General features: G+C 34.7%; 213 protein-coding genes, 1 other RNA gene, 2 pseudogenes, 2 riboswitches and 3 other annotated features (2 of these 221 running past the window's edge). Of the genes and pseudogenes, 27 read left to right on the top strand and 189 right to left on the bottom strand.

Going from position 1 to position 230,686, the window contains the following annotated elements; genetic code table 11:
* The 4 genes from rpoD to BR65_RS03065 all read right to left on the bottom strand — a co-directional run.
* On the bottom strand, positions 1-55 hold the 5' end (the start) of the coding sequence (gene rpoD, locus BR65_RS03080; RefSeq protein WP_023177919.1) for an RNA polymerase sigma factor RpoD. Its footprint begins 1,070 nt before the window's first position; the window shows 55 of its 1,125 coding nt (coding positions 1-55); the start codon lies at positions 53-55; its stop codon lies beyond the left edge, outside the window.
* A 53-nt stretch (positions 56-108) separates the two neighbouring features.
* A complete protein-coding gene (gene dnaG / locus BR65_RS03075; RefSeq protein ID WP_236620757.1) occupies positions 109-1,959 on the bottom strand; it encodes a DNA primase in 1,851 nt (616 codons plus the stop codon).
* 433 nt (positions 1,960-2,392) lie between these two features.
* On the bottom strand, positions 2,393-2,959 hold the full coding sequence (locus BR65_RS03070) for a hypothetical protein (RefSeq protein WP_034536658.1): 567 nt from the start codon (positions 2,957-2,959) through the stop codon (positions 2,393-2,395).
* A gap of 95 nt (positions 2,960-3,054) precedes the next feature.
* The gene (locus BR65_RS03065) at positions 3,055-3,573 is read right to left on the bottom strand and encodes a transcription repressor NadR (RefSeq protein WP_034536657.1); all 519 of its coding nucleotides are present in this window, start codon (positions 3,571-3,573) and stop codon (positions 3,055-3,057) included.
* Positions 3,574-3,771: 198 nt separating this feature from the next.
* On the opposite strand from BR65_RS03065, the gene BR65_RS03060 reads away from it, so the two are divergent.
* Positions 3,772-4,608, top strand: a complete 837-nt coding sequence (locus tag BR65_RS03060) for a metallophosphoesterase (protein ID WP_023177914.1) — start codon at positions 3,772-3,774, stop codon at positions 4,606-4,608.
* Between the two features lie 62 nt (positions 4,609-4,670).
* Here the strand turns inward: BR65_RS03060 and BR65_RS03055 are convergent, their stop codons facing one another.
* The 16 genes from BR65_RS03055 to BR65_RS02985 form a co-directional block, all read right to left on the bottom strand.
* Positions 4,671-6,383 (bottom strand): ABC transporter ATP-binding protein, encoded by a 1,713-nt coding sequence (locus tag BR65_RS03055; RefSeq protein WP_023177912.1) that lies wholly within the window; start codon positions 6,381-6,383, stop codon positions 4,671-4,673.
* A gap of 41 nt (positions 6,384-6,424) precedes the next feature.
* On the bottom strand, positions 6,425-6,799 hold the full coding sequence (locus BR65_RS03050) for a DUF488 domain-containing protein (protein WP_034536655.1): 375 nt from the start codon (positions 6,797-6,799) through the stop codon (positions 6,425-6,427).
* A gap of 92 nt (positions 6,800-6,891) precedes the next feature.
* Positions 6,892-8,976 carry a glycine--tRNA ligase subunit beta gene (gene glyS, locus BR65_RS03045; RefSeq protein ID WP_034536653.1) on the bottom strand — a complete coding sequence of 695 codons (2,085 nt, stop codon included), beginning with the start codon at positions 8,974-8,976 and terminating at the stop codon, positions 6,892-6,894.
* On the bottom strand, positions 8,969-9,889 hold the full coding sequence (glyQ, locus tag BR65_RS03040) for a glycine--tRNA ligase subunit alpha (protein ID WP_023177907.1): 921 nt from the start codon (positions 9,887-9,889) through the stop codon (positions 8,969-8,971). Before glyQ ends, glyS begins: the two co-directional genes overlap by 8 nt.
* 91 nt (positions 9,890-9,980) lie before the next feature.
* Positions 9,981-10,158, bottom strand: a binding site (T-box leader).
* 66 nt (positions 10,159-10,224) lie between these two features.
* A complete protein-coding gene (gene recO / locus BR65_RS03035) occupies positions 10,225-11,022 on the bottom strand; it encodes a DNA repair protein RecO (RefSeq protein WP_034536652.1) in 798 nt (265 codons plus the stop codon).
* 78 nt (positions 11,023-11,100) lie between these two features.
* Positions 11,101-12,009, bottom strand: coding sequence for a GTPase Era (gene era, locus BR65_RS03030; protein WP_023177904.1), 909 nt, complete (start codon positions 12,007-12,009; stop codon positions 11,101-11,103).
* The gene (locus BR65_RS03025) at positions 12,009-12,419 is read right to left on the bottom strand and encodes a cytidine deaminase (protein WP_034536651.1); all 411 of its coding nucleotides are present in this window, start codon (positions 12,417-12,419) and stop codon (positions 12,009-12,011) included. Before BR65_RS03025 ends, era begins: the two co-directional genes overlap by 1 nt.
* Positions 12,420-12,434: 15 nt before the next feature.
* The gene (locus BR65_RS03020; protein ID WP_034536645.1) at positions 12,435-12,830 is read right to left on the bottom strand and encodes a diacylglycerol kinase family protein; all 396 of its coding nucleotides are present in this window, start codon (positions 12,828-12,830) and stop codon (positions 12,435-12,437) included.
* Positions 12,814-13,290, bottom strand: coding sequence for an rRNA maturation RNase YbeY (gene ybeY / locus BR65_RS03015; protein WP_023177898.1), 477 nt, complete (start codon positions 13,288-13,290; stop codon positions 12,814-12,816). Before ybeY ends, BR65_RS03020 begins: the two co-directional genes overlap by 17 nt.
* Before the next feature lie 50 nt (positions 13,291-13,340).
* Positions 13,341-15,548, bottom strand: a complete 2,208-nt coding sequence (locus BR65_RS03010) for an HD family phosphohydrolase (protein ID WP_034536643.1) — start codon at positions 15,546-15,548, stop codon at positions 13,341-13,343.
* An 11-nt stretch (positions 15,549-15,559) separates the two neighbouring features.
* Positions 15,560-16,579, bottom strand: a complete 1,020-nt coding sequence (locus BR65_RS03005) for a PhoH family protein (protein ID WP_023177894.1) — start codon at positions 16,577-16,579, stop codon at positions 15,560-15,562.
* A 951-nt stretch (positions 16,580-17,530) separates the two neighbouring features.
* Positions 17,531-17,752: a hypothetical protein gene (locus tag BR65_RS14015; RefSeq protein ID WP_211251480.1), complete on the bottom strand. Its 222-nt coding sequence runs from the start codon at positions 17,750-17,752 to the stop codon at positions 17,531-17,533.
* A gap of 7 nt (positions 17,753-17,759) precedes the next feature.
* The gene (locus tag BR65_RS14010; protein WP_280512914.1) at positions 17,760-17,927 is read right to left on the bottom strand and encodes a tetratricopeptide repeat protein; all 168 of its coding nucleotides are present in this window, start codon (positions 17,925-17,927) and stop codon (positions 17,760-17,762) included.
* A 274-nt stretch (positions 17,928-18,201) separates the two neighbouring features.
* On the bottom strand, positions 18,202-18,648 hold the full coding sequence (locus tag BR65_RS02995) for a GatB/YqeY domain-containing protein (protein WP_023177883.1): 447 nt from the start codon (positions 18,646-18,648) through the stop codon (positions 18,202-18,204).
* Between the two features lie 33 nt (positions 18,649-18,681).
* A complete protein-coding gene (rpsU, locus tag BR65_RS02990; RefSeq protein WP_007725241.1) occupies positions 18,682-18,855 on the bottom strand; it encodes a 30S ribosomal protein S21 in 174 nt (57 codons plus the stop codon).
* A gap of 176 nt (positions 18,856-19,031) precedes the next feature.
* On the bottom strand, positions 19,032-19,445 hold the full coding sequence (locus BR65_RS02985) for a Fur family transcriptional regulator (protein WP_023177881.1): 414 nt from the start codon (positions 19,443-19,445) through the stop codon (positions 19,032-19,034).
* A 171-nt stretch (positions 19,446-19,616) separates the two neighbouring features.
* Between BR65_RS02985 and BR65_RS02980 the strand changes: the two genes are divergently transcribed.
* Positions 19,617-20,450, top strand: coding sequence for a pyruvate, water dikinase regulatory protein (locus BR65_RS02980; protein ID WP_034536642.1), 834 nt, complete (start codon positions 19,617-19,619; stop codon positions 20,448-20,450).
* 226 nt (positions 20,451-20,676) lie between these two features.
* On the opposite strand, the gene truA is transcribed toward BR65_RS02980, so the two are convergent.
* From truA to hisS, 8 genes are all read right to left on the bottom strand, one after another.
* On the bottom strand, positions 20,677-21,417 hold the full coding sequence (truA, locus tag BR65_RS02975) for a tRNA pseudouridine(38-40) synthase TruA (protein WP_034536641.1): 741 nt from the start codon (positions 21,415-21,417) through the stop codon (positions 20,677-20,679).
* A gap of 204 nt (positions 21,418-21,621) precedes the next feature.
* Positions 21,622-22,461 (bottom strand): TPM domain-containing protein, encoded by an 840-nt coding sequence (locus BR65_RS02970; protein WP_156098842.1) that lies wholly within the window; start codon positions 22,459-22,461, stop codon positions 21,622-21,624.
* Between the two features lie 32 nt (positions 22,462-22,493).
* Entirely contained in the window at positions 22,494-23,078 is a 585-nt protein-coding gene (locus BR65_RS02965) for a LemA family protein (protein WP_023177876.1), read from the bottom strand.
* A gap of 233 nt (positions 23,079-23,311) precedes the next feature.
* Positions 23,312-24,202 carry a deoxyribonuclease IV gene (locus tag BR65_RS02960; RefSeq protein WP_023177875.1) on the bottom strand — a complete coding sequence of 297 codons (891 nt, stop codon included), beginning with the start codon at positions 24,200-24,202 and terminating at the stop codon, positions 23,312-23,314.
* A gap of 93 nt (positions 24,203-24,295) precedes the next feature.
* Positions 24,296-25,069: an RDD family protein gene (locus BR65_RS02955; RefSeq protein ID WP_023177874.1), complete on the bottom strand. Its 774-nt coding sequence runs from the start codon at positions 25,067-25,069 to the stop codon at positions 24,296-24,298.
* A gap of 1 nt (position 25,070) precedes the next feature.
* The gene (sppA, locus tag BR65_RS02950) at positions 25,071-26,108 is read right to left on the bottom strand and encodes a signal peptide peptidase SppA (RefSeq protein WP_023177873.1); all 1,038 of its coding nucleotides are present in this window, start codon (positions 26,106-26,108) and stop codon (positions 25,071-25,073) included.
* Positions 26,109-26,265: 157 nt separating this feature from the next.
* Positions 26,266-28,035 (bottom strand): aspartate--tRNA ligase, encoded by a 1,770-nt coding sequence (aspS, locus tag BR65_RS02945; RefSeq protein WP_034536638.1) that lies wholly within the window; start codon positions 28,033-28,035, stop codon positions 26,266-26,268.
* Positions 28,036-28,066: 31 nt separating this feature from the next.
* Positions 28,067-29,392 carry a histidine--tRNA ligase gene (hisS, locus tag BR65_RS02940; protein ID WP_034536636.1) on the bottom strand — a complete coding sequence of 442 codons (1,326 nt, stop codon included), beginning with the start codon at positions 29,390-29,392 and terminating at the stop codon, positions 28,067-28,069.
* A 72-nt stretch (positions 29,393-29,464) separates the two neighbouring features.
* Positions 29,465-29,676 (bottom strand) — a binding site (T-box leader).
* Positions 29,677-29,882: 206 nt separating this feature from the next.
* Here hisS and BR65_RS02935 point away from each other — a divergent pair.
* The gene (locus tag BR65_RS02935) at positions 29,883-31,199 is read left to right on the top strand and encodes an N-acetylmuramoyl-L-alanine amidase family protein (RefSeq protein WP_023177870.1); all 1,317 of its coding nucleotides are present in this window, start codon (positions 29,883-29,885) and stop codon (positions 31,197-31,199) included.
* A gap of 58 nt (positions 31,200-31,257) precedes the next feature.
* On the opposite strand, the gene dtd is transcribed toward BR65_RS02935, so the two are convergent.
* The 15 genes from dtd to BR65_RS02860 all read right to left on the bottom strand — a co-directional run bounded on the left by dtd (position 31,258) and on the right by BR65_RS02860 (position 47,096).
* Positions 31,258-31,704 carry a D-aminoacyl-tRNA deacylase gene (gene dtd, locus BR65_RS02930; RefSeq protein WP_023177869.1) on the bottom strand — a complete coding sequence of 149 codons (447 nt, stop codon included), beginning with the start codon at positions 31,702-31,704 and terminating at the stop codon, positions 31,258-31,260.
* Between the two features lie 108 nt (positions 31,705-31,812).
* A complete protein-coding gene (locus BR65_RS02925; protein ID WP_034536634.1) occupies positions 31,813-34,023 on the bottom strand; it encodes a RelA/SpoT family protein in 2,211 nt (736 codons plus the stop codon).
* 277 nt (positions 34,024-34,300) lie between these two features.
* Positions 34,301-34,951, bottom strand: coding sequence for a deoxyribose-phosphate aldolase (gene deoC / locus BR65_RS02920; RefSeq protein ID WP_023177867.1), 651 nt, complete (start codon positions 34,949-34,951; stop codon positions 34,301-34,303).
* A gap of 79 nt (positions 34,952-35,030) precedes the next feature.
* The gene (locus tag BR65_RS02915) at positions 35,031-35,792 is read right to left on the bottom strand and encodes a 16S rRNA (uracil(1498)-N(3))-methyltransferase (RefSeq protein ID WP_023177866.1); all 762 of its coding nucleotides are present in this window, start codon (positions 35,790-35,792) and stop codon (positions 35,031-35,033) included.
* Positions 35,793-36,746, bottom strand: a complete 954-nt coding sequence (gene prmA / locus BR65_RS02910) for a 50S ribosomal protein L11 methyltransferase (RefSeq protein ID WP_034536632.1) — start codon at positions 36,744-36,746, stop codon at positions 35,793-35,795.
* Positions 36,747-36,792: 46 nt separating this feature from the next.
* A complete protein-coding gene (locus tag BR65_RS02905; RefSeq protein WP_034536631.1) occupies positions 36,793-37,287 on the bottom strand; it encodes a DUF3013 family protein in 495 nt (164 codons plus the stop codon).
* Between the two features lie 15 nt (positions 37,288-37,302).
* Positions 37,303-37,926, bottom strand: a complete 624-nt coding sequence (locus BR65_RS02900) for a DNA-3-methyladenine glycosylase (RefSeq protein ID WP_034536629.1) — start codon at positions 37,924-37,926, stop codon at positions 37,303-37,305.
* A 189-nt stretch (positions 37,927-38,115) separates the two neighbouring features.
* Positions 38,116-38,604, bottom strand: coding sequence for a P-loop nucleotide/nucleoside kinase family protein (locus BR65_RS02895; protein ID WP_051932627.1), 489 nt, complete (start codon positions 38,602-38,604; stop codon positions 38,116-38,118).
* 64 nt (positions 38,605-38,668) lie between these two features.
* On the bottom strand, positions 38,669-39,550 hold the full coding sequence (locus BR65_RS02890; RefSeq protein WP_034536627.1) for an AAA family ATPase: 882 nt from the start codon (positions 39,548-39,550) through the stop codon (positions 38,669-38,671).
* 181 nt (positions 39,551-39,731) lie between these two features.
* Positions 39,732-41,600 (bottom strand): ABC transporter ATP-binding protein, encoded by a 1,869-nt coding sequence (locus BR65_RS02885; protein WP_201768291.1) that lies wholly within the window; start codon positions 41,598-41,600, stop codon positions 39,732-39,734.
* A 7-nt stretch (positions 41,601-41,607) separates the two neighbouring features.
* Positions 41,608-43,344 carry an ABC transporter ATP-binding protein gene (locus tag BR65_RS02880; RefSeq protein WP_034536624.1) on the bottom strand — a complete coding sequence of 579 codons (1,737 nt, stop codon included), beginning with the start codon at positions 43,342-43,344 and terminating at the stop codon, positions 41,608-41,610.
* 22 nt (positions 43,345-43,366) lie between these two features.
* A complete protein-coding gene (locus tag BR65_RS02875) occupies positions 43,367-43,813 on the bottom strand; it encodes a MarR family winged helix-turn-helix transcriptional regulator (RefSeq protein ID WP_034536623.1) in 447 nt (148 codons plus the stop codon).
* A 437-nt stretch (positions 43,814-44,250) separates the two neighbouring features.
* Positions 44,251-45,231 carry an aldo/keto reductase gene (locus BR65_RS02870; RefSeq protein WP_034536621.1) on the bottom strand — a complete coding sequence of 327 codons (981 nt, stop codon included), beginning with the start codon at positions 45,229-45,231 and terminating at the stop codon, positions 44,251-44,253.
* Between the two features lie 264 nt (positions 45,232-45,495).
* The gene (locus tag BR65_RS02865) at positions 45,496-46,368 is read right to left on the bottom strand and encodes an aminoglycoside 6-adenylyltransferase (RefSeq protein ID WP_034536618.1); all 873 of its coding nucleotides are present in this window, start codon (positions 46,366-46,368) and stop codon (positions 45,496-45,498) included.
* 146 nt (positions 46,369-46,514) lie between these two features.
* Positions 46,515-47,096 carry a GNAT family N-acetyltransferase gene (locus BR65_RS02860; protein WP_034536614.1) on the bottom strand — a complete coding sequence of 194 codons (582 nt, stop codon included), beginning with the start codon at positions 47,094-47,096 and terminating at the stop codon, positions 46,515-46,517.
* Positions 47,097-47,325: 229 nt separating this feature from the next.
* On the opposite strand from BR65_RS02860, the gene BR65_RS02855 reads away from it, so the two are divergent.
* A complete protein-coding gene (locus BR65_RS02855; protein WP_034536612.1) occupies positions 47,326-47,625 on the top strand; it encodes a hypothetical protein in 300 nt (99 codons plus the stop codon).
* 350 nt (positions 47,626-47,975) lie between these two features.
* Positions 47,976-48,440, top strand: a complete 465-nt coding sequence (locus tag BR65_RS02850; protein WP_034536609.1) for a hypothetical protein — start codon at positions 47,976-47,978, stop codon at positions 48,438-48,440.
* Positions 48,441-48,978: 538 nt separating this feature from the next.
* On the opposite strand, the gene BR65_RS02845 is transcribed toward BR65_RS02850, so the two are convergent.
* A complete protein-coding gene (locus BR65_RS02845; protein ID WP_034536608.1) occupies positions 48,979-49,431 on the bottom strand; it encodes a DIP1984 family protein in 453 nt (150 codons plus the stop codon).
* Between the two features lie 704 nt (positions 49,432-50,135).
* Between BR65_RS02845 and BR65_RS02840 the strand changes: the two genes are divergently transcribed.
* On the top strand, positions 50,136-50,438 hold the full coding sequence (locus BR65_RS02840; RefSeq protein ID WP_034536607.1) for a bacteriocin immunity protein: 303 nt from the start codon (positions 50,136-50,138) through the stop codon (positions 50,436-50,438).
* Between the two features lie 810 nt (positions 50,439-51,248).
* Here BR65_RS02840 and BR65_RS02835 read toward each other — a convergent pair.
* On the bottom strand, positions 51,249-52,079 hold the full coding sequence (locus BR65_RS02835) for an SPFH domain-containing protein (protein WP_211251478.1): 831 nt from the start codon (positions 52,077-52,079) through the stop codon (positions 51,249-51,251).
* Between the two features lie 333 nt (positions 52,080-52,412).
* Positions 52,413-53,294 (bottom strand): LysR family transcriptional regulator, encoded by an 882-nt coding sequence (locus BR65_RS02830; RefSeq protein ID WP_156098841.1) that lies wholly within the window; start codon positions 53,292-53,294, stop codon positions 52,413-52,415.
* Between the two features lie 115 nt (positions 53,295-53,409).
* Between BR65_RS02830 and BR65_RS02825 the strand changes: the two genes are divergently transcribed.
* Complete coding sequence (locus BR65_RS02825; protein WP_034536606.1) at positions 53,410-54,444, top strand: YeiH family protein; 1,035 nt, start codon at positions 53,410-53,412, stop codon at positions 54,442-54,444.
* Positions 54,445-54,541: 97 nt separating this feature from the next.
* Positions 54,542-55,180 (top strand): GNAT family N-acetyltransferase, encoded by a 639-nt coding sequence (locus BR65_RS02820; RefSeq protein WP_034536605.1) that lies wholly within the window; start codon positions 54,542-54,544, stop codon positions 55,178-55,180.
* Positions 55,181-55,483: 303 nt separating this feature from the next.
* On the opposite strand, the gene BR65_RS02815 is transcribed toward BR65_RS02820, so the two are convergent.
* Together BR65_RS02815 and BR65_RS14215 are read right to left on the bottom strand one after the other, a co-directional pair.
* On the bottom strand, positions 55,484-56,983 hold the full coding sequence (locus BR65_RS02815; protein ID WP_034536604.1) for an FAD/NAD(P)-binding protein: 1,500 nt from the start codon (positions 56,981-56,983) through the stop codon (positions 55,484-55,486).
* Between the two features lie 148 nt (positions 56,984-57,131).
* Positions 57,132-57,362, bottom strand: a pseudogene (locus BR65_RS14215) (transposase); the annotation flags it as partial.
* 72 nt (positions 57,363-57,434) lie between these two features.
* On the opposite strand from BR65_RS14215, the gene BR65_RS02810 reads away from it, so the two are divergent.
* Entirely contained in the window at positions 57,435-57,764 is a 330-nt protein-coding gene (locus BR65_RS02810; RefSeq protein WP_034536603.1) for a GNAT family N-acetyltransferase, read from the top strand.
* Between the two features lie 450 nt (positions 57,765-58,214).
* Here BR65_RS02810 and BR65_RS02805 read toward each other — a convergent pair whose 3' ends face one another.
* A complete protein-coding gene (locus tag BR65_RS02805; RefSeq protein ID WP_034536602.1) occupies positions 58,215-58,697 on the bottom strand; it encodes an SRPBCC domain-containing protein in 483 nt (160 codons plus the stop codon).
* A 607-nt stretch (positions 58,698-59,304) separates the two neighbouring features.
* Between BR65_RS02805 and BR65_RS02800 the strand changes: the two genes are divergently transcribed.
* Genes BR65_RS02800 through BR65_RS02790 form a run of 3 tightly spaced genes read left to right on the top strand, consistent with a single transcriptional unit; the run spans position 59,305 to position 61,948 of the window.
* On the top strand, positions 59,305-60,468 hold the full coding sequence (locus BR65_RS02800; protein ID WP_342341621.1) for an SMODS domain-containing nucleotidyltransferase: 1,164 nt from the start codon (positions 59,305-59,307) through the stop codon (positions 60,466-60,468).
* The gene (locus BR65_RS02795; RefSeq protein WP_034536600.1) at positions 60,465-61,124 is read left to right on the top strand and encodes an SEC-C metal-binding domain-containing protein; all 660 of its coding nucleotides are present in this window, start codon (positions 60,465-60,467) and stop codon (positions 61,122-61,124) included. Before BR65_RS02800 ends, BR65_RS02795 begins: the two co-directional genes overlap by 4 nt.
* Positions 61,121-61,948 (top strand): S-4TM family putative pore-forming effector, encoded by an 828-nt coding sequence (locus BR65_RS02790; RefSeq protein ID WP_034536599.1) that lies wholly within the window; start codon positions 61,121-61,123, stop codon positions 61,946-61,948. Before BR65_RS02795 ends, BR65_RS02790 begins: the two co-directional genes overlap by 4 nt.
* 466 nt (positions 61,949-62,414) lie before the next feature.
* Here the strand turns inward: BR65_RS02790 and lepA are convergent, their stop codons facing one another.
* The 26 genes from lepA to BR65_RS02660 all read right to left on the bottom strand — a co-directional run bounded on the left by lepA (position 62,415) and on the right by BR65_RS02660 (position 97,523).
* Positions 62,415-64,238, bottom strand: a complete 1,824-nt coding sequence (gene lepA, locus BR65_RS02785; RefSeq protein ID WP_034536598.1) for a translation elongation factor 4 — start codon at positions 64,236-64,238, stop codon at positions 62,415-62,417.
* A 181-nt stretch (positions 64,239-64,419) separates the two neighbouring features.
* Positions 64,420-65,580 (bottom strand): molecular chaperone DnaJ, encoded by a 1,161-nt coding sequence (gene dnaJ, locus BR65_RS02780; protein WP_156098840.1) that lies wholly within the window; start codon positions 65,578-65,580, stop codon positions 64,420-64,422.
* 130 nt (positions 65,581-65,710) lie between these two features.
* On the bottom strand, positions 65,711-67,552 hold the full coding sequence (gene dnaK / locus BR65_RS02775; RefSeq protein ID WP_034536595.1) for a molecular chaperone DnaK: 1,842 nt from the start codon (positions 67,550-67,552) through the stop codon (positions 65,711-65,713).
* A gap of 53 nt (positions 67,553-67,605) precedes the next feature.
* Positions 67,606-68,187: a nucleotide exchange factor GrpE gene (grpE, locus tag BR65_RS02770; protein WP_023177814.1), complete on the bottom strand. Its 582-nt coding sequence runs from the start codon at positions 68,185-68,187 to the stop codon at positions 67,606-67,608.
* Positions 68,188-68,206: 19 nt separating this feature from the next.
* Positions 68,207-69,244, bottom strand: a complete 1,038-nt coding sequence (gene hrcA / locus BR65_RS02765) for a heat-inducible transcriptional repressor HrcA (protein WP_023177813.1) — start codon at positions 69,242-69,244, stop codon at positions 68,207-68,209.
* Positions 69,245-69,452: 208 nt separating this feature from the next.
* Complete coding sequence (gene argH, locus BR65_RS02760; RefSeq protein ID WP_034536594.1) at positions 69,453-70,835, bottom strand: argininosuccinate lyase; 1,383 nt, start codon at positions 70,833-70,835, stop codon at positions 69,453-69,455.
* A gap of 38 nt (positions 70,836-70,873) precedes the next feature.
* Positions 70,874-72,088, bottom strand: coding sequence for an argininosuccinate synthase (locus tag BR65_RS02755; RefSeq protein ID WP_023177811.1), 1,215 nt, complete (start codon positions 72,086-72,088; stop codon positions 70,874-70,876).
* Between the two features lie 526 nt (positions 72,089-72,614).
* Entirely contained in the window at positions 72,615-73,586 is a 972-nt protein-coding gene (gene ribF / locus BR65_RS02750; protein ID WP_023177810.1) for a riboflavin biosynthesis protein RibF, read from the bottom strand.
* Between the two features lie 15 nt (positions 73,587-73,601).
* Entirely contained in the window at positions 73,602-74,525 is a 924-nt protein-coding gene (gene truB / locus BR65_RS02745) for a tRNA pseudouridine(55) synthase TruB (protein WP_034538584.1), read from the bottom strand.
* 130 nt (positions 74,526-74,655) lie between these two features.
* On the bottom strand, positions 74,656-75,210 hold the full coding sequence (locus BR65_RS02740) for a DUF421 domain-containing protein (RefSeq protein WP_023177808.1): 555 nt from the start codon (positions 75,208-75,210) through the stop codon (positions 74,656-74,658).
* A 124-nt stretch (positions 75,211-75,334) separates the two neighbouring features.
* Entirely contained in the window at positions 75,335-75,682 is a 348-nt protein-coding gene (gene rbfA, locus BR65_RS02735; protein ID WP_023177807.1) for a 30S ribosome-binding factor RbfA, read from the bottom strand.
* 25 nt (positions 75,683-75,707) lie between these two features.
* Complete coding sequence (gene infB, locus BR65_RS02730) at positions 75,708-78,089, bottom strand: translation initiation factor IF-2 (RefSeq protein ID WP_034536592.1); 2,382 nt, start codon at positions 78,087-78,089, stop codon at positions 75,708-75,710.
* A gap of 15 nt (positions 78,090-78,104) precedes the next feature.
* On the bottom strand, positions 78,105-78,410 hold the full coding sequence (locus tag BR65_RS02725) for a L7Ae/L30e/S12e/Gadd45 family ribosomal protein (RefSeq protein ID WP_023177805.1): 306 nt from the start codon (positions 78,408-78,410) through the stop codon (positions 78,105-78,107).
* Positions 78,407-78,691, bottom strand: coding sequence for an RNase P modulator RnpM (gene rnpM, locus BR65_RS02720; RefSeq protein ID WP_023177803.1), 285 nt, complete (start codon positions 78,689-78,691; stop codon positions 78,407-78,409). The genes BR65_RS02725 and rnpM overlap by 4 nt, the downstream gene beginning before the upstream one ends.
* A 15-nt stretch (positions 78,692-78,706) precedes the next feature.
* On the bottom strand, positions 78,707-79,984 hold the full coding sequence (gene nusA / locus BR65_RS02715; RefSeq protein WP_023177801.1) for a transcription termination factor NusA: 1,278 nt from the start codon (positions 79,982-79,984) through the stop codon (positions 78,707-78,709).
* A 36-nt stretch (positions 79,985-80,020) separates the two neighbouring features.
* Positions 80,021-80,494: a ribosome maturation factor RimP gene (rimP, locus tag BR65_RS02710; protein WP_034536588.1), complete on the bottom strand. Its 474-nt coding sequence runs from the start codon at positions 80,492-80,494 to the stop codon at positions 80,021-80,023.
* Positions 80,495-80,692: 198 nt separating this feature from the next.
* Positions 80,693-85,033, bottom strand: coding sequence for a PolC-type DNA polymerase III (locus tag BR65_RS02705; protein ID WP_034536584.1), 4,341 nt, complete (start codon positions 85,031-85,033; stop codon positions 80,693-80,695).
* Between the two features lie 135 nt (positions 85,034-85,168).
* On the bottom strand, positions 85,169-86,875 hold the full coding sequence (locus BR65_RS02700; RefSeq protein WP_034536583.1) for a proline--tRNA ligase: 1,707 nt from the start codon (positions 86,873-86,875) through the stop codon (positions 85,169-85,171).
* A 60-nt stretch (positions 86,876-86,935) separates the two neighbouring features.
* Positions 86,936-88,210 (bottom strand): RIP metalloprotease RseP, encoded by a 1,275-nt coding sequence (gene rseP / locus BR65_RS02695; RefSeq protein ID WP_034536581.1) that lies wholly within the window; start codon positions 88,208-88,210, stop codon positions 86,936-86,938.
* Positions 88,211-88,422: 212 nt separating this feature from the next.
* A complete protein-coding gene (locus tag BR65_RS02690) occupies positions 88,423-89,208 on the bottom strand; it encodes a phosphatidate cytidylyltransferase (protein ID WP_034536578.1) in 786 nt (261 codons plus the stop codon).
* 21 nt (positions 89,209-89,229) lie between these two features.
* Complete coding sequence (locus BR65_RS02685) at positions 89,230-90,006, bottom strand: undecaprenyl pyrophosphate synthase (protein ID WP_034536576.1); 777 nt, start codon at positions 90,004-90,006, stop codon at positions 89,230-89,232.
* A gap of 742 nt (positions 90,007-90,748) precedes the next feature.
* The gene (gene frr, locus BR65_RS02680; protein ID WP_023177789.1) at positions 90,749-91,306 is read right to left on the bottom strand and encodes a ribosome recycling factor; all 558 of its coding nucleotides are present in this window, start codon (positions 91,304-91,306) and stop codon (positions 90,749-90,751) included.
* Between the two features lies 1 nt (position 91,307).
* Complete coding sequence (gene pyrH, locus BR65_RS02675) at positions 91,308-92,030, bottom strand: UMP kinase (protein WP_023177788.1); 723 nt, start codon at positions 92,028-92,030, stop codon at positions 91,308-91,310.
* A 233-nt stretch (positions 92,031-92,263) separates the two neighbouring features.
* Positions 92,264-93,145, bottom strand: a complete 882-nt coding sequence (gene tsf / locus BR65_RS02670) for a translation elongation factor Ts (protein ID WP_023177787.1) — start codon at positions 93,143-93,145, stop codon at positions 92,264-92,266.
* A 172-nt stretch (positions 93,146-93,317) separates the two neighbouring features.
* Entirely contained in the window at positions 93,318-94,106 is a 789-nt protein-coding gene (gene rpsB, locus BR65_RS02665) for a 30S ribosomal protein S2 (RefSeq protein WP_023177786.1), read from the bottom strand.
* A 189-nt stretch (positions 94,107-94,295) separates the two neighbouring features.
* On the bottom strand, positions 94,296-97,523 hold the full coding sequence (locus BR65_RS02660) for a DEAD/DEAH box helicase (RefSeq protein WP_034536574.1): 3,228 nt from the start codon (positions 97,521-97,523) through the stop codon (positions 94,296-94,298).
* A 301-nt stretch (positions 97,524-97,824) separates the two neighbouring features.
* On the opposite strand from BR65_RS02660, the gene BR65_RS02655 reads away from it, so the two are divergent.
* Positions 97,825-98,445: a lysophospholipid acyltransferase family protein gene (locus BR65_RS02655; RefSeq protein ID WP_034536573.1), complete on the top strand. Its 621-nt coding sequence runs from the start codon at positions 97,825-97,827 to the stop codon at positions 98,443-98,445.
* 34 nt (positions 98,446-98,479) lie between these two features.
* Here BR65_RS02655 and BR65_RS02650 read toward each other — a convergent pair whose 3' ends face one another.
* From BR65_RS02650 to BR65_RS02630, 5 genes are all read right to left on the bottom strand, one after another.
* Positions 98,480-100,273 (bottom strand): ABC transporter ATP-binding protein, encoded by a 1,794-nt coding sequence (locus tag BR65_RS02650; RefSeq protein ID WP_034536571.1) that lies wholly within the window; start codon positions 100,271-100,273, stop codon positions 98,480-98,482.
* Positions 100,273-102,024 (bottom strand): ABC transporter ATP-binding protein, encoded by a 1,752-nt coding sequence (locus tag BR65_RS02645; protein ID WP_023177782.1) that lies wholly within the window; start codon positions 102,022-102,024, stop codon positions 100,273-100,275. Before BR65_RS02645 ends, BR65_RS02650 begins: the two co-directional genes overlap by 1 nt.
* A 104-nt stretch (positions 102,025-102,128) precedes the next feature.
* Positions 102,129-102,374, bottom strand: a complete 246-nt coding sequence (locus BR65_RS02640; protein WP_023177781.1) for a YneF family protein — start codon at positions 102,372-102,374, stop codon at positions 102,129-102,131.
* 161 nt (positions 102,375-102,535) lie between these two features.
* The gene (gene tkt / locus BR65_RS02635; RefSeq protein ID WP_211251477.1) at positions 102,536-104,539 is read right to left on the bottom strand and encodes a transketolase; all 2,004 of its coding nucleotides are present in this window, start codon (positions 104,537-104,539) and stop codon (positions 102,536-102,538) included.
* A 134-nt stretch (positions 104,540-104,673) separates the two neighbouring features.
* Positions 104,674-104,913, bottom strand: a complete 240-nt coding sequence (locus tag BR65_RS02630; protein ID WP_023177779.1) for a DUF896 family protein — start codon at positions 104,911-104,913, stop codon at positions 104,674-104,676.
* Between the two features lie 163 nt (positions 104,914-105,076).
* On the opposite strand from BR65_RS02630, the gene lexA reads away from it, so the two are divergent.
* The gene (lexA, locus tag BR65_RS02625) at positions 105,077-105,700 is read left to right on the top strand and encodes a transcriptional repressor LexA (protein WP_023177778.1); all 624 of its coding nucleotides are present in this window, start codon (positions 105,077-105,079) and stop codon (positions 105,698-105,700) included.
* Positions 105,701-105,746: 46 nt separating this feature from the next.
* Here lexA and BR65_RS02620 read toward each other — a convergent pair whose 3' ends face one another.
* From BR65_RS02620 to BR65_RS02555, 14 genes are all read right to left on the bottom strand, one after another.
* Positions 105,747-106,508, bottom strand: a complete 762-nt coding sequence (locus BR65_RS02620) for a ribonuclease HII (protein WP_156098875.1) — start codon at positions 106,506-106,508, stop codon at positions 105,747-105,749.
* 14 nt (positions 106,509-106,522) lie between these two features.
* Positions 106,523-107,386: a ribosome biogenesis GTPase YlqF gene (gene ylqF / locus BR65_RS02615; RefSeq protein WP_034536563.1), complete on the bottom strand. Its 864-nt coding sequence runs from the start codon at positions 107,384-107,386 to the stop codon at positions 106,523-106,525.
* A 61-nt stretch (positions 107,387-107,447) separates the two neighbouring features.
* Complete coding sequence (gene lepB / locus BR65_RS02610) at positions 107,448-108,101, bottom strand: signal peptidase I (RefSeq protein WP_034536561.1); 654 nt, start codon at positions 108,099-108,101, stop codon at positions 107,448-107,450.
* Between the two features lie 26 nt (positions 108,102-108,127).
* Complete coding sequence (gene lepB / locus BR65_RS02605) at positions 108,128-108,673, bottom strand: signal peptidase I (RefSeq protein WP_034536559.1); 546 nt, start codon at positions 108,671-108,673, stop codon at positions 108,128-108,130.
* A gap of 158 nt (positions 108,674-108,831) precedes the next feature.
* On the bottom strand, positions 108,832-110,328 hold the full coding sequence (locus BR65_RS02600) for a S41 family peptidase (protein WP_034536558.1): 1,497 nt from the start codon (positions 110,326-110,328) through the stop codon (positions 108,832-108,834).
* A 101-nt stretch (positions 110,329-110,429) separates the two neighbouring features.
* Positions 110,430-111,140 carry a purine-nucleoside phosphorylase gene (gene deoD / locus BR65_RS02595; RefSeq protein ID WP_023177774.1) on the bottom strand — a complete coding sequence of 237 codons (711 nt, stop codon included), beginning with the start codon at positions 111,138-111,140 and terminating at the stop codon, positions 110,430-110,432.
* Positions 111,141-111,169: 29 nt separating this feature from the next.
* On the bottom strand, positions 111,170-111,391 hold the full coding sequence (locus tag BR65_RS02590; RefSeq protein WP_023177773.1) for a YozE family protein: 222 nt from the start codon (positions 111,389-111,391) through the stop codon (positions 111,170-111,172).
* Between the two features lie 4 nt (positions 111,392-111,395).
* Positions 111,396-111,911, bottom strand: a complete 516-nt coding sequence (gene msrA, locus BR65_RS02585) for a peptide-methionine (S)-S-oxide reductase MsrA (protein WP_081701908.1) — start codon at positions 111,909-111,911, stop codon at positions 111,396-111,398.
* A 30-nt stretch (positions 111,912-111,941) separates the two neighbouring features.
* Positions 111,942-112,556 (bottom strand): YpmS family protein, encoded by a 615-nt coding sequence (locus tag BR65_RS02580; RefSeq protein WP_023177771.1) that lies wholly within the window; start codon positions 112,554-112,556, stop codon positions 111,942-111,944.
* A 30-nt stretch (positions 112,557-112,586) separates the two neighbouring features.
* On the bottom strand, positions 112,587-113,420 hold the full coding sequence (locus BR65_RS02575; protein ID WP_034536557.1) for an SGNH/GDSL hydrolase family protein: 834 nt from the start codon (positions 113,418-113,420) through the stop codon (positions 112,587-112,589).
* A gap of 93 nt (positions 113,421-113,513) precedes the next feature.
* On the bottom strand, positions 113,514-114,008 hold the full coding sequence (locus BR65_RS02570) for a dihydrofolate reductase (RefSeq protein WP_034536555.1): 495 nt from the start codon (positions 114,006-114,008) through the stop codon (positions 113,514-113,516).
* A gap of 24 nt (positions 114,009-114,032) precedes the next feature.
* A complete protein-coding gene (locus tag BR65_RS02565) occupies positions 114,033-114,980 on the bottom strand; it encodes a thymidylate synthase (RefSeq protein WP_023177768.1) in 948 nt (315 codons plus the stop codon).
* Between the two features lie 18 nt (positions 114,981-114,998).
* Positions 114,999-116,900, bottom strand: coding sequence for an ABC-F family ATP-binding cassette domain-containing protein (locus BR65_RS02560; RefSeq protein ID WP_034536554.1), 1,902 nt, complete (start codon positions 116,898-116,900; stop codon positions 114,999-115,001).
* A gap of 89 nt (positions 116,901-116,989) precedes the next feature.
* On the bottom strand, positions 116,990-117,616 hold the full coding sequence (locus tag BR65_RS02555; RefSeq protein WP_034538582.1) for a uracil-DNA glycosylase: 627 nt from the start codon (positions 117,614-117,616) through the stop codon (positions 116,990-116,992).
* Between the two features lie 220 nt (positions 117,617-117,836).
* On the opposite strand from BR65_RS02555, the gene BR65_RS02550 reads away from it, so the two are divergent.
* Positions 117,837-118,061, top strand: a complete 225-nt coding sequence (locus tag BR65_RS02550; RefSeq protein ID WP_023177763.1) for a cold-shock protein — start codon at positions 117,837-117,839, stop codon at positions 118,059-118,061.
* 45 nt (positions 118,062-118,106) lie between these two features.
* Here BR65_RS02550 and BR65_RS02545 read toward each other — a convergent pair whose 3' ends face one another.
* The gene (locus BR65_RS02545) at positions 118,107-118,559 is read right to left on the bottom strand and encodes an EbsA family protein (protein ID WP_023177761.1); all 453 of its coding nucleotides are present in this window, start codon (positions 118,557-118,559) and stop codon (positions 118,107-118,109) included.
* Between the two features lie 84 nt (positions 118,560-118,643).
* On the opposite strand from BR65_RS02545, the gene BR65_RS02540 reads away from it, so the two are divergent.
* Complete coding sequence (locus BR65_RS02540) at positions 118,644-119,051, top strand: ribonuclease HI family protein (RefSeq protein WP_023177759.1); 408 nt, start codon at positions 118,644-118,646, stop codon at positions 119,049-119,051.
* A gap of 51 nt (positions 119,052-119,102) precedes the next feature.
* Here BR65_RS02540 and BR65_RS02535 read toward each other — a convergent pair whose 3' ends face one another.
* From BR65_RS02535 to BR65_RS02525, 4 genes are all read right to left on the bottom strand, one after another.
* On the bottom strand, positions 119,103-120,248 hold the full coding sequence (locus tag BR65_RS02535; RefSeq protein WP_023177757.1) for a THUMP domain-containing class I SAM-dependent RNA methyltransferase: 1,146 nt from the start codon (positions 120,246-120,248) through the stop codon (positions 119,103-119,105).
* Between the two features lie 102 nt (positions 120,249-120,350).
* Positions 120,351-120,724: RNase P RNA component class B (rnpB, locus tag BR65_RS13590), an RNA gene on the bottom strand.
* A gap of 61 nt (positions 120,725-120,785) precedes the next feature.
* A complete protein-coding gene (gpsB, locus tag BR65_RS02530; protein WP_023177756.1) occupies positions 120,786-121,115 on the bottom strand; it encodes a cell division regulator GpsB in 330 nt (109 codons plus the stop codon).
* Between the two features lie 175 nt (positions 121,116-121,290).
* Positions 121,291-121,836: an SLOG family protein gene (locus BR65_RS02525; protein WP_023177754.1), complete on the bottom strand. Its 546-nt coding sequence runs from the start codon at positions 121,834-121,836 to the stop codon at positions 121,291-121,293.
* A gap of 71 nt (positions 121,837-121,907) precedes the next feature.
* On the opposite strand from BR65_RS02525, the gene recU reads away from it, so the two are divergent.
* Positions 121,908-122,528 (top strand): Holliday junction resolvase RecU, encoded by a 621-nt coding sequence (recU, locus tag BR65_RS02520; protein WP_023177752.1) that lies wholly within the window; start codon positions 121,908-121,910, stop codon positions 122,526-122,528.
* 94 nt (positions 122,529-122,622) lie between these two features.
* Positions 122,623-125,208 (top strand): PBP1A family penicillin-binding protein, encoded by a 2,586-nt coding sequence (locus tag BR65_RS02515; RefSeq protein ID WP_034536553.1) that lies wholly within the window; start codon positions 122,623-122,625, stop codon positions 125,206-125,208.
* A 64-nt stretch (positions 125,209-125,272) separates the two neighbouring features.
* Here the strand turns inward: BR65_RS02515 and nth are convergent, their stop codons facing one another.
* The 9 genes from nth to dapB all read right to left on the bottom strand — a co-directional run bounded on the left by nth (position 125,273) and on the right by dapB (position 135,141).
* Entirely contained in the window at positions 125,273-125,911 is a 639-nt protein-coding gene (gene nth, locus BR65_RS02510) for an endonuclease III (protein ID WP_023177750.1), read from the bottom strand.
* Positions 125,912-125,926: 15 nt separating this feature from the next.
* A complete protein-coding gene (locus BR65_RS02505) occupies positions 125,927-126,640 on the bottom strand; it encodes a DnaD domain-containing protein (RefSeq protein ID WP_023177748.1) in 714 nt (237 codons plus the stop codon).
* Between the two features lie 104 nt (positions 126,641-126,744).
* Positions 126,745-128,043, bottom strand: coding sequence for an asparagine--tRNA ligase (gene asnS / locus BR65_RS02500; protein ID WP_034536551.1), 1,299 nt, complete (start codon positions 128,041-128,043; stop codon positions 126,745-126,747).
* A 102-nt stretch (positions 128,044-128,145) separates the two neighbouring features.
* Positions 128,146-128,622 (bottom strand): cell wall elongation regulator TseB-like domain-containing protein, encoded by a 477-nt coding sequence (locus BR65_RS02495; protein ID WP_034536549.1) that lies wholly within the window; start codon positions 128,620-128,622, stop codon positions 128,146-128,148.
* A gap of 127 nt (positions 128,623-128,749) precedes the next feature.
* On the bottom strand, positions 128,750-131,560 hold the full coding sequence (gene dinG, locus BR65_RS02490; protein ID WP_034536547.1) for an ATP-dependent DNA helicase DinG: 2,811 nt from the start codon (positions 131,558-131,560) through the stop codon (positions 128,750-128,752).
* 136 nt (positions 131,561-131,696) lie between these two features.
* Complete coding sequence (locus BR65_RS02485; protein ID WP_023177740.1) at positions 131,697-132,173, bottom strand: hypothetical protein; 477 nt, start codon at positions 132,171-132,173, stop codon at positions 131,697-131,699.
* 209 nt (positions 132,174-132,382) lie between these two features.
* Positions 132,383-132,985: a nitroreductase family protein gene (locus tag BR65_RS02480; RefSeq protein WP_023177739.1), complete on the bottom strand. Its 603-nt coding sequence runs from the start codon at positions 132,983-132,985 to the stop codon at positions 132,383-132,385.
* Between the two features lie 162 nt (positions 132,986-133,147).
* A complete protein-coding gene (locus BR65_RS02475) occupies positions 133,148-134,353 on the bottom strand; it encodes a CCA tRNA nucleotidyltransferase (RefSeq protein WP_023177737.1) in 1,206 nt (401 codons plus the stop codon).
* The gene (gene dapB / locus BR65_RS02470; RefSeq protein ID WP_034536546.1) at positions 134,350-135,141 is read right to left on the bottom strand and encodes a 4-hydroxy-tetrahydrodipicolinate reductase; all 792 of its coding nucleotides are present in this window, start codon (positions 135,139-135,141) and stop codon (positions 134,350-134,352) included. Before dapB ends, BR65_RS02475 begins: the two co-directional genes overlap by 4 nt.
* Before the next feature lie 210 nt (positions 135,142-135,351).
* On the opposite strand from dapB, the gene BR65_RS02465 reads away from it, so the two are divergent.
* Entirely contained in the window at positions 135,352-136,242 is an 891-nt protein-coding gene (locus tag BR65_RS02465) for a YitT family protein (protein WP_023177734.1), read from the top strand.
* Here BR65_RS02465 and BR65_RS02460 read toward each other — a convergent pair.
* Complete coding sequence (locus BR65_RS02460; protein ID WP_023177732.1) at positions 136,239-136,814, bottom strand: ReoY family proteolytic degradation factor; 576 nt, start codon at positions 136,812-136,814, stop codon at positions 136,239-136,241. The two genes, BR65_RS02465 and BR65_RS02460, sit on opposite strands and share 4 nt — an antisense overlap.
* 47 nt (positions 136,815-136,861) lie before the next feature.
* On the bottom strand, positions 136,862-138,145 hold the full coding sequence (locus tag BR65_RS02455) for a tetratricopeptide repeat protein (protein WP_244877141.1): 1,284 nt from the start codon (positions 138,143-138,145) through the stop codon (positions 136,862-136,864).
* A gap of 297 nt (positions 138,146-138,442) precedes the next feature.
* On the opposite strand from BR65_RS02455, the gene BR65_RS02450 reads away from it, so the two are divergent.
* Complete coding sequence (locus tag BR65_RS02450; RefSeq protein ID WP_034536543.1) at positions 138,443-138,742, top strand: hypothetical protein; 300 nt, start codon at positions 138,443-138,445, stop codon at positions 138,740-138,742.
* Between the two features lie 164 nt (positions 138,743-138,906).
* Here BR65_RS02450 and BR65_RS02445 read toward each other — a convergent pair whose 3' ends face one another.
* From BR65_RS02445 to dnaE, 22 genes are all read right to left on the bottom strand, one after another.
* Positions 138,907-139,182 (bottom strand): HU family DNA-binding protein, encoded by a 276-nt coding sequence (locus BR65_RS02445; protein ID WP_013710665.1) that lies wholly within the window; start codon positions 139,180-139,182, stop codon positions 138,907-138,909.
* Between the two features lie 274 nt (positions 139,183-139,456).
* Positions 139,457-140,770: a ribosome biogenesis GTPase Der gene (gene der / locus BR65_RS02440; RefSeq protein ID WP_023177727.1), complete on the bottom strand. Its 1,314-nt coding sequence runs from the start codon at positions 140,768-140,770 to the stop codon at positions 139,457-139,459.
* A 189-nt stretch (positions 140,771-140,959) separates the two neighbouring features.
* Positions 140,960-142,180 carry a 30S ribosomal protein S1 gene (gene rpsA, locus BR65_RS02435; protein ID WP_023177725.1) on the bottom strand — a complete coding sequence of 407 codons (1,221 nt, stop codon included), beginning with the start codon at positions 142,178-142,180 and terminating at the stop codon, positions 140,960-140,962.
* A 102-nt stretch (positions 142,181-142,282) separates the two neighbouring features.
* On the bottom strand, positions 142,283-142,960 hold the full coding sequence (cmk, locus tag BR65_RS02430) for a (d)CMP kinase (protein ID WP_023177723.1): 678 nt from the start codon (positions 142,958-142,960) through the stop codon (positions 142,283-142,285).
* A gap of 90 nt (positions 142,961-143,050) precedes the next feature.
* The gene (locus BR65_RS02425) at positions 143,051-143,671 is read right to left on the bottom strand and encodes a LysM peptidoglycan-binding domain-containing protein (protein WP_034536542.1); all 621 of its coding nucleotides are present in this window, start codon (positions 143,669-143,671) and stop codon (positions 143,051-143,053) included.
* Between the two features lie 64 nt (positions 143,672-143,735).
* Positions 143,736-145,181 (bottom strand): RecQ family ATP-dependent DNA helicase, encoded by a 1,446-nt coding sequence (locus tag BR65_RS02420; RefSeq protein WP_034536540.1) that lies wholly within the window; start codon positions 145,179-145,181, stop codon positions 143,736-143,738.
* Entirely contained in the window at positions 145,178-146,245 is a 1,068-nt protein-coding gene (locus BR65_RS02415; RefSeq protein WP_034536538.1) for a YpbB family protein, read from the bottom strand. The genes BR65_RS02420 and BR65_RS02415 overlap by 4 nt, the downstream gene beginning before the upstream one ends.
* A 168-nt stretch (positions 146,246-146,413) precedes the next feature.
* Positions 146,414-146,995 (bottom strand): ECF transporter S component, encoded by a 582-nt coding sequence (locus tag BR65_RS02410; RefSeq protein WP_023177715.1) that lies wholly within the window; start codon positions 146,993-146,995, stop codon positions 146,414-146,416.
* A 137-nt stretch (positions 146,996-147,132) separates the two neighbouring features.
* Positions 147,133-147,256: riboswitch (FMN riboswitch) on the bottom strand.
* A 79-nt stretch (positions 147,257-147,335) separates the two neighbouring features.
* A complete protein-coding gene (locus BR65_RS02405) occupies positions 147,336-149,132 on the bottom strand; it encodes a sensor histidine kinase (RefSeq protein WP_034536536.1) in 1,797 nt (598 codons plus the stop codon).
* A gap of 8 nt (positions 149,133-149,140) precedes the next feature.
* Positions 149,141-149,866, bottom strand: a complete 726-nt coding sequence (locus BR65_RS02400) for a response regulator transcription factor (protein WP_023177711.1) — start codon at positions 149,864-149,866, stop codon at positions 149,141-149,143.
* A 256-nt stretch (positions 149,867-150,122) separates the two neighbouring features.
* Positions 150,123-150,857: a pseudouridine synthase gene (locus BR65_RS02395; protein ID WP_023177709.1), complete on the bottom strand. Its 735-nt coding sequence runs from the start codon at positions 150,855-150,857 to the stop codon at positions 150,123-150,125.
* A gap of 25 nt (positions 150,858-150,882) precedes the next feature.
* Positions 150,883-151,461, bottom strand: coding sequence for an SMC-Scp complex subunit ScpB (gene scpB / locus BR65_RS02390; RefSeq protein WP_034536535.1), 579 nt, complete (start codon positions 151,459-151,461; stop codon positions 150,883-150,885).
* A gap of 1 nt (position 151,462) precedes the next feature.
* A complete protein-coding gene (locus tag BR65_RS02385; RefSeq protein ID WP_023177705.1) occupies positions 151,463-152,236 on the bottom strand; it encodes a segregation/condensation protein A in 774 nt (257 codons plus the stop codon).
* Positions 152,237-152,644 carry a GNAT family N-acetyltransferase gene (locus BR65_RS02380; RefSeq protein WP_034536534.1) on the bottom strand — a complete coding sequence of 136 codons (408 nt, stop codon included), beginning with the start codon at positions 152,642-152,644 and terminating at the stop codon, positions 152,237-152,239. It lies immediately after the preceding gene.
* Between the two features lie 62 nt (positions 152,645-152,706).
* The gene (gene lysA / locus BR65_RS02375; RefSeq protein ID WP_034536533.1) at positions 152,707-154,020 is read right to left on the bottom strand and encodes a diaminopimelate decarboxylase; all 1,314 of its coding nucleotides are present in this window, start codon (positions 154,018-154,020) and stop codon (positions 152,707-152,709) included.
* Between the two features lie 492 nt (positions 154,021-154,512).
* Entirely contained in the window at positions 154,513-155,337 is an 825-nt protein-coding gene (locus BR65_RS02370; protein WP_023177699.1) for a purine-nucleoside phosphorylase, read from the bottom strand.
* 25 nt (positions 155,338-155,362) lie between these two features.
* Complete coding sequence (gene deoB, locus BR65_RS02365; RefSeq protein ID WP_034536532.1) at positions 155,363-156,532, bottom strand: phosphopentomutase; 1,170 nt, start codon at positions 156,530-156,532, stop codon at positions 155,363-155,365.
* A gap of 94 nt (positions 156,533-156,626) precedes the next feature.
* A complete protein-coding gene (gene xerD / locus BR65_RS02360; protein ID WP_023177696.1) occupies positions 156,627-157,517 on the bottom strand; it encodes a site-specific tyrosine recombinase XerD in 891 nt (296 codons plus the stop codon).
* 102 nt (positions 157,518-157,619) lie between these two features.
* Positions 157,620-158,507 carry a CvfB family protein gene (locus BR65_RS02355; RefSeq protein WP_034536531.1) on the bottom strand — a complete coding sequence of 296 codons (888 nt, stop codon included), beginning with the start codon at positions 158,505-158,507 and terminating at the stop codon, positions 157,620-157,622.
* 240 nt (positions 158,508-158,747) lie between these two features.
* Entirely contained in the window at positions 158,748-160,505 is a 1,758-nt protein-coding gene (gene pyk / locus BR65_RS02350; protein ID WP_034536529.1) for a pyruvate kinase, read from the bottom strand.
* 59 nt (positions 160,506-160,564) lie between these two features.
* A complete protein-coding gene (gene pfkA / locus BR65_RS02345; protein WP_034536527.1) occupies positions 160,565-161,527 on the bottom strand; it encodes a 6-phosphofructokinase in 963 nt (320 codons plus the stop codon).
* Between the two features lie 214 nt (positions 161,528-161,741).
* Positions 161,742-165,080, bottom strand: coding sequence for a DNA polymerase III subunit alpha (gene dnaE / locus BR65_RS02340; RefSeq protein ID WP_034536526.1), 3,339 nt, complete (start codon positions 165,078-165,080; stop codon positions 161,742-161,744).
* Positions 165,081-165,277: 197 nt separating this feature from the next.
* Between dnaE and BR65_RS02335 the strand changes: the two genes are divergently transcribed.
* Positions 165,278-165,466: a YjzD family protein gene (locus BR65_RS02335; protein WP_023177688.1), complete on the top strand. Its 189-nt coding sequence runs from the start codon at positions 165,278-165,280 to the stop codon at positions 165,464-165,466.
* 48 nt (positions 165,467-165,514) lie between these two features.
* Here BR65_RS02335 and clpB read toward each other — a convergent pair whose 3' ends face one another.
* From clpB to BR65_RS02320, 3 genes are all read right to left on the bottom strand, one after another.
* Complete coding sequence (clpB, locus tag BR65_RS02330; protein ID WP_034536525.1) at positions 165,515-168,127, bottom strand: ATP-dependent chaperone ClpB; 2,613 nt, start codon at positions 168,125-168,127, stop codon at positions 165,515-165,517.
* A 168-nt stretch (positions 168,128-168,295) separates the two neighbouring features.
* Positions 168,296-168,625 carry a metal-sulfur cluster assembly factor gene (locus tag BR65_RS02325; protein WP_034538581.1) on the bottom strand — a complete coding sequence of 110 codons (330 nt, stop codon included), beginning with the start codon at positions 168,623-168,625 and terminating at the stop codon, positions 168,296-168,298.
* A gap of 73 nt (positions 168,626-168,698) precedes the next feature.
* A complete protein-coding gene (locus tag BR65_RS02320; RefSeq protein WP_034536524.1) occupies positions 168,699-169,460 on the bottom strand; it encodes a prolyl oligopeptidase family serine peptidase in 762 nt (253 codons plus the stop codon).
* Between the two features lie 133 nt (positions 169,461-169,593).
* Here BR65_RS02320 and BR65_RS02315 point away from each other — a divergent pair, with 133 nt between their 5' ends.
* Complete coding sequence (locus BR65_RS02315; RefSeq protein WP_034536523.1) at positions 169,594-170,406, top strand: Cof-type HAD-IIB family hydrolase; 813 nt, start codon at positions 169,594-169,596, stop codon at positions 170,404-170,406.
* Positions 170,407-170,457: 51 nt separating this feature from the next.
* Here the strand turns inward: BR65_RS02315 and BR65_RS02310 are convergent, their stop codons facing one another.
* Positions 170,458-171,354, bottom strand: a complete 897-nt coding sequence (locus BR65_RS02310; protein WP_023177678.1) for a YitT family protein — start codon at positions 171,352-171,354, stop codon at positions 170,458-170,460.
* A gap of 167 nt (positions 171,355-171,521) precedes the next feature.
* Here BR65_RS02310 and BR65_RS02305 point away from each other — a divergent pair, with 167 nt between their 5' ends.
* The gene (locus BR65_RS02305) at positions 171,522-172,013 is read left to right on the top strand and encodes a YajQ family cyclic di-GMP-binding protein (protein WP_023177677.1); all 492 of its coding nucleotides are present in this window, start codon (positions 171,522-171,524) and stop codon (positions 172,011-172,013) included.
* Between the two features lie 71 nt (positions 172,014-172,084).
* Here the strand turns inward: BR65_RS02305 and BR65_RS02300 are convergent, their stop codons facing one another.
* The 19 genes from BR65_RS02300 to BR65_RS02210 form a co-directional block, all read right to left on the bottom strand.
* Complete coding sequence (locus BR65_RS02300) at positions 172,085-172,507, bottom strand: OsmC family protein (RefSeq protein WP_211251476.1); 423 nt, start codon at positions 172,505-172,507, stop codon at positions 172,085-172,087.
* Positions 172,508-172,548: 41 nt separating this feature from the next.
* A complete protein-coding gene (locus BR65_RS02295) occupies positions 172,549-172,980 on the bottom strand; it encodes a hypothetical protein (RefSeq protein WP_023177673.1) in 432 nt (143 codons plus the stop codon).
* 231 nt (positions 172,981-173,211) lie between these two features.
* A complete protein-coding gene (gene rplS / locus BR65_RS02290; protein ID WP_023177672.1) occupies positions 173,212-173,559 on the bottom strand; it encodes a 50S ribosomal protein L19 in 348 nt (115 codons plus the stop codon).
* Positions 173,560-173,734: 175 nt separating this feature from the next.
* The gene (gene trmD, locus BR65_RS02285; RefSeq protein WP_023177670.1) at positions 173,735-174,478 is read right to left on the bottom strand and encodes a tRNA (guanosine(37)-N1)-methyltransferase TrmD; all 744 of its coding nucleotides are present in this window, start codon (positions 174,476-174,478) and stop codon (positions 173,735-173,737) included.
* Entirely contained in the window at positions 174,478-174,993 is a 516-nt protein-coding gene (gene rimM, locus BR65_RS02280) for a ribosome maturation factor RimM (RefSeq protein WP_023177668.1), read from the bottom strand. The genes trmD and rimM overlap by 1 nt, the downstream gene beginning before the upstream one ends.
* A 115-nt stretch (positions 174,994-175,108) precedes the next feature.
* Positions 175,109-175,351 carry a KH domain-containing protein gene (locus BR65_RS02275; RefSeq protein ID WP_034538579.1) on the bottom strand — a complete coding sequence of 81 codons (243 nt, stop codon included), beginning with the start codon at positions 175,349-175,351 and terminating at the stop codon, positions 175,109-175,111.
* Positions 175,352-175,364: 13 nt separating this feature from the next.
* Positions 175,365-175,637 (bottom strand): 30S ribosomal protein S16, encoded by a 273-nt coding sequence (gene rpsP, locus BR65_RS02270; protein ID WP_023177665.1) that lies wholly within the window; start codon positions 175,635-175,637, stop codon positions 175,365-175,367.
* 125 nt (positions 175,638-175,762) lie between these two features.
* Complete coding sequence (gene ffh, locus BR65_RS02265; protein ID WP_034536521.1) at positions 175,763-177,190, bottom strand: signal recognition particle protein; 1,428 nt, start codon at positions 177,188-177,190, stop codon at positions 175,763-175,765.
* A gap of 17 nt (positions 177,191-177,207) precedes the next feature.
* Complete coding sequence (locus tag BR65_RS02260) at positions 177,208-177,552, bottom strand: putative DNA-binding protein (RefSeq protein WP_023177661.1); 345 nt, start codon at positions 177,550-177,552, stop codon at positions 177,208-177,210.
* A gap of 224 nt (positions 177,553-177,776) precedes the next feature.
* Positions 177,777-179,666, bottom strand: a complete 1,890-nt coding sequence (locus BR65_RS02255) for a PTS transporter subunit EIIC (RefSeq protein WP_034536520.1) — start codon at positions 179,664-179,666, stop codon at positions 177,777-177,779.
* A gap of 182 nt (positions 179,667-179,848) precedes the next feature.
* The gene (gene ftsY / locus BR65_RS02250) at positions 179,849-180,847 is read right to left on the bottom strand and encodes a signal recognition particle-docking protein FtsY (RefSeq protein ID WP_023177657.1); all 999 of its coding nucleotides are present in this window, start codon (positions 180,845-180,847) and stop codon (positions 179,849-179,851) included.
* Positions 180,848-180,872: 25 nt separating this feature from the next.
* Positions 180,873-181,682: a Cof-type HAD-IIB family hydrolase gene (locus BR65_RS02245; protein WP_023177655.1), complete on the bottom strand. Its 810-nt coding sequence runs from the start codon at positions 181,680-181,682 to the stop codon at positions 180,873-180,875.
* A gap of 82 nt (positions 181,683-181,764) precedes the next feature.
* Complete coding sequence (smc, locus tag BR65_RS02240) at positions 181,765-185,337, bottom strand: chromosome segregation protein SMC (protein ID WP_034536519.1); 3,573 nt, start codon at positions 185,335-185,337, stop codon at positions 181,765-181,767.
* 24 nt (positions 185,338-185,361) lie between these two features.
* Positions 185,362-186,057, bottom strand: a complete 696-nt coding sequence (rnc, locus tag BR65_RS02235) for a ribonuclease III (RefSeq protein ID WP_034536517.1) — start codon at positions 186,055-186,057, stop codon at positions 185,362-185,364.
* A 162-nt stretch (positions 186,058-186,219) separates the two neighbouring features.
* Positions 186,220-186,462: an acyl carrier protein gene (acpP, locus tag BR65_RS02230; protein WP_034536516.1), complete on the bottom strand. Its 243-nt coding sequence runs from the start codon at positions 186,460-186,462 to the stop codon at positions 186,220-186,222.
* A gap of 128 nt (positions 186,463-186,590) precedes the next feature.
* Positions 186,591-187,601: a phosphate acyltransferase PlsX gene (plsX, locus tag BR65_RS02225; protein WP_023177650.1), complete on the bottom strand. Its 1,011-nt coding sequence runs from the start codon at positions 187,599-187,601 to the stop codon at positions 186,591-186,593.
* A gap of 79 nt (positions 187,602-187,680) precedes the next feature.
* Positions 187,681-189,729, bottom strand: coding sequence for an ATP-dependent DNA helicase RecG (gene recG / locus BR65_RS02220; RefSeq protein ID WP_034536515.1), 2,049 nt, complete (start codon positions 189,727-189,729; stop codon positions 187,681-187,683).
* A gap of 176 nt (positions 189,730-189,905) precedes the next feature.
* Positions 189,906-191,579: a DAK2 domain-containing protein gene (locus tag BR65_RS02215; RefSeq protein ID WP_034536513.1), complete on the bottom strand. Its 1,674-nt coding sequence runs from the start codon at positions 191,577-191,579 to the stop codon at positions 189,906-189,908.
* A 70-nt stretch (positions 191,580-191,649) separates the two neighbouring features.
* Positions 191,650-192,012, bottom strand: coding sequence for an Asp23/Gls24 family envelope stress response protein (locus BR65_RS02210; protein ID WP_034536511.1), 363 nt, complete (start codon positions 192,010-192,012; stop codon positions 191,650-191,652).
* A 257-nt stretch (positions 192,013-192,269) separates the two neighbouring features.
* Here BR65_RS02210 and rpmB point away from each other — a divergent pair, with 257 nt between their 5' ends.
* The gene (gene rpmB, locus BR65_RS02205; RefSeq protein ID WP_023177641.1) at positions 192,270-192,458 is read left to right on the top strand and encodes a 50S ribosomal protein L28; all 189 of its coding nucleotides are present in this window, start codon (positions 192,270-192,272) and stop codon (positions 192,456-192,458) included.
* Positions 192,459-192,539: 81 nt separating this feature from the next.
* On the opposite strand, the gene BR65_RS02200 is transcribed toward rpmB, so the two are convergent.
* The 23 genes from BR65_RS02200 to BR65_RS02090 all read right to left on the bottom strand — a co-directional run bounded on the left by BR65_RS02200 (position 192,540) and on the right by BR65_RS02090 (position 215,790).
* Positions 192,540-193,205: a thiamine diphosphokinase gene (locus BR65_RS02200; RefSeq protein ID WP_034536509.1), complete on the bottom strand. Its 666-nt coding sequence runs from the start codon at positions 193,203-193,205 to the stop codon at positions 192,540-192,542.
* A gap of 1 nt (position 193,206) precedes the next feature.
* Positions 193,207-193,857, bottom strand: a complete 651-nt coding sequence (gene rpe, locus BR65_RS02195; RefSeq protein WP_034536507.1) for a ribulose-phosphate 3-epimerase — start codon at positions 193,855-193,857, stop codon at positions 193,207-193,209.
* Between the two features lie 10 nt (positions 193,858-193,867).
* On the bottom strand, positions 193,868-194,770 hold the full coding sequence (gene rsgA, locus BR65_RS02190; protein WP_034536506.1) for a ribosome small subunit-dependent GTPase A: 903 nt from the start codon (positions 194,768-194,770) through the stop codon (positions 193,868-193,870).
* 149 nt (positions 194,771-194,919) lie between these two features.
* The gene (gene pknB, locus BR65_RS02185) at positions 194,920-196,911 is read right to left on the bottom strand and encodes a Stk1 family PASTA domain-containing Ser/Thr kinase (protein WP_034536505.1); all 1,992 of its coding nucleotides are present in this window, start codon (positions 196,909-196,911) and stop codon (positions 194,920-194,922) included.
* The gene (locus BR65_RS02180) at positions 196,898-197,656 is read right to left on the bottom strand and encodes a Stp1/IreP family PP2C-type Ser/Thr phosphatase (protein WP_034536504.1); all 759 of its coding nucleotides are present in this window, start codon (positions 197,654-197,656) and stop codon (positions 196,898-196,900) included. The genes pknB and BR65_RS02180 overlap by 14 nt, the downstream gene beginning before the upstream one ends.
* Positions 197,657-197,894: 238 nt before the next feature.
* Positions 197,895-199,271 carry a 16S rRNA (cytosine(967)-C(5))-methyltransferase RsmB gene (gene rsmB / locus BR65_RS02175; protein ID WP_023177630.1) on the bottom strand — a complete coding sequence of 459 codons (1,377 nt, stop codon included), beginning with the start codon at positions 199,269-199,271 and terminating at the stop codon, positions 197,895-197,897.
* Positions 199,261-200,214, bottom strand: coding sequence for a methionyl-tRNA formyltransferase (gene fmt / locus BR65_RS02170; RefSeq protein ID WP_023177628.1), 954 nt, complete (start codon positions 200,212-200,214; stop codon positions 199,261-199,263). The genes rsmB and fmt overlap by 11 nt, the downstream gene beginning before the upstream one ends.
* On the bottom strand, positions 200,211-200,705 hold the full coding sequence (def, locus tag BR65_RS02165; protein ID WP_023177626.1) for a peptide deformylase: 495 nt from the start codon (positions 200,703-200,705) through the stop codon (positions 200,211-200,213). Before def ends, fmt begins: the two co-directional genes overlap by 4 nt.
* 47 nt (positions 200,706-200,752) lie before the next feature.
* Complete coding sequence (gene priA, locus BR65_RS02160) at positions 200,753-203,167, bottom strand: primosomal protein N' (protein WP_034536503.1); 2,415 nt, start codon at positions 203,165-203,167, stop codon at positions 200,753-200,755.
* A 14-nt stretch (positions 203,168-203,181) separates the two neighbouring features.
* Positions 203,182-204,387 carry a bifunctional phosphopantothenoylcysteine decarboxylase/phosphopantothenate--cysteine ligase CoaBC gene (coaBC, locus tag BR65_RS02155; RefSeq protein WP_034536501.1) on the bottom strand — a complete coding sequence of 402 codons (1,206 nt, stop codon included), beginning with the start codon at positions 204,385-204,387 and terminating at the stop codon, positions 203,182-203,184.
* 310 nt (positions 204,388-204,697) lie between these two features.
* Positions 204,698-204,913, bottom strand: a complete 216-nt coding sequence (gene rpoZ / locus BR65_RS02150) for a DNA-directed RNA polymerase subunit omega (RefSeq protein ID WP_023177621.1) — start codon at positions 204,911-204,913, stop codon at positions 204,698-204,700.
* Positions 204,914-204,918: 5 nt separating this feature from the next.
* Positions 204,919-205,533 (bottom strand): guanylate kinase, encoded by a 615-nt coding sequence (gene gmk / locus BR65_RS02145; protein ID WP_023177619.1) that lies wholly within the window; start codon positions 205,531-205,533, stop codon positions 204,919-204,921.
* Between the two features lie 75 nt (positions 205,534-205,608).
* A complete protein-coding gene (locus BR65_RS02140) occupies positions 205,609-205,824 on the bottom strand; it encodes a YdbC family protein (RefSeq protein ID WP_023177617.1) in 216 nt (71 codons plus the stop codon).
* Between the two features lie 230 nt (positions 205,825-206,054).
* Positions 206,055-206,681 (bottom strand): V-type ATP synthase subunit D, encoded by a 627-nt coding sequence (locus BR65_RS02135; RefSeq protein WP_023177615.1) that lies wholly within the window; start codon positions 206,679-206,681, stop codon positions 206,055-206,057.
* Positions 206,682-206,687: 6 nt separating this feature from the next.
* The gene (locus tag BR65_RS02130) at positions 206,688-208,064 is read right to left on the bottom strand and encodes a V-type ATP synthase subunit B (protein ID WP_034536500.1); all 1,377 of its coding nucleotides are present in this window, start codon (positions 208,062-208,064) and stop codon (positions 206,688-206,690) included.
* Positions 208,057-209,841, bottom strand: a complete 1,785-nt coding sequence (locus tag BR65_RS02125) for a V-type ATP synthase subunit A (RefSeq protein ID WP_034536499.1) — start codon at positions 209,839-209,841, stop codon at positions 208,057-208,059. The genes BR65_RS02130 and BR65_RS02125 overlap by 8 nt, the downstream gene beginning before the upstream one ends.
* Before the next feature lie 12 nt (positions 209,842-209,853).
* Positions 209,854-210,165: a V-type ATP synthase subunit F gene (locus BR65_RS02120; protein WP_023177610.1), complete on the bottom strand. Its 312-nt coding sequence runs from the start codon at positions 210,163-210,165 to the stop codon at positions 209,854-209,856.
* Positions 210,155-211,159, bottom strand: a complete 1,005-nt coding sequence (locus tag BR65_RS02115; protein WP_007723794.1) for a V-type ATP synthase subunit C — start codon at positions 211,157-211,159, stop codon at positions 210,155-210,157. Before BR65_RS02115 ends, BR65_RS02120 begins: the two co-directional genes overlap by 11 nt.
* 15 nt (positions 211,160-211,174) lie before the next feature.
* The gene (locus BR65_RS02110; RefSeq protein ID WP_034536497.1) at positions 211,175-211,756 is read right to left on the bottom strand and encodes a V-type ATP synthase subunit E; all 582 of its coding nucleotides are present in this window, start codon (positions 211,754-211,756) and stop codon (positions 211,175-211,177) included.
* 49 nt (positions 211,757-211,805) lie between these two features.
* A complete protein-coding gene (locus BR65_RS02105) occupies positions 211,806-212,282 on the bottom strand; it encodes a V-type ATP synthase subunit K (protein WP_034536496.1) in 477 nt (158 codons plus the stop codon).
* A gap of 29 nt (positions 212,283-212,311) precedes the next feature.
* On the bottom strand, positions 212,312-214,273 hold the full coding sequence (locus BR65_RS02100; protein WP_034536495.1) for a V-type ATP synthase subunit I: 1,962 nt from the start codon (positions 214,271-214,273) through the stop codon (positions 212,312-212,314).
* Positions 214,260-214,586: a hypothetical protein gene (locus BR65_RS02095; RefSeq protein ID WP_034536494.1), complete on the bottom strand. Its 327-nt coding sequence runs from the start codon at positions 214,584-214,586 to the stop codon at positions 214,260-214,262. Before BR65_RS02095 ends, BR65_RS02100 begins: the two co-directional genes overlap by 14 nt.
* A gap of 46 nt (positions 214,587-214,632) precedes the next feature.
* Positions 214,633-214,680: a sequence feature (sodium ion sensor (DUF1646 type); this cis-regulatory element may regulate processes involved in with the transportation of sodium ions), on the bottom strand.
* 240 nt (positions 214,681-214,920) lie between these two features.
* A complete protein-coding gene (locus BR65_RS02090; RefSeq protein ID WP_034536493.1) occupies positions 214,921-215,790 on the bottom strand; it encodes a DegV family protein in 870 nt (289 codons plus the stop codon).
* 160 nt (positions 215,791-215,950) lie between these two features.
* Here BR65_RS02090 and BR65_RS02085 point away from each other — a divergent pair, with 160 nt between their 5' ends.
* On the top strand, positions 215,951-216,277 hold the full coding sequence (locus tag BR65_RS02085; protein ID WP_034536491.1) for a hypothetical protein: 327 nt from the start codon (positions 215,951-215,953) through the stop codon (positions 216,275-216,277).
* A 158-nt stretch (positions 216,278-216,435) separates the two neighbouring features.
* Here the strand turns inward: BR65_RS02085 and BR65_RS02080 are convergent, their stop codons facing one another.
* From BR65_RS02080 to BR65_RS02045, 8 genes are all read right to left on the bottom strand, one after another.
* Complete coding sequence (locus BR65_RS02080) at positions 216,436-217,104, bottom strand: ABC transporter permease (RefSeq protein WP_034538578.1); 669 nt, start codon at positions 217,102-217,104, stop codon at positions 216,436-216,438.
* 5 nt (positions 217,105-217,109) lie between these two features.
* Entirely contained in the window at positions 217,110-218,051 is a 942-nt protein-coding gene (locus BR65_RS02075) for an osmoprotectant ABC transporter substrate-binding protein (RefSeq protein WP_034536490.1), read from the bottom strand.
* A 13-nt stretch (positions 218,052-218,064) separates the two neighbouring features.
* Complete coding sequence (locus tag BR65_RS02070; protein WP_023177594.1) at positions 218,065-218,700, bottom strand: ABC transporter permease; 636 nt, start codon at positions 218,698-218,700, stop codon at positions 218,065-218,067.
* A gap of 14 nt (positions 218,701-218,714) precedes the next feature.
* A complete protein-coding gene (locus tag BR65_RS02065; RefSeq protein ID WP_023177592.1) occupies positions 218,715-219,902 on the bottom strand; it encodes a betaine/proline/choline family ABC transporter ATP-binding protein in 1,188 nt (395 codons plus the stop codon).
* Between the two features lie 157 nt (positions 219,903-220,059).
* A complete protein-coding gene (cls, locus tag BR65_RS02060) occupies positions 220,060-221,511 on the bottom strand; it encodes a cardiolipin synthase (RefSeq protein WP_034536488.1) in 1,452 nt (483 codons plus the stop codon).
* 153 nt (positions 221,512-221,664) lie between these two features.
* Positions 221,665-222,234: an energy-coupled thiamine transporter ThiT gene (gene thiT, locus BR65_RS02055; protein WP_081901342.1), complete on the bottom strand. Its 570-nt coding sequence runs from the start codon at positions 222,232-222,234 to the stop codon at positions 221,665-221,667.
* A 76-nt stretch (positions 222,235-222,310) separates the two neighbouring features.
* Positions 222,311-222,414: riboswitch (TPP riboswitch) on the bottom strand.
* A gap of 89 nt (positions 222,415-222,503) precedes the next feature.
* Complete coding sequence (locus BR65_RS02050) at positions 222,504-222,998, bottom strand: GNAT family N-acetyltransferase (protein WP_034536486.1); 495 nt, start codon at positions 222,996-222,998, stop codon at positions 222,504-222,506.
* 49 nt (positions 222,999-223,047) lie between these two features.
* The gene (locus tag BR65_RS02045; protein WP_023177584.1) at positions 223,048-223,713 is read right to left on the bottom strand and encodes an HD domain-containing protein; all 666 of its coding nucleotides are present in this window, start codon (positions 223,711-223,713) and stop codon (positions 223,048-223,050) included.
* 460 nt (positions 223,714-224,173) lie between these two features.
* Here BR65_RS02045 and BR65_RS02040 point away from each other — a divergent pair, with 460 nt between their 5' ends.
* Positions 224,174-225,370 carry a quaternary amine ABC transporter ATP-binding protein gene (locus tag BR65_RS02040; protein WP_034538576.1) on the top strand — a complete coding sequence of 399 codons (1,197 nt, stop codon included), beginning with the start codon at positions 224,174-224,176 and terminating at the stop codon, positions 225,368-225,370.
* Positions 225,363-227,139 (top strand): annotated as a pseudogene (locus BR65_RS14065) (ABC transporter permease/substrate binding protein). The gene BR65_RS02040 and the pseudogene BR65_RS14065 overlap by 8 nt, the downstream one beginning before the upstream one ends.
* 120 nt (positions 227,140-227,259) lie before the next feature.
* Here BR65_RS14065 and BR65_RS02025 read toward each other — a convergent pair.
* The 3 genes in view from BR65_RS02025 to BR65_RS02015 are tightly spaced (at most 40 nt apart) and all read right to left on the bottom strand, a layout consistent with a single transcriptional unit that may run on beyond the window.
* On the bottom strand, positions 227,260-228,939 hold the full coding sequence (locus tag BR65_RS02025; protein ID WP_034536482.1) for a ribonuclease J: 1,680 nt from the start codon (positions 228,937-228,939) through the stop codon (positions 227,260-227,262).
* 40 nt (positions 228,940-228,979) lie between these two features.
* Positions 228,980-229,852 (bottom strand): 4-hydroxy-tetrahydrodipicolinate synthase, encoded by an 873-nt coding sequence (gene dapA / locus BR65_RS02020; protein WP_034536481.1) that lies wholly within the window; start codon positions 229,850-229,852, stop codon positions 228,980-228,982.
* A gap of 37 nt (positions 229,853-229,889) precedes the next feature.
* Positions 229,890-230,686 carry the 3' portion of an aspartate-semialdehyde dehydrogenase gene (locus tag BR65_RS02015; protein ID WP_034536480.1) on the bottom strand. It continues 253 nt past the right edge of the window, so 797 of the gene's 1,050 nt are visible here — the last part of the coding sequence; its start codon lies off the right edge, out of view — the gene reads right to left on this strand; the stop codon is at positions 229,890-229,892.

Raw genomic sequence — 230,686 nt, 5'->3', positions numbered from 1 at the left:
CTTTTACTTCACTATCGTACGCTTTTTTTGTTGTTTTCGGTTTTTTATCAGCCATTAAAAAGCCTCCTCTTTCAATCTTACTAGTACTTATGATTAAATTTCATTTTATTAATTTTTCAATAATCGAGATAAATTGACTACTTCAATCATTAATACTCGAAGTTGTTCTTTATCGCCTCTTCGTGATGCTTCTGTTAAGGCTTCTTGTTTTTCCTTTAACTGCGTCTGAAGAACGGATTTTCTTGAAATCACATCTAAATAATCTTCAACTTCTCTGGTAGAAATTTCATCACTGATAGATAACAGTTCAATTTCAACAATTAAATTTTTCAACTCCGGTTCTTTAACAAAATCAATGAATGCATCAATCGAACCTTCATGATTTGTATGTTCACGGAAGCTCTCATACAAAATAAACACCATCTGATACTCATCGTGTGCAAAGTGGAATTCATCTGCAGCGTTTTTTACGATTATCCACGCTTCTTCAAAATGAAATAGGCGATTTAACAATAAACGCTCTGCATATTCAATGTTATCCGGCTTTCTTTTTTGCCTTTGTACTTGAGGAACAGTTACCTCGATTGAAGAACGTTGTTGCATTTGCTGATGCTTCTCTTTTGTTCGTTCTTTACGAGAATCATGAAACTTTTGTTGAAATTGCTCTTTTAAAGAATCCATTGAAAGCTCAAACTCATTCGCTAATTGCTTGAAATAAAGTTCTCTTTCAACAGCTGATGTTACACTAAGCAGTTCTGTTAATATCTTTTCGATATACCCTAACCGTTCACTTTCATTTGATAAGTTGAGCGATCTGCGGTAATAAGCCATCTTGAAACTAAATAGTGTATCTCTTCCGTGAGCAATCAATTCTTTAAAAGCATCTGACCCATTTTTTTTGATATATTCATCAGGATCCATACCTTCAGAGAAACGAATAATCTCAATATCAAAATTGGTCTCTGTCGCTAAAAGTTCACTAGCCCTTTTGGTGGCTTCTATCCCTGCAGAATCTCCATCATAAGCAATTAATACGTGATCCGTTACTCGATCAATCAAATGAATCTGCTCATTTGTCAGACTGGTTCCCATTGAAGCAATTCCATTGGTCACCCCTGCTTGCCAAGCACCGATTACATCCATAAAACCCTCAAATAAGATAACTTCTTTTTCTCGTCTGATAGAGGCTCGTGCAAGATCGAAGTTAAAAAGAATATTTCGCTTGTTAAACAACTGAGTTTCAGGACTATTTAAATATTTTGGTGCTCCTTCAGTGTCTTGTTGAAAAATCCGGCCAGAGAAACCAACCGTTTTTCCTTGCTGATTTCGAATAGGAAACATGATTCGATTGTAAAATCGGTCAATTAAATCTCCATTATCTTTTTCAACAAACAAACCTGTTTTTTGCAATAACTCTTGCTCATTATTTTTTCCAATTAAATACTGATGCAACATAGTTCTTTCTTGTGGAGCAAAACCAATATTAAAGGTATCAATTATGTCTCTAGTCAATCCTCTTTGAGTCAAATAGTCTAGAGCATCTTCTCCAATTTTAGTATTCAATAAAATGTGATGAAACAATTCAGCACTATCTTCGTGAACGCGGATAAGTTTTTCTTTTGTTGAGTCAGTCGCTTGATTGTTATGATCGTGGTTTTGCACCAAAGAATCATCTAGTTGTACTTGACTCATTTCAGCTGTTTTAATAACAGCCTCTGGAAAAGTTAATCCATCAACTTCCATTAGAAAAGTGAAGACGTTTCCGCCTCGTCCACAACTAAAACAGTGGAAAATTTGTTTTTCTTCTGTAACTGAAAAGGAAGGAGTTCGTTCTTCATGAAATGGACAAAAGCCAAATAGGTTTTTTCCTTTCTTTTTCAACTGAACATATTGACTGACAACATCCGCTATATTGGTTTCTTGTCGTATTTTATTGACCGTTTCTTCTGGAATCATCATTGCCAATTCGTTCACCTCTTACTAAAAAATAAAGAACGCTACGCCTAATCCTAAATAACATTAAGTCTCTAAAAGCCGCACCAAAAAAACAAGTGCGACTCTACTCACAAAATCTATTCTCAGACAGAAATATACATGTTTTATATTAGCACATCTTGTACAATAAAACAAATTTTAAAATTGATGCACAAAAGTCAATTTAGTATTTATAACAGTCGTTAGGATTTATATGGTTATTGCTTTCTTATCCTATAACTGTTTTTCTAGAATCTACATTTTAGATTCTTCATTGCAAGATATCATTTCAACCTTACCGCCCCTTTTTATTTGTTGAATCAATCAAGTTACTTTTCTGAAAATAAAAAACTCTTATCCTTTAGTAAACCGAAGAAAGTTTCTAAAGAATAAGGGTTAGTTGAACAGAATGAGTTGTTTATTTTAACTTTGCAACAGTTGCTGCAAATGTTTTACGACTGATTAATGCTTTCCATACAATATGTGCCAGCATAAAATCAATCATGCTATGTATAATGGTACCTACTCCGACTAACAAGAAGACCGATTGAAGAAACCCTTGAGCATAGTAAGCAGTTGTCATTTCTCCACCAAAATAAAAAGCTGAAACCACAATTACTTCACAAACAGCATGAAGGAAGCCGATAAACAAAGAAAAGAGTTGCGTTTTTACGGCTGATTGGAGTATCTCAGGTTTTTTGAGCAGAATATAAGATCCAACACCTGCAAATACGACATGCGTCAATGCTCTTAAAGTAATAATAATGGGAAAACCACCCAATAAAAATCCAACAGCTGTTCCTAATGCTACCGTTATAGCAATGATTGGAGAGATAAACATGGCTATAAAAATGGATACGTGACTAGCTAATGTAAAAGAAGCGGGTTCTAAAACAATTTTGATCGGTGAAATCATCGGTATTAAAATACCAACAGCTACTAATAGTGCTGCTATGGTTAACTTATGAACTTTACTTGTTTTCATTTTGACAACTCCTAATTTCAGATGTGCTTTACACGTGTCTTGACACGTTGGCAAACTTAATTATAGGCGTTTATCAAAAGATGTCAAGACACCTTTTAATTTTTATAGATAAACCCATGATTCTCAAGGGTATCTTTGATTCTTTCAAAGGCTTTTTTGTCTGCACAAGCAATAGTATGCAAGTGTACTCCATCTGTTAATTCAGATAATAAATTAGCCTGTTTATTTTCAATGGCTTCTAAAAATTTATCTGCATCATAACGAGAAGAAATGGCTAATCGTCCTTTCAATTCTCCGTAAACCGGGTGTTCCACTATAACATCTACTATTTCTCCACCATTATCTACTATGTCATACAGCTCGTCTTTGGTTTCAGCAGCATTATGTTGGCTGGCCAATTTGCCAATATATTTATTCGTCATAGATTCTGATTCCAAAACATATCCTTTTGGTGTAGCGATTACATCCATTCCGCTTGCTCTCAATAAAGCCACATCCCCAACTATGATCTGACGACTCACATTCAGTTCTGACGCTAATTTTCTCGCACTTACAGCTCTATTCTCTTGTAATAAAATAGAAACGATACTGTTTCTTCTTTTAGTTGCATCCATAAAATCAGTCCTTTTCAATTGTTGAATTCTTCTTACGTTCATTATACCTTAGTCAATTTAATTTTAAGCTTTAAAACCAGCCATCTTATTATTAAAACTATTTTTCATCTTTACAACCATAACTTTTTTTAATTTAATTAACAAGGAAGAATACGTAATATGCTATACTTTAAAAAACGTTTTCACTAAGGAGACCAAATGAAGAAATTTAAACTTATTTTATTTTTACTCATAATTCCAACTATTTCTTTTTGTGTCTATGGTTATTACCAGAATCGTTCATTAGACATTGAATACCAAACTATTGCACTAGAGGACCTTCCTCAAGAATTAAACCAATTAAAAATTGTTCATCTATCAGATACTCATTTTGAAAGAAATCGCATTTCAATTGAGACGTTACTTTCTGAAATTGAAAAAGTACAACCGGATCTAATTTTTCTAACGGGTGATTTAATGGATCGTACAGCTGATTTGAAAAATATCCCTCTAGCGGAATTCGGCAGTTCTTTAATGGCTATCGCACCAACTTATGCTGTTTCAGGAAATCATGAGACAAGCAGCGGACAATTGGCAGAATGGGAAAAAGAAATTAGCCAAAGCGGTGTCCTATTATTAAACAATACACAAATCACCTTAGACTTAAAAGGTACTCAACTAGCTTTAGTGGGCGTTAGAGATGAAAGTTATCCTAGCGAAGTACCTGTACAAGGTCCACTAGACGATATGCCAATACTTTTACTCGCTCATCATCCTGAGTACTTCGAACAGTATTTAACTTCTAATCCTTTGATTCAGCCAGATATCACATTCAGCGGTCATGCACACGGTGGTCAAATAAGAGTACCCCTTGTCGGTCCTTTATACGCTCCTGGCCAAGGATTTTCCCCTAAGTATACAACTGGCATTTACGACAGCGAACAAGATGCTTCAAAAAAACTAGTGGTAAGCCGAGGAATTGGAAATAGCCTATTCCCATTTCGAATCAACAACAAACCTCATTTGTTAGTCATTACTCTTGAACGCACGAAATAAGAAAAACCACTATTACAAGGAAAATTAAAATTCCCTTTAGTGGTTTCTTTTTTTGAAGTAGATTAACTAAATTGCGCGTCATGCAGCTTTTTGTATGCGCCATTTTTTGCTAATAACTCATCATGGCTACCTTGTTCAGCAATTCCTTCTTCATTGACAACGATAATCCGTGTAGCATGCTTGATTGTCGCTAAGCGATGAGCAATAATCAATGTGGTACGACCTTTTGCTAATGAGTTTAAGGATTCTTGGATGACTTGTTCTGTTTCAGTATCTAAAGCAGAAGTAGCCTCATCTAAGATCAAAATAGGCGGATTCTTTAAAAACATCCGAGCAATAGATAGACGTTGCTTTTGACCACCGGATAATTTAACACCTCTCTCACCAATGATCGTATCTAGTCCCTCAGGCATATCAGCAACTACTTTTTCCAAATGAGCCAATTGAACAGCACGTCGTATTTCTTCTTCACTTGCATCCAATTTTCCATAAGCGACATTTTCTCTGATACTACCTGGAAAAAGATACACGTCTTGTTGCACTACACCAACTTGTTCTCTCAGTGAATGCATCGACATATCTTGGATATTGATGCCATCAATCGTTATCTCACCTTCATTAACTTCATAAAAACGAGGCAATAAATTACAAATTGTTGTCTTACCTGCTCCACTAGGACCCACAAAGGCCACAGTTTCACCAGCTTGAATGGATAAATCAATTCCATCTAAAACTTTTTTGGAAGAATCATACCAAAAAGAAACGCTTTTATAGTCAATATTTCCATTCAATCGTTTCACTTCAATGGCATCCTCTTTATCTTGAATCGCCGGTTCTTTATCCAATTCTTCTGTTAAACGTTTAAATCCAGCAATTCCTTTAGGATAACTTTCAATCATTGTATTTACTTTTTCAATTGGTCGAACAAAAATATTGGACAATAAAATAAATCCTACAAAATCACCATAAGTAATTTCACCTTGTATCGTGTAATATGCTCCAAAAAATAAAGCAAATAAATTAATCAAACGGATGAGCAAGTAATTATATGAAGAACTGATCCCCATCATTTTATAAAATAAGATTTTTGATTTTCGGTAAGCTTGGTTCAGAATCTCAAATCTGCCAGCTTCATGTTCTTCATTTGCAAAAGCTTGTACAACACGTATTCCGCTGACAGAGGCTTCAATTCCAGCACTAAATTCACCTAAGTCATTAAAGATTTTTGTATTGATCTTGGTCATTCGTTTGTTGAAAAAAACTAAAGCAATCGTGATAAAAGGAATCATCACAAATGTAGCTAAAGCTAATTGGACATGTACCGTCAGCATAAGGGCGAAGGCACCGCCTAAAGTAATAAATGTGATAAATACATCTTCTGGACCATGGTGAGCCACTTCTGATATTTCGAACAAATCAGTCGTCAAGCGTGTCATCAGTTTACCTGTTTTCTGATTGTCGTAATAACTGAAAGGCTGTTTCTGTAGATGTCCATATAGTTCTCGACGCATATCTGTTTCAATGTTTACTCCTAGTTTATGACCAAAATAAACGACTACATATTGCAGTGATGTATTTACAATGTATAAAAATAGCAAAGACAACGATGCAGTCACAATGAGTGTCCAGTTTTCTGAAGGCAGTAAATCATCAATGACTCGATTAACAACTAGTGGAAATGACAGCTCTAAGATAGCTGCTACAATAGCACATCCAAAATCCAAAATAAATAAATTTTTATACGGCTTATAATAACTTAAAAAACGTTTTAACATAAGGACCTCCAAACGTGCTTATATACTTTCATAATAAAAAATCATGTCGCTTTTATTGTCTTAATGTAATCCATCAAAACAACCACATGATTGAATTCTTCATCTTTTGCGGCATAGACAAATGTTACAGGTGTCTGTTCTAATTGCTCAAATACATGAATTAGAAATGACTCTAATCTAGGATTATCTGTTAATTCCGTCCAGTAAGCTTGTTTAAACCATTCAAACTTTTGAGGTTGATGATCAAACTCTTTGCGAATGGTTGAAGATGGAGTGATCTCTTTTGCCCATTCATTGATAGCTGCTTTATCTTTTGATACCCCTCTAGGCCATATTCGATCAACTAAAATGCGGTAACCGTCTTCCTTCTCAGGTTTTTCATAGACTCGCTTCATATTTAACTGATAATCATCCATTTTTCCACTCCTTTATAAGGCTGACTAAAAAAAACTCCACTAAGGAAAATTCTATCCTTAATGGAGCACAAAGTAAACTTATTTGCGGAAATTTATTTAACGACTAACTTATCTACACTTGCAAAAGATAAAACAAATTTAGAAATTTTCATTAATAAAGCTAAACGATTATTACGAACAGCTTCATCATCTGCCATGACCATGTTTTCATTGAAAAAGGTATCAATCAACGGTTGTAGTTGTTCAAACGCTTGATAGTTTTGATCGCTAGTACTATCATGAGCAGTTTTTTCGATTGCACTAAATGCTTCATATAATTCATGTTCAGATTTTGTTTCAAATAAATCGGTATTTACAGTTAATTCTGTTTGGTTAAGCAATTCTTTCCCTTTAGCAGCTAGATTCAATACACGAGTCAACGCTTCTATAGTTGGTTTAAAGACCGTATCTGATAAATGACGGTTGATTTCACGTCCAGCTTCTATCAATTTGATCATATCTTCCTGACGAGAATGCAATGCAGCATCAATCACATCATGACGGATATTTTTCCCAACTAGCAACTGACGAATACGAGCTTTAATAAAGTCGATCACTTCTAAGTTACTTGAAGCATACCCTTGGGCTAATGCACTTTGTTCGATAACCGTTGCAGCTAAGATATCTTTTTTAAGAGATTCCATAGGGAAACTCCAATTTTTTGATTCAATAATACGCACGATACCATATGTTTGACGTCTCAACGCGTAAGGATCATTCGAGCCAGTCGGGATCATACCAACTGCAAAGAAGCTAAGAACACTTTCTAATTTATCTGCAATAGCTAATACCGCTCCAACAGCCGTTTCAGGAAGTTCCCCTTCACTTGAAGTAGGCATATAATGTTCTCTAATAGCGGCAGCGACTGCTGGATTTTCACCTTGCATCATAGCATATTTTTCACCCATAATTCCTTGTAGTTCAGGAAATTCGCCAACCATATTGGTTACTAAATCAAATTTGTATATTTCAGAAGCACGGTTCAAATCTTTTAATTCAGTATCATTTAACCCTACATTTTTCCCGATAAGTTGAGCAATTGCTTTCACTCGGTTCATTTTTTCATAAATCGAACCAATTTTTTCATGAAAAGTTACTTGTTTCAGGCGGTCAACACAAGCAGCAATCGTTAATTTTTGATCTTCTTCATAGAAGAATTGACCATCATCTAAACGAGCTGTCAGCACTTTTTCATTTCCTTTAGCAACCATATCAAGGTGTTCAGCATTTCCATTACGTACAGAGATAAAGTAAGGTAAGATAGCTCCTTCATTGTTTTTTACTCCGAAATAACGTTGATGATCTTTCATTGAAGTAATCAATACTTCTTCTGGTAAATCTAAATATTTTTTATCAAATGTGCCATAAAAAGCAGTAGGGTATTCAATCAAATTCGTTACTTCTTCAAGTAATTCTTCATCTAAAGAAACAGACCACTTATTATCTTTCGCTAATTTTTCGATTTGCGTAACAATCATCTGTTTGCGTTTTTCGCTATCTGCAATAACAAAGACTGCTTCTAATGTTTTTTCATAATCTAAAGCACTAGCAAAAGTGACATCTGTGCCTAAAAAGCGGTGTCCCCGAGAGGTATTAGACGTTTTGATATCTAATAATTCGAATGGAATCACTTCTTCATCTAACATAGCTGTTAACCAGTGGAACGGGCGAATGTATTTAAATGAATGATTTGCCCAGTGCATGCTTACAGGGAATGTCATTGATGCAATCACTTCACCTAAACCAATAAGGATTTCATTAACGGTTTTACCTGAAATAAATTTATCAACATAAACATAAGAAACGTCTTTGATTTCTTTAAAGTAGATATCTTCTGTAGTAGCTCCTTGTCCGCGAGCAAAACCAATAGCAGCTTTACTCCAGTTCCCTTCAGCATCCTGAGCGATTTTTTTAGCAGGTCCTTTAACAGATTCTTGAATATCTTCTTGTTTTTCCGCGATATCTTTAACAACCACCGCTAATCTTCTGGGAGTAGAATACGGGATCACTTCTCCATGTTCTAAGCGGTTTTCTTTTAGAAAAGCTGTTAATTTTTGGACTAACTGTTTGCTGCTTGGAGTTACGATGTGAGCTGGAATTTCTTCTAAACCAATTTCTAATAATAAATTTTTAGTCATTTTCTTTTGCCTCCTTATTTTCAGCAGATTGAGCTTGAAGCAAAGGGAAACCTAATTTTTCGCGTTCAATAACAAAAGCTTTTGCGATCGCACGAGCCATGTTACGAATACGAGCTAAGTATCCAGCACGTTCCGTAACGGAAACGGCACCTCTAGCATCCAGCAAATTAAATGTATGGCTACATTTCAACACGTAGTCATAAGCAGGATGAACTAATCCAGCTTCAATTTGTGCAGTTGCTTCTTTTTCATATTCATTAAACAACATTAAAAGCAATTCTTGATTGCTGTTTTCAAAAGCATACTTAGAGTGTTCGTATTCAGGTTGAATAAAGATCTCACCATATTTAACCCCTTTAGTCCATTCAATATCATAAACACTGTCAACATCTTGAATATAAGAAGCTAATCGTTCTAATCCAAAAGTAATCTCACTGGTTACAGGATTGCATTCTAATCCCCCAACTTGTTGGAAGTAAGTAAATTGAGTAATTTCCATACCGTCTAACCATACTTCCCATCCAAGACCTGCACAACCCATTGAAGGATTTTCCCAGTTGTCTTCTACAAAGCGGATGTCATGTTCAAGAGGATCGATTCCTAGTAAGCGAAGACTTTCTAAATAAAGTTCTTGAATATTATCTGGAGAAGGTTTCATAACTACTTGGAATTGATGGTGTTGGAATAAACGATTAGGATTTTCACCATAACGACCATCTGCTGGACGTCTTGAAGGTTCTACATAGGCCGCGTTCCAAGGTTCTGGTCCAATAGCGCGTAAAAATGTGTACGGACTCATTGTTCCTGCTCCTTTTTCTGTATCGTAGGATTGAAGCAGTAGACAACCTTGATCAGACCAATATTTCTGTAATGTCATGATTATTTCTTGAAATGTTAAGCTATTCTCTTTCATAATGTCATTCTCCTCTTAAATTTTTAGATCGTTTAGTAACGACTTTATTAAAAACAATACAAAAAAATCCCTATGCTAACAAGTGTGTCAGCATAGGGACGATAGTACAATCGCGGTTCCACCCTAATTCTAGTTTAATAAAAACTAGCATCTCTTTTATCGAACAGCTCCAGAATGCCTTTCAAAACTTTGTCTATATTTGGCTCACACTATCCCAAATTCGCTCCTATAGAGGTAAAGTCTTTACTTTTTTCTTTCATCGCTGGTTATTTACTTAAACCTATAATAACCTTCACTATTGACTATTGTCAACAGTTACTTTCTTATCCTATATCCTAGTCTGTGGTTTCCTCAGGTGGAACTCTTTTATTCACTAAAAGATCACCCCAGGAATACATCTGATCAATAAACTTTTTGCTTTTCAACTTGATTCCAACTGATTCTTCGTAGATCATATCGATCAATGTTCTAATTTCGCGCTTTGTCTCTTCTTTGACATTGATAGATCCTAATTGGTCTAAAGAAACGACTGAAAATAAACGTACAAAATGAATGGCTCTCCTACTGGCATGGTACCGGTGTTTATCTAAATGCCAATGATTCTGACATAGCAGTCCACCATAACTGCCAGAGTAATCAAATACACCTTCTGTTATTCCACACACACGACAACCTCTAAATTCAGGTGCAACTCCAAAATAAGGCAAAATTTGAATTTCGAATATGTTTACCACAATTTCTGGATCGGTTTTTTCATCGATCTCAGTCAAACAGCGATCAATTCTGTGAAAGAGTGTACTGTCCACTATGCCATCTTCTAAGGCCGAATCTGCTAAACTTAAGATATAAGTAGCATAGGCGTTCAAGAAGATATCCGTTTGCATGCTTTTATACTGTTCTACCTCTTTTGCATCACGGATAAAACAAAGTCCAGTGTCACGGATGTCAGCGATATAAGTCGCTTTTGTAAAAGGCAATACAGCTGTTTTTAGTTTGTTTGCTTGCTTTCTGGTTCCTTTAACAAAAAACATGCGTTTACCAAAACGATTTGTAAACAACTTAACCAATTGATCATTTTCGCGATGATTTCGCACAGATAACACGATGCCTTCTACTTCTTCTACCTGAGCCATAAAAAAACCTCCTACACACGATCCGCGCTTAAAAAATAAAACCACAAAAATTTATGGTTTTATTTTTTATCTATTTTTTTAATAATCGTCTTTACGGTAACCATAATCTTGTAAATTCGTTTGGCGATCACGCCAATCTTTTTGAACTTTTACCCAAAGATCTAAATAAATTTTATCTCCTAATAAAACTTCAATATCTTTTCGAGCACGGATACCAATGTCTTTTAACATTTTCCCGCCTTTTCCAATAATAATTCCTTTTTGACTTGAACGCTCAACAATGATCGCTGCATGTACTTGAACTTTTCCAAGTTCATTTCGTTGCATACTTTCAACAACAACAGCAACAGAATGTGGAACTTCTTCTCTCGTTAATTCCAGAACTTTTTCACGGATTAATTCAGAAACGATAAAGTATTCTGGGTGATCGGTTACTTGGTCTTCTGGATAAAATTGAGGTCCTTCAGGCAAGTATTTTGTTACTTCTGATAATAATGTATCAACATTATTGCCTTCTGAAGCAGAAATTGGAATGATTTGTTCAAAATCTACTAATGAACGGTAATCTTCAATAATTGGCAGCAATTGATCAGGATGAATTTTATCAATTTTATTCAGCACTAAAAATACTGGGCTTTTGACTGTTTTTAATCTTTCAATAATGAAGTTATCTCCAGGACCGCGTTTTTCTGCAATATTTACCATGAACAAAATAACATCTACTTCTCTAAAAGCACTAAAAGCCGAGTCTACCATAAAGTCTCCTAGACGGTGTTTAGGTTTATGGATACCAGGAGTATCGATAAATACAATTTGTGATTCTGGCGTAGTATAGATACCTTGTATTTTATTTCTTGTTGTTTGAGCTTTATCACTCATTATTGCTATTTTTTGTCCTACAATTCTATTTAATAATGTTGATTTACCAACGTTTGGACGCCCAACAATAGAAACAAAACCTGATTTGTGCTCATTCGTATTTTTCATTAAACCATATCCTCCGATTTAAACGCTCCGGGTAGCAATTCGCTAACCGTTGTTAGTTGTTTATTTCCTTTATTATTCGTTAATAAGACAGGCATGTCTGGTCCGCAAAATTCTGCGAGTACTTGCCTACATGCTCCACAAGGTGAGATTGGACCATCTGTGTCGCCTGTTACAACTAAATAGTCGAACTCCTTTTTCCCTTCAGACACTGCTTTGAAAATAGCTGTACGTTCGGCACAATTAGTTAAACCAAAAGAGGCATTTTCAATGTTGCAACCTGAAAAAATTTTCCCGTCTTTTGTTAAAAGTGCTGCTCCAACTGGAAAATGAGAATAAGGAACATACGCCTTTTCTAACATATCCGTTGCTTTTGTAATTAGTTCTTCTACTTTTTGATCCGTAGAGTGCATAACAAGTGATCTCCTTTAGAATAGTATTTGCCATAATTTTGGTAAAATGATAATCAACGCTACAATAATTGAAAAACCAGCTGTTAGTAGTACAGCCGATGCTGCCATATCTTTTGCCTTTTTTGCCAGAGGATGAAAAGTATCACCAGTCACCAAATCAACTACATTCTCTATAACAGTATTCCAAATTTCCATTATTACTACTAAAAAAATACTGAAAAGAACCCATAACCATTCATTGATAGTCAGATCAAGGAATGCACATAAAATTAAGACAATAGACCCAATTAAAATATGTGATCGCATATTTCTTTCTTCTTGAAAGGCCGTTAAAACTCCTTTAAATGCATACTTAAAAGAGTCAAAGAAGCTTGAGTTTTTACCGACCTGTTCTTTATCTTTTAAGTCCATAGGCTTCTAATATCTCTTTCTGCAACCCAAACATTTCTTTTTCATCCTCAGGATTCATATGATCATATCCATTTAAATGTAAGAAACCATGTAAAGCAAGAAATCCTAATTCACGATCAAAAGAATGTCCATATTCTTCGGCTTGGGTTGCTGTTTTATCAACTGAAATAATAATATCCCCAATATTTCTCGGAATGGGTTCATCTAAATTATCAAAGTTGATCATTAATTCATCTTCAACTTCATCTTCCATAGCAAAACTGATCACGTCGGTTGGTTGATCTTTGCCACGATATGTTTTATTGATTTTTTGAATATTTTCATCGTCTACGAATGTTACCGACATTTCAGTATCTGCCGGCAACTGTAGATGATCCCCTGCGAATGCTAGTAAAGAATTCACTAATTTTTTTTGTTCCAGCGTAACCTGGTTTGTTTCATCATACAAATCTAATTCCATAAGTAACTTCCTCACTCCTTTTTTACTCCACTATAATCAAATTCAGCTAATTATTCTTTTTTTAAAGCCGGGTATTCAATCCTTGAATGGAATGTTCCATTCAGCCCTTCACAAATTGCCTTTTCAACGATTTTCAACTCTTGCAATGATATAGAACACTCATCAAACTGACCATCCGTAATCCTACTATTGATTAAATCATGAACGAATTTTTCAATAGTTTCTTTTGTTGGATGTGACATTGCCCTAGTGGCCGCTTCAGCACTATCCGCAATATTAATAACAGCTGCTTCTTTTGTTTGAGGTTTTGGTCCTGGATACCTAAAATCACTTTCTGTTACTGTGTCATCCTGTTCTTTAGCTGTAACATAAAAATATTTCATGAGGGTTGTTCCATGATGCTGAGCACAAATATCAATAATAGATTGAGGAAATTTAGCTTTTTCCAACATCTTTACGCCTTCAGAAACATGTCCAAAAATAATTTCTTTGCTCTCAAAAGGAGTTAATAAATTATGTGGATTCTCCATTCCAGGCGGTAGATTTTCTACAAAGAAGAGCGAATGACGTAATTTGCCAACATCATGATAATAACAAGCCACACGCGCAAATAATGAATCTCCGCCAATAGCTCCAACTGCATTTGCACTTAAATTCGCTACCATTAAACTATGGTGATAGGTTCCAGGTGCTTTCGTCAGCAATTCTTTTAACAACGGACTATTCGGATTGGATAATTCTGTCAATGTTAATACAGCATTATCTTTAAATAATACTTCAACATAAGGTGTTAATAGAATAGCCAATAAATATGAAATAATCCCGCTTGAAAGTGCATATATGATCATCAGAAAAACTTGGTGCGACCAGATGTGTATGTTTAAGTATAAAATAAATGAAAGGATAAACAAAGCATTAAATACAGTGACCCAAATGAAACTCGTCCAAAACTGAGTCGTGATCTTTTTTCGTGTGATCATGGTACCCATCATACCGCTTAGCAGATAAAATAGCACTAAGACAATACTAAAACTTGTTCCAGAATCTGGGCTAAAAATAAAAATTGAAAATACTGCAGTAAATCCATTCGCCAATATTCCAAACCTGCGAGATCCAAATGCTGTTAGTAGCATGGAACCCAAGGCAGCTGGAAACAATAAACCAATATATTCTAAGTCAGTATCTTGAATCAATTGCAAACTTTTCATCAATAATAAAGAAGCAATCATAATCAAAGAATAAAATGTGACTTGACTGCCGTGATCAACTTCGTCTTCTTTCTTGAATTTTCCTAAGTAAAATAATAACAAGGCTTGTGTAAAAATCAATACGATCAAACCATATAAGGATTGTCTTGATGAAGTATCATCTAGCATACCCAACAATTCAAGTTGATGCATATCATTGCTATCCACAACATGGCCTTCTTGAACAATCACTTGCCCTTGTAAGATCAAAGCAGGTTGAACATTCGCTTTCTCTTCTTCTTTCTTTTGTTCAGTAGCATTAGCATTGTAGATGTTGTTTTCTACGATCGCATTATCAATGATCAAACTAGCTATCCTTTGATTGTTAGAATCTAAGTCTGAATAATCTAAATTATTATTTGCTTCTAATTTAATGTCATTTAATTCTTCATTTTTGATAGGCTGAGACATAAACTCTGAAACTACTGAAGTTATTGATTCTTTCATACTTGTTAAAACGGATTGATCAATTTCTATTAAATCTAAAACAGCCCAATCTGGAAGCATTTCAATAAACTCTTTAGTCGAATCTTCTAAGTTATTTAATTTTTCTTTAAATAAGCCCAGTAATTCCTCATTCGTTAGTTTATTTACTTTTATTTCTGCTAGTTCTTGAGAGGTTATAGATGAATTATTTTCAGAAGCTTTTTTCCTCGCTTCTTTTAGGTCATCTTGATATTTCTTATCAGCGTCTTGTTTTATTTCATCAATTGTAGCAAATAGTATTTCTATTTTAGACGTTTGCAAGTCTTTTAAATCTGAGTTGTACGTATATACAGGAGAAACGGTTGCAGCAATCGTTTCTTTATTTTCTTCTGTTTTTTCTGTATCTTCAACTGTTGCATTTGCTCGTATGGTCTCTTCTGCCACCTGAAATAATTTAATATCTAAGGCTTTTGGTTTAACCGTACTATACATAATAAAAAACAACGCCACAGATGAAAGTAATAGAATAGAAGGAATATAAAAATTGCCCATTTTTTTCTGGAGGCGTCGTAAATTTCTTCTCATTCATTCACTTCCTAATTGTTTTTTTCAGTACTCACTTTTTCAGTATCCGATTTTTTACTTTCAGTCATTGTTTTTTCTTGGCTGTATGCATTTATAATATTTGCTACTACTGGATGACGCACAACATCATTTGAATCAAATTGAACAAAATTGATTCCTTTAACTTGGTTCAAGACTTTCTCCGCATGGACTAATCCGCTCATTGCCCCTCTTGGCAAGTCAATTTGCGTAACATCACCATTGACGATCATTTTTGAACCAAAACCAAGTCGCGTAAGAAACATTTTCATTTGAGCTTTTGTTGTATTTTGTGCTTCATCAAGAATAACAAAAGCGTCTTCTAGTGTACGTCCTCTCATATAAGCTAAGGGTGCGATTTCAATTACGTTTCTATCCATTAGACGAGTGGTATGCTCTAAACCAAACACATTATATAAAGCATCATAAATCGGACGTAGATAAGGATCCACTTTTTCTTTTAAATCACCCGGTAAAAAACCAAGATTTTCTCCTGCTTCAACTGCTGGACGAGTTAATATAATTTTTTTTACTTCCCCTTTTTTCATTGCTGACACGGCCATTACTACTGCTAAATAAGTTTTACCAGTTCCGGCTGGACCAACACCAAAGGTAACATCATTTTTTTTAATCGATTGGATATATTGACGTTGACCAAACGTTTTTGCTCGAATCGGTTTTCCAGCATGATCTTTTCCAATTTCTTCCTCATACATACTAATAAAAAAATGTAGAGTGTTATTTTTTGCCATTTTGATGGCCGTTACAACGTCGGAAGGCCCTACTTGAATCGAACGTTTAATTAATTCTTCTAAATGATTAAAGATTTCTTCAACTGTAGCTGTATTTTCTTCTGTGCCAATAATTTCTAGATGACTTCCACGACTGTTGATAACAACATCCATTGCGTCTTCTAATAAAGCTAAATGCTTATCTTGGGCACCAAATAATAAAGATGTATGATTTTCATTTTTCAAGTCTACCAAACGTGTTTCGTTCGTTAAATTAGTCAAACAAACAACACTCTCCTTTATCTTTCTATACTTTAAAGAATAGCACATTTTTCGTATAAAATGAAGCTTTCCTTCTTTAGATAGAAAACCAATTAAAAAAAGGAAAACTGGTAAAATGGAAGTTAAAAGAGTGTTTAAATCTTAATCTCTAACACATACTTCTTCTTTAATATAACTAAATCAATCTATAAGGAATCTACTATTTTCATAAGTAAATAGAGATATTTGTTATATAGTGTTGGTATTCAAATGAATTTTCTTCCGGAATAAACGGCTGTATAATTTTTAAGAGGCTGATACAAAAATCCCAGCCACTTCTTTATATACGAATGTTTATTCTAAAACGTGCTCCAAAAAGCAAACCCGACGTCCACTTTGTCATGACTGTAGTAGCTTCAGCTACGTACAGACATGATACACTTAGGCGTTAGCCTACAGTGCTTATGCTCGATGGTCGATGACCATACTGCGCTTATTCGTTCCAGTGATTCGGGTCTAAACGCTTTTTGTCCCACTCTCACTATTTTTGAATTAATAATTAGATTATGAATAAGTTTTTCATAGCTATGAAGAAATAGGACGGACACTCATTCCCTTTATCGACTATTACAATTACAAAAGAATCAAGCAGAAACTCATTGGTTAAGTCCATCGACTATCGTGAAACATCTGAAAACATCGCTTAGAACGATAGGTTCTTTGCGGATAATAGTGTACAAAAAAAGAAGTGGTTTTCTCCACTCCAAAAAAAGTCTGACATTCGTGGTTACTATAAAATCCCCTTCCTATCACAAAAGCGATACGCGAATTTGTTTAGCATACCTCATAATTGTGTATTAGAGCCCTCTATAAAAAACAACTCTAATGTAATAGGATTCTTGTCACTTGATTTTATACAATTTCATTTACTTAGAGATTAAACATAAAACATAAACGAATTTAACAAAAAAATTATATATCTATATTATCTTTATCCCATACAGTGTCTAAGTTTGCACTATAAAGTTCAATGGCTTTTCTATACATAATAATATTTTCATTTTTTTTAGTATCTAACAATATAGTCAATAATAGTTCTGTTGCTTTTTTGTGTTCTTTTAGATTGTAAAGCGTCATTGATAAAAATACTTTCATAGCTTCATTACTTGGATGTTTTTCTATCCCCTCTAACAATATTTACTTAGCTTTTTTGTATTCCCCCTAGAGTGCGATAAGTACTTCCAAGACCAACATAAGCGCCCTCTAGATCTTCACCAACTAATCCTAATTTAATCGACTGTTCGTAGAATGGAACAGCTTTTTTTTCTTCTCCCAATAGGTCATAACTCCAAGCACATTGATAGTTGATAGAAGCATGATCAGGATTTTTTTTACTAAGTTTAAAAACAAATTTTTTGACTCTTCATAATTTGATTTTTTTCTCAATGTTAGTGCTTCTTGAAATTGTTCATTCATATTATCACCCCTTCTTTAGTAGGTAATAAACTTCTTACAAATAAGTATACAGTATAGTTAAAAATAATTAGTTTATTTATTAAAAACAGTTTAATACACTATGTAAAAAAGAGGAGATGAGACAATTGTCTCACCTCCTCTTTTTATAAAAGGTAATAACTTACCCTTTATGCATTCAATTGCTCTTTTACTAAACGATTGACTTCATTACCGTCTGCTTTACCTTTTGTTAAAGGCATAACAACTCCCATAACTTTGCCAAAATCTTTCATAGATTTAGCATCTACTTTCGTAGCAGCATCTTGAATAATCGCTTTAAGTTCGTTTTCAGAAAGTTGTTGAGGTAAATATTTTTCAACGGTATGAATAGCAGCTTCTGTTTGATCAACCAAGTCTTCTCGACCAGCATCTTTAAACTCTGCAAGCGATTCACGACGTTGCTTCATTTCGCGAGAAAGAACTGTTAACTCTTCATCCTCACTTAAATCATTACCTTTGCTGATTTGATCATTTTGCAATGCAGCTTTTAACATACGTAGAATAGCTAAAGTTTCTTTATCTTTGGCTTTCATCGCAGTTTTAATGTCTTCATTAATGGTTTCTAAAAGTGACAAGACTTTCCCACCCTCAATCCTAAAAGCAATTTACTAGAATTTACGTTTTCTAGCTGCTTCAGATTTTTTCTTACGTTTCACACTTGGTTTTTCATAGAATTCGCGTTTACGAGCTTCTTGTAAAGTACCTGTTTTTGAAACGGAACGTTTGAAGCGACGAAGAGCATCATCAAGAGATTCATTTTTCTTAATAACTGTTTTTGACATATTAAATTCCCTCCCTCCGTGCTTTAAAAAGTAACCGTTATTTAGAACACACTAATTTATTAGCGTATTCATAAACACTGTCCTTCCTTATTATATCGAATGTATTTTTTCACGTCAATACAACATTTCATTATTTTAATAAAAATAACCAGTTTATTGCATTTTCAGTTGTTTTTTTAAGAACATTTTTCACATTTCCCAAAAATTTCAAATCGATGAGACTCGATTTTACATCCATTTAGCTGATTTTCAAAAAAATTCATGGGACACATTTCAATTTGTTTTGTTTTCCCACAGCTTGTACAGATAAAATGATGATGATGTCCAGTATGTTTACATCCAAAACGGAACATTTTTTCACCATTTAATTCTGTTTCTTCTAGCACATTTAATTCTACAAACGTATAGATATTTCGATAAATCGTATCATAACTAATAGAAGGATATCTTTCTTTTAATCCAAGCTGTACTTCTTTAGCTGTTAAATATCGATTTTCAGCTGCAAATACGGATAACATATTTTCTCTTTTATCTGTATATTTGTAACCATGTTCTTTTAACGTTTCAATGGCTTGTTCTACTGCTGTCATATAAGTGATCGCCTCCTTTTACATGATCCATTTACCAACAAGTAGTATAACGTATTTATTGGTGTATAATCAAGCTGTAAATCTGAGAGTTATTTAAGTGATTCATTGTCGTTTAGTTGAGAGTTCCTGTATACTAATAAGTATACAGACAGAACTACAAGGAGGAAAAACATGTCTTCAAAATCAACTATTAATTTTTATATTATCTCCGATTCAGTAGGCGGGACAGCTAGTCAACTTGGACAAGCTGCTATGACTCAGTTTCCTGATGCAGATATTAAAGTTTCAGCTTACCCTTTCATTCGCGGATCGGACACCCTTTTATCTATTCTAGAAAAAGCAGAAATCGATAATGCGATCGTCCTTCATACATTGGTAGATGAAAAATTAAATAAGACAGCTAAAACGTTTTGTGAAAAACATGAATTGGTTTTTTTTGACCCACTCTCTCCAATCATAAGCGAACTTGAAAAACGTTCTGAAATGGTTCCTATACAAAAGCCAGGAGCTTTGCATCTTTTAGATGAAACCTATTTCAATCGAATAAAGGCAATTGAATTTGCGGTAAAATTTGATGATGGACGAGATCCTAAAGGCTTTTTAGAAGCAGACATCGTATTGCTTGGGATTTCAAGAACATCTAAAACACCATTAAGCATGTTTTTAGCGAACCAAAATTATAAAGTAGCTAATTTGCCTCTTATCCCAGAAGCGCATATTCCAGAACAAATTTGGCAAGTTGATCCTAAAAAAATAGTCGGTTTAACAAGTGATAGAGAAGCCTTAAACTCTATACGTCGAGAAAGAATGTTAACGTATGGAATGAATCCCGATACGGAGTATTCTAAATTAGATCGCATTGATAGAGAATTAGATTTTGCAAAAGAATTATACGAAAAATTAGGTTGTTTGGTCATTAATGTTTCTAAAAAATCTATTGAAGAAACGGCTGCCATCATTATCAATACTCTTCAAATCGAACACAAGAAGTATGAACAAAACTAATCATAGCTCACAAAAAAATTACTCAATAAGTTATGATTTTTTACATCCCTCTACCCAACCCACACACTAAAATAAAGAACTTGAAGAATAATAGCCTAGTAGCTTTATTCTTCAAGTTCTTTTATTTTTCTTGGTAAATATTCTGGTATCTTCATAAAAGTATATAGGTATATTTTTGCAGATTACTTAGAAGAATACTTTCATACAGATGACCATCTCGGCCTTGTTAATTGTAATAAACTTCATCTAGGAATAGTCCTTGAGAAGGCACCGTCATTCCGGCATTGCTTCTGATTCCACTCTCAAATATGGCATCAATATTTTCCAGATCAGTTATCCCTTCCCCAATCTCCAGAAGCGTCCCCATGATGATTCTAATCATTTTATAAAGGAATCCTTCACCAATAAACGTAAAGTGCAATAAATCGCCTTCCTTTTGGATCGTGATTTCATTGATAGTTCTAACAGTTGATTTTTTCGACTTTTTAAGAGAAGAGAAACCAATAAAGTCGTGGGTTCCGACAAGTTTGCTGCAAGCCTCGTTCATTTTGTCAATATCAAGTTCTACAGGAAGATGGTAGCTGTAGTTGCGCTCAAATGCAGAAGGCACATTATTATTCCAGACATAATAGCTGTATTTTTTCCCGTTAGTATTATATCTAGCATGGAATCTTTCCGGTACTTCCTCAAGATCTTTCACGACAATATCCCTTGGGAGGTAGCGATTTAGATGGTCCAGCATCGCTGCACAGTCCATGGTAGATGTTGTTTTGAAATTAGCCACCTGCCCCTTAGCATGAGCTCCGGCATCCGTACGACCTGATCCGATTATTTCAATTTTGGTTCCTGTCATTGACGTCAAAACATTCTCTATTTTTCCTTGAATGGTTTTGTCTGAATCACTGAGTCTTTGCCAACCCAAATATCTGCCGCCATCATACTCAATTGTCATTTTAATATTTCTCATTTTATCCCTCTTAATCATCTGATTCGGTTTCTATTTTCATACCGTATACTTCACTATTAGACCATTAGTTGATTAGTGCCCTGTCTATTTGACAGGGCACAGTCCAAATCTTGGTTCAATGTCTTTTTGTCTTGTTAATGGTCCAACTATTGAAAAATTTTTCTTTGATTTTAATGTTTTAAGTTAAAGGAATTTGGCTATACTTTAAAATCCACGACTGGAACCTCCGCCACCGGAACTTCCGCCACCGCCAAATCCTCCACCTCCGCCGAAGCCGCCGCCACCGAAACCTCCGCTGCCAAAACCGCCACCGCCACGGTAACGACTTCCACCAGACATTCCTAGTAATAAAGGCCACATACCGCCTCGTCTTCTTCCGCCACCAGATCCGCCACCGCCAAAGAAGCTGCTGATAACAAAAAAGATGATCACCACAACAATAATGGATGAAAAACCTCCATCATCATCATTGTACTCTGAAGTATCTACATTATAACCAGAAAAAATCGTGTCATCATCATATTGATACTCTTCATTAACTTTTACAGCTGTTTCAGTAAAAATATTTTTCAAGGCAGCATCAAAATTATTGTTCGATAAAGCATCGATATTACGATCTAATATGGCTCCTGTTCCACTGTCAGTAAGAGCACCTTCTAAACCATACCCAATTTCAAACCGGATTTCACGTTCTTCAGCAGATAATAGAATCAAGACTCCATTATCTAAATCAGCCCCACCAATTTTCCATTTTTCAAACAATTCAACGGTATATTCTTCAATCGTAACATCCTGTAAACTATTTACGGTCGCCACTACTATCTGTGGTTTTTCTTGAGTATCTTCATAGTGTTTATTTACATCTATTATAAATTTTTCTGTTTCATCTGAAAGTAAATCTGCTTCATCAAAAACATAAAATTCATTAGAGGGTTCAGGATAATCAACAGCAGCCTTAACCGTTAGAGGAAATAAACTTAAAAGCAATAAGCTGAAAAGTAGCGATAAGGTGCTCAAAAATGAAATATGCTTAATTTTTTTCACTAGATTTCCTCCTCGTGCATAAGACATAACGATTATTCTTCATCATCAAAGTTAACTTCAGGCGCGATTTCTGCACCTTCAACGGCTTCAAAATAAGGTTTTTCTGAGAATCCAGTTATGCCGGCAATAATAGATCCAGGGAAACGTTTCACTTTGTTATTATAACCTTGTACAGATTCATTGTAACGTTGTCTTTCAACAGCAATTCGATTTTCTGTTCCAGCAAGTTCATCCATCAATGCGGTTACGTTGTCATTAGATTTCAATTCTGGATAGCTCTCTACTACAACTAATAATCTAGATAAAGCAGAGTTCATTTCATTATTCGCTTCTACTTCTTCTTCCATTGATCCAGCACTGCTCAGTGAAGCACGTGCATCTGCGATTGCAGTAAACACATCCTCTTCTTGATCCATAGCTCCTTGAACTGAATTAACTAGGTTAGGTATCAAATCATTTCTACGTTGTAATTGTGATTCAACTTGTGACCAAGCTAAATCTACTTTACTTTCTTCATTGATCAATCCATTATATGAACTAATCAGAGGTATCGCAATGATAACGACAGCTATAATAATCCCTATAATTACTTTTGTTCCACTCTTCATATTTTTCATTTGTCATCCTTCTTTCTTTCATTATTTAATAGACTAAGTATACTTTAATTCCTAAATCAACACATCCGACTTAAGGATGAAAAGAAATTGCTGTCCTTTTTTATAAGCTGTCCTTTTAAGTTAAGTATGACATAAAATGCTTATTTTAGGAAATAATAGCGTAAGAAAAAAAGAAAAACAAAATTTATTTTTCCCTTTTTTCAGCAAGCATACTATGCTGACTCTTTAGTTCTTTAATTTAAACAATCTTCTAATAATTTTGGATTAAAAATTTGCTCTTTTAGCATTTTGATTTCATGTGCATAAGGTGCTTTTTTAGTTTTCTTATCTTCTCCTACAAAAGGTGTTTCCAATATTTTAGGTAACAATTCTAATTGTGGGTGATGAACCACTTTATTCAAAGCTTCAAACCCGATCGTTCCAAATCCAATGTTTGCATGTCTATCTTTATGACTGCCTTGGGGATTTTTCGAGTCGTTCACATGGACAACTTTTAGACGGTCTAATCCTATAATTTTATCAAACTCATTTAAAACACCGTCAAAATCTTCTTTTACATTATAGCCTGCATCGTTTAGATGACAAGTATCCAGTGTGACGGATAATTTTTCATTTAATGTCACACCATCCATTATTTTTGCCAATTCATCAAACGTTCTGCCTACTTCAGTTCCTTTACCAGCCATTGTTTCAAGTGCGATATGAGCTAGTTGATCTTTATGCAAGACTTCATTTAGCCCTTTAATAATTTGCGCGATTCCTGCATCCGCTCCAGCTCCAACATGTGCACCTGGATGCATTGTGATCTGTCTTGCACCTAAAGCTTCAGCTCTTAAAATTTCTGCTCTTAAAAACTCAATAGCAAAACTGAAATTTTCAGGTTTGATCGTATTGCCTAAATTTATGATATAAGGCGCATGTACAACAATATTTGATAAGTTGTTTTCTTTCATGAAAGCTGTTCCTGTAGGAATATTCATATCTTCAATTGCTTTTCGTCTTGTATTTTGAGGGGCACCTGTATAAATCATGAATGTTGTAGCACCATAACTTGCAGCATCCTCAGCAGAGCCAAGCAGCATCTTTTTTCCACCCATTGAAACATGTGAACCTAATAAAACCATCTTTTTTTCTCCTAACGTTAAGTACATTTTCTTTTATTCTAAGCTAGTTTTATCGAAAGAACAACCCAGATTAGATTAGTTTCATTTAGGTTGTTACTCTAAAGATAATTTACTCGCTCGAATCAGATTTTCAGAAACAACGGCTGTATCACTGAAAAAATCAGCTAAGTGTTGCTTCTCTTGAGTAAACAATACCATTAAATAGATAAATGGAAATGTTTTTAAAATATAGCGGCCAAAACATTCCCGAATGAGAACCGTTCCCCAACTTAACTGTTCTTCTTTAAAACTGATCAATCGAAGTCCAAAAATAATCTTTCCAACTGTTTGACCATTTGTAGCTTTTGTTAAAAGTACAAAGTATAAAAGATAAACAACTAATTTACTTAATGAATAAGCTGAAAAATCATTATCGTTAAGTGGTAAACGCAACAATAGAAAGATCGTTTGGACAACTAATCGATTGATACTCCAGATCAAAATCAGATCAATAATGAAAGCAAATAAACGGAACCAAAAACCCGCATAAAAAAATGACGGAAAATGATTATAAGGCTTTTTCTTGCGTTCTTCTTCTTTTTGCTTTTGTTGCCAATAATATCTCCTTGCATCTCTAAGTTCTTGAGGACTCATATTTTTTCTTTCATGCTTATCTGTCTCAATTTTAGAATCATCCATTGGTTGATCTTCTGTTGGACTTATTTCGGATGTTTTTTCTTCTTGTTGTTTTAAGCGTTTTAGTCGTTTTAATCTTTCAAGTTCTGCTTCTTCCTGAGCTAATGATTTTTTCAACTCATTTAGATCTAACTCTTTTGTATCTCCTTTTTTTGCTTTATCCTGCTCTTTGTTTTCAAGAGTTGTGGTCATATTATTCACCTCCGTAATAATACATCATCTTCGGAGAATCTACTGTTCCAATAGCGGAGATCAATTCAGTAAGCTCTGATTCTTGGGTGCTAGTTGATTGAAATAATCCGCTTAATTTCGAACTAAATAATGATGAAAAGGATAATGTAGGGACTTGATAACTAAAAATCTCTGCATCTTCTAGTGTATAATCTTTTTGAATGGCTTTAATAGCATCTTCTTGGTAGCCAATCTCGTCTACTAATCCATTATCAACGGCTTGAACTCCATCATATATACGACCATCTGCTATTTTTCTGACTTCTTCTTCTGACATCCCACGACCTTCGACAATAACCTCTACAAAACGATCGTAGGAAGTATTGACCATTGTTTGTAATATTTCGGTATCTTCTTCAGTCATTGCTCTTGTAGAAGATCCAATATCTTTAAATTCGCCGCTCTTGACCGTGGTATCATCCACACCAAGTTTTTCCAGTAACTCACTAACATTCATACCAGACATAATGACTCCGATAGATCCTGTCATCGTTTCTTCAGCAGCAAATATTTTTTCAGCTGATGCTGAAATATAATAACCACCACTAGCAGCCATACTCCCCATTGAAACATACATGGGTTTATTGGTATTTTTTTGGATTGCAACTAATTTATCTTTTATCTGAGCGCTTTCATAGGTTCCGCCACCTGGAGAATTAACGGATAAAACGATCCCACTGATCGTATCATCTAATAAGACTTGTTCCAATTGTTGCATAAAATAATCATGACTATATGTAATGTCTCCTGTTAAACCAGACGATTGGCCAGCTAAGATGGTTCCATCTACAGTTAGAACTACAATACGATTTGAACTGTCTCCCGCTTCTATCACTCTTTCTTCAAGCGCTTCTGTACCCAATAAACCTACTAAGCTATCACTTAGGGATTCAGATGTTTCTTGTTTTTGTGCAACGTAAGAAAAATAATTGCTGAAAAAGAATGAGAATATAAATATACCTAATGCAATCCCGATTGCACTCCATCTTTTTGCGTTCATGTATAAACCTCCATAAAATAGTTTTCTGATTCTATTTTGTCAAAACTGCCTATGAATAACAAGCAAAATTTTTATTTAATCTATTCTTTAAAAAATAAAGACGCGAGCAAACTAATGTACTCGCGTCTTCTAACTATCAAAGCCGATTTATTGACTCTTAATCTTCAATTTTAGTTGTTGTAATCGATAATTCATCAAGTTGAGCTTCACTAACTAAGCTTGGTGCTTCCGTTAATGGATCTGTTGCTTTTCCGTTTTTAGGGAAAGCGATCACTTCACGAATATTTTCTTTGCCAGCAAGCAGCATAGCAAACCGATCAAGACCTAATGCAATTCCACCATGAGGAGGGAAACCATATTCTAATGCTTCTAATAAGAAACCAAATTGTTCTTCTGCTTCTTCTTTTGAGAAACCTAATGCAGCAAACATTTTTTCTTGTAATTCACGAGTATGGATTCTAAGTGATCCTCCACCTAATTCATATCCATTTAATACAATATCATAAGCTTGAGCGTATACTTTCCCAGGATCTGTTTCAAGCAATTCGATGTCCGATTCTTTCGGCATTGTGAACGGGTGATGAGCAGCTGAATAGCGTCCTGCTTCTTCATCGTACTCTAGTAATGGCCAGTCGACGATCCACATAAAGGCATAAACTGATTCATCGATCAATTTTAGTTCTTTCCCTAATTTTGAACGCAACGCACCTAATGAATCATGGACAACTGATTTTTTATCAGCCACAAACAACAATAGATCGCCTGCTTCAGCATCCATTTTTTCAATCAATGCTTCAGCATCTTCTTTAAAGAATTTAGCGATTGGTCCTTTTAAGCCATCGTCTTCAACTTTCAACCAAGCTAGGCCTTTTGCTCCATAAACAGAGACAAATTCACCTAAAGCATCAATGTCTTTTCGAGAATAATTGCTTGCAGCGCCTTTAGCATTAATAGCCTTAACAGCTCCGCCATTTTCTACTGCTCCACTAAATACCTTGAAACTAGATTCTTTAACTAACTCACTAACGTCTACTAATTCTAGCCCGAAACGAACATCGGGTTTATCACTACCGTAACGACTGATTGCTTCGTCATATCCCATACGTGGGAATGGTAAAGTTAATTCAATACCTTTTGTATCTTTTAGTACTTTAGCTAATAATTCTTCAGTAAATGATTGAATTTCTTCTGGTTCTAAAAAGCTTGTTTCAATATCCACTTGGGTAAATTCAGGTTGACGATCCCCGCGCAGATCTTCATCTCTAAAACAGCGAACAATTTGGTAATAACGATCAAATCCTGCACCCATCAAGAGTTGTTTGAATAATTGTGGTGATTGAGGCAATGCATAAAAATGACCTGGATGAACTCGAGATGGTACCAAATAGTCTCGCGCTCCTTCTGGAGTTGATTTTGTTAAATAAGGTGTTTCAGTGTCAATAAAGTTATGATCATCCAAATAATGACGAATTGATTTTGTCATTTGGTGACGTAGAATCATGTTTTGTGTCATTTCAGGACGTCTTAGATCCAAGTATCTGTATTGCATTCTTTTATCGTCCGATACTGCTACACCATCTTCGATATAAAAAGGCGTTGTTTTTGAAGTGTTTAAAACAGTCACTTCATATACTTCTACTTCAAGTTCTCCTGTTGAAATGTTTTTATTGATAACAGCTTCTTTTCTTTCAACCACTTTCCCTTTTACTTCCAGTACAAATTCACTGCGAATGTCTTCAGCAATAGCTAATGCTTCTTTTGAAAAAGTTGGATTAAAAACGATTTGAACGATTCCTTCACGATCTCGTAAATCGATGAAAATCAAATCGCCAAAGTCTCGTCTTTTTTGTACCCATCCTTTTAACACTATTTCTTGTCCTAATAAATCGCGAGAAATTTTCCCGCAATATTCTGTTCTTTTTCCCATTTATTCCAGCTCCTATCACTAATTAATCGTTTTAGTCTTCTTTATTGAAAAAATCATTAAAAGCTGTCATATCTGCTAGTTTTAAATTAAATAATTTTTCAAAGTCTTTATAAATTTCTGCTAATGAAACTTTAAATTCTTTCCCTGTCTTCATAACTTTAAAATTGACTTCTTTATTTTCTAACTCTGCATCGCCTAGTGTAATGACCACCTTAGCGTTCATTTTTGACGCTGTTTTAAATTGCCCTTTGATTTTGCGGTACATATAATCACGCTCACCAGATAACCCAGCTTCACGAACGGCTTGAACAATTTTAAGAGTCTCAATATTCGTTGCATCCCCTAAACCAACAACATAAACGTCTACTTCATGAAGATCTGGAATCTCGATTTCTTCTGCTTCTAACGTCATCATCAAACGTTCCAAGCCTAGTGCGAAACCAAATCCAGGTGTAGCCGGTCCGCCTACTTCTTCTACCAATCCGTCATAACGTCCGCCAGCACAAATTGTTGTGATTGCGCCAAATCCAGGAGCATCACTCATGACCTCAAAAATTGTATGCGTATAATAATCTAATCCTCTTACCATGTTGCTGTCTACCACAAAAGGAATATCTAGTGCCGTTAACATTTCTTTGACCACTTCAAAATGTTGTTTTGAATCTTCACTGAGGTAATCTAAAATAGAAGGCGCATTTTTCACAATTTCTTTATCTTTTGTATCTTTACTATCTAATACACGTAATGGATTTTTGTGCAAACGTGTTTGAGAATCTTTGCTTAGTTCTTCAAAATGAGGTTCTAAATAAGCAACAAGTGCTTCTTTATAATCAATCCGGCTTTGAGCATCACCTAAAGAGTTGATGACTAATGTCAACTTTTCTAACCCAAGTTCTTTAAATAAAGCCATTGCAAGAGCCATTGTCTCTACATCAGTTGCAGGATTCGTACTTCCGAATACTTCCACACCTAATTGATGGAACTGTCTCATTCTTCCGCCTTGAGGACGTTCATAACGGAACATTGGACCTTTGTAATAAACTTTATAAGGTTTCGCATGCTCTGGACCAAATAATTTATTTTCAACAAACGCACGAACAACTGGTGCTGTTCCTTCAGGACGAAGTGACATATGACGTTCGCCTTTATCATAAAAATCGTACATTTCTTTTGAAACAATATCACTTGTTTCGCCTACTCCACGAGAAAATAAATCATAACTTTCAAAAATAGGTGTTCTGATTTCTCCAAATTGATAGTCAGCCAACACCATATTTAAAATTTCTTCAACATATTGCCATTTTCTTGACTCTTCTGGTAATAAATCAGCTGTTCCTTTTGGTTTTTGAATTGCCATTATTCAACACTCCTTTAGTTTCTACAAATCTTTTTATTAAAAAATACAAAAAAACGCCCTTATTCTAAATAGAATAAGGACGAATGACTGTTCATTATACGTGGTACCACCTTTGTTTGAAAACCTAAGTTTTCCTCAACGATTAACGCTCGTAACGTAGCAGCTTTTCACTGCTAACCCTCCAGAATGTCTTTCAGTTAAGTCTACGGGGATTTCTTTCAGCCTAAGGAAACCCTCTCTATTCACACGCTAGAATTACTTACTTTTTCTTTCATTGGGTGATTGATATAATAATGTAAGATTACAAGAAAGTCTAAACATTGTCAAGGACAGAAAGTTTAATCCTTGCTTACTTTTTTTCTCATTCTAAAAAAAGTTGATGAATATAAGGATTTAATTGCATATTAAAGTGTAACATTGCTATAATCAAATAGTACATATATTTTATAATTGATTGCGTTTTCGTAATTAAGAAAGTAGTGAACTTCTAATGGAAAATAAATTGACATTAAAAAAAATAAAAAAAATGGTTTCATTGCTTATCATTACACTATTCATTGGACTAACTGCATTTGCTACAGTTGTTCTTGCTAATCAAGGAACGATCAAAGTTGATGCTAGTGTGGTCAATGTTCGTACAGGGCCAGGTCTTTCCTATGATATCATGACACAGGTCACTGGTGGCGAAAAAGTAACGATGCTTACCGAAGAAAATGAATGGTACAAAGTACGCCTAAGCAACGATCAGATTGGATGGATCGCTAGCTGGTTGATTGAAAATACGGAAGTAAGTGCCGCAACCAATAAAATAGGTATTGTAACCGGTGAAGAAGTAAATATCCGAAGCGAAAGCAATCTGGATTCTGAAATTCTTGGTAAAGTAGCCAATGGAACAGAACTTACCGTATTATTCCAACAAGAAGGTTGGACTCAAATTCAATATTACGGCCAAGTCGCTTGGATCAGTTCAGATTTGATTAAAATCAATGAAACACCATTAGCTACAACGACGGTCGCTAGTGCCGAAGATAATTCAGCTCCTATTCAAACAGTGACCACACGTAGCTCCGGAACAAATATTCGAAGTGGTCCTTCAGTTGAAAGTACAGTTGTCACAACAGTTGACAAAGGAGAAAGCTTTACCTACCTCTCTACTGAAGGAGATTGGTACAAAATCACATTAGCAGATGGACAAACCGGCTATGTAGCCAATTGGGTAGTAGACTTATCAGCTGATCAACAACCAGCGCCTACAGCTAATGTCACTTCATTAGCTGAAGCAACGATCGTGATTGATGCAGGACATGGCGGAAACGATCCTGGTGCTTTAGCCAATACATTCTATGAAAAAGAAGTAACGTTAGACACAGCTCAACTTGTTGCTAATCGATTACGCGATGCGGGAGCAAATGTGATATTGACTCGTTCTGATGATACGTTTGTTAGCTTAGATGAACGAACAGTTATCAGCAATCAGGCTAATGCCGATGTTTTTATCAGTTTACATTATGATTCAACGGAACACGCTAATGAAATCAGTGGTACGACAACTTATTACTACCATGACAAAGATATGCCTTTAGCTGAAATCGTAAATGGAAACTTAAAACAAAATGGGATCCTACCTAATAATGGTGTTCGTTTTGGAGATTTCTATGTTACGAGAGAAAATACCCAGCCTGCTATCTTAATTGAATTAGGGTATTTAAATAGTGATGTGGATCAAATTACTGTCAATACTTCATCCTACCAAACATCCATTGCTGAAATCATTTATCAATCTTTAAATCAATACTTTATCCCATAAATAAAAAGAGCTAACAACGGAGGAAATATTCCTATCGTTGTTAGCTCTTTTCTTTAACTCAACGCTGTTTGCTATCAATAATAATGGTCACTGGGCCATCATTTAAGATTGAGACTTGCATATCTGCACCAAATTCACCCGTTTGAACCGTTACTCCAGTTTCTCTTAAACCAGCATTAAAGGCTTCATACAGTGGAATAGCAATTTGAGGTCTTGCGGCTTTAGTGAAACTGGGGCGATTTCCTTTTTTTGTATCTGCATAAAGTGTAAACTGAGAAATCGACAATATTTCTCCATTGACTTCTGCTAGGCTTAAATTCATTTTCCCTTGAGAATCTTCAAAAATACGCATTTTGCTGATTTTACGTACCATATAATCAATATCTTCTTGCTGATCTTCTTCCTCTATACCGACTAACAAAACAAACCCATGCGATATTTCTCCTATAACTGTTTCTTCAATACGTACGCTTGCTTGCTTTGAACGCTGAATGACTACTTTCATTTTTAAACCACCTTTTGAATTGTTAATATTTTTTGATCAAAAAAATAAGAAAACAGAAATTCGCCCACAAGGACGGGCAATTTTCTGTTTTCTACTTGATTAATGTGCTTAAGAAGACATTCTTTTTACACCATAAACATCAGGAATAGATTTTATTTTATCAATAATTTTATCCAACTGGTGGATATTCTGGATACCCACTGTTAACGTAATTGTGGCCATTTTATTATTGTCTACTTTTCCCATTACATTATTTAAATTTTTCGTCATACTGTTGACAACTTGCAGGACTTCATTCAACAACCCAGAACGATTATACCCAACAATTTGCAATTCAGCATTATACTCTTGGCTTTTAGAAGTTGTATCTTCCCATTCAACATCAATTAGTCGATTTTCAGCATCTTTTGCTGCGATAACGTTAGGACAGTTTTTCCGATGAATCGAAACGCCTCTGCCTTTGGTTATATATCCAACAATTTCATCGCCTGGTACGGGGTTACAACAACGGCTAATACGAATCAGTAAGTTATCGATTCCTTGAATGACAATGCCGCCTTCATGTTTTATTTTGATTTTTTCTGGTTCTTTTTTAGTTTTAAGTTCGATCGAAGCGATATCTTGAATTTTCTTTTCATTGTCTCGGTCTCTTCGTTCTTTTTCAGTTAATCGGTTGGCTACTACTAATGCTGTTAACTCACCATAACCAATAGCCGCATATAAGTCGTCTTCTGAAGTGAAATTGAAGCGCTCCAAAAGCAATTTGATATGATTCTTGGTAAGAAACGCTTTAGGTTGAAATTGCATGTCAATTAATTGCTTCTCAAGCATATCCCGACCTTTGACAATATTGACTTCACGGTCTTGTAATTTAAAGAAACGCTTGATCTTATTTTTAGCCTTACTCGTTGAGACTAAATTGATCCAGTCACGGCTCGGACCGTATGAATTAGGAGAAGTCAAAATTTCAATGATATCTCCTGTCTTCAATCTATAATTCAAAGGAACTATTTTCCCATTCACTTTAGCCCCAATGGTTTTATTGCCAATTTCTGTATGAATATTAAACGCAAAATCTAATGGCCCAGCACCAGAAGGCAATTCACTAACGTCTCCTTTTGGTGTGAAAACATAGACTTTATCTTTAAAAATATCTTCTTTTACACTTTCCATAAAGTCGCTTGCATCGCTGGATTCATCTTGTAATTCAATGATGTCTCTAAACCAAGAGATTTTTTTACCATCAGAATCGTCTTCAACTTTTTTAGTGATACCTTCTTTATATGCCCAGTGAGCCGCAACACCATATTCAGCTATTTCATGCATTTCTTTAGTACGAATTTGAACTTCAACGGGTTTACCGTGTTCTCCAATAACCGTAGTATGGATCGATTGGTACATATTGGATTTTGGCATAGCAATATAATCTTTAAATCTACCAGGCATAGGTTTCCATCGCGTATGGATTGCTCCTAATACGGCATAACAGTCTTTAATTGAATCTACAATAACACGGATAGCCAACAAATCATAAATTTGATCGAATTGTTTCTTTTGATCTCGCATTTTACGATAAATAGAGTAAATGTGTTTTGGTCGACCCGTAATATCTGCAGTAATGCTCAATTCGTCAATAGAATCTTGAATTTTTGAGATTGAATCAGAAATATACGTTTCTCTTTCTTCTCTTTTAGAATTCATTAAATGAACAATCCGGTAATATTGTTGAGGATTCAAATAACGCAAAGAAGTATCTTCTAATTCCCATTTGATTAAATTGATCCCTAAACGATGAGCAAGCGGAGCATAAACTTCAAGCGTTTCATTTGCGATGCGTCGTTGTTTTTCTGGTCTATGAAACTTTAGCGTACGCAAATTATGCAATCGGTCAGCTAGTTTAACCATGATCACTCTTAAATCTTTAGCCATTGCCAACAACATTTTACGATGGTTTTCTGCTTGTTGTTCTTCATGTGATTTATATTTTATTTTTCCTAATTTCGTTACACCATCTACAAGCATAGCCACTTCAGGAGAAAATTCTCTTGAAATATCTTCAAAAGTATATTCAGTATCTTCAACAACATCGTGAAGAAATCCAGTCGCTACCGTTACTGGATCCATTTTTAATTCTGCTAAAATCCCTGCAACTTGTATTGGATGAATAATATACGGTTCACCAGATTTTCTATACTGATCTTTATGAGCATTTGTGGCAAAGTCGCATGCCTTTTTGACAAAAGCTACATGATTGCTATTCATATAAGTAACGGTTAGAGCAATTACTTCTTGTGCAGTATAATCTTTACTTTTGGGCATCTTGCCACCTTCTTTTCGTTTATCACTAGTTTATAAGTACTAATCTTGCTTTTCATATAACTAGATTAATACAAAATAAGCACTCCAAATGAGTGCTTTACCACATGTATTTACAGTACATTATACTCATAATACACGCTTATTTCAATATAAACACAAAAATCAAATAAAACAGTCTTTATTTTTTTAATTAGAAAAATAGAATACGAGCCGTACTTGAGACTCGTATTCTATCAAATAGTTTATTCACTTTTTTATTCATCTAACTGCTATCAGATTATCCTTCTACGATTGCTAAACCATTTGAAGAACCTAAACGTGTAGCTCCTGCTTCAATAAATTGGTGTGCATCTTCAGTTGTACGAACGCCGCCGCTCGCTTTAACGCCCATTTCTGGTCCAACAGTTGCACGCATTAATTTAATGTCTTCAAGTGTTGCTCCACCTGTTGAAAATCCAGTAGAAGTTTTAACAAAATCTGCTCCTGCTTTTTTAGCAAGTTCACAAGCTCTTACTTTTTCGTCATCTGTTAATAATGATGTTTCAATAATTACTTTAGATAAAGCTTTTCCTTTTGAAACAGCTACAACACTTTCAATGTCACTTTGTACTAAAGTGTCATTTCCACCTTTAAGGGCTCCAATGTTGATGACCATGTCTACTTCAGTAGCACCATTTTTGATCGCATTTTCAACTTCATAAGCTTTAACTTCAGATGTATTAGCTCCTAGAGGAAAACCAATAACGGTACATACTTTTACATCTGTACCTGCTAACAATTCAGCAGCTTTCTTTACCCAAGTAGGGTTTACGCAAACAGACATAAAGTCATATTTTGCAGCTTCTTCACAAAGCGTTTTAATTTGTGCTTCAGTTGCTTCTGGTTTTAGTAATGTATGATCAATTGTTTTGTTTAATTGTACTGTCATATTATAGCCTTCTTTCTTATTCTAGTGATAGCAGTTTCATTATACCCGACTTCTTTGGTTGGGACAAAAAAGAAATTTCTCATTTATGCAGCAATTCAAAATGATACGAAATAGCAGATAATGCATATAACGGAGCTGTTTCAGTTCTCAAAATTCGTGGGCCTAATGCACAAGGTAAAAAGCCATTTTTTATGAAAGCATCGATTTCTTCTTTAGACAACCCGCCTTCTGGCCCAAATACGATTAACAGTTTTCCGCCGGCTGATAATTTTTTTAATCCTTTAACAAAGTTTTGGTCTTCTCCAACTTTTGCGCTTTCTTCATACGCGACTAAGCAGGTATCATATTCTTCACTCAGTTCAATCAACTGTTTCACTGAAACGAGTGATTGAACCATAGGAACTTTTGTACGATGCGACTGTTCAGCTGCTTCTTGTGCGATTTTTTGTAATCGTTCAACTTTTTTAGCCGCTTTTTTAGCATCCCATTTGGTAATTGAAAAAGCACCTGAAAACGGAATAAATGCACTTGCTCCTAATTCCGTCCCTTTTTGGATAATTAGATCCAATTTATCTCCTTTAGGCAACCCGCTTGCAATCGTTACATTAACCGGCAATTCTTGTTCTCGATTGTCATCTTCAACCCAATTCAAAAGAACTTCTTTCTCATTTATAGCGCTAATTTCAGCAATAAAAGCTTGCTGATTCTTCGTTACCAAAAAAACGCGGTGGTCTACTTTCATTCGCATCACTTTTACCATATGATGAAAGTTCTCTCCTGTGATGGAGATAGTTTGTTTTTGATAATCTGTTAAATCATCCTTTAAAAAATAACGTTGCATTTATTCATCCTCCGCCAACGGTTTTTTAGCGACAATACTACACCAATCTTTCATTTGTTGCACTTGAATAATTGTGAAACCTTGTTTCTTTTGTTCAGAAAGAATGAGTTCTTTTTTATCTTCAATAATTCCAGATGTTAAAAATAAACCACCGGGCTTCAAAACAGCATAAGCTTCTGGTATAAGCGGTACAATGATTTCTGACAAGATATTAGCTACCACAATATCTGCTTCGATCGTTACACCTTTCAGCAAGTCATTGGCTTTTACAGTAACGTCTTTAGCATAGTCATTTAATCTAATATTATCCATGGCTGATTTTACTGCAACATCATCTAAATCATATGCATGAACATGCTTGGCGCCTAGAGCTTTACTGGCAATACTTAATACACCTGAACCTGTTCCTACATCTAAAATCGTTTCATTTCCACGAATATATGTTTCAAGAGCTTGCAAGGACAGTATAGTTGTCGGATGAGTTCCTGTACCGAAAGCTAAGCCTGGATCTAAACGAATCACACGCTCATCTGCCTGTTTTAGTTCATACTCTTCCCAACTTGGAACAACAGTTAAAAATCGTGTTACTTGCAAAGGATGGTAATATTTTTTCCAAGCAGTTGCCCAGTTCTCTTCTGTTACTTCTTCTATTTTCAACGTATTTGGCGCTATCGTTAAACCAAAAGTCTCTAAAGATTTGATTCTTTGTTGAATGCCAGGAACCAATTCAGGTAAAAAAAGAGTGTCTGGAAAATAGGCTTTGATAATAACACCTTCTTTAGAAAAGTCAGCTTCATCTAATGCCCAAATTTCACCAAATTCATCATCTGGCGTATTTAAAAAATCTTGTATATCCTCAATAGCCACGCCTTGTGAACCTGATTCGATCAGGATATTCGAAACAGCATCTACCGCTTCATTTGAGGTTTGTATTTGTAATTCAGTCCACTTCATCTTGTCGCTTTGCCTCCAATTAACAATTCATTTAATTTCGATTAGGTTAATATTTTGGATAAAGAAGTTTCTCTTCACTATAACGGTTGGTATCTTTCAACGTTTTGATTGTTCCGTCAAAATTCATATCATTCCAATTTAATTCAAATTCTTCAATTGTAGGGTCAGTCGCAAAGTCTAACAAATCAGATTGTCCTTCCGTTACAACTATCCGAAGTGTTTTAAGTATGGCATCAATATATCCTTTTTCGATACCCATTTTAAAATCAAATGGAAAAGCTTTTAAATAATTATCCATTTGAATCTTTGATTTTTTAGGGTCAAAGAAACAGATTGCGTCTTCAAATTGAATGATTTCATTTTGTGTAGCTGTTCCTTCAATATCTTCAATAATAATATTGTTTTCTTTCTGTTCAGCAAAAATTGAAAAATAAACCTCAATAGCGTGCTGTTTTTTATTCCATTCTAATTTCCAATCAAATTCAAAATCACTTTCTTCTAATGCTTCACCTAAATAGTCTATTAGTGTTTCTTGTGCCATGATTTTTCGCCTCCATTAGTTGATTGGATCATTCCAACCGAAATCTGCTTCTATTTTTCCTTTTTTTCTTGATACATATGGATTTCCCACAACAGTATACCGCAATAATGCATCCGTCCACTTTCCTTTATTTGGGATACCTATTCTAGGGGACAACTCAATTTTCTTAGGTATTTTCCTAGTTTCAACATCAATTCTTAAAGGAGGTTCCCAAGCAAGTGTGCCGTCATCCAACTTAGTAATATTCATTACCTTTGTTAATTTACCAGGACCATCTGTTACTACAAAACCAGTTTTCCCTCTACGTTCAGACATAAGTGACATGCCTTTATAAGGTTCAATAGCCCGTATCAGAATCGCTTCTGGTATTCCTTTTTCTTGAACAACAACATTCAGCATCAAATGAGTGTGCATACTGTAAACATAAATAGTACCCGGTTCTTTATACATTGAAGCCAATCGAGGAGTACTTTTCAATCCAAAGCTATGAGCAGCTTCGTCTATTTCACCCAGATAAGCTTCCGTTTCCACGATCCAGCCAGATGTCACCCCTTCATCAGTTTCTTTGATGACTAAACATCCCAATAAATCTTGAGCGATTTCTTCTGTTGTTTTAGTATGATCTGTCCAAAAATCCAATTTTATTCCTCTTTCTTGTTTAGTACATTTTTAGTGATTGTTTCTTCAATAACTAGTATACAATAAAATAACACTTAGATAAAAAGAAAGTCGTTTTTGAAATTAACAATTCAATATATTACCTTGAACTTTTTATTGTGTTTAATTTATAAAAATGTTCAAAATATTATTTTTTTGCTAACTTGGATATTAGTAACCATTAATGATTGTTACTTCCCCTTCATCAAGTGTTGGTGGCTGAAAATTTTCGTAATATTGAGCTGCAGTTTGTTCGTCTAACATAATATCATTAGGATTTTTTCCTTTTCGGTCGTGAATTCTTTGTAAAACAATTTCTTTAGGAGTAACGATTACAATGATTTCTGGTTTTATTCCGAACGGAACCAGCATATTTTTATATTCATCACGCATTTCACGTGACCAAAAGGAATAATCTAGAACAACATCTTTATTTTTTCTAATTAGTACTTTTAACTTTAGATCAAGGAACGTTTTGATTTCATCGTAAACATCAGTTGGCAGCGGGTGAATTTTGAATCCTTTATTAAATGACTCTACATCATAAGATAAACGAACGAATCCTTGTTGTTCTAACATCTGAGCATAAGTCGACTTTCCTGATCCTGCTGTTCCGCACATAAGAATAACTCTACTTGTTGAATGGTATGGCTCTTTCATCTAAGATACCTCCATAATTTATAGTTCACTTCAAGGGTTAGTCATCTATCTAGTTATTCAATTTTTAGTCCTTATTTTTATTCTCAGATAAATGAAATTCTTCTTGATGCTCTTTGAAGAAATTATAATAGGTTTGGACATTTTCTAATTCTGTCCATTTTTTCACATCTACCGGATCTGAGTCTAAATCATAGATTTTTGCCTCACGAAGTGCTAAAAAAAATGGAGAATGAGTAGAAATAATAAATTGACATCCGAAAAACCTAGCAGAATCTTCGATAAATTGCATGAGTTCCATTTGACGAATCGGTGAAAGACTATTTTCTGGCTCATCTAATACATAAAGTCCATTTTCTTCAATTTTATTTGTGAAATAACGAAAGGCATTTTCACCATTTGAATGTTCTCGAACGTTACCCATCAACTTATCTCTTACATAATGCGACTGGCTTTTACTTCTAGCATCCGTTACTTTTCGCAATTGATCATAATCTTCTAATGAATGCATCTGAAATTTAGAATATTTCGCCTCTAAATATTCTTCAAATAACGCTTCACGCTTTAAATCAATACCATCATTCAACGAACGAATAGTTAAGATATAATCAAATACATCATCACTTGTAATGATCCTACTATGAATAGGAATTGTTTCCACAATGTCTATAGCACAAAGAGAAAGATAATTCACAAAAAAATTAGATTTATTGAAATTAGAATCTCGCTTTAATTCTAGTTTTTCAGCAATGATATTTAAGGCTGTGGTTTTACCAGAACCATTTCCTCCATAAAGAATGGTAATTGGTTTAAAATCAATTCTTTCAAAACTGTGTTTCGGCAAAACTTGAAAGGGATAAAAAGAATTATAGATTGTCCGTTTAATCTCGAGAAAAAAATCAAATTCCTTCTCTTTATCAGGAAATGTGATTGAGCTTAAATACTTCATGGTAATCTCCCTTCTAGAACATTTTAGCTTTATTTTCATTATGCAGGAAGATTATTATGAAGTAAACTAGTCATACAGTGCTAATTCGATTTCTTACTCTAGTTGGATAGATAACCCAATCGCTTTTGATAATTAAAGGCACTCTCCAAATTGGAAAGTGCCTTTTAGTTTGTTTATTTATTTAGTTCATTTCAAACGCACCGGTGTAAAGTTGGTAATATTCACCTTGTTGAGAAATCAGCTCATCGTGGTTTCCTCTTTCAATGATGCGTCCTTGTTCCATTACCATGATCGCATCTGAATTGCGAACCGTTGAAAGTCGATGGGCAATAACAAATACCGTTCTTCCCTTCATTAGCGCATCCATTCCGCTTTGGACAACCGATTCCGTTCGTGTATCAATACTTGACGTAGCTTCGTCAAGTATCAAGACTGGCGGATTCGCTACAGCTGCTCTGGCGATTGCGAGTAATTGTCTTTGTCCTTGAGAAAGTGAACCGCCATCGCCCGTTAATTCGGTATCGTAACCATGCGGCAATTGTCTTATAAAGAAATCGGCATTTACTAGTTTAGCAGCTGCTTCAACTTCTTCATCGGTAGCATCTAAACGTCCGTATCGAATATTGTCTTTTATCGTTCCGGTGAACAAATGTGTATCTTGTAGTACGATGCCTAATGATCTTCTTAAATCATCTTTCTTAATCTTTTTAACATCAATGCCATCATAAGTGATGGCTCCTTCTTGAATATCGTAGAAACGGTTGATCAAATTGGTAATCGTTGTTTTTCCAGCACCAGTTGCACCAACAAAAGCAATTTTCTGGCCGGGTTTTGCAAATAGATTAATGTTGTGAAGAATCGTTTTATTAGAATTGTATCCAAATGTGACATCTTTAAAACGCACATCACCCGTTAATTCCTTATAGACAGCTTCATGAGCAGAAGTTGTTTGTTTCCAAGCCCAGCTGCCTGTACGGTGACTAGATTCCTCGATTGTTCCGTCAGCCTGTTTAGTAATATTGACTAACTCGATCGTTCCATCATCTTCTTCAGGTTTTTCATCTAACAAGTTGAAAATACGCTCTGCGCCTGCTAAAGACAAGATGATTGCATTAAACTGTTGTGAAATTTGAGCTACAGGCATGGTAATACTTTTCGTGAATTGAACAAAAGACGCAATACTCCCTACCGTTAAAGCTGTAAGTCCTGTGATTGAAAGAACAGCACCTATTACAGCCGTCAATAAATACATAAAGTTTCCAATATTTCCCATAATCGGCATTAAAATATTCGCATACGTATTTGCTTTCGTCGCATTTTCTCTTAGTTCTTCATTTAATTCACTAAAATCCGAAATGGCTTCTTCTTCATGATTAAATACTTTCACGACTTTTTGGCCTTCAATCATTTCTTCTACATAACCATTTAACGTACCTAATGCTGCTTGTTGAATAGAGAAGTAACGGCCACTTTTGCTACCAATTGTACGAATCACAGCAACCATGATCCCTACCATACATAAGACAAATAATGTCATTGGTATATTAATGATAAACATCGCAATAATAATCGATAAAATCATGATCAGCGAAGAAAAAATTTGTGGAATCGATTGGCTGATCATTTGTCTTAACGTATCCGTATCATTCGTGTAATGGCTCATAATATCACCAGTTGCATTGCCATCAAAATAACGAATAGGCAAAGATTCCATATGCGTAAACATTTCATCACGAATATCTTTCAAGATACCTTGTGACACAGTAACCATTGTACGATTAAAAATATAGGTGAATAGAGCGCCGGTTAAATATAACATCGCCATCAAACCAATAATACGCGCTAACTCAGAATAATCAGGCGTTTGCTGAGTCAGCAAAGGCGCAATGTAATCATCAATCAATGTCTTTGTAAAACTGATCCCGATCGCATTGGTTGCAGCACTGATGATGATACTGACAACTACGATAATGATCCGTAATTTATATTGTTTCGTTGCATATGAAAGAATTCGTTTAAATATTTTTAACGGGCTAACAGTTGGTCTCATAATCGGTTTATTCTTCAACTATCGTCCCTCCCTTTACTTGAGAATCGTATACTTCTTTGTAAATCTTATTGTTTTTCAACAATTCATCATGTGTACCAATTCCATCGATCTTACCTTCTTCTAATACGATGATGCGATCCGAATCTTGGATGGAAGAAATGCGTTGTGCCACAATGATTTTTGTTGTATTTGGAATTTCTTCTATAAATGCTTTTCGAATATAAGCATCAGTTTTTGTATCCACAGCACTTGTTGAATCATCTAAAATCAAGATTTTAGGTTGTTTTAATAAAGCACGTGCAATCGTCAAACGTTGTTTCTGTCCGCCGGATACATTTGAACCGCCTTGGTCTAAAACAGTTTCATAGTCATCAGGAAATCCTTGTACAAACTCATCTGCTTGGGCTAATTTAGCAACACGTTGAATTTCTTCTTTGGAAGCTTCTTTATCTCCCCATCTTAAGTTGTCGCTAATCGTTCCCGAAAACAACGTATTTTTTTGCAGTACCATTGCAATTTGATCACGCAATGTCACTAAATCATAGTCTTTTACGTTATGACCAGAAACATATACTTCTCCTTCAGTCGCATCGTAGAGTCTAGGAATTAATTGAATTAGCGAGCTCTTTCCACTCCCAGTTCCACCAATGATTCCTATCGTTTCACCAGACTTTATCGTAAAATTAATCTGACTTAAATCTGCCTCTTCGGATAATTCATTGTATTTAAATTGAACATTTCTAAATTCAATGTCTCCATTTTCAATTGTTGTAAGCGGGTTTTCTGGATTTGACAATGATGCTTTTTCAGTCAAAACTTCAGCAACACGTTCTACTGAAGCTTCAGAAATAACGATCATGACAAAAATCATTGAAATCATCATGATACTACTTAAAATTTGCATCATATAAGTAATAAAACTCGTTAATTCCCCTGTACTCATTGTTCCACCGACAACGTATTTTGCCCCAAACCAATAAACGAGCAGCAGACAAGAATAGATAGCAATCTGCATAACCGGCGCATTAAGTGCCGTAATTTTTTCTGCTTTCGTAAATAAATTTTTAATATCTGTAGAAGCGACTTTAAATTTTTCAATTTCTTTTTCTTCACGTACAAATGATTTTACAACTCGTACACCGTTAATATCTTCTTGCACAGTTTGATTTAATCGGTCATATTTTTTGAAAACTTTTATAAAATAAGGATGCACACGATAGATTAAACCGATTAAAATGAACGCTACAATAGGCACAATAATCAAAATAGTTAAAGATAATTTCAAATTCGTATAAGCAGCCATTGCAAATGCAAATGCGATCATGAATGGTGCTCGAATAATAGTTTTTAGAACCATTTGAAAAGCCATTTGAATATTAGTGATATCTGTTGTGAGTCTTGTAATCAGACTGGATGAAGAATATTTGTCAATATTATCAAATGCAAATGTTTGAATATTTTCGTAGATGTCTTGACGAAGATTTGTTGAAAGACCTACTGCAGCATCGGAAGAAAATTTCCCGCCCAATACTCCAAACAACATAGAAAAACAAGCTATTACAAACATTAGTGAGCCTATTTTTAAAACATATCCAAGATCCCCATCTATTAATCCTTTATCAATAATTTTCGCCATGAGAAAAGGAATAAAAATCTCCACAGCAACTTCCAATGCCATAAACAGCATGGTTAGATACGACGGTTTCTTATATTGTCGCAATGATTTCATTAACGTTTTATACATTTTTTGGCTTCTCTCCTTTTAATTAACTGAGCAAATGTGCTTGCTCCATTAAATCATGTATTCGGTAAATCGTTTTTATCGTCAGGCGTATATCTTCTTCTGGAATATCTTTTAGGATCTGACTATTTTTTTGGTGGAAATCATAGACCACTTTTTGATGCAAAGCTAACCCTTTTTCAGTTAACTTGATATTTACTACTCGTTTATCTTCAAGGTTTGATTCTTTTTTTATATAACCTAAGTCTTCTAATGTAGCTATATTCTTGGTGATACTCGGTAATGTTACACCAATCGTCTCTGCGATATCACTTACACGTACCGCATTCAACTCTTCTGATAAGTTGTACACTGTTTTGATGATATGGATGTGTCTTTTTTGCACTTCAGGAGGTGGCTCAGGTAAAAACCGCATCGTGTGTTTTGCACTCAAACACGCATCAATGTATTCTTCAGATAGTTGTCTATCCATTATTTCTCCCCCTTCTAAATTAAATTACCTAATATAATTACTATAGGTAACTATATTAGCAAAAAAAAGAATAAATAGATAGCAAAATCTACTTATTCTTTCAAATTTTTTTAATAAGAAATCATTTTTCTTCCATCCAGATTTCAGATGATAATCGCTATTAAACAAATGACCTTTTATTTGATACAATGTTTCTTACTTGCTACGTTTTGTTAACGTTTTGACTAAATCCGGATCATAATGTGAAAAGAATAAACTTTCTCCTTGATTTAAAGTTAAAATAGCATCCATTGAAAAGCTATCAAAGAAGAATACCAGAATTAAGATCTTCTTACCATTCATCACATTATACTTAAAGACACAGCCTCTTTGTAAACTTAACTTACCTTATTTCTTATTTCTTATTTCACATACTTTCACACAATTTAATCAATTTTTTATGAAAATCCGACTATGCCATGTGGAATATAAGGTTCTTCTAGAAAAATAACATCTTCTGGAGTAAGCTTAAAATTAACGGCTGCCGCTGCTGTTTCTATATGTTCAAGCTTAGTTGCTCCTACTATTGGGGCTGCTACACTTTCTTTTTGTAAAAGCCAAGCTAGTGCTATATGAACATGACTGACCTGGTAGTGCTCAGCCAGTTGTGCAACTCTTTCAATAATGAGACGATCTTTATCAGCAGTCTCATCATATTTAGAACGTGCTATGTTATCTGTTTCTGCACGTTTGGTCTGAACAGAAAAATCACGAGTCAATCGTCCCGAGGCTAAGGGACTATACGGAGTCAGAGCGATTCCTTCTGATGAAGCATAAGGCATCATTTCTCGTTCTTCTTCTCGATAAATCAAGTTTAGATGATTTTGCATAGAAATAAATTTGGCCCATCCATTTCGTTCTGCAATGTTTTGTGCTTTTTGAAACTGCCAAGCATACATTGACGAAGCTCCAATATATCGAGCTTTACCAGATTTTACAACGTCATGTAAAGCTTCCATAGTTTCCTCAATCGGTGTATTGTAATCCCAGCGATGAATAATATACAAATCAACATAGTCTGTCTGCAACCGCTTTAAACTTTGATCGATTTGAGAGAGAATGGCTTTTCTTGAAAGGCCTCCACCATTTGGTCCATCAAACATATGTCCATGAACTTTTGTTGCTAATACGATTTCATCTCGGTTTGCATAGTCTTTTAATGCTTTACCTAAAATTTCTTCGCTTCTTCCAAGTGAATAGATATTTGCTGTATCGAAAAAATTGATTCCCAGATCCAGTGCTCTTTTAATAATCGGACGACTTTCCGCTTCATTCAACACCCATTTGTGAATCCATTTTTCTGGGTCCCCAAAACTCATTGCGCCAAGACAAATTCTCGAAACATCCATACCTGTATTTCCTAACTTCGTGTATTCCATCTCTTTTTCTCCTTTATTAATCATTAAGCCGCTACTACCATTATTTTTACTCAATAGATGAGCGACTTAATCAAAATTATTTTTTACTAATTCATTTCTTATCTATTAAGATACACCTTTGAGTTAACTTTAAGTCAAGTGAAATCCTATTTTTTAATAAATTAATCATTATCATTTTGACTACTTAAACAATGGCTGTTTTGGAGAATAATGAAGTATCTAAACCTTATTCTGATTTAGGCTGCAGTTCATTCTAAAAATTCATCAATAAATGTCTTTGCTATGTTGAGGCAACTTTTCAATATGTTCTAAATACGGCAACACGTTCTTTCCATAATCTGGCATATCAAAATCGAATGTTTGGCTGATTTCAATGGACAATTCTTCAAAAAGGTCGCACATATTAATAAAAGATTGCCATATATTTTTGTAATTTCCATCGGGATAAGTACGGACCAGTTTATTCCAAACGTTGCTCTCAACATACTTCTGAATATTTTTGCCGCCTTTTCCAGCGCTAACTTTAAAATCTGTTCGTATACCAATGTGCCAATGCAACATAGTCATCAGCATATCTCTTACAGGACCTTCCATAATGTTTTTAGCTAATGGGAGTTCCTCTCTCCATAAAGCTTTTGCAATATAAGTACTTACCCACCAAAACTCATTGGAGCAGTCTATAAACTCTTTCTCATTAGGGTTACTAATTCGATAAGGGTCTTCAGTAGAAACCACTAATGCTGTAGTTCTGTTGTCTTTATCTAAGAGTATTTTGCGAGCTTCATTGCTCTTTAAAGATTTCTCAGCGAGGTTTACCGGAGTTAATGTTAAATCAATTCGATTTCCATCCGTAAAAAGCATTAAATAAGAAAAGCTTTTTCGTCTACTACTAGCAGGCGGAATAACCATTTGATCCGGCATTTGCAATAGAATTCTTTCTCCAAAGTAGTCTATCCATGAATGGTCTTTCAAAAAAGAATCTATGTCTTCAACGTAATAGACAATATCATAATCTTGAAAAGGGTCTTTTTTAGCTGTGGAGGAAACTCGCGATCCATTCATTTCTACTAGTCTGATAGTATCTATTTCCTCTGCTTTTGTTAAAATTAATTCCAGCATTTCTTTTTCGTTTCTCATTTTTAAACACCTACCAATGTTAGGTTCGTTTCACCTAACTATTTTCAAGAATATAATTTTCAGATTATTTTTTTTACATTTTACTAATTTGGCAAAGAATGATCGCCGGATTTAAATTGGATCCTATCGATTTGTCTTAATTGAACTTATCTTTTGCTATTTTCTAATCCGGCTAGAATCTCCATCGCTTTTTTATAATCCGAGTTAGGAGTCCCATCTAAGTTTTTATCTGTGATCTCAAATCCCAGCTTTTGATACAATCGGATTGCAACATGACTCCAAGTTTGAGTATGCAGATAAACAGGAGTAGTAGCCTCAAGTTTTTGCAACTGCTTAAGCGTCCGACGTAACATAGCTTTGGCGATTCCTTTTCCTTGGTATCCTGGTCTTACTGCTACCCAATGTACTCGCGGATAGCGAGTGCCATCAGGCAGTTCTTTCCACCAAGCTGAACACGTGCCGATTTTTCTGCCTTCAGAATCCGTTATAAACAGCATTCGCCTTTTCAATTCTTTCGAGAATGGTGCAAATTTCTTCTGGAAATAATCTAGTGCCTGCGCTTCATCCTCAAATTCAGAAACAGCCGTTTCGATAGCTGCCCATTCAGTTTCATCACCCTCTTGGTAAAACTCAAAGTGAAAGCCTTCAGGTAAAGCTTGTTCGGTAACAGGAAGATCTTTCAAGCGGTACATCCAAATTTCTGCGTATGGAATTGTTTTGTCTAACAAAAAAGCACTCCTCTCTTTTTCTCTTTAAATATGACTAACTTTAATGTACCATTCTACGAAGCTAAAGTTAAGTTTAACTATTTTAAAATAAATTTTTCAATACATAAAAAAAATGTACTTCTTTCTACTAAAATTTATTCAGAGTTTAAACTTTTGATATTTATATCAAAGGTGTTATAGTTCACATTTCTGTCACATTATGAGATAATTTTTTTAAGGGGGTGTTGTTGTGAAATTAGTTATTACATTCATCGATGGAGAGCAACTAGAACTATGTGACTCTTCAATTATTAATGGTTATATTAATGTTCATGAACTCAATAAAGAATATGAGTTGAAGAAAATATTTTCAAACTCATTTAATGCTATCCATACAAATGAAAGTTCTATGATAGCCACTAGTACACCTCAAATAGGTTATGCTAGTTTAATTGATGAAGCAGACTGGATTACCATAGGAACAGACACTGATTTTGCCACTTTTTATAAAACCTCATCTATAAAATCTATCTCACGAAAATTACTATAAAAATTCTAATTAGAGAGACGATTTATCATTCGTCTTTCTATATTTCTAATGTTAGACTTTCCAGTAGAATTAAAAACACATCATCTGGTTTTATCAATTTCTTTTACACCTTCTTAAGAATACTATTAATTCAGTATGATAGAATAATTTATATTGTAGTATCTTGCATAAATTTTGGAAAAAGATTAGATTTAGTCAACATTTTCTATGTAAACGGGTTCAAATATTTGATTAGATAATTGATAATGTTATGCTAATAGTATAGTAAAGATTCAAAATAAAAACTGACACTAATAGATTAGTTCATTTCATCTATTTTTAAACTATTTCTATTAGGAAAGGAGAAATAAATGAAAAAACTAAGTATGACACTAACTATGTTGACGAGTTTATTTATTTTAACCGGTTGTAATACTACCAACGAAAAAGCAGAAGCTCCTACTCAATCTTCCGTTTCACAAAGTGATACATCAAGCTCGAGTAGTTCGCAAGAGTCTGCAGAAAGCACGTCAAGTACAACCAATTCTGAGGAACAAAGCGATACATCGAATTCAAGCAGCATGGAAGAGTCAGAAGAAAGTACTTCAAGCACATCTGAAAATGTCATCAATTCTGAAGAAGAAGCTTTTATTTTTATCAAAGAAGAAACTGGAATTGAAGCAGATAACACAGACATCGTCTATGAAGTTTTAGAATCAGATGATGACTCTTACACTTTGAAATTAATAAGCCAATCCTTACAAGAGCAAGGCGGTTCTGGAACTGCTGGTATATATAAAGTTTATAAAGATGGTACTTATGAAATAGTAGCCTAACTAAGTTAACAAATAAATTCATCGACTGCCCTGCACATCATGTGTAGGGTATTTTTGGTTGTAATGAACTAATTGAATAAAAAAAAAGACCCCAGAAAGAGTCTTGAAGTTTATTTCACTTTATAAACAACCGTTGTAAGTAAAATATGCGGTTCAGTCAAAACTTGGTTGACAGAAACAATTTCTCCGCTATTTTAATTCTTGTGTTGTCAAGAAGGCTTTTATCAGTGATCCTTTCAATGTAGTACACATCAATTTACTTATTAAAAATTTCCGGGTCTTTTCGAATATTTTTGAAAAACTTGTTCAACAGAATTTAGTTAATTCAACCTTAACACCCCTTGATACAAGATCAAGGGGTGTCTCCCTACCATAATCAAATCAGCACATGGTAATTAATTATTCATTTTTTATTGTTTCTGATGTCATTGTTGAGCAGTCATTGATGATTAAAGGTTCCTGCCAAACCTCATAGGGTGTACATTTGAGCCTGTACGGGCTGTGTGCTCGCCTTTGATTTCCCACCCAACAGCTTAGTTTATAAATCAACCAGCCAATTTGTTTGTTGAATCTGTCCGTCTAATTCTCGTAATTTTTTAGAAACTACATTCATTTTTTTAGTTAATTCCTTCGTATCGACGGTTCGCACCATTCGGATTTCATTTCGTCCAAATCGTCTGATATCATTGGCTGTTTCGATAGTCTCGTTATAAAGACCGTGCTGTCTTCTTAAAGATTCTCTTTCCTCCAACGCCTCAACAATCAATTTATCAGTATCATACAGATGAGCCGAAGAATTTCGTTGATTGACCTTTACGACTAATTGAGAGAATTCTTCATTAGTTTTTTGGTAATCTTGTATCAATTCTTCCATGCTTATATCCAATGAATCTCCTTCTTGAATCAAGGCGTTCGCTAAAATTTCCTGCTTAAGTGCCTTTAACTTTGCTTCAAGATCCCGCCTCAAGAGTAATGCCTCCGCAAGTTTCATAGAAAAAACTTCCTTTCAGTTCATACGTCTGTTTAAACTTAGGTTAATATAAAAGACATTTTTTAGCAAGAAATCTGCCAAAAGAAGTGCAATATTCTCTGCCTTTAAAAAAAAATCGTGATATTCTATCGTTAGCAATTTACTTTCAGAATTATTATCAACAAATTTTTTAATTTCATCAATGGTCCATCGCTTTTATTTTCTCTTACACTCCATACTTTATTGATACCCAGGAACTATTCTTTACATCCATTCTAAATAATAGTCATCATTGTCTTAAGCTCTTCATTACAATAGGCTCTTGCACACAACTAAACAATTGGATTGCGCCCATTGTTCAATGATTAATGTCCAGAATAAAAGAGAACTGCAAGAAGCAATTCTCTTTTGATAATAAACATTTTAATGTTAAACGGAGCAGCGATACCCGCAATTTATCTGTTTTCATTTTCTCTTCAAACCAATCAACGGTTTTATACAATACTTTTTTCAAATTCATAATTCAAAACATAGTTTTGGATATCAAAGTCTTAATGGTCTATACATATACATCTAATTTTTTCATGTGTCTTTTGAATAAATGTTTCTCTAGTAATGTTTGGTATATTTATGTAATCATCTATAGCTCTATTCCAGTTTATTTGACAAAAATTTTATTTGAGATACGATTAATCATATAATAAAACTATAAAGGGGTATTATCTATGGCTAATCAATCAAAAGAACTTGTCCATAACTTGTATAATAGTATTTCACAGTCTGATTTAACAAAATTTGAAGATTTAAAAGAAGTTCTTCTAAAAGTTTATTCTAAATTAGATGACACTAAAGAAAATATCAGTTTAATTAATCGATTGGTAAATTATATCTATTTTACTGCTATGACAGAAAAATTTAAATTTAATGAGGAGCAGCAAAGTATAATTAGCAAATTAAATGATATTGGTGGTAAAGCTGGAGTAAATGGTACATTCCGTTCTCCGATAGGTAGTAAATATTCTTTTTAAATTTCGTTTGTTAAGTTGAACAAACGAAATTACATATAATAACTCTTCTAGAAAAGTATATTGTCCTCTTCACATTAGTTATTTACACTATTGTATAAACACATTACAAATGAGTCATAGAATATATTATTCTACATAGATTAGGTCAGAATAATATGTTTTGAGCAACTCTCTTCGTTCACCTCATACTACATCAGTACATTATTACATTCTTATAGCTTCAGCAAATTGAGACCGTCAGTTTCTTGCTTCTTTTTGATCAACTCTAACTTTTTATCCTTTTAATTCATTTTTTCACATCACCTCGTTAATGTAACACTAAATACTTTCAATGAGATAAAAGGAGCCATGGTTACACATTTATGGAATTATTTTTAATGTCTGCGAGCTTTTAAAAAAAGTGGATTCATTCTTAAAACGTAGTACACTATTTTCTAAATCCATTATTATTTCCTATATCCTTTGCCTAACAACACAATATCTGGTTTTACAATCTTCATTAAATCATACAGAATAAACCAAGAAGTAACAAAATAAAATGTAAGTTGTTAGGCAAATAACTTGTCCAATTAATATCAATATTTTTTTAGAAGGAGATTTAAAATAAGTAATAGAAAAGAGATCCTTGTAATCACAAGAATCTCTTTCTCTATATATTCAACTATGCATTAATAAGAAGTACTTAAAAGTTGAAATCATCATCGTCATTATTATTATCTGCTTTAAACAACCAAAATATTAAACCAACTACTAAAACTACTAGTATAGTTATAAAAATAAGTTTACCTAAGAAGAAAATCATTCTATCACCTACTTATTAGTATCAACAATTGCTTCGCCAGTTTGTACTTCAACCCAACCATGTTCTAAACGTGCTTCTACTTCTTTTAACTTAATTAATTCTTCTGTAATGGATTCTGATAATTTTTTGTTTGCTTCAGCCTCAGCTTCTGCTGCTTTTACTTTTTGATAGGCTAAACTATCCGCTTTTGTTTTTGCTGTATCAGCTTCTAAGAGAGCTTTTTCTTTTTCTTGACCAGCTTTAATGATTTCATCAATTGATTTTTGCGTTTCAGCATCTACATCCGGAACTCCAAAGGCAACATCTTCTACCAGAAATCCTTTTGGTTCAACAGCTTTAGTGAAATCTTCTAAAATGGATTGCTGAACTTCTGTTGATTTCGATCCCGTTACATCCAATAAACTATATTTGGCAACAATATTACGAGATGATTTGAGTAATTGTGCTTTCAGCCAGTTTGCTTCAATATCTTCTACGCTAATACTACCAAATTCTTTAAAGACATCAGAAACTTTTTTTGAATCTACTTTATAGGCATATGTAATAGATACATGTGTAGCTTTTCCATCTTCTGTAGCTAAATTCAATTTTTCTGCTTTAACCGTTTGTAATCGAATTGGATATTGGGTTACTTTATCAAGACCTACAAATTTAACCCCTTGACTTAAAGTTTGATCTTTTACTCCGCCATTCATTGAATAACGAACTCCTACATAACCATTTTCGATTTTTTCAAAAAACAAGAAAAAACCGCCTATTAATAACATAACAACTATAATACCAATCATTATTCCTTTAATTTTTTTGATGCTATTCTTATCGTATACTTTTTCATTCATTTATGTTTCCTCATTTCTTTTTTCAAATGACCCACTAACATAATAACTAAAGCTTTCCTTTTTACTTTATTACTTACAAAATATCACCCCGTATAATTGTTTACTGCAATGTATAAAGAGAAATACACAGAATTTTTTTGCATTAAGCTTGTGTATTCTTTTCTACATACTTTTTCTTTTACGAGTTGATTATATTTTTTGTCTCTTCCCATAAAAAATCACCTTAATAATTATACCAAAAAATAAGTCAAAACGCTGAACTCTTTAAATATCTATCCTTAACCTGAAAAATTCATACTTATTATAATTAAAAAATAAAAAACAGTTGTTTCTTCAATATTCTATCAGTCTCAATATTTTTTTTATCTTCGCTTCTCCTCTTAACTGAGTTATTTTCAAATAAATCAAATAAAACGGATGAATTACACTGAAATTACTTAACGGAATCTTTTTTAAAATTCCATTATTTAGTTCTTCTTCAACAGCTTTCTGATACACAAAAGTAATACCTAAGTTTTTTTCGACCAGTTTTTTTATTGCTCCAATACTCCCAATCGTCATGACTTTCGAAAAGCTGTCTAAATGGATTCCTTTGTTCTTTATGGCTGTTTCGAAAATAAGCCGTGATCCAGATCCCTCTTCACGCACTAAAATCGTCGTAGAAAATAAGTCATTAATGCTTTGATCCTGTTTCCATAAAGAGCATTTTTCGGAACAGACAGCGATAAACGGTTCCTCAGCAATTTTTTGAAATTCAAATAAAGATTGATTGAATTCTCCTTCCACAAGTGCAAAATCGATTTTCCCATGTTCCAATAGTTCGATCAAGTGTTGAGTGTTGTCCGTTACCATCGAAATATCATGCGTTGGATATTGATTTAAATACGACTCAATGAGGTCCGGCATCATATATTCCCCAATCGTCAAAGAAGCTCCAAATGTAAGAGTAGTGTGTTCTACAGTAGAGGCCAATTGTTTTTGCACTTTAGTAATCTCTCTTTGCAGCCAATAAAGATCCTTTTTCAGTTGCTTGCCTTTAGCTGTTAAGGACAGTTGTCTGTTTTCATAGCGAATCAGTTCGACCCCTAATTCTTGCTGCAAATACTGGATGTGTTGTGTGACAGCGGGTTGAGTAATGTGCAGTCTTTTGGCTGTTGCTGTGTAATTCATTTCTTCTGTCAGCGTAAGAAACGTTTGGTATCGGTAATCTAACATCTTAAACAGCTCCTTCATAATATTATCTTATAAAGATATAATAAATGATTATTTTATTTTATACAAATTACCTTATATGATAATCCTATAAACAAAGGATTGAAGGAGGTTTAATATGTATACTCAAATGAAAAATAATCGTTCCATCTTGCCTGGTCTAATGATCAGCATCATAATTTCATTCATCAGTCAGTATTTGACCCACTTTATGCCGAACATAGGTGCAGCATTGATCGCTATTTTTTTAGGTATCCTATTAGGGAATACTTTTTTGAACAAACCTTATTTAAAAAGTGGAACTAAGTTCTCCGAAAAAGCACTTCTAGAGTGGTCGATCGTATTAAACGGCATGATTTTAGATTTTCAGATCATCAAGCAAGTTGGATCTACAGGATTTATTTTTGTGATTCTCCAAATGATCTTGACGATATTATTTGCTTATTGGATCGGTCGAACTATGAAGTTCAATAAAAAGATGTCTTTATTGATGAGTGCGGGTAACGCAGTATGTGGCTCTTCTGCTATCGGGACCGTTTCTCCGGTGATTGAAGCTGATAAGAAAGATAAAGCTATGTCTATTACTATAGTCAATGTCATTGGAACGATATTGATGGTCTTATTGCCTATCCTCTCTTCTGTTCTGTATCAAAATGAAGTCGTTCAAACATCTGCTCTGATTGGAGGAACTGTCCAATCTATAGGACAAGTCGTTGCTTCAGCTAAGCTGGTCAGCGTCGACGTAACCAATTTATCCATTGTCTTTAAACTCATGAGAGTTCTCCTCATCGTTGGTGTAGCCTTATGTTTCAGCAAAATGAATACAAAAGAGGAAGAATCGTTATTTTCTAAAACGGCTACTCGCTCAACTTCTGAAGTGAACAAGAATTCTAGTCTAATGACTGTTCCTTGGTTTATTATCGGATTCTTCATTTTGTTCATGCTTAGAAGCTTTCTGCCTTTGCCTTCCCTAATGATCTACAGTTCGGAAGTCATCAGCAACCAATTTGAGATTACTGCTTTGGCTGCGATTGGATTACAGGTCAAGTTCTCTGATATCTTAAAAGAAGGACCTCGAACTATGTTGTACGGTTTACTGATCGGTTTCTTCCAAATCGTATTGGCTGTTGTATTAATTAATTGGATGTTCTGATAGAATCATTTAGTAGTTAGAAAAAGTCGTTGTATATCAATGGTTCCAGTAGTTAGTTGCACGGAGATGAACACTTTCAAACAAGGAGAACATAGGAATGAAAAAAGAAACTATATTAAGAAAGATGATACCTGAAGATTATGATTCTATTTTGGATTTAGTGATTAACACCTGGGATTATCGGTCATGGGTCCCAAATAATTTAGTAGCCCCAATGGCCGATTTTTTTCTAAGTGATCTATTACTAGAATCAGACGATGTTTTTGTTGCTCAAATAGGTGACGACATAGTAGGAATTGTAGCAACCGGATTAGTAGACCAAACCAATATTCAGAAAATCAGTACTAGGAAGAATATTTCTTCATTGGAAAAAATATTACGCATTACTGAACCTGATTCGATCTTTTTGAAATACATTCAAACTCTGGAAATCAATGAATTCCTTTTAGAAAAAAGCCGAAAAAATTATGACGCCGGTTTAAATTTGCTTATCGTGAAAGAAGAATTTAAAGGATTGGGTATTGGTGGACTGTTGTATAATCATTTTTATGATTACCTTAAACAACATCAAGCAGAGAATTTCTATTTGTTTACCGACAACTCTTCTAATTACCATTACTATGAACACAAGGGTCTATCCCGCGTAGCTGAGAAAAAATATTATTGGGAACCAGGAAATAATGATACCTTAGAAATTTACTATCTATATGAAGGAACACTAAACTTATCCGACTAAACGAATTAACCGTTCCAGTTCAAAAATTATTTTATGACTATATGCATGACATAAAAGCAGTTGAGCTGATTCGTCATCTGCAATTTTCTTATTCTCCACATGTGTTCGATCGAATATTTTTTTACCTCATAGCGTTAATTTTTCGTAACCTTCGATTTCCATATAAATTCCTCTTGCATTCATATAGCTTGTTCCATTTGCGTACCCTTAATATAACAATAATCCGGCCATTCCGAAATTTATACGCATATGAACAAAAAAGCCCAGAACCACAAAGGGTTCTGAGCTTATTTCATTGTTAAATTATCGTTCGTCCATAAACGCTTTTGCTGTATATTGGGCTTGCTGAATCGTTTGCCCGGCATCATTATTCTCATGTTGTGTTCCACCAATTAATAGACCGAGGAAGAACAAATGATCCATACGTCCATATTGTTGGTTAATCACACGACACTGTGGCCAATCGACTAAGATAAATTTCCCATCCACATGCGGCATAATTAAGCGGCGATGGAACAGATTTTCAATTAACTCAGAGTGTTTAGTCAATGTTTCAATGTTGTTTATAAAACCTGTCGCGTTAACGACAATATCAGCTTCGGCTTCGCTATCCTCCGTCACAAATTGGAAGCGTCCATTTTCTAAAACAGTTACTTCTTTCAAACCAGCAACAGTTTCTACTTTACCCGCATCAATTAATTCAAATAACCACTGATAGCTGTAGTAAGGTACTTTCGCTTTGAAAAACAACATAATCTGATAATAGTTTTTCATATACTCTTGTTGGTCTTCACCTGACAATGCATTATACAAATGCGGAAGATTTGGAACAGAATTAGCCGCATATTTCTGAACAGCTGCCAATTCCTGGTCTTTCATATCAAATGCTTTGCGGAAAACATCTAACGTTCCAGATTTATAACGATTATAAACTGCCATTGGCTCAACATTCTCTTGTTTTAAATCATCTTTAATCGTATCGAGTATGACTTGGAGCGGAATAAACCCACCGTGTACTTCTTTTTGTTCTTCCACCCAATCTTTTGTTAAGTGATATGTAAAATCATCCTTCTCATAAGGAATAGCTACACAGTAAAACGGTTCTTTTAAATCATAAAATGTTAGGGGTTGCTCTAATTCATAATTAGACGTGAAGAAACGCATCAAGTCAACACCTGTAGCACCACTTCCAACAACCGAAATCTTTTGATTATTGTCAAAATTTGCTAGTTTTTCTTTCATTGGGTAAGGGTTATGAATATAATTTTCAGTACCTTTTAAATCATAGAAATCATTGTATTCAGGATGTCCGACTGAAAAGAATACCGCATCATATACACCATCTTGCCAGCCGTCTTCCGTTTTAATACGGTACACAAAATTGCCGTCTTGTGTGTCATCTGCTGGTTCTTTTGTTGCAGCATCTAGCACTTCAACGTCAACAACAGTATTTTGAACGTGGCGTACTTGTTCGTGCGTATAGAATGGGGAAAAGCGCTCCACTAAATATTTTCCATAATGTGGCCGTGAAACGAGTTGCTCAAAATTCGTTGGTTCTTTAAAATGATGTTCTAACCATTCCGTAAAATCTAATTCATTATTTTCATCCACACTCAACACATCCGAAGAGGTGTTTAACATAATTGATTCGTCGTCAGTTGGTTCATAAGGTAATCCTGAGCCTAGAGACTGACGGGGTTCATAGACATCGATTAAGTCATCGGCTTGGAAATTCGGATGAGTTATTAAACTTTTTAATACATTGGAACCAGAAATTCCAGCTCCTACAATAGCAATATCCATTGTTATCCTCCTGTAACTACAAAACTAATCCATCTAATTATACCTGAATAGTTCATACTTTTAAATATCAAGTTATTTTAGTCTCATCCCACGGATTTTGGACGTGCTTCTCCTAGGCCATTTAAACGGTTTTAAAAAAACAGGTTCTTTAAATGTACTGCCGAATCCTTTGGATTTTCCTGAATACGGCTTCAAACTCTCGCTTATAAACATGGGAACTTGATAGTTTTAAGTAGATTTGTCTAGCCGTAGTGACGAGCTTTCCAACCACTTTAAACAGACGAAGACGTATCTTATTCACTTGGAGTCCTTTTGATTTTGGTTCAAAACATATGGTACGCAAGAAATTAACCACACTGTATGCCAAGAGACTAAAAAAACAGCGTGAGTCCGTTGCCTCACGCTGCCTAAATCAGATTTTATTTTTAACTAAATTTAGCTCATCAACACCTTGAAATACATTCAGACGCTGGAAATCAATGAATTTCTTTTAGAAAAAAGCCGAAAAAATTATGACGCCGGTTTAAATTTGCTTATAGTGAAGGAAGAATTTAAAGGATTGGGTATTGGGGGACTGTTGTATAATCATTTTTATGATTACCTTAAAGAACATCAAGCAGAAAATTTCTATTTGTTTACCGACAATTCTTCTGATTATCAATACTATGAACACAAGGGTCTATCCCGCGTAGCTGAGAAAAAATATTATTGGGAACCAGGAAATAATGATACTTTAGAAATTTACTATCTATATGAAGGAACACTAAACTTATCCGACTAAACGAATTAACCGTTCCATTTCAATTATTATTTTATAGGTTAGAAAAAAAGCAGGCAGAATCAATCCTAAAGCTATCCGCTTTAGAGTTGATTCTGCCTGTAAAGTAATCAGAAACTATTCCTACTAAATTAAACTTCTAGTTTACTTCTCTATATAAGCTTTCTCTGAATCCGAATAAAATGAGTAACGTGATTTATCCTATTAAAACGTTTGGCCACTGGAAACTGTGAAAAATTTGAACTACAGCCAAATACACTAGTTAAAGAAAAGGGAAACTTTATCTAAATTTTACTTCTGATCGCAAATCAAAAAAAGCATTGCCTATGCTCAAATTCTTGACTACTATTCCTTCTATCGATAACCCAAGTTCCTCCTGAAACACATTCAATGCATTATATAAGATACACACATCAAGGAAATCAGTGAGCTATTCATAAAGTACAGTGTTATCTAACTTTTCTTTGCAAAACATTCCAGGTTTTCTAGTGTGGAATTCAACCCATCAATGTGATCGTCCTTCTTGATGCCTTTAGGGACATTTTCAGCGACAATCGTTACCTTCGCCCCTTGTTCTACTTCTTCAAAGTACCAAGTCATCACCATATTCCCTGCAAAGGCAGGATCATCTGACTCAAATACACCAGCCTCAACGATTTTCTGATTGGGTATCAATTCAACAAAGGTACCTTCTAAAACATCTGAATTTTTAGTTGTTTTCCCTTGAGTGGCATGTTCATCCTCATAAGTGAGTGTTAATTGAAATCTCCCACCTACTACTGGTTCAAACAGGCTTATTTCTCCTCTCATACTCTCAGGTGGCAACCATTTAACTAAATAATTCGGGTCCATAAATGCTTGATAAAGTGTTTGTGGTGAAGCATCAATTACTTTTGAGACAGTGTCAATCCTTCCACTCTTCGGATTGTTTTCCATGATAAACGCTCCTTCATAAATATAATCGACTCTTTTACTTTTTTAAAGTATACCATCATAGGTAGAGAGATTCTTCTAGACTGTTTTAATCTTCAAAATATTAATATCTTCTTATGTGTTCATCAAATTGAGTATGCTAGTTTTCGTTCAAAAAAAAGAACTGCCATATAGATAGTTTTTATATATATATATCGTTATATTAACGTTTTTAGTATTGAGACGCTGTTTGAACTTTCTTAAGACCTGGTTTTATATTTGACTAAATGAATAAGCATGAAAAATCCTGATATTACAGCATTTTGAAGAAATATATATTGAATGAATTTGAATAGATTTGAACCTAATGTGTTCTAATTTTGGGTTCTAAAATTGGTAGTATATTTCGTTAGTTTTTATTTTAATATAGTATAAAAAATTTCATCTATGTTCAATAAGGTTTAGACACAGTAACTATCTATATATAATATTTTCAAAAAACAATAAACACTCCATATAGCTCTTAAAAATAAACCAAACACAACATGTTGTGTTTCACCATATACTATTGTAATTTTCCATGATATAATAAGATCAACTTTATAAAATGGGGGGGCACTAACATAATGGGATACAAAAAAATGAAAAAATAAATGAAGTACTAGCAAAAATAGATTTGACAAAAACACAAAGAGAACGTGCAAAGGAATTATATACTAATATTTGTAAAACAATAATTAGAACATCTGGTTTAGATATAAATTTTTACTCACAAGGTTCATTTGCAACTAAGACTGCTGTTAGACCTTTTAAAGATGGAAAAGATAGGTCATATGATGTAGATGTTATTTGCGAAGTTCAAAATTTAGATAAAAGTATCACACCTTCAAAATTAATGGATATTTTTGAAGAAGCCATAGACTCTGCAGGTTATCATAATTATACACGGTGGGAAAAATGTTTTACAGTTGAATATGCTAAAATTGACGATATTGAATTTACGATCGATATTATTCCTTCCGTTGCTGAATCTTTTGAAACATTAGAAAAAATAAGACAAGAAACTGAATGTATTGAATTAGTTGAGACTTCAATAGCTATTCCTAACGTAGCTCCAAGTTATAATAAATGGATTTCAAATAACCCTCTTGGGTATAAAACTTGGTTTGAAAACCAAACACAAGCTTACGAGAAAAAATATGAAGAATTTCGTAAAGGGATTTTTGACTCCACTATTGAAGAATTGCCAGAAGATGCAGCAACTAATTTAATGAGAAATGTAATTAAGATTCTTAAAAGATTACGTGATGTATATTTCTCAAGAGCAACTGCTCAGTCAAAACCATCTTCAATAGTTATTACTACAATTGTTGCTAAATTAGCTAATAAATTATTCTATGCTCAAGACGAGTTTACTTTATTAAACTTAGTAGTATCTGAGCTTCAACAACTAGAAAGTTTCTCTAGAGGAAAATCTATTCAGAAAAGTTTAAATGAAGGTTTTATAATTTCAGAGATTATAGCTTTAAGCAACGGTCAATGGATTCTTAAAAATCCAGCCAATGGTTTAGATAATATTTTAAGCTCTTGGAATGAAGAAAAACAAGTAGCTAAAGACTTTTTCAACTGGGTTTCCGACTTAAAAAACTTAGTTGAAAGTCAAACTTCTTCAAATATTGAAGATATTCAAAAATCAGAAATGCTTTATGACTCTTTGAATCTAGATTTTTCTTCAATTAAAGAAGCAGATTTTGAAGTTAATTCTGCTAAAGCAAGCCCTTGGAGAGTAAAATGATTCTATCTAAAAGCTTGATTATCCAAAGTATTAATAGTTTATCTGGGCTGACAATAAAAGAAATTATAGAAGAAAAAAACTTTTACAAAATTGTTATGTGTATTTCTTGTAGTAGTCAAATAAATGGAGTTAAAACATTTCTAGATTATAATATTTTGATTGAACTCCCTTATTCTTATCCAAAATCATTACCGACTTGCTATGAGTATGGTGAAAGAAAAATTCATTCATACCATCATATTAATCCGGATAAAGCTGGTTCCTTCTGTTTAGGTACGGAGATGGAGTTAAGGTATAGATTACTACCAAACTATACTATCAATAAATACTTTGAATTAATTGTAGAGTACCTCACTGTTTATTCATATTATCAAAAGTATCATACAATGCCTGTGGTAGAGCGCAGCCATGGGAATAAAGGTATTTTGGAAGGCTATCAATATCTATTTAAATCAGAAAACAGAGGGATTGTTTTAAAACTATTATTTGCTCTTCCGGTTAAAAATAAAAATAGAAATCTCCCCTGCCCATGTGGTTCCAGTAAAAAAATGAAAAAATGTCATTATTATGAACTGCATAAAATTTCTAAATCACGTCTATTATACAATCAGGCGATGAGTGATTTAGAAATTTTAAAAGATAGGAGAAACTTATGAATACAATATATTCTAGACAAAATACTGATATAGCTTTAGCTTGTCAAACGTCTGCTCGATATTATTATGATAAAGCTGATTTGTTAGATAATTTTTATTGGCTAGGTATTCTAATTACTATTATCTTTAAAATGATATGGACAAATAGTATATGGATGGATTATTCACTAATTTTATGGTTCTTAACAACATTAATTTTAGATAGTTACATTTCTCAATATACTTCGAAAGCAGCGGAATTTAAACAAGTATTTGACGAATATGTTTTTGGTTGGAAAAAAGAAATCTCTCAAAATACTATTAAACCAGTTCAAATACTTAAATCAAAGAATAAAAAAATGTTTAAATCACAGATGAATCATACAGGTAATGATAAACCTAGAGGAGTAAAAGATTGGTACGAGTTCGTCGATGATAAGGAAAATCAACAAACAACTTTAAAAAAAGCTATAGGTGAAAATGTATACTATGATGCTAGTATAAATACTATATTACTAAGTATTTTAATAATCTCAATACTATTAACATTTGTATACTTCCGAGATACAACTCTAACTGAGTATTTTAAAACAGTTTTTTTAGTAATGTCTAGTTTATCCAAAAAGATTATCACAACGATCCTGAAAACGCTGCAAGTAAATAAATTAAATAAAGAAATAAATCTTCGACTAAATTTAGCAAAAAATGAAGATGATTTTAGAGAAATTCAAAATATAGTTTTTATAAAACGCCAAGTTTCTGGTGTTACTCCTAGTTGGATTTATTTTATTAAAAAAAATAAAATTACAAAATTAGCAAAAATTACGTTTTCCAATATTGATTAATAAAATTACTATAATATTTTTCGGACACTTCAAACGAAGTGTCTTTTTTGTATGTAGGAACTGATTAAAATTATTAGTTCAGTACTTGAAAGCCTATTTGACCGAATTGGTGTCTTTCCTTTAGCATTGGATCGTCTACTCGTCGTAAAAACACAAGTACAGTCGATTCGTAACCTGTATATGGAAAAAATCAACAGATAATTATATAAATTTTAGCTTTCACATACTTAGAACATTAATTCTTCTTTATTGATAGAATTAGAAGCTAAAAATAAAACTATAGAGGAACAGTCGGCAATTCAATTATCCATATTGTCTTGAACATTTATTCTCACGTAACCTTCAACAATATTTAAGTATTCGATTTTTTGAAAATGTTATATAAAAAAATAAACCTTCTGTCTAAAATAACATAAAAGTTATTTTAGACAGAAGGTTTTAGTTTTTCTTTAATTGTACCATTTTTTTACTCGTCATCCATCTTAAGAACGGACATAAATGCTTCTTGAGGTACTTCTACGGATCCGACTTGTTTCATCCGTTTTTTACCAGCTTTTTGTTTTTTCAATAGTTTTTGACGACGGGTTACGTCACCACCATAAAGTTTAGCTGTAACATCTTTACGCAAGGCTTTGATGTTTGAACGCGCAACAATTTTTTGCCCGATTGCTGCTTGAACTGGAATTTCGAATTGGTGTCTTGGAATGATCGTCTTCAATTGATCAACGATAGCTTTTCCACGGTTGAAAGCAAAGTCTTTATGGACGATAAATCCTAAAGCGTCTACTTTTTCGCCGTTCAATAGAATATCCATCTTAGATAGATCACTCTTCTTATAACCAATCATTTCATAGTCTAAAGAAGCATATCCTTTAGTACTTGATTTTAATTTATCAAAGAAATCATAGACAATTTCGGATAATGGAATTTCATAAACTACGTTTACTCGGTTATCGTCCATGTAATCCATTGTTAAGAAGTCGCCACGTTTGCGTTGTGAAATTTCCATAACCGCACCAACGTAATCATTTGGAACCATGATTGTTGCTTTAACGTAAGGTTCTTCGATCGATTCAATCACACCTGGTTCAGGCATTTCAGCCGGATTCGCTACGATTTTTTGAGTACCATCTGTTAAGTTAGCATGATAAATAACGGATGGAGCTGTTGTAATCAAGTCTAGGTTAAATTCACGTTCAAGACGTTCTTGAATAACGTCCATGTGCAATAGTCCTAAGAATCCACAACGGTACCCAAATCCAAGCGCTTGAGAAGTTTCAGCTTCAAATTGTAAAGCTGCATCGTTTAATTGCAACTTATCTAGAGCGTCTCTTAAATCGCCATAACGAGATGAATCAATTGGGTACATTCCACAATAAACCATTGGCGTCATTTTGCGGTATCCTTCTAATGATTCTGCAGCAGGATTGTTAGCTAATGTGATCGTATCCCCAACTCGAGTATCTTGAACAGTTTTGATGTTAGCTGTAACGTATCCAACGTCCCCAACCATCAAGAAATCGCGTTTGATCGGTTTGGGTGAGAAAATCCCCACTTCAGCTACTTCAAAAGTTTTCCCATTACTCATCATCTTCATGGTATCTCCAGGTTTGATCATCCCTTCCATCACACGGATATTCAATACCACTCCACGATATGCATCGTAAGCTGAATCAAATATTAAAGCTTTCAAAGGGCTGTCAGTGTCGCCAACTGGAGCAGGAACTTTTTCTACGATTTGTTCTAAGATATCTTCGATTCCAATACCTGCTTTAGCACTTGCAAAAACAGCTTCACTTGCATCGATCCCAATAACATCTTCGATCTCAGCACGAACACGCTCTGGATCTGCAGCTGGCAAATCGATTTTATTGATAACCGGTATGATTTCAAGATCGTTGTCTAAAGCAAGATAAACGTTTGCCAATGTTTGAGCTTCGATTCCTTGTGCTGCATCAACAACAAGAATAGCTCCTTCACAGGCTGCCAAACTTCTTGAAACTTCATATGTGAAATCGACGTGTCCTGGTGTGTCAATCAAGTGTAACGTGTACGTTTCGCCGTCTTTTGCCGTATAGTTCAATTCAATCGCATTTAATTTGATGGTGATTCCACGCTCACGTTCAAGATCCATAGAATCCAATAATTGTGCTTGCATATCACGATCAGCAACCGTATGTGTCATTTGTAAAATACGATCGGCTAATGTTGATTTTCCATGGTCGATATGGGCAATAATGGAAAAATTCCGAATGCGTTTTTGTCTTTCAGTTAATTCCTGTTTATTCATTTAGTCGTGCCTACCTTCTTTATTTATTCCGAAAAAGTGTCACTGTAAATTATACCAGTGAAAGCCTTGAATTACAATGTATTAGAGAGAAACTAACGTTTAAGGCAAAAGAAAACCTAAGCGATCGCTTAGGTTTTCTTTCAGATCATACATAATGCTAATTCTTATTAAACCAATCGGTTCATTTCTTTTTCTTATCTGCTTTAAATGCGTCTTTTACTTTATCAAAAATAGAACCATCTTGTTCTTCAACTTCCATACCGCTCGCTTGAGCAAATTGTCTCAATAAGTCTGTTTGTTCTTTTGATAGATTTTTTGGCGTCATCAATTTAACTTTTACGTGTTGGTCTCCAGTACCTGTACCGCGTAATTTTGGTGCTCCTTTGCCTCTCAAGCGGAAGTTCGTTTCTGTTTGAGTTCCAGCAGGTATTTTAAGTTTAACTTTACCATGGACGGTTGGAACTTCAACTTCATCCCCTAGAGTAGCTTGGACAAAATTGATCGGCAATTCATAATAAATTTCTGATCCATTTCGTTCAAATTCTTTGCTGGGTTTCACACGGAAAACAACATATAAATCGCCGTATGGTCCGCCATTCTTACCGGCTTCACCTTGACCGTTCAAGCGCATTTGATTTCCATCTTCAACACCTGCAGGGACAGTCACTTTAACCGTATGTTTGTCTTTCATGTGTCCAGAACCATGACAAGTTGGACAAGACTCTTTAATTTCTTGACCAGTACCATGACAAACATCACAGGTTTGACGAGTCATTACTCGACCAAGCGGAGTATTCCGTTCAACATTTAATGAACCTGTACCATGACATTTAGAACACGTTACAGGGTGAGTACCAGGTTTAGCACCATCACCATGACACGTTTTACATTCTTCTTCACGGTTGTAGCTGATCGTTGTTTCTTTACCAAAGATAGCTTCTTCAAATTCAAGATTTAAAGAGTACTGTAAATCTTCTCCTTGGCGAGGAGCGTTTGGATTGTATGAACGACCTCCGCCACCAAAGAATGATTCAAAGATATCTTCAAATCCGCCGCCACCGAAACCACCACCAAAGCCACCGCCGCCGAATCCGCCACCGCCTGCTCCAAAGTTTGGATCAGTACTTGCATGACCATATTGATCGTAAGCAGCCCGTTTATTCGCATCACTTAATACTTCATAAGCTTCAGCAACTTCTTTAAATTTTTCTTCTGCCCCAGCTTCTTTATTAATGTCTGGGTGGAACTTCTTTGATAATTTTCGGTATGCCTTTTTTATTTCATCATCGGAAGCACTTTTTGATACTCCTAATACTTCGTATAAGTCTCTTTTAGCCATAATTTCCCTCCATCGTTACGTATGACAATTTTTATCTATCCTCTAAATTAGCCTTAATGAGCATAGCATATCTAGAAGAAAAAGCCAAAAGCAATTTGCCTTGGCTTTCTCATTCCATCATCTATTGATACGATTATTTATTGTCGTCATCGACTTCTTCAAAATCAGCATCTACAACATCGTCAGATCCACCTTGTGTTCCTTCTTGTGCATCTTCAGGGTTAGCTTCTGCTTGAGCTTGAGCGGCTTGTTCATACAATTTAACTGTTAGAGCTTGTACGATTTCATTCAAAGCATCGCGTTTAGTTTTCATTGCTTCAATATCATTTGCTTCAACAGCAGCTTTTAATTCGTCACGAGCTTCTTCAGCTTTTTTAACTTCAGCTTCATCAACTTTACCTTCAAGTTCAGTAATCGTTTTATCAACTTGGAATAATAATTGATCCACTTCGTTACGTAATTCTACTTCTTCTTTACGAGCTTTGTCTGCTTCAGCGTTAGCTTCTGCATCTTTAACCATACGTTCGATTTCTTCATCGCTTAAACCTGAAGAAGATTTAATGGTAATCGTTTGTTCTTTTTGAGTTCCTAAATCTTTCGCACTTACGTTAACGATTCCGTTTTTATCAATATCAAATGTTACTTCGATTTGAGGAATACCACGAGGTGCAGCAGGAATATCAGTCAATTGGAAGCGACCTAATGTTTTGTTGTCAGCTGCCATTGGACGTTCACCTTGCATAACGTGTACATCAACAGCTGGTTGATTATCAGCAGCAGTTGAGAATACTTGTGATTTACTTGTTGGGATCGTTGTATTACGATCGATCAATTTAGTAAATACGCCACCCATTGTTTCAATACCTAATGATAATGGAGTAACATCTAATAATACGATGTCTTTAACATCACCAGTGATAACTCCACCTTGGATTGCAGCACCCATTGCTACAACTTCATCAGGGTTAACTGATTTGTTTGGTTCTTTACCAGCTTCTTTACGTACAGCATCTACAACAGCTGGAATACGTGTTGATCCACCTACTAAGATAACTTCGTCAATTTCAGATGTAGACAATCCAGCATCTTTAAGAGCTTGACGAACAGGTCCTTTAGTACGTTCTACTAAGTCATAAGTTAATTCGTCAAATTTTGCACGAGTTAAGTTGATTTCTAAGTGCATTGGTCCAGCTTCACCAGCAGTGATAAATGGTAAGCTGATTTGTGTTGAAGTTACACCTGATAAGTCTTTTTTAGCTTTTTCAGCAGCATCTTTCAAACGTTGAACAGCCATTTTATCTTTAGATAAGTCAATGCCGTTTTCTTTTTTGAATTCAGCTACCAAGTAGTCCATGATTTTGTTATCAAAATCATCTCCACCTAATTTGTTGTCTCCAGCAGTAGACAATACATCAAATACTCCGTCACCTAATTCAAGGATAGAAACGTCAAATGTACCACCACCAAGGTCAAATACTAATACTTTTTCTTCTTTGTCTGTTTTGTCTAAACCATAAGCTAATGCAGCAGCAGTTGGTTCATTTACAATACGTTCAACTTCAAGACCAGCAATTTTACCTGCATCTTTAGTTGCTTGACGTTGTGCATCGTTGAAGTAAGCAGGAACAGTGATAACAGCTTTATCAACTGTTTCGCCTAAATAACTTTCAGCATAGCCTTTCAAGTATTGAAGAATAGTTGCAGAAATTTCTTGTGGAGAGTATTTTTTTCCATCAACTTCTACTGAATAGCCAGCTTCGCCAATATGACGTTTGATTGAACTAATTGTGTTAGGGTTTGTTACAGCTTGACGTTTTGCAACTTCTCCTACTTGCATTTCTCCATTTTTAAAAGCAACGACTGAAGGAGTCGTACGGTTACCTTCTGGATTCGGAATAATTTTTGCTTCTCCGCCTTCTAATACAGCTACTGCTGAGTTTGTTGTTCCTAAGTCAATTCCAATAATTTTTCCCATTTTAAAATCCCTCATTTATATATTATTTTAGTTTTTTTATATTTTTATAAGCATTATTGAGCAACGATAACCATTGCTGGACGTAATACGCGTCCCTTTAAATCATACCCTTTTTGTAAAACTTGTACAACTGTTTCACTTGTTTGACCTTCTTCAACAGGTACGGTTTGAATAGCCTGATGAAAATTAGGATCAAAAGGTTTATTTAAAGGATCGATAACGTCAATTCCTTCATTTTTTAATGCAGTGTTGAAGGTTTCCATTACCATTTCGATCCCTTTTTTCAAACTTTCTCCATGCTCATCTTTTACTTCTATAGCTAGAGCACGTTCTAAGCTATCAATAACTGGAAGTAATTCTGTTGCTAAAGACTGTGAACGGTACTTAGCCGCATCTTCACGCTCTTTTGCATTGCGTTTTTGGATATTTGCCATTTCAGCTTGAACACGCAAATATTTGTTTTCCATTTCATTTAAAGCAGCTCTTGCTTCAGCAAGTTCATCAATTTCTGGTTGTTGTTCTTCTTCAACAGATTCAGTATTTTCTGCTCTATTTTCAAGAGTTTCTTCTACTGTTTCTATTGTTGATTCTTCAACGACTTCTTGTTCTTGCTTATCTTTTTTATTTCTAGCCACATCAACAGCTCCTTTTTGATTAATCATCTACTGAATTGTAGTAGTCGATTATTTTTCTTGAAAGCTCATGTCTAAATACATCCACAAGTCCAATCATTTTTGAATAAGGCATATTCGTCGGACCTAACAAAGCGATAACTCCTGAGTTATATCCTGCAATATCATAGCTAGCTGTAATTAAACTAAACTCATTAAAGAGTTCATTATTTAACTCAGTGCCAATTTTCACAGTGATTCCTGATGTACTAGGAATCAATAGAGAAGATAAATCATGAGTACCATCCATTAAGGAATAAATAGATTTGAATTTCTCAACATTCAACTCACTTGAGAAATCTAGTATATTCATTCTTCCACCTACATGCATCCGATCTTGTCCAGCTTTCATAAAAATACTTTCAAAGATGTCCATCATTCCTTCACTTGTCTTAACATATTTGTTCAACAATAAAGGAATGTCTGTTTTCAGCCTTCTAAAGACTTCCATTAGTGGCAATCCAACTAATTGTTCATTAAAGATACGAACAATTTTTTCTAACTCATTAGCATCCATTGATTTTGGAATAGTAAATACCTGGTTCTCTACATGGCCCTTATTGGTAACTAATATGGCCATGACTTGATAATCATTTAATGGTACCAAACGAAAACCGGTCAAGATACTCTCTTTGATCTCAGGACCTAACGCGATAGCTGTGTAGCTGGTCAAACTTGAAAGCAATTCAGCCGATTGAAAAACAATTTCATCCAACTGTCTAAATTGATTTCCTAATGCACTCTTGATGACTGCAAGATCTTTTTGTTGTATTTTTGCTGGATGAACCAGATAGTCCACATAAAAACGATAGCCTTTTAATGAAGGAACACGACCTGATGACGAATGTGTTTTTTCAATGAAGCCTAGTTCTTCAAGACGTCCCATCTCATTCCGAATGGTAGCAGAACTAAAATTAATATCCGCTTCATTCATTAAGGTCTTAGACCCGATTGGAGTCTCATATGAAGTGTATAAGCGAATGATAGACTTTAAGATCAAAATCTGCCTTTCAGTTAACATTTACATCACCTCTTTTTAGCACTTGAAACTATTGAGTGCTAACACATGTATTAATTTACCAAATATAACTAATTCTGTCAATAATTTTTGCTTAATTTTTGACTAATTTTGACGTTTATTTTAATTGATCTCATTAACCTTGATATTTCAGCATTTCTAATTAAAAAAAGCGGCATTAAAAATGGTATGCCCATTTTTAATACCGTTTCTATTGGATTAAACTGCACTCTTTCTTAGCTTTTTTTATTTCTTGTTTGACTTGAACGAATCCAGTGCCGCCTAAAGAATTTCTTCTTTCAACAGCCATACGAGAGTCCAGCAAGGCATAAACATCTTCTTGGATGACTGGTGCGACTTTTTGAAACTCTGCTAACGGAATATCTTGTAAAAACCCACCATTCTTCAGGCAGTTTAATACAAGTTTGCCCACGATTTCATGTGCTTCTCTAAACGGTATACCTTTTGAAGCAAGATAGTCAGCCAATTCAGTCGCATTTGAGAAATCCTGAGTTGTTGCTTCACTCATCTTCTCTTCATTGATGACCATACCTTCTAACATGCCAGAAAAAACTTTCAAACACTCTTTGGTTGTTTTTACCGTATCAAACATACCTTCTTTATCTTCTTGTAAGTCTTTATTATAAGCTAATGGCAAACCTTTCATTATTGTTAATAATGAAAATAGATTGCCATATACTCGACCTGTTTTCCCTCGGATCAATTCTGCCATATCTGGATTTTTCTTTTGCGGCATAATTGAACTTCCAGTAGAATAAGTATCCGTCAGACTAACGAATTGGTATTCATGACTGGTCCAAAGAATGATTTCTTCACAAAAACGGGAAAGATGCATCATCACTATACTGCTGTTTGACAGAAACTCAATGATATAGTCACGATCACTTACCGCATCTAGACTATTTGAATAAATAGAATTGAATCCTAGTTGTTCAGCAGTCTCTAAACGATCAATTGGAAAAGTAGTACCGGCTAGAGCTGCAGCACCTAAAGGGGAAAAATCGATTCGTTTGAAACTTTCTTGATAGCGTTCGAGATCTCGTTTAAACATATTATAGTAAGCCAACAGATGATGAGCAAAAGAAATCGGTTGTGCATGTTGCAAATGAGTGTAACCAGGAATAATGGTCTCAACATGATCTTCAGCTTTTAGCAAAATAACTTTTTTTAAGTCTTCCAGCAGCTCAGAAACTTCTCCAACCTGTTTTTTCAAATAAAGATGCATATCGGTCGCTACTTGATCATTGCGACTTCTGGCCGTATGCAGCTTTCCTGCCACAGGCCCAATTTCTTTATGAAGAAGCGTCTCAATATTCAAATGAATGTCTTCATTTTCAATAGAAAATATCAACTCTTTATTTTTTGCTTTTACTAATAATCGTTCTAATCCTTTGATAATTTCATCTGCTTCTTCTTGACTGACGATCGATGTTTTGGCTAACATTTTGACGTGAGCTAAGCTCCCAATTATGTCTTCCTCAGCCAAAACTTGATCTACTTCAATGGAAGCTCCAAATTCATCGATCCATTTTTGATTTTCGCCTTCAAAACGACCGCCCCATAATTTTTTCATCTTTGTCATCCTAACTGTATTTGACTAGTTGTATTTAGTTATTTTAATTTAACTGTATCTTTTACTTTATTTACTTCTGCATGCACTTTTGTTGGCAGACCCCATAACTTAATGAATCCAACTGAAGCTTCTTGATTGAACGTATCAGCAGAAGTATAAGTTGCCAAGTTTTCATCATACAATGAATTTGGCGATTTTCTGCCTTCTACTATCGCATGACCTTTGAATAATTTTACACGAACCGTTCCATTCACGTATTTTTGAGTTGATTTCAAAAAGGCAATTAAACTTTCGGTTAATGGATTAAACCATAGACCGTTATAAATCATTTCTGTTATTTTTTGTTCGATTATGGGTTTAAAGTGTGCGATATCTTTAACGAATGTTAAATCTTCCAATTCTTTATGAGCAGTCATAAGCGTTACTGCTCCTGGAGCTTCATATACTTCACGAGATTTGATTCCAATCAATCTGTTTTCAATATGATCGATCCGACCCACCCCATGTTTTCCTGCAATGCTATTCAACTGTTGGATTAAATCCGGCAAACTGTACTCAACTCCATCAAGAGCTACCGGTACACCCGCTAAAAATTCAATTTCAATCATTTCTGGAATGTCTGGTGTATCTTCTAAGCTGGTAGTTAGGTCATAAGCAACTTCTGGCGGAGCAATCCATGGATTTTCTAAAATGCCGCACTCATTACTTCTTCCCCAAAGATTTTGATCGATGGAGAACGGATTATCTAAATCAATTGGTACAGGAATGTTATGTTCAATAGCATAATTGATTTCTTCTTCTCTTGACCATGTCCAATCACGAACTGGTGAAAGGACGGTTAATTGGGGAGCTAAAGAATGGATCGCAACTTCAAAACGAACTTGATCATTTCCTTTTCCTGTACAGCCGTGGGCTACAGCTACCGCTTCCTCTTTTAAAGCCACTTCAACTAATTTTTTAGCAATCAGCGGACGAGATAACGCAGAAATCAGAGGGTATTTACCTTCATAATACGTATGAGCTTGCAATGCGATCAATGCATAGTCGTTTGCAAATTCTTCTTTTGCATCGATTGTATATGATGCGCTAGCTCCCATTTTTAATGCTTTTTCTTTAATAAAGTCTAAGTTTTTGCCTTCTCCAACATCTAAACAACAAGCGACTACATCGTATCCTTCGTCGATCAACCATTTAATGGAGACAGATGTATCTAATCCTCCCGAGTAAGCTAAAACTACTTTTCCTTTTTTCATAACGACACCTCATTTTCATAAATTTATTGCATGAAAGTATCCTAACATGGCAAAAAGATTAAAACAAGCAATTAATGTTTTTTTATGCTCTTTTTTGTATTTTTCTGCTTATTAACGAAAAATTAGTGCATATTAGATAAATATATTCATTAATTATGTATAAAGTTGATTTAACAATTAAAGTAACCCCTCATATTATTTTAATTTTATCCAAAAAAAGGGCGGGAGACAAAAAGTGTTTAGACCCGAGCCTTCTATCGTATAATTTATCTCTAAGCGACTACAGCCGTAAGAGCTAGGGCATAAGCGCTGTATGGTCATCAACCCTCAAGCGTTGAATAAAAGCACTGTAGGCTAACGCCTAAGCGTATCCTGTCTGTACGTAGCTGAAGCCACTAGGCATGACAAAGTGGACGTCGAGTCTGCTTTTTGGAGCACGGTTTAGATTAAACTTTCGTATATAAAGAAAGAGGCCGGGATTTTTATCCCAGCCTCCATAAATGTTTTATTTTTTTCAAATCCTAAATCAAGTTAAAAAATTTGCATGTGGCATTTCTTTATAGTGTTCAAAAAAATGTGCCGTATCTAATTCGTCTTGCTTAAGTTGCTCAATTAGAGCATCAATTGAGTCAAATTTTTCTTCATCACGCAAGTATTCATACCAGAAAACGGTCACTTCTTCACCATAAATGTCTTTATTGAAATCAAGAATGTATACTTCAACCGTTAAAGGCCGATTGGGTTCAAAGGTTACGTTATAACCAATAGAAGCCATACCATTATACAATTGATCGCCAACTAAAATTTTAACAGCATACACGCCTGTTCGTGGTAATTTCACATGGTTTTCTACTTCTATATTCGCTGTTGGGAATCCCAATAATCTGCCTCTTGCATCTCCATGAACGACTCTTCCTGGAGATGCATAGATGTAACCTAATAAATTATTAACAACAGCCATATCGCCAACCTCTAAGGCTAAACGAATGCGTGTAGAACTAATTTTGTCGTCTTTGAGCGTCTGTTTTTCTACTACTACAATTTCAAAGCGATTTTTAGCATACTGCGGCAGATGATGCATAGAAGCCACTTCTTTTTTTCCAAATGTATAATCAAAACCAGCTACAACGGTTTGTGCGTGCAGTCCAACAATGTATTGTTCCACAAAATCTTGCGGTGTCAAACTAGCAAAAGCAGATGTAAAATCTACTTCATATAGAAAATCCACACCAATTTTTTCCATCAACTCTTCTTTACGGGAAACTGTTGAAAGATATTTATGATGATCCGGATTTAATTTTTGAAAAACAATCGATGGGTGTTGGTTAAATGTCATAACAGCTAATTTTAACTGATCTTTCTCAGCAATACTTCTTGCTCTGCCAATTACTTCTTGATGACCTCTATGTACTCCATCAAAAAAGCCCAACGCGAGTACTACATTATCTTTAGGGATTTCATCTACTTGGTAAGGGTGATGTAGTCTAATAATTTCCATAGTGTGAAAACTCCTTTATAAATTATTCCGTAAAACTTTAACCGGCTTTAAGTAATCCTTTTTGCTCGGATGCACAGCATAGATGCTGACTGCCTTTTGAAGATAAGTGAACACGATGGGCATTGATACATTTAAGTCTTTAGGCACAGTATCAATAGGCAAGACTGCTCCATTTTTTACTTTATCCCACAAATCTTCAGTTATATCAAATGAAGGCAGTTCTTTTAAACCAAATTCTAAAGGAAATAAGTGCTTTTCAATTTCTAATTGTTCCATTTTTTCAGCAACTTGTTCTAATGTCAAACAATCACTTGGTTTAAACGTTCCACTCAATATACGTGTTAAATCAGACATATGCGCTGGAAATCCAAGCTTTTCACCTAAATCAACAGCTAACGTACGAACGTAAGTCCCTTTGCCACAAGCAACTTCAAACGTCCAAGAGACTGTCCCATTTTCTTCATCTATTACAAGATCAGATGTCCGTTTAAATTGCTTGATTTCTGCCAATCGAACTGGTCGTTCGACCGTTTCACCAGCTCGCGCATACTCATACAATTTTTTTCCATTTACTTTTACTGCAGAATACATAGGAGGAATTTGAGTGATGGTCCCTTCCATATGTTTCATTGCATCATCAATAGCTTCCAATGCTGGAATGGCTTCTACTCTAACACGCTCAACAATTTCACCACTACGGTCTTCTGTCGTTGTTGAATACCCTAGCGTAATTTCACCTATATAACCTTTGCCTGTCTCCATCATGTACTCAACAACTTTTGTTGCTTTTCCAACACAAATAGGCAACACGCCATCTACATCTGGATCCAATGTACCTGTGTGTCCAATTTTTTTTGTTTTTAAAATTTTTCTAAGTTTAAATACACAATCATGGCTGGTCATGCCACGTTCTTTCCATAAAGGGAGAATACCTTCCATTGCTAAATCCCAACCTTCCATTTTTAACTCTCCTAGTATACCATAATTCTAGAAAACCCGTCATCCATTAAAATAGTAGTGGTTCCTATTATTTTTAAACTAAAAAAAATCTATCAAAGATAGACTTTTTTTAGTTTAAATATTTAGTAATTTCTTTCTCATAACTCACACTCACATCAGTCAACACAGAAAGTTCACCATTTGCTTCTAGTAATACCGCAAAAACTTTATCAGATGAACACCTGGCTTGAGTTCGAATAGCAGAATAAATATTTTCTTTAGTTACTCGACTTTTTTTCATTGTATTTTCTAAAAATTCACCTTTTAAAAATAAAACTTTTGGAGGTGGATCGATGTATTTTGAAAAAAAAGACCATTTGAAAATAATTTTTGATACGAGAAATTGCAAAAATAAGAGTACTACAATAGCTAAAAACCCATTGATTATAGTAACTTCTTTTAAAATCAAGGTAGATGAAATTACTGAACCTATCGTAAATGAAGTAATAACATCTTGTATACTCATATTTGAAACACTTCTATTCCCAAAAATTCTTAAACTGATAAGTAACAATATATAGGTTATTAATGTTGAAAAAAGGATTCTAAAGACTGGCGTCCAACTATCAAAAAATAGATTTGGTATTCCTATCTCTGTTTGTAAGCTTATTAAGAAATCTGACATAAAGTCCCTCCTCTATTAAGTCTATCGAAAAAAATATAGACAGTAAAGAAAATGAACTTTGAGAAAAAAAGAACAGTGTTAAGACATTTTGTCTCGACACTGTTCTTTTATACTTATATTCTTTTTAATCTTTATTTAAATTACGCAACAATTCATCAATATGGTTACCATATTCAACAGATGCATCACGTTCAAATGTTAATTCTGGTGTTTTGTAAAGCGTTAAGCGTTGGCCTAACTCTCTTCTGACTAAGCCAGAAGCTTTATCTAATCCTAATTGCGTTTTTTCACGGTCACTAGCTTTATCAGATAAAATACTATAGAAAATAGTTGCTTGTTGAAGATCACCTGTTACACGAACATCGGTTATGTTTACATCAGCAACACGGGGATCTTTCACGCGTTTTTTCAAAATGTCATTTACTTCTCTTTGAATTTCTTGTGAAACACGTCCAATTCTATGGTTTGCCATGTTTACCCCTACTTTCTTATATTAATTATTTGCGTTTGATTTCAACCATTTCATAAGCTTCGATAATATCATCCACTTGAACTTCGTTGTAATCTTTAATCATAAATCCACATTCAAAACCTTTTTTCACTTCTTTAGCATCGTCTTTAAAGCGTTTCAAACTTGCTAATTCGCCTTCAAAAATAACGATATTATCGCGAATCAAGCGGATACTGCTGCTACGAGTAATGTAGCCATCCGTAACAAATCCACCAGCAATTGTACCAACTTTAGATACTTTGAATGTTTCACGAACTACAGCTTGTCCTGTTACTTTTTCTTCGTATTCAGGATCTAATAGACCCTTCATAGCTGTTTCAATTTCATCGATTGCGTTATAAATGATACGGTGCAAGCGAATATCTACTTGTTCTTGTTCAGCTTGGATTTTTGCTTGTGGAGTCGGACGAACATTAAACCCGATAATGATCCCATTACTTGCAGCTGCTAAAGTAATATCACTTTCGTTAATTGCTCCAACTGCCGTATGAATCATTTTCACGCGTACGCCTTCTACATCAATTTTTTGCAAACTTGATGATAGTGCTTCGGCAGAACCTTGTACATCAGCTTTAATGATAACATTAACTTCTTTCAATTCTCCTTCTTGTAAACTAGAGAATAAGTTGTCAATCGTTACACGGTTCGTTGCTGAACGTTGCTCAGCCATCGCTTTTTTCTCACGTGTTTCTCCTGCTGCACGAGCTGTTTTTTCGTCTTCAAAGACAACAAATTGATCTCCAGCTTGAGGAGCAGTGTTTAATCCAGTGATTTCAACTGGAGCAGAAGGGCCAGCATGTTTAACACGGCGGCCATTTTCGTTGACCATTACACGTACACGACCATAAGTGTTCCCTACTACAATAGGGTCTCCTACGTTAAGAGTTCCTTCTTGGACAAGTAAAGTCGCAATTGGACCTTTAGATTTGTCTAAACGAGCTTCGATTACTGAACCAAGAGCTAAACGTTTAGGATCAGCTTTTAAGTCTTCAACTTCAGCTACAAGTAAAATCATTTCTAATAATTCGTCTAAGTTTTGACCGAACTTAGCTGAGATTTCAACGAATATCGTGTCTCCACCCCAAGATTCCGGAACCAAACCGTATTCTGTTAATTCTTGCATCACTCGTTCAGGATTAGCATCTGGTTTATCTACTTTATTTACTGCTACGATAATTGGAACTTCTGCTGCTTTAGCATGATTGATAGCTTCAACCGTTTGTGGCATAACCCCATCATCTGCAGCTACTACGATAATCGTAATATCTGTTACATCAGCACCACGAGCACGCATCGTTGTAAACGCAGCATGTCCTGGAGTATCCAAGAATGTGATGACTTTTCCATCAACATCTACTTGGTAAGCACCAATATGTTGTGTGATTCCGCCAGCTTCGCCCAAACTTACTTTTGTATTTCTAAGTGAGTCTAGCAACGTTGTTTTACCATGGTCAACGTGTCCCATGATCGTTACTACTGGTGGACGAGTAGTTAGATTTTCTTCAGCAGATTCTTGTTCAAAGTAAACATCTAAATCAGACACATCTACTTGAACTTTCTCTTCTGTTGCAATGCCGTACTCTTCAGCCAATAATTCAATCGCTTCTTTGCCTAAACTTTGGTTCAATGTAGCTACGACACCAAGCATGAATAATTTTTTGATGATTTCAGCTGGTTCGCGGTAGATCTTTTTAGAAATATCCGCTACAGTCATACCGTCTGTATACACAAGAACTTCAGGTAATTCTTTAAACTTACGAGCTACTGGAGGTGCTACTGGTTTAGTTTCACCTTTTTTACCTTTTCTCTTACGTTTGTTGAATCCGCCATGTGTTCCCACACTTCCACGGTTAAACGGTCTGTTACCAGTACGTTTATTCTTATTGCCTGCTGGAGCAGCAGCTGCACGTTGTGGTGCTTGATTTCCAGTTCCGCTTTGAGCAGTTTGACTGCTTGTTTGCGTTTTTGGTTTTGTTGATGCAGCTGGTTTAGCTGCTGGTTTACTTGTTGAAGCTGGTTTTACAGTTGTTGTGTTTTTCGGTTTACTTGTAACAGCATTCGTTTCTTTTGATGCTGGGCGATTTGGTTGTGATTGATTGGATTGATTCTTCTGATTCGTTATAGGATTACCACCTTTTTGATTTTTTGTACTTGACGTACTCGTTGCTTTTTTGGGGTCGTTATTTTTAGAAACTGCGTTACTTTTATTGTTTGAAACAAAAATAGTATTTAGCTTTTCTACCTGTTTATCATCCATAGCAGACATATGACTGTTATAGTCGATTCCAAGTTCTTTAGCCTTATCAATAACACTTTTTGTTGGTACATCCAATTCTTTGGCGTACTCATATACACGTTTTTTAGCCATGTTATCACCCTCCAATTAAATCGATAATAATTCTCGGAATTTTTTTCCAAAGCCATTATTCGTGACGGTGCAAATGGTTCGTTCTTTTCCTATTGCTTGGCTTAATTCACTTCTCGTAAAGTGAATTATAAAAGGAATCTGATAATAAATACACTTATCCGAGATTTTTTTCTTAGTATTTTCACTTGCATCAGTAGCAACAATGACAACTTTCGCGGTCTGATTTCTGATTTCTTTTAAACTTAGATCTTCTCCAGTTGTAAGCTTACCTGCTCTGGTTGCCATACCTAAGAGATTTAACACCTTTTGTTCCTCTATCATAAACTCATCCTAGCTTTTTGATGCGTAACATAATTTAAAAGCTCTTGATAAAAATGATCATCTAATGATGTGCCCAATACTTTATCCAAGACATGTTTATCCCATGAAGATTGGACAATTTCAGGTTCGATAGAGACATAAGCACCTCTTCCAGGTAACTTACCACTTGGATCGATAGATACTTGATTTTCTTTATTGATCACAATTCGGATCATGTCTTTTTTAGGTTTCATCTCATTAGAAACCACACATTTCCGCATAGGAATTTTACGTTTTGGCATTATTCTCACCTCTTGTTAGTCTTCCATACCGTCACGTTCTTCGGCTAATTCAATCAATTCCTCTGCAGATTCAGCATCTAGATTTCCTTCTTCAACGTCGTCATCAATTGAGATTTCGTCAAATTCAGTATCAAGATCTTCAACAGATTCAATGATTTCTTCTTCATTCAATTCTTGTTCTTGACTTTCAATCGTTTCAATTACTTCAGCATACTCTACATCTTTTTCTAATCCAACTTCTTCTTTAGCCATAGTAATAGCCTCCATGTCTGTTTCAGATTTGATATCGATCTTGTATCCAGTTAATTTAGCAGCTAAACGAGCATTTTGACCACGTTTACCGATTGCAAGAGAAAGTTGATAGTCAGGGACAACTACTAAACAGCTGCCGGCAGCTTCGTTAAAAGTCACACTGACAACTTGAGCCGGATTCAAAGCATTTCCGATATAAGTTGCAGGATCTGCATCCCATTCAACGATATCCATGTTTTCCCCTTTTAATTCATTGACGATTGCTTGAACACGTTGTCCTTTAGGTCCCACACAAGTTCCAACTGGATCAATGTGTTCCTCTCTAGAACGAACAGCCACTTTAGCGCGGTCTCCTGCTTCTCTAGCGATAGAAACAATTTCAACAACACCATCATAAATTTCAGGAACTTCTTGTTCAAATAAGCGTTTCAACAAATCTGGGTGACTGCGACTAACAAAGATTTGAGGCCCTTTTGATGTATTTTCAACTTTTGTTACATACACTTTAATACGGTCATGAGGCTTGTATACTTCATTAGGAATTTGTTCTTGTTTAGACAAGACAGCTTCGATCTTTCCTAAATTCACATAAATGTAACGGTGATCTTGTCTTTCAACGATTCCTTGCATAATGTCATTTTCGTAAGCAATAAACTCATTGTAAATGATATTTCTTTCTGCTTCACGCACACGTTGCATGATGACTTGTTTTGCAGTTTGAGCAGCAATTCGTCCAAAATCTTTTGGTGTTACTTCAAAACGAATTTTGTCGCCTAACTCATAAGCTTTATTTAAGTCTAACGCTTCTTCAATACCCACTTCAAGGCGAGAATCATAAACTACATCTACCACTTCTTTAACGGAGTAAACATGAATGTTCCCTTTTTTTAAATCAAATTCAACCTCAACGTTTTGCGCTTGGTTGTAGTTTCTTTTGTAAGCTGAAACCAACGCAACTTCTAATGCTTCAACAACAAATTCTTTTGAAATTCCTTTTTCTTGTTCTAAAGCATTAAGAGCATTTAACATTTCTTTGCTCATTTTTTTCTTCTCTCCTATCTCTAACATTAATTTAGTTTAAAATTGAATAGCTCTTCTGGCTTTTGCAATTGTTTTTCGGTTGAATTCGATATCTTTCACTCTTGTTTTAATGCGAATAGTCAATGTTAAGGTTTCATCATTTACTTCCTTTAATGTGCCTTCATAGATTTTTTCGCCGTCAACCGGTTCATATAATGAGAGATGGATGTATTCCCCAACTGCATTGATATAGTCTTCTTCTTTTTTTAGTGGTCTTTCAGCTCCAGGAGATGAAACCTCCAAGAAGTAGGCTTGTGGTATAGGATCTGGATCCGTTTTATCCATTTTTTCGCTGATTTTCTCGCTAATTAATGCACAATCCTCTAAATCAACACCCTCTGGTTTATCGATATAAACTCTTAAAAACCAATTTTTACCTTCTTTTATGAATTCAATGTCCACTAATTCAAACTGATTACTTTCAACAATAGGTTGTACGATTTCAGTTACTGTTTCTGTCACATTGCTCAACTTTTTTCGCCTCCTTATAGTTACTTTTCTAACTTACTGCCGAAAAAGAGTGAGCGTCACCGCTCACTCTCAACAGAATATCTAAATCCAAATAAATAGTACCATATATTTAATCAATAAGCAACAAAACACTATCAAATAAGTCTTTCTAGTTGCATTTTACTGAAAAAATAAAATTGCTTTAAACAAAAGGACACATTAAAAGAGATCAAATAAAGACAATTGATTTTCATCAGGCAACCCTTTTAACACTCCATTTTCATTTAAATACTCAATAACGGTTTTAGAAACTTTTCCTCTTTTAGCCAGATCTTCTTTTGAAAGAAACGGTTTGTCTTTTCGTGCTTCAATAACTTGTTTAGCAACGTTTGCTCCTAAACTTGGTACAGCTCTAAAAGGTGCAATTAATGAATTACCTTCAATCACAAAATCACTAGCATCTGATTTTTCTAGATCTACCATTTTAAAATTAAAGCCTCGCTCAACCATTTCATTACTCAACTCTAAAACAGTTAAGAGATTTTTCTCTTTCGTTGAAGCATCCAATCCTTTATCCGTAATTTCTTTCATTTTAGCTTTGATACTTTCTTTGCCTTTAGACATGGCAACTAAATCAAAGTCATCTGCCCGGACAGAGAAATAGGCAGCATAGTAAAGAATAGGGAAATGAACTTTGTAATAAGCTACACGTAAAGCCATTAATACATAGGCTGCAGCATGAGCTTTAGGGAACATATACTTGATTTTCAAACAAGAATCGATGTACCACTCCGGTATATTTTCATCTCGCATCGCTTTTTGCCAATCATCTGGAATGCCTTTACCTTTACGAACGGATTCCATTATTTTAAAGGCTAACCCGTCTTCCATACCATTATGGATCAAGTAGACCATGATATCATCACGACAACCGATTACCTCGGATAAAGGAATATCATTCAAGCGTATCAGCTCTTCTGCATTTCCTAACCATACATCCGTTCCATGTGATAATCCTGATATTTGAAGCAATTCAGCAAACGTTGTCGGCTTCGTTTCTTCTAACATTCCTCTTACAAATCGTGTACCAAATTCTGGTATTCCTAATGTGCCCGTTTTTGATTGAATCTGTTCTGGTGTAACGCCAAGAACTTCTGTCCCACCAAAGATCTTCATCACTTCAGGATCATCAGTAGGAATCGTTTTAGGATCGACACCTGATAAGTCTTGCAGCATTCTAATAACCGTTGGATCATCGTGACCCAATATATCTAATTTTAAAACATTATCATGAATAGAATGGAAATCAAAATGGGTCGTTTTCCATTCTGAATCCTGTGCATCTGCTGGGAATTGAATTGGTGTAAAGTCATACACGTCCATATAGTCCGGTATAACGATAATTCCTCCCGGATGCTGACCAGTCGTTCGTTTGACACCAGTAGAGCCTTTTGCTAAACGATCGATTTCTGCAGCCCGTAAATTCAAGTTATTGTCGCGTTCATACCCTTTTACATATCCAAATGCTGTCCGGTCTGCTACCGTACCAATCGTTCCTGCACGGAAAACATAGTCTTCACCAAACAATTCTTTTGTATAGTTATGTGCATTTGCTTGATAATCACCTGAGAAATTTAAATCAATATCGGGTACTTTATCTCCATAAAATCCTAAAAACGTTTCAAAAGGAATATCGTGTCCATCTTTGTGCAAACGAGCGCCACAATCAGGGCAATTTTTATCTGGAAGATCATACCCCGAACCAACAGAACCATCTGTATAAAACTCAGAATACTGACACTTAGGACAACTATAGTGTGGCGGCATTGGGTTTACTTCTGTAATTCCAGTCATTGTCGCGACAAAACTGGAACCCACTGAACCCCGTGAACCAACCAAATAGCCATCTGACATACTTTTATGAACCAGTTTTTGCGAAATCAAATAGATAACCGAGAACCCATTTCCGATGATGCTGTTCAGTTCTTTTTCGAGTCTTTTTTCAATGATTTCTGGTAATGGATTTCCATATAGTCTATGCGCTTCATCATAACTCAATTGACGTATTTCATCTTCTGACCCTTCAATTTTTGGAGTGTAAAGATCTGTTTTTATTGGTGTAATAGAATCATCCACCATATCTGCAATTTTATTTGTATTTTTGACAACGATTTGCTGTGCCGTTTCTGCTCCTAAAAATGAAAAAGTTTCTAGCATCTCCGTTGTTGTTCTAAAATGTGCTTCAGGCAATTCAGACCGGTTTAAAGGGTTCGCTCCACCTTGAGAATTGATCAATATTTTACGATAAATGCTATCTTCAGGATTTAAATAATGCACATTCCCCGTTGCAACTGCTGGAATATTTAGATCCTCACCAATTTGAACAAGATTGCGAATGATTTCTTCTAAATCAGACTCATCTTTAACTAATTCTTGTTCGATCAAAGGGGCGTAAACTTCTTTTGGCATAACTTCAATGTAATCATAAAATTTGGCTTTATTTTTTGCTTCATCAAAACCTTTTTGCATGATGGCTTCAAAAACTTCCCCTTGGTTGCAAGCTGTTCCGATAATTAAGCCTTCGCGCAGCTTGATCACTTCAGAGCGCGGCAGTCGTGCAGTCCGATAGAAATAATCGACCATCGATGAAGAAATCAGTTTAAAAAGATTTTTTAACCCTGCTTGAGTTGTTGCGATAATAGTTGCATGAAAAGGTCGAGCCCGTTTGTAAGCATCTCCTTCACCAATATGCTCATTTAATTGATCATGGAAATGCATGTCATGCTCTTCTTTGGCCTCTTTTAGGAAAAGCCAGCACAGATGTCCAGTTGTTTCAGAATCAAAAATAGCTCGGTGATGCTGTTCCAAATTGATGCCATATTTTTTTGCTAATGTGTTCAAACGATGGCTCTTATATTGTGGATGTAAAAAACGCGACAGTTCCAAAGTATCGATGACTGGGTTTACAGCATCTGGTATATTGTGTCTCGCATTGCTCGTGTTTAAAAAGCCCATATCAAAACTCGCATTATGAGCAACTAAAATAGAGTCTCCTGCGAATTCTTTAAATAATTTTAAAACTTCCTCTTCTGATTTTGAACCATGAACCATTTCATCTGTGATTCCTGTCAAATTAATCGTTGTTTGCGATAAAGGATGACCTGGGTCAATGAAATGCTCAAAACTTTCAATAATATTGCCTTTATGCATTTTAACGGCAGATAACTCGATAATTTTATTATAGACAGCTGAAAGACCTGTTGTTTCGACGTCAAAAACAACGTAGGTTGCGTCCGTTAGTTCAATATGTTTAGGATTATAAGCTATAGGTACACCGTCATCTACAATGTTAGCTTCGATTCCATAAAGAATTTTTATGCCATTTTTTTGACCCGCATGATAAGCATCTGGGAAAGATTGAGCACCAAAATGATCGGTTATCGCAACAGCTTTATGTCCCCATTTAGCTGCTTGATCGACTAGATCTGTAACAGTATTGGTTGCGTCCATTTGGCTCATATTGCTGTGCAAATGCAATTCTACACGTTTTTCATCTTCTGGTGCGGTATCTTTACGTGATTCATGATCCCATTCAGTAATATCTTGAGCATTCAACACTAAGTCCCGCATAAAGTTATCTTCTTGAACGCTTCCTCTTGCTCGAACCCACATTCCTTTTTTGATCGCCGCAAATGCCGCTTCATCCTCTGGTGAATTCGAGAATTTTTTTACTGAGAATGAAGATGTATAGTCTGTTATTTTCACGATAAGCAATTGTCTTTCAGATCTCAATACTCTTACTTCTACATCGAATACATAACCCTCAACGGTTACACGGCGTTCTTCTTCGATAATTTGATCCATTTGTTTAACTTCTTCTTTAGCAGAAATTTTTCGACCTAACACAACTGGACCTTTTTGTGCTTGAACTTGATGTTTATTTTGTTTCTTTTCTTGTTCAGCTTTTTGAATGTTTTCATTCGCACGAATAGCCAAAAGAGTTTCAGATTCTTCTTTTTTTGCTTGGAACTCGGCTATTTTTTTCAAATGAGATGCTTCATCGATCACTGGTTCAATTTTGAATTTTGGAAAGCCTAAAGAACCATATGCTTCTTCAACTGGGGGCAAATATTGATTCATTAAATGTCCCTTTACCACTTCGTTTTCTACATAAAATTGGATTTTTTTACCGTTTAACAATGGAAACTGTTCTCTAAACGGCTTATCGCATATCGGAGAAGACACAGCACTTAATTTCACTGCAGTTGACCAATAATGTTCTAATTTTTCAATTGTCATTACAGGCTTGACCGTTTCAATGGTCAATTGGACCCGTGCAATAGTATGGAAAGCCAATTGCATTTTTTCAGAAAGATTTTGATACACTTCAAAAGGCAAAACATCTTGAAACTGCAAGTGAAAATTCCAACATTTTGATAACTTATGGACCGTTACTTTTAAAACTTTGGCTTGAGTAAAATAAGGTTTGTACCGTTCTTCATGTTGCAAACCTACTTGTTCTAGTAATTTTTGAAACATTTCTTCTTGATTTAAACTCATGAGAAACTCCTTTCACTTACAACGATAGAACTAAAGAAACAACACTATTATAAAAAAAGAATAATGGCAAAAGGAGCCAGACAAGTGGATGTGCGTACTTGTTTGAACTCCTTTAATAGTAGTGTCTTTGTGCTATTAAATAGAACTTAGTAGAATATTTAACGTTTCGACCAATTCATCGGTGCGAACTTCTAAAGCTTCTCCTGTTTTTCTAAGTTTTAATTCAACAATATTTTCTTGAGCCTTTTTCCCTACTGTAATACGGATAGGCATCCCAATTAAATCTGAATCTTTAAATTTCACACCGACACGTTCATTACGATCATCAAGCAATACAGAAAAGCCAGCCTGTTGTAATGATTCATATAAATCATTCGATAAACTTACTTGGTCCTCTGCTTTCATGTTGACCGGAATCAAGTGCAATTCATATGGTGCGATGTGTCTTGGCCAATTCAAGCCTTCTTCAGTAGCTTGTTGTTCAGTGATAGCTGATAATAAGCGACTAACACCAATTCCGTAACATCCCATTACAACAGGGATAGAACGACCATTATTGTCTAATACTGTCGCATTCATAGCTTCTGAATAACGAGTTCCTAGTTTAAAGATGTGACCAATTTCAATTCCTTTTGCAAATTTCAATACACCTTGTCCATCTGGAGATAACTCGCCTTCTTGAACAAAACGCAAATCAATATATGTCTCAATGTTCGAATCACGTTCTAAGTTTACATTTAAGTAGTGATAACCGTTTTCGTTAGCTCCTGCAATGGCATTTGTCATATCTTGAACATAGACATCGGCAAGGATTCTAACGTCGTCATTAACGCCTATAGGTCCGATTGAACCAGCGTTAACACCTAGGTATTTCACTGTTTCTTCTTCCGTTGCTAATTCTAAAAAGGCTGCATCAAGATAATTTTTCAATTTCACATCATTTACTTCATGATCGCCACGAACAATCACTAAAACAGGTTTTTCATCTGCAATAAATAATAAGCTCTTCATAATTTTTTCTGGTTCGACTTCTAGGAACGAGGAAACATCAGCAATTGTTTTGCTGTTTGGTGTTTCAATTTTTTCTAACTCTTTTTCATTTTCCAGCGATTTTTTGTGCATATGGAAACTAGTAGCCATTTCTAAGTTAGCTGAATAATCACTTGAATCAGAATAAACAATCGTGTCTTCTCCAATATCAGAGATTGCCATAAACTCTTTAGAGTTGCTTCCACCCATCGCTCCTGCATCTCCAATAATGCTACGGAAATTCAATCCGCAACGTTCAAAGATTCTTGTATAAGCTTTTTCAAAATCTTGATACGTTTCATCTAAACTTTCGAAACTATCGTGGAAAGAATAGGCATCTTTCATTAAAAATTCTCTTCCTCTTAACAGGCCTGAACGAGGTCGTTTTTCATCTCTAAATTTTGTTTGGATTTGATACAAAGAAAGCGGCAACCGTTTGTAGGATGTGATTTCATCACGGATCAATGTCGTGAAGGCTTCTTCATGAGTAGGTCCTAAAAGGTAGTCACGTCCATGACGATCTTTTAATTTCATTAAATCTTCGCCATACGTTTCATAACGTCCAGATTCTTCCCATAATTCGCGAGGCAATAGAGAAGGCATCAACATTTCAACAGCATCGATTTTTTCAAATTCTTCACGCATAATCGTTTTTAATTTTTCTAATACACGATTTGCTAATGGTAAGTAACTATATACCCCACTAGATAGTTGTCTGATATATCCTGCTCTTAATAACATTTTATGGCTTAGAACTTCTGCTTCATTAGGTACATCTCTTAAAGTTGGAATAAATAATTTTGATTGTTTCATGGGTTACTGTCTCCTTTTTGACACGCTAATTAGTCTATAAATGATTGTTTTTTCTAGTTATCAGTTAAAAAAATATCGTTGGATATCATTCCAGGTAACCAATACCATTAATACTAATAGTAAACCTACCCCTATTAAGGTAATGATTCCTTCTTTTTCCTCACTCAATGGTTTTCTACGTATACCTTCAACAATGTTTAAGAGCAATTTCCCACCATCAAGCCCTGGAATAGGCAATAAATTGACGATACCTAAATTAACACTTAAAACAGCTAGCCAGTTCACTATTCCAATCAAGCCTGTTTTAACGACTGATTGTGTTGTTGCATAAATGGCTACTGGACCACCAAACATATCAATTGAAAAACCTTTTGTAAACATTGAACCCAATACTGTAAATAGTTGAGTGATTAATGCCCATGTCTGAACAAAACCAGAACTGATTTTAGCCCAAAAGGAGGTTTCTAGAGATGCTTGCACGCCGATTTGTCCGACTTCTGTTCCGTCAGCTGCTTCATTAGCAGAGGGTGTTACCGTTAGTGTCTTTTCAGTACCATCTTTTGATTCAACTTGAAAAACCAATTCCTTTTCTGGATTTAACTGAACCATATCCACCATTTCATTCCATGTAGTGATTTTTTCGTCACCAATTTGAATAACGCGGTCGCCTTCTTTTAAACCAGCTTCTTCTGCTGCACTATCTGGTAAAATATCTCCCAGTACATTTTCTTGGCTAACGACTCCACCTTGTAAAAACGCTAGTATAATAAAAGCAACGATTGCTAAAATCATATTATTCATGGGACCAGCAAAATTAGTCATCATTCTTTTTGGCAAACTAGCTGATTGGAATTGGACATCAATAGGTGCAATCTGCACTTCAGTTCCATCTTCCTCAATGATCATTGCATCTCTCAAAACAGGATAGCGTACTAAATTCGTCTCATCTCCGGCTAAATAGCCTTCAACATATAATTCTTTTTCAAGATCGATTGATGTTACTTCCATCGGTACCGCATCTAATAATTGCTTTTTCTTATACGTATTGATCAGCGACACTTCATTTGCATCGTTTACGATTAAACCAATAGGCGTTCCGGGCTTGATTTCTGATTCTTCTTCATAGCCTGCCATACGCACATATCCGCCTACAGGTAAGATACGAATAGTAAAAGTTGTTTCTCCTTTTCGATAAGAAAATATTTTCGGACCAAATCCAATTGCGAATTCTCTAACTAAAATACCTGCTCTTTTAGCAAAATAATAATGTCCAAACTCATGAAAAATCACTAAAATACTAAAAACTATAATAAAAGTAATAATGGTAGCGATCATATACTCTCTCCTTTGTACTTCACTAAAAAAGTTTTTCTTTTTATATTATCAAACAGTTAACACGTTTATATAGATAAGGAATACTACGTACAAAACAAGTTTAATTCTATCATAATTTGAATACAATAACCATTCGACTTAAAGATTTATTATTCGTAAAAGAAAAGTAGCCATCGCAATAAAGGATAACTACTTTCTGTTTCAACATATTTTTAAATTAATCCTGAAAAATACAGGATAGGCAAAACGAATAACAGACTATCAAAACGATCTAAAATGCCACCATGACCAGGCATTATTTTACCAGAATCTTTTACATTGTAATAACGTTTAAAAGCCGATTCCACTAAGTCGCCTAATTGACCTGCAATTGAAAGAATCACTGTCAATACCAGCATCCAGCCTAATGGATTGTCTTGTGGATAAAATATCAGGTAAATAACAGCAACTATAAGAGCCATAATGATGCCACCTACAGAACCTTCAATAGTTTTGTTAGGGCTGATTGAAGGAGCTAGCTTATGTTCCCCTAATTTTCTTCCAATCATATACGCTCCAATATCTGTTGACCATACAACAAATAACGTAAATAAAAGTAAATCTAATCCATTTTCTCTTGTCAGTAAGAGAAATTTAAAGCCAAAACCTATGTACATTACCCCTAAAATAGCTACTGCTGCATCATCAAATGTAAAATTATTTTTTGAAAACACAGTGCAAACTAATAATAATAAGGTAAAGAAGTACAATACGGTTTGTGTATTCACATGAGACGGTAAAAATGAGGCTGTATAATGCGGGAATAATAATCCTAATAAAGCTAATATAGAAATAATGCCTTCAACTGAACCTAATTTGTTGCCTTTCATTCTGAATAATTCAAATAATGCAATGACCCCTAATACTGCAACCACTAATTCTAATATCCATGACCCTATATAAACTACTGGGACAAAGAGAATAATTGCAACGATTGCCGAAATAACACGTTGTTTCACTAATATGTCCTCCTAATTCTCTTATAATCCTCCAAAACGACGGTGTCGTTTTTGATAAATCGCTATCGATTGTTCTAAAGCTTGCTCATTAAAATCAGGCCAAAGAGCTTGAGAAAAGTAAAACTCACTGTAAGCATTTTGCCACAACATAAAATTGCTAATTCGCTCTTCACCACTCGTTCGAATCATAAAATCAACGTTTTGATACTCATTTAATGCATGAGTCATTAAGCAGTCTTCAAATACAGACTCCGTTATATCATCTATGTCTAATTCTCCTGATTTAACTTTTTTTGCAATCGCTTTTGAAGCTTCGATCAATTCACTGCGTCCGCCATAATTCAGCGCGAAATTTAATACCATACCCGTATTGTTCTCAGTATCTTTTATAGCCTTTTCTACCGCATTACGAGTGTTTTTAGGCAATTGATCAATAAAACCGATAACTTGAACTTTAACATTCTGCTCCATTAATTCAGGGACAAAAGTATCAAAAAAATCAACTGGTAATTGCATTAAGAAACTGACTTCATCATCAGGTCGTTTCCAATTTTCAGTTGAAAATGCATAAAGTGATAACACTTTAACACCAATTTGACTTGCTCTTTTGGTGATTTTTTTGACCGTATTCATTCCTTCTTTGTGGCCTGCAACTCGCGGCATAAATTTTTTCTGAGCCCAACGTCCATTTCCGTCCATAATGATCGCAATATGTTTAGGAATTTTATCATCAATATTAAAAGAGACGGTTGACATCTCATCTGTTTTTTGACTTCTTTTATTAAATAAACCTTTCAAGTGATTCCCTCCACTTCGTAATTCACCATTACTCATTGTAGCAAAAAAGAAAATAAAAGCCTACAAAATTTAATAAGAAACGGCTTTTTTAGCAAATAATTAAGAAATATTTACAAGTTAAAATAGCTATTTTCCTGTTTTATACACCCTTACCTTTATTATTCTACTGCTAATAATGATAGAAAGCCTTTTAGTAGGCTCAAAAAACGAAAAATGTTATAATACATTAAACCTAGTTAGGAACTTAAGGAGGATTTTAATATGAAAAGACAAATCAAAAAATTCATCGTCGGTTTAATTATTTCTGCTGTAGTAACCAAATTAACAAGTATGTTAATGGGCGACGATAAAAAGACAGCTTAACTGGATATTTCCAAAAGCAAAAGTACTTTCGACCTCTATCTTTGTAGAGGTTGAAAGTACTTTTTTATACAATAAGCTCTATGTTGTTGCTCCTTTTGTATTATTTTCAGTAAAGCTATATAAGCTACCTAGTTTATTTGCTGTAAAATCAGCTTCTAAGCCCTTTAGAGCAGGAACGTTCTCCATTTCCATTCCCCATAATGAAGCATGAGCGCTTATCTATTGATGAATAAATCTTTATCAGACGAATTGAAGTGAATAGTCGGACTAGCAGAAAAATGTTCTTTGATAAACTATTCTTTCTAGCTTTCTATCGTTCAATTATACCTAAAAAGGCTAAGACAATTGTCTTAACCCTTTTTAGTATCCTACATGTTTATTAAACGTCTAATAGTTCTTTTTCTTTTTCAGCTGAGATAGCGTCAATATTTTTCACGCTGTCATTAGTAATTTTTTGTACATCTTCTTCAAACGTACGTAAATCATCTTGAGTAATTTCATTATTTTTTTCAGCTTTTTTCAATTCATCAATTGCTTCACGGCGGATGTTACGAACTGAAACTTTAGCATTCTCAGATTCTTTACCAACTTTTTTTGCTAATTCTTTACGACGTTCTTCAGTTAATTGTGGAATCACTAAACGAATAACATTTCCGTCATTTGCTGGACTGATCCCAATATCACTTTGCATAATTGATTTTTCAATATCAGAGATTGAACTTTTATCGAACGGTGTGATCATTAATACACGCGGTTCTGGAACAGAAATTTGTGCCAATTGTTTTAATGGTGTAGGCGCTCCGTAATACACAACATTAATTCTGTCTAATAAACCTGCATTTGCGCGACCAGCACGGATCGTTCCTAATTCACGTTGTAAAGCACTTTCCGTTTTGACCATTTTTTCTTTTGTTGTTTGTAAGATTGCGTTTGTCATATTATTTCCCCCTCACAGTTGTTCCAATAGTTTCACCTAAAGCAACACGTTTGATATTTCCAGTTTCATTTAAATTGAATACAACCAATGGAATGTTGTTATCCATGCTTAAAGAACTTGCTGTTGTGTCCATTACTTGCAAGCCTTTATTGATAATTTCTAAATGAGTTAACTCTTCAAATTTAGTAGCATTTTTATCTAATTTTGGATCTGCTGAATAGATACCATCTACATTATTTTTTGCCATTAAGATAACATCAGCATCAATTTCAGCTGCTCTTAATGCAGAAGTCGTGTCAGTTGAAAAATAAGGATTTCCAGTACCACCTGCAAAGATCACTACTCGCCCTTTTTCTAAATGACGAACAGCTTTTCTGCGAATATAAGGTTCAGCAATTTGACGCATTTCGATGGATGTTTGTACACGCGTTGGTACTCCTTCATTTTCAAGACAGTCTTGCAATGCTAAAGCGTTCATTACTGTAGCCAGCATTCCCATGTAATCTGCTTGAGCACGTTCCATTCCCATTTCAGAACCAACTTGACCGCGCCAAATATTTCCGCCTCCAACGACAATAGCAATTTCTACACCTAATTCTTTTACTTCTTTTATTTCTTTACAAATTTCTTTTATTGTTGGTGGTTTTATTCCAAATCCAGTATCACCTGCTAAGGCTTCTCCGCTTAGTTTTAAAACGACACGTTTGTATTTTGGTTCAATCATTTGTCTTTCCCTCCATTGGCTCGTTCACTTTTATTATTTTACCATACTCAAACAAAAACTTCATTTAAAAGATATCTCTTATACTGGTTTGGCTAATAAGACTACTATGTAGCAAAAAGTTGAGATACACTAAAATCTGTCTTTTTTTCATAACCCTTAAAAGTGAGTGTTTCTGAAAAACGCTAGTAAAAAAGGGACGCAACTGCTGCGTCCCTTTTCAAATTGAAATCCGTTTATTTATTAACTTGATTCATAACTTCTTCAGCAAAGTTCTCTTCACGTTTTTCAATTCCTTCGCCAACTTCAAAGCGAACAAATGATTTAACTACAGCGCCTTTTGATTCAATGTATTTTCCAACTGTTTGATCTGGATCTTTTACAAATGGTTGGTCTACTAAAGAAATTTCAGCTAAATATTTGTTCAAACGTCCTTGGATCATTTTTTCAACGATATTAGCTGGTTTGCCTTCGTTTAATGCTTGTTCAGTTAATACTTTTGTTTCGTGATCGATTTCTTCTTGAGAAACTTGGTCACGAGAAACATATTTAGGATTGATAGCTGCGATATGCATAGCAATATCACGAGCAACATCTTCATCAGTTGTTCCTTCAAGAGTAACTAATACTGCAATACGTCCGCCCATGTGAGTGTATGCTCCAAAAACGTCTGCATCAGTTTTTTCGACACGTGCAAAACGACGTAATTCGATTTTTTCACCGATTTTAGTTACTGCTGCTAAAATTTCAGTTTCTACAGTACCGTCTCCAGCTTTAATAGATTGAGCATCTGCAACTGTTTCAGGATTTCCTTCAGCAATTGCTTCAGTTACATCTTTAACTAATTTTATGAATTGGTTGTTTTTAGAAACAAAGTCAGTTTCAGAGTTGATTTCTGTAATAGAACCAACATTTCCATCAACATAAACGCCAGCTAATCCTTCAGCAGCGATACGTCCAGCTTTTTTAGCAGCTTTTGCCATACCTGTTTCTCTTAAGTGGTCAACTGCAGCATCGATGTCGCCATCAACAGCAACCAATGCTTTTTTAGCATCCATCATTCCTACGCCGGTCATGTCACGTAATTGTTTAACTAGTTGAGCTGTTACTTTTGCCATTCTATATTTCCTCCTATAAGTTACATTATTCGTTATTCGATTTTTGTTTTAACTATTCTTTTACAAAAAAAAGGCTGACTCGTCAAGAAAGAAATGACGCCGCTTCGTAAAAAGTCGCTTCTCACTTCTCCCTACTCGAGACAGCCTTAAATAGTGTTAGTAATAAAATTGATTATTCAGCGTTGTTTCCTTCAACGACTTCAACGATTTCTTCAATTGAAGCAGTTTCAGAAGCTTCTGGAGCTTCAGCTGTGAAAGTTTCTTCAACGACTTCATCTTCACCTTGGTTTCCTTCGATCATAGCATCAGCCATTTTAGAAGTAATCAATTTAACAGCGCGGATAGCGTCATCGTTTGATGGGATGATAACATCGATTTCATCTGGGTCACAGTTAGTATCAACCATTGCTACTACTGGAATGTTTAATTTGTGTGCTTCTTGGATTGCAATACGTTCTTTACGAGGGTCAACAACGAACATTACATCTGGAATTCTAGGCATATCTTGGATCCCACCTAAGAATTTTTCAAGACGGTCACGTTGTTTGATCAAGATCCCAACTTCTTTTTTAGGAAGGACTTCAAAAGTTCCGTCTTCTTCCATTTTGTTGATAGCTTTCAAACGTTTGATACGTTTTTGGATTGTATCCCAGTTAGTTAATGTTCCACCTAACCAACGGTGGTTTACAAAGTATTGTCCAGCACGAGTTGCTTCATCTTTGATAGCTTCTTGTGCTTGTTTTTTAGTACCAACGAATAAAGCGATTCCGCCATTTTCAGATACTTCTTTCATGTAGTTGTATGCAGTATCAGCTAACTTAACCGTTTTTTGTAAGTCAATGATGTAGATACCGTTTCTTTCTGTAAAGATATAACGAGACATTTTTGGGTTCCAACGACGTGTTTGGTGACCAAAATGAACTCCTGCTTCAAGCAATTGTTTCATAGAAATTACTGCCATAATATGTTTCCTCCATTGGTTTTTTATTTTCCTCCTTCAAATTCAACTGTAAGGAGACTTGAAAAAATCAAGCACCGTCCTTTACATCCTTTGAAGTGTGAAATAATTTTTTTAGTGCTTTTAGCACCGTTAATTAGTATATATGATTTTAATGAAAATATCAACACTAACTAACGTTTTTTTATTATTTTACATCCCTATACTTAAAATTTCACGAATATCATCTTCCGATAACTGGCTTCCTTCTCTTTGGATAGATCCGTCTTCAGTAATAATTTGATCAAACAACGCTTTTTTCTCTTGTTGCAATTGATCGATTTTTTCTTCAATGGTTCCTTCAGCAATCAAGCGTAAAACTTGAACAACTTTTTTCTGTCCGATTCTGTGTGCTCTACCAGCGGCTTGTTCTTCCACTGCTGGGTTCCACCATAAATCGTAAAGGATAACCATATCGGCACCCGTAAGGTTTAATCCAGTCCCACCAGCTTTAAGTGAGATAAGAAAAACATCTTTTTCTCCAGCGTTGAATTTATTGACCATTTCAATACGCTCTTTTGGTTTGGTTTGTCCACTTAAATAGAAAGTATCCACTTCTTGTTCTGCCAGTTCTTTTTCAATAATGGCAAGCATAGAAGTAAATTGAGAAAAGATCAAAATCCGTCTTCCATTTTCTCTAGCTGTTTGAATTGTTTCTTTCAACTGTTCTAATTTACCCGAGTCGCCTTCGTAATCATCAATAAACAACTTAGGATCACAACAGATTTGTCTTAGACGAGTTAATCCAGCCAAAATCTCAATTCGATTCTTTTTGAACTCTGCCCCATCCATGCTATTGACACTTTCTTGGATTCGTTGCAAGTAAGCAAGATAGACCGTTTTTTGTTCTTTAGTCATTTGACTATATAAGTTAGTTTCAATTTTATTCGGTAATTCTTTCAGTACTTCTTTTTTGATACGTCTTAAGACAAATGGACGAATCATTTTTGCAATTTGTTCATTTGGTAAAGTTTTAAACTTTTTGATAGAAGGGAAAAATCCAGGCATGATCAATTGGAAAATTGCCCATAACTCTTCGATTTTATTTTCAATAGGTGTACCACTTAAGGCAAATCGTTTCTTTATGGATAAGTCTCTCAAAGCTTGTGATGTTTTAGTGTTATGATTTTTCACCATTTGCGACTCATCTAAAATAAGTGTACTAAAAGAAGCCTGCTTGTAATATTCCACGTCCTGTCTAAAACTAGGATAAGACGTAATCAAGACTTGATTTGGTTTAACATTTCCAACTAACTGCATTCTTTCCTCAGCTGTACCTGAAACCACTATACTTTCGATCGATGGTGCAAATTTTTCAATCTCAAAATGCCAATTGTAGATCAATGAAGCTGGAGCAACAATTAAGAAAGGATCATTTTGTCCTTTTTCTTCTATTTCAGATAGTATATACGTAATGACCTGAATGGTTTTCCCAAGTCCCATATCATCAGCTAAAATACCGCCAAATCCATATTTAGACAACATCTTCAACCACTGAAACCCAGTTACTTGATAGGGTCTTAATTCTGCTTTCAAAGTCTTAGGAACCGCAGCCTCAAATTCTTCTGGGAAATTCAGATCATGAATGAGGTTTTTGAATTTTTTGGATACCGTTCCTTTTGTTTTTTCATCCATAGCGAACTTTTCGTTCAATTCTAATCCTCGATAACTCGGCAATTGAATTCCGCCATTTTGAAATTTCTTGGTCACTCTCAATTCATTTAAAACATCACTAACTTGTTTAAAACTTTCTGATTCTAACGAAAGAATCGTTCCATTATCAAATTTATGGAAAGCTTTCTTTTCGACCAAACTTCTTAATACATCATCTACTTCTTCTGGAGTGATCCCTTTAATGTCAAAACGAACATCTAACAAAGAGCCTTCATTTTGAACATCAATAATGGTCTCAGGATCAATTTGATTTAAAAACATACTGTCTAATAAATCATCTACATAAACGGTTGCATCTAACTCTAAAGTTGGAATTTCTTTTGTAAACAAGTTGTAGAATTCGTCATCTCGAACCATTCGTTTCGTATAGTTGGTTTCTGTCCGATGATAATCAAATTCATTTAATTGATTAATAATTTTCATTTCTTTTTCACTATCTCTGATAATTTGTACGCCTTCTTCGGACAACTGATTTTTAGAAGGATCAGTAGATAGAATCATGTGTTTATAATTAAATTCCACAGTAGCGTGTACCGCCTCATTATGGTACTCAAAATAAACAGATGTTAATAAAGGTTCTTGAACGAAAGAATCTTTCAGTTGATCATCAATTGAGACATTTCCGATTTTTACGAGCAATGGCATTACATAAGCAGTAAAGTCCGGCATATCAGCAGGTTCAATCACAATATTGTCGCCACCAAAACGTTGTAAAAATTGTTGCAGCGGACGATAAGCACGCATTTGTTCTAAATTAGGTTGAAAGACAATATTGTCTGAAACAAACCAATCATATTCTTTTAAGTGACTATCTGCTAAACCCGTAATAGACAGAGTAATTGTGTTGTTCTTTTGAAAAATCTCAAACGAAAAAGGCATTTTCCCTTCGACAAACATCATCGTTTTATAGGTATCGTCTTTCGTAACAAAGGTTAAATTGCCACTATCTTGTAAATCTTGAATCGTATTTTCTGCTAGAGCAGTCATTAGTACCAAATAACGGTTATTAGTCAATAATGATTTAGCATCTTTATGCTCTCCAGAAATCAATTGGATTGATTTATATTGTTTATATAAACTTGTTAGGATATCACGATCTTCTTCTTCAAGAAAAATATCTTTAAAGTTGATTTCTTGACCTGCTTTTAATTCAAGTGTTTCTTTTTTGATAAAACTTTCTAAAAACAAAGGCAGATCTTTTATAATATACATTTTATCACTACCAGCTTTAAGGCTTAAAGCCAACACGTCAAAAGAAGTTCTTATCAGTGCAGTAGTCATCGGCTTGATTTCTATTCTGTATTCTAATTTCAGTGACTGTTTTTGTTTAGCTGTTACAGCCATTTTTCTATTTTCATTTAAAAATATACGTGTGAATGATTCTGTTAATTCTTGGCCTGGATTTGGAGAATCCACTGCTACTTTTTTAGCATTCTCAGCTGTCATCACTCGGCTGATTTTTCGGTCTCTAAGCTCTAATTCAACCGCAACAGTATGTTTACAATAACCATGATTTTTCCAATATAAACATTCACAAAAATCATCTTCTTTTGTTGATCCATCTAATTCAACATGAAAAATATCACTGCCCATAACTTCGGCAGACCATATTTTCTTATCAAAATTTGAGTTGACTGAAAGGACACGTTTTTCTGCAACATATTGTCTTCCTTGCTCAATAACGCGTTCAGGTATACTCCATTTCATTCAACATTCCCCTACTTTCTTGCTTTTCATATAATAATTATTTTTCAAGCACGCTTTTTCTATCTCTCTATTGTACGTCATTATAATAAAAAAAGAAAATTTTTTCTTTTTTCATTGTATGCTTTCATTGTTTTTTCAGTAAAAAAAGCATGAGTCTATTTCTTTTCGGTCTCTAATAGTATAATGATCCAATAATTCAGTATACTATTAAAGATTACTACTTGCTAAAATACAAATTATGAATCATACTATTATTATAAAAATGCACTAGAAAAATGAATTCATGAGAGGTTGACGAACTTTGTTTTATAAAATTTTAAGAGCTGTTTTGCGTTTCCTATTAGCTATTTTAAACGGAAATGCGCATTATGAAAACCGCACCAAACTTCCAACAGATACATCTTATATATTAGTGGCACCACATAGAACTTGGATTGACCCAGTTTATCTAGCTATAGCTGCCAGTCCTAAACCATTTACTTTTATGGCAAAAAAAGAGTTGTTTAAAAATCCAATTTTGAGTTGGGTCATTAGACACGCTAACGCCTTTCCAGTAGATCGTGCTAATCCAGGACCAAGTGCTATAAAAACACCGGTTAAAATTCTTAAAAAAGGCGATTTAAGTTTAATGATATTTCCAACTGGAACGAGACATTCAAACGAAATAAAAGGTGGAGCTGCTACAATTGCTAAATTAAGCGGTGTTCCGATTATTCCAGCGGTGTACCAAGGCCCGTTGACTCTTGGAGGCATTTTAAAAAGAAAAAAAGTAACAGTTCGTTTTGGGGATCCTATCACCATAGATCGCAAAGTTAAGCTGTCTAAAGAAAATTTAAAAGCAATCGACGAACAGATCCAACAAGCTTTTGATCAATTAGATATGGAAATCGATCCTTCATTTAAATACGAGTACGAAAAATAAAGAGAGAAAAGTCGCTGACTTTTCTCTCTTTATTTTATTCTTCTAGGTAAAGACCTTTATTTTGTAATTGATACATATCATAGTAAATACCATTTTTTTGGATAAGTTGATCGTGCGTACCACGCTCAATTATTTCTCCATGATCTAATACAAGAATCAAGTCTGCATCACGAATAGTAGATAATCGATGAGCAATTGCTAAAGTTGTACGACCTTTACGCATTTTCTTAAGCCCTTCTTGAATCAATGCTTCAGTTTCAGTGTCAATATTCGCTGTTGCTTCGTCTAAAATAAGAATCTTAGGATCCGTCACAATTGTACTTGCAAAAGAAATCAATTGTTTTTGCCCTGTCGAATAACTGGCTCCTCGTTCAATCACTCTAGAATCATACTGATTCGGTAATTTTTCAATAAATGTATCTGCTTGAACAAATCGCGCTGCTTCTTCAATCTGAAAATCAGTAATAGAAGCGTCCTTTAAACGGATGTTATCTTTAAGTGTTCCATAAAATAAAAAGGAATCTTGTAAAACTAACCCCATTTTTTTCCGCAATTCTTTCAGAGGGTAATTCTTGATAGGAATATCATCAATCAAAATTTCACCTTCATAAAATTCATAAAAACGCATCATCACATTGATAATGGAACTTTTCCCGCTACCTGTGTGACCAACTAATGCGATGGTTTGGCCTGGCAAAGCCGTGAATGAAATATCATTCAAAACATTATGTTTGCCATCGTAAGAGAAACTAACATGTTTAAATTCAATTTTGGCATCGGTTATTTCTGCATTAGCCGTTTCATTTTGCTGAGGAGTATACTCTTCGTTGTCTAATACGTTTAATACTCGACTGCTTGAAACAATTCCATCCTGAAAAATACTCAAACTATCCATCATACTTGTCATTGGATTAAAGAAATTACGAGCATAAGAAGTAAACGCATAAATAACACCTACGCTAACCGGACCATTTAAAGCTTCATATCCAAAAAAGCCAAGAATAAAAACCAGTGAAAAAGTGTAGAGAAAATCAATTACCGGACTTAACAAAATAGAGTTTGTTTTTACCATTGCAAATCGTAATTTATAATAATCCATATTCGTTTCATCAAATTCAGTTTGCAATCTTTTTTCTTGACGAAATTGTTGAATGATACTCATTCCGTTGACCGATTCTGCCAATTTTGCATTTAGTGAACTTAGTTTTTCTCTCATATTTCGATACAGTCTTGAGCTGTGCTTTTGATAGTACCAGATAACAACACCTAATATAGGAATCAATGCAACGATCCAAAGAGAAATTTTCACATCGAGCAACAGCATTGCAAAAAGTGAAGTGGTTACCCCTAATATTCCTTGCAAAATCGTAAGAAACACTGACCAAAACTCTTTGATGGTCTCCGTATCATTTGTCACTCTAGTAACAACAGAACCTGCAGGAGTCTGATCGAAAAAACGCATACCTAAAGTGTGCAATTTTTTGAATATCGCGTTTCGTATATTTTCTACGGTTTTTTCTGAAGCCATATTGTATAAATAAAGATTCAAATACCAAAAAATGATTTTCACGATAGTCATACCAAAATAAATGACAGCAAATAGTATGATGATATTATTCGTAGCTGCTCCTTTAGCTAAGTAATCATCAATAAACACTTGAAGGATTCTAGGTAAAATAATATTCGTAATGGCTAACAAAATTCCGAATACGATCCCACCCGCAAATTGTCCCTTAAAAGGAGACGCAAACTTAATGATACGTTTTAAAATAGTAACCTGTTCTTTAGCTGTAAATGATTTTGACCATGCCGATTCTTCTTGTGCCATTAGTCTGCACCTCCTTCAATTTTTCTTTCAAGTTGCTGACTATCAAACATCTCTTTATACCATCCATTTTGAAGAAGCAAATCAGCATGTGATCCTCTTTCAACAATTGCTCCATTATCAATGACAATGATTTCATCTGCATGCATTACACTACTGATACGGTGTGCAGCAATGATCGTTGTCTGTTCAGAACGTTCCTTTTTCAAAGCTGATAATATTTTTTCTTCTGTTTTTGCATCTACTGCTGATAAAGCATCATCAAGAATCAATAATTCTGGGCGAATGATCAATGCACGAGCAATTGAAATTCGTTGCTTTTGTCCTCCAGATAATGAAACTCCTCGTTCACCCACCACGGTATCATAGCCATTAGGCATCTCCATGATATCCGAATGAATGGCCGTCAGTTCTGCTGCTTTTTCTACTTCCTTTTGAGGCAAATACGGATCAGAAAAACGAATATTTTCTTTAATACTTGTTGAGAACAAAAATTGATCTTGCGGCACATACCCTATATGTTGCAATAAAGCATCTAACGTGTAATCTCGTATATCTTCATTGCCGTATAAAATATGTCCATGATACCGATCATACTCTCTTAACAGCAATCTAAAGATACTGGTTTTCCCTGCTCCTGTTTTTCCTACTACTCCAAGCGTCTGTCCACGTTTTAATTCAAAATGAATTTCTTTAAGTGCCACAACATCTGATTTAGGGTAAGAAAATTTTTCAATCGAATAGTGAATATCCCCTCTTATAGCTTTTGTTAAAGCTGAAGGTTTCTCAACGATTTTGGATTTTTCTAGCAACAATCTTTCAACGCGATCATAACTTGCGCTCCCGCGTTCTAGAATATTAAATAAACGTCCAATAGCAAACATCGGCCAAACAAGCATAGCAATGTAGTTAATGAAAGAAACGAGTTCTCCTATCGAAATCGAACCCGATCTAATATAAATTCCACCCATTATAATCGTTAACACATACGAGATTCCCATAATAAAGGTGATCGTAGGATCAAACAATGAATCGATTTTATAAACTTTTTTATTTTCTTTTACGACTTGGTGTGTTTTACTTCTAAATTCATCCACATCCTCATCTTCTTGTCCAAACGTTTTGATGACTTTCATTCCTGAGATACTCTCTTGTGCTTTATCATTCATATCAGAAAAAGCAGCTTGTGCTCCTCTAAAGCGTTCATGAAGCTTAGAACCTAAGACACGTGAGGCTACAGCGAGCAACGGGAGCGGAACTAAGGCAATCAACGTTAATCGCCAGTCAACGACTAAAGTCATCGCAATGATTGTTGTACCACCCGTAATAATCGAATCAGCTAATGTCAATATTCCGCCACCAGCTACGTTACGAACGGCAGTCAAATCATTAGTTGCGTGTGCCATTAAATCTCCTGTGCGGTATTTTTGAAAAAAACTATTATCCATTTCAGTAAAATGATTAAATAAACGTGTTCTAAGTATTCTTTCTAATTTAGCGGATGTTCCCCATATATTGACCCGCCAAATATAACGAAATAAATAACTCGCTGTCGCAGCTGCAATTAAAAAACTTAACCACTTTATTAATGTGGCAGAAGTTAGCGTACCTTCACTAACTTCATCTACAATAATTCCAATTATTCTAGGAGGTACTAGTTGTATTAATGCTACAAAGAACAGAAATACTATCCCTGTAATATATGCTTTCTTTTCTTGTTTGAAAAACCAACCCAACTTTTTATAGATTCCCATCGTTTTCCTCCTTTTCTTAAATCCCCCATTATGTTATTAACTAAAAAACGCGAACAGATATCACTATCTGTTCGCATTCATCTATCATAAGCTATGACGCATACTTATTTTTTTTTACTTGTTTTTGTTGTTTTTGTTGTTTGTGTTTTCATGGACGACATCATTTGTTTAATTTTCTTTTCTGATGGTTTTTGTCCCATTTGCATCATTAACATACGCAACATATTTTCATCAACTGGCGGATTTTTTTTGAAATAATCCATCATGTACTTTCTAGCAAGAAAGAAACCAGCGACTGCTCCACCAACTAAAGCTAAAATAATTAAAAAGATAGCAAGACCTAAATTCATTTTGATTCACTCCTTTCAAACCTCTCAAGTCTTAATTGTACTAAACTCTAGACAAAAAATAAACTAAAATTCTATTTCTTAAGCTAAAAAAAAGATCTTTACTAAATAATAGCAAAAAGAAAGCCATGTAAGTGATAGAAATCAACTTACATGGCTGAATTTTATAAGTTGTTATATGTTTTTACAACATTTTCTACTGTAAAGCCATAATTTTCAATAACCGTTGCTCCTGGCGCACTAGCACCATATTTGTCGATACCGATTGTAGCACCATCTAAACCAACATAACGTTCCCATCCAAAAGTAGCACCCATTTCAATAGATACGCGTTTGCGGACATCTTTAGGTAATACACTTTCTTTGTAGGCTGCATCTTGTTTGTCGAACAAATCAAAACTTGGAACAGAAACGACTGAAACATCGTGTCCATTTTCTTTCAAATCTTTTTGAGCTTCAATAGCTAAAGCAACTTCAGAACCAGATGCTAACAGAATTCCTTCAGGTTTTTCACCTTCTTGAGCTGAAATAACGTAAGCTCCTTTAGCAACGTTTGTACGAGCGCCTTCTTTTGTACCTGGCAAAACTGGTAAGTTTTGACGTGATAAAACTAACATTGTAGGATGATCTGTTGAAGTCAATGCTAATTCCCAAGCAGCCGAAACTTCATTCCCATCTGCAGGACGGATCAATGATAAGTTAGGCATGCCACGTAAACTAGATAATTGTTCAACTGGTTCGTGAGTTGGACCATCTTCTCCAACCGCAACAGAATCATGCGTGAACACATACGTTACTGGAAGTTTAGAAATAGCAGCTAAACGAACTGCAGCACGTAAGTAATCAGTAAAGACGAAGAAAGTACCACCATATACTCTAGAACCGCCATGCAAGGCAATCCCGTTCATAGCAGCTGTCATCCCAAATTCACGAACTCCAAACCATATATTTCTTCCCTCATATTGACCAGCTTGGAAATCTTTTACATCTGAGATCATTGTGTTATTAGATGAAGACAAGTCAGCAGAACCGCCCCAGAAATAAGGAACTTTTTTTGCAATAGCATTTAGAGCTTGACTACCTGTAACACGAGAAGCTAATGCGTTATCTTCAACATCATAAGTTGGCAATTCTGCATCCCAATCTGCTGGTAATTCATTGCTTAATGACATTTCAAGTTGTTCAGCTAATTCTGGATACTCAGCACGGTAAGCTTCAAATGCTGCTTTCCACTCTTCTTCAGCTTTAGCGCCTTTATCTACCATTGTTTCTTTGAACCGATCAGCTACTTCAGTAGGGACAAAGAAGTCTTCGCCTTCCCATCCGTAAGCTTTTTTAGCTGCTTCGATTCCTTCTGCCCCAAGTGGTGCACCATGGACTTTATGTGTTCCTGCATTAGGAGCACCAAATCCGATAACAGTTTTCACTTCAATTAGAGAAGGTTTTTTTGTTTCAGATTTTGCAGTTTCAATTGCTGCATTAATTTCATTTAAGTCATTTCCATCTTTTACAAGAATATGTTGCCATCCGTAAGCTTCAAAACGTTTGCCAACATTTTCAGTAAATGCTTTAGATGTAGGACCATCTAATGAAATATCATTTGAATCATAAAGAACAACTAATTTTCCAAGTTCCAAGTGAGCAGCTAAACTTGCAGCTTCAGCTGAAACACCTTCCATTAAGTCGCCATCCCCACATAGAGCATACGTATGATGATCAATAATTGTATGTTTTTCTTTATTGTAAACAGCCGCTAAATGAGCTTCTGCCATAGCCATACCTACACCGTTTGCAATCCCTTGTCCTAAAGGACCAGTAGTTGCTTCTACTCCATCAGTATGGTTAACTTCTGGATGTCCTGGTGTTTTACTATCCCATTGACGGAATTGTTTTAAATCGTCGATTTTAACGTCATATCCAGCTAAATGCAACAAGCTGTATAATAACATTGAACCGTGTCCAGCTGATAAGACAAAACGGTCACGGTCAAACCATTTTGAGTTTTTTGGATTTACTTTTAATTGTTTAGTCCACAATGCGTAAGCCATTGGAGCAGCCCCCATAGGTAAACCTGGGTGTCCAGAGTTGGCTTTTTGTATACCATCCATACTTAGTGTTCTAATTGTATTTACTGCTAACTGGTCTGTGTTATCAAACAAAAAAATCATCCTTTCAATTTTAACTCTCTAATAGGTACTCTATTAGTTTACTATTATTTCACTTCAAGTGCAACGCTTTCACGATCGTAATGTTACTAAATGGGAGAATCTTACATTTATCACATCCATGCACAATCGAGCTGTTATCTGCCATGAAGACCTTTGTCTTTTTGAATATCTTTCAATTTATCAGGTGTAACATCGTTGCCTTTTTCATCTACTACCTTTACACCTTCAATTGTGTTTCTCATGCCGCCTCTAAATGCTTGGATATAGGCATCTCTTAATTTTTTTTGTTCCACTTGTTCTTGAAGTGTCAATCCCTTGCTTTTTGATTTTTTTGCTAAAACATTAATTCTGTCTATTTGTTCTTTAGGTAACATCTAATCACTCCACCATTATTTTTATTTCTTGTTCAACTATAACAAACTTTTTTGAAAAAAACACCTTTTAATGCTGTTCATCTACGAACGTTTGTTTGATTTGTTGTGTCGTATATGGTAATCTTAATGTGATAAAAATATAAGAAATGAGGTGTTTATATATATGAGTAAAAATCCTGAATCTAGGCAAGTTGAAGTTCTTCAATATATATATGATCAAGTTAAATTAAAAGGTTATCCACCAACAGTGCGAGAAATCGGAACGGCTGTTTCTTTATCATCTACATCAACAGTCCATGGCCATCTTTCTCGTTTAGAAAAAAATGGTTTTATCCAACGTGATCCAAGTAAACCAAGAGCAATCGAAATGACAACACTAGGATTATCAAAATTGGGAATTGCTTTAGATAAAATTCCACTATTAGGAACCGTTACGGCTGGTGAGCCTATCTTAGCAGTAGAAGAAGCTACAGATTATTTTCCGCTTCCTCCTAATTTAAAATTCGAAAATGATTCTCTCTTTATGTTAACGATACGTGGAGAAAGCATGATCAATGCAGGTATTTTTGACGGTGACGATGTGATTATTCGCAAACAAGGAACAGCGAATAATGGTGATATCGTTATTGCCATGACGGTAGATGATGAAGCTACTTGCAAAAGGTTCTACAAAGAAGAAGACCATTATCGATTACAACCTGAAAATGATACTATGAGCCCTATTCTATTAAATGAAGTAACTATTTTGGGTAAAGTTGTCGGTTTATACCGCAGTCATATTCAATAAAAGTAAAAAAATAACTTGGAACAGCTCCAAGTTATTTTTTTACTTTTTAATTTAATAAATTCTTTACAGGAGCAAATGTTTTGCGGTGAATTGGGCAGACCCCATATTTTTCTAAACCTTCTAAATGAACTTTCGTTCCATAACCTGCATTTTTAGAAAAACCATAACCTGGATACAAATCATCATAATCACTCATCATTCTATCTCTCGTTACTTTAGCAATAATACTGGCTGCCGCGATAGATAAACTTTTCGCATCTCCTTTGATAAAACTTTCTTGAGGGATACTAACCGGTAAATGCATCGCATCAATGACTAATTGTTCTGGTTGTTGAGATAATTGTTGAATGGCTTCGATCATTGCTAATTTTGTCGCTTGATAAATATTAACTTCATCAATAACTTGATGATCTTTTACACCGATACCAATTGCTATTGCAGATTCTTGGATCTGATCAAATAAAAAATCTCTTTTCTCACTAGATAACTGTTTAGAATCATTGATTCCCAAGACATTAAAATCTTCTGGTAAAATAACAGCAGCAGCAACGACCGGTCCAGCTAAAGGCCCTCTTCCAACTTCATCAATCCCAGCAATATACTGAGTTCCTTTTTCCCAAAAGAATCGCTCGATTTGGAGCATTTCTTGCTGCTTATCAAGAATCATTTGTTGCTTCTTCAAACGGTTTTCCCAAGATTTATATGCCGTTAAAGCCCCTTTACGAGAATCATTTTTTATCAAAACTAAACGTTCATCCCCAGGATCAATTATGGTAGCTAACAATTCTTTAATAGCGGTAATTGTCATTGGCTTTTCCACTTTTAATTCTCCTGTCCTTCTGGTAAAGAAACAGGAGCTATATCTAGTGTGTATTTCCCCATTTTACCACTTCTTATATCATGAATGATCAATTCAGATGCACGAGTATAATCATCTCTAAACCCTTTACGCTCGCCGATCAACATAAGTAATTCAGGCGTTTCAAGATTCAATTCTTCTTCCGTTAATTGATACCGTTTAGCAATTGCTTTAGGGTTGCGAGTCTTCATTACTTCTAATCCATACATCGCAATATCATCTAACTGTAAAATAGTATCCTTAATTGCACCTGTCAAAGCTAATTTTTTACCAACATCAGGATCTTCAAATTTTGGCCAAAGTATGCCCGGAGTATCTAATAACTCCAGTTCTTTCCCTAATTTCAACCATTGTTGAGCTTTCGTAACACCAGGCTTATTACCTGTCATTGCAACGTTTTTCTTGATAAAACGATTGATTAAAGTAGATTTCCCAACGTTTGGAATCCCAATACTCATGGCTCTGATGGCACGAGGTTTGATTCCTTTAGAAGCACGTCGATCAAATTTGGGTTTCAAAATCTCTTTTGCCTTTTCCATCAATTGCTTCATGCCTTTTCCTTCTTGTGCAATAATCGGCACTGCCGCAATTCCTTGATTATTAAAATAAGCTACCCATTTCTTTGTTTCTATAGGATCGGCCAAATCACTTTTATTTAAAATTATAATTCTTGGTTTTTCTCCAATGATTTCATCTAAGATAGGATTGCGGCTTGATAATGGAAGTCTTGCGTCTACTAGTTCAAAAACAATATCGACTAGTTTTATTTTTTCTGTGACTTGGCGTCTTGCTTTTGCCATATGTCCTGGGAACCATTGAATGGTCATAGTTATTTCACCTTTCTCTTTACACAAAAACAGAATTCTTTAAAGTTTCTTTTTTGTTTTTTTAATTATCGTCTATTGAACCGAATTCTTTAAATGGAAGAATACGAAAATTCGCCGTACCACTTATACTAGAAGCATCAACAAAACCAAAAACTCGACTGTCTTTTGAATTTTGTCGGTTATCGCCCATCACAAAATAACTTCCTTCTGGAACAACTTCTTCTCCTGTTTTAGCTGCTAATAAGAAATCTTCTGTAAAGTTTTCTCCTGGAGCTAAATCCTCTTCGACACTTGCTAGATATTCTTCTTCAACTGCTTCTCCATTTATATATAATACATCATCTTGGAATCGAATAGTATCTCCTGGAAGACCTATGATACGCTTGATGTATTGTTTTTCAGGGGCATCTGGAGCAGGAAAAACAACTACGTCAAAACGTTCAATACTATCAACTTTATTTAAAATCAGACGATCTCGGTCTTCTAAAGTAGGCACCATTGATTCACCATCAACACTTACTGGAGCGAATAGGAAATGACGAACAAGAAAAAATATAATTAATGCCACTACACAATACAATAATGTGCTGAAAAATTCGCTTCCGCGACTTTTGTTTTCCTTACGTTTTTCGCTAGGAGAAGGATGACGTTTACTTCTCGGTTCAAAAAAACTTTCATTTTGATTTTGACCATCAGAAAAATTAATTTTACTCATTTGCTTTTCTCCTAACATTCTTTTATTTATGGAACAAATTTTATACGATCAAACGGATAATACGTAAACGATGTTTCTCCAATGATCGAATCTACTGGGATGCTTCCAAAATAACGACTATCATTACTTGATCTTCTGTTATCTCCTAATACAAAATATTCATCTTCAGGTACTATTTGTGTACCAGTCAATTCTTCTAAAGTAAAATCAGATGTCCAAATTCCTCCAGCATCATTCACTAAATTATTATCTAAAAATTTTTCCTTTATTTTTTGATCATTTATATAAAGCTGATCTTTCTCATATCGGATACTTTCTCCAGGTAACCCAATGACTCTTTTTACTAATGTTCGATTTGAAGAATCATGAAAAACGACTAAATCAAATCTTTGTATATCATATATTGTTCTAACAATAATTTGATCGTCCTGTTGAAAAGTAGGTATCATTGAAGATCCTTCGATAGTCATAGGAATAAAAATAAAATTTCGCAATATAGCCGTGATAATGGCTGCTAATAATAATGCCTTAAACCACTCCCATGATAATTCCTTCCAAGACTTTTTTTTCATAACATTCTCTCCAAACAAATCGGTTTATTCTATCATACAAGAAAATTTTAAAAATGACTATTTATTTAGGATCCTGCTCAATTAAAAGAGAGATAGCAACTTCCTATCTCTCTTCTCCAATAAGTGTATAATCATTTAATTCACAATCATTAGTTTGTTTAATCGTTCGACTTAGATGATTGTAGTTCTTTGATTGCTGCTTCGTATTGAGTATCATTTTCATCAATCAATTTTCTTAATGATTCAACTAGTTGAGTAGAGGTTTCTCCAGTCACTTTACCATCCACCGTTAATTTAGTGTCTGTTTGAAATTCTTTGACCGCTTCTTGAGTAGATTCGTCAAAGTAGCCATCTGTATCTTCAACAGAGTAACCTAAAGCATCTAATACTTTTTCTAAGTTTTCAACCTCTGCTGATACATCACCTAATTGATATGTTTTTGAACTATCGATCAACAATAAATTAGCATACTCAGGTAAAGAAACTTCTATATCAGGAGTAATTCCTTTTTCGTGGATCCATTCGCCACTTGGCGTCAACCATTTAGCAATGGTTAGTTTTAATTCACTACTATCATCAAACGTAGCTACATTTTGAACTGTGCCTTTTCCAAAAGTTTTCGTCCCGATCAATTTGACATTACCAGATTCACTTACTGCACCTGCTAAAATCTCAGACGCACTAGCACTTCCTTCATCCACTAAAAGAACTGAAGGTTCAGTTACTTTGAAACTGCCCATTGTTTTGTCATCTGCAACAATTGAAACCGGTTCTTGATCTTTTTCTTGCGTTTGCAAAATAATGTCGCCATTTTCTAAAAACAAATTAGAAATACTTAAACCGGCATTTAATAGACCACCTGGATTTTGTCGAACATCAAATACAAAAGATGTTGCACCTTGTTCTCTTAAATCTTCAATTGCCATAACCAAATCTTCGTACGTAGGTGAAGAAAAACTAGTAATAGTAATTGATCCAATAGTTGGATTTTCTTTATCTAATTGATAAAGAACGGTTTCAACAGGTATCGTATCCCGCACAAGAGTCACTTCGAAAGTAGTCTCTCCTCTTTTAATCGTTAAAACGACTTCTGAACCCTTTTCGCCGCGAATATAAGACACCGCTTCGTTTAAACTCATCCCAGATAATTCTTGTTCATCTACTTTTACAATAATATCATTTGGTTGAAGCCCTGCTTTTTCAGCTGGCGATCCAGCAATAGGAGAAACAATCATCACATTATCCCCTTGTTTCATTACTTCTGCACCAATTCCTTCAAAAGAAGCAGAGATGCTTTCATTTAATGAAGAAGATTCCTCTACATTAAGATACTGTGTATATGGATCTCCAACAGATTCAGTCATACCAGTAATGGCTCCTTCAATTAAGGTTTCACTTTCTACACCTTGATAGTAGTCTGACATTAAAGTATCGTAGACTGTTTGAATTTTTTCAAAATCTTCGGAATCTACGGCTACACTAGCTTCTGACGAATTTACTTGATTTTGAGCTTGTTCCTCATTTGTATTTTCATCAGCATTCGTAACAGCGACGGTTCCACCAATTGAAAGTGCAGCAACTACTAGTAGAGAAGTGCCATATATCCAAGGCTTAATGCCTTTTTTTCTTTTTTCGTTATTGGATTCATTCTCCATTTGTAAGGATCCTCTCTGCTTCAATTAATATCTAGGGTTGTATCTTTTAAATTTACTGCTATAACTGTATTTTAAAAGATGCGTTTGGTTTTCTTGACTGGTTAGTTCATTTTTAAAGCAGTTTCTAAAGCTACAATCATCATATCATTAAACGTTGTTTCTCGCTCGTCTGACGTTGTTTCTTCACCTGTGATCAAATGGTCACTTATCGTTAAGATTGCTAAAGCTCTACGGTTGTATTTAGCAGCTAAAGTATATAAACCAGCTGCTTCCATTTCGGTAGCTAATACTCCATAATCGGCTAACTTCTTTTTGTCCAATTCTTCATTATAAAAACGATCAGCAGACAGAATGTTTCCCACTTTTACTTTCATCCCTTGTTCAAGTGCACTATCATAAGCTGTTTTTAATAATTCAAAGTCAGCTATTGGAGCAAATTGCACTTGTCCATTGAATGTATTCATTACTACAGCAGAATCTGTTGTAGCACCTTGAGCTAAAATAACATCTCGTACTTTAACATCTTTTTGCATCCCACCGGCTGTTCCAACACGAATCAAGTTTTTTACATTGTAACCTGTGATCAACTCTTCGGCATAAATCATCATTGAAGGAATTCCCATACCGGTTCCTTGGACTGAAACACGTTGCCCTTTGTAAGTTCCCGTGTAGCCAAACATATTTCTTACACGGTTGTATTGTTCTACATCCGTTAAAAATGTATCTGCAATATATTTTGCTCTTAATGGATCTCCTGGTAGTAATACCGTTTCTGCAATTTGTCCTTCTTTAGCTTCGATGTGTACGCTCATTTTTATTTTCCCCCTAGGTATAGTGTTTTTTATCTATCTTTATCTAAATAAATTTCCCAAGCTTTATCAAACGTTGTCATTTCTTCTAAATATGACCCATTCAATTCTAAATAATGACTGATCTCATGGTAATCTTCTGATTGTTTTGGAAAGCTGTCATCTAAATAAACTGCATTTGCAAATAAGGTAATATCATCTGCCTTATGTGGATCTCTTTCAGTCATTAAATAATGATAAAATGGACGTTGCATGGCTTTAATTCCCTTCTTTATTTTGCTGATAAACCATACGCTCATTTTTTTCTTGTGCGTATTTTTCTGGATTCTTTTGATAAAATTCTTGATGATGTTCTTCAGCTAAATAAAAAGGCTTGGCATCTTCAATCTTTGTTACAACAGGTTTTTTGTATTTCCCACTGTCATTTAAGCGCTGTTTAGACTTTTCAGCTACTGCTCTTTGAAGTTCGTCTTTAACAAAAATAACCGGACGATAATTATCTCCTCTATCTTGGAATTGACCCATTGCATCAGTTGGATCTGTTTGGTTCCAATAAATTTCGACTAATTCTTCATATGAGATAAGGTTAGGATCGAATGTAATCTCAACAGCTTCAGTATGTCCGGTTGTTTCAGTCAACACTTCTTCATAAGTAGGATTGGCCGTATGACCTCCTGTGTAACCTGAAACTACTTTGTCGATTCCGGGTTGTTCATCAAAGGGAGAAACCATACACCAAAAACATCCTCCCGCAAAAATTGCAGTATCTTTCATACACACTATCCTTTCCTATCCATCTTAACTTTAATTTGTTGGCATATAAACGTTTACTCGAATATCATTTTCATCTAAATCTATCTTATCTACTGAAAAATGCATACCACTTTCTAAAGTAAACTGATTTAAATTAAACACAACCGTTTCTTGTTCACTATCAATCGCAACCCATTCTGGAATATTCAATTGACTTTCGACTTGGTTTAACGCAAATGAAATAGGTAAATTTAATTTTCCGATTGAAAGTCCTGTTGCTTTAAATTGTAAATTGCCATTTTCCATGACAAATGGCTCTAAAAACAATTGAAACTGAACATCGTGATCAAACAACTGAAACGTTCCAATTAATTGAGCCTCATCTTCTAGCCTAAACTGATAATTAACAGGTCCAGTTACTACCTTTTCAGTTTCAAGGTATGAAGCTACTAATTTATTTACATCATCTTTTTTTGTTGATACTTGAAACATAACCTCGTCTTTAGTATCCGTTACCCTCAGATCCGGTTCTCCAATAATAACCGGAGACAATTGAGTAAAAAACCAAATAATTGTTCCAATTATTATCGCTAGTAATGTAAGAAATGCCCATTTCCAACCATTTAATTTTATTTTATTTTTTTGCTGTTTTCTTTTTGTTTCCATAAAAGCTCCCTTTTCTTAAACTAAAACTTTTTATTTTATAATAGCTTGAAACAAGGTTTCTGCCATTAATTCATAACCAGCTTCATTAGGATGAAATAAATCTTCTTCATACAAATAAGGATTTTTAACCTCAGACCTCTTTTGATCTATTCCGTCTATTAAAGGTTCTTCTTTTTCCTCTTGTATCAAAGTTTGATCAAACAAATCAGCTATCGAAACAAAAGTAGCATTTTCGGTTTCGTTTACTACTTCTTGAGTCTGATTATTCCATTCTTTTAAGATTGTTTGCATTTCAGTTATTTCAGGAAAGTATGCAGAATAAGGATTATAAATACCAAAAATATATAATTCTGATTCTGGATTTACTTCCTTAATAGCAGTAAATAACATTCTTAAATTTTCTTCATAAGTTTCTCTAGGTGCAATAAAGCTATCTTCCGTGATTGTTAAAAAATTTTGTTTAAAGGTTTGAATGATATCATTGCCACCAACTGTTAAAACAACGATATCCGCGCCTTCAACATCTTCTTGCATGGCTTTATTTTCATTAAACCTCGCTAAAATTTGATCGCTGCGATCACCGCTTTTTCCATAATTGCTTGTTGTTATCTTTTTATAGTTATCGGTTTCTTCTAATAAATTCGCTACTAATGGAACATACCCTCCACTATTGGTTGTATCTCCAACACCTTCTGTTAAAGAATCTCCTATTGCAACGATATGAATAGATTCTTTTTTCATTTCAGTTTTTTCCTTGTCATTCGATGAATTGGTTTGAAATAAAACCGTTAAAAGTCCAACAACGAGAATAATACCTATAATCAAAAAAAGGAAGACACCGATAATAGACTGTCCTTTTTTCATGTGAAAGCTCCTTTATGACTCAATATCTGAAAACAGTATAACAGATTCGCTCGTTTTTATATATATTCCGATAAAGAGTACTTGCAGTTTTCGTTACTTTTCTTTTCTAACATATGTTTCAAAAACGTGAGGATATTTATTGCGGTCATCAAGAATTCCCGCTTCTGATTTATCTAGTTTCCATTTTGTCCAGTCTATTTCAGGAATAAATGTATCTCCTTTAAATTCGCCTTCAATCATAGTACGGTGCAGTACATCCACATCATCCATGAAAAAAGTAAAGACATTTGCTCCACCGGTAATAAGAGTGTCACCTTCATACTCTGCAGCAAATTTTAAAACTTCTTCTCTGCTGTGCATGACTTTGACCCCTTCAGCTTCATAATTTTTGTCTGTAGTTAAAATAATATTAATACGATCTGGTAAAGGGCGTTTATTCATTCCTTCAAAGGTTTTTCTGCCCATTACAACAGCATTGTTTATCGTCATTTGTTTAAAAAATTTTAAATCATTAGGCAAATACCAAGGCAACGTACCTTGATACCCTATTGCCCCATTTTTATCTTGAGCCCACAAAAATGCAATCATCACGTTTCCCCACTCTCTTTTTTATTAAACAGCTATTGGAGCTTTTATACCAGGATGAGGGTCATATCCTTCAATTTGAATATCTTCCATTTCAAAATCAAACATACTTGTCTTTGATGGATTCAACGTTAAAGTAGGCAACTTTTTAGGTTCTCTAGTTAGTTGTTTGTTTATTTGTTCAATATGGTTTGAATACAGATGTGCATCTCCCAATGTATGAACGAATTCTCCTACTTCAAGACCAGTTTCATGAGCTATAAGATGAGTCAACAACGCATAGCTTGCAATATTGAACGGAACACCTAAAAAGATATCTGCACTTCGTTGGTACAATTGACAGCTTAATTTCCCATCTGCAACATAAAATTGAAATAGTGTATGACAAGGAGGCAATGCCATATTTGGTACATCTTCAGGATTCCATGCCGAAACAAGCATACGTCTTGAGTCCGGAGACGTTTTGATCAATTCAATAACATCTTTTAGCTGATCGATCGTTTCTCCTTGAGTCGTTTGCCATTTTCGCCATTGTGCACCATAAACATTCCCTAATTCGCCATATTTAAGCGCAAAGGTCTCATCTTCTAAAATACGTGTACAGAATACCTCTTTTTCTTTTAGGTAAAGAGTATTGAATTCTGAATCTATCAAAGATCTTCTACCAAAATCAGTCATATCAGGTCCTGTATAATCTTCACTTTTTACAAAACGTTCAAAAGCCCATTCGTCCCATATATGATTATTATGTTGCAACAAATAGCGAATATTTGTATTGCCTTTAATAAACCACAATAATTCGCTCTTAATCAAGCTGAAGGGTACTCTTTTAGTTGTTAACAGCGGAAAACCATTTTGTAGATCAAAACGCATTTGGTATCCAAATAAACTTTTAGTTCCCGTTCCCGTTCGATCGGTTTTTTCATTACCTTCTTCCAAAACTTTTTTTGCTAGGTTTAGATATTCTGACTCCACAACCTTACCTCCTATACATTAATCATTTGCATATTGACTTAAATATTCCCAACGGTTCATTTTTTCTTCTAGTTCTTTTTCTAAAGCTGTTACTTGTTCTTGCTGTTCTTGCAATAAACTAAAATTACTCCCCGATTTTAACATCTCTTGTTTAAGCATTTCTATTTTATTTTCAAGGTTAAACATTTCTTCTTCAATCGTGATCCATTCTTTTTGTTCTGTAAAGGTTAATTTTACTTTTTTATCTACATCAATTGGTTCCGGTTGTGAAGCAACTTTTGTAACTGAATCGCTACTTTGAACCGAGCGGCCTTGTTTTTTCTCTTTTTCTTCTTCTATATAATCTGTAATACTGCCATAAAAGGGTCTGATTTTTCCATGTCCATCAAATATCAATAATTTCTCTACTGTCTTATCTAAGAAGTAACGGTCATGGGAAACTGAAATAACCGCTCCTGGGAATGTTTCAATATAATCTTCTAAGACCGTTAAAGTTGCGATATCTAAATCATTTGTCGGTTCATCAAGCAACAATACATTTGGTTGTTGCATCAATAACTTCAACAGATACAAACGTCTTTTCTCTCCACCGGACAATTTACCAATTAGTGTACCGTGTGTATGGCGTTCGAATAAAAACTGTTCTAATAGATTTGTTACACTAATTCGTTCACCATTAGTAGTTTCCACTTCTTCTCCAACTTCTTGTAAATAAGAGATGACACGTTTGTTGGGGTTCATTTCTTCAATTACTTGCGTAAAATAAGCAACCTTTACAGTTTCACCGACAACTAATTCTCCTGAATCTAATGGAAATCTTCCAGCTAGCGTATTTAAGAAAGTTGATTTACCCGCCCCATTTTCTCCGCTGATTCCAATCCGATCTTTCGTTTGAATCAACATATTGAAGTGATCTAATATTACTTTTCCACCTAGATTCAGCGACGCATCTTTCAATTCGAAGACTCGTTTTCCTAAGCGAGATCCTTCTAAGTTCATTTCAACTGATTCGTCTACGTTAGATTGTTTTAAATTGTCTTCTAAGTCTTTAAAACGACCGATCCTAGCTTGTTGTTTCGTTGAACGTGCCTTTGCTCCAGTGCGCATCCAAGCTAATTCTTTCGTATACATCTGTTTCCTTTTATGATCTGCCACTACGGCTGCTTCTTGTCTTTGAGCTCTATTAATCACGTATTGCTCATAGTTACCTGTATAGAATGTCGCATTTCCATGGAATAATTCAACCATTCGATTAACAATTCGGTCTAAGAAATAACGGTCATGTGTTACAAGCAATAGGGCTCCTTTATACGCACTTAAATAGCTTTCTAACCACGTTATTGTCTCAAAGTCTAAATGGTTTGTTGGTTCATCTAAAACTAGCAAATCAGGTTCTTGAATCAAGACTTGTGCTAAACCCACTCGTTTTCTCTGTCCACCGGATAACGTTCCTACCAATTGTTCTAAATCACTGATGCCTAATTTAGTCAAAATCGTCGTTGCATTTGTATCAGCTATCCAAGCATTTTCATCATTCATAGCTTGTTCAGCTCTTGAATATCTATTTTGGCATTTTTCATCCATTGGATCTGCCGTTAATAATTCTAAGGCTCTTTCATAATTTCTAACAGCCACTAAGATGGGTGTATCTCCCTCAAAAACAGCATCGAAAACAGATTTATCAGGGTTCAAATCTGGTTCTTGCATCAAATAACTAATTGTATAGTCTTTCGGTTTTTGGATACTGCCTTTTTCAGCACTATCATTTCCTGTGATCACATTCAGCAAGTTCGTTTTCCCAGAACCATTCACTCCAATTAAACCGATTCTTTCGCCTTCCATGATTGAAAAACTAATATCATCAAATAATACTTTTTCTCCATAGGTTTTTGTTAAATTCTGTACTTTAAGTTCTTTCATCGTTTATCTCCACTTTCCTTTATCCTACATATTTACTTATCTTTAACATTCTACCATCTTTTACTCATAATATCTTTAGGCTGACCCAATTAAGTTTTATGAATCAACTTTTTAAATTGAGCAAGATCTTCATGGATCGATTCTAATAACTGGCGATTGTAAAATATTGCTGCTGGATGGTAAGTCGAAAAAACAGCATAATTTTTTTCAGTCCATGCATACGTATTATCTTCTATTGAAGCAAGTCGAAGCACGGGTCCATTATACAATTGTCCATGATGTGTAGAAACTTTTGCTTGTGGACCAAGAAGTCTTTTTAGACCGATATTTCCCATAGTTAATATATAGGGAGCTTGAACAGTTTTTACTTCGTGATCTAACAACTCTGCATGAGCAATCATTTCTTGTCTAGTTGGCGCCCGATTGTATTTCCGCTGTACTATTTGGTTGGTTTTGCGATCTAATTTTTCTTTATAGCGATAAGGTCGGCTCCTAAAAGCACTAGTAATATATACTTCACTTCGATCAACTTCTAACAAATCAAAAAAACGCATCAATTCTTTTCCCGCCCTACCTGAAAATGGGACACCATTTACTGCTTCTGTTTCTCCAGGTGCTTCTCCGATCAATAAAAACTTAGGGTGAACAGGACCTTGTCCATAAACGAATCCTTCAACTGGAAAATGTTGAGACCGTTTTTTAGCTAAAGTAACCATATCAGTTGTTAAAACTGTCTTCACTTGAATCTACCTCCTAAACGTATACTATTAGTTTACCGTAGTCAGCTTTAAACGAGCGAATCATTTGCATAGGACTTTTCATGACATAAAATTGACGAATGATAAGATTATTTCTATAATAGCTGTAGGTTATTCGTTTTATTTTTTGAAATCGGATCATACCAATTGAATAATCTTTTAAAGGAGGGTTTCGTAAATGGAATATGGAACAGTCAAATGGTTTAGCAATGCAAAAGGATACGGATTTATTGAGTACAACGAAACCGAAGATGTTTTTATTCACTTTACGGGCATTGACAGCGATGAAGGGTTTAAATCTCTAACCGAAGGCCAACGTGTTTCATTTGAAATTGTGGAAGGCAATCACGGCCCTCAAGCAACAAAAGTTATGGTTCAGGATGATGTTGATTTTCATAATTAGAGTAAAAGTAAAAAAAACGATACACTCTAGAGTATCGTTTTTTCGTTATTTTAGTTTAGGCATTTCACTCCATGCTTTTTGCTTTTCAAAAACAATGTTTGATGCATAACGTTCTATATACGCACAAAATTTCTTTTTATTCCTAGCATTTAGAAAAATTCGTAAAGTTTTTTGATTTTGTTTAAAAACTAAACTTACTTCTCTGTTAGGAGAAATGGTTATTTTCTCAATTTCGTCTATAGAGATATAGGACGTTTTAATCCCTCTAAAATAACTTATTTTCAAGTTAGTATTTTTTATTTTTAGTGTAGAACCAAACCCAAAAAACACAAGTAAACCCAAGATAATTGCCAAAATAATAAGTGTTAAAGAAATTGTTTGTGTCTCTATTGCCACAGTAAGCAGTGTAAAAAACACTAACCAGCAAATTGACCAATAAATAATTTGAAAAGCTGGTTCTAATGAAAGTGAAATTTTGAAACGAGGATTTTCAGTCAATATGCTACGCCCCTTATACGAAAGTACTGTTATTTTAACATACCCTAAACTAAAAACCCATTAAAAGAAAGGAAAGAAAGGAATATGATCAAATTATATACAGATGCTTCTACAAAAAATAATCCTGGCTTAAGTGGAGTTGGCATTGTCATACTTACTGAGAATAGATATGACCAGTTGTCTATCCCTCTTGAAAAAGAAATGAGCAATCATGAAGCTGAATTCGAGGCTTTGATTCAAGGGCTTGATTTTTTAATTGAACACTTATTAATTAATGAAACTTTAATGATGTATACAGATAGTAAAATTTTAGCCTCTGCTATTAAGAAAAACTATGTTAAAAACGATATTTTCCGAGGCTACCTGACACGAATCCAACAAAAGCTCAAGCATTTCCCACTTTTTTTCATTCATTGGATTCCAGAATCTCAAAATAAAGGAGCCGATAATTTAGCTAGACAAGCTTTACAAAAAAGACTAAAAAATAACTAACAGGTCTAAAAAAACTAAGTTTTTTTGTCCTGTTAGTTATTTTTTTAGCCATTACTTACGCGGTGCTCTAGGAGGACGTTCACCCCAAAATTGGAATAAATCCGTTCTTAAAGCGCCATTATACAATTTGCGTTTTTTAGTCGCTTTTTCGCCATAAAAGGTTTCAAAAGCTAAGTCACTTGTAATAATGTATTTACTCCACGTTTTTAATGGACGATATACTTGACCCATTTGCTTATACAATTTATGAACTTCTTTTTCTTCACCTAATCGTTCACCATAAGGAGGATTAGCTAAAATAACGCCATATTCTTTATCAGTCGTAAAGTCAGCCAATTGCATTTGTTTAAATGTAATGCTGCTGCCTACTCCTGCTTCATCCGCATTTGCTTTAGCAATCTCAATCATCGTTCCATCAATATCAGAACCCATAATGTCTAGTTCAATATCATGATCCACTGCAGCGTCTGCTTCTGCACGTACTTCTTCAAAAACACTTTGATCAAACCATTCCCATTCCTCGCAACTAAATGAGCGATTAGATCCTGGAGCAATATTGTGGCCAATTAAAGCCGCTTCAATCACAATTGTTCCCGAACCGCAAACTGGATCATAAAACGGACGGTCTTTGCGCCAGTTGGTTAATTCTACAAGAGCTGCAGCCATATTTTCTTTTAATGGTGCGCCACCTTTTGCTGAACGATACCCTCTTTTAAACAAGCTTGGTCCAGTTGTATCCAATGTTATGGTAACTTTATCTTTTAGTAAAGCCACTTCCAGTTGATACAAAGCCCCTGTTTCAGGCAAACGCGTATTACGATGATAAACTTCACTTAAACGATTAACAATTGCTTTTTTTACGATAGCTTGACAATCGGATACACTATATAATTTTGATTTGATTGATTTACCAGCTACTGGAAAATTGGCATCCATAGGCAATAGATCTTCCCATGGCAATGCTTTTGTTTTTTCAAATAGTTCATCAAATTCATATGCATCAAATTCGCCAACAATAATTTTGACACGGTCTGCAGTTCTTAACCATAAATTCGTTTTAGCAATGTCTTTTTCTGTTCCTTCAAAAAAGACCTTACCATTCTCTACTTGACACTCATACCCTAAAGCTTTGATTTCTTTTCCTACCAATGCTTCGATTCCGCTGGCTGCCGTTGCAACAAGTTGAAATGTTTTCATATTTTTATTTTCTCCAATTCTCTTCAGTTTCTTTAGTTAAAAAAATCTTATATAAATATAAAACCCTCCGAAAGGGAGGGTTTTATACCTGAATTTGTAAATTTCTGTAAGCCATGTTCTGTCTCAGATAGAAAGTCAGGGTCTGTTCTATCCGGAGGTAATTATCTGTCTGCAATTACTGCCTCTTCCATCGGTTCAATTCCCTAGGAAAAGTGCCCCTACCAAAGTTTGGGTTGCTCGCTCGAGGGGTTTACCGCGTTCCACCAATACCGTTTCCCGTATTGCTTCGTCACTGTGGCACTTTCAAGAATACTCAAGCATAGTCTAAACCTTAGCTTTTTTTTCTGCCGTCTCTTCATACTAGATGAAGGCCCTGGCTTATGATTTCGCCAGGCACGAACACTACAAGCATCGCAGCTTGTGCGAGCATGGACTTTCCTCAGTCTAGTCTAGCTAGACCGCAATTACCCGAAATTTACAAATATAGTTATTCATTAATTCATCGACTATCAAATCGTTCTATCGTTAAAAAGATGGTTATAGTTCATCTTCTTCGTCTAATTTTGAACCAAAGACGTGACGTTCTAAATTAGATAAACGTTTTAAAATGTCAAAATTGGTTACGGTATTATTAGGTTGAGAAGAATGGCTAGGCTTAGCAATGGAAGCTTGTTTAGTCAATTCATCAATTTTACTCAATAAACGATCATTTTCAGCTTTTAATTGCGTAAGTTCTTTATTATATGATTCATAATCACGAATCACTTCGTCTAAATACTCATCTACTTCAGTTGGGTTGTACCCGCGCATACTTGTTTTAAATTCTTTTTGAAGAATATCTTTTGTTGTTAATGATCTGTTTGCCATGTTTACACCTCTTTGTTTGCTTCATCTTCTAACAAAACATTGTTCTCGTTTCTTTGATAATTCTTATTATAGCAAAGATAATGAGAAAAAAAAACTTATTTCTGTATAATCTTACGACTTCGCCTATAAAAGATTTAAAAGCATTTTTTCTTTCCGAAAAATTCTATCCATTATATTAATAATATTCTTCTTCAACGCTGCTATTCTGCAATTGATCCACATCAATCAAACGCAATTCAAATTCTGAAGTCTCTTGTCTTTTTTTGATTGCTTGATAAACAAATTTTGTTTTTCCTTCAAATTCAGGATCGTACACTAAAAGCGCTGCTTGACAATGATCTAGTAAGAACTCTTGGTGGTTTCTTAATTGAGAGGGATCTTGATACGGTTTGTGAGAAGTTGATTCAACATAATTTGCTAATTTTTTTATTGCTGAAAATTTCGTCTGATTTTTTTCATTCCAATTTGAACCAAATTCTAAAAATGGTAAAATAACCGCTACTTTAATCATCGGATAATCTTTTTTCAGTTCGTCAACAACTTCTACTGCCCACTGTTCTGTACCAAACTGAGCACTCGTCAAAATCCATTCAATGCCTTCTTCAATAAACTGACTGATTTCTTGTTTCAAACATTTTTTTATGACAGCAATCTTTGGGTCATCATCTTTAAATATACCAAGTTCGAAAGATCGATATCCGCTAATATATAAGTTTCTCATAAACTCATTTGATTCCCCTTTTCTTTAAAGGTCGTTCTTTGATATAATAAACATCAGGAGTGTGATTTCAATTGGCTATACGATATCCTAATGGTAAAACCTATGTTAATAGTGACAAAGTTCTGCCAAAAAAGCAACTAAACAATCGGTTGACTTCATTTAGTAAAAGAGGTATGTCTTTAGAAGAAGATTTGAATGCAAGTAATCAATATTATTTAGCAAAAGGAAATGCGGTTATTCATAAAAAGCCGACCCCTATTCAGATCGTTAAAGTCGATTATCCTAAAAGAAGTGCCGCAGTTATCAAGGAAGCCTATTTTAGACACGCATCGACTACTGACTACAACGGCGTTTACCGTGGATATTATCTGGATTTTGAGGCTAAAGAAACAAAAAACAAACTTTCTTTCCCCTTAAAAAATTTTCATGAACACCAAATTACACATATGAAACAATGCATTCAACAACAAGCTATTTGTTTTGTAATCATGCGTTTTACAACAAGTGAACGTCTTTTTTTATTAGAAGCAGAACAGTTGATTACTTATTGGAATAACCAAGAACATGACGGAAGAAAGTCAATTCCTCTTAAAGAGCTTGAAAAGAAAGGGTATGAACTGTATTATGAACTTTCGCCGCGTATTCCCTATTTAAAAGTAGTCGATAATCTCATTGCTGAATTACAAAAATAATGGTTGGTTCATTAAGAATAACTCGTTTATTCTATAATAAATAGTTTATGCCTTTTATCCATTAAGATAAAAGAATTAAGGAGTAGATTTAATTATGCCAGAAAAAAAAGAAATGTCTCGTGTATCAAATAAACAATCAAAAAAATCTAAACATTCACAGAAGGGTAAAAAAAGTAAGAAATCTTCTACTTCCGTTTTGAAAAAAATAGTTGTTGGAATTCTCATTTTTGCTGCTTTAGTTATCATTGCCGGTATCGGCTTATTTACTTATTATGTCTCTTCCGCTCCTGACTTAACGGAAAATGATCTAACAGATACAGTCGCTTCAACTCTATTAGATTCAAATGAAGAGGAATTCTTAAATCTTGGAGGTGAAAATCGCGAGATTGTTACTGAAAATGACATACCTCAAGTATTAAAAGATGCCATTATTGCTATTGAGGACCAACGTTTTTATAAACATGTTGGAATCGATCCGATACGGATTGCCGGAGCAGTTGTAGCCAACGTAACAGATGGTTTTGCTTCTGAGGGTGGAAGCACGATTACTCAACAACTGGTTAAACTCTCTGTTTTTTCTACAGGATCTGAAGATCAAACTTTAAAACGTAAAGCACAAGAAGCTTGGTTGTCTATTCAATTAGAACAAGACTATTCTAAAGAACAGATTTTAACTTTCTATATCAATAAAGTGTATATGTCGGATAACACTTACGGTATGGGAACTGCCAGCGATTATTATTTTGGTAAACCTTTAGCTGAATTAACTTTATCAGAAGCGGCTTTACTTGCCGGAATGCCACAAGCACCAAATTCCTTTAACCCAATTACCAATCCAGAAGACGCTACAAAACGTCGTAACCTTGTTTTAGATATGATGGTTGAAAATGAAGCTATCACAGCTGCTGAAGCACAAGAAGCTAAAGCCGCTGATGTTACACAAGGCTTAGTAGACCACTCTGAAGAACAAACAAACAACATGGTTTTTGATCCTTATGTCAAAGAAGTTCTTGCTGAAATTAAAAGAAAAACGAATCTAGATCCTTATACATCTGGATTAACCATTCATACTAACTTAGACATGGACGCACAACAACGTCTCTATGATATTGTGAATACCGATGAATATGTCACTTTTGAAGACGAAGAAATTCAAACGGGTATTTCTTTAGTTGATGTTAACACTGGACAATTAAAGGCATTAGGCGGCGCACGTGATCAAGAAGTACAATTAGGTACAAATTACGCTACTGAATTGAAACGTAGTGTCGGATCAAATATCAAACCGTTAACTGCATACGGCCCAGCTATACAATATCTACATTACTCAACTTATGAACAAGTAATTGATGAGCCTTACACATTTAGTGATGGAACTCCTATTAACAATTACGACGGAAATTATGAAGGTCAAATTAGTTTACGTAGAGCTTTAGTTGATTCACGTAATGTACCTACTACTAAAATTTATGAAGACGTGCCTAAAAGCCAAGTAGAAGAGTTTTTAACAAATATTGGAATTGATACTTCTACTTTGAATAGCAACTCAGATGAACTAGTTGAATCCAATGGCTTTAACGGGAACATTACTCCCGTTGATTTATCTGCAGCTTATGCCAGCTTTGCAAATGGCGGAACATATACGGAACCTTATACAGTTTCAAAAATTATTTTAGAAGATGGCGAAGAAATTGATCTTCAACCTGAATCAACTAAAGCTATGGACGAATCCACAGCTTACATGGTTACAGATATGCTAAAAGATGTCGCTTCTATTAATTCGGCTCGTGTTAGTCTTAATGGTATTCCGCAAGCTGGGAAAACAGGTACGACAAACTATACAGATAAAGAAAAAATCGAACACAACATTCAAGAAAACGGTGTGCCGGACAAATGGTATACCGGTTATACAACGAATTATGCTCTATCCGTTTGGGTTGGGAAAAAAGACTACTTTGCTTCAATTGACAATGCAGGAAGCGAACGTTTGCTGCCTCAAGAAATCTATCAAGCGTTAATGTCTTACGTTTCTCAATCTGTTGAATCAAGCGATTGGAAAAAACCAAGTTCTGTTGTTGAAGTTGCAATTGAAAAAGGATCTATGCCAGCAAAACTTGCAGGTCCAAATACACCATCAGACAAAATTGTAACTGAATTGTTTGTCAAAGGAACTGTGCCTACTGCAGTAGCAACAGAAGAAAGCGAAGAAGAAGATGAAGAATTAAAAGCTCCTGAAGGGTTATCAGCCACTTATAACGAAGAAACAGATGCTCTATCCATTAAATGGAATGCTTATTCACAAGAAGATGTTTCTTATGTTCTAACTGTAGGATCTGAATCCTTTTCTACTAAGGACCTTTCATACGTTATGCAAAGTCCTTCTGAAGGTGAAATCCCAATCACTCTAGCTGTTGAGGCAGACGGTAAATCGGGCCCAGCCGCTTCCATAAGCGTGATCATTCCTCCTAAGAAAGATGAGGAAGAACCTGAGGAAGAAGAATCTGAAGATGAAAGCAGTGAAAGTTCATCATCGAGCAGTGAAAGTTCTAGCAGCAGTTCTCAAGAAGAAAGTTCTCAACCAGATAGCAGCAGCTCATCAAGCAGCTCTGCTTCAAGTAGCAGTAGCAGTTCTTCTTCTTCTGCTGAGTCACAGAGTTCTAGTTCTGTTCCACAACAATAAAATAATTCGTTTCTCTTAAAAAAAACAATAAGCGACAGCGTATCGATACGCTGTCGCTTATTGTTTATTTTGCTTTTATAGGCCTGTTTTCTTTCAATAATTGAAGGCAAACATCATGATCATGATTTCTGGCAGTACACTGATACCGCCCAAAAAATATCAATCGATGATGGGCAATCCCCCATATTTCCTTAGGTAATTGTTTCATCAAAATCTCTTCTACTTCACGAACAGTTGCATTTGATGGACAGATACCCAATCTTTTTGTCACTCGCTCAACGTGGGTGTCAACTGCAATAGCTGGTTCATTAAAAGCTACACTCAATACAACATTTGCGGTCTTTCTCCCAACTCCTGGCAAAGATTCTAATTCCTTACGACTACGAGGAACTTGCCCACCAAATTCACTTAAGAGCATTTGACAACACCCTTTAATAAATTTAGCTTTGTTGCGGTATAAACCGATTGTTTTTAATTGCTCCATAATATCTTCAACAGGAGCAGCTACAAATGCTTCTGGTGTAGGATACTTTTCAAAAAGACTCGGTGTGATTTTGTTTACAGAAACATCTGTCGTTTGCGCACTTAGCATAACCGCAATTAATAATTCAAAAGCATTCTTATGAATCAATTCGCAAGTTGCATAAGGAAATAAATTCCCCATTGCCTCAATTATTTGAAGGGTTTGTTTTTTCGACAGCATGACTGACCTCCTCCGTTAAGGATTCTCATTATTATTCAACCAATTATGCAAGGGTACTTTTGTAGTAGGTTCTTTAGAAGAAACACTTTGTGCTTTCGAACTACTTTGTCTACGGCGATTGCCTTCTTTTTCAACTTGATCTTTTGTTCGAATATTTTTTCTTTCCCAATTTAACAATATACGATCAACATACTTCAAATTATACACTTGATTTAAAACAGCTTCTCTTAAAGCTAATTCAATTAATTCAATTGCATAATGATCATCATCTAACCACATTCCGATCGTTTGCATTTCGATCGGTGATAACGGTCTACCGAACTCAGCTTCAAATAATTGAAATAATTCTTGTTCAGATAAATGTTGTTTTTCGACTCTTTGTTGATTTTCTTGTTGCGAAATAACTAAGGTTAATTTATTCCATAACAAATCTAACCGATAACTATCTCGTGTTTTTCCATCTTGGTTTTTTCCTGTTTCTATCACAAGTAATTTTTTATTGATCAATTCATGTATCAACTTAAAGACATCCGATGAAGTGATCTGCATTCGTTTTGAAATAATCTCTGTGTCTGGGAAATCATTTCCAGCATCAATAAAAGATTTTAATTGCAACACTAAAACCAGCTGTTCAGTATTCAGTCCTACTTCATTGTAATGAGCCAATAATACATTCGATACAGTTGTATCTCCTGCTTTCAGCCATTTTTGTAAAAGTTCATTATTCATAGCGTCTTTCCTCCTTACTCCGTTCCATCATACGTATTCGCTTAATGAAATGCGATTAAAAAAACAGCAACTTAAGAGAACTCAAGTTGCTGTACAAGCTTTTCTTATGGATAAATACGGTTTAACAAACGAGGGAATGGAATGGATTCACGAATATGTTCCGTTCCACAAATCCAAGTTACAGTACGTTCAAGTCCTAAACCAAAACCTGAATGAGGAACACTACCATATTTACGTAGATCCAAGTACCATGCATAATCCTCTTCAGTAAGACCAAAATCTTTGATACGTTGAGTCAATGCATCAAAATCAACCTCACGTTCGCTTCCTCCAACAATTTCTCCATAACCTTCCGGAGCAATCAAGTCAGCACATAATACAACATCATCACGATCAGGATGTGGTTTCATATAAAAAGCTTTTATTGCTTTAGGGTAATTTAAGATAAAGACAGGTCTGTCGTATTGAGTTGCGATGAATGTCTCATGTGGAGAACCAAAATCATCTCCCCAAGTAATATCGTCAAACCCATTTTCGTTTAATAATTTAACGGCATCATCATAGGAAATTCTAGGATAAGGCAATTCAGTATATTTTTTCAATAGTTCTTTATCACGTTCTAATACACTTAATGCATCATCACAGTTATCTAACACACTTTGAACGATGTAAGCAACATATTTTTCTTGCACTTCTAAACTTTGTTCATGGTCCATGAAGGCCATTTCTGGTTCAATCATCCAAAATTCAATTAAATGACGACGTGTTTTTGATTTTTCAGCTCTAAAAGTTGGTCCAAACGAAAAGACTTTTCCAAAAGCCATTGCTGCTGCTTCCATATACAATTGACCACTTTGTGAAAGGAAAGCTTCTTGATCAAAATATTCAGTATGGAATAGTTCAGTTGAATCTTCTGCTGCATTAGCAGTTAAAATAGGCGGATCAATCTTAATAAATCCTTCCTCATTGAAGAAATTGTAAGTTGCACGAATAATTTCATTACGCACATGCATGATGGCATGTTGTTTAGATGAACGCAACCATAAATGACGGTGATCCATTAAAAATTCTGTTCCGTGCTCTTTTGGAGTAATCGGGTAATCATGGCTTTCACCAATAATTTTAATAGATTTTACCGCAATTTCATATCCGAATTTTGAACGGCTGTCTTCTTGGATAATTCCAGTTAAAAGAATAGAGGTTTCTTGATTCAATGATTTAGCTAATTGAAATACTTCCTCTTCTACTTCACTCTTTACAACAATTCCTTGAAAAAAACCAGAACCATCACGTAATTGTAAAAATGCAATTTTACCGCTTGAGCGTTTATTAGCTACCCAAGCTCCAATTTCTACTTCTTCTCCAACATGATTTTTAGATTCTACAATAGTAATCTGTTTCACTGTTAAAACTCCTTTAAATAAATTTTGATGGTACTCTTATTTTTACTGCCATAATAATTATACAAGAAATTCAGCAGATTTATCGCTCTTTTTTAGGAAGCTTTAAATGTTCTCAATATCGCTGACCCATTTTCCGGATTTAGCAGTCAAAACATAATAACCAAGTCTGCCATTTTCTTGTTTATACGAAACTTCCCAGATAGGTATATCTCCCTCAAGCCCAATACGAGCTTCAAGAATATCAATAGACCCTTTTTCTTCTCGAGTCAATTCTTTCGCTTGTTGTTCAGTAATGAATTCATCTTGATTCAAAATAGTCTTACCGCCGCCATCTTTAGCAACAATTACCATGATTTCTTCATCTGATTCATTCAATCCAGCAACTGAAAAATAAGTTTTTTCACGATTATACCAATAAAAATCTGTTGCTTTTACTAATCCAGCAGATTCTTTAGCAATTGCGATCGTTTCTTTTTCTGCCTTTTTTATTGGATCTTGGCTAATCATTAAAAGGGTAATTGCGAACACAAGAACAACAGACATCACAATTGCAACTGTGATGAGTATTCCTTTTTTCATTAGTATCCCTACTTTAAGTGTATTGTTTTGGTAACTATAAAATGTTACTCTCAATAGTTTATTATAACAGAAAAACAATCATTTTTCTGAATATTTTAGAAGAATATTCTTAATTTTAACATCTGCTTCATTTCTCTTCTGTTCTTAGAAAAAGTTGTAGTTTTTCACCAATCATCTTGGTGGCTACTTCTTCTATTGGCAAACCGCTAGGAAGTGAGCGGATAATCTGTTTTCCATAACTTGTATGGATCAAACGGTTGTCTAATACAAGCATGATACCTTTATCCGTTTCAGAACGAATCAACCTTCCCAAACCTTGTTTTAAACGCAAAGTTGCTTTAGGTAAAGAATCAATAGTAAATGGGTTCAAGTGTTTTTGTTCTAAATAACGATGTTTTGCTTTTACAAAAGGCCTATCTGGAGATTCGAATGGCAAGCGAGTGATAACTAATATACTCAAGGATTTCCCTGGCAAGTCAACACCCTCCCAAAAACTATCCGCTCCTAATAATATACCGCCTTTAGCTCTAAAGAATCGTTTTAACATACGTTCCCGGCTTCCAGAGAAACCTTGTGCCAATAATTCTCGCCCTGAAGCCGAGGGTTTTTGTTGGAGCGCAAAGTACACTTCTTGTAGCATCTCAAAGGAATTAAATAGAATCATTGTATTTTCATTTGAATTTTCAATAATATTTTCTACTTGTTCGACAATCATATGAACATAATCTTTCTTGGATAATCCTTTTATTGGTTTTAATTCTTTAGGTACCCAAAGACGTGCTTGGTTTTTGTAATCATAAGGCGATTCAATGATCAATTCTTTTAACTCTTCTTCTCCTAGTTGCGTTTGAAAATAATCAAATGATCCATTGATTTCTAACGTAGCTCCAGTATATAAAATAGAAGAAGTTGTTTCTACTAATTTTTCTTTTAAAAACCTCGTGCTGTCAACTTTTGAACGTTTGATCATAAAACTATTTTTGGGACTTTTTTCTTTATAAGAAAACCACGTTACCTCATTTACTTCATTTTGTTGAAAAACAGCATGAAAAAGATCTTTTTGTTCATCAAAAGTCGTCATTACATCAAAAAAATCTTCTAACAAATACCGTTCTTTTAATGTTAATTGGTGACGTTCATCTAATCCTTGATGAACCAATTCAAATCCTAAATAACTGATTTCACTCATCAGTGTAAGAACTTTCTTAGATATTTTCTTTAATTCTAAATTCCAATTAGTTTCTCGGTTAAATTGAACATCAATTTGTTCTTGTTGACGTTGTTTATTGCTTGTAGCAGTAGTACAGTAAACAAGCAATTGATGAATAAAGTCCGATAATTCATCTTCTAAAGAGAAGAGATTCATCTCCATATTCTCCAAATAAGAAGATTCCATTTTTGACAATTGTTGACTCAAGATAATTAGTTTACCTATGAAGCTTTTTTCATCTGATGTACGTCCAATTAATTTAACTAATTGCTGCATACGATAATATCCAAAAACTTCGCTTGATGCTTCCATTGCAACATCCGGCAAATGCTGTGCTTCATCAACAATCAGTTTACCAATTTTTGGCAATTCTCTTTCTTTACGATTCAAGTCATGACATAAAAAAGAATGATTGGTAATAATAATTCTAGCATGTTCGACTTTTTGTTGAGCATATAAGTAAAAGTCTTCTTCATGCCATAAATCTTCTTCAGGCTTGATCAACCAACCACGATGTCTTATTTTATTCCAGAACAAATGAGTGTAGTTGGTTAAATTTAATTCATCTAAGTCACCTGTTTCTGTTTCCGTCAACCACGTTAACAACTTCATTTTGTAGATAGCTTCTACTTTTTGTTCTATAGGATCATTTAAGACTGTTTGAAATTTCGTTAAGTGAAGGTAGTGACTTTTACTTTTTAAAATTGCTGCCTGCACAGTAAAAGGCAAAATTGTATTTAATTGAACGATATCTTTTTCTAATAATTGTTTTTGCAATAGTGTTGTATACGTACTAATAATTACAGGTTCATCTACGGAAGCTATATACGCTAAGGGGAGTAAATACCCCAATGTTTTTCCAACTCCAGTCGCTGCTTCAATCGCAAAATGATTCGTCTCATTACTTGTAAAGTAATGATAAACTGCATCCATCATTTTGATCTGCTGCATTCTAGTAGTCAGTTTAGTCTGAAACAACTGTTCCTTATTTTTTACAGATAGTGGATAATGAAACTCTTCTCGATAATGATCTTGTTCAAAGACTGGCGGTTTAACTTTAATAGCTATTCCATTTTTAATCATAAGTGAATCTGAAAGCGGATCGAGTTCTTTCTTCATTTCAGCTAAACAAACTTTAAAGAAATAGGACGTTTCCATTGTAAGATACTCTGAGATCTCCACCATTTTTTCTACTGTAACTAATGGAAGATTCTTTAATTTTTGTTTTAATATAAGGAAAAGTTCAGCCGTAACAGCCGCATCGCTATCAGCTTGATGTGGATTCGTATGTTCAATATTAAATTTGTTAACTAAATCGTTTAAACGATAACTAGATTCAGTAGGCAATAAGATTTGAGCCAATTCCACAGTATCTATTCCCTTGTTTTTAAGTGCGGGCATACCGCATCGTTGCAATTCTCCAGACAGAAATGTGTAATCAAACTGGATATTGTGTGCAATGATTATACAGCCATCCAATAAATTATAAATTGTTGCTGCTACATCTTCAAGATATGGAGCAAGCGCAACAGATTTATTTGAAAGACCAGTTAAATGCTCTATTTGTTTTGGTATGTTGGTTAACGGGTTAATATCGGTTGAAAAACGATGAACGATTTGATCATCTTCTATTAGCACACAACCAAATTGAATCATACGATCACCGCTTGCTACATTTCCCCCTGTAGTTTCAATATCCACAACAGCATATGTATCTTTATGGGTCACTCTATTCACCTAATTCTTTAGACATAGTATTTTCTTTACCATCATACTATGAAGCTTAAAAAAAAACAAAAAAAGCTCAAGAAAAAATAGCTAAATCCCATTTTTTCTTGAGTCATTTAAATACCAATTAGTTATTTTAGAATTTATCTTTATAGATATCTTTTACTGTTTTTTCTTTATCAATGACAATGTACAACACATTATCTTGAGAAACAAATGAACTTTGATAAGCATTGTCAATTCGGTCAGAATCAATTGCTTCATAAGGGAAATAAACAGTCTCTTTAGCAATAATGTCTACAGAATCCGAATTTTCACTATCTTTATACAGGATATCCATTTTTTCAATATCTGGATCTTTCACTGCACGATCAAACATACCCATTTCTAAACCGCCAAGATTAATGTCGCTTGAATTCACTTCATCAGCCTCTGGAAAAATTTCGATTTTTAAAGATTCACACGGGAAAATTTCTTGAAGTTCGCTATCACCAATGCGTCCAAAGCTTTTTGAAATGTGTTTAATCCATAAATCTCCAATAAATTCTTTATCGATTGTCCAAGTTTCTCCATTTTTAAACGTCATTTTTAATGCTTTAACTTCTTTTTTCATTATTTTCGCTCCCTTTTCTTTTACTATTTAAAAAGTTTGTGATTCTTTTACTAGTTTCATTTTACCATAAAATAAATAGATGTAAATAAAAAAGATTGTTAATTGTGATTTTTTTAACAAGACGAAACAAAAAAAGGAATAGGAAGTTCACCAAATTCCTATTCCTTTTTTTATTTCTTGATAGACCACTCGTTTTAACTCATTAATGATTAGTTAAATACAAGAACTCTTTCAGAATCATCCATGTATTCTTTTTCACCAGCTGGAGCTTCAATTGAACCGATCGGCATTTGACCAGTTAATTTCCAGTCTGCAGAAAGATTCCATTCTTTTTGAACAGCGTCATCAATTAACGGGTTGTAATGTTGTAAACTTCCGCCAATATTTTCAACAGCTAATGCTGTCCATACAGAGTGTTGTGCAATCCCAGTAGATTGTTCAGACCAGATTGGGAAGTTATCTGCGTATAATGCGAATTGTTCTTGTAACGCTCTTACAATACTTGTATCTTCAAAGAATAAAATTGTTCCGAATGCTGCACGGAAGCTGTTTAATTTTGCTTTAGTTGGAGCAACATCTTGTCCTTCTGGAATAGCTTTAATTAAAGCTTCTTCAGTAATGTCCCAAAGTTTGTTGTGAGCAGATCCAAATAATACTACTGCACGTGAAGTTTGTGAATTGAATGAAGATGGACTTTCTTTAATTGCTTTTGCAACTAATCCAACAATTTTATCTTCAGATAAAGAAACATTTTTTCCTAAAGAATAAATTGAACGACGTTCTTCTAGTAATTTTGTGAATTGGTTTTCCATAATTTAAAATTCCTCCTTTAATTAACTTACTTTCTTAGTATAGCAACTTATTTTTAGTGCGTAAACCTTTTTTCTTACTATTTGTAAAAAAAACGAATAAAAATAAGTAGAATTAATTTTTAAACGAATTCTACTTATTTAAACTGAAAACTGATTATAAAGTTAGTCTTCTAGCTTATATCTATTAGTAACCCATTTTAATAATTCTTGGCTTTCATTAGAAACTTCATTCTTTAAAATAGCTGACTCTATTTCGGTCATTAACTCTCCGAGCCATTTTCCTGGCTTTTGGTTCAACACTGTTTGTAAATCATTCCCGTTAATCTTCATTTCATTTTTAGTATAAATTGGCAGTTCTTCGTACATCTTTTTTACAGCCTCAACATCAACTGCAAATCCTAAGCAACCTATCATTGTTTCAACATCCAATGCTATTTCCAAGCCCGTTTGATACAAGACCTGACGATCAAAAGGCTTTTTCAAGCGATGATTTAAAGCAAATAAAGCTAGTTTCACTTGAGTCATTTCTTTTTTTGAACATTTCCATCCTCTTAAAAAAGCTTCTGCTTCATCGGTTGTTTTTTTCAAAAAGTGAAGGAGTAAGGTCCAAGCTATCAGACTATTATCGATAGAACAATCTAATTGAGCAAAGTTTTTCAACTCACTTTTATGCTTATTTAATCCTGGACAATAGGAATAAAGATTTGTTTGAATAAACAATTCTAAGCCTTTTTGTCGTCCACTTCCTTGAAGAAGCTTTAAAAACTCAACTTGAATTCGTTCAACAGCTATTTTTTCTAACAAAGCATGATGCTTTTGAATAGCCCGTTCCGTTTCCGTTTCCATATCAAAATTTAGTTGACTGACAAAACGTACTCCACGCATCATACGTAAAGCATCTTCAAAAAAACGTTCTTCAGGAATACCAACCGCTTGGATAAGTTTCTTTTCTATATCCTTTTGTCCATTAAAGTAATCAATAATTTCACCATTGCGATTCATAGCTAGTGCATTAATCGTAAAATCACGGCGTTTTAGATCTTCTTTTAATGAGCGGACAAATTCAACGTTATCAGGTCGTCTAAAGTCTTGATAAGTAGATTCAGTTCTAAATGTAGTAATCTCATACGTTTCGTCTTTCCATAGAACCATTACGGTTCCATGTTCTATACCAATATCAACGGTCTTTTGAAAAATCTTCTTGATTTCATTGGGTTTTGCACTAGTCGCAATGTCTACATCATTAATGGGTTTATTTAATAATGTATCTCGAACACTACCGCCTACAAAATAGGCTTCATAACCAGCTTCTTCAATTTTATCAATAATAGGTAATGCTTGTTTAAATTGGTGATCTAACAGAATCATAAAAGATTTTCCAATCCATAGGCTAACTCTTTCAATAACATAACCTTTTCACAACCCAAAGCAACACCAGTCATAAATGAAGAACGATCAAATGAATCATGACGAATCAACAAACCTTCGCCTACACTGCCAAATTGGACCTGTTGATGAGCTATTAAACCAGGTAAACGAACACTATGAATTTTCATGCCTTCGTAATCTGCTCCTCGTGCACCTTTAATGGTTTCTTTTTCATCTGCATTCCCTTGTTGATGGTATCCGCGTTCTGCAAAAATCATTTCTGCAGTTTTTATTGCCGTACCACTTGGAGCATCTAATTTCTTATCGTGATGCATTTCTGTTATTTCTACATCCGGAAAATATTTAGCTGCTTTAGCAGCAAATTCCATCATCAAGACAGCCCCAATAGCAAAGTTGGGAGCAATTAATCCACCAATGTTTTTTTCTTTAGCTAATTGTTGCACTTTTTTAACATCGCTTTCAGAAAAACCGGTTGTGCCCACAACTGGACGAATATTATGTTCTAAAGCAAAACAAGTATTTTTTAAAGCAACGTCTGGTATAGTGAAGTCGATCCATACATCTGCTTGTACCTCTTTAACCAATTCTTCTTTATCTTGAAAGACACGTACATCTCTAGTCGAAAATTGATTTAACTCATTTAAATTTTTTTCGGTAGCATGAGGGTCATATACACCTACTAATGCAAATTTTTCATTTTCTATTACCATTTTTGTAGCAGTCATTCCCATTTTCCCTTTAAAACCTGCAACTACTATATTAATCATGCTCTTCTTTCCTCTCGCTCGGCTTTTACCGCTAATTTAAATGATGATCTGACATTTTAATTAGTGATGTCAAATCGTTTTTTAAGCGTTCCACTCAAATAGACACTCACTCTCTAAGTCTACCAAAAAGTGAGAAGGTTGCAAGACTTGTTGCTTGTTTTTAAAAAAAATTGTATTCTTTATAAGATGAAATAAGTCAGGAGTGTGGGTATGGTAAACGAAAAAATAGCAGTAAAAGATATACTTATTATAACAATTGGTTGTGCACTTTATGCATTCGGACTAGTGTACATAAATATTGCAAACGAATTAGCTGAAGGTGGAATGACAGGTATTTCTCTTCTCTTGAGGTATTGGTTTCATATTGACCCAGCTCTTTCTACCTTATTATTGAATATTCCAACTATTCTAATAGGATGGAAAATGTTAGGCAATCGTTCATTGATTTATACTATTTATGGAACAGCAATGCTGTCATTCTTTTTATACATTTGGCAACGAACTTCTATCGTGATCAACTTGGAAAATGATTTATTTATTGCTGGTATTTTAGCAGGCCTATGCGGCGGTATAGGCAGCGGTATGATTTATCGTTCTGGAGGAACCACTGGAGGAAGCGACATTATAGCCCGCATTTTTGAAAAGAAAAAAGGCATTTCAATGGGAAAAACCCTACTGATATTTGATATATTCATCTTAACTTTGTCTCTTTCATATATTGATCTGCCTCATATGATGTATACGTTACTTGCTTCCTATGTTTTTTCTAAAATAGTGGACTTCATGCAAGATGGTTCTTATGCTGCAAGAGGGCTATTGATCATCTCAGATAAAAATGAAGCTATAGCAGAAAATATTATGACTGAAATGGAAAGAGGTGTGACCTTCTTCAAAGCTGAAGGCGCATATTCCAAAGAAGAAAAAAAAGTCTTGTATTGTGTTTTAGGTAGCCATGAAATAGTTGTGGCTAAAAAAATCATTCATGAAACTGATCCAAAAGCTTTCCTTTCTCTTCTGACTGTCCATGAAGTTTTAGGAGAAGGATTTTCGTTTGACACTAAACCTAAACAATCTTTCTTCACAAAAAAAGCCAAACCTTAATGGTTTGGCTTTTTTTGTTCATTCTTCAGATCATCTTCAATTTCTTTCAATTGTTGCGACAATTCAATGAATCGTTCTCGATCCTCTTCTTCTAATGACACATCAATTTGATGTAACGTATGCTGTTTGCGTTCAGTTAACGATAACGTTTCAAGAGCTAACTCAACTTCCCGAACGAGATTTATGCTGATCGTTTCATTCCATTTATAATAAGGGTTATCTTCTAAGACAGTAAGGTATTCTGAAAATTTCCAAGGCTCAGAAAATACTAATTCAATGTACATTTCTTCTTTCCAATTCAACCTCACTTCATGAAAGGCTTGTTCTGGATCACTAAACACTGTGCCACTTTTATAAAAAAGAAAAGGTTCACTATCCATTCCCATAGCAGACATCATCATTCCTCTTGGGGTTTTTTCAGCTGCCTCAATAAAATGAACTTTGTTTAGTACACTATCATGATTTAGCAAATAGTTTAAAATCCACATTGATTCACGTCTTTTTAGTTGGTATCTATCTAAAAACCAACCTAAAAAAGCCTTTTTAGCTTCTACAGAAATTTGGATGTTCATATGAAAACCTCCTTGTCTTACCCTTTTTCTCATTATAACTTAATCTTTTAATAGTTGCTATTTATTTCATCTAGTATTTCTAACATTTCTGCATCAGCTGCATCAAGAATTAAGTAATCATTTAATACATCTTTTATGATCGTCCGTTCTCCTTCTTCGCGAAGGAAATAGATATAGGATTTTAAGAAATCTTTATTTTGACGAAAAGCTGGATATGCTTTTTGATAAGCTGTACTTGCTGCGCTGTATTCTTCTATTCCTTCATTTGCTAATGCTAAGTTCCAATAAAATTGAGGGTCAACTTCATTTTGAACGAGTATTTTTTGAATTAATTCAATGGTTTCGTCGTATCGATTTTGCTGCAACAGTAGATTTGTATAAGATAATTGGACACTGGCGTTTTCAGGAACAAGTTGAATAGCTTGTAAATAATAATCTTCGGCAAGAGTTTCATCTTCCAGCTTAATGGCAATACCTGCCCCATAATAAAATAGTTCATAATTGTATTGATCCACTCTTAGACCTTCTTTAATCGTTTCTAAGGCTTTATCAAGCTCATTTTCTTCTTCATGACCTTTAGCTAAATAAGGATACAAAGTCGTGTAATTTGGATCTAATTCTTTTAACTGATTCAATGTTTCAATTGAACGACGGTATTGCTTGTCTTGAAGATATGAAAAACCAAGTTGAAACAAGGTATCGACATTTTCTTTTTCTTCCAAACTTTGTTCTAAATACAAGATGGCTTGTTCTAAATCACCTAAAGCGCTATAAGAACTGCCACATCTAGAAGCAAGATTTATACCAGAAAATTCTGTAAGTCCTTGAACCATTAATTCTTCGTAACCATGAATGGCTTGAGCATATTTCCCCATTGAAAAATGCAGTTCTGCTAGAGCAAAGTCGATAACAGGCTCATCAGGCACGATTTCTTTCGCTTTAAGCAGCTTTTGTTCACTTACTTCGTAAAGTCCTTGGACTTGATAAAGATCTGCCAAAACAAGCAAAGATTGAGGATAAACAACACTTGCTTCTGTAATTTCTAATAACCAATCCATCGCTGCTTCTAATTCGTTTGATTCAATCGCAATTTCAGCTAAGTTTACTTTTAATTCATCATCTTCGGGATAACGTTCAAGCAGCTGTAAACTGATTTTTTCGGTTTCTTTTAAAAATCCTAATTGATAAAGAGAATCTGCCAATAAATAAAGTTCTTCATCTGTATCTTGTTTTAAAGCTTGTTCAAAATAATTCATCGCTTCTTCTAACTCATTTTTTTGAAGTGTATCAATCATCTTTTGTCCATATGACATGTCTAAAACCTCTTTCATTTTACAATCTTCTTTATACTTTATTTTACCATAAATTAAGCTGTTTAAACCTTAAAGTATATTGTTTAAAGTACAGAACAAGACAACTAAATAATGCCGATTATACCTAACAAATAATTATTTCAACTTTATACACAGCTACTCTTCGATAAATAATAAATAGTTAACTGTCATTTTTTTACCACAAAGTAGTTCTATTTTTGTATACGCTCTTCAACTATTAATACTATTTTCTTGTACCCTATGAGTTCACATTTCTGTCACATTATGAGATAATACTAAAAAGGAGGTGCTGTTGTGAAGTTAATTATTACATTTCTTGATGGAGAGAAGCTTGAATTATGTGACTCTTCAATTATAAATGGCTATATTAATATTGAACAGCCCGATAAAGAATTTAAACTTGAAAAAATTTTTTCTACTTCATTTGATGCTGGCTATACAAATGAAGCTTCTTTAGTTGCTACAAAAACACCTCAATTAGGCTATGCGAGCCTTATAAATGAAGTAGAATGGATTTCAGTAGGAAGCAATACTGATTTTTCTACATTTTACAAAACTACGTCTATAAAATCTATTTCACGTAAATTACTCTAAGAATCTAATCCACTTAACCTGCTGTCTATATAACAAAAATAAAAATCAAACGATACCTTAAACTAGCAGAGTCTAATTTCTGCTAGTTTTTTGCTAGTTTTTTTTATCATCTGCCTTATAAAACAGCAAAAACCCCTGACGTATCAGGGGTTTTAAGTACTGTACTATTTAACTGCGTCTTTAAGAGCTTTACCTGGTTTGAATGCAGGTACTTTGCTTGCAGCAATTTGGATTTCTTCCCCTGTTTGAGGGTTACGACCTTTACGTGCAGCACGATCGCGAACTTCAAAGTTACCAAAACCAATAATTTGAACTTTTTCACCTTCACTTAATGAAGTTTGAATTGATTCAAAAACAGCATCTACTGCTGAAGTTGCATCTTTTTTAGTAAGACCTGTTGAAGTAGCAACGTTTTCGATTAATTCTGCTTTGTTAGCCATGTGTATTTCACCTCCCTCGGAAAGAAGAATTGATGCATTATTTTTTAGCAAATAAACATCATTTAGACATTTTTGAGTGGCCCAAAAATGACTTATTGCGAAATGTAAAATTAGTAACTCTAAATGACATTTCATTTAAAAAGATATCATACAAATACTGATACTGCAATGATTTTTACTGTTTCAGCAGATATTCTTATCCTTTTTTTAAATATTTAATAAATTATTTGAAACCGCATAAGAGTTATGTTAAAATGCTTGGATTTACTTATTCTTATTTCCTTCTTCTCGTAATAAGATGGATCGGTGTTCCTTCAAAAGTGAAAGCATCACGAATTCGATTTTCCAAGAAACGTGAATAAGAAAAATGCATCATTTCCGGTTCATTAACAAACACTACAAAAGTTGGAGGTTTAACAGCCACTTGAGTAGCATAGTAAATACGCAATCTTTTCCCTTTATCTGTTGGAGTAGGATTCATAGCAACTGAATCTAAAATCACTTCGTTTAGAACAGATGATTGAATACGTAAGTTTTGATTCATACTTACTCGTTCAATAATTTCAGGCAATTTATTCAAGCGTTGTTTTGTTAAAGCAGACACGAAAATAATAGGTGCATAACTTAGATACAAAAATTCGCTTCTAATTTGTTCTTCAAATTTTTTCATTGTGTGATTGTCTTTGTCAAGAGTATCCCATTTGTTAACAACAATAATGATCCCTTTTCCTGCTTCATGAGCATATCCAGCAACCTTTTTATCTTGCTCTCTAATGCCTTCTTCAGCATTCAACACAACTAAGACGACATCTGAACGTTCGATCGCTCTAAGGGCTCTTAAAACACTATATTTTTCAGTATTTTCATATACCTTACCCTTTTTACGCATTCCCGCTGTATCGATCATGACAAACTCAGATCCATCTTCGCCAACAAAAGCAGTATCGATTGCATCGCGAGTTGTTCCTGCAACACTTGAAACGATTACTCGGTCTTCTCCCAATATGGCATTTACAAGTGAAGATTTCCCAACATTTGGTCGGCCGATCAAACTGAATTTGATAACAGAATCATCGTACTCTTCTTCTGAATCATCTGGAAAATGACTAATAGCCGCATCTAGCAGATCCCCAATACCTAAACCGTGACTTCCTGAAATAGGGAAAGGTTCCCCTAATCCTAAAGCATAGAAATCAAAAATATCGTTACGCATTTCTGGATTGTCTACTTTGTTTATAGCTAATAAAACTGGTTTTTTTGTACGATAAAGAATTTTAGCTACATTTTCATCTGCATCTGTTATGTGTTCTTTTACACTTGTGATAAAAATAATCACATCTGCTTCTTCCATAGCTATTTCAGCTTGGTGTTTAATTTGTTCTAAAAATGGTTCATCACCTAAATCGATCCCGCCTGTATCAATCACGTTAAATTCTTTTCCTAACCATTCTGCTGGCGCGTAGATACGATCACGGGTTACCCCTGATACGTCTTCTACGATTGAGATACGTTCTCCAACGATACGATTAAAAATAGTTGATTTTCCTACGTTAGGGCGACCAACGATGGCTACAACTGGTTTTGCCATTGTTTTTGCCTCCTTTTTTATATTCTCTTGTAAGTTTATAGAAATACCTTAAAACATGCAAGCTTTTGCTTAAGGAATAAGGTAAACTCTCATAAATGCCTTATTGATTCGTCATATTTTTATTCATTTACGCAAAAAAAAAAGAACATGGGAACAGAAGTGACTCACATGTCCTTTTTAAACAATAAATTAGTTGTCTTCATTTGTAGTAATATCAGATAATTGATCTCCAAGAATATCTCCTAAAGTAAATCCTGTATCTTCTTCAGGCAAATCATAGTTCGTTTCTTCTTGTTTTTCTTTTGGCTGATTAGGCTTTTCTTCTAAAGCTTTAATACTTAGAGAAAGGCGTTGATCAGTTGGGTTTACTTCTAACACTTTCACTTTGATCTCATCACCTTCGCTTAGAACTTCATGCGGTGTAGCGATATGATTGTGTGATATTTGAGAAATATGAACCAACCCTTCAACTCCTGGGAAGACTTCAACAAATGCCCCGAAACTTGTCAGGCGTTTAACCAGACCATCTAAAACTGATCCTGCTGCTGCACGTTCTTCAATATTATCCCAAGGTCCTGGTAATGTTTCTTTAATAGAAAGTGAAATACGTCCTTCTTCTTCATTAACAGAAAGAACTTTCACATTTACTTCTTCTCCTACTGTCAATACATCAGCTGGATCTTTTACATGTTCATAAGCTAGTTGAGAGATATGAACTAATCCATCTACGCCACCAAGGTCGATGAAAGCACCAAAGTTAGTTAAACGAGCAACTTTTCCTTTTACAGTATCGCCTTCAACTAAATGACTTAGCAAATCTTTTTTCTTATCTTCATTTTCAGCTTCCACCACTGCTTTATGAGAAAGAATCAATCGATTTTCACTCGGTTCGATTTCAACGATTTTAAATTTCAATGTTTGTCCTTTATAGCTAGAGAAATCTTCTACAAAATGAACATCTACCATAGAAGCAGGTACGAATCCTCTGACCCCAACATCTACAACCAAACCACCTTTTACAACTTCTTTAACTGGTGCTTCAATGATGGTTCCTTCATCGTATTCTTTTTGAATTTTTTCCCAAACTTTTTTAGCATCGATACGACGCTTAGATAGCAAGTAGCTGCCGTTTTCTTTTTCTTTAATTTCTTTTATCACCACTAAATCAACAATATCTCCCACGTTTACAATATCTGTAACGTTCTCAAATGGTGCAGCTGATAACTCATTGTTAGGAATGACCCCTTCAACTCCTCCACCGATAATGCCAACTATAGCTTGTTTGTTATCTTGAATAGTTAATATTTCACCTTTAACAGTATCACCAATATTAATTTCTTGAACACTGTTCATTGCGTCCATCATTGATTCTTGTTCTTCAACTTCATGGTTTTTTTCATTTTCCGTCATATGTTTGCCCTCCTATAACTAGCCAATAAAATTCTTTCTCCTTATATTTTAACCAATATTTCAAAATATTGCCACCAAAACGTTTGAAAAATAAGAAGTACTCTATTTAGTCAGCTTAGTTTGGATGATTTCTCTAATTTTTTCTACAACTTGCTCAATAGATAAACTAGTTGTATCTAAGCGAACAGCATCCTCAGCTTGAATTAATGGTGAAACTTCACGATGCGAATCTTTGTAATCACGCTCAGCTATTTCTTGCTTTAAAACTTCTAATGAAGTAGGTATACCTTTGCTCAAGTTTTCTTTGTATCGTCTTTCAGCACGTTCCTCGACACTAGCAACAAGAAATATCTTTACTTCCGCAGTTGGCAAGACCGCTGTTCCGATGTCACGGCCATCCATAACTACACCACCACGATCAGCTATTTCTTGTTGCCTTTTCACTAATTCTTTTCTAACTTCTCCATGGGCTGAAACTGCGGAAACTGCATTTGTTACATCAGATAAACGAATAGCATCCGTAACTTCCTCACCATTAACAAATACTTTTTGATCGCCTTTGTTTGGTTCAAAAGAAATGACCATTTCTTTTAGCAATTGGACTAATTGTTTTTCATCCGTTACTGCTGTCTTATTTTGGATAGCTTGATAGGTTAGTGCACGATACATTGCACCAGTATCGCAATAAATATAGCCCAGCTCTTTTGCTACTATTTTAGCAACTGTACTTTTTCCGGCAGATGCTGGGCCATCAATAGCGATTTTTATTGTTTTTTCCAATGTGTCATCCTACTTTCTTTTCATATTAAAAAGGCTAGGTTACCCTAGCCTTCCTGCTTGCCGCTAATCAGTATGCGGCTTTATAGACTATTATTTCACTTTTAAAACTGTTCCAACACTCACAGAATCTCCTGATATACCATTCAATGTTTTTAATTCATCAGTTGTCATATTGTGATTTAATGCAATTCGGTATAGGTTATCTCCAGCTTTAACAGTATAAGTATTTGTTACTTCTTCTGGTTCAGGTTCAGGCTCTGGTTCTGGCTCTACAATACTTTCAGGTTCTTCAATAACAGGTACTTCTGCAGGTTGTGACTCAGGTTCTTCTACTTCTGCAACTTGACTTTCAGACTCAGAGGACTCCTCTTCGCTGCTTACGCTTTCTGAAGAAACTTCTGATTCAGGCTCTTCTGAACTAGTTAATTCACTGCTACTGTTTTGTGTAATGATCATTCTTTCTTCAGAAGATTTTTGTTCTTTACTGCTGTCATTGCCTTCATTTGACCACCAAGTATATGCTAGACTTGGCAAAATAATAATAAGTGCTAAGAAAATAAGCAATGACGTTATGACAGGATGGACACTTTTCTTTGCCTTTTTTCTTGCAGTTCTTGAGTATTTATCATCCACTAAACTATTATCATCATCAAATTTTCGATCCCATGCTTTTTCTTTTTTTGGATTGTTTTTAGAATTTTTCTTACTCATATTTTAGTACTCCTCCTAAACAAAACTCAGTTTTATTGTATCATTTTTGGATAGAATTGTCTTATTAATTTCCAATTAAAAACAATTCCTTTAAGATTTCTTCCCAATTTTTTTCTGTTTCTGATTCTTTTTTTTGTTTCAAGTCATTTTTTTCATAAAAATCAGCTAATTCTAGATGACAACTAGAACAGCATTGAGACGGTTTATCTTCTAAACGTTCATCAAAGTAATGTAAAAGAAAAGCTCTCTTGCAACTTGCTGTCTCAGCATAATCAATCATGTAATACAGTTGTTGCTGTTTAGATACTTCTCTACTTTTCACTTGGCTTTTTGCTGCTTCAATGGGAATATTGGCATTTAAATAATTTTCTATCAGCACCTTTTGAACAGGACTGCAACTTCCCTCTAATACCTTCCCTTTTCTATAGCTATATTCCAGCATATCAATCGTGGGCAAACTCGACTCCTGTAATCGAAATTGAATGATACCATCTCCCTTTTCATATAGCAAAAGAGCTAAACTCGGTTTTCCGTCTCTTCCGCAACGCCCAACTTCTTGTAAGTAGGCTTCTGGACTGCCCGGCAAATGATAGTGAATAACAAAACGAATATTGCTTTTATTGATACCCATCCCAAATGCGCTTGTAGCACAGATAATATCAATTTCATCATAGATAAACTGTTGCTGGATCTTAATTTTATCTTCTGCTTCTATATCGGAATGATAACTCTCTGCAGTGATCGTCGTTTCTTGACGGATCAATTCAGCAGTTTCGTCTGCTGTTTTTTTACTAGAAAAATAAATAATACCTGGTTTCTTTAATTTTTGAACTTGTTTTAATAATTCTTCATTTTTATTATGATCACAAATTTGAGTATAAAAAGCGATATTAGAACGATCCACAGAATAAATAATCTGCTTTGTTTTTTCATTATTAATCTGCAACGATGTCAAAATCTCTTCTCGAACGCGTTGAGTAGCAGTGGCTGTCAATGCCATTGTTAAAGGAAAATTTAATTGTCGGCGAATAAGACCTAAATCGAGATAATCAGGTCTAAAATCTAATCCCCATTGAGAAATACAATGAGCTTCATCAATTGCAAAAAGACAGATAGGCACTTTTTTCAAACTCGTTATAACGTATTCTTGTCGCAACATTTCTGGTGAAAGAAAAATAAATTTATAGTCAGATAAATGCTTTAACACCCAATCTTTTTCGCGTACATTCATTAAACTGTTAATAGCAGCTACTCTTTTTTCGCCATTTAATTTTAATTGTTCCACCTGGTCTTGCATCAACGATAATAAAGGCGAAACAATGATTACTAACCCATCTAAACAATACCCAGTTAATTGGTAGCAAATCGATTTTCCTGTCCCTGTGGGCAGCATAATCAACGTATCTTTACCTTCTAAAGCTGCTAATACAGCTTCTTCTTGCCCTTCTCTAAAAGAAGTGTATCCAAAATAATTCTCTAAGTTTTGTTTTATAAGGTCTTTATTGGTCACACAGTCCGACTCCTTTCGATTTGAATCAATCTGTACCATGAAAAAGGAATCTGCGGCATTTCTTTTTTCAAATCCTCATATGTTATTCCTTCATTCTCACTAAATAACGCACATAATCGTTGGTAGTCTTCTTTTGGTATAAAGTTAGAAACATCAAAATTTGGAAAAATAATAGCTAATTCAATAATGTGTTCTGAAATTGTATTTACCTTTAATCTTCTCTCTAAAGCTATTTTTTCTATAGAGTAACCTTTTTCTAAATAATATGCAGTTGACCTAGCACTTAGACTAAGACTGCTGTAACGGTCTCCTTTACATTCTTGATAAATTAAATAAAATAAAGGGAATGTTTCTTTTTCACTGACCACTTTATTTAGTAGTTGACTAATTGTATTTTGTACTAAAAAAGCTAATTCCATTTGATCTAATCCATATTTAACAGCTAATTGTGTACTGGTTTTTCCATTCTTTTTATGTCCCGTTAACTGTGATACTAAAATTTCTGCATCAAATGAACGGAACTCCTTTAATAATTGAATCCATTCTTTTCCAAATGAACTACCCAATTCTTGTCTTTCTAATGGACTATTTTTCAACCATTTTTTTAACCATAATTGTGTCTTCCATTCCTTTTCTATTGGTAGATAATGATTATTTTGGTAGCGTAATTCCGAAAGAACTTGGGTTGAAAATAAAATTTTTCTCCAAAATTCTTTAGTCACTTGTCCGTTTAGCAGTTGATTAATATTTTTAGGATAAAAATGTTTTGAAAAATAAAGGTCTAATTCTTCTTTAGCCTGTTTACAAAGGTAGTACTCTTCGTTATTTTCACTGGCAGTAATCCAGCCTTTTTCAATAAATTCTCGAACCATATTGTCATACTGACCACGGTTTAAATTAGGAAATACCGAAAAAAAAGGGATCGCGTGATAAACATGCGCCTTAAACAAAATGGAAGCTGTTCGTTTACCAACCAAAATGTGATACAGCGTGGCCGGTTTTACTGGATAGTCTATAGAATACAATGAAAGGCAAAAATACTGATAGTACAACGATTGTTCCACGACATTCACCCTCATTCTGATTACATAAAAAAAGCAGCTATTGAAAGCTATTTATTGTTAAATCTAATATACCAAAAATAACCATTTTTAGGGTATAGTTTTCAAAATTTTAAAAATTATTAATAAGAAAGCAAAAAAAAATCGCAAAATAAATTGCGATTTCCTTTTTTATTTAGCACTGATTTTAGTTAATTGATTGCGTTGCAACCAAGTTTTTAATTTGGCGTATAACATAATAAAGACTGTACTTACTATTGCGCCTTTTATGATATTAAATGGTATAACACCCATTAAAATGTAATCTCTGATAGGCCCTACACTAAAGTTTAATACTTTTAAATACAATGGAAGCAAGAAAAAGTAATTTACAAGTGACAAAATGACAGCTAATGACAGTGACCCAACGATATTTGCAAAAATAATCGTTTTAGTATTGTTAACCTTTGATTTCATAATCAAATAAATCGGCAACGTATACGCGACTGAAGCTATAAAACTCGCAGTATCCCCAATGGGATATCCTGCATCACCGCCAGTTTGAATATAATGGAGCAATGAGCGAATAAACGCCACCATAGTTCCACCAACTGGACCGTATAAAAACATGCCAATCAAAACAGGAATATCACTAAAATCAACTTTTAGAAATGAAACTCCTGGAATTATTGGAAAACCAAATGAAATCAAAATGGTTGCTAGAGCAGCCAACATGGCGATTCCTACCATTTTCTTTGTGTTACTTGTTTGCATAAAAATCCTCCTAAAAGGATTCATCAGCCTAGGCATTACATGAGTCTATTCAAATAAAAACAATATAAAAATGCCCGTCTAAATTATCTTCAGATAATTAAACAGAGCATTTGAACAATTACAACTATTCAAATAAACCCCATCTTCTTTATCCAGACTTTACTGTCGGTACTGGAATTTAACCAGTTCAACCAAATAATGCTATTTAGCTCGTGGACTATACCACCGGTCGGGAATTTCACCCTGCCCCTGAAGACGAATCTTTATATTTTTTTAACAAGTTCATTGTATAACATGAGAAGAAAAAAAGCAACACTTTCGCTTACTTTTTATTAGCATATTAATCTAAATAGGGCAAATGAACGATAAATTTCGTTTGTTCATTGACAATACTCTGTACTTCGACAAATCCACCATGAGCTTCTATTATATTTTTTACAATGGATAAGCCAATACCTGTACCTGTTTTATCGCCTTTCATTACAGTTCTAGATTTATCTGCTTTATAGAATCGATCAAAAATATAAGGTATATCTTCTTCTGGAATCCCTGTTCCATTATCAATGACCTCAATTAAGACTTCATCCATAATCTTGTCTAAATGCACAAAGATTTTCACTTTTTTATGTTCTCTATTGACCATACTAGTATGCCTAATAGCATTATTGATTAAATTTACAAAAACTTGACTCATTTTATCTTCATCCATGTAGTAAGAATCTAAATTAGGATCAATTTCTAATTCTAAGCGAATATTATTTTTTTCTGACATTGTGGCAAATCGAGTAAACAGTTTATTAAAAAAGCCTTCCAAATGGACATCCAATTTTATTAAGTTAATAAAACCCGCTTCCATTCTAGAACTATCGAGCATTTCATTTACCATTCGATTCATTCTCACGGATTCTTCACCGATTATTTTTGCCATTTCTTTTTTCTCATCTTGAGTTTCAGCTATATCATCTAAAATTGCCTCACTGTACCCTTGGATCATCACCAAAGGCGTTCTTAACTCATGAGAAATATTATTAATAAAGTCATTTCGCATAATATCAAGACGTTTTTCTTTTGTAATATCTTGAATAGAAACTAATACACCACGAACACTGTCTAAATTTTCATCAAAAAGTGGAATCAACGTTATATTATAATAATAGTCATCAATATTATTATCATAACTTATTTTCTCAGGAAATCGTATAATAGAATCAATTCGATATTCCAACAGATCAGGTATAACCGTTTTCATTACTTGATCTGTTTGGTATAAATGCTGTAAGAATTCATCTCCCAAAGGGTTTGACATTAACAATGTTTTATCTTGATTATAATACAATACCCCTGTAGAAATGGATGTCACGATATTTTCTAAAAGTTCTTTTTCTTGTCTAGTAGCTGCTCCAGTTACTTCTAATGATTTGCCCATTTTATTCATAGCTAAGGCTAACTGAGCTAACTCATCTTTGTAAGTTGACTGTGCTTGTTGAGTGAAATCATTTTTAGCATAATCATATGCGATATCTCTTAATTGAGTTAACGGTCTGCCAAATCTACGTTGGAAATAATAAAACAATAAAATTCCTATAATAATGTAAAAAATAACATTAATAGCTGACCACACTTGCATCTTGTTATGCGTGCTGCTTAAAAACGACAAATCGCCATAAATGTAAAGCTTGCTTTCTTGACCATTAAAAGTAAAATTTTGGATTTTAAAAATATACGGTATACTCGGTTTACCATCTAATTTTATCTCGTCTTTAACAAGCGTATTTTCCCCATTTTTCAACTCATTTTCGACTTCACCATTTGCCTTGATAGTTGTAAAGTCATTGGATTGATCATCCATTTTTACATTTGAAGAATAGCTAATAGGCTCATCATTTTGTGTGATCACTAAAGAAAGATGGTCATCATAAGATCGAATTTTATCAATATTTTCAACCAAAAAATTTGGATCCTCTTCTAAAAGATTGGTTATAGAGTTAATTGAATGTTCAAAATCATTGATGTAACTTTCTTCTATATTGTTTGTGTATAACTTTTCGTATACTTGGTTCGTAGTAAAAAAACAAATGCCGATAGCCAACATCGTTACCACCCAAGTACGAGTAACTAAACTATTTAATTTAAACATATTTCAACCTACTTTTCAGATTCTTCAGGAAAAGAATTAAATTTATAACCAAGTCCCCAAACAGTAACAATCATTTTTGCAGCTGCCTCTGAATGTTTAGTTAATTTTTCTCTGAGACGTTTGATATGAGTATCTACTGTTCTCAAGTCCCCGAAAAATTCGTATTTCCATACTTCTCTTAATAATTGTTCTCTTCCAAAAATTTGATCAGGAGATTGCGCTAAATATAATAACAAATCATATTCTTTTGGTGTTAAATTAACAACATTTCCATCAGCCAACACACGATGAGATTGGTCATCGATTTCAAAATGCGGCATTTCAATTAAATCAGGATTGGCTTTTTCTTTCGGTTTGCTGCTTTGGGTTCTTTTTAGAATAGCTGAGACTCTTAAAACTACTTCTCTTGGACTAAAGGGTTTCACGATATAATCATCTGCTCCAACCTCAAATCCTTCAATGCGGCTTATTTCTTCGCCTTTAGCTGTTAACATCATAATTGGAGTAGTCTTACTCTCTCTTATTTTTTCAGCAACTTCAATACCATCCATTTTTGGCAGCATTAAGTCTAATAAAACTAAATCATAATCATTTTCTAGAACCATTTTCAATGCATCTTCCCCATTGTCAGCCTCAGAAATAACATAGTTTTCTCTTTCCAAATACATTTTTAATAGTCTGCGAATTCGATCTTCGTCATCTACTACTAATAGATGCATTACATCATTTTCCATTTATTACACCCCATCATTTCCATTAGCACGTTTTGTTACTGATTTTTTCGTATAAGACCAGTATACACAACATTTGTTCAAAGTTTCAACTAATACATTTGATTCTTCTGCAAAAGCTGAAACACTTGTAAAACTAATTCTATTATATGTAAAAAACGCTTCACTCTATTTAGACCATTGGTTGAAGTTCATTTACTTCAATACTCTTAAAAAAATAGAGCTGGAGTATTTAAGTCCATGCTCTAAGAAATTGCATTTAATTAGTTGTATCATTTTGAGTTGCTGCATTACGCAATTGATAGATTTCAAATGTTTTTAATTCGCGCCATTCACCTGGTTGCAAACCATCTAACGTCAGCGTACCATACGATTCTCTTTTAAGTTTTTCAACCGGATGTCCAATAGCTTGGAACATATTTTTAACTTGTCTGTTACGACCTTCGTGTATAGTTAACTCTACCATAGATATGTCTCTAGACCTGTCTGCTGAAAGAATTTTTGCTTTTGCTGGTGCAGTCTTTTTGCCTTCAACAACTACCCCTTTTTCTAATCTATTCAAAGATTTCCGATCAATCATACCTTTAACTTTCGCAACATAAGTTTTATCTATTTGATGTTTAGGATGCATCAGTAATTGAGAAAGTTCTCCATCATTTGTTAAGATCAAAGCGCCTGTTGTATCGTAATCTAAACGACCAACCGGATAAATACGTTGTTCTATATTTGGAAATAAGTCTGTCACTACTGGACGATCTTTGTCATCTGAAACTGCCGTGATCATATTTCTAGGTTTATTCAATAAGAAATAAACCGGTTCTTCTCTATAAATTGGAACACCATCTACTTCAATTAGATCTGAATTCCCTACTAAAACACCCATTTCCTTTACAACAGTTCCATTTACTCTAACATGACCTTTAGAAATAAGTTCTTCTGATTTACGTCTTGAAGCTACTCCGGCATGAGCCAAAACTTTCTGTAATCTTTCCATAATTTCTCCTTAGTATTCTCTATTTTTATTCATTTTCAAATTGTTGATTAAACCGTTCAAAAAATAAATCGGATTCTTTTTCAGTATTTTCCGTTTCTAATTCTGTTATTTCTGGTAAATCAGACAACTCTTTAAGACCAAAATAATCCATAAAATAATCAGAAGTTCCATATAAAATAGCTCTTCCTGGTCCTTCTACCCGTCCTTTAGGTTCAATAAGCCCTCTAAGCGTTAATTTTTGCAATGCTCCACTTGTTTGGACTCCACGGATCTCATCGATCTCCATCCGCGTTAAAGGTTGCTTATAAGCTATTATTGCAAGTGTTTCCAACGCTGCTTGTGATAAATTAGTTGTTAATGGTGAGATCGCATATTTTTTTATCACATCTGCATACTCTTTTTTAGTAGCCAATTGATATTGGTTCCCAACCTCAAGAAGCATTAACCCTCTTGAAGTCGCTTCTTCATAATTTTTTTGAAGGCGCATCAGGAACTGATAAGCTTGCTGAGTTGAACAGTCTAAGATAGTAGAAATTTCTTCTAAAGACATCCCTTCATCCCCAGCTACAAAAAGAAGTGCTTCAATTGCTGCTAATTCATCCATACTACTCATCACCTGTTTCTTTTGATTCTGATGGATAGACAATAATATCTCCATACGTGACTTCTTGCTGAATAAAAACATTTTTTTCTTTTATTAATTCAAGCAAAGCCATAAACGTTGTTACCATCTCATTTTTTGTAGGAATATCAAATAGCCCAGTAAACAAAACACCTTGGTTTGCAATGGTACTTCGTAATTTCCCCATAATAAAATCCATTTTTTCATTAATCGTTGTTTCTTCTGCTCTAATCGTTGTTTGCAGTGGTATTTTCTTCATTTTTTTATTAAACATATCTTGAAAAGCTGCAACTAAATCAAACGTACTGATTTGAAGAGGCTCCAATGGAACTTTTTCTTGTAATGATTCTAGGTTAGTAGGTTCCTTTGAAAAATATTGGCTTCGTTCTTCTTCTTTTACTTTTAACAAAGCTGCTGCCGACTTATATTTACGGTATTCCAATAATTGCTCTACTAACGCATCTCGAGGATCTTCACCGGATTCAAAAAAAACTTCATCTTCTGGATCAGCATTCATTTCTTGTTTAGGTAAAAGCAATTTACTTTTTATTGCCATTAAAGTTGCTGCCATAACTAAATAATCTCCAGCAATATCTAATTGCAATACTTTCATTGCTCGGATGTAATTTAAGTATTGTGCTGTAACTTCAGCAATTGGGATATCATAAATATCAATCTCTAAGTGTTTGATCAATTGCAATAATAGATCTAATGGTCCTTCAAATGCATCAATTTTTATATTTATATCGGATGACATTTAATCCTCGCCTTTTTCATCAGTCAATAAAATAGACTGTTGGTCCTTTTTACTTTTCTCTTGCTCCCATTTTGCAATTAAAGAGGCGGTTTCTAACGTTCCCATTACTTTTTTCTGAGGGAGTCGTTTTTCTAATGCTTCTAAAATTTTGTAACTGATTCCTTCATTTCTGAATGAAGGGTTAATAGAGATATGTCTTACTAATATCATATCGTTTCCAATCTCAACACCTATTACAGCTATGATATCTTGAGTTTCTTCACTCTTCCATAAATAAAGTTTGTAGTTTTCTTTACTTTGGTACCAATCCATTTCATTCTGCAAACGCGAAACGTCTTTTAAGTCCGGAACAAATGAGAGCAATCCCATTGAAATTTTTTCATAATCATTTTTGTAATCGAGTAACATAGTATCCTCCTAGCGCTCTAAGCTTGCAACATCAGAGTATTAGTGTTTTTTATCTCTTTAAATTAATATAGAGAGCGTTCTAATCTCATTAAGTCTGCATAACTTTCTCGCTTAATAGCTAAAAAATCTTTTCCATTTTCAACAAAGATGACTGGCGGTCTTGGAATACGATTGTAATTACTAGCCATCGCATATCCATAAGCTCCAGTACTAAAGACTGCTAAAACATCTTTGTCATCTGCTTTTGGCAGCGGCAGATCCCATATCAACATATCACCAGATTCGCAGCATTTTCCTGCTATAGAATAGGTTTCTTCTACTGCATCCTCTACACGATTGGCTAAAACGCCCGTATATTTTGCATCATAAAGCGCGGGTCTAATGTTATCCGTCATTCCCCCGTCGATAGCTAAATAATTACGAACATCTGGTATGATTTTTTGTGAGCCAACTTGATATAAGGTGATCCCCGCATCTCCAACTAAACTGCGTCCTGGTTCGATCCAGATCTCAGGCATCGGTAATTGAACTTTGGTTGTGACAGATTGGACTTCATCAATTAAATTATTGATATAATCTTCTATGGGTAATGGCTCATCTTCAGATGTATACCTAATCCCAAAGCCTCCGCCAACATTTAATACCCGCAAGTCAAATCCCATAGCGTCATGCCATTCTTTTGATTGCATGACTAATTTATCAATGGCCAGACTAAATCCTTCTGTTTCAAAAATTTGTGATCCTATGTGGCAATGCAATCCCATTACATCAATATATGGCATCTGCATAGCTAATTGCAAAGCTTGTTGAGCTTGTCCATTATTAAGGTCAAATCCAAATTTAGAATCTGTTTGCCCAGTTGTAATGTACTCATGTGTATGAGCTTCAACTCCTGGAGTTACTCTCAATAAAATCGACATATTTTGCTTGCGTTGATTTGTATAGTGATTTAATTTTTCTAATTCATAAAAATTATCTACTACAAAGCAGCCGATATTATAATCCAATGCAGCAAAGATTTCAGCATCTGATTTATTATTTCCGTGAAAATGAATTTTTTTACTAGGGTAATCAGCTTGGATAGCTGTAAAAAGTTCTCCTCCAGAAACCACATCTAAAGACATTTCTTCCTTGGCCATTAATTGATAAATAGCTAAACAAGAAAAAGCTTTACTTGCATAGGCTACTTGTGCTTTGATTTTTCTATCTTGAAAGGCTTTTTTAAACATTTGTGCTTTGTGTTTAACCTGAGAAATATCATATACATAAAGAGGCGTTCCATATTTTTCAACTAATGAAATAGTGTCTATACCACCTATTTCTAAATGGTTAGCTTTATTTATTTTCATTGTTCCTGTTAGTAATCTTTCGTCCATTAACTATCCTCATCTCAGTTTTGCTTGTTTTTTGCTTTACTTACTTTAACACAAAAAAAAGCTTTTCTCAATGTGATCAATAGTGCCTATTTGCGGGTCTATAAATTTTAATGTTGATAGATTATTCAAAATACTCACCAAACATTTCTGGAGTAATAGGGTTGCTTGTAGCCCTGTATAGGATTCAATGAGAATTATAAACCGTTAGCGCTTCAGCGATTAGGGTTTATTTGAAGCTTGAAAGCCTGTAAGACTCCAGGCTTACAGGCGGTCCCATGGCTCCACAAGCAAACCCGTCCATTCCAGAAGAAATTTTTTTGAAGCATCCACACCATTTGTCATACAACCCTATTTGCACACTCTAAAAAATCAAATCTTTCTACTATTCTTCAATTGTATTAAATTAATGAAGAAAAGAGAAACTGCTTAAAAGTTTGGCAACTAGGCCATAACTTCTTCACAGTTCCTCTTTCTATCTAATCAATGATTTTTTTATTTCATTTCTGAAAGAATAGTTTTTACAAAAGCTTTAAATGTATGTTTAACACGCTGTGTTGTTTCTACCACTTCTTCATGATTTAATGTCGCTTGCATGCCAGCAGCTAAATTAGTAATACAAGATATACCGATGACTCTCATACCTGCATGGTTTGCTACAATAACTTCTGGAACAGTAGACATCCCAACAGCATCAGCACCAAATTGACGAACCATTTTTATTTCGGCTGGAGTTTCATAAGTTGGACCAGAAAAACCAATATATACGCCTTCTTTTAAGTCTATATCCATGTTCTTAGCTACAGAACGAACGGTTTCTTGGTAAGCTGCATCATAGGCATGACTCATATCCGTGAAACGCGGTCCCATAGAAGCATCATTTGGTCCTATTAAAGGATTGGTACCAGTATAGTTAATTTGATCTGTGATCATCATTAATTCGCCTGGAGTGAAATCAGTATTGACTCCGCCAGCTGCATTTGTCACGATCAATGAATGGATACCAAGTGCTTTCATTACTCGTATCGGGAAAGTCACTTCTTCTAAAGTATACCCTTCATAAAAATGAAAACGCCCTTGCATAGCTAATACTTTTTTACCGCCCAATGTTCCATATACTAATTGTCCAGCATGTCCTTCTACAGTAGACACAGGAAAATGAGGGATCTTACTATATGAGATCGCAATTGGATTTTCAACTTCGTCCCCTAACTCCCCTAATCCAGAACCTAGAATCAATCCAACTTCTATATCTTGAACACCATTTTCTAAAATATAGCTTTTTGCTTCATTAACTTTCTTTAATAATGCTGTAGTCATAATTTCCTCCATTAATGTATTCTTTTTACTTTAATTCTTCTAAGAAGCTTTTACCAAATCCTGTATCTTGAACACCGAAATTAGCTGCAATAGTAGCACCAATATCTGCAAAATGGCCTCGAGAAATTTCGCCGTGTTCTTTCATTGAAGGAGAATAAGCTAATAAAGGAACATACTCTCTTGTGTGATCCGTTCCAGGTGCAATAGGGTCATTTCCATGATCGGCAGTGATCAATAATAAATCATCTTCTCTTAGTTTGCCAACGATTTCTTCAACACGAGCATCAAATTCATCAATTGCTTGACCATATCCAACAACATCACGACGGTGTCCAAATTTAGCATCAAAATCAACCAAGTTTAAGAAGCTAAGACCTTCAAAATCTTTATCCATAACCGTCAAGAGTTTGTCTACACCATCCATATTGTGTTCTGTGCGTACAGATTCAGTGATGCCTTCTCCGTTATAAATATCATTTATCTTGCCGATTGCAATAACTTCCTTACCGCCTTCGCTTAAATGGTTAAGAACAGTCTTACCAAAAGGATTTAATGCATAATCATGACGTCCACTCGTTCTAGTAAACTGTCCAGGTTTCCCAACATATGGTCGAGCAATGATTCTGCCAATCATGTAAGGATCGTCTTTTGTAATATCTCTGACAAACTGACAGATTCGGTACAGTTCATCTAATGGAATCACATCTTCATGAGCTGCGATCTGTAAAACAGGGTCTGCCGAAGTATAAACGATCAAGTCTCCTGTTTTTAATTGATGTTCCCCATATTCGTCAATAATAGCTGTTCCACTAGCTGGTTTATTCCCTACAATTTTGCGGCCGGAAAAGTCTTCAATTTGTTTTAATAACGCATCTGGGAATCCTTCAGGAAAAACGCGGAAAGGCGTTTGAATGTTTAATCCCATAATTTCCCAATGTCCGGTCATGGTATCTTTACCAACAGATACTTCTTCTAATTTTGTGTAATAGCCTAAGCTGTCAGTAACGCTACGTACACCTTTTAAAGGTTTGATATTTCCTAGACCTAATTCTTCTAAATGAGGTATTGTTAATCCAGCTTCTTGAGCGATATGACCTAATGTGTCGCTTCCTAGATCATTAAATTTATCAGCATCAGGTGCTTCCCCAATACCAACTGAATCCATAACGATTAAATGCACTCTTTTATATGACATTCGTTCTTCATCCTCCTAATTATAGGTTTCTACATTCTCATTATAGTAAAAATAATACGATAAAGCGAGTAAAACTCTATACTCTTTCCAATTTTCAAGCCCTTGGATGATACGTTTTGTAAACGCTTGACATCCTTTGCTTAGTAATGTGCGTGTAAATTTGAGTTGTAGAGATATCCGAGTGCCCCAGCAATTCTTGAACAACTCTTAGATCAGCACCATTTTCAAGCAAATGCGTAGCAAATGAATGACGTAAAGTATGAGGGGTTACTTCTTTTTCTATTCCAGCTTTTTTTACTAGTATTTTTAGATTTTTCCAAACACCTTGCCTAGTTAATTTACGTCCATGATGATTTAGAAATAAATAGGGTGAACGACGGCCTTCTTTTTCCAATTTTGGTCGGCTGTAACGACGATATTTTTCGATCCACTCGATAGCCATATCTCCTAACGGAATAATTCTTTCTTTATCTCCTTTACCAATCGTTTGGATCAATCCTAGTGATAAGTGCAGGTCATCTAATTTTAGTTCTGTTAATTCAGATACACGTAATCCTGTCGCATACATAACTTCGAGCATTGCTCGATCTCTCAATCCTAATGTCTCGCCAGTATTTGGTGTTTCAATCAAAAGATCCACCTCTTTAATAGACAATACTTTTGGTAGTTTTTGCGCCTTCTTAGGCGTATCAATATGAAGCATGGGATCATTTTTAGTTAACTGTTCTTGCTTTAAGAATTGATGAAGCTGTCTTAAACAAGATATCATTCGAATAATTGTGCCAGCAGATTTTTGTTTTTCTTTTAGGTCTTGTAGAAAAGAAAGCACAACATAACGATCAATTTGATCCCAGTGGTTTAATTTACTTTGTTCAATAAATACCATATATTGTCCAATATCTCTTTTGTAACTTTCAATTGTATTTTTTGAAAGACCTCTTTCAATAGTCAAAAAACGGATATACTCTTCTACATCTTCCTTCACTCTATTTACACCTCTATCCAAATTAACCTAAATTATTTATATAAGACGCAAAAGAAGGCAAGGACACTTTGTGAACTGCCTTCTTTCGTTTCTTCTTATTTTTTAGTTTTCTTCTTGGTCGTTCTCGCTGGATTCTTGAACAAGTTTCGTTTCGCCATTTTCTTGTACGATTAAGCGTTGTTTCATCAAGTTTCCAATTGCTCGTTTAAACTGACCTTTACTGATTCCAAATCGCTCCGAAATATCTTCTGGTGAGCTTTTATCAGTATATGGAAAGCTATCTGTTTTAGTTCGTTCTAATATGGCCATCAACATTGCAGCATCGTCGCCGATAGCTTCATAAGCACGAGGCATTAGAGATACATTGATCACACCATCTGGTCTAACACCGATGACACGACCGGACACAACTTCTCCTAAACGAGGTTCATCTTTGCGTTCTGAAGGATGCACGAAACCAATTTGGTTGTCTTCAGTCAAAATAAACGTTCCAATAACTTTTAAACGATACGCTGTTCCTTTGATGTTTTGGTTGATCAATTCTTCTGTTCCTTTTTTAGCTAATGATTGGAACACTTCATCTCCTGCTAGTTCTCCCCACATACGGTCTTTATCGTCTACTCGTATCGTTATCAGTAAACGATCACCTTTTTTAGGCCATAAATGCTTAATGGTCGGTAATTCGTCAAGTGAAACGACCAATTCTTTGTCAGGCAGACCTACATCTACAAATACTCCTAAATCTTTACGTGTATCAATAACGGTACCCCATGCATAATGACCCACTTGTACTTTAGGAAGTTCTTGAGTTAACATAAAGTCTTTATCCATTGAGATATAAGCAAAACCTTCTACTGTATCGCCTAGTTTGTAATCCATTCCTTCAGTTTTATCTAATTTGTACGTTACGCCATCTTTTTGTACAAAAAATGCGTCCTCGTTTACATCAGTAACAAGTCCTGTGATAATTTTTCCTAATGATTGATTCATATTTTTTCCTCCATAAGTTTAGATCTATTATTTGGTAGTGATTCTTTAATCATTCCTCTACAGTTTATATGAAAAAGACAAGGAATGAAAGAATGTTGAAAAGATTCGATATAAGTTTACCATAATCATTTTATGTAAACTAACTATTGTTTTATATTTCAAAAAAAAACTCCCTATCGGATTTAAAAATCAATCCTCAAGAGAGTTTTGTTCATTTAAATTTTTAAGTTTTATTAGCTATTAGATAGCTGTTGTAGCTCCACGGTAGACGATTCCACGACGTGAATCAACAGTAATTAATTCATCATTTTTAATAAGAGTCGTAGCATTTTCAACATTCACAATTACTGGAATGCTCATTGCAATAGCAATAACAGCTGCATGACTAGTTAAGCCACCTTGTTCTACTACTAAAGCTGATGATTTTTCAATTGCTGGCAAGTAGTCTTTATCTGTTGTTTTCACAACTAAAATTCCACCTTCTACAGCATTTTTATTTGCTTCTTCAGCACTTGTTGCGACAGTTGCTTTACCAATAACTGCCTCTGTTCCAACACCTTGGCCGCTAGCTAATTTAGTTCCAATTAATTGGATTTTCATTAAGTTAGTTGTGCCACGTTCGCCAACTGGTACACCGGCAGTAATGATGATTAAATCTCCTGCAGTAGCAAATCCAGTTTCTTGAGCAATTTTAGTTGCTAAATTGAACATATCATCAGTTGAACCTGGTTTTTCAGAAACAACTGGAGAAACTCCCCAAGTTAATGCTAAACCGCGCATTTGACGTTCTGTAAATGTAACAGCAACAATATTAGCTTTTGGACGGTATTTTGCGATCATACGTGCAGTATGTCCAGATTCAGTAGCTGCAACAATTGTTTGAATGTTCAAGTTACGTGCAGTATGTCCTACTGATTGACCAATAGCTTCAGTCATATCTGTTTGGCTGTAAGCTTTTAATGCAAATGCATCCTGGTTTACTAATGCTTCTTCAGTACGTACAGCAATACGTGCCATAGTTTGTACAGCTTCAATTGGGTAATCCCCAGCAGCAGTTTCACCTGAAAGCATGATAGCATCTGTACCATCAAAAATAGCATTAGCTACGTCACTTGCTTCAGCACGTGTTGGACGTGGGTTTTGTTGCATTGAGTCAAGCATTTGTGTAGCAGTAATAACTGGTTTACCAGCTTGATTACATTTTTGGATAAGAGCTTTTTGAACAATAGGAACTTCCTCTGTAGGAATTTCAACTCCTAAGTCTCCACGAGCAACCATTAATCCATCAGAAACTTTTAAGATTTCATCAATGTTGTCTACGCCTTCTTGGTTTTCAATTTTAGGAATGATTTGAACATGAGTCATGTTTTCTTCTTCTAAAATTTGAGTGATTTCTAATACGTCACTAGCACGACGTACAAAACTTGCTGCGATGTAATCAATATCATTCTTTAGACCAAAACGAATATCAGCAGCATCTTTATCAGTGATTCCTGGTAAATTAACAGATACACCTGGTACGTTTACGCCTTTTTTATTCTTTAATGTTCCTGGATTCTTAACTAAAACAACAATTTCACCATTTGCATGATCTAAATCAGTTACTTCAAGGTCCACTAAACCATCATCTAGTAAAATATGAGTACCGGGATTTACGTCATTGATTAATTCAGGATAAGTAATTGAGAATTTTTCTTTTGTTCCTTCAACTTCTGTCATTGAGATACGAACAACGTCTCCTTCTTCAAAGTCAACACGGCCATCTTTCATGTTGTGTGTACGCATTTCAGGACCTTTTGTATCTAATAGAATAGCTACCATTTTACCGGTACGTTTTGATGCTTCACGAATATTGTTGATACGTGCTCCATGTTCCTCAAAGTCACCATGTGAAAAGTTTAAACGGGCTACGTTCATACCTGCATCTATCATTTGAGTTAGTTGTTCAACCGTTTCACTTGCTGGACCAATCGTACATACAATTTTTGTTTTTTTCATTCTATTATCTCTCCTAACAGCAATTTTTATTACAATTATTTATAAGTTTGTAATTTCTTTTAATAAGATATTTCTTGATTTAATTTATACAAGCTAACATCAGGCATGTGTTTGCCGCTTTTTAGCGTTTCAACAATATCATTTTCAACAATTTTGTTGTCTACGATTCCGATACATAATCCGCCTTTACCAGCTTTCAATAAATCAACTGCTCTTGCACCGAAAACACTTGATAATACTCGGTCACGAGCTGTTGGAGATCCTCCACGTTGAACATGTCCTAAAACAGTAACGCGTGCTTGATAGTCTCCATATTTTGATAATTCTTCTGCAAAGTCATTGCCGTTCATAACACCTTCGGCAAGAATAACAATACTATGTTTTTTACCGCGTTCACGGCCTCTTTGGATCGTGTTAGCAATGTCTTCCATATTAAATTCTGTTTCAGGAATGATAATTTGTTCTGCTCCGCCTGCTACACCTGTCCATAATGCGATGTCTCCTGCGTTACGGCCCATAACTTCAATAATAAAAGTACGAACGTGACTTGTTGCAGTGTCGCGAATTTTATCGACAGAATCTAGTACGGTATTAATAGCCGTATCAAAACCAATACAGAAATCAGTACCTGGGATATCGTTATCAATTGTACCTGGTAATGCTACTGTTGGATAGCCGTGTTTCGTTAAAGCAGAAGCTCCCATATAAGAACCATCTCCACCAATAACGACTAAACCTTCAATCCCAAATTTATTCAGTTGTTCAATACCTTTTAGTTGACCTTCTTCAGTAGCAAATTCAGGATAACGAGCAGAATAAAGGAACGTTCCACCTCTTGAAATCTTATCACCTACATCTCTACGAGTCAACTTGCGTATATCACCAGCTACTAAACCAGCGTAACCATAGTTAATGCCGTATACTTCCATTCCTTCATAAAGACCTTTACGTACAACAGCTCGAATAGCTGCATTCATTCCTGGAGCATCTCCACCACTTGTCAAAACAGCAATACGTTTCATATTGACTTCACCTCATAAAATAGATTAAAGTAAATAGCTCTTCTAAACAACTTATAACCACCATTATCTAAAAAACTTTTTTACTCATTACACTTAATTCTAGTACAAACGATTCTTTTTTAAACTTACTTTCATAAGCTCACCTGTTATTCTACCACTTTTATACCGTCTTGTCCTTTTAAAAATAGCATTTCACTAAAAAAATCATTTAACTTTAATTATTTTTAATAACAATGTTTTCTTTTCCAAGAAGGTTTTCTAATTCTTCAATTAATTCAGGTGTATCATTGATCCAACTTTCCTCTGCTAAACCAATCTTCTTATTCGATTGCACATAGTACAATACGACAGGTATGTTTCCTTTAGATCTCATCATTACATTTTTCATTTTTTCTAATGTTTCATTGTTATTCTGTTCTTCTTGTATCCGAATAAAACATTTTTTATCCGTTTGATTGCCAGCTATTTTTTCCACATCATCCATTTGATTAACAATGATTTGCGGTATACCCTCACGTTTTGATTCTACTTTTCCTTCTACATACAAAACGGTTTTATCCGTAAGCAACTCAATAAATTGACGGTATTTTGTAGGGAATAATGTTAAAGAACAATCTCCAGAAGTATCACTAATGGTCACAAAAGCCATTGGTTCACCTTTTTTTGTTGTAATTTTGTGAATGTTTTTGATTGAACCAATTATTCTGCTTGTTTTTCCAATTGTTAACTCATTTATATATACAATTTGTTTCCAAGGCCGTACTGAATCGTATTTCTCAGTTGGATGCCCTGATAGATACGTTCCTAAAAAGTGTTCTTCATTTTCTAACTTCTCTTCGATTGTTAAGTCAGGAGCAGATTCATATTTGGGTTTTAGTAATTCAAATAAATCAATATTATTCCCACTCATTTGCACACTTTGAATGATGCCTTCGATCGATGCCAAAAGTGTTCCTCGAGAGTGCTCAAACTGATCAAATGCGCCAACATAGATTAATGGTTTGATGTATTCTGGCTTCAACCATTTCTTATCTAGTCTTTTAAGAAAATCAATTAAATCTTTGTACTTTCCATCATTCTTCCGATTCGTAATCATGTCGTCAATCATATCTCTTCTCAGCCCTTTTATAGAACTAAAGCCAAAAAGAATTTGGCTATTAATTAAAGAAAACCCGCCAAAACTAGCATTAATGTCTGGTGAAAGAACTTTGATGGCTCTTTTTTTCGCTTCGATAATATATTCTTTCATTTTAGTAGAATTATTTAAAGCTGAGTTTAATAAAGCTACGAAAAAAGCATTAGGATAATGGGCCTTTAAATACGCCATTTGATAAGCGATAAAAGAATACGCTACTGCATGTGACCGGTTAAAACCATAGTTAGCAAATCGTTCAATGTAATCATAAACTTGCATGGCAACTTCTGGGGTGTACCCTAACTTAGCGGCACCACTAGTAAAATGTTGTCGTTCTTTATCAATAATGCTTTTTTGTTTTTTTCCGATCGCTCTTCGTAAAATATCCGCTTGTCCTAACGTGTAGCCTCCCATTCTGGCAGCTACTTGCATAACTTGTTCTTGATAAACCATTACACCATAAGTGACAGACAGGATCTCTGAAAGAGATTCATGAGGGTATACAATTGGAAGTACACCTTTCTTTCTTTTGATAAACGTATCGATCTGTTCCATAGGACCGGGACGATACAATGCATTCACAGCTGCTATATCTTCCATAGAAGATGGCTCTAACCTGCGCAATACGCTTTTAATCCCCGCTGATTCAAATTGAAAGATCCCTACCATATCTCCTTTTCGAAATAATTGAAGTGTCTCTTGATCTTGCATAGGTATGTTTAACAAATTTAATCGCTTGCCAGTCTCTCTTTGGACAAGTTTTAATGCATTATCTATAATAGATAAATTCTTCAAACCTAAGAAATCCATTTTCAACAATCCAATTTCTTCTACATTCCCCATAGGGTACTGCGTTAAAAAAATCTCGCCTCCACCTTTTTGTAAAGGAACGTATTGAGTTAAGGGCTTATCACTGATGACTACACCTGCAGCATGAGTTGAAATATGTCGAGGCAAACCTTCAATTTTTTTGGCCGTTTCAAACAAAAGTGTATTTTTTTCGTTTTCTTCAACCAGTTTTCTTAACGTTGCAGATTGTTTAAAAGCTTTTTCTAAAGTAATGCCAAGCACACTTGGAATAGCTTTAGACCAAACGTTCGCTTCGGAAGGACTCAAACCAAATACTCGGGATACATCTTTCAAAGCCATTTTAGCAGCTAAAGTGCCGAACGTTGCGATTTGAGCTACATGATTCTTACCATACTTATTTCTGACATATTGCAATATTTCCTCTCGCCGATTATCAGGAAAATCCAAATCGATATCCGGCATTGTATAACGTTCTTCATTTAAAAACCGTTCAAATAACAGATCATATTCAATTGGATCCACATCTGTAATTCCAAGTAAATAAGCGACCAAAGAACCCGCTGCTGAACCCCTGCCTGCTCCAGTAACAATTTTCACTTTATGAGCATATGCCATGACATCCCATACAATTAAGAAATAATCTTCGAATCCCATTTTTCCAATGACGGTTAATTCATATTCTAAGCGATCGATATAGCGTTTATCCGGTTCGGATACTCTTTTTTCTAAACCAATCAGACACTGTTCTTTTAAAAATGCCGTTGTCGATTTCTCGGTTGGCAAAGGAAATTTTGGTAGCAATTGTTGGTGCAAAACAATCTCACTAGTTATCATATCAGCAATAGCGTTTGTTCTTTGAGCTTCTTCTGCTAAGTCATTCTCTTTGAATTGTTTTTCCACTAAACTACTCTCAGGTAAAAAATAATCTCCATTTATAGAAGCATTTTGGATTGAAAGGGCTTCTCCCTTATCAATCGCTCTTAAAGCAGCCGTACTAAACTCATCATCTGCATCAATATACCGAATATCTTGTAAAGCCACAGTAGGTGTTCCAGTATCTCGAGATACCTCATTCAATTTATTTTTTATTGATTTCAGCTTTAGATGAAGTTGAACACCTATATAAAACTGATTTTTTGGAAATGTTTTTTGCCATTTTTTTATAACTGTTGCAGCTGACTCTGCGTCATCTTTAAATAAAAAAGATTCAGCTTCTCCTGTTTCCCCAGGTGTGATTGCAATTAAGTCCTGACTGTATTGTTCTATTTGATCGACAGTCAACCGCTCATTTTCAGCTAAAAGCATTTTTTTGCTTGAAAGAATCATCAAATTTTCATAGCCTTTAGCATTTTTCGCTAATAAAATGATTGAATGATTTTCTTCGCTTTTTACAATACCGCCAACATCTAGGGTTAATCCTAAAATAGGTTTAATCTGGTGTTTTTTACACATTTTGTAAAAGTCTACCAACCCATATAAAATATTGTGATCAGTAAGAGCAATGGCTTGATAACCTCTTTCTTTAGCCTTAATGACTAATTCTTCAATCGAAATGGTGCTTTGTAATAAACTATAAGAACTCATTACTTGTAATTGTACAAATGACATTTTGTCACCCCATTCTAACTCTCTGTTTCTTATTATACCCTTCTCTGATTCGTATACGCAAACCTTCTAAAAGGAACTTACTTTTCTTCGCCACTCTCTTAAATTAGAATACCACAAATACTTTTTCTTCTTACTTTTTCCTTTACAAAATTTTTGAAAATGCTAAAATGAATGTGTAAAAGAAGAGAGGTCAAATTATGAAATATCTAGTTACATTATTCTGGGGATTCTTTATTGGTCAAGCTGTAAATTATATTGGAGCTTCATTATCAAGCAGCTCATATAACTTCGTTACAGCATCACTGATTGGATTATTTATTGGGTTAATGGTGATATTAATTGCTAAAACTTTTTCAGAACCAAAACGCGAACACGCAACTAAATAAGATCAATTAAACAAAAAAAAGACATTCAATCGAATGTCTTTTTTTTGTTTAATCATCTAACAGTTGTGTTTCATAGGATAAGTGGTCATCTTTTAACGTAATGGTTACTTTAGATTTCGGTAGAATTTCGCCAGAAATAATACCTTTGGCTAAAGGTGTTTCTACTTGTTTCGTAATAAATCGTTTTAATGGTCTTGCTCCATACATCGGATCATAAGCTTTTTCGGCTATCCAAACTTGTGCTTCTCCAGAAATCGTTAACTCAATGTCTTGATCAGCTAAGCGGACAGCTAAATCGTGGATTAATTTAAGAATAATTTTTTTCACAACTTGTAAGCCTAAAGGAGCAAAAAGAATAGTGTCATCGATCCTATTTAAAAACTCAGGTTTAAAGGATGTTTTTAACAGCGATAATACCTGTTCTTTAGTTGAGTCTTTAATTTGTCCTTGGTCATCTGTACCTTCTAATAATAGATCAGACCCAATATTACTTGTCATAATCAAAACAGTGTTTTTAAAATCGACCATTCTGCCTTTTGAGTCAGTCAATCGACCATCATCTAATACTTGTAATAAAATATTGAAAACATCTGGATGAGCCTTTTCAATTTCATCTAACAAAACAATGGTATAAGGACTTCTCCGGACAGCTTCAGTCAATTGTCCACCTTCATCATAACCGACGTAACCAGGTGGTGCACCTATCAATCTTGAAACAGTATGTTTCTCCATATACTCACTCATGTCAATCCGGACCATATGATCTTGTGAGTCAAATAAATTGTCAGCTAATGCTTTTGCCAATTCTGTTTTCCCAACCCCAGTTGGTCCTAAAAATAGGAATGAACCTAGCGGACGATTAGGATCTTGGATGCCAGCTCTAGCCCTTATAACCGCATCTGATACGCTTTGTACCGCTTCATCTTGACCAATGACACGCTCATTTAATGATTCATCTAAGTGCATCAATTTTTCGCGTTCGCCTTTAATCAACTTACTAACAGGAATACCCGTCATTCGACCAATAACTACAGCAATTTCTTCTTCTGTAACCGATTCTTGTACCAGTCTAACTTGATTATCTTGATCAGCTAATTGTTGCTCTTCGAGTTTTTTTAGTTCTGTCTCTAAAGCAGGTATTTGTCCATGTCTCAAGACAGCAGCTCGCTCCAAATCATAATTGCCTTCTGCTTCTTCTAATTCATGACGTGCTTTTTCAATTTCAGCACGTTTATCGCGTAGTTTAGCTACTTCTTCTTTTTCAGTTTCCCATTTCATTTTCAGCTGGTTCGCTTCTTCACGTAAATTGGATAATTCTTCTTGAATAATAGCCAATCTGCGCATGCTAGCGTCATCTTTCTCTTTTTTCAATGCAGCTTCTTCTATTTCTAACTGCATCAACCGGCGAGAAACTTGATCCAATTCAGTGGGTCTTGAATTCATTTCAACTCGAATGGTAGCACAAGCTTCATCTATTAGATCAATTGCTTTATCTGGTAAAAAACGATCTGTAATGTAACGGTTGGATAGCGTTGCCGCAGCCACTAAAGCGTTATCGTGAATATTTACGCTATGGTGAATTTCAAACCGTTCTTTTAGTCCTCTTAAAATACTAATGGTTTCTTCTACTGTAGGTTCATCAACAAGTACTTTTTGGAAACGTCTTTCAAGTGCTTTATCTGACTCCATGTATTTTCGATATTCATCTAATGTTGTCGCACCAATACAATGCAGTTCTCCACGAGCCAGCATCGGTTTTAATAAGTTTCCTGCATCCATACTGCCTTCTGTTTTCCCGGCGCCTACAATTGTGTGGATCTCATCAATAAATAAGATGATGTTCCCTTCGCTTTTCTTCACTTCTTTTAGAACTGCTTTTAAGCGTTCTTCAAATTCTCCACGGTATTTAGCACCTGCAATCAAAGAACCCATGTCTAATGAAAAAATGGTTTTTCCTTTTAAATTTTCGGGTACATCTTTTCGAACGATTCGTTGAGCCAACCCTTCAATAATAGCGGTTTTACCAACACCAGGTTCTCCAATCAATACCGGATTGTTCTTCGTTTTACGAGATAAAATCCGAATAACATCTCTAATCTCATCATCTCTACCTATAACAGGATCTTGGTTTCCGCTTTTTACGGCTTTAACTAGATCCGTACCGTATTTTTCAAGTGCTTGATAAGTTTCTTCTTGATTTTGTGAGGTCACGCGATCTCCTCCTCTTATTTTTTCAATTTCATTTTTTAAATTCTTTTCAGTTAACCCATTCTTCAATAGATACTTAGTTAAAGAATGATTTTTTAATTTCATAAGTGCCAATAAGACGATCTCAGTAGAAAGAAAGTCATCTTTAAATGTAGCTCTTAATTTATCTGCTTCTGTTAATAAATTATATAGGTTTTGACTCATTCCTTGTCCATATTGAACATTAGAGCCTTCAACAGTTGGGTAATAATCCAATTCTTGATCAATATAAGATTCAAAATCCTCTGTATTGATCCCTAACGATTGATAAAGCCCACGTGCAAAATGATCAGGCGTTAAAAAGATCTTCCATAAATGGAGAAGATCTATTTCTTGATGTTTTCTAGTTACAGCAATATTTTGAGCTTCGCCAAGGGTTTGTTGCATCGTAGTAGTCATTTTTTCTATATCCATAGAAACCCCTCCTTGATTTACTAATGTTAGTATACTTCATTGGTCAGTAAAGGTCAAATAAAAATAATTGGAATTTTGACTAATTTATTCATTTATTTTTTAACCATTATTTGTACGGTTAATGTTAAAAATCTTACCCCAATTTTTATCATTAGAGTAAACTTTTCTTTATCTTATACCTAAAGCAATCCGGGCATAGCGGCTCATTTTACTTGTATCCCAAGCAGGATACCAAACTAATTTCACTTCGGTTGAAGAAATTTCAGGTATCGACTGTATAGCTTTCATGATGTCATCGGTAATAGTATCTGCCAAAGGACAACCCATAGTCGTTAACGTTAATTTTATCACACAGTGTTTTTCTTCGCTTACTTCAACTCCGTAAATTAATCCCAAGTTCACAATATCAATGTTCAGTTCAGGATCAATGACTTGCTCTAAAGCTGCTAATATGCGTTCTTTCAGATTTTCCAATTGATTTTCTTTAGTTGTTTCCATAGGTTGAGCACCTTCTCTTTTTGACTTGATTTTACCAAAATCAAAGTCTTTCAGCAAGAGATTGTGAATGTTTTTATAAATGTTTTTCGAAAAAATTAGCTGTTTCAACAGATATCATATAAGGAACATGATGGCCTTGACCTTCAGTTGTTGTAAAACTCACATGTTTTCCATACTCTTGATCTTTGATTCTTTTGTAGAAATCAAACGTCGGTTGGTAAGGGACTAAATCATCATCTTCATCATGCCAAAAATGAACGAATTTCCCATCAATTTTTTCAGGTTGCATATCAAGCGAAATAGGTTTTAACGACTCGATTGCATGAGCAAATTGTTCAGATTCAAAATCGATTTCTACTCCTATTTGCCATTTGGAAGTTAATAACCATTTTGAGAAAGGAATTGGAGACGGACTTCCCATTAAGACAACAGCCGTTTTTATCCAAGGATATTGCGTTAACAAAGCACATGTGGTCACGCCACCCATTGATAAACCAGACACTCCGATTTGTTCTTGATCTGCTAGACCAACTTCGACGTAATGCTCTATTAAAGCTGGAAACTCCATTACATTGTGTTGAACAACATCCCAAAACTCCATACTTCTCTCGGTTACTGGTGCTCCTTGACTTCTTTCTCCATGCAAATAAGCTTCTGGTATCAAGACACGGAATCCTTTTTTAGCAATCTCATAACCATGAACTAAAGAGCTTTCTTTATAATTTGTCCAACCATGATAAAAAACAACAGTGGGCAATTTTTGGTCTATTAATTCCGTTGAAACAACTTCTAGTACCGGTATCTCATTAATGTATTCATGTTTTACTGTTATCATTTATCTATCCTCTTTCTATATTTATTCTTATAGACTTTGTGGTACACTATTCGTAAAGGTTCTATAAAATAAGTGTATCATAAAAGAAAACTAGAAGCTTTTATAAACCTAAATGAATAGTCGGAGGATTTTGATGAATAAAAAATTAATTGCTCTTGATTTAGATGGCACTACCTTAAACAATCGTTCAGAAATTTCGGTTAGAACTCAAAATGTTTTAACAACTTTACGAAATGCCGGTCACATCGTTTCAATCGTAACGGGCAGGCCTTACCGTAATAGCAAACAATTTTACACCCAATTAGGAATGGAAACGCCAATCGTAAACTTTAATGGTGCTTTGTGTCACTTACCAAATCAATTAAATTGGGAATCACAATACCATAAAACATTGGATCGTGAAATTGCGCTAGATATGCTGACTTTAAAAAAAGATTTAGATATTCATTTGATTGCAGCAGAACTGAGAGATACAGTCTTTGCAGACAACTACTTTGTTCCTTATAGCGATTTCTTTCCAGAAGGAAAAAAAGGCGCTTCTAAATTAACAGCATCTAGCTTGAAAGAAGACCCTACTGCTGTTTGTGTTTTTACAGATGCAGAAAATCAAGCTTATATTATTGAAAAAGTTACAGCTCGTTATGGAAACGCTGTTGAAATTAGAACATGGGGCGGACAAACGCCTTGTTTAGAGATCGTAGCAGCAGGAGTACAAAAAGCATTAGGTGTTGAACGTATTGCCCAAGTATACGGTGTGAAGCAAAAAGATATCATTGCTTTTGGGGATGAAGACAATGATTATGAAATGATTCAATATGCTGGTCATGGCGTAGTGATGAAAAACGGGATTGATTCTTTAAAACAAATTTCAAATGATATAACAGAAAAAACCAACAATGAAGAAGGTTTAGCTCATTATTTAGAAAACTATTTTGGATTGATTTAAAGTCAAAAAGAAACAGGATGTCCGTTCAAATTGAACGGCACCCTGTTTCTTTTATTTTTTCATTAAAGATTCTTTTTGTCGGTCTGAACTCCAAAACTCGCCTAACACTTTATTCGTTTCCATAAAGTTGACGAAAGCTGACGCATCTGCTTCTCTAACAGCTTGTTCTAATTCATACATTTCATATCGAGTGATAACCATCATTAAGATAGAACGATCGGTTTTTGAATAAGCACCTTTAGCAGGAATAATCGTAATCCCTCTTATCAACTTTCCATGTATTTCTTTCACTAAAGCATCCGGTTCATTGGTCACAATCATAGCCGTAATTTTTTGATGACTGGTGTGTATTGTATCAATCATTTTGGTCATCACATAAATCGACACCAAAGTATAAAGAGCATATTCCCATCCGTATAAAACACCGGCTGATGAAACGATAAGTAAATTCATTGCAAATGTTAATGTACCAATAGATCTACCCGTAGTTTTAGCTAATACCATTGAAATAATATCCATTCCGCCAGTTGAAAAACCGTATTTTAATGCAAAACCAATTCCAGTTCCACTAATAATCCCTCCAAATAAAGCGTTCATCATAGGATCATTCGTCAGTGGATTAATCGGCAAAAGAACCGTAAAAAACGAAATCAAAATAGACGTCATAAAACTGTATAATGTGAAATTTCTCCCCACTTTAAACCATCCAAGTAACGCGATAGGAATATTAAATACAAGTATTAATATACCCGTATCAATAAGGATGCCTGAAGAATTGTCTAATACACCCGATAATAATTGCGCAATTCCGTTAATACCCGAAGCATAAATATTGGCTGGTATTAAAAAATTGTTTAATGCGATTGCATTTGTGATAGCTGCGAAAAAGATAAAAAAGATTTTTTTTGCTTGTTCAATCCAAAAATTCGGCGTTTTTAACTGTGTCATCTCATAACTCCTTATATACTTAATCAAACAAGAATAACAAGATTTTTCTTATTAATAAAGAAAAAAATTTTTTTCTTCATTACACTCTCATTTGTATCCGTTTTCCAAGGATTTGCCTGCCTTTTATGGTACAATTTAAGAGCACAATGTAAAAGGAGGAATTACTTATGGCAAAAGAAGCAAGTTTTGATATCGTTTCAGAAATGAATATGGAAGAAATAAAAAATGCCGTACAATTAGCAACAAAAGAAATTGCAAATCGTTTTGATTTCAAAGGTTCGATCAGTGAAATCAAATTAGAAAAAGAAAAATTAGTTATCGTCTCAGATGATGACTTTAAATTAGAACAAGTAAAAGATGTATTGACTAATAAATTAGTTAAAAGAGGCGTTCCAACTCGAAATCTTCATTATTCTTCAACTGAAAAAGCTTTTGGAGGGAATGTTCGTCAATTCGCTGATTTAATCAGTGGAATTGATAAAGAACATGCCAAAACAATTACTCAGTTAATTAAAAAATCTGGTATTAAAGTAAAAACCCAAATACAAGATGACCAAATAAGAGTAATTGGCAAAAATCGTGATGATCTGCAACAAGTTATCGCTTTACTAAGAGATGCTAACTTGCCTATCGATTTACAGTTTACAAATTACAGATAACCTGGCATTACTATATTTAACAAAGATAAAAGACCTTCAAATAGAATTTGAAGGTCTTTTATCTTTGTTCGTTAGAATTCTTCGACTGCATTCACAGATACCGTCTTACTTCCTGCAAGTAATTTAGATACTGGGCAACGATTTTCAGCTTCTTCTATAATTTTTTTACTTTCTTCAAAAGGCAATCCATCGATTTTCGCAACAGCCTCTACATTAAAGAAGTAGCCGATTCCGTTTGGTTCACGCATAAAATCGACATGAACTTCTACACGACTTGTATTTTCTTTTCCTCTTGCTTTTAGCAAAGATTGAATAGTAGCATTTAAACAAGTACTAAAAGACAACCCAAGTAACTCTTCAGGATTTGTTCCTTCTTCTTTATTTAAAGGGCTGGAAAGTTTAACATTCAACCCGCCATTTTTCACAAACGCTTCACCATTTACACCCGTTTCATTGACCATTTCAGCATGAAATAAAGATTTTTGATTCTTCACGAAATCCCTACTTTCTATCCAATGAATTCACAATGTTATAATTATTTTTTCCCAACTGCTTCTTCAATTTTTGGAAGAATGCTCTTGGCAATTGTTGACCCGACGATCATCATTTCATATGCTGCTCTTACATCTTCTGTTGTTCGAGAAAGAAGTCTCATATAAATTTCTCCGTCTCCCGCAAGACAAACACGGTAATAACCTGTTTTCATTTCATTCAGTTCATTTAAAATTTCTAATACTTGATTTTTTGCATCAAAATTCGTTACGTAGGCTAACTTATGGTACACGATTTGAAAATCAATGATTCCTTCTTCTTTATTATCAAAAACAATTCCAAATGGCAAAGCTTGGCTATCATTCAATTTAAATTTACCATTATAAAGAACTTGTCCATTTTTTATTTCTTTCTTGGCTAAAGGCACATGCTTAGCCTTTAAGATGGCTTCAAAGTTTACTAATGCTTTATTCACTATACTATACCCCACTTTTTTGATTTCTAATCTCATTTTCATTTTTAATTATAACGTAATCTGTCCTTAATGAACAGAGTATTTAGGAAAACAAAACTTACAGGTGATGAAAATATATTTTGAGATAGCCGTAGCAGTCTGAGTCATTTAATCTTTTACGATAATTTCTGTAATTATTTATGCACAAAAAAAAGAGCTGGGACAATAGTCCCAACTCTTTTGAAAAACATCTTAACGACGGATTTCTTTGATACGAGCTGCTTTTCCGTGTAGGTCACGTAAGTAGTACAATTTAGCACGACGTACTTTACCAAAGCGGACAACCTCAATTTGAGCAACACGTGGTGAATGCATTGGGAATGTACGTTCAACGCCAATTCCGTTAGAAATTTTACGAACTGTATAAGTTTCGCTAATTCCAGCACCACGGCGTTTGATTACAACACCTTCAAATAATTGGATACGTTCTCTAGTACCCTCAACGATCTTAGCATGAACACGTACAGTATCTCCTGGACGGAAAGCTGGGATGTCTTCACGTAATTGTTCGTTAGTAATTGCTTCAATTAATTTACTCATTGTATTTTCTCCTTCCAACAAACCTTCATATCTCTATATAGAAACAGCGGAACATCGTTTTTTCGGCAGGCTTTGCCCACTCACTAAATTAGTTTAACATATGCCTAATTAGGTGTAAAGTAAATTTCCTTTGTTTTTATAAAATTTTACTTTACTGATCGTTCATTTTTACTTTTTACAAAGATTCTTTTTCTTTTTCGATCTCGCCTAAGTATTTTTTCTGTTCATTTGATAGAGCAAGGTTATCAAGCATATCCGGACGTCTTTCAAATGTCCGTCTAATTGACTCTTTATCTTGCCACTCTTTAATTTTTTTGTGATTTCCACTTATCAATACATCTGGAACTTTCATTCCCCGATATTCAGCCGGTCTTGTGTACTGTGGATGCTCTAATAATCCAGTTGAATGAGAGTCTGTTTTAGCTGATTGATCATTTCCTAATACTTCCGGTAACAGACGTACAGTAGCATCAATCATCACCATCGCACCAAGTTCTCCACCTGTTAACACATAATCTCCCAAAGAAATTTCATCTGTTACCAATGTACGAATCCGTTCATCGTATCCTTCATAATGGCCGCAAATAAAGACTAAATGTTCTTCTTCTGCTAACTCTTCTGCTACAGATTGGGTGAAAGGTATGCCAGCAGGATCTAATAAAATGACCCTTTTTTTAGTTTCTGGGGCTTTCTCATTTATCGCATCTATGGCATCAAAAATTGGCTGTGCTTTTAGCAGCATGCCCGCTCCGCCGCCATAGGGGTAATCATCTACATTCAGGTGTTTATTATCTGTATAGTCTCGAAAATTTACCACATCTACTTTTAATAGATCTCTATCAATAGCTTTTCCAATAATGGATTCGGTTAATGGGCCTTGGAACATTCTCGGAAATAGGGTTAAAACATCTATTTTCATTAATCATCTAACCCTTCCATCATATGAATAGTCACTAATTGATTTTCTAAATCAACTTTCAAGACGATTTCTTCAATATATGGAATCAATAGATCTTTCTTTTTAGGTCGTTCAATTATCCAAACGTCATTTGCGCCTGGCGACATGACTTCACTTATTTTTCCAATCGTATTGTTTTCTTCATCTTGGACAGTCAACCCAACAATTTGATGCAAATAATATTCATTTTCTGGCAGTTCCGTTAGCTTCTCTTCGCCGACTTTTAATATGCCATCACGATATTTTTCTACGTCATTGATATTAGGATGGTTTTCAAAGGATAGGATATCAAAGTTTTTATGTTTACGGTGACTTGTAACCGTTAAGTCAATTACTTTTTTGCCATCTTGAAATAAAGTCAAAATGGAACCTTTTTTGTATCGTTCTTCTGGAAAATCCGTTTTTGAAATGACACGAACTTCGCCTTTGATCCCTTGTGTGTTCACGATTTTTCCTACATTGTACATTTTTTTCATTTTATTCCCTCATTTACAACGCTATTTTTTTATTATGTTTCATTATTATCCTGTTAAAATCATTTATAAAAAAAGAAACCATCTCTTATTGAAGAAATGATTTCTCTTTCGGAATTTAACTATTCACAATCGTTAATCTTACACGCTTAGATCCAAGGACCCTCACACTGTAAACAATTGTACGAATAGCTTTTGCTACGCGACCTTTTTTTCCAATTACTCGTCCAACATCTTCAGGATGAACAGACAATTGATAATCTAAAAACTCTTCAGTTTCTACTAAAGCAATTGCCAAATCATCCGGATGACTTACAAGAGGACTCACAACTGTAAGAATTAAATCTTTTATGTCAGCCATAGAAAACATCCTTTTATTTAGTGTTTTTTGATTCATGGAATTTTTTCATAATGCCTTCTTTTGAAAGGATGTTACGAATTGTATCAGAAGGTTGAGCACCATTAGCTAACCATTTTAATACTGCTTCTTCGTCCACTTTTACTTCTGCTGGATCAACAACTGGGTTGTATGTTCCTACAGTTTCGATGAAACGTCCATCACGTGGAGAACGTGAATCTGCAACTACGATACGGTAAAAAGGATTTCTTTTTGATCCCATGCGTTTTAAACGAATTTTTACTGCCATATTTCTTACACCTCCATTAACTATCTCACAATAAGTAGTTTACCAGTTTATTTATAGCTTGTAAAGTGTTTTTTCTTTACAGCATGTTTTTTTTTTACAAACGATAAATTTCCTATTTCAGACTCTTATTTACGCCCTTTTTTGTTTTTTTTCTTCATTTTTTTCTTGTTCTTGCGAACCATAGAGTTCATAGCCATTTTACCAAGCTTGCCTTTAGCACCTTGCCCAAATAGATTATCCATACCATTCATATTGCCTTTAGACATTTGACTCATCATTTTTTTCGATTCATTGAATTGTTTGATCATACGATTTACTTCAGCAATCGGACGAGCAGATCCTCTAGCGATTCTACGACGTCTGCTTTGAGATAAAATATCTGGATTTTCTCTCTCTTGCGGTGTCATAGACAACACAATAGCTTTCATTCGTGCTGTATCTTTTGGATCGATTTGAAGCTTATCTAATCCTGGAACATTATTCATACCTGGAATCATTTTCAAAATATCTTCTATTGGTCCCATATTGCTAACTTGATCCATTTGTTCAATAAAATCATTAAAGTCAAAACTATTCTCACGCAATTTCGTGATCATTTCTTCAGATTTCTTTTCATCAAAATCTTGCTGAGCTTTTTCGATCAAGGTCAACATGTCACCCATACCTAAGATACGGTTAGCCATACGATCAGGATAAAACGGTTCTAAAGCATCTAGTTTTTCACCAGACCCCGTAAATTTAATTGGCTTTCCAGTTACTGCACGAATAGAAAGCGCAGCTCCCCCACGAGTATCACCATCTAATTTGGTTAAAATAACACCGGAGATATCTAATTGTTCATTAAAAGAAGAGGCTACATTAGCAGCTTCTTGACCAGTCATAGCATCTACAACTAAGAAGATTTCTGTCGGCTGAGTTATTTCTTTGATATCACTTAATTCTTGCATCAACGTTTCATCGATTTGTAGACGTCCAGCAGTATCTATCAGTACAAAGTCTAAATGTTCAGCTTTGGCTTTCTCGATCCCTTGTCTGGCAATTTCAACTGGACTTACTTGGTCTCCCATAGAGAAAACCGGAACATCTATTTGTTTACCGATCGTTTCCAATTGTTGGATAGCAGCTGGACGATAAATATCGGCAGCTATCAATAATGGGCGTTTGTTTTGGTTCTTACGTAAATAACTCGCCAATTTACCAGCAGTAGTTGTTTTACCTGCCCCTTGTAACCCAACCATCATAACAACAGTTGGTGCTTTTGCTGCCGTTTGAATCGTTTCTTGTTCTCCACCCATTAAATCAGTTAATTCTTCGCTAACAATTTTAATGATTTGCTGTCCTGGAGAAAGACTCTCTAATACTTCAGAACCTACTGCGCGAGCACTAACTGTTTTAACAAAATCTTTTACTACTTTAAAGTTAACGTCTGCTTCTAGTAAAGCTAAACGAACTTCTCTCATCATTTCTTTTACATCAGCTTCTGACACTTTTCCTTTGCGACGCATTTTAGTCATCGCATTTTGGAGACGTTCAGTTAAACCTTCAAATGCCATTTTACTTCACCATTCCTTTATTTCTCGTCTCTATCTTTTTTTAATAACTGGATATATTGCTCTAGTGACTCATCTTTTGGATAATGACTTTTAATGTAACGTGACATATCCTCTACGACAGCCATTGTTGTATTGAAATCTTCTAATAAATGCAACTTTCTTTCATATTCCATTAAACTATTTTCAGTTCGCCTTATGTTATCATAAATCGCTTGACGACTAACTTCAAACTCTTCTGCAATCTCACCTAAAGAAAAATCATCAGCGTAGTATAATTGCATGTAGCTTTTTTGCTTATCGGTCAATAAAGAGCCATAGAAATCGAATAAGGCATTCATTTGATTTGTTTTTTCAATTTCCACTTCAACACTTCTTTCTTTACTTAATAACTGTCAAGGAAAACACGTTTACACACCTTAATAGCGTACCTATTTTCGCGTCAATAGTCAATAGTTTGTCTTATTTTTACAAAACATTTATTACCTATAATGCCTATTGCTATATGTATACAAAAGAATACCATCGCTGTTAGTTAAACGCACTAACAGCGATGGTATTCTTTGTATTCTGATTTAATTAAAGTTGCTTAGTTTTTACCATTACGGTATTCTTCAATATTTAATTTGATATTTGAAACTTTTGGACCATAGATTACTTGAGCATTATTTCCTTTTACTAAGACTCCAGCTGCTCCAGTTGATTTCAACTTAGCTTGATCAACTAATTGGCCATCTTTTACGGTAACTCTCAAACGAGTTGCACAGTTGTCAACATCAATCAAGTTTTCTTCTCCACCAAGTCCTTCAATAATGCTGATAGACATTTCATCAGCAGGATTAGCAGATTTTGCAGGAGAAGCACTACTTGTACTTGATGTGTTAGCTAAATATTCATCAATATTTGATTTAATGTTCGAAACTTTTGGCCCATAAATGACTTGAGCATTGTTTCCTTTTACAACCACTCCAGCTGCTCCAGTTGATTTCAATTGAGCTTGATCAACCAATTTTCCGTCTTTGATGGTAACTCTTAAACGTGTTGCACAGTTGTCAACATCAATCAAGTTTTCTTTACCACCAAGACCTTCAATAATGTCATGTGACATTTCATCTTGAATTGGTTCGTTAGTTGCATTTTCACCAGCTTTTTTAGCTTGGTAATCTGCTTTTGTATACATTTTCGATTCAGTAACTTCATCTTCACGACCGGGTGTTTTCAAGTCGAATTTTGTAATGAAGAAACGGAAAACGAAATAATAAACAAGAGCATATACGATTCCTACTATGACAACTGGTATCCAGTTCGTAATTCCTTGTCCTGGTAAAATACCATACAATACGAAATCAAGTAATCCACCTGAGAAGGTCAATCCTACTCCAACACTTAAGAAGTGCATAATCACAAACGAGAACGCTGCTAATACACAATGTACTCCAAAGTATAAGAATGGTGAAGCAAATAAGAATGAAAATTCCAGTGGTTCAGTAATACCAGTAAAAATTGACGTCAAAGAAGATGACATCATAAGTCCTTTAACATCTTTTTTACGTTCTGGTTTAGCCGTTTGGTACATAGCAAATGCTGCTGCTGGGAAACCGAAAATCATGAACGGGAACATTCCAGAGAAGAATTTAGCCGCTTCAGGATCAACTGCTTGTCCATTAGCTAATTGTGAGAAGATAATATTTTGTGCTCCTTCTACAATTGTGCCATTAATTTCAGCTGTTCCACCAAGTGCGGTCTGCCAGAAAGGAAGATAAAATACGTGGTGCAATCCTAGTGGAATCAACGCACGGTAAATAAACCCGTATAAGAATGTTCCTATATATCCAAGATCAGCTACAACAGAACCTAACCAAGCAATTGCTGCACCGGCATATGGCCATACGAAAGCAAGAATCATCCCTACGATTACAGCTGCAAACGCGGATACGATTGGTATGAAACGCGTTCCAGAAAAGAATGATAAAGCATCAGGCAATTCAATTTTATAATAACGATTATGCAAAGCTGCAACCACTAAACCAATGATGATCCCACCAAATACTCCAGTGTTCATCGTTGCTTCAAAACCAAGGACAGAACCAATCAATCCAGGTGTTTGTTGCAATGTTTCGATACTTCCAAAGTTCGTTATGCTACTTGTTAATGATGCATACATCATTAAGTAAGCGACAACAGCTGATAATGCTGCTACTTCTTTGGCAGCCTTAGCCATTCCTAAAGCAACACCAACAGCAAATAATAATGGCAGGTTATCAAAAACAATCGTACCGCAATCTTTAAGGACTGTTAAAATACCATATAAAACAGTGCCTTCCCCTAGTAGCCACTCTAAGTCATATAGACCTACAAATGAATCTCCAGTAAAAGATGATCCTATTCCTAGTAGCAAACCAGCTACTGGAAGCAAAGCAATAGGGAGCATAAAGGTTTTACCCATTTTTTGCAGCCCTTCAAATAATTTATCTTTCACTTTTTTTCCTCCTTATTAAATCTAAAATAATTGCTTATATAAAGCGCGTATAATGATGAAAAATATCATACTGACTCATATTATCACATTATTAAGACACATTCAAAATGAAAACGCACACATGTTCACTAAAAAAAGCCTTGCTCTAAAATAGATTTAGAACAAGGCTTTTAAGCTAGTTATTAAATAGAATTTTGAATTAATTCACTGAATAATCCATAGATGTATTCGTTTGGATCAAATACTTGCAAGTCATCCATACTTTCACCTAATCCAACAAATTTGACTGGAATATCTAATTCTTTGCGAATCGCTAAAACAATCCCACCTTTTGCTGTTCCATCTAGTTTTGTCAAAACAATTCCTGACACATTTGTTGTTTGTTTGAATTGCTTCGCTTGGTTCATCGCATTTTGTCCTGTTGTTGCATCTAATACAAGCAACACTTCATGCGGACCTCCAGGAATTTCTCGTTCAATGATCCGTTTCATTTTTTCTAATTCATTCATCAAGTTTACTTTATTTTGCAATCGGCCTGCTGTATCAACGAATAAAATATCGGCTTCCTGTTGTTTAGCTTCCTTTATCGCATCAAAAACTACTGCGGCAGGATCGCCACCAGCTTTCCCACTGATAACTTCTACCCCAACACGTTCGCCCCAGACATGCAATTGTTCTATAGCTCCAGCTCTAAATGTATCCCCAGCTGCTAACATGACTTTTTTTCCTTCTTGTTGATAAAGATGAGCCATCTTACCGATAGTCGTTGTCTTCCCTACTCCATTTACACCGACCATTAAAATAACCGTTAACCCTTCTTCGTTGATTTGAATAACGGATTTTTCTGTATTTCCTTTCTCATAGATCTCGACCATTTTTTCAATAATCACTTGTTGGACTTCATTAGACGCTTTTGCATTTTTTAGTTTCACTTCTTGACGTAAGGCATCAGTGATTTCCATTGTTGCTTCAAACCCAACATCAGCTCCAATGAGCACTTCTTCAAGTTCATCAAAAAAGTCTTCATCAACAGTTCTGAAATTCGCAAACAATTCATTCATGCGCTCTGAAAAAGTTTTACGCGTTTTTTCAAGACCTTTTTCATATTTCTCTGTTACTTCTGTTGTCTCAACTTTTTCTTCGCCAGTAAAAGCTTTTTTAATTTTATCAAATAACCCCATTATACACCCTCTTTTCTTAACGTTATTAGTTTAACACAAATTTTTGAATGGCATGTGCTACACCATGCTCTTCATTTGTTTTGGTAATATACTGAGCCATTGATTTGATTTCAACAGTAGCATTTCCCATTGCTACACCAATACCTGCATATTCGATCATTGCAGCATCATTAGCTTCATCTCCTAAAGCCATCACCTCTGACGCTTCAAAACCTAGCAAATGAGCTAAAACAGCTATTCCTCGTCCTTTATCAACAGACTTTGGCATTAATTCCAATAAGATTGGTCGGGATTTCATTATCGTGAATTTTTTATAAAAATAGGTTGGAATATTTTTGATAGCTTCGTCTAAATCTGTTTGTGTGTAACAAAAAACGGCTTTATTGATTGCGATATCTTCAGGAACTTCTTCCATTGATATCGGAACATACGGCAATGCAGTCATTACGGTTGGATAAAGAGATTCTCGGCCTTTAGGATAAGGCGGCTCATAAATATTTTCTAAATCAATAAAGTTACATGGTACATTGATTAGTTTGCTTAATTCAAATATTTCTTCTATTTCTGTTTTCGTTAAGGTTTGTTTAGATAGTACTTCGCCAGTATTTGTCCGCTGAACTAAACCGCCATTGTACGTAATCCCATAATCGCCTGCTTCTCTTAGATTTAGTTCTTCTAAAAATGAGATCATTCCTAATAAAGGTCTACCTGTACAGAGTACCACTTTAACTCCTCGTTCTTTTGCAGCTTTTATTGCTTCTTTATTTTCATTTGATATGGCATGTTTTCCATTTAATAATGTTCCATCCAAATCAATGGCAATTAATTTGATCATACTTTGACTCCTATCTTCTTAATAACTATTTTAAAAGAGAAAAAGATCGACACCAATCGACCTTTCTCTCTTATCATCTTACCTACGTTATACTTGCATGAACATCGTTTATTTCTTCTAAACGAACAGAAACTACTTTTGAAATACCGGATTCTTGCATAGTTATTCCATAAAGAACATTTGCTTCTTCCATGGTTCCTTTACGGTGAGTGATGACAATAAATTGAGTGTCGCCGTCAAACTGTTTTAAGTAACGTCCAAATCTAATCACATTCGCTTCATCAAGCGCTGCTTCGACTTCATCTAAGATACAGAAAGGTACTGGTCGAACTTGTATAATTGAGAACATCAATGCAATTGCTGTAAAGGCTCGTTCTCCACCTGAGAGTAAACTCAATTGCTGCAGTTTTTTTCCTGGTGGTTGAGCAATGATATCAATACCTGTTGTCAGCAAATTTTCAGGATCCGTTAAACGTAATTCAGCCGATCCGCCGCCAAACATTTGTGGAAAGACGACAGAAAATTTGGTTCGAATGTCTTCAAATACCTCTGAAAATCTTAGTTTGACTTCTTCATCCATTTCATTCATGGTCGTATATAAACTGATTTTAGCCTCAAGAAGGTCTTCACGTTGATCAACTAGGAAAGAATAGCGTTCGTTCACACGCTCAAACTCTTCGATTGCTCCAATATTAACAGAGCCCAACTCTTCAATGCTTTGTTTTAATAGTTTTACAGTACGTGTTGCTTCTTCGACTGAAATTTCAAGGATATGACTTTCCTTTGCGGCTTCAAATGTCAGCTCATACTCTTCAGTAAGATAGTTTAAGCGATTTTCGATGGCTACATCTGTTCGATTCAGCGCTACTTCAAATTTTGTCTTTTCTTCTAAAAGATAGTGTTTTTGATTATTTGTTAATGTAGTCAACTGTTCAATATCGTTTAATTGAAGTTCAATGTCATTTTTTTCTTCTTTTAATGTTGATAATTGAATGTCCAATTTATGTTTTGTTTCTGTTAACTGAGCTAACTTATCATCCAACTCTTTTCTAGTCATCTGATGACTGCCATCAAATTGTGTCATTTGTTCCATTCGACTATCCATTGCTTTAACTTCTAAACGTTGACTTTCTAATTGACTAGACACCGCTTTTTGTTCTTTTTTCAACCCTACTAATTGCTCTTTTAAAGCAACTAGCTCAGTCCGCAATGATTGTTGTTTCTCATTTACTACTGTTTGATTCTTTTCTCGTTCTTCATTTTGAGAAGAAGCCAATAGTATTTGACGATTGATTTGTTCCATCTCAGTTGTAACATTTTGCAAAGCCTCTGCTAATTCTACTTTTTTCAATTCATAAGATTCAGCTTCTTCTTTTGCTTCATGGTTTTCGTACTGAACGACTTTTAATTCTCTTGTTAATCGGACTTGTTTTTCTTCTAGCGTTTCAGCTTGATTTTTCAATTCTTGTTCTCTCAAACGTTGTCTTTCACCATGTTCACGTAATTCATTTAAACTGATTTCTTCTTTTTTAATGTCTTGTTTCAATGTACGAACTTCTATTTCTTTTTTTGTTAACGTTTCTTCCATTTGAGTAATCTGCTTAGTCAGATTCGTTAATTCGTTTTTACGTCCAAACAAACTTCCTTGATTACCAGATTTGCTTGCCCCACCGGTCATAGAGCCACCAGCATTCATGACATCTCCTTCTAAAGTAACAACACGGTACTTAAACTGTATTTCACGTGCAATCCTATTAGCAGAAGCCAAGTCTTGTGCCACAATGGTTGTTCCTAGTAAATTTTGGATGATGTGTGCAACGGTCGTTGGGTAAGTCACCAATTGACTAGCAATTCCAAGATACCCTTCACAATTACGCGCTTTTTGTTCTATCACAGATGGTAAATGACGCGCTTTTATTGTAGTTAACGGTAAAAAGGTAGCTCGACCTAATCGTTTTTGCTTCAAATATTGAATCCCTTTACGACCGCTCTGTTCATCTTGAACAATAATATTTTGACTTGCTGCTCCAAGCGCGATATCAATAGCTAATTCAGCTTGTTTAGGTACTTCGATCAATTCTGCTACAGCTCCGATAATACCGCCGACTTGCTGTTTTTGCTTTAAGATCTCTCTTACCCCTTGATAAAAACCAGCGTAATCTTCATTAAGTTCTTTTAAACTTTCTTTTTTCGCTTTTGCTTGCTGTACAACTTTTAAAGCATCGTACATACGTGTTTCATTTGCTTCCAACTCTTGTCTTTTGCCTTGAATATGTGCTTGCGTTTCTTGATATTGCAATAATTTTTGAGCAATTTCTTGTTGAGCATCCTTTAATTCATGCGAAATCAGTTCAATTTTTTCAGTAATGTCTTTTATATTTTTTTCAAGATCTATAACTGAAGCATTTGATTTGAGGTTTCTTTGCGCCATTTGATAAGAACTTCGTTCAAGATAACTTTGCTCGTTTCGTAAGCTGGTTTGTTTTTGCATGAGATCTACATACTCATCTCGTAAGATCTCAATCGTTTCTTTTGAATTTCCTGAAAGTGATAAAATCTCTTTTTCTACTGCTGAAAGTTCAGCTTTTACTTGGTTTTCTTTTTGGTTTTTTGTCGCAAGAAATTCATTGATCGTATTTAATTGCTGCTCTAATTGAACGATTTTTTGATTGAGCTGTTCTTTTGACGTTTCAAGTTGTTGCAAATTTTCAGTTGTGTATTTATTGCGCTCAGATAACACATTTTTTTGACCTTCTGTTTGTTCAAATAATTGAATCGCTTGAACCAATTGTTCTTGTACCTCTTCAATGGTTTCCGTCAAACCAGCTTTTTGCTTACGTTTGATTTTTAACTGGTATTCACATTCTGCTAACTGTTGTTTCTTTTCAATCAATTGGTTATCAAAAGATGAAATCCCTGTTTTACTTTCATCCCATTTCAATTTCAATCGTTCGATCTCAACCACAGTCAACGCGATGTCCATCTCAGTCAATTGCTCTTTGTACAATAAATATTCTTTTGCTATACTACTTTGTTCTCTAAGGGGTTCTACTTGATCTTCTAGTTCATACACTATGTCTTGAACACGATTCAAATTCTCTTCAGTTTCTGTTAATTTTTGTTCCGCCTTTTTCTTACGTGTCTTATACTTCAAGACACCAGCAGCTTCTTCAAAAATAGCTCTTCGTTCTTCTGGTTTGCTGTTAAAGATGCTTTCTACTTTTCCTTGTGAAATAATTGAGAACGATTCTTTCCCTAAACCAGAATCCATAAAGAGATCAACAATGTCTTTTAGACGACAAGCTTGTTTATTTAAATAAAATTCGCTATCACCATTTCGATTCAAACGTCTAGTGATACTGATTTCACTAAATTCTAACGGTAAAAAGTGGTCTTCATTTTCTAAAATCAATGTAACTTCAGCTACATTTACTGGTTTACGTGTATCTGATCCTGAAAAAATGATGTCGTTCATTCTTCCACCGCGTAAGTTTTTTGCTGACTGTTCACCTAGAACCCAGCGGATAGCTTCTGTTATATTGCTTTTCCCGCTTCCATTAGGACCTACAACAGCTGTTACACCATCATGAAACTCAATAGTCGTCTTATCTGCAAACGACTTGAAACCAGTGATGTCTATTCTTTTTAACTGCACAACTACTGGCTCCTTTCTTCTAAACTATTTTTCTTTTAAGATAAGCAATGCATTTTCTGCAGCAACTTGTTCAGCTGCTTTTTTCGTTTTACCTTGGCCTTGGCCTAAGACTTGACCTTCAGCACGTACTTCTACTACAAAAGCCTTTTGATGAGCTGGTCCAATTTCATCAACCAATTGATAGTCGATTTCAATTTCGCCTTTTTGTTGTAAGAATTCTTGTAAATTTGTTTTATGATCCATCACATGTGAGAAAGCACCGGACTTGATTTTCGGAAAAATGGTTTGTTCTAAAAATGTTAAGACACTGTCTAATCCTTGATCTAAATATAACGCTCCAATAAATGATTCAAATAAATCGCAAAGCAAGGCTGGACGTTTTCTTCCGTTCATGCGTTCTTCGCCTTTACCCAATCGGATAAATTGATCAAATTCGTATTCTTTTGCAAATTGACTTAGACTAGCTTCACACACAATAGTCGCTCTTAATCGCGTCAATTTTCCTTCAGGTACATTTGGATATAAGTCATATAAAAATCTTGAAACGGTCAGTTCTAAAACAGCATCTCCTAAAAATTCAATTCTTTCATTATCCTTCAATTTAAGGTTCCTGTGCTCATTCACATATGATGAATGGGTAAATGCTTCTTCTAAATAAGCAAGATCATGAAAAGTTATGCCAAATTTAGTATTTAAATGTGTTAAAAATGTTTCATCCATTATATTCTCCCTTTCTATAAAAATTTTCTCCATGCTCGTCCATTATACTTGGTTTATTCATAAAAATAAACCATTTCTGGATTAAGTCCATAAACGGCTAAATGTTATCTAAAAAAGAGTCCCTTAGCTATTAACAAGCTAAGGGACTCTAAACTAGTTTTATTAATCTTTATGTTCTTCGATATACGTTACTGCATCTCCGACAGTAGTGATTTGTTCAGCGTCTTCATCAGATATTTCTGTTCCAAAAACGTCTTCTAGTTCCATAACTAATTCTACAACATCAAGAGAATCTGCACCTAAATCATCTTTAAAAGTAAGATCTTTAGATACTTTCTCTTCATCAATTCCAAATCTTTCAACAATAATTTTTTTGATTTTTTCGAAAGTTTCATTCGTTAACAATACATTACACCTCCGTATTCGACATTTGTAATTAATGAATAATTTACCATTACTTTATATATTTTAACGATGTTCAAGAACATTGTCCAATTATTTTTTTAAAGCTGGTTTTTTAGCATCTGATTGAGCTACTCAGCAGATGATTCTTTTTCTTCAAAATAATGTACTAAGTCATCAATAACGTGTGAATCTAACATTTCATGAATCTGTTTAATTGTGTGGTAAACTGCTTCTTTCTCAGTAGACCCGTGAGTCTTAACAACTGGTGCTTTAACTCCAAATAGTACTGCACCACCATGTGTTGAATAATCCATAACGTCTTTCATATTAGAAAAACTATCTTTTAATAAAAATCCGCCTAATTTAGCTTTTGTGCCATTATCATAAACAGCATTTTTAATGAGTTTCATCATAGACATAGCCGTACCTTCAATTGTTTTTAGTACAGCATTTCCAGTAAAGCCATCTGTCACTACTACATCTGCTGCACCGCTCAATAATTCGCGTGCTTCTACATTTCCAATGAAGTTGATATCTGCATTGTTTGCCAACAATTGGTAAGCTCTTTTAGTAACATCATTTCCTTTATTTTCTTCTGTTCCATTGTTTAATAAACCAACTTTTGGATTTTTGACTCCTCTAACAAATTGCGCATAGTAGCTGCCTAATACCGCATATTGGTGAATATTTTCCGGCTTGGTATCGGCATTTGCACCAACATCCATTAAATTAAAGGCCCCGTTGTCTGTTCCAATAACAGGTAACGATACCAATAACCCTGGCCGGTCAATTCCTTTGATTCTTCCAATAACCAATAATCCAGCTGTTAATAATGCGCCTGTATTTCCTGCAGAAAATAGGGCATCTGCTTTTTTATCTTTAACTGCTTGAGCTGCTAATACCATTGAAGCATTTTTTTTACGACGAACAGCACGAACAGGATCATCATCACTCGCAATTTTTTCATCTGTATGAACGATGGTTATATTTGTTTCATCTGTCAAATATTTTCTAATCGATTCTTCTTTCCCATATAAAATAAATTCCATATCTTTGAATTCTTTAGCTGCCATCATGACACCTTCTACAATTACTTTTGGTGCGTTATCTCCGCCCATTGCATCTACTGCAATTTTCAAATCGTTTGCCTCCCTGTTACTTTCATTCATTCTAAATTTTTGCTTACTACTGAATTTTAACACTAATGATACTGTAACCTCAATTAAAATCTAAACCTTCTAATTCGTTAAACCCAACCGCTTCTCTGATTGGTTGGTATTTTTTGTTTGTTAGAAAATCTTTTTGATTAACCAATTGGGCTGCTTCTTGTCTGGCTGCTTCTAAGGCTCCAAAATCACCAATGATATCCCCAACTCTAAAATCCGGCAGCCCTGACTGTTTATTCCCAAACAAATCTCCAGGACCTCTTAATTCTAAATCTTTTTCACTCAATAAAAAACCATCTGTGGTTTCAGTCATTATCTTCATTCGTTCGATTCCGTTTTCCGTTTTGGGATTTGCGACTAGAATACAATAAGATTCTTTGACGCCTCGACCAACCCGCCCTCTTAATTGATGCAGTTGAGACAATCCAAAGCGATCTGCATCATAAATCACCATTGTTGTCGCATTGGGCACATTTACCCCAACTTCAATAACGGTTGTAGAAACAAGCACATCTAATTTACGCTCTTTGAAATTTTCCATAATGCTTTCTTTTTCAGAAGATTTCATTTTACCATGCAATAACCCTACTTCAAAACGGCCACCATAATATACGGATAACTTTTCATAAATATCTGTCGCGTTTTTAACATCCAAACTTTCAGACTCTTCAATAAGCGGACAAATAACATACGCCTGAGATCCTTTTTTTAATTGAATTTCAATAAATTCTAATGTCTTTTCAAAGTTTTGCGGTTTGATCCACGTAGTTTGAATAGGTATTCTTCCAGCGGGCATTTCATCGATAATCGAAACATCCATTTCACCATATGTTGTAATAGCTAATGTTCGCGGAATAGGCGTTGCGGTCATAAATAAAACATCCGCATCTTTTCCCTTATCTCTTAATAATTTTCGTTGATTTACCCCGAAACGATGCTGTTCATCTGTGATAACTAGACCAAGACGAGAAAAATGTACATCTTCTTGAATCAATGCATGTGTTCCTATAAGGACATCCAATTCACCATTCGCTAATTGTTCTAAAATAATGCGTCGATCTTTTGTTCTTGTTGAACCTGTTAGCAATGCTATTTTAACTTCCAAAGGGTCAAAAAGCTCATCTAAACTTTCCATATGCTGTTCAGCAAGAATTTCAGTGGGAACCATTAAAGCAGACTGAAAACCAACATTTGCAGCAGCATACAATGCAATTGCAGCAACGATCGTTTTCCCACTTCCAACATCTCCTTGCAATAAGCGATGCATATGAATAGGTTGTCTTAAATCACTACAAATTTCATTCACTACACGTTTTTGAGCCTTCGTTAATTCAAAAGGCAAGGTTTCAATAAAGTTTCTTAAATCCTTAACGTTGTAATTAACTGAATTTCCTTTACCCATTGCTTTTTGTTTTTTACGCACAATTTGCATGCGCATTTGATACAAGAGAAATTCTTCAAAAACAACTTCTCTTCTGGCCTGGACTTTTTGTTCTTCTGATGCTGGAAAATGCATAGCAGAAATAGCATCGTGATGGGAAATAAGTCTGTATTTTGTTTTTAATTCCTGTGGTACAACTTCAGGAATGAGGTCTTCATAAAGTTTGAAGGCTTCGGTGATCAATTGCAGAATCGTACTTTGTTTAATGTGTTTATTTGCACTATAAACAGATTCAAAATCGCCATGTTCAGCATCAGAACGGGTACCTAAAATCTTTATCCCCATTAAACTTTTTCTTTTTGCATCCCATTTTCCAAATACAGCCATTTCTTCCCCAGTAACGATTTTACTTTTTAAATAGGGTTGATTAAAAAACGTTACCGTTATTACTGCATGTTCAATAATCAGTCGAAATGATAACCGATTCTTTTTGGGTCCAAATCGGCTGACGACCGCTTCTGAAACAACATTCCCTTTTAACGTTACTTTTTCTTGATCTTCTATTTCCAATAGGTCTTTTTCTTGAATGTCTTCATAGCGGATCGGATAGTGAGAAAGCAAATCAGCAATGGTATGGATCCCCAATTGATGCAATGCTTCTAACCGCTTTTCTCCAACATAAGGGAGGACAGAAACACTATCATAAATTGACTTTGTCATATAATTTTAGACAAATCAAAAACAGTTTCATTGATTTTTTGACTTGTCTTTCACCTCCCTTTAGTGCCTTTTTTCTAAAATAAAACTCTACCTACTTTATATGTAGCCATTTTAATTGACTAAAAAAGACAAAAATAGGAATGGAATGAAATCCGTATCTATTTTTGTCTCTTTTATTATTCTACTGACAAGATGTAAGGATAAACAGGTTGTTGACCGTCATGAACTTCTACTTCTACATCTTCAAATAGGTTTTCGATCTCCGCCGCAATTTCATCAGCTTCATCTTTATCGCCATCTTCGCCAAGTAAAATCGTCACAATTTCACTGTCTTCTGAAATCATTTGTTTTAAGGTTTCAATCGTAACTTGTTTACGATCAGGTTGCGATACTTTAATTTTGCCTTCAATAATTCCCATGAAATCATCTTTTTTAATAGAGATTCCATCGATATCTGTATCTCTTACAGCATTAGTCACTTGTCCACTAACAACATTCGATAATTCGTTCATCATCTCAGCTTTATTCGTGTCTAAGTCATTTAATTCATTGAATGCTAACATCGCTGTCATACCTTGTGATACTGTCTTACTAGGAACAACAACCACTGGTAATTCACTAACTTCAGCTGCTTGATCAGCTGCCATAAATATATTTTTATTGTTTGGTAAGATAATAATCTTTTCCGCATTAACTTCTTCGATTGCTTTAAGAATATCTTCTGTACTTGGATTCATTGTTTGGCCGCCACTGATAACATAATCCACACCTAAACTTTTAAATAAGTTTTGAACACCTTCACCGGCTGCAACAGCAATGATTCCATAAGGTGTTTTAGCTGCTTTTTTAGCAGGTTGTGGTGATTCATTTTCAAGAATCGTTTCATGTTGAACACGCATGTTATCAACTTTGATTTTGATCAATGAACCAAATTTTTGTCCATAGTTCATAACTTCTCCTGGATGTTCTGTATGAACATGAACTTTAACGATTTCGTCATCAGATACAACCAATAAAGAATCTCCGATTTCATTTAAATGATTACGGAATATGTCATAGTCAAATTCACTGTCAACAGTTTCGCCTTTACCAATTTGAACCATGATTTCTGTACAATAACCAAATTTGATATCTTCAGTATGGATATGATTAGAAACACTTCTATGGTGTTCAGCATTAACTAATTCTGTCATTTCTTGAGCAGAAGGTTGGTAAATGTCTTCTTCTACAATTTTCCCAGATAGCACTTCTAAGAATCCTTCATAAATAAATAAAAGACCTTGTCCACCACTATCAACAACCCCAACTTCTTTAAGTACAGGTAATAAATCAGGCGTTTTAGCTAATGATTTTTTAGCACCTCGTACGATTGCTTCCATTACTTCAACAATATCATCAGTTTCTTTTGCTTTTTTTTCACCGACTTTAGCAGATTCACGAGCCACAGTCAAAATCGTTCCTTCAACTGGTTTCATAACTGCTTTATAAGCCGTTTCCACACCTCTAGTAAATGCTTCTGAAAAGTCTTTAGAAGACAACGTTTCTTTATTTTCAATAGCTTTGCCGAATCCTCTAAACAATTGAGATAAGATAACTCCAGAGTTTCCACGAGCGCCCATCAATAAACCTTTTGAAAGAGCCGCTGATAGATCCCCTATACTTTCAGAAGTTGTATTAGCAACTGCTTTAGCGCCACTTGCCAATGATAAATTCATATTAGTCCCTGTGTCTCCATCTGGAACTGGAAAAACGTTCAACGAGTTTACATATTCCGCATTTTTATCTAAACGATCAGCACCTGTTGCTACCATTAAGCGAAACTGTTTACCTTCTAATTTTGTAACTTTCACTACATATATCCTCCTTAGTTACTTCCCAACAAAGTATCAGTAACTATTTCTTCTTTTAATAAATATTTTTTTAGTCATTTAATACACGAACGCCTTGTACAAAGACATTTACAGTATTAGCAGTAACACCCAGCATGGTTTCTAAATTGTATTTTACGATTTCTTGCACATTACGGCTGACTTCAGAAATTTTTATTCCATAACTTACAATAATATAAATATCAATTGCAACACCATTGTCTTCTTGACGCACAATTATTCCGCGTGAATAGTTTTCCTTTTTCAGTATATCATTTAAATTGTCACGTATTTGGCTTTTACTTGCCATTCCAACGATTCCAAAAATTTCGGTTGCAGCACCACCAACCACGGTTGCAATGACTTCATTTGAAATATCTATTGCTCCGAATTGTGTTTTGATTTTAACTGCCATGTTAAAAATCCTCCTTTTGGCTAGCAAGCCATAAATTACTACTCTATATTTTATCATAGCAGACCCATTAAGAAAAGAAAAACTAAGTTTCCGTAATTTATTCCTCATTTTAATGATAATAAGCAAATAAAAAAGCCTGTCAAGTAAATTTCCTTGAAAGAAAATTGTTGCAAAGGCAACCGAATTATGATAAATTATTGAAGTATGAGTATTGATTGAAGCTTTGCTTCGATATATCGGCAAAGGAGGAAAGACTAATGGCTAAAGAATGTGTAATTACAGGACGTAAAGCAAGAAGCGGAAATAACCGCTCTCACGCTATGAACAAAACAAAACGTACTTGGGGTGCTAACTTACAAAAAGTTCGCATCATGGTTGACGGATCACCTAAAAAAGTTTGGGTATCTGCTCGAGCACTTAAATCTGGTAAAATTGAACGCGTATAATTTTACTTAAAAAAGAACCTTTCCCATCGTCATGGAAAAGGTTCTTTTTATTTGTTCTATTTTTCATACAGAAGACTTGTTTCAGCTACCAATAGTTTCATTGTCTTTGCTTTGGATGACAGCAATTAATCCTGAATCAAATGAAAAAGTTGCGGTGTCAGAAACAAATTCATTGCTGGCCAAGGAGATTGGATAAGTAAAGTCTGAATGGCTCAAACGATATTTTGCATCCATTATAGATAAACGTTCTACAGGGGACAAACAGGTAAAGGCAAGGTATTTCTTATCCACTTCTTTAACTAGCTTATGCGTACCCGGCTTGTAATAAGTGATAGTATTCTGTTTATCTATTAAGCGAATTTTAGTGGCTTGTTTGAAAAATTTAGGTTGAAATACCATGTAGATATTATTTAACAAGTGATCCATTCTTCCGCCAGTAGCACCATAAATCGATACACTGTCCGGATCGAATTCATCAAAAGCTATTTGAACTGCTAATTCGGTGTCCGTTTCATCTTTTTCAGCTTTATAGACTCGAACGTCGCCAACTTCTTTTTTTATTTCTTTTAATTCTTCTTCTGTAACCGAATCAAAATCTCCAAGGGCTATTTTAGGAATAATTCCTTGTTCTAGCAAACGTACAGAACCTCTGTCTACACCTATCCAAATGATTTCTTTCGAATCGGCTTGTTTAATGTCCGGTATGCGATCGTACGGTCCACCGACCATAATGGCAAGTTGTACCATATTACCTTACCGCATCCTTTAATAATGCCATTCTATTAAGAGGTTCGTCAGCAGTATAAATATATGACCCAGCAACAAAAACAGATGCTCCTGCTTCTTTGCATTGTTTAGCCGTACCTTCTGCTATTCCTCCGTCAACTTCAATTTCGTAGCTGTAACCTTCTTTATTTTTCAATTCATTAGCTCGTTCAATTTTCTTTAAAGTTTCTGGGATAAAGCTTTGTCCGCCATAGCCAGGATTGACTGTCATAACTAAAACCAAATCAACTAGATCCAATACATGTATCAAGGATTCGATTGGTGTTCCTGGATTAACCGCAATTCCTGCTTTAACGCCTTGTTTTTTTATCAATTGAATCACACGATGAATATGAGATGTACTCTCAACATGAACAGTAATGATGTCTGCTCCTGCTTTAGCAAAATTTTCAATGTAATTTTCTGGGTACTCAACCATTAAATGACAATCTAAAGGCAATTTCGTAACTGAACGGATAGCAGCTACTGTATCCGCTCCAAAGGTAATATTAGGAACAAAATGTCCATCCATAACATCAACATGAATGTAGTCTGCCCCTCCATCTTCAACTAAACGGATATCTCTTTCTAAATTCGCAAAATCTGCACTCAAAATAGATGGTGCTAACTTCATTTACTCGTCCTCATTTCTTATCTTTATTATCGTATCGTGGTTTACGGCTTTCAATTTCATTTAAAAATTGCAAGTAATGTTTGTACCGATATTCCGGTATCGCATGTGACTCAACATCTTTTTTAACTTGACAGCCTGGTTCTTTTTTATGCATACATCCTCTAAAACGGCATTGGTCTTGTACCTCAACAAATTCAGGGAAACAAGATGAGAGTTCTTCTGCTTCTAATTCCAAAAAATCAATTGAACTAAACCCTGGAGTGTCTGCTACTAATCCGTCATACAAAGGCAGCAATTCAACATGTCTTGTTGTATGTTTTCCACGCCCAAGTGAACTTGAGATTTCAGCAGTTTTCAACAACAAATCAGGAGCAATACTATTCAACAAGGTTGATTTTCCAGCACCCGATTGGCCCATAAAAACAGTTAAGTTATTAGGGAAATAAGAAGTTAATTTTTCTAACGATTTTTTGTTATCTGTTGGTTCAGGAACAATAAGAATATAACCCATTTTTCCATAGTCCTGTTGTTTTTCTTTTAATTCTTGAAACAACTCTTCAGTTAATAAATCAATTTTACTAATATATATAATGGCTTGGATTCCTTTGCTTTCTAAAGTAACCAAAAAGCGATCTAATAAATTTGTTGAAAAATTTGGTTCAATAGCAGACATCACTACCACGCCTATGTCAACATTTGCTACGGTAGGACGGACTAGTTCATTTTTTCTAGGTAACAATTCTTGTACGACACCTTCACTTAAATTGCCACTTTCAAATAAGACATAATCACCAACCAAAGGTGTTAAATCTCTTTTTCGAAAATTCCCTCTTCCTCTGGTTTGATAGGTTTCTCCTTTGTAATACACATAATAAAAACCGCTTAATGCTTTTCTAATTTGACCTTCCGGCAATAAAACCCCTCCTAAATCGTGCTCTCTTTTCTACTCTACTGAATGAAACTCAAGAAAGCAAGATTTTAATCATCCTAGTTTTATTTTTTATGATCAAAAAAAGGATTCAGAAACTTAAAATAGTTTCTGAATCCTTTTGATTTATTTTATCATTCAGCTGTAACGTTTGTCTTTTCTTCTATCACTTCTCCGTCTCGTTCAATACGATAAGATGCTGTGTCACCTTCTTGGAGAACGAATGGAATAACTGTCTCAAAATCTTCTGTAATAGTGAACTTCTGGAATTCTTTATCTAAAGTATGTTCTTCATCTTCTATATAGATAATAATCTCGTTCGGTACTGGAGTTGACTCCTGAGAGCTGCTTTCTGACTCTTTCTCAGACTCTTCCTCCGCTTTTGGTTCAGCATAAGGGATACTTACTTTTTTTGAAAAGGTCTGTACAGGCTGTTTACCCAACGAAATTACCACTGAGAAAGGCGTCCCACTTGACAATAGTTCACCGGCAGCAGGATCTTGTGAAATAACTTGACCTTCTGAAATGTCATTAGAATATTCTTCTTTGAATGTTACAGTCAACCCATTTTCATTAGCATAGTCTTGTACACCTTTTTCAGAATAACCTGTCAAATCTCTCATTTCAATCATGGCTTCGCCGGTACTCACAGTCAATGTCACTGTTGTTTCGCTTGGAACCACTTCTTCACCTTCAGTTACACTTTGTTCCATAATCGTACCTTCTGGATAAGTTTCGCTGCTGGCATCTACTCGTTTAGTATCAAAACCTTGTTCAATGAGTTCTGCTTTAACTTCTTCATAAGGCTCACCTATATAATCTCTAAATGAAACCGTTTCTTTCCCAGAACTAACATAAAGATTAACATCCGTTTCTTCTTTCACACTTGTTCCTGTTTCCGGATCTGTTCGTGTTATGAGACCTGCTTCAACATCTTCGCTTGTTTCTATAATCGTCGTTTTGACTGTCAAGTTTACCATCGAAAGAGCTTCTTCGGCTTCTTCTTTTGACATACCTATAACATCTGGTACAAAAACATCTTTAGGAGCTGTAAGAGCTAATGCCACCATACTTCCTACAAAAACAAGAACAAGTAACAACAATGTCAACCAGATGATCTTTCGTTTTTTCTTCTTGGTTTTTTTGTCTTTTTTTATTTTTTTATTTTTTTTGTCTTCTTTAGCAGTTTCTGCTTCAGCAGCTTTTTCTTCCGCCATGACTGTAGGAGCTACGGGAACAATCGGTTCCAACACTTTAGTTTTCTCCATCATACTAGCTGGTACAAATTTTGTCTCATTGATTCTTTGAGGTGTCAAAGAAGTTGCTAAATCAGAAGCCATTTCTTGAACGGTTCGATACCTGTCCACAGTTTCTTTCGCTGTTGCTTTAAGAACAACATTCTCTAATGGTTGCGGTATACGATGGTCAAAATCTTTAACAGAAGGCAGGGACTCTTGAAAATGTTTCAAAGCAATCGATACTGCAGATTCGCCTTCAAAAGGTACATTACCTGTTAGTAATTCATACAAGATAATGCCTAACGAATAAATATCAGATTGTTTCGTCGCCATTCCTCCTCTTGCTTGTTCTGGAGAGAGGTAATGAACCGAACCCAATAAAGAATTGGTTTGGGTAATAGACGTTTGCGATAGCGCTACTGCTATACCAAAATCCGTTATTTTCACTGTACCTTCTTCATCGATCAAAACATTTTGTGGTTTTAAATCTCTATGAATAATACTATTCTTGTGGGCTTCTGCAACTGCTGCCAGTATTTGTCTCATGATATCCAATACTTTTTGGTAAGGAATAGGGAAATTGCTATGGATATAATGCTTTAGATCCATTCCTTTGACGTATTCCATTACAATGTATTGATTGTTTTCTTCTTCTCCAATATCATAAACACTGACAATATTAGGATGCGTCAATTCTGTAGCAGCCAACGCTTCACGTTTAAAACGTCGAATGGTATCTTGATCATCTCTAAAGTCGAAACGCAATACTTTAACTGCTACATCTCTTTCTAAAATGAGATCTTTTGCAAGATAAACATTTGCCATACCTCCAGCTCCAACTGTACCAATAATTTTATATCGCCCATTAAGTTTCTTACCCATTTCCATTGTTATCCCCCCTTTCTGCTGTGATTTGAACTAACATAATTGTTATATTGTCATAACCTCCACGCTCGTTAGCCATTGTTACTAAAGTTTCAACTTTTTCTTCACTCGATTTTTGGATACTCAAAACCTCGTTTATATCTTCATCTTCCACCATATTGGTTAATCCATCTGAACAAAGCAACATTTGATCATTAGGCAATGCGGGTAAAATCGTTACATCAATATCGATTTCTTCCGTTACACCTAATGAACGTGTCAGCACATTCTTTCTTGGATGATTTTCAGCATCCTCAGAAGAAATTTCTCCGCTTTTTACCAATTCATTTACTAAAGAATGATCTTCAGTGACTTGATTTAATCGGCCTCCAGTATAGTGGTAAGCTCTGCTATCACCAATATTTGCAATCACAAATTCTTGATCTACTACTGCTGCTGCTACAAGTGTTGTACCCATTCCTTCTAAATCAAAAAATTTACGTGATTTCTCCAAAATGCGTTTGTTTTCGCGACTAATTCGTGTCAACATCCACTGTGTGATCTGTTCAGCATCTTGAACATCGGATTCTTCCCATGTATGCCCTAAATGAGAAACGGCCATTTCACTAGCCACATCGCCGCCTCGATGTCCTCCCATTCCATCACAAAGAATAGCTAGTCTAATATTCTTTTTATTTATAAAATAACCAGCAAAATCTTGATTATTTTTTCTCTTTTTTCCGGTATCACTACGAAATACAATCTCCATTGTTTCACCTCATGCCTTTCACTATTGATTACATTGTCAAATTTTAATTGATCATGAACGTTCTGTATCATTTCACTGCGGCTTGAATAAACAAGCCGTAGTGAAATGATACAGAAATTTAATCACTCATCAAGTATAAAAAGACAAACTAAAAAGGAAGTGGGACAAAGATATGGGCTAATTACTTTTCCCCGCACCACCCCATTTTTAGTTATCTTTCCTTTGATCTTAATTAAATTTATTTCTGTATTTTTCGGACACAACTAATAAAGAACCCATCCGTTCCAAAATCATGCGGATAAAGTTGTAAGAATCCATCTTTCACACATTTAGAAAGAGCTTCTGCTGCAACAACTGGAACTTTTTCAAATTCTTCATGTGCAGCTAAAAAATGTTCAATCGTATCTTTATTTTCCTCATTTGCTATTGTACACGTACTGTAAACTAAAAGTCCACCTACTTTTAGTTTTGGAGCGACTTGTTCCAGAATACCAAGTTGTACTTTTTGTAAATTTAATAAATCTTTTTCTTTCTTAGTGTATTTAATATCAGGCTTACGTCTCATTAATCCTAAACCAGAACACGGAGCATCTACTAATATACGGTCAAATTGTTCATCTGAGAACTCTTGATCTACATTTCTTGCATCTAATTTCATGGCTGTTACCACATCTTCTACATGCATTCTTTTAGCATTTTCTGTAATCAATGCCACTTTGTGTTCATGAAGATCAAGTGCCGTTACTTTTCCGCCTTCTTCAGCAGATAAGTAAGAAGCAATATGCGTTGTTTTGCCGCCTGGAGCAGCACAAGCATCTAATACTTGATGATGCGGTTCGATTTGTAAAGCTGGTGCAACTAATTGAGAAGATTCATCTTGAATCGTTAATTGACCAGATTGAAACAGTGGTGAAGAAGCAAAGTGTCCGCCATCACTGACGATACCAACTGGAGAAATGACACTCTCACGAACATCAAAACCTTCTTCTTCCATTGCTTCTAATGCTTCATCAACTGTCAAAAATTTTCCGTTTACTCTTGCACTTGAATGACTTGGACGAAGCAAAGATTCACCTAAGTGTTTTGTTTCTTCCAATCCGATATCAGCAGTAAATTTCTCTACCAACCATCTTGGCATACTAAGTTCGATACTCAATCGTTCAATCGGGTCTGAGATAGTTTCAGTATCAGGAAACCCTTTACGTTCGGCACTTCTTAATACTCCGTTTATAAATTTACTTATACCAATATGCCCTTTTTTCTTAGCGACTTCTACTGCCTCAAAAAGGATAGCATGAGCAGGTATTTTATCCAGATAAATCATTTGGTAAATAGAGAGTCTTAAAAGATTCCGTACCCATGCATCAATTTTTTTATCTTCATTTAAAAATGGAGATAAATAAAAATCCAAAGTTAATTTCCGTTGCAATACGCCATAGACCAATTCAGTCAACAAGCGAGCATCTGCGGCATTCAACTTATTTTTTTGAATCGCTTCGTTAATAAGAAGGTTTGAATAAGACCCTGTTTTATCTGTCCGCTCTAGTATAGACATCGCTAGATAGCGACTAGTTTTTTTGACATTTCTTTTTTGTGGATTTTGATTAGTCTCCATTTGACCCTACCTTTTCTCCAACGTTCAGTTGGCTTCCTACTCCACTTAAAAAAGCCATAACACTCATTTTACTTTTTCCAGCTGGTTGGACTTCATTTAATTTTGCAACAGTTTGCTCTCCACAAGCTACATAAATCGCTTCTTTATCCATTTTGATAATGGTACCTGGAATAGCAGTTGTTTTTTCATCAGTAGGTCTTACATCCCATAATTTCAATCTTTTACCTTCTAATAACGTATAAGCCACTGGCCAAGGACGCATGCCGCGAACTTGATAATCAACTTCTTGGGCTGTTTTATTCCAATCTATCATTTCTTCTTCACGTTTAATATTAGGCGAGTAAGTAACTTCATCTTCGTTTTGTTTTAACGGTGTGATTTCTCCTGCCAATAATTTAGGCAAAGTTTCCATCAACAATTCTTTGCCCAGTACGCTTAACCGATCAAATAAGGTTCCAACATCATCATTTTCAGTAATCTCTAATGAACGTTGTGCAAGTATATCGCCTGCATCCATCTTTTTCTCCATATACATGATCGAAACTCCAGTTTCTTTTTCCCCTTTTATAAGAGCGTAATGAACGGGTGCGCCTCCACGGTACTTAGGAAGTAATGATGCATGTACGTTTACAGCACCATATTTAGGTACAGATAATAATTTTTGCGGCAGAAACTGTCCGAATGCTGCTGTAACGATCAAATCTGGTTCTAAAGCGATAAGTGCATCCATTTCTGGTGAACCCGAAATTTTTTCTGGTTGAAAAACAGGCAATCCAAGTTCAAGCGCAGCTGCTTTAACAGGTGAAGGTGTTAATAGTTTCTTTCTTCCCACAGGTCGATCTGGTTGCGTCACAACCGCTATTACGTCATATTCTGAGTTTGTTAAAGCTTTGAGTATAGGAACTGAAAATGCCGGGGTTCCCATAAATATAATTTTGGTCATTCTAAATTCGCCTCCATATAACTTTCTAAATCTTCTGGTTTGATTTTTTGAATGATTTTATCTGTAAACAACTTGCCATCCAAGTGTTCCAACTCATGTTGAAACGCACGTGCTAAATAGTCATCTGCTTCGACTTCATATTCATCGCCATTGCGGTCATAGTATCTTAATACGATCGTATCCGCTCTTTTTATAGTTCCGTACACTTCTGGAAAACTCAAACAACCTTCTACATCAATGGCTTCTCCAGATGATTGAACAATTTTTGGATTAATCATTTCAAATAATCCAGAATCTTCATCAATTTCTACTAATGCTAAACGGAGGTTACTATTTACTTGTGGAGCTGCGATTCCAATTCCATCATTTTCGATCATTGTTTCATGCATATCCTCTAATAGTTGGATAATCTCATCGGTAATTTCTTCTACTTCTTTTGTAGGAGTAGTCAGTATGGGATTGGGGTATTTTACAATTGGCAATACGGACATCATTGACCTTCTCTCTTTCTATTTTTTGCTAACTAAATCTTCAACCATTAAATAAAGTTCATTGGTTCAGAATCAATAGCAATTTGTAGCCCTTTTGTCATTTCTTTTTGAGATTCCATCAAAATTGTTTGCAAGGCTGCTTTTAAATGCGGTTCATTTTTATATTTAATGATTGTTTGGTAGTAATATCGGTTATTCATACGAGCTACCGCTTTAGGCGTTGGCCCTAACATAATCGTTTCAGGTTGCAATTGAGGTTTAATGTATTGAACGATATGCTGCATTTTCTTTGCAGCCGCAAGTTCTTCTTCATGACTCGTTGTAATGAGAACGGTATAAAAGTAAGGTGGATAACTCCCTCGATGTCTCAAAGACATCTCTTTTTTATAAAATGTATCATAGTCGTGTTCTTTAGCTAACTGAATGGCATAATGTTCAGGGTTAAATGTCTGAACGATGACTTCTCCAGTTAATTCTGCTCTACCCGCACGCCCACTCACCTGAGTCAATAATTGAAATGTACGCTCGCTGGCTCTAAAGTCAGGCAATCCTAATCCAGTGTCCGCGTTTAAAACGCCTACTAGTGTAATATTTGGAAAATCCAACCCTTTTGCGATCATTTGTGTGCCTAATAAAATGTCTGCTTCACCATTTCCAAAAGAAGTCAGCAACTTTTCATGTGCACCTTTTTTCCGGGTAGTATCCACATCCATTCGGATCACTTTTGCCTCAGGAAGAACTTCTTTTAGCTCTTCCTCAATTTTTTGGGTCCCAGTACCATAATAACGAATTTTATTCCCTTTACAACTTGGACAAGTATAAGGAATCTTTTCTTCATGACCACAATAGTGGCACTTCATTGTTTTAGTATCCATGTGTAGTGTCAAGGAAATATCACAATTTGGGCAAGGTAAAACAAAACCGCAATCTCGGCACATAACAAATGAAGAATAACCACGTCGGTTTAGTAATAAAACAATTTGTTCTTTTTTTGCTATCCGATCACGAATTTTTTCTTGTAAAAGAACCGAAAAACTGCTTCGATTGGCATTTTTCACTTCTTCTCTCATATCTACGATTTCAACATCTGGTAATTCTTTGCGGTTAACTCTTGTAGGCAATTCTAGCAATGTATAAACGTTTTTTTGAGCTCGTGCCCTTGATTCTAATGACGGAGTAGCACTTCCTAAGATAACTGGACAATCATGGTAATTGGCCCTCCAAATGGCTATATCTCTAGCGTGGTATCTTGGATTTTCATCTTGCTTATACGTAGCTTCATGTTCTTCATCTATAATGATTACTCCAATATTTTTTACCGGTGCAAAGATAGATGAACGTGCACCTACAACTACACGAGCTTCGCCTCGTTCGATTTTACGCCATTCATCATACTTTTCACCAACGGATAATCCACTATGCAGTACGGCTACCTTTTCACCAAAACGGCCTTTAAAATGATTGACCATTTGAGGCGTTAGAGCTATCTCAGGTACTAGCATTAAAGCACTTTTATTATTTTGCAGTGTTTGAGCAATAGTTTGCAAATAAATTTCTGTCTTTCCACTACCCGTTACCCCTTTTAACAAAAACACTTCAGTTCTTTCCTCAGATACGGCCTTTAAAATCGGTTGAATGGCTTTTTCCTGCCCCTCATTTAATTGAAAAGACACAGTTGGTTTAAAACTTTGATTTTTAAACGGATCACGGTAAACCTCAACTTCTTTGATTGTCAGCCAATCTTTTTTTTCACCCGTTCGAATATCTGATGCAGTAAGTTTGGTTGATAAAGTCAACTCACTTACACTAATCTCTTTGTCGTCTAACATTTGTAAGACTTCTAAAAGCAGCCGCTGTTTGGGTCCACGTTTGCCTAATGAAATTTTTTCATCTTCTAATTGCTCAAAAGATAAATTAGCTTGAAGTACTCTTTTTTTCTTCGTCTTTGCTTGATTTTTCACTTCATAAACAACTTCTACAGCATCTTTTTTCTTTAAATCGATCAATTGAGGCAAAATAGCTCTTGATTCTGCTTCATCCCAGTTGATTTCATTCTTGCCTTTAAACAATTCAAAAAATAGATCTTCTGGTATTTCATCAATCAAGCGGATTTTTTTTTCGTATTTTGCTTTCAAAATTGCCGGTAACATTGTTTGATAGCACGTTATTTGGAAAGCATAGGTTTTACGTGCCATCTCTTTTCCTAACAGCAGCATTTCTTGATTTAAAACTGCTGTTAAATCCATCAAACCAACAATAGATTTTAACTCGCCTTCATAATCTGTTGAGTGAGTAATTTCTACAACAAAGCCTTGTACTTTTCTCGCACCTAAACCAAAAGGAACTACGACACGCATTCCTTGGACAACATCTTGTTCAAGTTCATCCGGAATACGGTAATCATAAGGTTTGTTTGTCTGCATTGTTGGTATATCCACAATAACTTTAGCAATTGAAACCACTCATTTTCACACCTTTATTTCGTCATTTTAGTAAGAGCAACAGCTAGTATTTCTTCAGCGATCGCTTGTTTACTATTAACTGATAATTCTACAGGTTCTTCGTCAACCATAAAAATCGTTACTTCATTTGTATCTTTATTAAATCCTGCATGAGGTTTAGAGACATCATTTGCAACGATCATATCAGCCTTTTTCTTTATTAGTTTTCCTTTAGCATATTCTTCAACGTTTGTTGTTTCGGCAGCAAAACCAATTAGAAATTGATGCTTTTTCTGACTGCCCAGAGTAGCCAGTATATCTTTATTTTTCACTAATTTAAGTATCATTTCCTGCTCATTTTTCTTTATTTTTTCATTTAAGGCTTGTTCTGGTCGATAATCGGATACAGCAGCAGACATAATAACAATAGAAGCAGTATCAAACTCAGCATCAACAGCTTGATGCATTTGTTGTGCCGTTTCAACCGGTATTAAACTTACTCCATATGGCGTCTGCAATGTCTTAGAGGCTGAAATCAAACAAACATCTGCTCCTAAATTACGTGCAGCAATAGCTAAGCTGTACCCCATTTTCCCAGAAGAATCATTCGTAATATATCGAACGGGATCAATTCTTTCTTTTGTCCCTCCAGCTGTAATAACAACCTTTTTATTTTTCAAAGGTAAATTGGGTTCTTTATTTAATAAAAATTCTTGGATCGTTTCAACAATTTTTTCCGTCTCAGGGAAACGGCCTTTTCCATTATACCCTTCAGCTAGAAAACCTGTATCAGGTTCCATCACAAAACGACCGTCATCTTCCAGAGTTTGAATGTTTCTGACCGTTGCTGGATTTTCCAGCATATGCTGATTCATTGCAGGCACAATAAATACGGGGGCTGTTGTAGCTAACAATGCCGTAGATACAAAATCATCTGCTAGACCGTTTGCCATTTTAGCGAGGCTGTTAGCTGTTGCTGGAGCCACTACTGCTAGATCAGACCAATCAGCCAAATGAATATGACTGACTTTGTCTCCTTCGCGTTCATCAAATGTATCTGTATATACATGATGTTTACTTAAAATTTGAAAGGTTAACGGTGTAACAAATTCAGTGGCAGATTTTGTCATAGCTACTTTTACTGTAGCCCCTGCTTTTATTAAGCGTCTTACCAAATCAGAAACTTTATAGACAGCAATACCTCCGGTTACGTATACTGCAATTTTTTTCCCTTTTAACAACTGACATCCCTCCTGATAAGGTTTCAAAAACCATTGTTTCTATTCCCCACTTACTGTTTACCTAAGCTGTTAAAACTAAAAGACTCTTAGCCATTACTCAGTATGCTCATTTAGAGCTGCCTTTACTATTTTCTTTTCGAACTAGAACGGGATTATCACGCTTTTCTACTTATTTTACTAGAAATAGATGCATTTGTCTTGGCCATCCTCTAATTCTTAACGGTAATCCAATCTATTCTTCTTTATTTTAAGACAAAAGTGCTTCAAAGTAAGAAAACCATTACTTTGAAGCACTTTTTAGATATGTGTCTTATTCTTCAGGTCCAACCGTTACTGGGTCAATAACTAGATCGCCATTATTAATTTCTTCTAAAGCACGACCAACATTTTTATGTGAACGATAGTTTTCTAACATCGGCATTGAGCCACCATCAAGTTCATGGGCTCTTTTACTTGCTAAGGTAACTAACGAATATTTTGATTCAATTTTTTCTAATAAACTATCAATAGATGGTTCTAACATCATGATTTTTACAGCTCCTCAATCATTTTTTTGTAACGTTCTATCACGCGTGACACTTTTAAATGTTCACTCTCAATGATTTGTTTGATTTTTCTTACAGCGTTCTCGACTTTATCGTTTTCAACCGCATAATCATAATAACGCATTAAATCAATTTCTTCAATTGCTTTTGTCATACGTTGTTCAATTACAGGCATTTCATCTGTTCCCCGACCAACTATACGAGATTTTAATTCTTTTAAATCTGGTGGTGTTAAAAAGATAAATATTCCTTCAGGCATTTTTTCACGAACTTGAAGGGCTCCTTGAACTTCTATTTCTAAGAACACATCTTTGCCTCGTTGCAATGTTTCTTCAACATACTCAAGAGGAGTTCCATAGTAATTCCCTACATATTCAGCATATTCTAATAATCCTCCGCTTTCAATCAAAGCTTCAAATTTTTCTTTTGTACTGAAAAAGTAATCTACTCCATCTCTTTCTCCTGCTCTTTGCTTTCGAGTCGTCATTGAAATCGAATAATCAAAATCGTTATCTCCGCTCTCGAATATTGCCTGTCTTACTGTCCCTTTTCCTACTCCAGACGGTCCAGAAAGAACAATTAAAAGTCCACGTTCAGTCATGTCAAAATCCTTCCTATCCTTAAAATGTACGAAATACTTCTTTCCCATTATCCAGATCTAACAAATGCTATTTGCCTAAGAGTTTAAAAACTGTTTGAGTTCAGTCATTTCTTCATTTGTTAAAGTAATGCCTTTCCCCATCTTCTCATGATCAGAGCTCCAATCACGAATGTCGAATTTAGGAGCATTACCATTCCAACTCACCAGATTTAATTCTTTGCGCCATCCTTTAGCGTTTTCAGAAAGAACAGCCATTTCTTCCATAATTTCAAATGAAAATTTTTGGTTCATCCTAAACACCTCAATAATCTTTAGCTACTTCTCGTTTTTATCTGTTAAAGATAACTTATTCTCTAGTTTAGCATAAAATTCCAATTGCTTATAGTTTTTTATTTATAGGAACCGTTTTTATATTGTCAAAATTTCACCTTCAACGTATACCAATGTTATTCCAGCAAAAAAAAACGGTACTACACCAAGAAAATTAGTCTTGATTTCATACCGTTTGTTTATGTTGTAATTTATCCCATGTCCTTAACTTTCATTAAACGAGTAATTGCTGCTCTTTCGCTTTCATCCAATTTCATTTGAATGAAATAGATTGTTTCTTCATATCGAGGAATCGTCATGTATTCGAGGGCATTTACTCGACGACGAGTTTTTTCAATCTCATCTGCCATTAATTGACACGTCTTTTCTATTTCAGACAATTCCAATAGTTGTTTTAGTACATCTGCCATTTGCTCAATAGATGTATCTAACTCACTATTAGAATTAAGGTAACCATAAACCAATTCTTCAGAGTTTCCATTATCATTGTAGTTAAAATTCATTACAGGTACTTTTACACTCATAATATTTTTTTCATACAAATCAAGACTAACACTCCGAGGTGGGATAGCCACTAGTTCTTCAATAAATTTTTCATTCAACAATGCCTTTGCCATTACAAAAGATTGCATCGCTTTGGTCAACTTTATTTCAACTTCTGCACGCAACTCGTTATTCTTTCGAATTAATAAAATAAATTGTCTCATTAATTCATCTTGTTTATCTTTTAATAATTTATGGCCACGACTTGCTGTACTTAGTTTTGCTTTTAATGTCGCTAATTCCATTCTTGTAGGATTTACATTTAACTTCACCATTTAGACTTACTCCCCTTTCGGCAGGTATTCGTCTAACATATCGTCTTTAATACGTTTCAATTCAGTTCGTGGCAGAATAGATAACAATTCCCATCCTAAGTCCAACGTTTCTTCAATTGTACGATTTGTGTAGTTCCCTTGATTCACGTACTCTTTTTCAAAACGATTCGCAAATTCTGCAAACATTTTATCTTCATCTGACAAGGCAGAATCCCCAAGAACAACTGCGAGTTCTTTAGCTTGTTTTCCTTGAGCGTAAGCAGCAAATAATTGGTTCATCGTTGCTGCATGATCTTTTCTAGTCTTCCCTTCACCTGTTCCTTTGTCTTTTAGACGAGAAAGAGAAGGCAATACGTCGATTGGCGGTTGAACACCACTATTGTATAGTTCACGAGACAAAATCAATTGACCTTCAGTGATGTAACCTGTTAAATCTGGAATTGGATGAGTTTTATCATCTTCCGGCATTGTTAAAATAGGAATTTGTGTTACTGACCCTTTTCCTCCTACTAGACGACCCGCACGTTCATATAAGGTAGCCAAGTTTGTATAAAGATATCCAGGGTAACCACGACGACCCGGAACTTCACGTCGTGCTGCTGAGATTTCACGTAATGCTTCACAGTAATTTGTCATATCCGTCATAATAACCAATACATGCATATCTTTTTCATAAGCTAAATATTCTGCTGCAGTCAATGCCATTTTAGGCGTTGCGATCCGCTCAATAGCTGGATCATCAGCTAAATTGATAAACATAACTGAACGGTCGATTGCGCCAGTTTTACGGAAGTCTTCCATAAAGAACTCGGCTTCTTCAAAAGTGATTCCAATAGCTGCAAATACAACGGCAAATTTTTCATCCGAATTTTTTACAGTTGCTTGACGAGCAATTTGAGCGGCTAGTTCTTTGTGTGGCAGACCTGAACCAGAAAACACTGGCAATTTTTGCCCACGAACTAATGTATTCAAATGGTCAATAGAAGAAATACCTGTTTGAATAAATTCATCTGGATAGTCACGAGCCATTGGATTGATAGCTTCACCATTGATATCTAATGTTTTCTCAGGAATCAATTCTGGACCATTATCATTTACGCGTCCCATTCCATCGAATACTCGCCCAACCATATCTTCAGAAACATCTAAAGATAAGGGTCTTCCTAGAAAGCGAACTTTTGTATCTTTCAAGTTAATCCCGCTTGATCCTTCAAAAATCTGAACCATAGCTTTATCGCCATCAATTTCAAGAACTTGTCCACGTCTTTTTTCACCATTTTGCATTTGAATTTCAACTAACTCATCAAATTTTACACCTTCTACGCCTTCTACAGCCATTAAGGGTCCTACGACTTCATTTATTGTGCGATATTCTTTAAGCATCTACTTCCATACCTCCTTTTGAAACAACTTCATGTATAGCCTCTTTAATGTCATTTCTTAACACTTCAAATTTACTGATTTGTTCTTCAGGGAAGTATTTAGATTTAGCGATTTGTTCACGAACAGCTGATGTACCTTTCATAATTTCAGCAAAGTAAGCACCAAGTTCCATACCCGCTCTTGCTTCATCTTCAAAGTTCAAAATAGTCGCCAACATTTCGTATTGTTTTTCTCTTGATGTGTACGTATCCACATCATCAAAAGCATTTTGCTGCAAGAAGTCTTCACGAATCATTTTAGCCGTTTCTAATTTTAACCGGTCTTTTTCGGATAAAGAATCAACCCCGACTAGACGTACAATTTCATCTAACTCAGACTCATCTTGTAAAAGTGCTTTTGTTCTTGTAACCATAGCAGACCAATCTTTATCCAAAGCATTTCCTATATAAGCATTTAATTCATTTGAATAAAGAGAATAAGAAGTCAACCAATCAATTGAAGGGAAATGACGTCTTTGAGCCAACAAATTATCCAAGCTCCAAAAAACTTTTACTACACGTAACGTATTTTGTGTTACGGGTTCAGATGTATCTCCTCCAGGAGGTGATACTGCTCCAATAGCTGTTATGCTTCCTTCTCTGCCTTCTGATCCTAACGTAATCACTTTCCCTGCACGCTCATAGTATTCTGCGATACGGCTACCTAAGTAGGCTGGATATCCTTCATCCCCTGGCATCTCTTCTAACCGACCAGACATTTCACGTAACGCTTCTGCCCAACGAGAAGTTGAATCAGCCATAATTGCTACACTGTAACCCATATCGCGGAAATATTCTGCAATCGTGATTCCTGTATAAATTGAAGCTTCACGAGCTGCAACTGGCATATTAGAAGTATTCGCAATCAAGATTGTTCTTTCCATGATTGATTCGCCTGTATTAGGGTCAATCAATTCAGGAAATTCATTGATTACGTCTGTCATTTCGTTTCCACGTTCACCACAACCAACATAAACAACTAAATCAACATCTGCCCATTTCGCAATTTGATGCTGAACAACCGTTTTACCCGCTCCAAATGGACCTGGTACAGCTGCTGAACCGCCTTTAGCTACTGGGAACAAAGTATCGATAACACGTTGTCCAGTTACCATTGGTTCAACTGGATTTAGTTTTTTAGCCGTTGGACGACCATGTCGAACAGGCCATTTTTGCATCATAGTAAACTCTTTTACACCATCTGCTGTTTCAATGCTATAAATCGTTTCATTAATATCAAATTGACCTTGTTCAATACTTTTTATTGTACCTTCAATACCATGTGGAACCATGATTTTATGAGAAATAACTTTGGTTTCGGGAACTGAACCTACGATATCTCCTGTAGATACTTTTTGTCCAATTTCAACAGTTGGTGTAAATTCCCATTTTTTTGTTCGATCTAAGGCTTCAATACTTACTCCGCGAACTAAAAAGTTACTTTCTGTTTTGTCCATAAATTTATCTAGAGGTCGTTGAATTCCATCAAACATTTGTGCAATCATCCCAGGAGCCAATTCAACCGATAACGCGTCTCCTGTCGTTTCAACTGGTTCTCCAGGTCCAATCATAGATGTTTCTTCATAAACTTGAATAGAGGCTACATTTCCGCGCATTTCAATGATTTCGCCTATTAGACCTAATTTGCCGACTTTACAAATATCTTGGATATTTGCTTCTTCCATTCCTTCAGCTGTAACTAAAGGACCGGAAACACTAACAATTCTTCCTATTTTCAAACTCGTAACCCCCTATAAAATATTTTGACCGACAGCTTTTTCAACATTTTCTTGAATCCGATTTTTACCAATATCTAATGATCCTAAATGATTCGGAATCAATATAATAGCAGGCGAAATCTCTTCGTCGTATCGTTTTATGGTATCTGGAATCAACTTACCTAATGGTTCAGTCAAGTAAATAATGCCATAATTTTCTGTTGCTAATCGATCGATCGTTGTTCTAGCTTCTTTTGCTTCAGATGCGAAGAAAACATCAAAGCCTAACATTTTAAATGGTAAGATAGAATCTTTATCTCCTACTACACCAATTTTATGAGCCATAGTTCATTCGCATCCTTTCTCTAATAGCTTCAATGGGAAGATTATTTTCTTTACCAACTAAAATTAGTCTTAAATTCTTCACTTCATTCTCTTTAGCATAGAGATAAGCAATCGTTGGTAAGGGACCAAAAACTTCAAGTTTAGCATCTTTTATGCGATTAATAAAAGCATTATCCGTTTCTAAATCTATTTTTTCTGGAGATAATTCTTTTGTTTCATCATTAATTGATGCTAATATAATGTTTTTATATTTAGATTCCGCAAGTTTTTTGCCTGCATTAACTAAATTATCCGCTCCTATTTGTACTAGTTGATCCTTAGGTATAGTCCCAGAGCTGGATAGAACAGTTGTTAAAAAATTACGTGTTCTTTTTTGTCGAATCGCTCTTGTTAAAGTAGAGAGATTATTCAAATCAATATAAAAAGTCACTAGATCTAAAATCTTAGCATCATCCAGACTTTCTGCCAGGTGCCTTAAATGAGTAAAATAACGGCGATCTAGAATAATATCAACGGCTTGGCTATCTTTATATTCCTCATAAGCATCAGTTGCTTCTTGGATACTGATTAAATAATCGTTATCTAAATCGCTTGAACTCTTTGTTTCGACTGCTTGTCTTAATACTGAAGTAGGTACGCTGCCTATATCTATAAGCAATGTATCGAAATCTTTTTTAGTAACCATTTCTTTTAACAAAACTTTTAAATTATGATAAGAGTAACGCAATGAAAATAACTCAATTAACTTAGGATTAGGAGAAATTTTAAATAAATCAGTATAGACAGACTGCAATTCATTCATCAACAGCGTATCATAATTTTTAGTCTCCTTTAACTCTTCAACATCATTTCGATAAGGAGTATCTTTTAAAACATTCACTGCTTCTTCAAAATTGCTTGCTTGTAACATCCGTTCATATTGATCATTTCTAAGGAGACTACTTTCATATACGCGAATGCGTGTATTTGCGCCAACAAAGTCTGTTGATTTCATTTTTTCCTCTCCTTTTTAATCAAATAATTGTTTTGAAACTGATGAAACAAGTTGTCCCTTAATATCTTTAACCAATTCATCAAAAAGATAGTTGTATTCTATTCCGGTCTTTTTAAGGATAAATCCATTCTTTTTAGAAATAGTTTCAGTAGACAATTGAATATTGACCTCTTCTTTAGCTACTTTATTGATCCAGTCATTTGATACTTTATCGACAGAATATTGTCCTACTATCAATTCGATAGATTCACTACCTTTATGTTGTTTTAAAACAGATAATAGAAACTGTTGAAACTCTGTATCTGTCCACTGATTCATTTGTTCTTCAGCTTTACTAAAAACGATTTTTAACATTTTTTGCTTCTCAGAAAGTAATTGATTTCGCTTATTGATTTGCAACGTATGTTTATCTTGTTCAAACTTCCTTGCCAATCGTGAATCAATTAAACTTATTTGTTTTGCTTTTTCTTCAGCTAGATTCCTAGCTGATTCTTCAAGCAACTGTGCTTTTTCAGCTTCGGCTTCTTTGATTTTTTCTTGTACTTCAGCTTTTTTATTTTCAATCAAACGTTCTGTCAATAGTTTTAAATCTGACATTTCTACGCCTCCATTCTTTCTATTTTTACTATAAATGGAATCATTATGATTAAGCGTTAAATATCATTAAGAATGAAATAACAAAACCTAAAATAGCGTACGTTTCTACCATGGCTGCATATACAATCCCTTTAGTCGCATGTTCCGGTCTTTTAGCTAAGATTTGGATACCTGCAGCCGCAACACGTCCTTGTGCAACACCAGAAGTTAATCCAGTAAATGCAATTGGTAGAGAAGCCATAAACATATACATACCTTCAGCTAAACTTGTATCTAAACCAGTGTTTAAGAAAATTAAAAACGCGATAACGAAACCGTACAAACCTTGAGTTCCCGGTAATAGCATTAAGATTAATGATTGTCCGAATTTTTCAGGTTGTTCTGTCGTTAATGCAGCTGCTGCTTCCCCTGCAATTCCGACCCCTTTAGCAGAACCTGTTCCTGCAAAGAATGTAGCAAAAGCTATACCTAAAGCTGCAAATACTAATCCGCCGTTTTCAATTAAATAACTTGTAAAAGTTTCCATTATAAAATTCCTCCATTTAAATTCTTTTTTTATTTGTTGGTTCTATTTTTTAAATAAATATGTTTTTCGAAGGTTTTAAAAGGATTTAATGATCGTCCTCCACCTTCATAAAATTTACCGAAAAATTCAACATACTGAAGTCTTATTGTATGAATATAAGCACTTAAGTAGGTCAAGAAAATATTTAATGCGTGTAAGACGATAAACAGTAATGCACCAATCGTAAATTTCATTACTGGTGGGAAAATGTCTACAATAGAATTAAACGCTACCGCAATACTCCCACCAGAAACTCCTAATGCCATTAAACGAGTATAACTGACTAAATCTCCAACATAATTGGTTGCTCCATAAATATTGTAAAGTCCTAGTCCAAAACCCATTACTTTGTTGTCAGATGCCAGCATAGTTACCAATATAATCCCAATAACATTGGCAATGATCACGACTAAAGAAATCATTTGTAAAAGGTCATTATTCCAAAGTACCATATTGATTACTAAAAGACCTATACCTAATAGGATAAGAGCCCAAGCTGTTCCATCAATATAACTGGATGATCTTTGTTGTTTACGCCATTTTAGTCCACCATTTAAAAGCAATCCATAAACTAATTGGATAAATCCAAATACTACAGACAAAATCAAAATAGTAATGACATCATTCGTAATCGACAATAATTGGAAAGGCAAATCGTATCCAAAGAAACTTCCATAAATAAATCCCCAAGCAATTACTGAATAAGATAAATAGTGAAAGAGTTGGACAAAGTTTTTCATGCCCTTTTCAAACTTGAACACTTTTGATCCAATTAAAGTTGCTGCCCAAAGCAATATTCCATATCCTAAATCTGCACTCATCATTCCGAAAAAGACAAAGTAAAAAGGCATCATGAAAGGGGTAGGATCTACGTCATCGTATTTAGGCATACTATACATTTCTGTAATACTTTCAAATGGTTTAACTAATTTATTGTTTTTCAATACTACAGGCACTTTAGCATAGTTCTTAAATTTAATTTCATCTGCAATAACGACATAACCATCTTTTCCAACGTATTCATCTAAAAGGCTGTTCAATTCAGGAATTCGTTCCTCTTCTAGCCAGCCATTCAAAATAAATAAATCACTACCATTTAGTAATAAGGTTTTTCCTATTTCTCTTTCAACTAAATTATAATAATATTCTTCACCAAGCTGGAGGTCTATGGCTTTTTCTTTAAATGCTTTTATTGTATCTTTTAATTTATCTTCTTCTTTGCGCAGATCACTAACTTCTTTAAGTACTACTTTCAATTCATTTAGAGGCGTTAGTTTATAAGGATAAGAGAGTCTGGATAATTGGAATCGTTCAAAAATTTCTTCCATTAGCGAGTCTAATTTTTTTGGTACTAATACTAGATAGGATGCTTCATCTTTATAATGAAATATTTTTTCTAAATAACTATTTTCTATCGATTCAACTTCTTTTTCAAAGTTCTCTACGTTACCAGAAGCTATACTTCCAACTGTTCCAGACATTAATTGAAATGTTTTTAAATCGTTAGGATTAAAGGTCATATTTTGCCATTTCCGAAGAAATTCTTCTTTTTCTCCAAGATTTTTTTTCATCTGATCTAATTCAACCAGTCTTTTTTCTATTTTTCCTAACTCAACAATAGTGTGGTCAAGATCAGAATGAAAGACATGATTTTCAAGTTCTTCGAGAGTATACTCTTCGCGACCTTTTCTCAACTTAGCAATCATACCTGGTTGAGAAATATGTTGATTCAAGAAATTTAGAGTTGCTTGGATTTCTTTTAATTTTTCTTCATATTCAACACGTTTTTGAGGTGCTGTATCCGTTGAATAGTAATCAAGAAATTCAGAGTCTTCTAATGTAGACAATTCAACCATTTCAAGCTTTTGTAATTCTTGTACAGCTTTTAATAGAGAATCCTTTTTTTCTTGCTCAGCTAGAAGTGTCATTTGTTTCATCTTAGCTATTGCCATAGTGAGTACTTACCTCCTTTACAATATGATTAACAACACTATTTTGTTTAACCTCTACAGATTCAAGTATTGATTCAACTTCAAGAGACAATTCTTGATCAACAGCTTGTTTTTCTATTGCTAAACGATCACGAAACAAGACTTGTTGGTTTGCTTCATAATTGTCTAATTCCTGTTGCATATTTTGATTACTTTTTTTAATTTCTTCGTTAACAGACTGACTAATTTCTTGAATCTTTTTTTCTCCATTAACTTCAATTTGTCGGGCTCTTTCTTCTGCTTCTTTAACGTATTCAATTGCTTCTAAACTCATTCATACACCTCCTTAAAATACAAAAAAAGACATCACTTAAGAATCATTCTTCTCACCCCTTGAAGAATTCATCCTTGAAAGCAAATGCCCAACCATTATTTTTATTCAACTAAGCATAATTTAACATAGCATTCTGTATATGTCAAATCATAAATACCTAAAAATCAACGTATAAAGCGTTTTTTTAACAAAAAACCTCTATACGTTTAGTCTCATTTTTAGATAAATAAATCTCAGAAAATACTTAGATGAATAAAAAAGTAAATGATTACTTTCATTAGTATATCGACATTTTATCTTACTTATTAAGACATTATTAAATTAGAAACACCGCTTATTTTCTTACCTCACCAAATGAGAATAATGCAATAGAGCCAAATCCTGTATGTGAAGCAATGGTAGGTCCATAAGGATATACTTGTATATCTTTAACATTGATTTTAGATTCAATTTCCTTTTTGATCCATTCAGCTTCTTGTTGAACACCGACATGTCCAATAAAAAGAGTTTGGTCTTCAGGATCTACTATACCTTCAACTGTTTTATTAACTAAATAATGCAGCGATTTTTTTCTACCTCTGACTTTAGCACTCGGTACTAAACCACCTTTTTCATTCATCACTATGATAGGTTTTACATTTAAAACACTGCCAAGGGTTGCAGAGACTGAAGAGATTCTTCCACTACGCTCAAGATGTCTAATATCATCTACGGTTACCCAGGAATGAAGTTTCATTTTATATTCTTCTAACCAGCTCACGACTTCTTCTAAAGATTGTCCTGCATTTTTTCGATTTACAGCTTCATATATCAATAAGCCTTCACCAAGACAAGCCGCTTTAGAGTCAACTACTGTAATATTTACTTCATCATATTCTTCTTTCAACATTTCTACTGCTGTTACAGCATTATTATAAGAACCGCTTAATGCAGAAGATAAACCTAAAAATACAGCTGGTTGACCTTTCTCAACATACATTTTGAATACTTCAATAAATTTACCAATGTTGATTTGTGAACTAGTGGCCATTGCGCCATTCTTTAAAGCTTCAAAGAAGGCATCACGGTCAAATGTTTCACCCATGTCGTCTATATAATCTTTTCCTTCAAGATTGATAATTAAATTTATAATTTCTATATCATTTTCTTTTATAAAATCTAGTGGCAAATCACAACAAGAATCTGCAATAATTTTATAATCCATTATTAAAACCCCTTTTTTTACTAAATCTTTCAGTTCACTCACTTATTATGCCATTTTTTCAGAAAAATAGAAACTTTTTAAAAATTAATTTAAACAGCTTGCTTTGTTGAACGTTTGTTCGTATAATATAAATATCAAACAAACGTTCGGAGGAATATAGATGAAAAAAAATACTTTAGAAGAACAAGTTCATCCCTTTTCTTTTCTGCAAAAAAAATTCTTTTTAACTGACGCCGCTAGTGAACTAGAGATTTTAACACAAATGCCTAAAGAACAAATTACTTTTTTCTTAAACCAAGCCTTTACTAAAAAGAGAAAAATAATCGTACAGTTGAATCATTTGGCAGAATCTTCTTTTTCAGCAGAAGTTACTGGTTATATTAGATATGCACCTTTTAAGAAGCCTCAAATCATTCTAGAAAATACAATTACTCATATGACTTACTTAATTAATCCCAACAATATAAGACATATCCGTTTATCCTAATTGAATCCTTTCCCTCACTTTAACATTTTCCTTCACTTCACTAATTCCTATAAATAAAAAGACCCTCCATATAATTATTAGATACCAGTTATCTAATGAATCTAAAAGGAGAGTCTTTTTGTATTTGTATTGCTTAGTTTAATGATAAACATTTATTTCTAAGATAGTAATTTTTTACTTTTTGTTGGATTCAGTTTTTTCTCGATCCAACCTAAGAAGAGGTCACTGATAACTGCCATTAAAGCAGTTGGAATTGCACCTGCGAGGATGATTGCTCCACCATCGGTTACATTTACGCCCCGAGTAATAATATCACCTAAACCACCGGCTCCAATAAACGTTCCGATTGCAGTTACACCAATCCCGACTACCATAGCATTACGAATTCCGGCCATAATGATCGATAAAGCTAAAGGAAGTTCAACCATATAGGTTAGCTGCCATCTTGTCATACCCATACCTTTACCTGAATCCAAAATATTTTTGTCCACACTTCGAACTCCTGCGTACGTATTTTTAATAATAGGGAGTAATGAGTATAAAAATACTGTTGTAATAACGGTATTTACACCTAATCCCAACCCTAACATCAAGATAGACAACATGGCTAACGAAGGGACCGTTTGAATGACGTTAGCTGCTCCAACGACCCAGTCAGCTAACTTTCCATGTCGAGAAATCCAGAAACCAATTGGAATTCCAATAATCCCTGCAAAAATCACACCATAAATCGAAATTAAGAAGTGACGAAAAAATTGGCTCCAAATATAAAGACCATTTTCTGAAAAATAATAAATTAATTGTTCCCATAAATTCATTTGTGCCATCATTATTATTCGCCTCCTCCTTCGTTTACCTCAACTGATTCAAAATAATTGTTTTCTTTCAAAAAGTCGTCTGCTACAACTTTAGGTTCAATTAAATTGTTATCTGAAATATAATTTAATTCTTGCATTTTTTCATCCGTTATAGAATTTTGTAATTTTGATAATACTTCATTTAATTCAGGATAGGCTTCTAATACTTCAAAAGTTGCAACTGGACTAGCGTCATATGGAGGGAATAATTGTTTATCATCTTCCAACACAACTAAGTCATAACTTTTAATACGTCCATCTGTTGAATAACCTAGCACAACATCCATTTCTCCAGCTTGTAATGCATTATAAACTAATCCGATTTGCATAGGATAAACACGGTTAAAATCAAAGCCATAAGTATCTAGAAATGCAGCATACCCGTCTCCTTCACGCTGGATCCAAGATGAGTCTACTCCAGCATTTAATTCACCCGCTACGTCCTCCAAATCACTAATGGTAACTAAATTATATTGATCTGCAAGTTCTTGTGTCACCATAAAAGCGTACGTGTTTGCAAAACCATAAGTTGGAAACCATTTTTGATTGAATTCAGCAGCAAATCCATCCACAACAAGTTCTAATGCTTTTTCAGGATCAGTGATCGGATCTCTTCCTAATTCACCTGTTAAAGAAGTTCCTGTATATTTAATTGCGGCTACATTAGCATCTCCACCAACCAAAGCTTGATGATTTAAAGAAGATGATCCTAAATTATTTACAATCTGAGCATCTATATCAATGTAATGCTCAACCATACCTTCAACAATATAACCTATAATTTGTTGTTCTGTAGTAGAACCACCCGTTATTGTGATTCCCTCTTCATTAAATCCACTACCTAACCCAGGTAACGAACAACTGCTTAATACTATCGCTGCCATAAAAAGGGCAGCAATTTTTTGAATTTTCTTCATCGTTGAAGCCCTCCTATTCATTTCCTTGCACAGTTCTAGGCGTTACTTTTTTTTCTAATTTTCCTAGTACAAAATCTGTCAATAATGCAAGAATGGTTACAGGTATGGTTCCGCCAATAATCAAACTAGGAATAAAAAGATTTAATCCATTAAAGATAAAATCACCTAATCCCCCAGCACCAATATAAGAAGCTAATGCAGCCCATGAGATAACGTAAACACCTGACAAGCGAATTCCTGCCATAATAACCGGTGCGGCTTGAGGTAATTCGACATTTTTTATCAACTGTAGACTGGTCATTCCCATTCCTTTACCTGCGTCCCTTAAATTAGTATCTACTCCATTCATTCCTATATAAGTGTTTCTTAAAATAGGTAATAAAGAATAGATAAATAATGCAACGATTGCAGGCACCTTTCCAATTCCAAATAGAGGAATCATTAAAGCTAGTAGTGCTAAAGAAGGGACAGTTTGTAAAATTGTTGCTAAGCCGATAATAAACTTAGCACTTTTTTCAAATCTTGTTAATAATACTCCTAAAGGGACAGCCACAATAACACCTAACGCCAAAGCAAATGCTGAAATGTAGAAATGTTCCCACGTTTTCAGGAGTAAATCAGAGCCATTTGTTGCAAAAAATTCAGCCATTATTTTTTCCTCCTCTATTCATTACTCTCGTTAGGAGTGGTCGTTTCAAAAACATTTCCACTTGTAATATCTTCTTCCTCACCCCATATTGTATCGTAAACCACATCTACGAGTGACGTACGAGTGACTAAACCAATCAACCGATCTTTATTATCCACGACTGGGATATTTTTAAATCCACGTTTTAAAATTCTTTGAACAGTATCTCTTAAAAGAGTACCTTCTCGAACAAAATAAACTTTATCCATCATAATATCTCCTACACTTGTAGCCCGTTTACGATTACGATCGATTCTTTCTATATCAACATATCCCTTTAAGACACCAGAGTCATCCGTGACAAATAGGGAGTCGACTCGTTTATCTCTCATCAAACGAATCGCTTCTGAAAGAGATTTTCCAGGAGTTACAGAGATAGGATTTTTTATCATAACTTGGTCTACCGTTTGAATATTTGGTCTTGCTTGAATCAATCGGTCCTCACCGATAAAATCTTCAACAAACTGATTAGCCGGTTCAGCTAGTATATTATCCGGCGTATCAAATTGAACGACACGACCATTTTGCATAATCACAATGCGGTCAGCCAGCTTTAAAGCTTCATCCATGTCATGGGTAACAAAAATAAACGTTTTTCCCATCTCTTCTTGTAATTCTTTCACTAATTCTTGTAAAGCATCTCTAGTAATAGGATCTAGTGCTCCAAAAGGTTCATCCATTAATATAACATCTTGGTTCGCAGCCAAAGCACGAATAACACCAATTCTTTGTTGCTGTCCACCAGAAAGTTCTGCTGGGTAACGTTCCAAAAAGTCTTTTGGTAAATCTACTTTTTCAAGTAGTCGTTCAGCTGATTCTCGTTGTTTATCTTCAGACCACTTTAATAATTTAGGAACCATGACAATATTGTCATAAATTGTCATATGAGGCATTAACCCAATTTGTTGGATAACATAACCGATTTTACGTCTTAATTGAACAGGGTCTTTTTTCATAATATCTTCCCCATTAATTAAAATTTGTCCTGATGTCGGCTCAATCATACGATTGATCATTCGCATAGAAGTCGTTTTCCCACTTCCACTTGTACCGATAAACACAATAAATTCTCCATCATTAAATGTAAGGTTAATAGCGTCGACTGCTTTTTTCCCACCTTTATATACTTTTGAAACATCTTTAAATTCTATCAATACACTCACCTCTTTATATATTCTTTCTATTTTTTGACCATATGCAAAACTATTATCTCAAACATACTAACTCTAATCAAATTTGACGATTTTTGATTAATTTTTTCTCATAAAAAAAGATTTTGGAATTAGTATTCCAAAATCTTTCTTTAGCTAGCTTATGAGTTTATAGAATTGGAGAAAATAATCTAGAAAAAGTTTGTTTAAATTTCATCCATTTAGATTTATTATCAATGATTTCTTTTGTCAGTAGATAGCTTTTCTTCATATCTTCATAAAAGAAATTTTGCTGTTGCTGAGCAATCTTAGCATCATAGATAAAAACATTTACTTCAAAATTTAATTTAAAACTACGGATATCAAAATTAGCTGTCCCAATCGAACAGATATCTCCATCCACAACTACTGTTTTTGCATGTAAAAATCCATTATCGTAAATATATACTTCTGCACCAACTGCTGCCATAGCTTCAGCATAATACATGGTAGCCCGATAAATAAATGGATGATCTGGTTTATTCGGTATCATGATTTTAACATCAATCCCAGACATTATAGCAATTTGAATAGATTCCAATACTGAATCATCTGGAACAAAATAAGGCGTTTGAATAAAAACAGACTCTTTAGCCATACTGATCATCTTAATATAACCCTTTTTGATTTGCTCAAGATCTGAATCTGGGCCACTCGAAACGACTTGTACGTTCGTATGCCCTTTTTTATCAATTAAAGGGAAGAAATTTTCTTCATATTCCAATTTATGTTTAGGAACTGCTGCATTCCAATCCATTAAAAATCGACTTTGTAATGCTAGGACAGCATTTCCTTGAATTTTTAAATGGGTATCTCTCCAATAGCCAAATTTCTTATACTCGCCTAAATACTCATCTCCAACGTTGAAACCGCCAGTATACCCAATTTTCCCATCAATAATCACAATTTTACGGTGATTGCGGTAGTTAAAACGTAAATTAATCAATGGAAATTTTGAACCAAAGAAAGGTTCAGCTTTGCCACCTAATTTTTTTAATTTTTTAAAAAAATTAGGCTTTAACGATCGAGAACCTAAAGCATCATAAATAACTAAAACATCAACTCCAGCAGCTGCACGTTCTTCTAAGACTTTAAGAACACGTTTCCCTATTTTATCGTTATGGATAATATAATAGATCATATGAATGTGATGCTCCGCTTTAGAAATATCTTCTATTAAAGAATTAAATTTCTGTGCTCCATCAGTGAACAATTCAATTTTATTTCCTTTAGTTAAAATTGATTCGTCACTTTCTAAAAATAAACTTGCCATTTCTTTTGCGTTTTCAGTAGCTTGTTTAGCAGATAATAAATTTTCATCCTCTGCTAACATTTCTTTTTGAGCTTGTACGAGCTCTGGCATTCCTATATTTTCTTGAGACTTGATATCAAATATCTTTTCACGGGTCAATTTTTTCCCAATAAACAAATAAAAAATGAATCCAATTCCTGGTAAAAGAATCAACACAAGCAACCATGCCCAAGTAGCAGCAATATCTCGTTTCTCACGAAAAACCGTAATGACAGCAAAAACGATATTTAAAAAGAAAAAACCCAAAAGTATGTATGTGATAATCTGCATCGACGTATTCCTCTCCAACTTTATTATTAGTCAATCTTACTACTTCCCTAATTTTTTAGCTACTACAAACTAGCGAACTGCAGGAATTCATTACCAAAAAAGAGATTGGGCAGCTGCCACAATCTCTCACTTATTTATCCTTAAAAAAAATGGTTAATGTTTACTTTTTGGTAAAAACAACATTGGAGTCGTTTTAGCTATGATGATTAATACAACGCTTGTTACTATTCCAGTAACGAGTGCACTTCCACCGTTCGCAATAAATGAATACCAAATAGGATTCATTCCTTCTGGAGCATAACTTCCCCAAAAATAATACCCTGCAATAAAGTGCCAGAAGAAACGAGCTACTGTTCCTAATATCGTTCCAAAGACAATTAATTGATATTGCTTTAGTTTTTTATTTTCTTTAAAAGATCGTTGGATAGGTCTGCTTACCAGACCTGCAAAACCAACAAAAGCAAAAGCAACAAAATATTCTATAAATCCTTGTAATGGATGCAATATACTAGCGTTTCCAACTAAGAAATGCAATACTCCCCATAAAAATCCTGATGCAGACGCTGCTATAAAACCATACCTAAATGCAAACAACGTTAACGGAATCATCCCTAACGAAATTGTAAATCCTGTTCCAATATTGGTTGGAATCAAAGATAACACAATTGCTAAAGCGGCAACTATCGTCCCTTCTATCCAAACACGTAACCTCATACTACTCAAAAAAAACTCCTCCTTCATGTGTTGAACAGTGCCACACATCAAAGGAGGAGTCCGAATAATCATTTTAACACTATTATTTCGTCCCCGTCACAATCCCTACGCTCGTACTAACGAACAGGTTCCAAGGGTTAGAATCTATTGATTCAATCTCAGCTTTTTACAGCACCCCTTTGTGATGGTTGTTCATTCAATTTTACTTCCATATAATATAGTACAATTATACTGATTTTTTGTCAATATACGATTTGATGATTCAACTATTAAGCAGATTAAACTAGACTGCCCTCAAGTATTTTTGAGTAAACAAACTTATACCCATCTGCTTCCTTTACTTTCTTTTTAGTATCTTTGAATCCTGATTTTAAATACATCATTTGTCCACTGATGTTATCGTAATCAATCAACAAAACAATTTCATTAATAGAAGAAAACCGCTCTTTTATATACTCCGGTAGTTTTTCCATTGAAGCTTTTCCGTATCCTTGCTTTTGATACCGTTTATCGACCGAATGGGCTTTTAAAAGAATAGCATTGGGATTTGAGACATAGTTTAATACCGAATTTCCTGTTTGAAGGATAAAGAAACCTACCATCGTATCTTGGTCTAAGATCAAGATAGGGTATTTTTCATTTTCATGTAAACTTTCAGTCATACCGACCATAGGCATCACTGTGTAAGGATTTTTTTCTATTATATAATCTTCTATCATAGAAACATCGCCTACTGTTGCTTCTCTTAGTATAATATTTTCCATCCTATTCATACACTAACCTCCACTGATTTATTGTATTAAACCTCTTTATAAGCCTACCTTACCTGTCCCCATCCCATTCAGCATAAAATTCTGATAAATAGTGTTCCATAAAAGCATGTCTTTGTTCTGCTAACTTTTTCCCAGGAGTTGTATTCATTTCTTCCCTTAGTTTTAACAATTTTTCATAAAAATGCATAATAGCTGTATCTTCTCCAGAACGATAATCTTCAATAGTAAGATGTTCACGTGGTTTTTTTTCCGGATCATGTATCAATCGATTTTTTGAACCTGAATAGGCCATTGTTCTAGCGATCCCAATTGCTCCTATTGCATCCAATCTATCTGCATCTTGAATAATTTTTCCTTCTATTGAAGTCAATTTAGTTTTATTTGTCCCACCTTTGTATGACATGTGAAGAATGATATCCATTATTTGTTCTGTTTCTTCTTCAGTTATAGGATGAGTTGAAAGCCAACTTCTAACTTTCTTCTCCCCATCAGCTTCTGTTTTATTCATTTTTTCATCAGCCACATCATGTAAAAGAGCCGCCATCTCGCAAATAAAGAAATTTATTTCTTTACGTTCTTGTTTTGCAATACTTTTTGCTAAATTTCTGACTCGATGAATATGCCACCAATCATGACCGCTAGCATCATCTTTTAATAATTTATATACATAGTCTTCTGTATGTTCAATAATTTTTTTTTGTAAATCTGTTAACATTTTTTCCACCTCATTTGTACTCTTCCAGCACTTCAAAATAAGTCTATCAATCCCACTAAAAAACCACAAGTTATATGTCAATTTTTATATCTTATTTTTTATCTTTTTTTACAAGAAACCTAAAAAGAAAACGCTTTTAAAAACTTTTTTTATTTTTTTTATTCCCCCTCTCAGGTCTGTCGTCAAGGTAAAACAACGGTATTAAAGCTTATTTTTGAAAATGGTTTTGTTTTTCATTTTTTTTTATTCATGTTACACTGATTATTGTGCTTCATTTTAAAAGTTTTTTTTTAATGAATAGATGTCGATTTTTCTTAAACATTTTTCAAAGAAATCAGCCATTTTACGAATGGTTTCTATAACAATTTATGTTTTGATTCTATCCTTATCAGATTGTACTTTATTCATTTTGATTCACTAGTTGACATTCATAAATAAAAAAAGGAAGGGGATGTTATTTTTGTCAAAAATAACTATTGAAAATGTTACAAAAGTTTTTGGTAAAAGAACAACACAAGCCTTAGAGTTGTTAAACCAACAAAAATCTAAGCAAGAAATCTTTAAAGAAACTGGGGCCACTGTAGGAGTAAACAACGTTAGCTTTACAGTTGAAGAAGGTGAGATTTTTGTCATCATGGGATTATCAGGTAGTGGAAAGTCTACTCTTGTCCGCATGTTTAATCGTTTAATCGATCCTACTAAAGGAAATATTTACATCGATGATAAAAATTTATCTACTATGGATAAAAAAGCCTTGCGCCAAGTCAGAAGAGAAAAATTAAGTATGGTTTTCCAAAACTTTGGTCTCTTCCCTCACCGTACGATTTTAGAAAACACTGAATATGGATTAGAAATTCAAGGTGTTGATAAAGCTGTGAGACAACAAAAAGCTCAAAAAGCTTTAGAAAACGCTGGATTAGGCGATTATAAAGATCAATATCCTAGTCAATTATCAGGTGGAATGCAACAACGAGTTGGTCTTGCACGTGCTTTAGCGAATGATCCTGAGATTTTATTAATGGATGAAGCTTTCTCTGCGTTAGATCCTTTAATTCGTCGTGAAATGCAAGATGAATTAATTGAACTTCAAGCAAATGTTAAAAAAACGATTATCTTTATTACGCATGATTTAAATGAAGCTTTAAGAATCGGCGACAAAATTGCTTTAATGAAAGATGGTTCCATTGTGCAAATTGGTTCTCCTGAAGAAATATTGACTCATCCTGCAAATGATTACGTGGAAAAATTCGTTGAAGATGTGGATCGCTCTAAAGTATTAACTGCTGAAAACATCATGCAACGTCCTGAAACATTAAATATTAAAAACCATGGTCCTCGTTTTGCATTAGAACAAATGCGCAGTGAAGGAATCTCTAGTATGTTAGTTGTAGATAGCCAACGCAATCTTTTAGGCTATATTACAGCTGAAGATGCTTCGGAAGCACGTAAGAAAAATATTCAAACAATTGAAAGTATCCTTAAAGTCGATATCCCAACTGTTACAAGAACAACTTCCATGAACGATATCTTCTCTGTTATTCATGATTCAACTACTCCGGTAGCAGTTGTGGATGAAGGAAAATTAGTAGGTATTATTGTCAGAGGTGCTGTAATAGCCGCTCTTGCAGGAGAAAGTGAGGTGCTGCAAAATGTTTAATTTATTAGATATTATTCCAGAATTACCTGTAGCTGATGCAATAGAAAGTTTCACAAGTTGGATAACAGATACTTTTGCATTTTTGTTTGACCCTATACAAAAATATTCTGAGATTGCTATGGAATTTGTAACAGATACTTTATTACTACTTCCACCCATTTTATTTATTTTGATTATTGCTGTGATCGCCTTTTTCTCTTCAAAAAAGAAATTTGGCTTAGCAACATTTTCAATCATTGGGCTTTGGTTCATCTATAATCAAGGACTTTGGGAAGAGTTAATGAGCACTTTAACACTCGTTCTAGTTGCTAGTTTATTATCAATTGTTATTGGAGTTCCATTTGGTATTTTAATGGCTAAAAGTAAAATAGCGAATACCATTATTGCTCCTATACTGGATTTTATGCAAACAATGCCGGCTTTTGTTTATTTAATACCCGCAGTTGCCTTCTTTGGGATTGGTATGGTTCCAGGAGTGTTTGCCTCATTGATTTTTGCAATTCCACCGACTGTTCGTTTTACAAATCTAGGAATCAGACAAGTCTCAGCTGAATTAGTTGAAGCATCAGAATCTTTTGGTAGCACTGGTGCTCAAAAGTTATTCAAAGTAGAACTTCCATTAGCTAAGTCAACAATCATGGCTGGTATCAACCAAACTGTTATGTTAGCTCTATCAATGGTCGTTATCGCTTCTATGATCGGTGCTCCTGGTCTTGGAAGAGAAGTTCTTTCTTCTCTGCAACGTGCACAAATCGGTACAGGTTTTGTATCTGGTTTAGGTTTAGTTGTTCTAGCGATTATCATTGATCGTTTAACACAAAAATTAAATAAAAAATAATTGAATGTTATTTTAAAAAAAAAAAGGAGATGGATTAGTTATGAAAAAATTAAACTGGAAACATTTAGGCCTCACAGCAGGTTTAGGATTATCATTAGCTGCAGCAGGTTGTGCAACAGAAAAATCTTCAACAGAGGATACATCTGTTGGTAAAGGACAAGAAATTGAATTAGCTTATGTAGAATGGGATACTGAAGTCGCTTCTACTCACGTGATCGGTAAAGTTTTAGAAGATTTAGGTTATAATGTAAAATTAACACCTTTAGATAACGCTGTAATGTGGCAAGCCGTAGCAAGCGGTGACGCTGACGCTATGGTAGCTGCATGGCTGCCAGCCACTCATGGTTCTCAATTTGAAGAATATGGCGACCAAATGGTTAACCTTGGAACGAACTTAGAAGGCGCATTAGTTGGTTTAGTTGTTCCTGAATACATGGATGTAGATTCTATCGCAGACCTTACTGATGAAGCTGAAATGAGCATCACAGGTATCGAACCCGGTGCTGGTGTTGTTGCTGCAACTGAAACAGCCTTAGAAGATTACGATAATTTAAGTGATTGGGAACTTGAGACTTCTTCATCTGGTGCAATGACTGTTGAATTAGGTCAAGCTATTCAAAATGAAGAAGAAATTGTTATTACTGGTTGGTCTCCACACTGGATGTTCGCCACTTATGGCTTGAAATATCTTGAAGATCCTGAAGGTTCATTTGGTGAAGCAGAAACGATCAACACTATGGCTCGTGAAGGTTTAGAAGAAGATATGCCAGAAGCTTATCAAATATTAGATCAATTTAACTGGACAACAGAAGAAATGGAAAGCATTATGCTAGATATTTCTGAAGGAGAAGATCCTGAAGATGCAGCAGAAACATGGATTGAAGAAAATCCTGACCGCGTTGCTGAATGGACTGAAGGCGTAACAGAATAGTCTTATCTATCCCCTGTTAGAAAAAGAGCATTCACTTTTGTGAATGCTCTTTTTTGCTTATTTAAATTAAAAAAACTTTTACTAACTTCAATTAAGAAGTCAGTAAAAGCCCCTTTTAATTTAATTTTTGCGATTACGTGAACTAGTTTCCATAATAATTGGTAAAATTACTGGACGTCTACGTGTTTGTTCAAAAAGATGTTTGTTTAAAGCGTCTCTAATTTCTTGTTTTAAACGGCTCCATTCAAATTCTTTACGACTTAAATTTTCTTCTACTACTTTTCTGATAATCTCATTGCTTTGATTAATAAGATCTGTATTTTCTTTAACGTATACAAACCCTCTCGTCATAACTTCAGGTCCTGAGATGATTTTACTTTTTCTGCGATTAATAGTAACGACCGCTACAAAGATTCCATCTTCAGATAGCAATTTACGGTCGCGTAACACAATATTTCCAATATCGCCAATTCCAATACCATCTACCATTGTGTTTCCGGCTGTTACTTGTCCTGCTACATGCATACGTTCATTTTTGTATTCCATAATATCGCCTTTTCCAGGAATAAAAATATTCTTGTATGACATCCCAACTTCGTGTGCCAATTCTGCATGAGCAGAAAGCATTCGGTATTCTCCTTGAACAGGAATAAAGTAAGTAGGTTTAATCAAATTGATCATTAATTTTAAATCATTAGGAGTTGCATGTCCTGATGCTTTTAAATTATCTGAAATTTGTTTTACAGTTCCACCTGCACGGTAAATCAAGTTTTCTGCTTGAGCAACTGTTACTTCCATTGCTGTTGAAGGGCTGGTTACGATATAAACTAAATCGCCCTCTTTAATATTTACTTGAGTGTGTTTTCCTTTAGCCATACGCGTTAGAGTCTTAATTGGTTCACCAGTAACACCCGTTTCTAATACAACAATTTCTTTATCTTCGTATTTTTCGATCTCTGTTATTGGAACAATTAAATCCTCACTTGGCAATTGAAGTTTATTCAATTCCATAGCAATTCGAACAATTTCTTCAAGGTTGCTTCCTGTAATAAAAATCTTCTTATGAGATTTATGAGCAGCATCTAAGACTTGTTGGATACGCAGAATGTTGCTTGCAACACTAGCTACGATGATACGTCCTGTAGCATTTTGGAATGTATCCAATACTTCTTCTGCTACTTTCAAATCACTGATATTTTCTACTGGGCTTTCAGCTTCGCTAGAATCACTCAATAAAGCTAGTACTTTGTCTTTTCCAATGTCAGCAATACGTGACAAGTTACTTTGATACATTGGTTTTGCACTTTGGTCAAATTTGAAATCACCCGTATAAACGACGCTTCCTTCAGTTGTCTTAAGCGCTATCCCAACTGAATCAGGAATCGTATGATTCGTTCTAAAGAAACTAGCAATCACATCTCCAAATTCAATCTCAGTATTTTCATCTATAATATGATAATCATCAAATTTACTTACTTGACTATCTTTTTCAACAAATAATTTTGCTAAAGCTATTGTTAGCTCCGTACCAAATACTGGAACGTCAAATTTTTGAAGGAAATAAGGCAATGCTCCTATTGCATCTTCATGACCATGTGTTAGAAATACTCCAGTTACACGATTTCTATTTTCTTCTAAATAACTAAAGTCAGGAATGACTACGTCGATTCCTAGTAATTCTGTTTCTGGAAACATCAATCCACAATCCAATACAAAGATGTCTTCATCAACTTCAACAGCATACATATTTTTTCCATTTTCTCGAACTCCACCTAGTGGAATAATTTTAATTGTGCTCATTTCTTCACCTCTTTTACTTTCAATTCATTATTTTTTGTATTTACCAATTTAATGTAGTTAAAATAAACTCTTCTTCTTCTTTTGTGCAAGCTACCAATGGCAATCTTACGCCTCCAACTTCAATGCCTAAATGATTTAACGCAAATTTCACTGGCGCAGGAGATGGTACTGTAAACAGACTATTCATTTTTGGCACTAACTGACGATGCAATTCTGCTGCTTCACTCATTTGAAGGGCTTCTAAGCAGTTGTACATTTTCACCATATCGTTTCCTAAAACATGGCTTGCTACTGAAATCACTCCAGTTGCTCCAATACATTTTGCAGGAAAAGCGTTGCCGTCTTCACCAGTATAGACTAAAAAGTCATCCGAAGTTTGCTCAATTTCTTCACTCACAGCGTCTAGACCTAAACATTCTTTGACTCCAATAATATTTTTAATAGCTGAGAGTTTTATCGTCGTCTTAGGATCAATAGAAACGCTCGTACGACCTGGAACATTATAGATAATAATGGGTAATGTTGTACTATTTGCTACAGCTTCAAAGTGAGCATATAGACCTGCTTGATTAGGCTTGCTGTAATAAGGAGCAACTACTAACGCTGCATCAATACCTGAAATGGCTTCAACCTCTTTTGTAAAAGCAATCGTTTCAGCAGTATTGAATGAACCTGTACCAGCAATAACGGGTACTCGACCTGCTACTAATTCGATTGTTTTTTGATACAACTCCAGCTTTTCATTATGGGTTAACGTAGGAGATTCTCCGGTTGTTCCTCCCACTACTAACCCTTCAGTGCCATTTTCAAGCAAATAGTTGATTAATTTTTCTAAACGTCCATAATCAACTGCTCCTTGATCGTCAAATGGAGTGGTCATAGCTGTTATAATGCGAGCTTTTTTTAAATCCATTTAAATCACCCTTTACTTTAAATTCATCTTACATTGATTAATCTTTTGCTTTTACTAATCCTAATTTATATAGACTTTCAGCAATTTGAACAGAATTCCAAGCTGCGCCTTTTAATAAATTATCTGAAACAACCCACATATGATAACCATTCTCTTGGTCACGATCTTTACGGATTCTTCCAACAAATGTTTCTTTTTTTCCAGCTGCATCTAACGGAGTTGGATAAATTTGGTTAGCAGGATCGTCTTGAAGTTCTACACCAGGTGCATTTCTTAAAAGGTCTTGAATAGAAGCCACGCTAGCTCCATCTTCTTTCACTTCAATATAAACAGATTCTGCATGTCCTGATACAACAGGAATACGGACACATGTTGCAGAAATTTTTATTTTATCGTTACTCATGATTTTTTTTGTTTCATTAATCATCTTTAATTCTTCAAATGTGTATCCATCTTCAGTAAATAAATCAATTTGCGGTAAAGCGTTAAAAGCAATTGGAAAATGCTTTTTGTCACCACCGGATGGCAAAATTGCTGCTTCAAAAGGTTCGTTATTCAACATGTTTTTTGCTTGGTCTTTCATCTCTTTTACAGCAGATACTCCTGCCCCACTTACTGCTTGGTAAGTTGAAACGATGATACGATCTAGTCCATATTGTTTACGAATTGGTTCAAGTGCCACCATCATTTGGATAGTTGAACAGTTCGGGTTAGCAATAATGCCTTTATGCGAACGAATCGCTTCCTCATTCACTTCAGGAACAACTAATGGTACTTCAGTATCCATACGGTAGGCGCTCGTGTTGTCGATAACAACTGCTCCGCGTTTTACTG

The organism is Carnobacterium inhibens subsp. inhibens DSM 13024 (genome assembly GCF_000746825.1).
GTDB lineage: Bacteria > Bacillota > Bacilli > Lactobacillales > Carnobacteriaceae > Carnobacterium_B > Carnobacterium_B inhibens.
The sequence above is the reverse complement of the archived record's forward strand: the minus strand, read 5'-3'. Positions and strand labels throughout refer to the sequence as shown.

Excerpts from the sequence above, each read along its gene's own strand:
- dnaG (WP_236620757.1), bottom strand. The coding sequence starts at position 1,959 with ATGATGATTCCAGAAGAAACGGTCAATAAAATACGACAAGAAACCAAT.
- BR65_RS03070 (WP_034536658.1), bottom strand. The coding sequence starts at position 2,959 with ATGAAAACAAGTAAAGTTCATAAGTTAACCATAGCAGCACTATTAGTA.
- BR65_RS03065 (WP_034536657.1), bottom strand. The coding sequence starts at position 3,573 with ATGGATGCAACTAAAAGAAGAAACAGTATCGTTTCTATTTTATTACAA.
- BR65_RS03060 (WP_023177914.1), top strand. The coding sequence starts at position 3,772 with ATGAAGAAATTTAAACTTATTTTATTTTTACTCATAATTCCAACTATT.
- BR65_RS03055 (WP_023177912.1), bottom strand. The coding sequence starts at position 6,383 with ATGTTAAAACGTTTTTTAAGTTATTATAAGCCGTATAAAAATTTATTT.
- BR65_RS03050 (WP_034536655.1), bottom strand. The coding sequence starts at position 6,799 with ATGGATGATTATCAGTTAAATATGAAGCGAGTCTATGAAAAACCTGAG.
- glyS (WP_034536653.1), bottom strand. The coding sequence starts at position 8,976 with ATGACTAAAAATTTATTATTAGAAATTGGTTTAGAAGAAATTCCAGCT.
- glyQ (WP_023177907.1), bottom strand. The coding sequence starts at position 9,889 with ATGAAAGAGAATAGCTTAACATTTCAAGAAATAATCATGACATTACAG.
- recO (WP_034536652.1), bottom strand. The coding sequence starts at position 11,022 with ATGGCTCAGGTAGAAGAAGTAGAAGGCATCGTGTTATCTGTGCGAAAT.
- era (WP_023177904.1), bottom strand. The coding sequence starts at position 12,009 with ATGAAAAATACGAATGAGCACAAATCAGGTTTTGTTTCTATTGTTGGG.
- BR65_RS03025 (WP_034536651.1), bottom strand. The coding sequence starts at position 12,419 with ATGCACTCTACGGATCAAAAAGTAGAAGAACTAATTACAAAAGCAACG.
- BR65_RS03020 (WP_034536645.1), bottom strand. The coding sequence starts at position 12,830 with ATGGACTTAAAAGATAAAGAACAGGTCGGTAAAAACTCAAGCTTCTTT.
- ybeY (WP_023177898.1), bottom strand. The coding sequence starts at position 13,290 with ATGGAATTAGATTTGTATGATGAAACAAACCAGGTTACGCTGGAACAA.
- BR65_RS03010 (WP_034536643.1), bottom strand. The coding sequence starts at position 15,548 with ATGAGAAGAAATTTACGACGCCTCCAGAAAAAAATGGGCAATTTTTAT.
- rpsU (WP_007725241.1), bottom strand. The coding sequence starts at position 18,855 with ATGTCAAAAACAGTTATTAAGAAAAATGAATCTCTTGATGATGCTCTT.
- BR65_RS02985 (WP_023177881.1), bottom strand. The coding sequence starts at position 19,445 with ATGACAGCAGTAGAACAAGCCATTGAAACGTTAAAAGAACATGGTTAC.
- BR65_RS02980 (WP_034536642.1), top strand. The coding sequence starts at position 19,617 with ATGTCTTCAAAATCAACTATTAATTTTTATATTATCTCCGATTCAGTA.
- truA (WP_034536641.1), bottom strand. The coding sequence starts at position 21,417 with ATGAGAAATATTAAAATGACAATTGAGTATGATGGCGGCAGATATTTG.
- BR65_RS02965 (WP_023177876.1), bottom strand. The coding sequence starts at position 23,078 with ATGAAAAATATGAAGAGTGGAACAAAAGTAATTATAGGGATTATTATA.
- BR65_RS02960 (WP_023177875.1), bottom strand. The coding sequence starts at position 24,202 with ATGGTTTTATTAGGTTCACATGTTTCAATGGGTGGAAAAAAGATGCTG.
- BR65_RS02955 (WP_023177874.1), bottom strand. The coding sequence starts at position 25,069 with ATGACCACAACTCTTGAAAACAAAGAGCAGGATAAAGCAAAAAAAGGA.
- sppA (WP_023177873.1), bottom strand. The coding sequence starts at position 26,108 with ATGAACGCAAAAAGATGGAGTGCAATCGGGATTGCATTAGGTATATTT.
- aspS (WP_034536638.1), bottom strand. The coding sequence starts at position 28,035 with ATGGGAAAAAGAACAGAATATTGCGGGAAAATTTCTCGCGATTTATTA.
- hisS (WP_034536636.1), bottom strand. The coding sequence starts at position 29,392 with ATGGCAATTCAAAAACCAAAAGGAACAGCTGATTTATTACCAGAAGAG.
- BR65_RS02935 (WP_023177870.1), top strand. The coding sequence starts at position 29,883 with ATGGAAAATAAATTGACATTAAAAAAAATAAAAAAAATGGTTTCATTG.
- dtd (WP_023177869.1), bottom strand. The coding sequence starts at position 31,704 with ATGAAAGTAGTCATTCAGCGTTCAAAGCAAGCAAGCGTACGTATTGAA.
- BR65_RS02925 (WP_034536634.1), bottom strand. The coding sequence starts at position 34,023 with ATGCCCAAAAGTAAAGATTATACTGCACAAGAAGTAATTGCTCTAACC.
- deoC (WP_023177867.1), bottom strand. The coding sequence starts at position 34,951 with ATGACAGTACAATTAAACAAAACAATTGATCATACATTACTAAAACCA.
- BR65_RS02915 (WP_023177866.1), bottom strand. The coding sequence starts at position 35,792 with ATGCAACGTTATTTTTTAAAGGATGATTTAACAGATTATCAAAAACAA.
- prmA (WP_034536632.1), bottom strand. The coding sequence starts at position 36,746 with ATGAAGTGGACTGAATTACAAATACAAACCTCAAATGAAGCGGTAGAT.
- BR65_RS02905 (WP_034536631.1), bottom strand. The coding sequence starts at position 37,287 with ATGGCACAAGAAACACTAATAGACTATTTAGGTGAAGCATTAGAAGAA.
- BR65_RS02895 (WP_051932627.1), bottom strand. The coding sequence starts at position 38,604 with ATGAAAGAGCCATACCATTCAACAAGTAGAGTTATTCTTATGTGCGGA.
- BR65_RS02890 (WP_034536627.1), bottom strand. The coding sequence starts at position 39,550 with ATGAAGTATTTAAGCTCAATCACATTTCCTGATAAAGAGAAGGAATTT.
- BR65_RS02885 (WP_201768291.1), bottom strand. The coding sequence starts at position 41,600 with ATGAGACCAACTGTTAGCCCGTTAAAAATATTTAAACGAATTCTTTCA.
- BR65_RS02880 (WP_034536624.1), bottom strand. The coding sequence starts at position 43,344 with ATGTATAAAACGTTAATGAAATCATTGCGACAATATAAGAAACCGTCG.
- BR65_RS02875 (WP_034536623.1), bottom strand. The coding sequence starts at position 43,813 with ATGGATAGACAACTATCTGAAGAATACATTGATGCGTGTTTGAGTGCA.
- BR65_RS02870 (WP_034536621.1), bottom strand. The coding sequence starts at position 45,231 with ATGGAATACACGAAGTTAGGAAATACAGGTATGGATGTTTCGAGAATT.
- BR65_RS02865 (WP_034536618.1), bottom strand. The coding sequence starts at position 46,368 with ATGAGAAACGAAAAAGAAATGCTGGAATTAATTTTAACAAAAGCAGAG.
- BR65_RS02850 (WP_034536609.1), top strand. The coding sequence starts at position 47,976 with ATGAAAAAACTAAGTATGACACTAACTATGTTGACGAGTTTATTTATT.
- BR65_RS02845 (WP_034536608.1), bottom strand. The coding sequence starts at position 49,431 with ATGAAACTTGCGGAGGCATTACTCTTGAGGCGGGATCTTGAAGCAAAG.
- BR65_RS02840 (WP_034536607.1), top strand. The coding sequence starts at position 50,136 with ATGGCTAATCAATCAAAAGAACTTGTCCATAACTTGTATAATAGTATT.
- BR65_RS02835 (WP_211251478.1), bottom strand. The coding sequence starts at position 52,079 with ATGAATGAAAAAGTATACGATAAGAATAGCATCAAAAAAATTAAAGGA.
- BR65_RS02830 (WP_156098841.1), bottom strand. The coding sequence starts at position 53,294 with ATGTTAGATTACCGATACCAAACGTTTCTTACGCTGACAGAAGAAATG.
- BR65_RS02825 (WP_034536606.1), top strand. The coding sequence starts at position 53,410 with ATGTATACTCAAATGAAAAATAATCGTTCCATCTTGCCTGGTCTAATG.
- BR65_RS02820 (WP_034536605.1), top strand. The coding sequence starts at position 54,542 with ATGAAAAAAGAAACTATATTAAGAAAGATGATACCTGAAGATTATGAT.
- BR65_RS02815 (WP_034536604.1), bottom strand. The coding sequence starts at position 56,983 with ATGGATATTGCTATTGTAGGAGCTGGAATTTCTGGTTCCAATGTATTA.
- BR65_RS02805 (WP_034536602.1), bottom strand. The coding sequence starts at position 58,697 with ATGGAAAACAATCCGAAGAGTGGAAGGATTGACACTGTCTCAAAAGTA.
- BR65_RS02795 (WP_034536600.1), top strand. The coding sequence starts at position 60,465 with ATGATTCTATCTAAAAGCTTGATTATCCAAAGTATTAATAGTTTATCT.
- BR65_RS02790 (WP_034536599.1), top strand. The coding sequence starts at position 61,121 with ATGAATACAATATATTCTAGACAAAATACTGATATAGCTTTAGCTTGT.
- lepA (WP_034536598.1), bottom strand. The coding sequence starts at position 64,238 with ATGAATAAACAGGAATTAACTGAAAGACAAAAACGCATTCGGAATTTT.
- dnaK (WP_034536595.1), bottom strand. The coding sequence starts at position 67,552 with ATGGGAAAAATTATTGGAATTGACTTAGGAACAACAAACTCAGCAGTA.
- hrcA (WP_023177813.1), bottom strand. The coding sequence starts at position 69,244 with ATGTTAACTGAAAGGCAGATTTTGATCTTAAAGTCTATCATTCGCTTA.
- argH (WP_034536594.1), bottom strand. The coding sequence starts at position 70,835 with ATGAAAAAATTATGGGGCGGTCGTTTTGAAGGCGAAAATCAAAAATGG.
- BR65_RS02755 (WP_023177811.1), bottom strand. The coding sequence starts at position 72,088 with ATGAAAAAAGGAAAAGTAGTTTTAGCTTACTCGGGAGGATTAGATACA.
- ribF (WP_023177810.1), bottom strand. The coding sequence starts at position 73,586 with ATGGAAATTATTAGACTACATCACCCTTACCAAGTAGATGAAATCCCT.
- truB (WP_034538584.1), bottom strand. The coding sequence starts at position 74,525 with ATGGAAGGTATTCTCCCTTTATGGAAAGAACGTGGCATGACCAGCCAT.
- BR65_RS02740 (WP_023177808.1), bottom strand. The coding sequence starts at position 75,210 with ATGTCAGATTTCTTAATAAGCTTACAAACAGAGATAGGAATACCAAAT.
- rbfA (WP_023177807.1), bottom strand. The coding sequence starts at position 75,682 with ATGGCAAACCATAGAATTGGACGTGTTTCACAAGAAATTCAAAGAGAA.
- infB (WP_034536592.1), bottom strand. The coding sequence starts at position 78,089 with ATGGCTAAAAAACGTGTATATGAGTACGCCAAAGAATTGGATGTACCA.
- BR65_RS02725 (WP_023177805.1), bottom strand. The coding sequence starts at position 78,410 with ATGATAGAGGAACAAAAGGTGTTAAATCTCTTAGGTATGGCAACCAGA.
- rnpM (WP_023177803.1), bottom strand. The coding sequence starts at position 78,691 with ATGCCAAAACGTAAAATTCCTATGCGGAAATGTGTGGTTTCTAATGAG.
- nusA (WP_023177801.1), bottom strand. The coding sequence starts at position 79,984 with ATGAGCAAAGAAATGTTAAATGCTCTTAATGCTTTAGAACAAGAAAAA.
- BR65_RS02705 (WP_034536584.1), bottom strand. The coding sequence starts at position 85,033 with ATGAGTTTAAATCAAGAAGAAATGTTTCAAAAATTACTAGAACAAGTA.
- BR65_RS02700 (WP_034536583.1), bottom strand. The coding sequence starts at position 86,875 with ATGAAACAATCAAAATTATTTATTCCAACTTTAAGAGATGTACCTAAT.
- rseP (WP_034536581.1), bottom strand. The coding sequence starts at position 88,210 with ATGATCGCTACCATTATTACTTTTATTATAGTTTTTAGTATTTTAGTG.
- frr (WP_023177789.1), bottom strand. The coding sequence starts at position 91,306 with ATGACAAACGCAATCTTACAAACAACAAAAGAAAAAATGGTCAAAACG.
- pyrH (WP_023177788.1), bottom strand. The coding sequence starts at position 92,030 with ATGATTGAACCAAAATACAAACGTGTCGTTTTAAAACTAAGCGGAGAA.
- tsf (WP_023177787.1), bottom strand. The coding sequence starts at position 93,145 with ATGGCAAAAGTAACAGCTCAACTAGTTAAACAATTACGTGACATGACC.
- rpsB (WP_023177786.1), bottom strand. The coding sequence starts at position 94,106 with ATGGCAGTAATTTCTATGAAACAATTGCTTGAAGCAGGAGTTCATTTT.
- BR65_RS02660 (WP_034536574.1), bottom strand. The coding sequence starts at position 97,523 with ATGAAATGGAGTATACCTGAACGCGTTATTGAGCAAGGAAGACAATAT.
- BR65_RS02650 (WP_034536571.1), bottom strand. The coding sequence starts at position 100,273 with ATGGCACAAGAAGAATCGGCATGGTCAAAATCATTTACAGCTAAAGAA.
- BR65_RS02645 (WP_023177782.1), bottom strand. The coding sequence starts at position 102,024 with ATGGGAATCTATAAAAAGTTGGGTTGGTTTTTCAAACAAGAAAAGAAA.
- BR65_RS02640 (WP_023177781.1), bottom strand. The coding sequence starts at position 102,374 with ATGAATTTAGGTCTTGCTATCTTTTTAATTATTTTAGCTTTAGTTGGT.
- tkt (WP_211251477.1), bottom strand. The coding sequence starts at position 104,539 with ATGATTTTTTTGTTTGATAACACAGACCAGTTAGCAGTAAATACAATT.
- BR65_RS02630 (WP_023177779.1), bottom strand. The coding sequence starts at position 104,913 with ATGTTACCTAAAGAACAAATAGACAGAATTAATGTTTTAGCAAAAAAA.
- lexA (WP_023177778.1), top strand. The coding sequence starts at position 105,077 with ATGAGTAAAAATCCTGAATCTAGGCAAGTTGAAGTTCTTCAATATATA.
- BR65_RS02620 (WP_156098875.1), bottom strand. The coding sequence starts at position 106,508 with ATGACAATTACCGCTATTAAAGAATTGTTAGCTACCATAATTGATCCT.
- ylqF (WP_034536563.1), bottom strand. The coding sequence starts at position 107,386 with ATGACCATTCAATGGTTCCCAGGACATATGGCAAAAGCAAGACGCCAA.
- lepB (WP_034536561.1), bottom strand. The coding sequence starts at position 108,101 with ATGAGTAAAATTAATTTTTCTGATGGTCAAAATCAAAATGAAAGTTTT.
- lepB (WP_034536559.1), bottom strand. The coding sequence starts at position 108,673 with ATGAAAAAAAAGTCTTGGAAGGAATTATCATGGGAGTGGTTTAAGGCA.
- BR65_RS02600 (WP_034536558.1), bottom strand. The coding sequence starts at position 110,328 with ATGGAGAATGAATCCAATAACGAAAAAAGAAAAAAAGGCATTAAGCCT.
- deoD (WP_023177774.1), bottom strand. The coding sequence starts at position 111,140 with ATGAGCGTACACATCGAAGCTAAAGAAGGACAAATTGCAGAAACGGTA.
- BR65_RS02590 (WP_023177773.1), bottom strand. The coding sequence starts at position 111,391 with ATGCAACGTCCATTTTATCATTATTTAATGACTGAAAGAGATCCACAT.
- msrA (WP_081701908.1), bottom strand. The coding sequence starts at position 111,911 with ATGAAAGATACTGCAATTTTTGCGGGAGGATGTTTTTGGTGTATGGTT.
- BR65_RS02580 (WP_023177771.1), bottom strand. The coding sequence starts at position 112,556 with ATGGAAACAAAAAGAAAACAGCAAAAAAATAAAATAAAATTAAATGGT.
- BR65_RS02575 (WP_034536557.1), bottom strand. The coding sequence starts at position 113,420 with ATGAAAAAAGGACAGTCTATTATCGGTGTCTTCCTTTTTTTGATTATA.
- BR65_RS02570 (WP_034536555.1), bottom strand. The coding sequence starts at position 114,008 with ATGATTGCATTTTTGTGGGCTCAAGATAAAAATGGGGCAATAGGGTAT.
- BR65_RS02560 (WP_034536554.1), bottom strand. The coding sequence starts at position 116,900 with ATGAAAGAACTTAAAGTACAGAATTTAACAAAAACCTATGGAGAAAAA.
- BR65_RS02555 (WP_034538582.1), bottom strand. The coding sequence starts at position 117,616 with ATGGTTACTTTAGCTAAAAAACGGTCTCAACATTTTCCAGTTGAAGGA.
- BR65_RS02550 (WP_023177763.1), top strand. The coding sequence starts at position 117,837 with ATGGAATATGGAACAGTCAAATGGTTTAGCAATGCAAAAGGATACGGA.
- BR65_RS02540 (WP_023177759.1), top strand. The coding sequence starts at position 118,644 with ATGATCAAATTATATACAGATGCTTCTACAAAAAATAATCCTGGCTTA.
- BR65_RS02535 (WP_023177757.1), bottom strand. The coding sequence starts at position 120,248 with ATGAAAACATTTCAACTTGTTGCAACGGCAGCCAGCGGAATCGAAGCA.
- gpsB (WP_023177756.1), bottom strand. The coding sequence starts at position 121,115 with ATGGCAAACAGATCATTAACAACAAAAGATATTCTTCAAAAAGAATTT.
- BR65_RS02525 (WP_023177754.1), bottom strand. The coding sequence starts at position 121,836 with ATGAGAAACTTATATATTAGCGGATATCGATCTTTCGAACTTGGTATA.
- BR65_RS02515 (WP_034536553.1), top strand. The coding sequence starts at position 122,623 with ATGCCAGAAAAAAAAGAAATGTCTCGTGTATCAAATAAACAATCAAAA.
- nth (WP_023177750.1), bottom strand. The coding sequence starts at position 125,911 with ATGCTGTCGAAAAAACAAACCCTTCAAATAATTGAGGCAATGGGGAAT.
- BR65_RS02505 (WP_023177748.1), bottom strand. The coding sequence starts at position 126,640 with ATGAATAATGAACTTTTACAAAAATGGCTGAAAGCAGGAGATACAACT.
- BR65_RS02495 (WP_034536549.1), bottom strand. The coding sequence starts at position 128,622 with ATGAAAAAAGGAATACTCATCACAGTTGCAATTGTGATGTCTGTTGTT.
- BR65_RS02485 (WP_023177740.1), bottom strand. The coding sequence starts at position 132,173 with ATGAAAAAAGAAGTTAAAGCATTAAAAATGACGTTTAAAAATGGAGAA.
- BR65_RS02480 (WP_023177739.1), bottom strand. The coding sequence starts at position 132,985 with ATGGAAAACCAATTCACAAAATTACTAGAAGAACGTCGTTCAATTTAT.
- BR65_RS02475 (WP_023177737.1), bottom strand. The coding sequence starts at position 134,353 with ATGATTCTGTTAGATCACCAATTTAAACAAGCATTACCTATTATTGAT.
- dapB (WP_034536546.1), bottom strand. The coding sequence starts at position 135,141 with ATGATTAATATAGTAGTTGCAGGTTTTAAAGGGAAAATGGGAATGACT.
- BR65_RS02465 (WP_023177734.1), top strand. The coding sequence starts at position 135,352 with ATGGTAAACGAAAAAATAGCAGTAAAAGATATACTTATTATAACAATT.
- BR65_RS02460 (WP_023177732.1), bottom strand. The coding sequence starts at position 136,814 with ATGAACATCCAAATTTCTGTAGAAGCTAAAAAGGCTTTTTTAGGTTGG.
- BR65_RS02455 (WP_244877141.1), bottom strand. The coding sequence starts at position 138,145 with ATGAAAGAGGTTTTAGACATGTCATATGGACAAAAGATGATTGATACA.
- BR65_RS02445 (WP_013710665.1), bottom strand. The coding sequence starts at position 139,182 with ATGGCTAACAAAGCAGAATTAATCGAAAACGTTGCTACTTCAACAGGT.
- der (WP_023177727.1), bottom strand. The coding sequence starts at position 140,770 with ATGGCAAAACCAGTTGTAGCCATCGTTGGTCGCCCTAACGTAGGAAAA.
- rpsA (WP_023177725.1), bottom strand. The coding sequence starts at position 142,180 with ATGACGGAAAATGAAAAAAACCATGAAGTTGAAGAACAAGAATCAATG.
- BR65_RS02425 (WP_034536542.1), bottom strand. The coding sequence starts at position 143,671 with ATGAGTAAGAAAAATTCTAAAAACAATCCAAAAAAAGAAAAAGCATGG.
- BR65_RS02410 (WP_023177715.1), bottom strand. The coding sequence starts at position 146,995 with ATGCAAACAAGTAACACAAAGAAAATGGTAGGAATCGCCATGTTGGCT.
- BR65_RS02405 (WP_034536536.1), bottom strand. The coding sequence starts at position 149,132 with ATGTTTAAATTAAATAGTTTAGTTACTCGTACTTGGGTGGTAACGATG.
- BR65_RS02400 (WP_023177711.1), bottom strand. The coding sequence starts at position 149,866 with ATGGAAAATGATGTAATGCATCTATTAGTAGTAGATGACGAAGATCGA.
- BR65_RS02395 (WP_023177709.1), bottom strand. The coding sequence starts at position 150,857 with ATGGAAAGATTACAGAAAGTTTTGGCTCATGCCGGAGTAGCTTCAAGA.
- scpB (WP_034536535.1), bottom strand. The coding sequence starts at position 151,461 with ATGGATGAATTAGCAGCAATTGAAGCACTTCTTTTTGTAGCTGGGGAT.
- BR65_RS02385 (WP_023177705.1), bottom strand. The coding sequence starts at position 152,236 with ATGTCATCCGATATAAATATAAAAATTGATGCATTTGAAGGACCATTA.
- BR65_RS02380 (WP_034536534.1), bottom strand. The coding sequence starts at position 152,644 with ATGTTACTCGATTACAAAAATGATTATGAAAAAATTTCAATGGGATTG.
- lysA (WP_034536533.1), bottom strand. The coding sequence starts at position 154,020 with ATGGACGAAAGATTACTAACAGGAACAATGAAAATAAATAAAGCTAAC.
- BR65_RS02370 (WP_023177699.1), bottom strand. The coding sequence starts at position 155,337 with ATGACTACAGCATTATTAAAGAAAGTTAATGAAGCAAAAAGCTATATT.
- deoB (WP_034536532.1), bottom strand. The coding sequence starts at position 156,532 with ATGTCATATAAAAGAGTGCATTTAATCGTTATGGATTCAGTTGGTATT.
- BR65_RS02355 (WP_034536531.1), bottom strand. The coding sequence starts at position 158,507 with ATGAATCAATCATTAGGAAAAATTATCACAGGACTTGTTACTGATGTA.
- pyk (WP_034536529.1), bottom strand. The coding sequence starts at position 160,505 with ATGAAAAAAACAAAAATTGTATGTACGATTGGTCCAGCAAGTGAAACG.
- pfkA (WP_034536527.1), bottom strand. The coding sequence starts at position 161,527 with ATGAAACGTATTGCTGTTTTGACAAGTGGTGGAGATGCTCCAGGAATG.
- dnaE (WP_034536526.1), bottom strand. The coding sequence starts at position 165,080 with ATGTCATTTGTACAATTACAAGTAATGAGTTCTTATAGTTTATTACAA.
- BR65_RS02335 (WP_023177688.1), top strand. The coding sequence starts at position 165,278 with ATGAAATATCTAGTTACATTATTCTGGGGATTCTTTATTGGTCAAGCT.
- clpB (WP_034536525.1), bottom strand. The coding sequence starts at position 168,127 with ATGGATATAGAAAAAATGACTACTACGATGCAACAAACCCTTGGCGAA.
- BR65_RS02325 (WP_034538581.1), bottom strand. The coding sequence starts at position 168,625 with ATGGAAACAACTAAAGAAAATCAATTGGAAAATCTGAAAGAACGCATA.
- BR65_RS02320 (WP_034536524.1), bottom strand. The coding sequence starts at position 169,460 with ATGATAACAGTAAAACATGAATACATTAATGAGATACCGGTACTAGAA.
- BR65_RS02315 (WP_034536523.1), top strand. The coding sequence starts at position 169,594 with ATGAATAAAAAATTAATTGCTCTTGATTTAGATGGCACTACCTTAAAC.
- BR65_RS02310 (WP_023177678.1), bottom strand. The coding sequence starts at position 171,354 with ATGACACAGTTAAAAACGCCGAATTTTTGGATTGAACAAGCAAAAAAA.
- BR65_RS02305 (WP_023177677.1), top strand. The coding sequence starts at position 171,522 with ATGGCAAAAGAAGCAAGTTTTGATATCGTTTCAGAAATGAATATGGAA.
- rplS (WP_023177672.1), bottom strand. The coding sequence starts at position 173,559 with ATGAGTAAATTAATTGAAGCAATTACTAACGAACAATTACGTGAAGAC.
- trmD (WP_023177670.1), bottom strand. The coding sequence starts at position 174,478 with ATGAAAATAGATGTTTTAACCCTATTTCCGAGAATGTTCCAAGGCCCA.
- rimM (WP_023177668.1), bottom strand. The coding sequence starts at position 174,993 with ATGAAAAAAATGTACAATGTAGGAAAAATCGTGAACACACAAGGGATC.
- BR65_RS02275 (WP_034538579.1), bottom strand. The coding sequence starts at position 175,351 with ATGGCTGACATAAAAGATTTAATTCTTACAGTTGTGAGTCCTCTTGTA.
- rpsP (WP_023177665.1), bottom strand. The coding sequence starts at position 175,637 with ATGGCAGTAAAAATTCGTTTAAAACGCATGGGATCAAAAAGAAATCCT.
- ffh (WP_034536521.1), bottom strand. The coding sequence starts at position 177,190 with ATGGCATTTGAAGGTTTAACTGAACGTCTCCAAAATGCGATGACTAAA.
- ftsY (WP_023177657.1), bottom strand. The coding sequence starts at position 180,847 with ATGGGGTTATTTGATAAAATTAAAAAAGCTTTTACTGGCGAAGAAAAA.
- BR65_RS02245 (WP_023177655.1), bottom strand. The coding sequence starts at position 181,682 with ATGATCAAATTAATTGCCATTGATTTGGATGGAACATTATTAAATGGA.
- rnc (WP_034536517.1), bottom strand. The coding sequence starts at position 186,057 with ATGGATGAAACATTTTTAACACATTTAAATACTAAATTTGGCATAACT.
- recG (WP_034536515.1), bottom strand. The coding sequence starts at position 189,729 with ATGACAAAGTCAATTTATGATAGTGTTTCTGTCCTCCCTTATGTTGGA.
- BR65_RS02210 (WP_034536511.1), bottom strand. The coding sequence starts at position 192,012 with ATGGCAGTTAAAATCAAAACACAATTCGGAGCAATAGATATTTCAAAT.
- rpmB (WP_023177641.1), top strand. The coding sequence starts at position 192,270 with ATGGCTAAAGAATGTGTAATTACAGGACGTAAAGCAAGAAGCGGAAAT.
- BR65_RS02200 (WP_034536509.1), bottom strand. The coding sequence starts at position 193,205 with ATGGTACAACTTGCCATTATGGTCGGTGGACCGTACGATCGCATACCG.
- rpe (WP_034536507.1), bottom strand. The coding sequence starts at position 193,857 with ATGAAGTTAGCACCATCTATTTTGAGTGCAGATTTTGCGAATTTAGAA.
- pknB (WP_034536505.1), bottom strand. The coding sequence starts at position 196,911 with ATGGAAATGGGTAAGAAACTTAATGGGCGATATAAAATTATTGGTACA.
- BR65_RS02180 (WP_034536504.1), bottom strand. The coding sequence starts at position 197,656 with ATGGAGATTGTATTTCGTAGTGATACCGGAAAAAAGAGAAAAAATAAT.
- rsmB (WP_023177630.1), bottom strand. The coding sequence starts at position 199,271 with ATGGAGACTAATCAAAATCCACAAAAAAGAAATGTCAAAAAAACTAGT.
- fmt (WP_023177628.1), bottom strand. The coding sequence starts at position 200,214 with ATGACCAAAATTATATTTATGGGAACCCCGGCATTTTCAGTTCCTATA.
- def (WP_023177626.1), bottom strand. The coding sequence starts at position 200,705 with ATGTCCGTATTGCCAATTGTAAAATACCCCAATCCCATACTGACTACT.
- rpoZ (WP_023177621.1), bottom strand. The coding sequence starts at position 204,913 with ATGATGTTAGAACCATCTATTGATAGTTTATTAGAAAAAATTGAATCA.
- gmk (WP_023177619.1), bottom strand. The coding sequence starts at position 205,533 with ATGACTGAACGTGGACTTTTAATTGTTCTTTCTGGACCGTCTGGAGTA.
- BR65_RS02140 (WP_023177617.1), bottom strand. The coding sequence starts at position 205,824 with ATGAACCAAAAATTTTCATTTGAAATTATGGAAGAAATGGCTGTTCTT.
- BR65_RS02135 (WP_023177615.1), bottom strand. The coding sequence starts at position 206,681 with ATGGTGAAGTTAAATGTAAATCCTACAAGAATGGAATTAGCGACATTA.
- BR65_RS02130 (WP_034536500.1), bottom strand. The coding sequence starts at position 208,064 with ATGCTTAAAGAATATCGCACAATAAATGAAGTCGTAGGACCCTTAATG.
- BR65_RS02120 (WP_023177610.1), bottom strand. The coding sequence starts at position 210,165 with ATGGCTCATAAAATTGGTGTAGTAGGAGATAAAGATTCTATCTTACCA.
- BR65_RS02115 (WP_007723794.1), bottom strand. The coding sequence starts at position 211,159 with ATGAAATCAACAGACTTTGTTGGCGCAAATACACGCATTCGCGTATAT.
- BR65_RS02110 (WP_034536497.1), bottom strand. The coding sequence starts at position 211,756 with ATGTCAGATTTAAAACTATTGACAGAACGTTTGATTGAAAATAAAAAA.
- BR65_RS02105 (WP_034536496.1), bottom strand. The coding sequence starts at position 212,282 with ATGGAAACTTTTACAAGTTATTTAATTGAAAACGGCGGATTAGTATTT.
- BR65_RS02100 (WP_034536495.1), bottom strand. The coding sequence starts at position 214,273 with ATGGCAATAGCTAAGATGAAACAAATGACACTTCTAGCTGAGCAAGAA.
- BR65_RS02095 (WP_034536494.1), bottom strand. The coding sequence starts at position 214,586 with ATGAGTTTAGAAGCAATTGAATACGTTAAAGAAGCAGAAGAAAGAGCC.
- BR65_RS02090 (WP_034536493.1), bottom strand. The coding sequence starts at position 215,790 with ATGGATTATAAAATTATTGCAGATTCTTGTTGTGATTTGCCACTAGAT.
- BR65_RS02085 (WP_034536491.1), top strand. The coding sequence starts at position 215,951 with ATGAAAAAAAATACTTTAGAAGAACAAGTTCATCCCTTTTCTTTTCTG.
- BR65_RS02080 (WP_034538578.1), bottom strand. The coding sequence starts at position 217,104 with ATGGCACAAATGAATTTATGGGAACAATTAATTTATTATTTTTCAGAA.
- BR65_RS02075 (WP_034536490.1), bottom strand. The coding sequence starts at position 218,051 with ATGAAGAAAATTCAAAAAATTGCTGCCCTTTTTATGGCAGCGATAGTA.
- BR65_RS02070 (WP_023177594.1), bottom strand. The coding sequence starts at position 218,700 with ATGGCTGAATTTTTTGCAACAAATGGCTCTGATTTACTCCTGAAAACG.
- cls (WP_034536488.1), bottom strand. The coding sequence starts at position 221,511 with ATGCAGATTATCACATACATACTTTTGGGTTTTTTCTTTTTAAATATC.
- BR65_RS02050 (WP_034536486.1), bottom strand. The coding sequence starts at position 222,998 with ATGAATAGGATGGAAAATATTATACTAAGAGAAGCAACAGTAGGCGAT.
- BR65_RS02045 (WP_023177584.1), bottom strand. The coding sequence starts at position 223,713 with ATGTTAACAGATTTACAAAAAAAAATTATTGAACATACAGAAGACTAT.
- BR65_RS02025 (WP_034536482.1), bottom strand. The coding sequence starts at position 228,939 with ATGAGCACAATTAAAATTATTCCACTAGGTGGAGTTCGAGAAAATGGA.
- dapA (WP_034536481.1), bottom strand. The coding sequence starts at position 229,852 with ATGGATTTAAAAAAAGCTCGCATTATAACAGCTATGACCACTCCATTT.